The organism is Lysinibacillus irui (genome assembly GCF_028877475.1).
Taxonomy (GTDB): Bacteria; Bacillota; Bacilli; order Bacillales_A; family Planococcaceae; genus Lysinibacillus; species Lysinibacillus irui.
In genome coordinates, this window is sequence record NZ_CP113527.1 from 2077333 (window position 1) to 2308018 (window position 230686).

A 230686-nucleotide genomic window follows, 5' to 3' on the forward strand; every position below is an offset into this window, starting at 1 on the left:
GCAAGACAATGTGCTGACATGTATCACAGGTGAATTTGATGCACCGATTGGGGATTTTGCTATTGGAGATTTCCTACAAGGTGTAGTGACACCACGTGTTCAATGGCTGAACGATAACAAAAGCTTCTACTTCCAAGTAACAGATCATGGCAATGCGGCGATTTATTTCGGTAATATAGAGGGCGAAATCTACCCAGCTATTCACGATGATCAATATGTCTATGGTTTCTCACTTGATGCTCAACAGGATAAAGCAGTTGTTGCTATTAGCACAACAACAAATCCTGGCGATTTATTTTACATCAACTTGCAAACAGGTGACAGAGAACAGCTAACATCCATCAATGAAGAATTTTTAAAGACGAGAACCTTATCGGTACCAGAAGCCATTGAATTCGAAGGAGCAGAGGGCTGGAAGGTTAACGGCTGGATTATGAAGCCAGTTGGCTATGAAGCTGGGAATAAATATCCTCTCGTTCTTGAAATTCATGGTGGGCCACATGCCATGTATGCCAACACCTATTTTAATGAGTTCCAAATCTTAGCTGCTCAAGGCTTTGCTGTGCTTTATACGAACCCACGTGGTAGTCATGGCTATGGTCAAACATTTGTCGATGCAGTACGAGGTGATTATGGTGGTAATGATTATCAGGATCTGATGGCTGCCGTAGACTACACGTTGGAGCACTATGATTTTATTGACCAAGACCGTCTTGGTGTAACAGGGGGAAGCTATGGAGGCTTTATGACCAACTGGATTGTTGGCCATACGAACCGCTTTAAAGCAGCCGTGACACAGCGTTCCATTTCGAACTGGATTAGCTTCTATGGTGTTAGTGATATTGGCTATTACTTTACAGACTGGCAAATTCAAGCGGGCTTTGACGATATAGAGAAGCTATGGCATCATTCTCCACTGAAATATGTAGATAATGTGGAGACACCTTTATTGATTTTACATGGTGAAAAAGATTATCGCTGTCCGATTGAGCAGGCAGAGCAATTATTTATTGCCTTAAAGCATCGTAAAAAAGAAACAAAATTCGTGCGTTTCCCTGAGGCTAATCATGAGCTATCTCGAAGCGGAAAACCAACGTTACGAATTAATCGACTCGAATATATTCGCGATTGGTTTGTGAAGTATTTATAAGGTTTTATTCGCGGCTTAAGAACTTTCTTAGGCCACTTTTTTACATAAAAAAAGAATCACAGCAAAGTGTGATTCCCTCCTAGTTAGTCGATCTTTTGAATGAATACGACCTTCAAGTAATTAAATTCAGGGTATTCCCGAGGCACACGGAAATCCTTCGGTAAACCGTATTCCTCGACAATTTTATAGCGTGTACGAGTCTCTTTAAAGGCTTGGTCAATAAAGCTTTTAAACTTTTTCATACCAAAGCTTGCATTATTGGTAGAAGCAACAATGATACCGTTTTTGGCCGTAATCGCAATCGTGTCCTTCAGTAATTTAGGGTAGTCCTTCGCCGTTGAAAACGTCATTTGCTTCGTACGTGCAAAGCTAGGTGGGTCTAATACGACAAGGTCGAACTGTAATGCATGACGCTGCGCATATTTAAAATAATGAAAGACATCCATCACTTTTATATCCTGTGCTTCATAATCAATGTCATTGACACTAAATTGCTCAATCGTTTTGGCTAGACTGCGTTTAGCTACGTCCACACTCGTTGTTTTATTAGCGCCTCCGAGGGCAGCTGCCACAGAAAATGCCCCTGTATAGGAGAACGTATTGAGCATGTTGGTGCTGTTTGCATAACGCTCACGTATAGCCAATCGTACCTCACGTTGATCAAGGAAAATGCCCGTCATCGCACCATCATTTAAATGAACCGCATAGGTCATGCCATTTTCCTTCACCATAAGGGGAAATTCGCCAGGCGTGCCCATGACAAAATCATCCTGTTCCATGTACTGCCCTTTACTATCAAAGCGTTTTTTCTCATAAATGGCTTGGTAGTTGACTGTTTCAGCAAGCGCCTCATAAACCACTTCTTTAAATGAATAAATACCCTCACTATACCAACTCACCATATAGTACCCATTAAAAAAGTCAATTGTTAAACCACCAATGCCATCTCCTTCACCATTAAAAACTCGGAAGGCAGTCGTGTTGTCATTGTTAAAAAATGCTGCACGATTGTCGATCGCTTTTTTGAATTTTTTTATGAAAAAAGCTTTATCAATCGTTTCGTTGGCATCTGTTGTCAGCACCCATCCAATCCCTTTATTTTGGATACCGTAGTATCCTGTGCCAATAAATCGATTATGGTGATCCATCAGCTTCAGGAGCGTTCCTTGCTCGGTAGGCAGCTGTTTTGCATTCACTGCATCCTTTGAAATAAGCGGGTAGCCTTTTCTTAATTGATCGGAAAATGGCTGTTGTATTTGTAGAGCAATTGTTTGTGTCATCGTGTCATCCTTTAAAAAACGTTTTGCTCTATTATCGCACTGTTTGAGTGGGATAGCCAAACTTATTTTAGGAATTGGGCGATTTTTTCCACCGTTTCAATCGTTGCATCTTCAAAATAATTCATTTTACTAAAATAGCTATGAATTAAACCTGGCATTGTGACATGCTCTACGGCAACACCAGCGTCCATTAGTTTTTGTGCATAGCTTTGGCCTTCATCAAAGAGCACATCTGCCTCGGCCGCAATAATCATTGTCTTGGGCATACTACGAACATCCTCTAGCTGGAGCGGAGATACAAATGGGTTTGTAAAATTGGATTCATCTGTATAATGCTGTGAGAACCACTTCATGCCTTGGATATCTAAGCCAAAATTTTCACCATATAAGTGATAAGAATCCGTAGTAAAATTCACATTTGTCACGGGATAAATAAGTACTTGGGCTTGTAATGTTGGGCCTCTCATTGTAGAAGCTAAGTAAGCAACAACTGTCGCTAAATTACCGCCAGCACTATCCCCAGCAACAGTCAATTGACTAACATCTCCACCAAACGATTCCATATGGTCATGCACCCATAGTAAGCTATCATAGGCATCATGCAATGGAATTGGGAAGGCGAACTCAGGTGCTAAACGATAATCAACGGAAACGACAATAGCCTGTGCCCGATCTGCTAATAGCTGACAGCCTGCATCAGCCGAATCTAAATTGCCGTAAACCCAACCACCGCCGTGGTAATAAACAATTACAGGTAATGGTTGATCGTGGAAAGGAGTATAAATTCGAAGCGTAATTTTCGCTCCATCTCGTACAGATATTTCTTGATCCTTAATCGACGCAAGCTGTGGTTTCTTTGGTGATTGCCACTGTGTCACCGTACGCGCTGCTCTTGCTTCTTGTGGCGTTACTTTGTAATAAGGCGTACCATGATGCTGATCTTCAATATAATGAACAGCTTCTTTTCGCAATGTAGTCATCTTTATCATTCCTTTATTGTGACGTTTGTTAATTCTATTATAAACTATTCGTATAATTTTACTAGGATTTAGGTGTAGAAAAAGAAAATTCTTTTAGAAATAAGGTGAAACAAGCGAAATGTGTTTATAATAAAAGAGATGAACGTATTTGGAGGGACAGTATGATTTCTTTAATTGTGGCACATGATGACAACCACGTCATCGGGTATAACAACGGCATGCCTTGGCATTTGCCAGGAGATTTGCAGTATTTTAAACAGAAAACAATGGGCAAGCCGATGATAATGGGACGAAAAACATTCGAATCCATTGGTCGACCGCTTCCTGGACGTCGCAATATTGTTATTACGCGTGATAAAAACTATCATGCCGATGGTATTGAAGTCGTGACAAGCTTGGAGGAAGCATTAGCACTAGCTGGAGATGTACCTGAGATTATGATAATTGGTGGCGAACAAATTTTTCGTTTAGTCATGGAGAAGGCTGATCGTTTATACATTACAAAAATCAATCATTCCTTCCAGGGAGATACCTATTTCCCAAGCTATGAGCAGGATTTTGTTCAAGTATCTTCAGAAGAGCCAGAAACAGCACCAGAAGGCTATATATTCCAATATCAAATTTTTGAACGTAAATAAATGAAAAAGCAATCGCTCATTGTGATCGGAGCGATTGCTTTTATTATAGATAAAAATATACACACGCATACATAGAGGCACAACCAGCTAATACAAAGAGATGCCAAATGGCGTGGTTGTAAGGCAGTGAGCGCCATGCATAAAAGATAGCACCAATTGTATAAAAAAGCCCACCTGCTAGCAATAAGGCAAAACCATAAAATCCTAAGAAAAGATAAACAGGCTTAATGGCGAAAATAATTAACCAACCCATACCGATATAAAAAATCAGTGAAAGAACTTCAAAGCGATTAATAAAGAAACATTTAAAAAGTACACCTAGCACAGCCAGTGTCCAAATAATGCATAGTAAAGTCAAACCTAAAGTGCCACCAACGGCAATTAATAAAAACGGCGTATAAGTGCCAGCAATTAAAATATAAATGGACGAGTGGTCTAAAATAGCGAAAAAGTGTTTATATTTTTCTGGCATACTGTGTAGCAATGTAGACATTAAAAACAGGATGATAACAGACGCACCAAAAATACTAAAAGTGGTAATATGTAGGGCATTTCCTGTTTGAATGGCTGCTAACAGTAAGACAACTAGTGCCGGAATACTGGCAATGAAACCAATACCGTGTGTAATGGCATTCCACAGCTCTTCCTTCCACGATTTATAGTCAAATGAATCGATCATTTGAAACACTCCTTTCGTTTATATGTTTACTATACCCCAATAATTTATACATGAACATTTACATTTGTCATATATTTCATCTCTAAAATGTCATAAGGCTGTCATATTCTCTGAGGGGCATTGATAGACAAGAGGTAGGCGAAAACGCTATAGTATCCAAGGTAGCGTTTACATGCTAGAGAAGACAAGGTTTTGCCTAATGACAAATGTCATGTTTACATAATGATTCATTAGTCTATATAATAAATTTTAATGAAGTAAAAGGATGTGTCAAAGTGGGACGAATTCATATAGTAACGGACTCAACTTGTGATTTAACGAAAGAAGAAGTAGCACAACATGGTATACATATCGTGCCTTTAACGATTCAAATTGATGGTGCAACCTATACAGATGGTGTGGATTTAGAACCGCAGCCATTTTTAGGCTTAATGAAAAATGCGAAAAATTTACCAAAAAGCTCTCAGCCAGCTCCAGGAAAATTTAAAGAATTGTATGATGAGCTTGGTAAAGATGGAGATCAAATTATCTCTATCCATATGACAGGTGGCATGAGTGGAACGGTTGAATCAGCGCGACAAGCCGCACAAATGACAGATGCGGATGTAACGGTAATTGACTCGCGTTTTATTGCCATTGGTCTTGCCATTCAGCTTCGAGAGGCGATTAAAATGCGAGATGCAGGTGCTACAGTAGCGGACATAGTGGCTCGCCTTGAAAAAGTACGCGAAAACACACATTTGTATGTTATTGTAGATACACTTGAAAACCTCATTAAAGGAGGTCGAATCGGTAAAGGAACGGGCTTTATCGGTTCACTCTTAAATATCAAAGTCATTGCCAACCTAGAAGGCGGCGTTTACAATCCGGTTTCCAAGGTACGTAGCCATAAGCAGGTAGTCAATTTCTTATTTAAACAATTCCAAGCAGACACTGCCGGAAAAACAGTCAAGGCAGTTGGTATCTCTCATGCAGATGGCCTAGTCACAATGGGGAATCCATTAAAAGAATTAATCGAAGGCACAGGCTTTACCGATGTAGAAATTGCCTTCACATCCCCAATCATCTCGACACACACGGGTCCAGGCGCCATCGGCTTTATTTATTTTGCAGAATAATAGCAAGGAGCCACTACATAAGTAATTGTAGTGGCTTTTTTCATGCTTTGCTTATTTTGCCATGATCATTTTAGTGGTAAGGAAGAGCGGTTTCGAAGCGATAATGATCACTTTAGTTTGAAAGAAGAGCGGTTTTGATACTAAGATGATCACCTTAGTGGTAAGGAAGAGCGGTTTCGAAGCGATAATGATCACTTTAGTTTGAAAGAAGAGCGGTTTTGATACTAAGATGATCACCTTAGTGGTAAGGAAGAGCGGTTTCGAAGTCATGATGATCACTTTAGTGTCAAAGAAGAGCGGATTCGAAGCAAAGATATCACTTTAATGTCAAGAAAGATCGGTTTCAAAGTCATGATGATCACTTTAGTGGTAAGAGAGATCGGTTTCGAAGCAAAGCTGATCACTTTAGTGTCAAGAAAGATCGGTTTCAAAGTCATGATGATCACTTTAGTGTCAAGAAAGATCGGTTTCAAAGTCATGATGATCACTTTAGTGGTAAGAGAGATCGGTTTCGAAGCAAAGCTGATCACTTTAGTGTCAAGAAAGAACAGTTTCGAAGCGATGTTGATTACATCCTTAGTGAAGAAATTTGGCAAGAACACAAAATTATGGAGAACTGAGGGTAAGTCACTTTTCATTGCGGTATGAACTATTCTATAATAGAAGTAATAGAAAGGGATGGAAGGTGGTCAAATGGACATTTGGCGATTTATGTTGTCATGTTTGACCGTCTTAGTACTAAGTGGTTGTGCAATATCAATCGATGAACCGAATCCGCAAGCAGAGCCAGACGGTGAGCAAGCAGGAACGGAGCAAGATATGACGCAGGATGAGCAACAAACAGAAGATGAGGAAAAAGCCTCTAAGAATATGTTGACGCAAATTTTTGAACATTTTTTTGAGCCATCAGCAGAGGATTTATCGCAAATTGATGAAGAAAACGCAAAGCAACTACATTACTTGGCACTGGGAGATTCGTTAACAGATGGTGTCGGTGATGAGTATAGTCAAGACGGTTATGTTGGAAGATTAGCAGATTCATTGCTGGCGTGGCCCTCGATTTCGGACGTAGATGTCGATAATCGTGGAAAACGTGGTAGGCGCAGTGATCAACTTCTAAAATTAGTGAAAAAAGGGCATTATGATGAAGAGTTGCAACAAGCGCAGCTCATTTCATTAACAATGGGCGGCAATGATGTCATGAAAGTTGTCAAGCAGGATTTGTTTAATTTGAAGCGTGACGCATTCGACAAGGAATTGAAGGCCTATAAGGAGCGCTACAGCAAAATCGTAGCAGGCATTCGCGCAAAAAATCCAACAGTGCCTATTCTACTCATTGGCTTCTATAATCCATTTTCGATTGTGACCAATGAGGCGAATGAATTTGATACAATTATTACAGAATGGAATAATGTAATTGAAGAAGTAGCGAGTGAAGATTCAAATGCTTGCTACGTTTCAGTAGAAGATTTATTCGATTCAAATGAAGAGCTCGTCTATCATACAGATTTTTTCCACCCGAATGCAAAGGGATATGAAAAAATGACCGAGCGAATACTAGCAGCAATGGAGCAGTGTGGCATGGAAAAGAAGATTAACAAGGCAATAGGCTTCGAGGAGTGACAAAATGAATAAATGGAAAGTCGCATTTTTCGCCTTAGCGGGCACAGTGCTTTTTGCAATCCTCCTCGTCGTTTTTTTAGCAACTAGACCAGTGGATGACGTCAATGTTGCGAAGAGTTCTGCAGGTGAAAGTGAAAGCAAAGGGAATGTACTCGTTGTGCAAACCACAACAAAGGAATTAGAATCGATATCAAAAAAATATTTAAAGGATGCAGCGAAGGGCTCTCCTTTACCGCTTGATTTTACAATCGGTGATGATATTCAATTAAGAAGCACATTAACCGTGTTTTATACGGAAATCCCGATTTCGATGAATTTTGATCCGATTGTGGATGAAAAGGGTAATATTATTTTAAAACAAACGGGCATGAATGTTGGACTATTGAATATTCCACCGGAGACGACAATGAAAATTATGCGTGATTCGGTGGAATTTCCCTCATGGATTACAGTGAATCCGAATAAAGCAGAAATCTATATTGATTTATCGCGTATTAACATCGCTTCAGGATCACGTGTTCGTGCCAAAGAGTTAGACTTACCAAAGGATAAAATATTATTAGAAATTATTGTTCCTGGTGAATAAGGAGTGAGATGAATGGCAAAGCAATATGCAACATTTGCGGGAGGCTGTTTTTGGTGTATGGTCAAGCCCTTTGACGAAACACCTGGTATTGACTCGGTGATTTCTGGCTATACGGGTGGACATGTTGTCAACCCCACATACGAACAAGTATGCTCAGAAACGACAGGACATGTAGAGGCTGTTCAAATCGTATTTGATGATGAATTATATAGCTACGAGCAATTACTTGCAATTTATTGGACATTGATCGATCCAACAGATGCAGGGGGTCAGTTTTATGACCGTGGAGAATCTTACACAACGGCCATTTTTTATCATAACGAAGAACAACGTGAATTAGCCGAACGTTCGAAGGCAGATTTAGAAGCATCTAAGAAGTTCGATAAGCCGATTATGGTCAAAATCTTACCAGCTAGCACGTTTTATCCAGCTGAAGATTATCATCAACAGTATTATAAGAAAAATCCAATGCACTATGAGCGCTATTCGATTGGCTCAGGTCGTCGAGCGTTCCAGGAGCATCACTGGGGGAATAAACATGAATAAAGAACAACGTTTAAAAGAACTAACAGATATGCAATATTATGTCACGCAGGAAAATGGCACAGAGCCACCATTCCGCAATGAATATGACGAGCATTTTGAGGAAGGCATCTATGTAGATATTGTTTCTGGAAAACCATTATTCAGCTCGTTGGACAAATACAACTCTGGCTGTGGTTGGCCAGCATTTACAAAACCGATTGAAAAAGAACAAGTCACAGAGCACTTCGATACATCTCACGGCATGCGTCGTGTAGAGGTTCGCAGTAAAGAAGCAGACTCTCATCTCGGACATGTCTTCCCAGATGGTCCAAGTGAATTAGGAGGCCTGCGCTACTGCATTAATTCAGCAGCCCTACGATTTGTCCCAAAAGAGGACCTAGAAAACGAAGGCTACGGCGAATATCTTTCATTATTTAAATAACGACACCTAGCAGGAGCAATCTTGCTAGGTTTTTTTGTTGATCATCGGGTTGGATATCCGGAGCGAAAGCTGCTATTGGAAGTGGAGGATAGCAATGTCAAAATTGAAGGAAAGCCGTACAAAGCGAGGAGTTTAAAACTCTTGTTGATGGATAAAATCAAGAAAGTGGTGGATAGAACGCGCAAAGTGAAGGATAGCGCATAAAGCGGTGGATAGAACGCGCAAAGTGAAGGAGTGCCGCATAAAGCGGAGGATAAAATCCTCTAATCGAAGGATAAAGCTAGGAAAGTAGTGGATAGAAAGCCCAAAGTGAAGGATAGCAGCATAAAGCGGAGGATAGAATCCTCTAATCGAAGGATAAAATCAAGAAAGTGGTGGATAGAACGCCCAAAGTGAAGGATAGCCGCATAAAGCGGAGGATAGAATCCTCTAATCGAAGGATAAAACCAAGAAAGTGGTGGATAGAACGCCAAAAGTGAAGGATAGCAGCATAAAGCGGAGGATAGAAACCTCTAATCGAAGGATAAAGCCAAGAAAGTAGTGGATAGAACGCCCAAAGTGAAGGATAGCCGCATAAAGCGATGGATAGAACCCTCTTATCGAAGGATAAAGCCAGGAAAGTAGTGGATAGAACGCGTAAAGTGAAGGATAGCCGCATAAAGCGGAGGATAGAATCCTCTAATCGAAGGATAAAACTAAGAAAGTAGTGGATAGAACGCCCAAAGTGAAGGATAGCCGTATAAAGCGGAGGATAGAATCCTCTAATCGAAGGATAAAACCAAGAAAGTAGTGGATAGAACGCGCAAAGTGAAGGATAGCCGCATAAAGCGGAGGATAGAACCCTCTAATTGAAGGATAAAGCCAGGAAAGTAGTGGATAGAACGCGTAAAATGAAGGATAGCCGCATAAAGCGGAGGATAGAATCCTCTAATCGAAGGATAAAGCCAGGAAAGTAGTGGATAGAACGCCCAAAGTGAAGGATAGCCGCATAAAGCGGAGGATAGAATCCTCTAATCGAAGGATAAAGCCAGGAAAGTAGTGGATAGAACGCCCAAAGTGAAGGATAGCCGCATAAAAAGGTGGATAGAATCCTCTAATCGAAGGATAAAACCAAGAAAGTAGTGGATAGAACGCGCAAAGTGAAGGATAGCCGCATAAAGCGGAGGATAGAATCCTCTAATCGAAGGATAAAACCAAGAAAATGGTGGATAGAACGCCCAAAGTGAAGGATAGCAGCATAAAGCGGAGGATAGAATCCTCTAATCGAAGGATAAAACCAGGAAAATAGTGGATAGAAAGCACAAAGTGAAGAATAGCCACACAAAGCAATCAGCGAGTACTACTAGAAAACTCAAAAATAAGAGGGAATCCCAAAACGAAAGGATTCCCTGGAAAGCTAAAGTATATTTAAACTTTAAACTCACTCACTAAATTTCGGAGGTTGTCTGCTTGTTGGGCCAGTTCAGTGGCTGCTGCGTTGATTTCCTGCATGGATGCAGAGCCTTGTGTTGCTGCTGCAGCAGATGTTACGGTGTTGGCTGCGGATTGTTCTGCATAGGCATTGACGTGAACAAAGTCATTTGCCACGGCATTGCTAAAGTCTAGTGTCGTCGCAATTTTATCTACCATGGCTGCGATAATGGATGTTGTTTCTTCTGTATGCATTAAAATATTGGCTAATGATTGGTTCGTTTCATTGGTTACTTCCACGCCTCGGATGACAGTAGTGACGCCTTCATGATTTTGGGCGATGATTGACGTGACTTCATTTTGAATAGAAGTGACAATGGCAGTTACTTCTTTCGCTGCACTTTGTGATTGTTCAGCTAATTTGCGAACCTCATCAGCCACCACTGCGAAGCCTCGACCATGCTCGCCAGCTCGTGCTGCTTCTATGGCCGCATTTAAAGCGAGAAGATTGGTTTGCTCGGAAATGGCCGTGATGGTCCCAATGATGGAAGTAATGTCGGCAGATTTACGACCTAATGCCTCCACAGTTGATGTTGTGGAAGCCATTGTTTCTTCAATGGACTGCATAACGAGCGAGGATTGTTCCACTGAACGGCTCCCTTCATCGGCTGCTTGCTGCATGGCAACAGAGGCGCGATGGACGGCACTAGCTTGTTCTGTAAGCTGATGCATAGAATGCTCCAGATCACTCATTTTTTGCTGGGCACTATGCATACTGGAAATGGTATTATCACTATCACTCGCAATATCAGCTGTTGCATCCGCAATATCCTGAATCGTACGGGCATTTTCATCTGCTAGCGACATTAGCTCCTGGCTACTACTTGATACATGATCAGCTAATTCACTCACACGACGTATTAAATTGGAAATCGATTCGATTAATGTGTTCGTCGAAGCGGCAATAATCGAGAATTCATCATGATTACGAACTTTTACACGTCTCGTCAAATCGCCTCCTGCTTGTGCTATATCAAGGATAGAATCGTTAATTGCCTGGGTATTGCGTTTTAAAGATTTAAAGAGCATGAAGCCAAAAATGATAATAGCTAAAAAGCCTATGATAGATACGATAAAGAATGTAGTAATCGAAATATTGACCTGTTGATTAAGCTTGTCCAATTTGGTTTTATTGGCATCATCCATGACCACATTAATGGATTCAATATTATTATCAATATGTGTTTTCATCGTTTCCCCAGCAGCACCCATCATCAGCTTACGAGCCTGCTCAAGACCTAGCTCGTCGCGCATCGTCATCACTTTTTCTGAGTAATCAAGATAATTTTTATAATATTGTTCGATGGCCTGCATATGACCAAGCTCTAATTGCCGATCTTTAAATTGTTCTTTTAATGCAGCTAGCTTTTTATTAATGGTATCAATTTTTAAATGATAAGAAGTAGAATAAATGCCATTACCTGTAATTAAATAGGATTGTTCTAAATTTGTCAGTCTAGCAATTTCATAGGCAAGTTGATTAACGGTTAGTTGTTCCTGGACATTTTTCTTAGTGAAATCCTCCATTTGCTGCTGCAAATTCTGTATATTGACATACGACAATATACCCATAACACCGTTAATCACAATAAGTAGTGCAAACATAATAAGCACTTTGCCCCGAATTAAATGATAAAAACGTTGTCGTTTCTCTTTAATAGGAGGGAGATCGTTCCCAAGTGTCTCTTGTGTTGAAGCTTTCTTTCTTTTAAAGAGAGACGGGCGTTTTTTCACTGTATTTCGCGCTTTTTTAGTCTTTTTCATCGCCATCACCTTCCTATTTTTTTCAATAGTCGATTTCAATTTTATCTTATTTTACTAGATATTTCTATTGTTATTTCTAAAAATTAAAATTTTTCAGATAAAAAGAGACTATGACAAAAGTCAGGATAGTCCAAGAATATAGTGCTAAAATGCTGGATAGGTAAAATATCTTAGTAGTAGAAGTTATGACGAATCCTTATTTTTTTGATACACTAGCAAAAGCTAATGTATAAAAGGGGAAATGTTTGATGAAAAAAAGTTTCTATTTGTATGTCCTCACATATCGTGGTGGTGATTGGACTGACCCTAAAGTACGCTTTGCAGAGGAAATGTTCCATGAGCATAATTTTCCAAAACAAAGCACAGACTTTCATGAGCTGTCCGACTATATTGAGTCCTATGCTACGGAAAACTTAACAATTGAAACATTTGATACTTTATGGGCACTCTATGAAGAGCATGCCTAATTGTATGAATACTATAAATAATTTTTTAGTTGCTAGACGTCTAGCATTGCGTAAATGACAGAAACACAGTATTATTTATAGTGATAACTGACAGAAAAGAGGGATTGCAGTATGAGTGTTCATATTAATGCAAAAAAAGGTGAAATTGCTGACACAATTTTACTTCCAGGAGATCCATTACGTGCAAAATACATCGCGGAAACATTTTTAGAAGATGTAACTTGCTACAATGAAGTACGAAATATGTTTGGTTATACAGGTACGTATAAAGGTAAACGTATTTCTGTACAAGGGACAGGTATGGGTGTGCCATCTATTTCCATCTATGTAACAGAATTAATGCAAGAATATGATGTTCAAAAATTAATCCGTGTAGGTACTTGTGGTGCAATTCAAAAAGATGTAAAAGTACGTGACGTTATTTTAGCGCAAGCAGCAACATCGGATACACGTATGAACCAAATCATTTGGGGCGGCGCTATTGATTTCGCACCAATCGCAGACTTTGATTTATTATTAAAAGCATACAATGCAGGAAAAGATGCTGGTCTTAACTTACAAGTAGGGAATATCTTCACAGCTGATATGTTCTACTCAGATGAGCACCAAAATGAAAAATTAGCACAATACGGTGTACTTGCTGTAGAAATGGAATCAGCAGCTCTTTACACATTAGCTGCAAAATTCGGCCGTAAAGCACTTTCTGTACTAACAGTAAGTGACCACATTTTAACTGGCGAAGTAACAACAGCAGAAGAACGTCAAACAACATTCAATGACATGATTGTTGTAGCGTTAGACGCAGCAATTCAAGACTAATCTAATAATTCATCAAAGCAACCGACCAACAGCCGACCATTTTTATGGAAAGGCTAGGTCGGTTGCTTTTTTTCTGGAGAAATTAAAAGGACTTTTCATAATTCCAAGAGAATAGGTAATTATAAAAATCGTTAGGGGTGTATACAAGTGGCATACCAAATTCTTTCTAGAACGTTTCAAGTAGTTGGGTTAACTGGGAAAGGAGCATTTGAAAATTTTGATAAGGAAGTTCCTGCTCTTGCAAAACAATTATTAAATCGATCTCAAGAAATAAAAAATCATACAGGAATTGAAATGGCTTTGTTTGAGCCTAAAAGAGATAAGAACCATCGCGTAGGGGAGTATTATGTAGGATTAATGGTGGATCAGGCATCTAGTGATGTGCCCCAAGGGATGGCGTTTATGGAAACAACTCATCAATATGTTACAACAAGAGGGAAAGTATCGAAAATCGGTACGCTCCATTTAGATTTATTACAGTGGGCTAATGAAAAAAATTATACAAGAAATCTAGATTCATATATTGTGGAGACGTATCACCCAATGGAGGATGGGGAAGAGGAGGTGCAAATTTATTTACCGATTCATCAAAGAAGAAGCGTGTTTTGTCAAACACGCAAGATTATAGATTTTTTTTGAATATTCCTATTAGAAGTGTAACCAGTCCGCTTAAAAATAGTATGGGAAACAAAATTATCAGTAGTCCTACTGCCGCAAACCCATCTCCTTCCGATATTCCATAGGGTATAGCAATAAGCCATGACAGTAAAGGAGCTATGACAATCATAATTGTTATTCCCCAAATGATACATTTCGTTTTTTTAGATTTACCAAGCCCAATCATAAATACAATAGACATTACCAACAATAAAGTCACAATAACCATTCCAATTGCCAACTTAAACCCTCCTATTCTTTAAAAATAAAAGATAGTCGTGTTTTCAGTGTAACATATTCCCATGTAAACATAACGATGTAAAAAGGGACAATGGTTATTGTGGTATTATTTTCTATTGTTGTTTATAATCCTCAACAACAACCAACAAACAAATTTTAACTAAAAAGTGGTCTGAATCAGTATCTAAATAGTTGAGAAAAAGACTACTCCATAAGGGTAGTCTTCATCTAATTAATCAGAAAGTAATGCGACAACCTTATTTATATCATTCCACTCATAAACTAATTCTTCTAAAACTTTCCCACCAATAGTAACCTGCAGGGATGTATTGAGCGTTGCACCAAAATGTTCGTAGAAATATTTAGTATTATTTTCAGCGAGTACTTCTACAAATATAGTTTGATCATTTTTCAGACGGAAATAGACGAATAAATCTTTCAATAATTGCTTTCCAATTCCTTTTCCTTGGTACTCTTCTAATAGATAGAGCGTTTCTACATAATTTGAATTTGGAAGGGGATTGGTGTCTCTTTTACTCGCAGATGCAAAGCCAATGATGTCACCCAAGTCATTTTCTGCGACAACTATATACTTATTACTATCTGCAAGCTGTTGTGCCCATAATTCTGTTCTTTGTTCATAGGATAAATTATTTAAATAGTCATCTGGCACGATATGTTTATAGGTAGTCCGCCAACTATCCACATGGACTTTCCCAATGCCCGTTGCATCCTTCAAGGTAGCCTTTCGAATGATCATTTTATCACCCCATAGTAAATCTTATTAAACCAGATTATAACATAGTATACAGTTTATTTACTTAATAGGGTAAAATATGAAAAATGACTACGATTGTTGAGATTGATGTAGGATGATACTGGAGGAGGGTTCTAAATGCAATTAGGCAGTGCAAACTATCAACTAACAGATAGCTATTTTTTTATTATCGATCCATTGACAGTCATACTTTTAGGATTCCTTTTATTCTTTACTATGGTCGTTGGTTTTGTTTTATGGAAGAAAAGAAAAAAGCCCCGTTTGAACGATAGGTCTCACAAAGGGCTTATGTAGATAAGAGCTTATTGGATTCTTTTTTTATCCATAAAATGAATAATGGCCAGTTGCATGAGTTGGAAAAGTATAACAAACAGGAATACTACGGCTAAAATACCGAATGACAGCATTTTGATTTCAGGCGTTTGAACGGCTCCTGCTCCATCGACTTTCCTCACGCCAATAAAAACTGCGCCAGCAGCAAAAATAATGAGCCAAACGATATTTAGTAACCACCATATTTTCATCTTCAATTGAATCAGCTTCTTTCGCTAGAATTTACATTAATTACAATTATATCATATAAAATGGAATTTTAATTAGTTTAGAATAACTTTTTGGGAAGGTGACAAGATGAAAAAGTTGGGTATACTGGTTGCGCTACTTTCAGTTGGTGCAATCATTATCTTTAGTAATAAGATCTATTATCCGTCACTGCCCATAGACTCTATTACACAGAAGGAAGCTATTCGAAAAATAAATACGTCATCGAATGATTTAGTAGAACTTTCTAAAGATCATAATGCTACTTGGTACATCACAGCGATTTCCACTATGGGCATACAAAAGGTTGATGCGGATATTCAACAACTGATGGAGAATGAGGGTTGGGTATTTCTTGAGAAGGAAGGGAGCGGGTTATTTTTCGAAAAAAATGAAGAACGGACGATTATCACGACAGAAATGTGGACGAAGCAATATGTGCTTATTCAAGTTCCTGCACGAATAAAACAATAGCGTATGAGGTGTCAAGAAAATGGCATAATTCCTTTTCAACAGGACAACATATACTAAAAAAGATAGAGGAGCGTTTAAATGAACAGGCGTATGCTTATAGGACTACTGCTATCTGTTGGATGTCTGTATATTGCCACAACGGACTACGTTTATGCCAATGAAAGTGATTCTCCACAACCTCTTGAAGAGTTTCTTCCTACAATCGGCTATAAAACGGTAGAGGCTGCTTTAAAAGAGTTCGAACAGTATAATAAAACAGAGCTGAAGCTACCTTTAAAGGTTCCACCAATTAGTTTTACACACCGCTTTGGACGATTTAATCAAATGAATGGCCATACTAATCTGGAAATAGTAATGATGAATGATCAATTGCCACAAAATCATTTTAAAATTGATATTCGACCTGTTCAGGATAAAATGCCTTTTGAAAAGTATGTGACCGATGTCTTTCTTTTAAAGAATGGTAGGGAGGCAGCCTATATTGAAAATCCGCGAATTGGTTTTCATTTGTTGGTGTTTGAAAGAGATCATTGGCAGTATGTCTTCAGTATTGACAGTGATGTCGCAGATCAGGTATCAGTAGATGTGCTTCTTGATCTAGCTAATTCAATTAATGATCCAAAAAGTAATTAGTACGCAAGATCACTTTGCAGAAGTGGTCTTAATTTTTTTGCTTTCCTGTATCTCCTCCCGTAACCGTTTTATTTCTTCAGTTTGCGCCAAAATATTTTTATTAACTTGTCTAATGGAATCATAGATCGCAATAATTCCAGCAATGATAAGAATGACAAATAATAAACCCATGATGACACTCCTTTCTTTTTTACATTTTATTGTATCATATAGAGGATTTTCCAAATATATGAAGAATTATAAGGTCGGAGGTGTTTTTTATGCAGAGATATTTATATCATATGGTTCCGCGAGAAATGGTCGGTCAAGAGCTGATGCCATTACATCAGCTTAGGGAAATATCCCCGCATTTATATGAGCGATACACAAAAAAGTATTCTGATCATCCCGAGCGAATGAAACTGTTAACGAGGAAAATCCCTCACTTAAACTGCTTGTGGAACGATGTTGTACATTTCTTACCAATCCACCCTTTTCACATCTATAGCTTGTTAACTAAGCTAGAAATTGACATCAAAGAAAACTTAACGTTTTATCGAATTCCAATACAAAAACTAGCGCCTAATCAAAATGTCATATACCTATATTCAAAAGACAACTATCAAGGGCCAGCGGGAGAAATAGCGGCAGAGGATATAAAAATATTGATGATGGATGAATATAAAGAGCTGACACAACTGCCAACTGCAACCATTGACTATTTTATAACGGAGAAAGAAAAAGGCAAGAACTTTGGGCTGTTTGCATATATTCCACATATTTTAAGCTTAGGCAAAGTGCGAGTGGATGATGTGGAAATCATAACATGGAATCAGATGATAAACTAGGAGAGTCGTATAGGCTTTTATGTCTTGTTAAATACTTTTTGAAGCAAATACACAATCAGTCGGATAATAAGTACGTAAATAAATGCCTCAATTAAGCTTGTTACTAGTACCAGTACATATCGACCGAAATCCTCTAATTCATTAAATGAAAAATTTTGTATATGCCAATCAAAAAATAATGCTTTGTAACTTGTCAGTAAAAAGGTTGGTATTAAAAGTAACCAGTAAAATAGCGGTAGCTTAAATTGATATCCTTTTACGAGCATACTATTTCCTCCTAAATTTTCCTTTAACATCTATAGTATAGGTCAAGTATTTGACAATCACAAGAAAGGAGAAATTCTATGAAAGTTATTCAATCAAAGACCATTCAACCAGAAGTAAAAACATTATTATTCTATGCCACAAAAAAAGTGGATAGCGAATATCGTCTTTATATCGAATGTCCCGAAAGAATGCTATATGGCTATTTCATTGAAGAAAATATTGTTGGATGTATAGGAATAGCAAAAATAGACCAAAAACAATGTGAACTGAAACCATATTGCCGTATCCCCAGCTTATCGTGACAAAGGAATTGGCCGTGAAATGGTCCAGTATATTAGAGATCGCTATTCATTTTCTTCAATTTGTGCTGAAACAGATCAAGATGCTGTGAATTTTTATAAAAATATAGGCTTTCAAATTACCAGCTTAGGAGAAAAATATCCAGGTGTCGAACGTTTTACCTGTCTAATGAATTGTTGTGAATAGCTCACATGTGAAAATTGCCCACTTGTTTACTTTGTACAACCACTTGTTTGTTTATGTAAAGAAGTCATTCATTTCAATGATACGCTAGGAATGAAAGGAGCTACAAATATGAAAAAGAACATGTGGATGATCAGCATTCTGGCATTTTTTATAGCGGGCTATTCAATCATTCAATATTTTCTATTCGATGCACAACAAGCAGGCTTTGTTCAATTAAAGCGTATGTTCAATGCTTCTCTGAATTCAATGTGGTATATCATGCTATATATACATATTCTTTTTAGTGTATTCGCCTTAGTAATCGGCCCATTTACACTATCTTCAAAGATAAGAGAGAAAAATGTGCAGCGTCATAGAAGATGGGGGACGATTTATATCGTCAGTATTTTATTTGGTGGGGTTGCTGGCCTTTATCTAGCCTATTACGCCACAGGGGGATGGTTAGCGCGGCTAGGCTTTGCTACATTATCAATATCTTGGTTAATCACGGTATGTCTTGCACTGACAAAAATTAAACAAAGAAACATTCAGGAACATCAAAAATGGATGCTAAGAAATTATGCCTTAACTTTTGCAGCGGTGACATTACGAATATGGCTCCCTTTATTCACGGTAGTATTTGGCTTTGATCATTTTGAAACTAGCTATGCTATCATTGCCTGGCTATGTTGGGTGCCTAATTTAGTCGTAATGGAATGGTTCATCCAGCGGAATAGAAAGTGTAAAGCTTTACACAACGTATATTAATAAAGAAATACATGTAATTTATTATGTTGATCAATTGTAGCTAATAGGACATCCTTTAAATCAACTTGATAAGTTGACGTTAATTGATCTGTTAACCAATCTTCTGTAATTGTTGTTTGATCTAATTCATGGTAATCAATCTTTCCTTCTTTAATAAGGATTTTTGGTAGAAAAAAGGGTTCAGGTTGTAATTTCAAATCAGCTCGCGTGGGTGCTTGATATTGTGTGTTTAAAAAGCAAGAAATCGATCCATCTGGTTCCCATAATGCCAGCGCTACATTTTGAATCTCTTCGATTTTTTCCTTTCTTAATTCAGATAAAAGAAAATCAACAGAAATCCTAGCCTTCCGTAAGTTGTTATTAATAATTTCTCCATTTTTAATTAGTGCAATGGGAGGAGAGTCAATAAAATGTCGAAACGATATCCATTTTAGGCTCAAATAAACACCTATGAGGTATAAAAAAACTAAAACTGCCATGGTGATCATGGAACCCTTCATTCCTAATCTTTCATCAGATAAGGGATGGGCAATAATATTCCCAAGCGTAATGGCCATAGCAAAGTCCAAAAATCTTAGCTGGGAAATAGAACGCTGCCCCATAACTTTTGTAGCAAAGAGTAAAAAGAAAAAGGCGACAATGGCACGAAGTATCCATTGAATGGCAGTAAGTGATTCTTGACTATGTAGGAAATCCACGATGACACATCCTCTTTTTTCTTATTGTTCCCTTACCTTACATGATTATGCGAATCTGCATGATAAATTAAGCTGTAGGAAACTAAATAAACTTGTGAAAATGCAAGTAAATGGCTATTGTTTTTATAGGAGTTGCTTTTTGAAATTTAAGGAATAAGGAGGAAATTTATGCAGACAAAATTACAAAACATCGTTATGGAAATTCACCAGAAGAATGAATTCTCGGGTACGGTACTAGTGGAAAATCAAGAGAAGGTTGCTTTCCTCAATCAAAGTTTTGGCTATGCTAATCGCTCAGAACAAATCAAAAATCACGCAAACACTCGTTTTGGGATTGCCTCTGGTTGTAAAATTTTTACGGCAATCGCTATTTGTCAGCTTATTGAAAAAGGAATGCTTTCTTTTGACACGAGATTAAGTGAATGTCTACATCATGATGTTAAAAATTTTGATGCAAAAGTTACCATTCATCATCTACTAACCCATACTTCGGGGATACCGGATTATTTTGATGAGGAAGAAATGGAGGATTTTGAAGCATTATGGGTTGAAAATCCAATGTATCAACTTCGAGAATTGAGTGATTTCCTACCTTTATTTCAGAATAAGCCTATGAAAAATGAAGTAGGTGAAAGATTTCATTACAACAATGCTGGATATATTTTATTAGGATTAATTGTTGAGCGTAGATCAGGAATGGTTTTCTCTGATTACATTCAACAAAATATATTTAATCAATTAAATATGACGGAATCTGGCTATTTCTCATTAGATTCTCTTCCAGCTAATACGGCATTAGGATACTTAGACAATCCAGACGGTTCGTGGAAAACAAATATTTACTCATTACCGGTAAAGGGAGGTTCTGATGGGGGAGCATTTGTAACAGCAACAGACATGGCGACATTTTGGCATGCGCTCATGAACTTTGAACTTTTAAGTGAAGATTTAACAAAGCTTTTACTTTCGCCTCATATTGAAATTAATGAAAGCGATTGTTATGGGTATGGTGTATGGATTAAGCGTAATAGTGAACGTGCTATTATAAAATATCATGTTATGGGGTACGATCCGGGAGTTTGCTTTCACTCAGCATTTTATCCAGACAGCTCAATCAAGGTAGTTATTTGCTCAAATCAATCAAATGGAGCTTTTGACATCATGAAAGGAATAGAAGCGGAATTGTTTGCGAGCAAAATCTTGTAAAGGAAAGAGAGCTTGTGAGTACACAATGTTATACACAAGCTCTTCCTTAATTTCTCCTTATCGTCACAATGGAACAAATCCATGAGTTTGCCAATAGCTTGCATGCAGAAGTTATGAATTTGGAAGACGCCTAGTTAGAGGATAGTCATTCAGTCTCGGTTTCTATCACAATACTATGGGAAATATTGAGTCGATCACTGACCCAATTCTTAAATATAAAATCAATTTGTTTTTCATTTCAATGTCCGATAATTGTTCATCAATCCCTAATTGCTCAAACGTAAAAGTTTCTTGTATTGGATTGTTATATTTCGTATCAACTGCAAAAGTAATTGTTTTATACATGACAGTTACCTCCGATTTTAAAAGTGATTACTGCCTAGGAATAATAGTGAATTTCCTACAAAAAAGGCATATTTTATACTAAAAATATTCGTATTTAGTATATGGTTATGTGGGAAAAGGTGCAAGTTTAGAACTAGATCCTGTCTGCATGCACATATAAACTCACACACAAAAAGGACAGGGTCGCATGGCCTTGTCCTTTATTCTTGTATAGTCTCACTAAATGTTTTTCGACCCGGATTGATTTTTGCTACTTCCACATTAATTTTACTAATAGAATGCTCATCTAATGGAATTTTCCCATCCTTCTCAAGCCTTTTCCATGTCTTTACATTGTCTCGATACAGAAACTCAGACAAACGAAAGATATCAACATCCAATGTTAAGCCCTCATGAAAAGTTTGTAGGATTTCTTTTTTGATCTCTGTCGAAATTTGATGTTTCAGTTCTTGTTCGGATATTTTTCCTCTAAATCCATTGATTGTTGCATTGATTTTTAGTTCAACCTCAAATGTCACAATCTCTTTTTTGACAAGTGGTTTCACATCGATATGAATCTTTTCTATACTAGCTGTTAATGCTTCGTCACTATTTGCGTTTATTTGAACAGTGATTTCACCTCTTTTTGTTCTATTATGCATCCATTGATTGCCTCTTGCCGCATTGTCCTGCAAAAAGCCTTTAAAGCCGTCTTTCGAGAGAATTCCTACCCCTGAAAAATAAGTTTCCTCTAACTGTTCTTCAGCTGTTTGCCAATCTTCTTTAATGGACACATAGGGGATGGTTACTTCATGACTTGGTTCATTTAACCCGATGATAATATCTCTTAAATCTTTCGGCTCAATAAAGGTTTCCTGTTCAGTTGGATTGATGGGGTTACTTAATTTAGATGAGGATAGCGAATTTCTTAGGATGGGTGTGACAAGCAGCACTTCATTAACAGGATTTTTTGTACAGTACACCCAAATTTGGTATCTTGTATCCCGAAAACGGATAAATGTATCAATAACAGGAATAATATGTTCATTTTCCATAACCCGCTCTGAAAAAACTAAATAGCGCATATGACCCCAAAAAACCTCCTGATCCAACGAACGATACAATTTATAAATAGCTTCTTCTATTGTTTTTCCTGTGGCACGCCCCACTTCAGCAGGCGCTACATCTGTACTGGTTTGAATAGATTTTGCAACGTCAGCAAAATTAATGATTTGTAAATACACTACGTACTCATTATCTTCAAAATCTACGCCTACTGCATTGATATAGTACATTCTTTGTGGTTCGGTCATATCCAAGCACCCAGCGAGTAAGGTCGTCAATCCAATAATCGTTAACAATTTGATATATATTTTCATCGTTTCTCCACTCGAATAGCTTTGACATTGTATTTTATATTGATATTGTTAGCTTAGACAAAAGACGGCTTTTTTATAGTATTGTGTTTGTAGAAGATGGCAAAAAAATGAAGGGGGTCACTGGATAACTTTTTCTTCAAAATTCATTTAGGTATGTTTGGTACAGGGGGAGATGTATTGAAGGCTACAAAACTAGTTTTACTCGCTGTTCAGTTAATAGTATTGGTACTATTCATGGGCATTCATTTAATGACGGCAACACCAGGCAGTTCCTCTGGCAATGGGAATCCTGCCTTGCTGCTCCTTATGATCGTCGTTCCATTATTTATCATTATGGTTTTGTTATGGCAAAGGATTTTTCGCTATTATAAGCTAACAAAACAGGTGGTTATCATTGGGCTCCTTTTCACATCTCTTCATATTATTGCTGGCATTATGTATCAAAGAATGGAGCTTGCTAATTATCGAGGGGTAATAGAGAAGGCGTTGATAAAGCAATACGGGTATGCAGATCAACAATATTTATTGGATATCACGTCGGGGCTAACGATTCATGTTAACAATCAATATTTTAATCTTAACACCTTCTTCATGCTAGTCAGTTTTTCTGTTTTTATCGCCTTATTGTGGTTAGTAGTACTAGAAGAAAAAAACTAGAAAAATTTTTTTAGTTTTTTGTAACCTTTTGAAACATCAAGCGACTACTCTATTAGTAGAATACAAAAAACTAAAGCAATATAGTAACATTCACTTTTCACAAAATGACCAGGGCTCAATTGTTGAGTACCTGGTCATTTTGTTGGTTTAAAAAGATGTTATTCGCTTAGCATAGCTTTTAATGTTCGTTTTTGCCAGCCTAACTTGAAGTACGCATATTGCATGATGAAATGTACGCAGAAGGTAATTGGATAGGCTAACCAAACACCATTTAATGCCAGTGACGTATGGTGGGATAGTAGGAATGCTAAAGGCACTTGAACTACCCAAATCGTAATAACTAAAAAGATAGTTGGCCATAACACCACACCAGTAGCACGCATCGTAGCAGAAACAGTTTGTGTATGTCCGAAAATTAAGTAGCTCCAAAAGGCGATATATAAATAATCCTTGGCGATGAGCACCGTATCATGTGAATCAATAAAGAAAGCCAAAATCGGCTCTGCAAAGAGATACATCAAAATAATGATGGCGCCACCTAGAAGATAATTAATACGCACACCCATTTGACGAATTTTTTTGATCATTTCGGTAGAATTCGCACCTAATGCCTGTGCCACGAAGACAGAAGTAGCAATGGCAATACTCATTGCAGGTACTTGTGCATAGCTAGCTACCTGATTGACCACGCCATAAGCGGCAGTGGCATCAGAACCATAGACGTTGACAAACCCAATAACAGCAATTTCCGCAACAGAGATGGCAACCATACTAATGCTTGATGGAATCGCGAGCTTTAATAGGGAAGCTAAAATATCTTTCTTTAATTTAAAATGCTGTAAGATCGATTTGTCTAAACGCAGTAAATGCTTTGTCTTATGCAAATAAGCCAGTAACAAGATCATCGTTACAAGGTTGGATAACACAGAAGCATAGGCAGCGCCATTTAAGCCGAATGCTGGCAAGCCAAACCATCCGAAAAGTAGCGGTGGAAGGAAGGCGATATTTAACACGACACTGATGACTAAAAATAAAAATGGTGTTTTCGAATCACCGACGCCACGCATAAAGGTTGTATACACCATATACCAAAACATAATTGGTAAGGTGAAGAATAAAATTTGTGCATAGCTTATACTCATGTCTAAAATATTAGCTGGTGTTTGCATAAAGCGTAATATCCATTCAATAAAGAAGCCACCAAAGATTGCCACGACAATGGATAAAATGGTTGTAAAGGCTAAGGTTACCCCAACGACTTCCTTCATTTTCTCATGTTGGCCAGCGCCAAATGTTTGCCCAACTAAAATTGAGCTACCTGACCCAATACCTATCGCAAAAGCCATTAAAAAGAAGAAGAATGGGAAAAATGCAGAAATGGCAGCGAGCGCATCGACTCCTAAATTGCGACCAACTAAAAACATGGCAAAAACTTGACCAACCGACTGTAGCACATTCGCTAACATAACGGGAATTAAAAAATTAAAAAAAGCTTTTCTCAGTTTTGTATCTTCCTGTAACATTTGTTCATTCATTTTAAAGTTCCTCTTGAGTTTTAATAACCCATTTCTTTTAAGATTCGAGATAGTGTGCGAAGGCGCTCACCAATCAGCTCACCATCATTATTTAATGCCTGTTGAAAAAGCTGTATATCCTCTTTAATTTGTTCATTTTCTGTACAAACCTCTACAGTCATAGCGTCTCCTTGTAAGCCTACACGATTAATAATAGGGTTTTCCTCATCATATAGATGCTCGTGACGATACGCCTCCTTAAAATAAAGTTGTGTTTCACATACTAAAATAGCCAGGTCAAGAACACGATGCAATGGAAGCTCCTCTGATTGACGCGACCATTTGCCACCTGTATGTCGCCAAACCTTCGCAGAAATATCAACCTTTCCTCGATCATTCCATTGCGCCAAGCCAAGAGAAAGCCCTTGAGCATCTGTTTGATAAGCTGTACGCCCGTCAATATTAGCGTAGTTTTCAGCAACGATAACAGGTTTATGTTTTAAATGTGTTGGGATTTTCATTTTCCGTACTCCTCGTCATGCAGTTTTAGTAATTTAGTAAATTACTGCTTTAGTAAATTTAGCATCCAATGAAATAGAAGTCAAATCAAAAAAATGTAACGTTTTCTTCAATTGTCAGTCTAATAAGTAAAATGATGGAAAGGGGGATATGCATGAAGCCTTATCTACGTATGGTTTCCTTCTGCTTATTAATAATGATAATAATACCTGCCAACGCTGTTGCAACAAGCTGGGTTTATCCCTTTGTTGTTTGGGATGGTTATATGTATGAAGTGACCGATGAAAAAGTAACAACGATTGAAAATAAAATTGGAGCGGTCACGAAGTATTCAGATATGAAGGAATATGGAGGGAATTTTTCAAATGCTTATCCAAAAGGAACAAAATATTTTTCTATAAAGGGGATAGATACGGAGATTGCCATTGCGGTACAGGTTGACAAAGGGACCTACCTGAAAGCCATTAGAGACGGAGAGTATACGTATCATCAATTCAACATTGCCCACAATTTATTTAAAGCTTTAGTAGTAATCGGCCTTTTTCTTATTCTTTTCCTATTGTTCAATGCTTTGCGTAAGAGGTAAGGAGTCTAGTTATACCTCCCGATCTGCTGTATTTGTATTTTTCAATTAGTGTTTGAACGGGCTACCTTAAAACGGTACAACGTCTAACAGGAAAATGGTAAACAGGATGATTAACATTTTTTAAAATTCTTTCGAGAAACCTGTAACCTTTGCAAAGCTGGTACGACTAATGTAATAGTAGAATACAAAAAACTAAAGCAACCTAGTAAGTTTCACTTTTCACAAAAAGACCAGGACTCTAAATATTTGAACTGCACCCCGTCAAGTAGACAGTGGAAATAATAAAAAATGTATTAAGCGGCTTGAGTCCTGAATTCTAACGGACTCAAGCCGTTTAATCGTTTCTGATAACGATAGTAATTATAAAAATGAATATACTCATCAATCGCTAGTTTTAACTCTTCATATGAATCGTACTTATGTAAATAATACTTCTCACACTTCAATGTGCCCCAAAATGATTCAATTGGTCCGTTATCAATACATCGACCAACACGGGACATACTCTGTGTCATATTGGCTGTATCCACAATTCGCTTAAATTCCTTCGATGTATATTGAAAACCTCGATCACTATGTATTAATGGCTGTTCGCCTGATTGTAATGATTGAATAGCTGATTTGATTGTTTTGAAAACAAGGGAATTATTATTCGAATGACCTAACACATAACTCACAATTGAACCATCATATAAATCGATAATTGCACTTAAATAAGCTTTTTTCCCGTTTCCATACTTAAACTCTGTGACATCTGTACACCATTTTTCATTGGGCTTTTTCGATGTAAATGCTCTATTTAATACGTTCTCCGCCACATGATGTGCTGGGGATTTACGATAAGGCTTGCGCTTTCTACGAATAACAGACTTCAATCCACTAATCTGCATTAAACGATAAATACGCTTTTCGTTAACCATCGTTTGATTATTTTCTTTTCGCTGACGATTGATTGTCAACGTTGTACGACGATAGCCGTAAATACCATCTACTTGTTGGTAAAGGAGATGAATGTCCTTTAAAATGGCTTCATTTTCAACTTCTCTGTTAGAAGGCTTGCGACTTAACCACTTATAGTAAGCTGCACGCGAAACATCAGCTATTTCACATAGTAAAAGAATCGAAAGTTCTTCCTCTCGATGTAAATCTTGAATCGCTAAATAGCGTTGCTGTAGACGTATTTGGCTTAACGATGCCTCCTTTCGATTTCCTCTAACTTTTTTAAAAATAAATTTTCTGCACGTAAACGTTCATTTTCACGTTCAATACGTTGAATCTCTAATTTCAATTTCTCCTCAACGGTTAATTCGACTTCATCTTTTGTGCGACCACGACGATCACGTAATCCCTCTTCACCATTCGTTTCAAATTTCTTCGTCCATTGATATACCTGTTGATACGAAACACCATAGGTATGCGCTGCCAACTGATAATTTTTCTGGTGCTTCAAACAGTACTCGACAATCTCAATACGTTCTTCAAAAGTTGTCTTTCTTCCTTCGGTCATAGCTTGACTCATTCCTTTACCTGAATCTTTTATTTCACTATGACTAGTATACTTTTTTACCCAGCTTTTTAAAACGGAGGTACTGCTAATCTCGTATTTCGCCAACACCTCCATCTGTGAATAATTTCGTTGAATGTAGTCCTCCACAGCCGCTAATTTTAACTCTTTTGAATAGAACTTACATGAAGTAGCTTCTTGTAATCCTTCACGTCCACCTGCCTCAAATTTCATTTTCCATCTATGAAAAGTTTGATGATCTATTGAAAACCTTTCACACAATTCATTGATAGAATAGTGACCTTCTTCGAACAATTGAAGGATATATAGTTTCAACTCGAGTGAATGTTTGCTTCGCCCCATAAAAAATACTCCCCTTAGATAAACAGATTTTATTTTTTCATCTGTCTACCTAATAGGGAGCATATCATATTTGAAGAGCTCCTGGTCTTTTTGTGTTCTGGAATCAAATGGGAAGTGATGTTAAAATAAGATCAATACTTTCGAATTTTCTTGAAATGATATCAAGTCACCTATAAATGAAAAAATAACGTCCCCCATTATTTTTTCAAATAGGCATATAAAGGAGTTAGCCAATGCAAAACGGTCCAATTTAAACATCCCCATAAAAAGCTAAAATTTTTTTATGGGGGATAAAAAGTGAATAAAAAAAACCGTTCTTTTTCAATTTTACTGACAGGTCAATCTCTTGCGGATATAGGAGATATCCTCTATATCGTAAGTGTTATTAGTATCATTTATCGTCTAACCAATTCCGCTATTTCAACGGCATTGGTGCCATTTATTATTACTTCCAGTATGTTGATTTCAAGCCTACTGACACCAATCTTTACTACGAAGTGTCCTTTGAATCGTTTGCTAACTATTTCTCAAGGCTGTAAAACAGCTGTCCTCGTTGGTCTTGCATCCTATGTAGAATGGGTAGGTGCTAAGCCAATCGTTGTCTATATTTATGTCATGATTGCGATAATTGCCTTACTGGATGGGTGTGCCAATCCCATTCGTCAATCCTTGTTACCTCATTATGTGGAGGAAAAGGATTTGTTGCGAGCAAATAGTATAGCTGAATCGGTTATTCAATCCATTCAAGTGGGTTCTTGGTTCGTTGGAAGTTCCTTGCTTATTCTTTTTACTCCATCTCAACTTTTATGGGTTGTTGTCTTTCTTTTTTTCTTGGCAACAGTTCTTTTAAATCTTTTACCAGATGTCCCTTGGAAACAAAGTCAGCAGACAAAAAAGCGGCAATTACTAGTCGAAGGCTGGCAAACCATTCTGCAAAGCCCTGTGCTAAAAATAGCGGCACGTATGGATTTACTAGAATCTATTGCAGGTGCAGCGTGGGTCGCAGCTATTTTGCTTGTCTTTGTTGAGGAGGCTTTGCAGGTTTCCTCTCAATGGTGGGGTTATCTCAATGGCATTTTTTTCATTGGAATGATTATAGGGAGTATGATATGTCTAAAATGGACTTCAGTTGTCGATCGTAAAAAAGCAGTGTTCATTTGTGGAGGTGCTTTGTTATCAGCTATTTTCACATTGTTCTTTGCCTTTAGTCCGACAGCACTTTTGGCGTTACTTTGCTCGTTTATGATTGGCATTTGTGGACAATTAAAAAACATCCCACAACAGACCATCGTTCAAATAAGTGTCACCAAGGAAAAATTACCAACCGTTTATACCTCTTTAAATGTCATTGTTACTGGGGTATTTGGCATTTCTTCTTTCATTTTGGGCATCTTATCGGAATGGTATGGAGTAAGAATGGTTTTTGTCGTGTCTTCCATGATGCTATTTGTCGTTAGCCTCATAGCTTATAAAAATAAAAAGTTTTTCACGTAAATTAGTGGCCCCTCCTTTCACGGTTGGGGCTATTTTTATAATTTTTATTATGGTTATGAATCACTAGAGGATAGTACGAAATAAATTAATTATGAGACAGCTTTAACACAATTGGACCAATCATCGAAAATGGGGAAAATTTTAATTTTTGGGTATTGTGGTGTGGCCCATGCCAACAGGAGAGTACCTAATTTAGAGGTATTCTGTCAACGCAATTAATGCCACAGCCTATGATAGTCTTGAAAAGGCCGTAGTATGCGATTTTTATAGACAAAGAGGGGATACTACAAAAAAGCTTGTAGTGATGAATTATCCAAGTACTTTTATTTTTGATGAAGAAGGAAAACTACAATTCAGCAAGAAGGTGAAATCATTCAACAGAAACGAATACAATTAGAGGATGGCATTTAAATATCGAAAAAAGACCGATAGAAATGACAATAAATTCAGAAAAAACGAAACTTCCCCCATATATACGACGTAGATGTAGTAATTAACGGGGAAGGGAGCCATTAGAATGCGTAGGAAACACGTCATTATTATGGTCATTGCATGGATTGTGGAAATAGTGTTGACGTATTGGATTGCCACTATGTTCTCGGTACGATTTATTGAAGTGATGTTTTTCACTGGTGTTGCCTTTACTCTAGGGACATTCTACTTTTCTAGCAGTGGTGGAGCTATGTCTAGACTTTTTGCATCCCAAGTGAGTGCACAAACAGGTATCATTCATGAGCGAGAACGGTTCCAGGTTCAACTTGGTCCGACCTTTTATGCGTCTCTGCTATTTTTCCTTATTGGATTGGTTTTCTTTATCTTACTTGTAACGGGTATCATTCCACCACAAAATATGTAAAAACTACATAGGTTACTGTGGAGTGCTTGTTAAAGTCATTCAACCATAAAGAATCAGCTATTCTCAAGAAGGAATAGCTGATTTTTTATGTTAAAATGACTAATTTTTAATTGATAGAAGCCTACCTTTATTCAGGAGGAACATTTTGGTGGACGTAGTAGATTTCTATCTCTTTCAAGAGATTGACACGGAAGAATTTGTTAGAATCGCAAAGTATTATTTTAACCTAGAAGATGCGACTGAATTTGAAAGTTAGTTGAATAAGAGTTCTTTATGTTATACCGGAGAAGCCTGTGGTATTTTTGTTTTAAAATGAGTGAATAAATAGCAGCCGATAATAACGATCAGTCCTCCAGCCCCTTGCAACCAAGACAGCTTTTCTCCGATAAACAAAAAGGCAAGCAGGGCCGTGAAAATAGGATTAAAGTTTAAAAAAATACCAGAGGCTGTTGCCCCTAAATTCTGTACCCCAATATTCCAAAATACCATACACAAAACAGTAGAGATAATGCCTGTATAGAGGAGTGAAAGAATGAAAGCCGAATCCATATTAGAAATGGTAAAATCCATCCTTGTAAACGGTACAAGCATGAGCACACCGAATATACCTGCGTATAATGTCGCCATTAACGGAGAAGTAGTTTTCATAGCCCATTTACTACAAACCGAATAAAGTCCCCATACACAGACAGCTGCAACCATCCATAAGTCCCCAGTATTCAATTGGAAATCCAGTAATAGCTGCCATTCTCCTTTCGAAAGAACAAGAACCACACCGAATAAAGAGATTGTCATTGCCACAAGCTGCATGCTATTTATTTTTTCTTTTAGCAAAACAAACGAAAAGAGGGCAATTGAGATTGTATTCATCGTTGAAATTAGACCTGCATTAGTGGATGTTGTCCGTTCTAAAGCTAAAAATTGAAAAATATTAAATAAGGCCACACCTGTTATGCCCATTAAGAATAAGGGCACAAGAGCTTGTTTTGCAGGCACTAATTTCTTTTCTTTCCACCAGACGAATGGTACAAGGACGACGACTGCTATTAACCATCTTGCTGTGGTTAATGTCATAGGAGAAGCGTGTGCGACAAGCGTTTTAGCCACGACAAAATTTCCTCCCCAAAGTAGACTCGTGATGAGCATTAAGCCCATATAAAACTTAATCAAGGCATGTAACACTCCTTTCAAATAATATGTATACTAAGAATCATAGCATTATCGGATGTTTAGCTGTATAATATTTTGTTGAATTGAGTAAATTCAAAATAATTAAAAGTTATTGAAGTTTTTACAAAAAAATCTTCTGTAATTAAGCGTTATATGTCAGTTGTAAGAAATTATCGAAAGGGGGAAAATTGTGGAGGAGATTAAAAATAAGGCGTTAGATAGCGTGGACCTTCAATTATTAGATATTTTGCAGAGAGAGGTTCAACTCAGTAATGCAGAATTGGCTAGACGAGTCAATCTATCCCCGCCAGCAACACATACGAGGGTCAAACGTTTAGAAAATGAAGGATATATCGATCAGCAAGTCGCGATTTTAAATCAGGAGAAATTAGGTTTTGATTTACTGTGCTATGTTTTTATGAGTACAAATATTCATCAAGCAAAGGAACTAGAGGAATTGGAGAACAGCTTGAAAACAATGACCGAAATATTAGAATGTCATTGTTTAACAGGTGCCTATGATTATCTGTTGAAGGTTGTTATACGAGATCGCAAGGAATTGGATTTATTTATTCGAAAATTAAATAAGCTCGGGATTTCTAGAATTCAAACGAACTTATCCTTACGTGAAATTAAATTTTCTACAATATTACCAATATAAAAAAACAGCAAGTTTGAGCAGCGAACGCTCACTTGCTGTTTTTTAGTTATCATGATGGCCTTTATTCACTTCATCTATATAACGGTATAAGGTAGATTTACTTATGCCTGTTTCGTTTTTAATGTCCATAAGTGAATAATTTTTACTTTGATACATCGCAAATGCTTTTCGTAAATTATCATCTGATTTTTTAGGTCGTCCAATCGTTTTTCCCGCTTTTTTAGCTTCAACCAGACCAAATGTTGTGGCATGGCTCTTCAGCTGAGTTTGTAGATTAGTAAAGAGGGTAACGGACTCTAATAAATCTAGCTGGAGCAATGATGTATTGGAAATCTGCTCCTCTAGGAACGTAATCCTGACACGGTCTTTTGCAAGGACGTGAAGGACATCTAATAATTGATGAAAGGAGTCTGCTAGCACCACTAGATTTTCAACAACAATTTCATCGCCTGGTTGGATTGTCATTAATAGATCCTCTAGGACATGCCTTTTTTTCGAAAAGGGATGTGCTTCTACAAATAATTGATCTACTTGTCTATCTACTAGCTGTTGTTCTCCTGATTCATCACCAATTATTGGCCGCTTATAGCCGTAAATCATCATTAATCCTCCCAAAATCATTCCTTTTTGGGAATGAGTATGTTATGCTACTTCTTGTTCGTCCCAAATAGGTATCTTTTGGTACGATTTATTCTACTATAACTAAGGGAGTTTATTTATGCAAACGTTAAAAGAACAATGGTTTGGCAATGTCCGTGCTGATCTATTATCAGGTATAGTTGTTGCCCTTGCACTTATTCCCGAAGCCATCGCATTTTCTATTATTGCAGGCGTTGACCCGATGGTAGGTTTGTATGCTTCATTTTGTATCGCGACCATCATCGCCTTTGTAGGGGGAAGACCGGCCATGATTTCCGCTGCTACAGGTGCGATGGCATTGGTGATGACGAGCCTTGTAAAAGATCATGGTCTTCAATATTTATTAGCAGCAACGATTTTAACAGGTATTTTCCAATTGTTATTTGGGGTACTAGGTATTGCTAAGCTAATGCGTTTTATACCTAATGCCGTTATGATTGGCTTTGTCAATGCGCTGGCTATCTTAATTTTTATGGCACAAGTCCCTCACTTTTTAAAAGAAGGGCTTTGGACATATGTATTTATTGGCATAACATTGTTGATCGTGTATATTGTACCTAGATTTTTCAAAGCAATCCCAGCACCATTAATTGCTATCGTTGTCTTAACAATTGTGGCCTTCTCAACAGGTGTGGAATTAAAAACGATTGGAGACTTAGGTTCCATTGAGCGTGCATTACCGTCATTCTTCATTCCAAACGTGCCATTTACAATGGAAACGCTAATAATTATTTTGCCTTATTCATTAGCTCTCTCTATCGTTGGATTACTAGAATCCCTGTTAACCTCGCAAATTGTCGATGATATGACAAGTACGAAAAGTGATAAAAACCGAGAAGCACGTGGGCAAGGTATTGCCAATATTGTCAATGGCTTTTTTGGTGGCATGGCCGGCTGTGCGATGATCGGTCAATCAGTCATTAATGTTAAATCTGGAGGGCGAGGACGTCTATCAACACTAGTGGCAGGGGTCTTTTTAATGTTCCTCATCATTGTCCTTGGCGATTTAGTGGTAGATATTCCAATGCCGGTTTTGGTTGGTATCATGATTATGGTAAGTATTGGTACATTTGACTGGGATTCATTCCGTTATATTGTGACAGCTCCTCGGGCAGATGCATTTGTCATGATTGCTACTGTGCTCATTGTTGTATATACCGATAACTTAGCTATTGGTGTTGTCATCGGTGTTATTTTAAGCGCCCTCTTCTTTGTATCGAAGGTATCGAAGGTTTCCATCCAGCAAGCAGGTACGACCTTTATCATCGAAGGGCCCTTATTTTTTGCCTCAACGAAAAGCTTTATGCAGGCATTTGAACATATTAAAGCTTCCAGTATTACTATTGATTTATCAAGTAGTCATCTATGGGATGAATCGGCCGTTGGAGCACTCATGAAAGTCAAAGCCCGTCTAGAAGCACAACAAATTGATGTAAACCTAGTAGGCTTAAATCCTGCAAGCCAAGCGTTATATTATCAATTAAATGGCATCACAACCAACCATTAGGAGGTAAGCGTGTATCAGCGTATTTTATTAACAGTAGATGGCTCTGATAATGCGTTTCGAGCAGCACAGGAAGCTATAAAATTAGCCAAGCTGTCCGAAACCTCCACAATCGATATTGTGTATGTGGTGAATGTAGATAAAATAAAGAATGAACTGCTAATCGCTGGCACTATCGACAACGTGGAGCTAGCCCGTCAGCGCAAAATCGCCCCAGTTGAACAGGCATTACAAGAAGCAAACATTTCTTATCAAACAACATTTTTAAAAGGAGACTCTGGTCCCGAAATTGTACGCTATGCCAATGAACAACAAGTAGATCTTGTGGTCATCGGTAGCAGAGGATTAAATAGCTTACAGGAAATGGTCCTTGGCAGTGTTAGCCATAAAGTCATGAAACGTGTACAATGTCCAGCCTTAATCGTAAAATAAAACCAGCTGTCCCAACACCTTGTCAGAAACGACAACACGGTTGGGACAGCTTTTTTATGCAAGGTTTTTTTGAACTGCTCAACAAAACGTCGGACCCTTTTCCGCGATGAGGAGGAAGAGTCCAGGAAAAGTGATGGATCTCCTTTAAGTGATGAGATAAGTGTTCAAAAAAGTGAAGGATCCGCTCCAAACAATAAGGGAAGCGCTCAAAAAAGAGAGGAACCCGCTCCAAGTGATGAGAAAAGCGCTCGATAATGTAAGGACCCCGCTCCAAACGATGAGAAAAGCGCTCAAAAAAGTAAGGAACCCGCTCCAAATGATGAGAAAATCGCTCAAAAAAGTAAGGGACCCGCTCCAAATGATGGGAGAAGCGCTCGATAAAGTAAGGAACCCGCTCCAAACGATGAGAAAAGCGCTCGATAAAGTAAGGAACCGCTCCAAACGATGAGAGAAGCGCTCGATAAAGTAAGGGACCCGCTCCAAATGATGAGAAAAGCGCTCAAAAAAGAGAAGCTCCCGTTTCAAGCGGTGCGAGAATTAGCGGCTATTTATAATAATGTTTGAAAAAATCAACTCGTTAGTTAGTCTTGAGGTGATTATTTTTTTGGATATTTATGTTAAAATTAATTTTAAGTAAATCATCGAATTCCCCTTTATGCTATGTTGATATGTATCATCGACAAGCGGTGTTTCCTTATTGAGCTAGCTGCGTATTTTGGTAGAAAAGAGTGATGTGGAATGACTAAAGATAAAAAACAATCTAAGAAAAGAGGTAGTAAAGTCATATACGGTACGACGCCTGAAGAACGATTTAAAGAAGTACACGGAATGACAATAGAGGAATGGCAAGCAAAAGAAGTAGAAATGTTTAAAGCTAAAACAGGTATGAGTTCCGACGAATGGTATAGACAACAGGTTAATTCTTCAACACCAATTGATTATTTAATAAAAAGTAATGGCGGTGTTTCTCAGGATGATATCGAACTGGTGCGAGATTTACAAGAGTTGGGATTAAACGATAGCGTTATAAATGTATTGTTAGATTATGTAAAAATTGTTAATAGAATTGGTTTTATTCACCCGTTAGTAAGAGAAATGGGGGAATGTTGGCTCAAAAAAAATATCGTAACTATGGAAAGTGCAATAGCTTTTGTCAGAGAAGAGTGGGATAAATAAGGTTCGCGGACCCTTATTAAACTAATGGTGCAAAATTGTCCACCTATAGTTTTTATAATAAAAATATAAGGAGAGCTAAATGGATTATTTCTTCATAATTCTAATGGGTTTTTTTATCGTTATTGCAAATATTATTGGGTTTATCTCATACAGAAAAAAGAAGAATCTCTATTTTTCTGCTTTTACAATACTACTACTAGCAATCTTTTTTGGTACGCTCGGTGGAACATTAGCAATAATAATTATTCGAGATCCTTTCGCGCTGTTTTATGGCATGCAACTTGGGTATTATTTAATGATAAATAGTGCTATCGTTTTTATTATTGCCATTTTAGCAACTGTTGTAAAAAAATATAACAGCAAAAACATTTGATTCGCTACTTTACTTTAAAAAGAGTTTTGCGAAATGATATGTTAATGAAAAAAGAGGGATGACCATATTCATTTTATTTGGATTATTCATTTCATTTATTACGATTATTTTATTTCTGATGTTATGTGCGAACATAATGATTTCTACCATTACAAAGAAAGCTTTTCCTAAAAAAATGCTCATTGCAACATTGTTAGGCATTGTTCTGACATCTTCAATCTTTGTATATAAAATGTACTTTTTTTCATTCAGTAATATTGATAGAGAATTTATTCAAAAAGGACCTGGACCTGTAACATCCCCTACAGAAAAGTATGATGCTAATGCTTATTACGAACCATATGGTGGAGCTGCAGGTGGTGTAAATGTATGGGTTGAAATTACAAATAATATGGAGAAAAGTAAGGTCAAAACAGTTTATTATAGTGATGCTAAGAGTAATTTTGCGATGGAATGGCTGGATGAGGATACGCTGTACATAGTAAATGATGACCCCAGCTATCCAAATTCAAATAGAAGCATCCAATTAATAATTGATAAAGAGATTTATCATGAAAATGGATTGGCTTGTAAAAGTTTGTTAATGAAAGATGAATATGAAACTTGCTATCAAAACTTCAGGAAAGACCCTTGATTCTCAGTGTTGTAGGGTGGTTTTGCATTACCTATACTTAAATCAAAAAATAATTCAATTTTGAACTTTTTTCAAAGTGGAGTTTTTGTGTTTGCTATAAATTATTTTTTAATATTAGGTATTCATTTAAAGAGATGAGAACGTATGGCAATGTGTGAAAACAGCTCAATAAGTATAGTACCCGCTCCAAACGAGGAGTTAAGCGCTCAAAAAAGAGAAGCCTCCGCTCCAAACGATGATAGAAGCGCTCGAAAAAGAGAAGAACCCGCTCCAAACAATGCGAGAAGCGCTCAAAAAAGTAAGGAACCCGCTCCAAATGATGGGAAAAGCGCTCAATAAAGTAAGGAACCCGCTCCAAACGATGATAGAAGCGCTCGAAAAAGAGAAGAACCCGCTCTTAAATGAGAAGCCCCCGCTCATAAAAGAGTTATCCCCCCTCAAACCAATAAGGCAATCGCTCAAAAAAACTAAAACCCGCTCCAAAATGTAAGAAGCAATCCCCACAAAAACAAATCGTTCCATCCTATCCTATACATGCAACTGATTAGTTGCTTCTAATTGACCTGCAACCAAATAGTTGCTTATAATCGATGTATGAATTGGGATAAAGACACTATTTTTAAAGCACTTGGGGATTCGACACGGAGACTTATATTAGACGAACTAGCCGAACGTGACGAGATGACGTTGTATGAATTGACGGTTCGCCTTCTCATGAAGTATGAACTTTCTATTTCGAGACAGGGGATTGCCAAACATCTTTCAGTGTTAGAAAATGCAGGACTCGTCACATCACAACGTAAGGGAAAATATCGAGTGATGATCTTCAATAAAGAACCACTTCAAGATTTGCTGAAAGGATGGGTAGAGTAAAGTAAGAGACGGCACTGGCACTACACCACAAAGACAAGGAGGAAAATATATTGAATATCATAGTAAACAGTATATTTGTACAAGATCAGGCGAAGGCACTGGCATTTTATACGGAGAAGCTAGGGTTTGTAAAAAAGGAGGATGTTCCTGTAGGTAAATATAGATGGTTAACGCTTGTTGCGCCTAATGATCAAGAGGGTCCGGAGCTTTTGCTCGAACCAGATGAGCACCCTGCAGCAAAAGATTATCAAAAGAGGATTTTCGCAGAAGGGATTCCCGCAACGATGTTTGGTGTTGCAGATATAGAAAAAGAGTACGCGAGTTTGCTGGAGAAGGATGTAAAGTTTACTATTGCACCGACCAAAACAGGGGATGTCACAATAGCAGTTTTCGACGACACTTGTGGGAATCTTATACAGATTATACAAAGATAGTCCAAAATAGAAGCGTGTTTTGATTGTATTTCATCAAAACACGCTTTTCCTGTTAGTCATCAAGTACCAAAACATTTTGATGTTCTTTTGGCTCTGCATTGACGGTCTGTTCTTTGGCTTCGGCTTCCTCACTAGGCGGAGCTTGTTCCGCGGAGCAGGCAGCCAGGAAAAGTAGCACAATACTTAGTAACAGTAATTTCTGCATGTGACAAACCTCCATCGAGCAAACGTTGATAGGAATAGTTTGCGCAAATTCATACAGAATATGTTAAGCATAAAAAATTTAAGCTACTGTATTACTAATAACGGTACTAAAGCCATTTTCTGATGCATTGTTGATAAGCTGTTGGATCGAATTCACGGCTTGCTCTGAGAAGATATACCAGCTATTTTCGGAAACATCATGTAGAAGTACCTTAGGATAGCCTTCTAGTAGTTCTTCTGGGAAAGGACCGTTTAATGAATAAATATCAAATTGCTTGATACTCTTATTGTCATGAGTCATAAAATCATACTGGCCAAGCTTGTAGTAAGACCCAGGTTCATCTAAATTAATGTGCCAATAATATTCCTTTGGAGCTTCTACTTTGTCGCCTTTCTTTTCTTGGAAAATTTTATAAATAGCGTTGTGATAGGCATTGCCCTTTATCTCTTGAATGATACCACCCATTGTCATATGGTATTCATATTGTAGGGCCTTTATTTTTTCATTTTCAATCAGCAATGGTTTAGTGGCAATAGACACTGTTCCTTGCTTGTAATCGACTTGGCTGCCAAATGTTTCGGCAATAAAGCGGAGCGGTACATAGGTACGGTTATTTTTAATGTAAGGTTTTACATCTAATTGCTCCTTTTTGCCATTTTTAATTACTGTTTGATTGTTGACATTTAAAGAAACCGTTGTTTGATTCATCGATAGGGTAATTTTCGAATCTTTCCAATCAACTTGGGCACCAAGGTTTTCGCTGATTACACGTAATGGTACCATTGTTCGATTGTTTTTTTGCTCGGGTGCTGTATCCGTTTTTACTACAACATCGTCAATTTTAATTTGAGTCGTGGCAGCATCAGCCGGTGAAGCCATCCATAACATTGATGTTATACAAAGACCTGTGAAAATTTTCTTCATGGTAATAAACCTCCTAATATATAAAAAATTGCCACATATACAATTTTACCATAATATTCTTCTGTTTTTAATTAAATTTTTGTATAAATACCGTAGCGTATAATCCGATTATGTTATCTAATACTAAAACTGAAAGGAGGTTATTCTGTGAAATTTTTAACTTGGGGCATTGTAGGTGTGGCGCTTTTTGCAGCCATGAAAGGCTATGGGAAATCAAACCAAGGACAGAAGGAAAGCTTTCAGCAAACGACAACACCTGTTCAATTAGTTGCAAATGCTAATCCACTGACAGCCAATACGCCGAAACAATAACATGAAATATAGGCTTATAGATTGATTTTAATCTATAAGCTTACTGAATTTTACATAAATATCCTATCATTGGTATAATAGATTGCGAGAAAATGGGTGTAGATGCTTCATTTTAAAAATTATCATGATGACGATTTAGAAGTAATTCTGCAATTATTTTACGAATTTGTACATAATGTCAACGCTCAAGATTATTCAGAGGCACAATTGGGGGCTTGAGCACCTTCAGAAATGCAGCAACAAAGTTTATTGGTCAGAAGTTGAAGACGTTCGGACAAGAATATATCGAGCCTTAGAAATAAATAAAGGTGGAAATTGTCTACCGCAACAAAATGGTTAAATCTTATTTTGATTTGCATCTGATAAAGGTAACTTAAAAATTAGCAATGAATAAGGAAGCAAAAGACCCGAATTAGTTCAGGAATCGATGAATGGTTAAAATCGCTTGGAAATGCAACCCTTCATGAAAGATAGTGCGTAGCAGTACTTGTTCAATGGTTTGCATGCCCATGTCAATAGGGGGAAATTCTTCAGCCAATCGATCACCATATCGTTCCTTGACTTGGTCAGGCTGCCGAGCCAAGTACTTTTTAATTCCTCAAGGGTTGGCGTTTCTTTGTCAAAATGATTCGGCGATGTGCCAAAACCAAACCATTTCATGAAAACGTTTAGCTCCGTGTCCTTTTCTTTTGTTAATGCTTCTATCCATAAATATTGATCGAGATAGAGATGGCCCAAATTCCAGCGAATATTATTATGAAAACCAGTTGGAATGATATTTGCCTCTTCTTCAGACACATGCTCTAGGAAGTGGAGCAACTCGCTACGGTAATGAGCTAATTGCTCAAATAAATTTTCTTGACGTTGATTTAAGTTAAACCCTCCTTTTTAGTATGTATTGGCTAACATTCTTCATTTTCCTGCAAAAAAAGAAGAACACATATCGTGTTCTTCTTCAAATTATCTACTTTGTGTCTGTAACGCTAAACGGACACCGAGACCGATATAAACGAAGCCAACTGTCTTTTCAAGCCAACGTGAGCTACCACTCGTTTTCGTAAAGATTTTCTCACCGATGAAGCTTGTAATAATTGCTAGTAGGATAGTATACAAGGCACTCATTACGACAAATGTAATCCCCAGCGTTAGCAATTGGCTTGTGACAGATTGTTCATTGTGCTGAATAAATTGTGGTAGGAAGGCAAGGAAAAATAATGCCGTCTTCGGGTTTAAAATTTCTGCCAAAAACCCTTGGCGGAATGACGTACTAGCAGGGCTTTGTTCCACAGTTGGTTGTTCGATTTTCTTTGGTTTTGTGAGGAGCATTTGAATACCTAAATACACAAGGTAGGCTACCCCTATATATTTCACCACTTCAAAGGCAGTGGCTGATTTCATTAAAATAGCAGAAAGACCTAAAACAGCCGCTAATGTATGCACTAAATCTCCAAGACCAATGCCTAAAGCTGTATAGATCCCATTCTTTTTACCACTTTTTAATGTTTGTGTAATCGTGATAATGACAGCAGGACCTGGAATTAAAAATAATAAAAGAACTATTGCAATAAAAGATAACATGCTAAACCATCCTATTCTAATAAACTAATCATTCTAGGGTGAATGCATGGAATATTATATTCTAGCTACAGTGCGGCTGTCGATAAAGAAATATTGAAAAAGTAATGAAAAAATATTCAGAAAAATAATTTAACGGGGGAGTGATTGCAATGAGCAGATCTTTAGGCTTACAACTACTATTTGCTGTGGTCATTATTATGATTAGCGTTTATGGTCTCGTAACAAAGGATTTTACGTTTTTACCTGTTACCTTCACCTTATTAGGCTTAACATTTGTACTTATCGGGGTGAGAGAGTGGCGAAAGGAGAATAAATCGGCAATGAGCATCGTATCATTTGGCACAGCTTGTTTTCTATTTTTGGTTGTAGCACTGTCTTTTTTTCCTTAAACTCTATTTTTAGTATCAACTACTAATAATTAGTGTTAGAATAAGGCTATAAAAAGCTGTGGAGGGATTACGTATGTTAACTGGTCAACAAATTCAAGAAATTTTACCACACCGTTATCCATTTCTTTTAGTAGATCGTGTGTTGGAATTAGAGGAAGGAAAGCGAGCAGTTGGGCTAAAAAATGTGACCATCAATGAGGAGTTCTTTAACGGCCATTTTTCACATTACCCTGTAATGCCTGGTGTGCTAATTGTAGAAGCACTTGCACAAGTCAGTGCAGTCATTATGCTAACAAAGGAGGGGAATGAGGGACGCTTAGGTTTATTGGCAGGTATTGATCATTGTCGCTTTAAAAAACAAGTAAAACCTGGTGATCAACTACGCCTTGAGGTGAACATTACACGAGTTAAGGGAGCAATAGGAAAAGGGACAGGAATAGCGACTGTAGATGGAGAAATCGTATGTGAAACGGATCTTGTTTTTGCGTTTGGTAATTAAAAAAATTTCGCAAATGGAGGTGCTAGTATGAAGTATACCATCATGCTGTATATTGCAATTTGTATGATGCAAATTATCATTTTAGCGAACATTACTATTGCTAAAGGTGCTTATAATGGACTGGCAATGTGGCTCTGTACGACGGTTTTTGTCTTTGCTTCTACCATGTTTGGGCTAAGCTGGCAACGGAAAAGCACTAAAAAATAGTAACTTTACTTTCTGACGTACTACTTCTCCATCTTTCTATCATATAGTATAAGGTCTAATTGTTTTTATCATGAGCGGATGAGGAGGTTTAAGGGTCGCCTTCATTGACATTAAAGATGAGCTATTAAAGCCTGAGAAAGCGCTGGCGAATGATTTTGGGGATCAATTTGTGCTTAAGTTTCATAAAAATATACTTCATAAAAAGCTAAACGATGAGGTATATAGGTCTTATTTTGTTATTTTTCAACAGCAATATACAATTCAAGAGGTTCAATATATCATCCGAATTTTAAAATTACAGGCGGATGAAATTATGCGTTATAAGCCTATTTTTATCACGTTAAGTGGGGTTATTCTGTCCGTATTGATGTTCATTGCTGCGACGATGAATAACATGTTCTTAGTGGGGATGTCGCTTGTCCAGCTTGTGTCAATAACGGTATTAAGCTTTACGATCACTGTTTTAATGATTTCCATTAAAATTGAAAAAGAGTATAAACGAGTGCAAGATGTCATTGCGTTGTTAGATTATTATGTTCAGATTAATCAGGTAGGGAGTGACCATTATGCAAAAGACGATTGATCAATTACAATATTGGATTATAAAAGTGCCCGAATTATTTCATGTGATGACAGCAGAAGAAATAGCGCATCGACCTGCGGCGAAAAAGTGGTCTAAAAAAGAAATAGTTGGTCATTTATGTGATTCGGCTATAGTTAATCTTGAAAGACTAATAAACATCCAGTATAAGGCTTCACCATACGTAGTGACTACATACGACCAAGTGCGATGGGTCGAGTTACAGGGTTATCAAGAAATGCCAATAGAAGCTATTTTACAGCTATGGACGAGCTTAAACAAAAAAATCATCTATGTGCTGGAAAACATACCTGAAAAATCGTTAGAACTACCGATTGTTATGAATCAGCAACATTTGACACTAGCATCGCTTATTCAAGATTATGTGCAACATTTGGAACATCATATACAACATCAAATTTGCGAAACGTAAGCATTTTTTTATGAAATCCTCAAATAATAAAGTACGAAAAAATTATTTGGGGACGTGAAAATGTGAAAAAGCTTTTACTGTTTTTACTACCACTTTGTCTAATTACCGTGTCATTTTTTTATATGAAAGTGAGTTCTTCTGAGAATAAAGGAAGAAAGTATTATGAAGAAGCGGGACAAATTCTTTGGGAAATCCAAACAGATGAAAAAATCATTGCCTTAACTTTTGATGATGGCCCGCATCGTAAATATACAGCAGAAATTCTCGATGTCTTGGAGCAATATAATGCGAAAGCTACCTTTTTTATTGTCGGTCAAAATGCAGAAAAAAATCCAGAACTCCTTTCAAGAATGTATGAAGAGGGGCATGAATTAGCCAATCACACATTTACGCACCCTTTAAAAACAAATGTGCCGAACTTAATGAAAGAAATTCAACAAACCGATGAAGTAATTGTTGGTATTACGGGCTATCAGCCAACATTATTCCGGCCGGTCGAGGGACAATATACCGATGCAATGATTGAAGCAATTGCCAAGGAAGGCTATAAAGTCGTGATGTGGTCCTGGCATTTGGATACGCTAGATTGGAAAAGCCCTGGAGTCCATCGTATCGTTAACACGGTACTGAAAGGTGTGGAGGCTGGTAATATTGTTCTCTTTCATGATGGTGGTGGAAACCGAGCCCAAACAGTCAAAGCACTGGAGCAGATTCTACCTGAGCTGGAAAAACAGGGTTATCAATTTGTAACAGTTTCTGAATTGATGGAAATACAGGGGACGCCGAAAAAAATGGAAAAAAAACAGTAGTGTTGAAGCAAAACGTCTTCAACACTTTTTCTTTATGTAAAGGGTTATTTTAACATTTTTTTAATTTGTTTAAGCTCAGTAATTAAATAATCAATTTGTTTCTGCATATTATCTATTTTCACTGTTTGATTGCCATTCCCGTTGCCATTATTATTTTGAGAAGAATCATTGTTCGCGTTTTGGAGCGCTTCTAGTACAAGACCAGCTGCAATGGTCTGTAAGCCATCCCCTAGTGTTGAAATGGCTGTACCAATATAAGATAGCTTAGCCGCGTAAATTTCTATGGATTCATTGCCTTGGTTTTGTTTATTATTTCTCCCCATTGTTTTTCCTCCTTACATGTGTCATTACTAGCATCATATGCGTAAGCTTAAGAAAAGGCGATTCACGTTCACGATAACGCTATTTGAATCATTCACCAATAATGGTAAAATTAGCAGAAATCATTATTGGAGGAAATGCCATGTCACAGGTAGAAATGCTTGAAATGAACGGAGAATGGTTAGAGGGAATGGGCAGTTTCTGTTTACGGAGCAAAAAGAATTCGCCAGGCTATCTAAACAAAAACAAATGGCTCAATCAACAATTTGAAAAAGGTTTACACTACATACAGCTACTTGAAAATGGTAAACAAGTAGGTTTTATTGAGTATGCAGATGCGGAGTACTCGTCGAGGGTCGTTTATGCTGATGGCTTTGTAGTTATTCATTGTCTCTGGGTGAGTGCAGTAGGCAAGGGTTACGGAACACAATTACTGAAAAAATGTTTAGAGGATGCCAAAAAGAGAGGGAAAAAAGAAGTAGTCGTCCTATCGAATGATCAAACATCCTGGACACCGAGCAAGGATTTATTTTTACAGCACCAATTTCAATGTATTGCAACAGCACCTTATGATTTCGAATTATTAATGTTTGCATTACAAGAAAATATTGATTTGCCCTACTTTCCTAATAACTGGAAGGAACGATTGGCGAAATTTCAAAACCTAACTATTTTGCGTTCGTTTCAATGCCCCTATGTTGAAGTAGCTACAGAAAACATTCAAGTAGCGGCGAATAAATTAGGATTGATACCAGATCTGATTGACCTTCAAAATAGAGAGGATCTGATGGAAAAATCGCCTACTCCATATGGCATTTTTTCTGTCGTTTATAAAGGGCAACTTATTACCTTTCATCGATTAACCGTCCATTCGGTCTATAAAAAACTGCAAAAATTAATGAATAGTTAATGAGGTGCAACTTTTTTGCTCTCTTGCACGTTATATTCTTATAGCATTTCTATGTTTCTTTTAGTTTTTTGTTGACTGCTACTAGGAAATGAGTAAAATTAAAAGGCAGTACCATTATATGTCTAAACTTAGGTGAATAGGTGCTAGAATACTAGATAGGATGAAGCATGATTGGACATGGTCTGTCATGAAATTTTGACAGTCTTTTTCTTTTCGTCTTCTGTATAACCTGTTAAGATGGTAGTAGTGTGACAACAAGTTAGTGTAAATGAGAGTGGTGACAATCAAGATGGATGAACAGAAAAAGGAAAGTACAGAACAGCAGCAGGAATCGACACCAGCTGAAATAAAGCCGGCAGGACAATTTATTCAACTGAAACCGTTTAAATTTATCATGCTCATGTTCTTTACTATTCTTATCACGGCAGGTTTAACGATTTTTGCGTTAACATTTGGTGATAAGAAAGTAGTGGAAGTGAAAGTTCCGGTTGAACGTGCGGAATTTACAAAATTATATGAAGCATTTGATTTACTGAAAAATAACTATTACCAAGATATTGATGATGAAAAAGTAGTCGACGGTGCGATCAATGGTATGTTTGATGCATTAGGAGATCCATATTCTGACTTTATGGTGAAGGAAGAGGCCGACCAATTTAATTCTGGCTTATCTTCTAGCTTCCAAGGAATTGGTGCTGAAATTCAAGAACGTAATGGTTATATTACAGTTGTGTCACCTATCAAAAATTCTCCTGCTGAAAAGGCAGGCTTATTACCAAAAGATATCATCTTAACGGTTGATGGGAAAAGCATTCAAGGCTTCAGTGCAACGGAAGCAGTGGCACTCATTCGCGGGGAAAAAGGAACACCTGTGAAATTAACAGTGAAACGCGGAGAAAATACGGAGCCTATTCACATGACAATTGTTCGTGATGATATACCAGTGGAAACAGTGTATGGCGAAATGCTTGATGGCAATATTGCCCATATTCAAATTACATCATTTAGTGAACAAACTGCCCAAGAGCTTGACAAAATCCTTGCTGAATACGAAGGTAAAGGCATGAAGGGCATTGTCTTAGATTTACGTCAAAATCCTGGTGGCTACTTAAAAGCTGCAGTAGATATTTCTAACTTCTTTGTACCAGAGGGCAAGGCGATTGTTCAGGTTCAAGAAAAAAATGCAGAGCCACAAATCACAAACGCTATTGCAGGGAAGAAATATAATCTACCAATCACAGTGCTTGTCGATAATGGTAGTGCTTCTGCTTCAGAGATTTTAGCAGGTGCTTTAAAAGAATCTGTTGGTGCCAAAGTTGTAGGTGAAACATCCTTCGGTAAAGGTACTGTTCAAAATGTGACACCATTAAAAGATGGTTCTAATCTGAAATTTACAACAGGTAAATGGTTAACGCCTAAAGGTAACTGGATTAATGAAAAAGGGATTGAGCCTGATGTCAAAGTGGCTTACCCATCTTATGCCTCTTTACCATACTTGAATGCCTCTATTGAAATGAAGGCAGGTTTACAATCTGACTCTGTGAAAGCAGCAGAGGAGATGCTTCAAGTATTAGGGTATGAGCCTGGTGAGGTCGATGGCATTTTTGATGACAATACAGAGCGTGCTGTAGAAGAACTACAAGCAGCGAATAATCTTGAACAAACAGGTATTTTAACTGGTAATACAACGTACGCATTAATGGATGCTTTACGTGCGAAAATGAAAGCGGATGATCCACAGTTGTTAAAAGCCAAAGAGCTTCTTTTAGGAACAGCTGAAAAAACTGAGGAATCAACAAACTAACAGTGTAGCTGTCGCAGCAGTCGTCTTTCACGGCATCTGCGACAGCTTTTTTTATAGGAGGATGAATAAGATGAAAGATGTATACCTTTTTAGTGGCTTTTTAGGGAGTGGCAAAACGTCAATGCTTACAGATGTCATTCGCCAACTAAAAGAAAAAAACTTAAAGCCAGCAGTCATTATGAATGAGCTTGGGAAGTTACCATTTGACTCACAGGCAGTAGAAAAAGATATTCCTCTTAAAGAGATGCTAGAAGGCTGTATTTGCTGTTCAGGTGCTGAAAAAACGGAGGCGCAAATTCAATCTCTTCTATTAGATAGTGATTTTGATGTGTTAATTATTGAAACAACAGGTGCAGCACATCCCGTGGAAGCATTAGATGCTGTGTATTCACCCCTTTTTGCTGATAAGCTTAATGTCAAAGGCATTGTCACAGTAGCTGATTCTAAGCTTTGGCTCCATCGTGAAACGCTAACACCGCAAGTACGTTCTTTATTTATGGAACAAATTCGCCATGCACATCTCTTATTGGCAAATAAAACAGATTTATTAACAGAGGTGGAGCAAGGTCAGGTCGTCTACGAGCTCCAGGGCTTAAACCCACATGCCTTTATTTTGCAAACAACAAATGGGCGTGTACCACTACATTTATTAGAGGGATTAAAGGCAACGACACAGGCTGATAAAGCGGACATTGTCAAAGCACCTATTGCCTCCTTGCAGCTTGGCTCACGCTTAGTAGAATTCACGGATGTGGAATTTTCTCAGGAGCAGTTTGAAGATTGGGTTCGAACATTACCTGAAACGATTTACCGTATGAAAGGCTATGTACCAATTGAGGGCATCAAAAATCCGATGCTGTTCCAATACGCTTATGGGATGGTACAATGGCTGCCCGAGTATATTAAAATGCCAGCAAAACTTGTCATCATTGGAGAGAATGTTGGTTCACTACCTGTTATTGGGATGAATTAAATAAAATGTTAACCTGCGCATTTTTACACATATAGGTCATGTGTAGTTTTACGCAGGTTCTTTTATTTTTATGTAAATGAAATGTAACGCCTTTGTAACATAACTGTAATATTAGAATGGCTATCAGCTATCAATGCTAGCCATCTCAAGCTCTATTCAACAATTGAAATGAAAAAATGAGGAATAGGATCGGTTGCATAAAACATACATTTTTTATTCATTTTAAATGCTGTTTTTCGAAAATATTTACTAGTTTAAGAGGAGTGTCAACCCTCTTTCGAACGTAAGTATTTCATAGATTGGAGAAACCTACTAAAAAGTAGGGTAAAAAAAACCCGATTTTTCGCGCATTTCTTTCCTTGTTGGCGTAGTTAGCAAATGATGGTAGGAATTTAAAGAAAATCATCCCTTACGATTAATGGCAGAGAAGGAGGAATTGCAAACATGAAAAAAACACTCACTGCAATTTGTGCAACATTTCTATTAGCAGCTCCAATTCAAATAGCTTCTGCTGCTACTAATACAACAGAAGGGAATTCCGTAAAGCAGTCAACGAACTGTAATGTTTATTATTATAAATGGTCAAACAATCATAAGTGGAACATTCAATTACCACAGGCATCTACACCATCTAAAGAGACGCCAACTACAAATGATAATACACAACCGACACCAAATAATAATCAACCATCACAAAATGAAAAACCAGCAACAACACCATCTACAACAACACCATCTACAACAACTTCAGATGTAAACGCGTTTGAACAAGAAGTAGTTAAATTAACAAATGCAGAACGTACAAAAGCAGGTTTATCACCACTTCAAACTGATGCAAAATTAATGGCTGCAGCTCGTGAAAAATCACAAGATATGCAAAGTAAAAACTATTTCTCACATACAAGTCCAACATTCGGTTCACCATTTGATCGCATGAAAGCTTTAGGTATCACTTACAAAGCTGCTGGTGAGAACATTGCCCAAGGTCAACGTTCACCACAAGAGGTGGTACAAGCATGGATGGACTCACCAGGTCACCGTGCGAATATCTTAAACGGTAACTTTACACATATCGGGGTAGGTTACGTGAAATCAGGTAACTACTGGACACAACAATTTATCCAAAAATAATCAACCGTTTAAAGAAAGATGCTCTATAAGTCTGCCGAGGCTTATAGAGCATTTTTTTTGTTGATTTAATGGGGAGCTACCTTCTAGAAAAGTAGCATATGGCAAAGTAATTAGAACGGATTTCTTCAAATAGGAGCGGGTATCAAGGAAAAAAGAGCGGTATTCCTGCAAAAAGGAGCGGGTAGCAATGTAAAAGGAGCACCTTTCATCAAAATAGGAGCGGGTAGCAAAGTAAAAGGAGCGCCTATCCTCTAAATAGGAGCGGGTATTAGGTTAATAAGAGCACTTTTCGACAAAAAAGGAGCGGGTAGCAATGTAAAAGGAGCGCCTATCCTCTAAATAGGAGCGGGTATTAGGTTAATAAGAGCGCTTTTCGACCAAATAGGAGCGGGTAGCAAAATAAAAGGAGCGCCTATCCTCTAAATAGGAGCGGGAACCAAGGTAATCGAGCACCTTTCAACTAAATAGGAGCTTATACTAACGTATTAAGAGCGCTTTTCGTCCAAATAGGAGCGTATATCAAGGAAATATGCGCGCTTCTCTTGACACAAGAGGGTGAGAAGGAATTAGCCTTGCATAACCAACATGAAAAAATGGAAGGTAAGCCTTTTCTGTATGAGGATCTCGAGACTTATTTTAAAAAATAAAACACCATCAAGATGCTCCTTTTTCCTTAAGGGCATCTTTTTTTATGTCTCTGTTCCCTTATAAGAGTGGCGTTTGAAAACTGCTAAAAATGCTTATACTCTCCAATAGAGGAGGCGTTTTATGGATAAAGTGGAATATATGATGAAAAGCCTGCAAAAAGTATTCTACCATTCATCTGATTTGACAGTCAGACAGGTAGATTGGCATGAAGGAAACCCTGCTATTTTATGCTTTTACGCTTCTCTTGTTGATGCGAAGGAAGTACAAAAAGTATTAGATACGATTTATGCACGATTAGATACAGAAAAGCCTTTTTGGAGTGAAACCTTAATTACGACATTAGAAGATTTTGACCTCCCTCTAGCGATTGAGCGGGTATGCCAGGGCGAAACAATTGTTATATTGCCTGAAATAGGGAAAATGCTGACACTTTCTATTATCAACGATGTCCACCGAAATCTTGAAGAACCTATTAATGAACATATTCTACGTGGCTCCCATGAAGGTTTTATTGAAAGAATCGATACGAATTTAGCCTTGTTACGCAAACGGGTGAATAATCCAGCGCTTGTCGTTAAATCTTTTCTGGTTGGCAAAGAAACCAAAACAAAAGCGTATTATCTCTACATGGATGGGGTGATCCAACCGGAGACACTGCGTGAGATAGAGAAGCGTATTAGGTCTCTCGATATCGACTATTTTTATAGTATAGGTCAATTAAGTGATGCATTGGAGGATTCTGTGTTGTCTCCATTTCCTCAATTGCTAAATACAGAACATCCTGATCGGGTTGTTGCCAATTTAGTGGAGGGTAAGGTTGTCGTGATGACGAATATTTCACCAACCGCTTTTATTGCACCCGTCACGTTTTTCTCTTTCTATCAAACACCAGACGACTACAATGGTCGAGTAATCGTTGGATCCTTTTATAAAATTGTCCGATTGCTGTCGTTTATAACTGCTGTTTTTTTACCAGCTTTTTATATTGCCGTGATTAGCTTTCACTTTGAGGTATTGCCTTTGGAATTAAGTAATCAAGTGAAAAATGATGTAAAGGATATCCCTTATCGTCCATTAATCGAAGCCCTTATTCTTGAAATTATTATGGAATTAATTCGAGAATCGAGCATTCGTTTACCACAATCCGTAGGGCAAACCATCGGGATTGTTGGAGGCTTAGTTATAGGGGATGCAATTGTAAGTGCGGGCCTAGTATCCAATTTAATGGTCATCGTTGTCGCTCTAACGGCTATTTCCAGCTATGTGGTGCCATCCGTTGAATTGAATAGTACAATTCGTATGCTACGATTTCCGTTTATGGTACTAGCCTCTATGTTTGGTTTTTTAGGGATTGTTGTGGGGATTGTTATTTTACTCATTCATCTCCTCAATTTAACGTCCTTAAAACAGCCGTATTTTTCACCGATCATTCCATTTCAGCCAAAAGCGGTCTTTAAAATCTTTTTACGCTGGCCGTTTATTAAGCCATCCGTTCAAGTTACTAGCTTTCAGCCGCCAAAGGATGCACAGGCAAAAAATGAGGATACACCATGAATGTTTCTCTTTCAAAAGCTCAATTTTTTCTTTTATTATTTATCATACAGACAGGTGTTGTTTATATTGCCTTCCAAACACCATTAATCATTGGCAGTCAGACGAATGCTTGGTGGATCTTTATGGTAGGTAGTGTCATACATTATGGTCTACTCCTATTTTTCGAACGTAATTATCAATATTTCTATTTAAATGCATTCTTTCGATGGATCTATCAAATTTATTGGCTGCTGCTAACAGCTATTTTAATTGCCTATATGGGCTATGTATTAGCCTCATGGGTACTCCCGCAGACACCTGAATGGATTGTTGTAGTCATTATTGCTGCACTATCTCTTTATGCTAATGTGAGTAGACCTGAAACAGTCATTAATATGAGTGTCATGCTACTGCCGATTATTTTGCTATTTGTGATTTTTTTAATGCTAGCGCTACCTGACTTAACGTGGAGTAACCTTTTCCCAGTTGAGTGGAATAATAAACAAATCATAGCGGGGATCATTCATAGCACTTACGCTTATTTTGGAATTGAAATGTACCTCATCTATCGACCGTATGTACAGAAGGAATTACAGGTCAAAGGGAAACCATTGTTCATCTATCAACTGGTCATTTTTATTTTTTTCTTTATGTCGATTGTTTTTACGCAAATGTTTTTTGGTTTGGAGGAGATCAAGCTTATTCCAGAGCCAATTATGTATATTTTGAAATCACAGGAAGTCACATTCGTGAAGCGGCTTGATATTTTTTTCGTTTATATATGGCTTTCTTGGTCGATTGTTACGGTCATGATTTTCGGACTGTCTTTTCGTTTGCTGTATTTGAAGAAAAATAGGAAGAAACCGATTGGAAGTATAGTTGTCTATCACATATTGCTAGCTGTTCTTCCGCTTTTTGTTATTAAATTCCGAAGCATAGAAATAATCAAAAACTCTTTACATTATCTATTTTTAGTCTTTACGTTTTTGTTACCCATTGTCATTATCTATTGGAATAAATGGAGGGGAAAAGGTGTATCGTAAGGGGATTCTACTGATGTTGTCCGTCTTGCTGCTTGTCGCTTGTTGGGATGAACGCCTCTATAAAAATGCTTCCGTTGTGACGCTTGTTGGTGTGGAAGGGCGTGTGGGGGAATATAAAGGTTATTATGCCTATCCCAACAATACTGCTCAGCAAACAGAGATTATTATGGCTGAGGGAATTTCACCAAGGGATGTTCGTAGTAAAGCCAATTTGAATGTCGAGCAGACACTTGATTTATCAGAACTATCAACTATTCTTGTTTCGGATCAAACGGTAAAAGAGCCCCTTTATGATATTTTAGATATTTATTTTCGTGATCCCCATAACCCCATTTCCATTAAAATTGCAATAACAGATGGGGATGTTCAACCGTTTATTGACTTAACAAAAGATTTATCGGGTAGTGCAGGAGGCTATTATCAACGGTTTATTGAAAGTTCAGAAGAAAATACCTATTTTCCGAAGCTGGATTTACAGACCGTTGGCTCGATGTTATTTGAACAGACAATCGATATTGCTCTTCCATATATCAAGCTAAGTGAGGATAGAAAGCATGCGGTTGCAGCTGGTTTAGCCTTGTTTTCAGGTCAAACCTTTACGGGTACAGTCTTAACACCAGATCAATCATTAATGATGCTGCTTTTAATGAATCAATCTAGTAAACAAGCACGAATGAGCTATATGTGGAAGCATGATGGAAAAGAAATGCCGATTACAGCAAATGTTATTCATGTGAAAAGGAAATGGACAGTGAATGAGGAATTACGAAGAATCACGATGGACTATCAAATAGACATGGAAATTGAGGAATTTGCCCAAAATCATTTATATAAAGATTCCATTTTCAAAGATGTTCAACAATTGTTTCAAGATCGTGTGCAGGCTGAATTTGAGGAGGTTTTACGCATTCTTCAAAATCAAAAGTCAGATACATTAGGGATAGGTCGTCATATTCGGGCTTACCACCCAAACATGTTTCAAGAAAACTGGCGTGATGAATTTGCATCATTACAGCTTGTGCCGACAGTTCAAGTAAAAATCATTCGTACAGGAGTTATACGATAAAAATCGCCTTTCTCAACAGGAAAAGGCGATTTTTAATCGTTAGACGGTCACTCTTTTTTGTACGATAAGTAAGCGAATGAGAAGGGTAATAGCACCCATTGTAAGGCCTGCAACAAGTCCAATCCAATAGCCGAATGGGCCAAAATCAGTATGCGTAGCAAGGACATAGCCTACAGGCAAGCCGATTACCCAGTAAGAGATAATGGCCATTATAAATGTTATCATCACATCTTTATATCCTCTTAAAGCTCCCTGTACAGGTGCTTGGATCGCATCAGATAGCTGGAAAATCGCCGCATAGACTAAAAACTGTACGGCATATTCGAGCACCATGCTGTCTGCTGTATACATATGAGCTACTGGTTCACGTAAAATGAATAGGATACAAGCAGAAATAAAGCTAAACAAAATGGCTGTTCCTACACATAGATAACTATAAATGCGGGCATCACGCATGCGTCCAGCGCCAATTTCAAAGCCTACTAATATCGTAACGCCCATGGAAATACTAAGCGGTACCATATATAAAAGGGAAGTGAAATTTAAGGCAATCTGGTGGGCTGCAATTATTTCAGTGCTAAAGTTACTCATCATCATCGTCACGGCAGAGAAAATACTTGTTTCTGCAAATAAGGAAATGCCAATCGGTACACCAATGAGTAATATTTCCTTCCAGCGCAGCCATTCTAGTTTAGGCCATTGGTGAAACAGACGGAAACGTTCGAACGGTACTCGTTTCGCGATAATCCATACCGTAATCATGAAAATGAGCCAATATGTAATGGCTGTTGCGACACCAGCACCAATCCCACCAAGCTCAGGTGCGCCGAATTTACCGAAAATAAACATATAGTTAAGGGCAATATTAATCGGCGTTGTCATTAAAGTAATAATCATCGTGACACGTGTCTGTCCGAGTGCGTCAATAAAGCAACGCATAACAAAGAATAAGAATAGTGGTAATAGACCAGCACACATTGCATAAATGTAGCCCTTGGCAATATTATGTACAGCAGATTCTAAGCTCATCTTGCTAAGTATCCAGTCAATGCCAAAAAAGAGTCCTGAGAAAATAATAATAGCTAGCATGATGGCTACATAAATGCCTTGCTGGACAGCCTTTTTAGCATCCATCTCTTTTTTTGCACCGACAAGCTGTGAGACAATCGGTGTAATGGCAAGAAGAATCCCTGACAGGCCAGTATAAATGGGCATCCAGATAGAGGAGCCAATCGATACACCTGCTAAATCTGCCGTCCCATAGCGACTGGACATTAAAATATCAAAAAATGAAATGAGATAAATAGCTACTTGTGTCACTAGTATAGGGACAATCATTTTTAAGAGTAATGCGTATTTTTCCTTGATTGTAGATGTTTGGTACATGTTTTATACTTCCTTCATGAACATAATGAACAAGTATAGCATATGTAAAGAGAGAAAAGCTGAATTTTTCATGCTTCATCTATATCTTTTCGTCAGCATATAGTAAAATAGAACACTGTAAACAAAAAGTAGTGCTGACTACAATGGTTTTTAAGGAATAGGAGAATTCATGTGAAACAACAAACAATCATTTTAACCGGTGGTGGGACAGCTGGCCATGTATCGTTAAACCAAGCGATACTCCCGTCTTTACTCGAACTTGGTTATGATGTCCACTATATTGGCTCAGAACAGGGTATTGAAAAAGAATTAATAGGCGAGGCATTTCCCAATGTTCCGTTTTATGGCATTGCGAGTGGTAAATTGCGTCGTTATTTTTCAATGAAAAATTTTACAGATCCATTTAAAGTGCTTGCTGGAATGATGCAGGCTTTTCGTATTATGAAAAAAGTGAAGCCTCAAGTTGTCTTTTCCAAAGGAGGTTTCGTTTCTGTCCCTGTTGTCATGGCAGCGAAACTCGCGGGTGTTCCTGTCGTTATTCATGAATCCGATGTGACGCCAGGTCTTGCTAATAAAATTGCGTTGCCTTTTGCGTCACATGTGTTTACGATTTTTGAAGAAACGCTGAAGCATTTACCACAAGAAAAGGCAACTTGCACGGGCTCTATTATCCGTCCAGAGCTGTTTCAAGGGGATAGAGCAAAAGGTTTATCTTTCTGTGGCTTTTCTACTTTAAAGCCGGTGTTACTTGTCATGGGAGGAAGTTTGGGCTCAGTGGTCCTCAATGAGGCCTTGCGTAAAAACTTGCCAGAGCTTTTAAAGCAATTTCATATTATCCATTTATGTGGTAAAGGGAATTACGATGAAGCGTTAGCAGAGATGCCAGGCTACAAGCAATTTGAATATGTGACTACTGAATTACCTGATTTATTGCATGCAGCTGATTTTATTGTGTCGCGAGCAGGCTCTAACTCCATCTTTGAATTTTTGGCGCTTCATAAGCCAATGCTTTTAGTGCCGCTTTCTGCACAAAAAAGCCGCGGAGATCAAATATTAAATGCCAATTTATTTAAAAAACAAGGCTATGCAGAAGTGTTACAGGAAGAAGAGCTAACAAAGGAATCATTTATGAAATCTGTTCATACTCTAACAGAGCGTAAGGCAGAAATGGTGGAGACGATGGCGAAAACGCAAAAGCCAAAAACACCAGATGAAATGGCGTCATTAATTTTACAATATAAAAAATAAAGGCTATAAAAAGAAGCTATAGGGCATGTCATGTGACAAAACCTATAGCTTCTTCTTATATAAGAGCGTTACATTGCTTGCTCTTCGCCTTCTTGTATTTGATGTGCTGTTGTTAGATAGAATAAATCTTTTGGAATTTTAAATAAATTAAATTGTGCCTCGCCGCTATTGACCTGTGCTAGTAGAGTAGGATGGCTTTCGTTTGCACTCATCACATAAGGGAGTTTTAACGCAGCACGCTGTGATTTTATATTTTCAACTCGTATACGGAGAAAGACCGTATGGAAATTGTATTCAAAAAATAACTCGTTTAAAAATAACATTTTCGCTTTTTGATTATAACCTTTACCTTGGTAAGGGAGTCCAATCCACGTTCCTAAAAAGCCTGCACCGTCCTCAACATCGTGTATACTAATGGTGCCGATTGGTTGACCCCAGTCATCAGTAATGGTCCTCGAGATAGCGAGTCCTCTCGCCTCCTCCTCAATCAGTTGTTTTGTCATAAACCAATATTCATCAGCTGATGTGGCTTTCTGACGGACAAAAGGGAATACAGAAGGGTGTGATAATAGCTCATAAAGCTCTGTACATTCATGCAGGTCTCGATGTTTAAGCATACGAAACGCCTCCTTTACTAGGGTAGTTAAAACAATTCCGTTGAAGCATAAAGAAGAAAACTAAAATTCGTACTGGAATTAAAACCCAAAGAACTAGACGTTATAACTATGATATTCCATAATCTCCCGCTGTCTTACTGATTTCGACCATACCGAAAAAAGGCTAGTTTTTTAAATATAATATAACACAGAAACTGTTTGATGCAATCATTTTGCTCGTAAAAAACAAAATTCAAGTTTAATAGTCAGTAAATTCTGATAAAGGAGATGGTAATATCAATTTTATTGTTGTTTTTTAACATTAAGTCTATCCTATCACTTTTAACTAAAATTAATCATTTATCCATTTCTTTAGTAGGATTTAAGTTTTGCTAGAATAGGTAATATATCAAATATTACCCTAAAAAGGATATATTATTTCTGATTCTAGAAAGGTAATTATTTATTTTTATGTTATAATAGTAGTATTATTTTAATTCTACATACGGATACATACTAACATTTTTATCATGATTGCAAGGGTTTTCTGGAGGTGACAGCATGGAGTATCTTTTAAGCGAAGATTTTTTTAATCAATTGTTTATTGGCAAGGATTTTGTTTTTCTCATGAAAAAAATAGGAGACGATTATCAATATATTCGCTTAAACCAAGCAGCTCGAGATCTGTTATCCAATGAGGCGATTGGAAAAATGCTTTCGACTGTTACCTCAAAACGAAATTTCTCGATCATTCAGAAAAAGTATCATCAGGCAATTAGCGAGCATAATCTGGTTGACTATGTAGATTATGCATATGTTCAGTCGGAGGTGCGTAAATACGAAACGTCCGTCAGACCATTGACATATAATAATGAAGACTATATTTTGGCCATCACGAAGGAAATTCTTTATGACCGCAGTATTGAAGATAAATTTTTATTTATGCGGTCCATGTTTGATCATGCCTTTTTCTCTACTGTTATTTTATCTGCTGAAGGCATGATTTACGAAGTGAATGCAAGCTTTATGGAAGGTTTCCAACTAGATAATGACAGCGTCAAGCAAAAAAGGTTTGTTGATCTACCAATCGTTCCAAAAGAAGAAGTGGAAGAAATAAATTTATGCTTACAAATGGCGGCAAGAGGGGAAAACGTTGCAGAAAAGATCATTAGATTGTACACGCTGGACCAACAGGAACGAATGTATTTAGTATCATTATCACCTGTGATGCAGGATGATAATTCTTTTGCTATATTTCTTATCATGCAAGACTTTACCCAATTCACGGTTCAAAAAGCAGAACTACGTTCGAAATCTCACGGGCTTGATGTATTTAAATCTGCATTAAACTCTGCCACGGCCATTGCCGTATTAGATCATGAAGGCAATATTTCTGAAGTAAGTGAAATGTTTTTACAGGCTTGTGGCTATAGCGCAGAGGAGCTAATTGGCCAGCCGTATGCATTAATCGAACCACGGATCCATGGGCAGGATTTTTTGCAGAGCATAAATGACAAGCTTAATGCAGGGGAGATTTGGCAGGGGGAGCTATGCTATCGGACGAAATATCATGCCGATTATTGGGTTGAAGCCACTATTGTTCCATTAAAAAACGAGTTTGGTGACATCGAACAAATTTTAACCATTAACTATGATATTACGGACAAGAAAAGAATGTTCACGGAATTAAAAAATATCGAACGAACTTTCCGCCTCATTACGGAAAATACGAACGATTTAATTGTCATCACGAATGAGGATGGCATCATTATTTATACATCCCCATCCTATAATATGTATTTAGGCTATGACAATGTAGAGCTGCAAGGACAGTTTTACAGTGACATTATTGATGGAGAAAGTAAGAGTGAGTGGCAATCATTCATTAATAATTATTCTGGTCAGACTGATACACAGTTTGAGCTACTACTGAGGGCGAAAGATGGTACGCCGATTTGGACGGAGGGCAATGTCACAGTTGTCCATGACCCTGAACGGGAGAAGGTGTCACAAATCATGATGGTGTCTCGTGAAATTACCCATCGTAAAGAACGGGAAAATGATTTGCTGTATCTAGCTTATCATGATGCTTTAACTCAGCTACCTAATCGACGTTATTTACAAAAGGAGTTTCCGAATTTACTGGTGGAAGCAAACGACAATCAGACATGTGTAGCTATGCTTTATCTAGATGGTGACGATTTTAAAGAGGTAAATGATCGCTTTGGCCATGACACAGGTGATGCATTTATTCAACGATTTGGCGATGCCTTAAACAAGACGATTCGTAGTCATGATATGGTTATTCGTCTAGGTGGCGATGAATTTATTGTCATCTTAACGGGGTTAACGAGAGATATAGAAAAAAGACATAGCCAAATGATGCATATTATTCGTCGGATTCGAGATGAATTAGCATTAGGCTGGATCATTGAAGATCATCATTTTTCACCAACAGCCTCCATAGGAATTGCTTATTATCCCGATCATGGCCAAACACTAGATGAGTTATTGGATTTAGCTGACCAAGCTTTATATAAATCAAAAGAATTGGGGAAAAATAAGCTCTCTATTTCTGGCAGCCATTAAAAAAGTCTGTCCACAAGGTAAACTTGTGAGACAGACTTTTTAATTGGTGTTATGCTAGTACCGTAAATGGATTAAAATCCTTCATACGCTATTTTGGAATAGAAGGTGATACGATGCCTAAAAAGATATTATTAGTAGAAGATGAAAAGCATATTGCTCGTTTTGTCGAACTAGAATTACAGCATGAAGGCTACGAGGTGAAAGCTGCTTTCGATGGTCGAGAAGGACTTGCAATGGCAACAGCTGAAAATTTTGATGTCCTGTTACTGGATGTAATGCTACCTGGCATTAATGGAATAGAGATTTGTCGGCGTATACGTTCACAGTCACAGGTTCCTATTATTTTATTAACGGCTAGAGATGCTGTCATGGATCGTGTAGCGGGCTTAGATGCAGGTGCGGATGACTATATCGTCAAACCGTTTGCGATTGAAGAGCTACTTGCGAGAATACGGACGATTTTACGTCGTGTCACGCCAGCGGCAGCAAACAGTGAATCCCTCTGTTTTCGCGATATCGAAATAGATGTAGCAGCCTATGAAGTTTTTGTGCAAGGGAATAAACTTGACTTAACAAAGACAGAATACGATTTACTGAAACTATTAATCGAGCACAAAAATAGAGTATGTACACGGGAACATATTTTAACGTCAGTTTGGGGATATGATACAGATATTGAGACCAATGTAGTAGATGTTTATATAAGACATTTACGCACAAAACTACCTGGTGATATGAATGCTTATATTGAAACCGTTCGAGGTGTTGGATACGTGATGCGTGAATGAACAAATTAAAAGGATATCTACGCCACCAATCTTTGCAAACAAAATGGATGTTAACGTCGAGTATCGTCATCTTTATTAGTTATACCATTATATGTGTTGTTGTTTATTTATTTCTTCATACATGGTTATTAAATGATGAAGAGAGTAAAGTAGTCCGAACTAGTAAGGATATCATCTCCTTTTTAGAATCTCAGGGTCCCAATATTACGATTCAGCAAATCCAACAAAATACAGGTTTACTGAAATCAATTGCCGATCGTGATGAAACGGTCAGATTGTTTAATGTAGATGGCATAGAAATCCTACGTATTAATCATACGTCAGAAGCCGTACCTCTTACTGCAATGCAAGAGGTTATCGAGACGACAATCGACAAGCAGGATGTATTAGTAATCAACGAGCCATTGCAACTAGGCTTTTTTCAGGGATATATTCAAGTCATACATCCGTTAACAAGCTTTCAATCACTGATGCATTATCTACTGACAGCGATGCTTATAGCAGGGATAGGCGCATTAGTGTTATCGGGTTCTATCGGCTATTATCTTGCCAATTATTTAATGAAGCCATTACGTGAATTGCGTGCATCGATGAAAAAGGTGATGGATCAGGGGTTTAATGAGCCTATCCAATTGACTTATACATCACATGATGAGATTGGCGATTTATTGAAAATGTACAATGCTATGATGAATGAGCTGCAAATTTCTTTTACTAAGCAGCAACAATTTGTGGCAGACGCTTCCCATGAGCTGCGAACACCCATACAAGCAATTGAAGGACATCTTTCACTTTTAAAAAGATGGGGCAAAAACGATCCTGCCATTTTAGAAGAATCGATAGATACCTCTTTATCGGAAATCGCACGTATGCGCAAAATGATAGAGGAATTATTAGAGCTTGCACGGCGTGAAGAAAAAGATCATGCGAGTGAGGCAAATGCACTGGTGGTACTCCAAGTGGTGATAGATGAACTGAAGCTCGTGCATCCACAAGCGCGAATTTTGCTGTCGAAGCATGGTGAAATAGGTCCGTTATTTATTACCGAAAATGCACTAAGTCAAATCGTTCGTAATATAATAGAGAATGCTATTCGTTATTGTGAAAAAATTCCTGAGATACAAATTTCTATTTCTGTTGCTGGAAATTATGCATGTTTAGAAATTGCTGATAATGGTATAGGAATAGCACAAGACAATATTCCGTTTATTTTTGATCGTTTTTATCGCGTGGATGAGGCAAGAAATCGTCAAATTGGTGGAACTGGCTTAGGGCTAAGTATTTCGAAGATGTTACTTGAAAAATACAATGCAACAGTAGAAGTCAAGAGTGAGGTTAATATTGGAACCGTTTTCTTCTTGAAAATCCCGCTAAAATATTAAGAAAAATGCACGCTTTATTTCATTATTCCATCCTTTGCGAAAAAAATTGCTTAATTTGCTAAAAAGAGTTGTATTTTTTGTGAAGAGTAGTAAGATTGAGATGGAAAAAACGTTCTTTAAAATATGGAAAAGTAGTGTGAAACATTCTTTTAAAGAACGGCTAAATATTATATAATTAATTGCAATTTAATTAATGGAACTGCCGAAAGGCAAAATTTGGAGGTCATTTTTCATGTCGAACAACGTTACAACTGTAAGTTCTCCATGGTCAGCTTTCTCTGGTCCTAACTTAGGATATGTGATGGAGCAATACGACTTATTCTTACAGTCTCCTGAAGAAGTAGAACCGGAGTTAGTATCTTTATTCCAACAATTTGGTGCACCAGTAGTAGTAGAAGGTGAAGTAGCTGTAGCTAGTCATACAGCAGCGGCTCCTGCTGGCGATTACAAAAAAGTGTTAGCCGCTGTAAAATTAGCAGACACAATCCGTACACGCGGTCATTTAGCGGCAGATATTTATCCACTGAAAAACCGTGAACTACAAACAGCTCAAATTGAAGAAAGCGCGTTCAACTTAAGCGCTGCAGATTTAGCTGAAATTCCTGCAGCAATCTTCTTCAAAGATGTGCCAGCAAACGTGAAAAATGGTAAGGATGCAATTGACTATTTAAAAGCTATTTATACAGATAAAGTAGCATTTGAATATGGTCACGTAGTAGCTACAGAAGAACGTGATTGGATTCAAGCGCAAATCGAATCAGGCTTATTTAAACAAGCATTATCTCCTGATGAGAAAAAAGCCTTATTAGATCGTTTAACTCGCGTTGAAAATTTCGAGAAATTTATTCATAAAACTTTTGTAGGACAAAAGCGTTTCTCTGGTGAGGGCTTAGATACGCAAATCGTTCTTTTTGATGAAATCATTAAAACAGCAGAAGCGAAAAACGTGGAAAACGTACGTATTGGTATGGCACACCGTGGTCGCTTAAATGTTTTAACTCACATTTTAAATAAACCGTATGACATGATGTTCTCTGACTTTGCACATGTTTCTAATGATTTATTTATGCCAGAACATGGTCGCCTTGAAATCACAAAAGGTTGGACAGGTGATGTTAAATACCACATGGGTGCTTCTTACAACCGTGAATCAGGTATGAATGTGAAATTGGCTTACAACCCTTCTCACTTAGAAGTTGGAAATCCAGTGGTACTTGGTGCGACTCGTGCAACACAAGATGATACGTCTAAACCAGGTCAACCTGTTTTCGATCGTACAAAAGGCTTAGGCATTCTTGTACATGGTGACGCTGCATTCCCAGGTCAAGGGATTGTAACGGAAGTGTTAAACTTCGCTAAAACAGAAGGCTTTACAACAGGTGGTACAATCCACATTATCGCAAACAATATGATCGGGTTCACAACTGAACATTATGATTCTCGTTCTTCTGTGTACTCTTCTGACCCTGCTAAAGGCTATGAAGTACCAGTAATCCATGTGAACGCGGACAGCCCAGAGGCAGTGGCACAAGTGGGTCGCTTTGCAGCTAACTACCGTCAAACATTTGGCAAAGATATTATCGTAGACCTAGTAGGTTACCGTCGTCATGGTCATAATGAAACAGATGACCCAACTGTAACAAACCCAGAAACATATAAATTAGTTTCAAAACATGAAACAGTACGTGCATTATATGGTGCACAATTAGTGGCAGAAGGTCTTGTATCTACTGATGATGTAGCAGCTTTAGATACAGCTATCTATGCAGAAATGCAAGCAGCCTATGACCATGTAAAAGAAATGGCAGATAAAGATGATCATCATCAATTAGAAATGCCAGAAGAATTAAAAGTAGATTTCCCACAAATTGATACAGCGGTTGGTGCGGAACGTTTAGAAAAAATCAATGAAGAGCTACTAGTGTTTGAAGAAAACTTTGAGCCTCAGAAAAAGCTTGGTAAAATTTTAGAAAAACGTCGTGATGCTTATGCGTCAGCAAAAATCGACTGGGGTCATGCGGAAACTTTAGCATATGCAACAATTATCCAAGATGGCACACCAGTACGTTTTACAGGTCAAGATGCACAGCGTGGTACATTCTCTCAACGTCACTTAGTACTACATGATAAAAACAATGGCAATGTATTCACACCACTTCACCATATTTCTGGTGCGAACGCATCCTTTACAGTACACAACTCACCACTGACAGAAGCAGGGGTAGTAGGCTTTGAGTATGGTTACAACCTAGAAAACAGCCATGTATTAACTGTCTGGGAAGCACAATTCGGTGACTTTGCGAATATGGCGCAAGTGATGTTTGATAACTTTATTTCAGGGGCACGCTCTAAATGGGGTCAAAAATCTGGCTTAGTGATCCTTTTACCACATGGTTATGAAGGTCAAGGTCCAGAGCACTCTTCAAGCCGTATGGAACGTTATTTACAAATGTCAGCTGAAAATAACTGGTTTGTAGCAAACTGTTCAAACGCAGGCAACTACTACCACTTATTACGCCGTCAAGCAGCGTTATTAGGTACTGAAGGGGTACGTCCACTTGTAGTCGTATCACCAAAATCATTATTACGTCATCCATTAGCAGCCGCTAATGCTGAGCAATTAGCAAATGGTTCATTCCAAGAAGTGATTGAACAACCAGGTTTAGGTGCTAAACCAGAAGCTGTAGAACGCATCGTTTTAGGTACAGGTAAAGTGATGATCGATTTAGCCGATCGCGTGAAAGACGGAGAAGGCTTCGATCACTTACACATTATTCGTGTAGAACAACTTTACCCATTCCCAAAAGAGCAAGTTGCTGGTATTATTGCTAAGTATCCTAATGTGAAAGAAATTGTTTGGGTACAAGAAGAACCTAAAAACCAAGGCTCATGGAATTATGCATTAGAAACATTATATGAACTTTCAGAAGGTAAAAAGCTTCGCTATGTAGGTCGTCCTGCAATGAGCTCAACTTCTGAAGGGGACGCAGATTCTCATAAAGCTGCACAATCGGCATTAATTGAAGAAGCAGTTGCTGAGCCAGTAAAGGTTAAATAATCACATATAAATATTGAAACCGGGCTACTTGCCCTTAAGCGGTAGCCCTTCTATGTGCGTAAGCACGTTAATCAAAGGAGGAAATGAAAGTGGCTGAAATTAAAGTCCCTGAATTAGCAGAATCGATTACAGAAGGTAGTATCGCACAGTGGGTTAAAAAAGTGGGCGATCGCGTTGAAAAAGGTGAATTCATCGTTGAACTTGAAACAGATAAAGTAAACGCTGAAATCATTTCTGAAGAAGCAGGTGTATTAACACAAATTTTAGCTGAAGAAGGCGATACTGTACTAGTTGGTCAAGTTATCGCAGTAGTAGAAGCAGGCGAAGGCGCAGCACCTGCACCAGCAGCGGCTCCAGCTGAAGCAGCTCCAGCTCCAGCAGCACCACAAGCAGCTCCTGCACCAGCGGCAGCAGCTCCAGTAGTAGAAGAAACTTCTGGTGAGCGTGTTATCGCATCTCCAGCAGCACGTCGTCTTGCACGTGAAAAAGGTATTGACCTTGCAGCAGTATCTCCAGTAGATCCACAAGGTCGCGTACGTGTACAAGATGTAGCAGCACACGGAACTGCACCAGCGGCAGCAGTAGCACCTACACCAGTAGTAACTACAGGTGGCCCAGTTGTATTCACACCAGCAGCTAATTCTGATCGTGTAACAATTGAAAAAATGAGCCGTCGTCGTCAAACAATTGCAAAACGTTTATTAGAAGTTAAACAATCAACAGCTATGTTAACAACATTCAACGAAATTGACATGACAAACATCATGGCACTTCGTAAACGTAAACAAGAAGAGTTTGTGAAAGCAAACGACATCAAACTTGGTTTCATGTCATTCTTCACAAAAGCTGTTGTTGCAGCACTGAAAAAATACCCATACGTAAACGCTCAAATCGTTGGCGATGAAATTCATTTAAATAACTTCTTCGATATCGGTATCGCTGTATCAACTGAAGAAGGTTTAGTAGTACCAGTTGTACGTGATGCAAACAGCAAAAACTTCGCTGAAATCGAAAAAGATATTGCTAACTTAGCGACAAAAGCTCGTGATAAAAAATTAGGCTTAAATGATATGGCTGGTGGATCATTCACAATCACAAACGGTGGTGTATTCGGTTCATTAATGTCAACACCAATTATGAACGGTACTCAAGCTGGTATTTTAGGTATGCATTCTATTGTTAACCGTCCAGTTGCTGTAAATGGGGAAGTTCAAATCCGTCCAATGATGTATGTAGCACTTTCTTACGATCACCGTATCATCGATGGAAAAGATTCAGTAGGATTCTTAAAAACAGTTAAAGAATTAATTGAAAACCCAGAAGATTTATTATTAAATTCATAATACCATTAAACCCTGCGAACAATGTTCAGCAGGGTTTTTTTGTATCTTTTGAAAACCCCTTGCTATGCGAGGGGTTCCAAAGGGCTTCTAGCTATGGACAAGAAAAAAACCCCAGCCGTACAATGAAATCAGGTCTGGTCAACCGACTTCGTACGAAAGGGGCTCCAAATGGATAATAAAAGTTTAGCACACACGACATGGAATTGTAAGTATCACATCGTCTTTGCGCCAAAATATAGAAGGCAGATTATTTATGGAAAAATCAAAGCAGATATAGGTAGAATTCTTCGCCAGTTATGTGAAAGAAAAGGAGTAGAAATCATTGAAGCTACAGCTTGTCCTGATCATATTCATATGTTGGTGAGTATTCCACCAAAAATAAGTGTTTCATCGTTTGTAGGTTATTTGAAAGGGAAGATTAGTTTAATGATATTCGATCGGCATGCGAACCTGAAATACAAATATGGAAATAGGAAGTTTTGGTGTCGCGGATATTATGTAGATACAGTAGGTCGAAACAGAAAAATCATACAGGAATATATAAAAAATCAATTGCAAGAGGATATTCTTGAGGATCAAATGACTATGAAAGAATTCATTGATCCATTTACAGGAGAAGAAATACAAGCAAAAAAGCGAAAATAATAAAACCACTTTAGTGGTAGCGTGAAAACGGAGTGCGGTTGGCGGACCTTTCAGTGTGTCTTTAGACATGGGCCAGTACCCCAGCGTTTCACGCGTAGAGCAAACCACCAGTTAGACTGGTGGTTCTGATTGTGCATAATGAAATCTTTCGACCGATTCTATTTTTGAAAGAGTACTAATGTTATATCGTATAGAGGAGCAAAAAAGAAATAAACACAACTTTTCTCACATAGAAAACATACTCTATAATAAAAATATGTTGTAATTTTCAGAAATATTGACGAAAGCTCAATGATTTAAAATGGATAGAGAACGCATAATAACCTAATATTGTCATTAGTCAGAAAAATGTTAAAATCGTCTTGACGAACATATTAGTTTTATAGTAGTATCTAAATATCAATTAAATAAACAAACCTCACGAATGTTACCAGTGAGGTAGAGGCGCGGTATTTATTAGTTCATTGTTGAGTACAAGCAAGCGAAGACGCAATGAAGAAGGAAATATCGCCGAAGTATAAAAGGAGCTCGTACTTTTATGCTGGGTCTGCAGTGAATAAGTGCAGGACTGTCCTAGTAAATTGATTTCCAGGTTTACTAGGTTGTGCTATCTCGGAAATATGGAAATAATAGTGAGGATTTGGGCAACTGTCATAAAAGGTAAGACCTAAGTTCAATAAACTTAGGTCTTTTTTAGTACAGTTGTCTTATTTTTTTACAGAAAAGGGGAGTTTTTCATGAAAAGAAAATGGTTGTTAGTAATGATCTCTATCATGACAGCAATTGTGCTAGCTGCATGTGGCACTAGCGACAAAAAAGACGGCGGTTCAGGTGATGCTGGCGCGGACAAGGAAGAAGGCGGCGGTGAATTCCGCATTGGAATGGAGGCTGGCTACCCACCATTCAACTGGACACAGCAGGACGATGCTAATGGCGCGGTAAAAATTGCTGATAATGCAGAGTATGCAGGCGGCTATGATGTACAAATGGCGAAAAAAATCGCTGAAGGCTTAGGCAAAGAGCTAGTTATCGTAAAAATGGAATGGGACGGCTTAGTACCAGCGCTACAATCAAACAAAATTGATGCAATCATTGCGGGTATGTCACCAACAGAAGAACGTAAGAAAACAATCGACTTTACTGAAAACTACTACACGTCGGATTTCGTAATGGTGATTAAAAAGGGTAGCAAATATGAAGGGGCAAAATCAATTCAAGATTTCTCTGGTGCAAAAATTACATCCCAATTAAATACATCGAACTACACAGTTATTGATCAAATTAAAGGTGTAGACAAACAAACTGCTATGGAAAGCTTCCCGGCAATGCGTGTCGCTTTAGAGGCTGGCAAAATTGATGGTTATGTAGCAGAACGTCCAGAAGGAATTTCCGCTGCAGCAGCGAACGATAAGTTCACATATGTTGCATTTGAAGAAGGCTTTGATACAGATCTTTCTAACACTTCAATTGCTGTAGGTTTACGCAAAGAAGATGCAAATCGTGAAAAAATTAACGAAATATTAAAAGGTATTACAGAGGACGATCGTCAAGCCATTATGGAAGAAGCGATTAAGAATCAACCAGCAGCACAATAATGACAAGGCACGGACTAGTTGCTGGTCCGTGCATGATCATTTCATCATTATCAAAATGAGAACCTCTCTACATAATGATAATGTCCTAGCGTGACAAATCATAGAATGGTAGAAAGAGCTAGGACACGAAAAAGATAAGCAAGCAACATGACATTGTAAGGAGGAACATCATGAGTCTTGAATGGATAATTTCAATTATTGAAAACAACTGGCAAATGTTTTTACGAGGTGCGTATTATACGTTACTGATTTCGATTATTAGTACAATTATTGGTGCATTCATCGGATTTTTCATCGGAATTATGCATACGATTCCAGTTCGTAAAAAAGGAATAAAATTTTATAGCCTGAAGCTTATTAATTTTATCCTAACATGCTATGTTGAATTTTTCCGTGGTACACCAATGATTGTACAGGCTATGGTTGTCTACTACGGATTAGATATCGCGTTTGGAATTGACATGCATTTTATCACAGCAGGTATTTTAGTCGTTTCTCTTAATACAGGGGCATACATGGCAGAGATTGTGCGTGGTGGGATTGTATCGATTGATAATGGTCAATACGAGGCAGCATCAGCGATTGGGATGAATCACTTCCAAATCATGCTTCACGTAGTCCTGCCGCAAGTAGCACGTAACGTTTTACCAGCAACAGGTAACCAACTAATTATGAATATTAAAGATACAGCCGTATTAAATGTCATCGGCGTAACAGAGTTATTCTTCCAAACAAAATCAATTTCAGGTAACAACTTCCGTTATTTTGAATCGTTCTTTGTCGCATGTGTTCTTTATTTCATTATGACATTTACCGCATCTCGCATCCTTCTATATGTTGAAAAACGTTTGGATGGACCGGATGCCTATCAAAAAGAACAAAAAGAAGCAGTATAGGGGGACGCACAAATGGCAGTCATTAAAATCGAACATTTAAGTAAATCATTTGGACGTAACCAAGTGTTAAAAGATGTGAATTTCCAAGTGGAAAAAGGCGAGGTTGTTTGTTTAATTGGTTCCTCTGGTTCTGGTAAGTCTACACTACTTCGTTGCATAAATTTATTAGAAACACCAAGTGGCGGGCAAATAATTTATCAGGGAGAAGACATCCTAGATGAAAAGCACAATATCCAAGAATATCGTACCCATCTAGGAATGGTATTCCAGCAGTTCAATTTATTTAATAATCATAATGTGTTAAGTAATTGCACAGTCGGCCAAATCAAAGTACTTAAGCGCTCGAAGAAAGAAGCGGAAGAAACAGCGCTGAAATATTTGAAGATCGTAGGTATGGATCAATATGTAAACGCTAAGCCACGTCAGCTTTCAGGCGGACAAAAGCAACGTGTAGCAATTGCTCGAGCACTGTCTATGAATCCCGAAGTAATGCTATTTGATGAACCGACATCAGCACTGGACCCAGAAATGGTAGGAGAGGTGCTGAAGGTTATGCGACAATTAGCAGACGCAGGGAATACAATGTTAATTGTGACACATGAAATGGAGTTTGCAAAAGAAGTGGCAGATCGTGTCGTCTTTATGGATAAAGGTGTGATTGTGGAAGAAGGCCCACCATCACAAGTATTAGTCAATCCACAACATGAACGTACGAAAGAGTTTTTAAAACGTACTTTAAAATAAGCACAAAAAAGTGAGTCCATTATTTTGGACTCACTTATTTTCTAGAATTCCATTCTGCATAGAGCACAAAGCAGATTGCGAATGCTACAGCAATGATAAAAAACCATTGCGGTACACCACCAAAACTCATGAGAACACCCCGAATTTCATTTTTTTTTGGATAGAATAGGTATAGTATTTCTTTTTTCTCCACAAAAGACCCAAAATATTATAAAATAAGCAATAGACATTAGCTTTTGCTAGTAAAGAGAGGTAGAGAGAATATGTTACATTTAAAATGGAAAGATGCGCCAACATTACGAACGGTTACCTGCAAACATACAAATGCATCGAAATACTTAGTGTCCAACGTCTTAACAGTAGGTAAAGAATATGAAGTAAAAAACGAAACAGAAGAATTCATTTTTATTATCGACAACACAGGTAATGTCGGCGGCTATTATAAGGATTATTTCGAATAAATAAAAACAGGGTGGTTCAGAGCATTTGCTGAGCCACCCATTTTTTAATCTCGCTGATAGCCTTGAGCACCCGCTACATCTTGCAGCTGTTGTTTCTCTTGTTCGGTTGCCGTATGCAAAGCAAAGACATCCTTAATTGCTGTTTGTAATTCATGCTGTGTTTCTTTAAATTTTGAAACTTGCTGTTCAAAAGATGGACTTGTAAAACGATCATGTGTCTTTGATAACCGTTCCTCTAGTCGGGCATAGTGCTGATCCATATGCATCGATAGCATCATTGCCAGTTGGTTTTTCCATAGCGGAATTAGCGTAACAATTGAGAACTCAATTTTTTCGGCTAACGTTTGATTAGCTTGTTGAATCATCCGTATCTGAGGAGCCGTTTGCAGGGCTACTTGCTGAGATACTTGTAAATCATAAATACGTTGGTCCAATCGTTCAATTTGCGCAGCAAAATCATTGAGCTGCTGAATAGCGAGCGGCTGTTTGCTTGCTTGGATACTCATTATTTGTGCTGGTAGCTCTACTTCAATAGCTTGTTGTTTTTTCATTTGACCTGCTGCAATGGCAGTAGCCAGTTCCTCAAAAAATCCTCGATTATGGTTATAAAGTGCTTCTAAGTTTTCCACATCTTTAATCAGCTGGAGCTGTGCACGTTCTAGTTGAACACCAATACGTTCTACCTGAATACTAATACGCTCAAATTCTGTTAACGTTTGCTTGACCGAGGGCTCTGTTTTACCAAACATTTTTTTGAAGAACGTTTGCTTCTTTGGCTCTAAAGCTGTTGGGTCTACTCGATCTAGTGTCTGCATTAAGGAATCAAGCATTTGCCCAATTTTAGTAACGTCCTTTTGCTTCACCTGTGCAAGCATTCGATCCGCAAATTGAGATAAGGCTCGCTGCGAATCTTGCCCAAGAGATAGCAATGATTCAAAATCAGTTAAATCGATTTGACTGGCATATAGTAATGCACGACTTTGTGCAAGAGGCGATAGCGTTTCATATGTCGCCATCGCCTCATTTTGTGGAGTTGTTTCTAAGTAGGATTGGACTAGTGGAGAAAGTCCAGGTATGGTATTAAGTTGAAATGCGTGTTCATTAGCCGTCATTTATCATCGCCTCGCCAGTCCAATTGTTCTCTACGTCTTAAATTGGAGCGATTTGCGAACTCGATCTCCATTTGCAGATGATCGATATCATTAGCAAGCGCATCCTTTAAATCAATTTGTATTGTATCATTTAAATCGGTAAGAGTTTCACGTGTTTTGGATAACGTCAATTGAATTTCCTTATCCTTCACAGGCTGCCTTGAAAGCATTGTATATTTATCCGTTAATTCCACCGCAGAAGGTAAATGCGCATAGAAAAATGGTTCCACATTATAAAACTTTCGCGGGTCTGTCTTCACAATTTTAACAATATTTTTTGAGATACGTGTCATCTCAAGAAGTTGTTTAAAAGCAGATACAGAACGGACACGTAAATAGTTTTGACTTAATGTTTGAATATGCTTATTGGCTGTAGATAATTGTGTTTCAATATGCTTGAACTCTTCTTTTGTGATACCTGCTATTTGCATGACCTTCTTTTTTTGTCTATGTTTCAGCAACGTTGTACTCGTCGCATATGAACCCGCAAACAGTAAACCACCAAGGAAGAATCCAGGATTTGCCGCAATTGCTGCGATAGAAACAGTTGTAAGCGAAATAAGAAAGCTGGCACTATGTCTAGAGAAAAACTGTCCGACACTAAGCATTGTTTCATCCTCCTTGCTTTTCAATATGTCTATCTTCTTATACGAAATAATCGACATAAAGTTTCATTGAAAAATAAACCCTTACATAAATTTTACTGCTAATTGTTAACTTTCTCAATGATAATACATAGAATAAGTGAGATGTTTCGATGGAAAAATAGCGGGAGACCGCTTTTCGATAAAATGTGTGTGAGTCGATTTTCATCAAAGAGACCGATGAGCCGTTGGTTACTATGTTTTTTACTTGAATGAGTGGTTCTATACGGTATATGATCGGTTTTGGTAGTAGTGAGAGCGGTTCTATACGAAATATGATCGGTTTCGGCAGTAATGAGAGCGGTTCTATACGATATATGACCGGTTTTGCCATTAGTGTGAGCATTTTTAATCAACCCAAGAATACATCTAACAAGGTGTGGCTTTTTCTTTTGTCATTCTAAATTGATTATAGAATGTACACCGAATTATCGTCTTTTCCCTTAGCATTTGGGCAAATTGCCTAGATGTTTTTTAAAATAAAAATTTAAAAATTCTAAAAAATTAAAGGGATTTATAAAATAATGCAGAATATAACAATTGTAAACCAAATTATGAAATATATGGAGGATGGAAATGATGAAAAAGAAAAAATCGATGTTGTCTATTTTAGGTGTTCTATTTTTAAGCTTAGGATTAGCTGGTGGTGCAAGCGCGAGTGCTAGCAAACCACATTATGAAAATGACGGCGGTGGAGGTTCATCAAAGCCACCAAGTTGTGTCAAAGCACCTTGCCCAATGCAATAATTAATGAAGATAGAGCATCCATTTAATCGTGGATGCTCATTTTTTATGACAAAATTTTATGAAATACAATGATTTCCACTCATATCATGATTCATGTAAAGTAAGCTATAAAATAATGAAGCGATTTTCTGTTATATATGGTGAGGGGAAATACAAAGTGCCATATAATGGAAGAATTCTTTCCGACAGACTTCATCAAAAATAAGAAGATGTATAATGAAACATCTCCCCAAATTTGAGGACTTCACCAGCCTCATGCGTAATTCTCGCTGCAGAGGTAATTGGTAGCTGAATTTTGACCGCAAGATACAATGTAGCAGATATACAAAATAAAAAGACTGGGGACTTTACCCCAATCTTAAGAAACTTGCCCCCGGAAACGTATTCAAGATAACATATTCAAACTATCAGTAAAGGTGCCATAAACCTTGATAAAATGTTAAAAGGCAAGAGCCAGACTAAACAATGTCTGACTCCATTCGTATATAGCCTTTTAAATCATCGTACATTTCTAATGAAAAGGAATTGGAATCAGCTTGTGGACTGACGCCTTTTTGGACAAAAAGGAGGAATTCATTGAGTGCTTTTTCAGAGCCTTCCACTTCGACCTCAATTTGCTCAGCATTATTTAGTCGACAGTATCCTTTTAATCCTAATTCAATAGCCTTTTGTTTGATAAAGAAACGATAACCTGTGCCGTATACATCACCAAAAAATTTGATACTTGCTCGTTTGTTCACGGGAATACCTCCTACTAGTGAAGAGGGGAATACCTCTTCTTTTTAATGCATAACACGTTCTTTTTCTAAATAGGCAATCAAGTTATTAATATAATAGAGAACATGCTTAGATGCTTCATCCACTTCTTTGAGGTGGACATCTGCTTTTTCGATATTACCTGCTTTATGAGCTTCTGCGGCAAGCTTTGCTGATTCATGGACACGTAAATGGTAGCCATCTAAATCATGATAGTCCTGAAGATGGCCGAAACGTTCTACTGTACGAGGTGCTGTATACCATTTGCCAAGTCGACAGTCTCTATGAGAAGAAACATCATTTGGTTCAACACTTTCAAGACCTAAAAACATGTTATAAATACGCCACTTCCATAAAATGTGATCTGCTTTCGATAATTGAAGAAGGGCAATAGAGGAAAGCTGTACATTATTGTTGGCAATAATATCATTACGGAAACGATTAATTTCTTTCCCTAATAGATGAATATCACTAGATGTATTGTGACTATAATCACGAATATCTTCCTGCAAGCTTGAAATTTCAATCATTCGTGCGGAGACTTCATCAATCGCTGCCGCTTGTTGCTGAGAAATGGCTGCTGTATTTGTTACATCTACATTAATACCCTCAATTGCATGCACTATAGCATTTAAGAGTGGTAACGAATCTTTTGCCTCAACGGTTGCTTCTTTAATAATCGCTGTCGTTTCGGTAATTGAGTTGGACACATCATTAGAGTAACTCTTTAAATGATGTACGTTTGTCGATACTTCACTAAGTGCAGAGACTGTATTTTCCGCAAGCTTTCGTACTTCTTGTGCAACGACCGCAAAGCCTTTGCCATGTTCACCTGCTCGCGCGGCTTCTATGGAGGCATTGAGTGCCAGTAGGTTTGTTTGATCGGCGATTTGATTAATTAATGTTACAACCTGTTCAATATCATTTACCCGTTTTTGCAATTCTGAAAATGATTCGACAATGGACGTAAAGGTTTCTTCCGTTTTAAATATTTCCGCTAAGGCATGCTCAATGGCATTTTTTCCTTTCGTTGCATGATCAACCGATTCAGTCGTTTTCTCAGATATATGGGAAGACATACGTGCTACCTCATTAATAGAAGCGGCAATCTGTTCTGTTGCGGCAGTGGAAGATTGAATTTCTTCATTTTGCTTATCTAAGCTAAACACTAAATCTTTCATGTACATAATTTTTGCATTGACATCCATTAACGAGGATACTTCGCCTACTACGTTTTCAACGATGCGTTCTGTTAATACTTCCACTAGCAATTCTTGATCGACATTGACAGCGGCTTGGAAAGATTTCATGTATTGAAAAGCTTTATTCGGCTTAATTCCGAAATTATGTAAAATATAGGTAGTGATATAGAAGGCAAATTGATTGAATACAACAATTAATTTACCAGGCTCGTATTGATGTTGACGAAATAGATTGAAAAATTTTACCGTTTCATCGACGTAATCATCGTCACGCGTTGCTAAGAAAAACTGTGTTAAGTATTTATTGATATTTTCTTCACTAATGGTTAATTGAGAGGTAGGGGAAATCTCGCTTAAATAATGATGAAAAATGGCATTCATAGAAGGGGTAATATCTTTTAGCTTTTGGTAGAGTGTTTTTAAATGCTCCTCGTCCTGTGAATTGAAGTGATTAAATGCCAATGTTTGATGAAATCGGCCTGTTGCATGTAAATCTGTACCACGTTGAAGTAGCTGTTCTAGCTCTGCTTTCGGTCGAATACTTGAAAACATAAAAATACCTCCCAAAAAGTATGTATAATAAGGTAATAATAGCATAATTCAGGTGGTTTTAATAGACATTTCAGATGTGTTTGATAAAATGAAAATATCTAATGACAGCAAGGAATGGGCAAATATGTATACAATTATTTACATGAAAGCGGACTATGAGCCTTGGTGGAAATTTGAAGGTTGGGAAGCTTTTATTCAAACAGAAGATACATTTGAAACAAAGGAGCTCTTTGAACGAGCTTTACAGCAAAAATTAGCACAATTTCGTTCCTCATATGACAATGAAGTGGCGAAGGAAGGGCAGTACTGGGCGTTTTGGTCTGAGGATGAAAGCTTTTATTGTGAGGCTTGTGATGATGATGCACAAGTATATCATGGGATAATTGCGTGTAAAATAGAAGAGAAGTAAAATAATTTTGAAATAAAATAAAAAAAGATTTTTTCTTTATTTGACAAAATTATGAATGGCGTTTATACTTAAGTTAACAATTTAATTGCTTCACCGGAAACATGAATTCACATATTACAAAAAGTGATCGCGTTAGTTCGGTACTCTTTGTAATATGTGAATTTTTTCAATCGCTGAAGAAATTACATATTGTTCACTTTTATTTTTTGGAGGTTTTCTTAAATGAAACAAGGTACAGTAAAATGGTTTAACTCAGAAAAAGGTTTTGGATTCATCGAAGTTGAAGGTGAAAACGACGTATTCGTACACTTCTCAGCTATCCAAGGCGAAGGTTTCAAAACTCTTGACGAAGGTCAAAAAGTGGAATTCGAAGTTGTAGATGGCAACCGCGGACCACAAGCTGCTAACGTAACTAAACTTTAATTCTCCATAATTAAAATTACTTTCGTTAAACCCAAGACATCCTATGCAAATAGGATGTCTTTTTTGTATCATTTGAAAGTTTATGGATTACAAATCTAAATTTAGGTTAAATATAAAGTAGGGGTAGATAGCTTCGGCAAAGTAGAGGATAGCATTGTAAAAGTGAAGGATAGCAGGGTCAAAGTAGCGGATAGCTCAGCCAAAGTGGAGGATAGCTCCCCGAAAGTAGCGGATAGCCTCTCCAAAGTAGCGGATAGCACCTCAAAAGTAGCGGATAGCCTTGCCAAAGTGAAGGATAGCTTCCCAAAAGTGGCGGATAGCACAGCCGAAGTAGAGGATAGCTCCCCCGAAAGTAGCGGATAACTCAGCCGAAATGAAGGATAAAGCTACCAAACTGAAGGGTAATGTCCCAAAAACAGAGGGATAACCCCTCAAAATGAAAGAAAAACCCCACAAGTATTCAAGATAGCTTGTAAGATAGGAGGCAGATCAATATGGATAACTTAGAGAAACTACCGGATGAGCAGGAGCAGCAAGATTTTTATCAGAAGCTACGTAAGAAATTAGTAGCTTTTCTTGGATCGAAAAAGGGAAAAAGTAATAAGTTTACGCCGTATTTAATGTTTGTGCCTGATTTATTTCATTTATTAGTGAAGACATTAACGGATGCAGGGGTTGATAAAAAAAGCCGTACATTGATAGGGGCGTCCATTGCGTATTTTATATTGCCACTGGATTTGATGCCAGAAGGGTTGCTGGGCTTTGGTGGTTATTTAGATGATATTGTCTTAGCGACATTTGTGGTGAATACGATCATTAATAAATTGGGGCCAGATGTGGTGGAAAAGCATTGGACGGGTGATGACAAGCTGTTACATGTGCTGCAAAAAGTGGCGGAAGTCAGTGATGAGGTAGTGAGTAAAATTCCTGTTAAATCGCCCATTGCTCAGATTGTTAAGCAAGAGAGTAAAGATAAATAATATTATTATGTAAACTAAATTCCGGAATGAACCTGTGTAAGCAGGTTCATTTTTTATGTTGTTCCAGTACATGATGGAGCTGTTGAACTGGTACAAATAGGCCGACACGTCCAATAGGTTCATATTTCATCGTTGCAAAGATAATGCCAATGACCTCGCCATATTGATCAATTACTGGGCTACCACTATTTCCACGATAAACAGGTGCTTGTAACATCACCACTGGTTCTTGCCAATCCTCTAATTGGATTGGTTCGAGTAATGTCCCTTCATTGGCTATACCCGTGAAGGCAAGAGGGTTACCAATAAAATAGACATGTTCATCAGGTGAAAACGGTGGATCTTCAGCAAGAGGAAGATAGGGGAGTTGCTCAGCTTGCACTTGTATTAAAGCTAAGTCGATAGCTGGATAGCTCTCAATTAATGTAGCTTCCATCAGTCCCTCATCTGGAAATACAACAGATAATGTCGTTGCATGTTCTACTACGTGAGCATTGGTGACAATTAGACCATCAGAAGAGACGGCAAAACCTGTCCCTTTACTCGAGCCTGTCGAAATTTCAACGATAGCCTTTTTATACGTTTGGATATCTTCTTGTGCTGAGAGTCGTGTCGACACCTTCATAAATTCAATGGCAGGGATGGAGTAAATTTGAAAAATTAGCGCAAAAGTATTGAAAAACAGCATCAAAGCGATCCCCCATACGATCCAGCGTACGAAAGGTTTTTGTTTCTTGGGTTTCCTACCATGGAAGCGTTCTTCTCGTTCTTGTGCTAATGCTTTTTGCTGCTCCTCAAGTACGAGTTCAATAAATTCTTCTTCCGTCAATTCTTCTTCTTTCGTTGTTGCATTATGTATATCACTCATATAAGGCCCCCTTAGCTAAAAAACAGACGCCCAAGCAGGACGCCTGTTAACAGCAAATTACTCTATTTTTTGCAAGGTAGATGTCACAACAAACGGTTCTTCTTGATCGGTCTCCATCGTATCTTCTGAACGAATTAAGCCTATGCCATGCGCAAAATATTTGGTCGTCGTGACTTTATCATCGGTGCGTAATAGCTGGATGGCATTTTGATAGACTGTAGTGCCTGTATGAACTGTGGCAGTCGTTGATTGGATGGTCCAGCCTTGAAAGCTTGTCCCCACTTTTAGGGGCTTTTGCAGAATTGTTTCTAGTACTGGGTAAGATGCAGCCTCTGTCGCACTTGGTAGGCTTGGCTCACTGTCAACAGGTTCACGATAGACTAGGTCAATACTTGAATCGGAAATGCGATAGATTTTTAAAAGAGTTACTCCACCATTATCCTCAATTTGTACAATGTGTTGTGAATCGAGATAGGAAGTTTGCAGGGTATAGCTGGCAAATTCATTGCCTTCCCCTTGAAAATAGGCGGTTGAGCCATCAGGTGGAAAATAGGATAGAAGTGATGTTTGATCTTGTTCTACAGGTTGCTTGTCCTCCACAGGCAATGGTGATTGTTCTGATTCTTTGTTGACTTCTTCACTACAACCGAAGAATAAAAATGCAAGAGAAAGTACTAGGACATGATGTCTCATAGGCAAACTCCTTTGCTATTTTCTTTCATTATACGTGAATGGGGACGGTTATACGAATGAAAAGAGATAACAACTTATAATATTATTATGTAAACAAAACAAGAAACTTGTAACAAGGGAGAAAATTAACTATGATAGAAATGAAGTTAAAAAATGGGGGGCACACATATGTATAGACATGTAGATGATTTTTTACAGGAATGGTCGAATGCATCTAATGGAACATTAAATGTGTTACAAGCTTTAACAGATGACAAATTAGATCAAAGTATTGTGGAGGGTCACAGTACACTTGGCTGGTTGGGCTGGCATTTAGTCGGTTCAGCAGGTTATTTTAGTTATCTAGCTGGCTTAAACGTGCCATCGATTCGTCAAGAAGATCCAGTACCAACAACAGCTGCTGAAATCGTAGCTGCTTATGAAAAGGTTGCAAACGGTGTAAGTGAGGCAGTCGCAAAGCTTTCAAATGAGGACTTACTAGAAGTTGTCACTGGTTTTAAAGCTCCAATGCCAAAAGGCGCTCTATTACGAGTATTAATCGATCATCAAACACATCATCGTGGACAAATGACAGTCTTATTGCGTCAAGCAGGTTTACCAGTTCCAGGTGTTATGGGACCAACAAAAGAAATGCAATAAGCAATGATGCAGCAGATAAGTAAATAATCTGCTGCATTTTTTTATTTGACACTTACCTACTAGTAAGTTAGTATAAAGCCATGACAAATAGAAAATCACAAATAATTGAATTAACATTAAAGAATATTCAAGAAAAAGGTTTCACATCATTTAGTTATGATCATTTAGCAAAAGAGCTAGGCGTTACAAAGGCAAGTATTCACTATCATTTTGAAAAGAAAGGGGATTTAGGTGTTGCTGTTTGCGAAAGAATTCAGCATGGTTTAGAGGGGGCATATACATTCATTAAAGAATCTTCTATGCCAGCTGTGGAAAAGCCTTTCGCTTTTATTTTGCGACGTGTACAATTTCTTGAGCAAGATGGAGTTTGCCCGATTTCTGCTCTACAGGCAGACTATCAAGAATTATCACCATCTATGCAAGAAAAGATTCAAGAGCTTAGTCAAATGGAAATCGATGTCTTTGTAGTGTTATTGAAAGAGGCAAAACAACATGGTGCACTGAAATCGACAAATGAGGAGGATTTAGCGTCATTGGCTATGCTACTCATTTCCAGTACAAAAGGTGCTTTACAATATAAACGTGTTTTAGGTGAAGATTTCTTTCAGAAAACGCTGGAGCAATTAAAGGAACTATTAAAGTAAATGAAAAGGAGCGATGTCCATGGTACGTAGAGTCGTAGTCACAGGATATGGGGTGGTCTCCCCTTTAGGTAACACAGTATCAGCCTTATGGGAAAACATTAAAGAAGGAAAGTCAGGAATTGATAAAATTCATGCAGAGGAATTTAGCGGGATTAACACCCAAATTGCAGGTACCATCACGGATTTTGATGCAGCGCAATATATGGATAAAAAAGAACTGAGTAAGTATGATCGATTTGTTCAATATGCTATTGCCGCTTCACAGCAGGCTTTAGAGCAAGCAAATCTAAACATGGAACAGGTCGATAAGGAGCGACTAGGTGTATATATTGGCTCGGGTATTGGGGGCATAGATACCATTCTAGCGAATCATCAAGCGTTCATCGAAAACGGCCCAAGGAAGGTGTCACCATTTATGGTGCCGATGATGATTAGTAATATGGCTGCAGGGATACTAGCGATTAAAACAGGCTTTAAAGGGCCGAGCTTTTCACCTGTTTCAGCTTGTGCAACTGGAAACCAAGCCATTGGTGAAGCTTTTTTAGCTATTCGACATGGCTATGCTGATGGTATTTTGGCAGGTGGAGCAGAGGCACCCATTAATCCACTAAGCTTTGCAGGATTCTCACGTATGAAAGCTATGTCTACAAGAAATGAGGAGCCAACAAAAGCGAGTCGTCCATTTGATAGCGCACGAGATGGCTTTGTCATGTCAGAGGGGGCTGGAATCGTGTTCCTAGAGGAATATGAACATGCCAAACAAAGAGGTGCAACCATTCTTGGAGAGATAGTAGGCTATGGAGTTACGACAGATGCTTATCATATTACATCACCGGATTATACGGGAGCTGCCAATGCCATGAATTTAGCTTTAAAAATGGGCGAAATTGATGTATCAGCTGTCGATTATATCAATGCACATGGTACTGGTACGCCAGAGGGTGATAAATCCGAAACAAAGGCGATTAAAAGTGTCTTTGGCAACGATGCCTATCAATTAAAAGTAAGCTCCACAAAATCGATGACTGGACATCTTTTTGGAGCAGCCGGCGGTATCGAGGCGATCATTACCTTAAAAAGTATCATGGAGAATATCATTCCACCTACAATCAATTATGACACGCCAGATCCCGAGTGTGATTTAAATTATGTGCCAAACGAGGCGCTTCATCAAACGGTCAACATTGCTTTAACCAATGGCTTTGGCTTTGGTGGTCATAATGCAGTACTAGCCTTTAAAAAGTTTGAGGAATAAAATAATAGAAAGAGGATGACAAGGATGGTATGGAATTGGATGTTCATACCATCCTTTCTATTTTAATGTATAATTATGGATGAACGGTTTCAGAGAAAGGGGTTTTATATGAAGTACGAACTATATGGAGACCAACAAAGTAATATTACTATTCTTGCCATACCAGCATTAGGGGAACGAACAGAATTTTATCGTCCATTGGCCAAGCAAATGTTCAAATCGTTCGTAATGGTCATCACTATTTACCTTTAACCCATACGGAGGAAGTAACAAGTTTTCTACAAATTAATTTAGTAAGAAGTTTGTAATTATATAAGTTTTTCTTATGATGTATTAGCAGAAAAACAATATTCTTCTTATGACTGTTATGTGTTAAATTGAGGGAAAGGGGGTTGAAAGATGAAAATTTTTGATGCACATTTTCATATTATCGATTTAAACTTTCCGATTAATGAAAATCAAGGATACACACCACCGAGCTACATAGTAAATGATTATCTAAAGGCAACTAGTCATTTACATATAGGGGGAGGAGCCATTGTTTCAGGATCTTTCCAAGGTTTTGACCAAGCCTATCTAGTTAAAGCATTGACACAGCTAGGTCCCTCATTCTGTGGTGTGACGCAATTACCGTATACTGTGACGGATGAAGAAATAGTAGATTTACATAACAATGGGGTAAGAGCATTACGCTTTAATATTAAACGAGGTGGCTCAGAGGATGTATCTAAGCTAGATCGCTTTGCTAGAAGAGTGTATGATTTGGTAGGCTGGCATAGTGAATTGTATATCGATGCTAAATCGTTACCGGATATTGCTTCAACCATTGAAGCATTACCCGCTATATCTATCGACCATTTAGGGCTATCGGAGGAAGGGCTTCCTCATTTAGTCAAGCTAGTGGATAAGGGCGTACGGGTGAAAGCGACTGGTTTTGGACGTGTGGAACTCGATGTCAAAAAAGCTTTACAAACTATTTATAACGTCAATCCAGATGCGCTTATGTTTGGGACAGATCTGCCATCCACAAGAGCAAAACGTCCTTTTAATAATGCAGACATAGAATTGATTCAACAGCTTTTTGATGAACAGGCTGTTGCTAAAATTCTCTATCAGAATGCGATGCAATGGTATTTCAAATAAATAATAAAATCCTCTACCTAATGATCGGTAGAGGATTTTTTATAGAAATTAGCTTAAGCCTTGACTATCTTTCCATTCTAAAAATTCATCATATGTTAATTGCTTATCTAAAATAGAGCCGTCTTCACGGATTTCGATGACACGGTTCGCAATTGTTTGGATGAACTGATGGTCATGAGATGTGAAAATCATAGCGCCTTTGAAACGAATTAAGCCTTCATTTAAAGCTTGAATTGATTCAAGGTCAAGGTGGTTCGTTGGTTCATCTAGTAAAATAACGTTTGCTGTCGCAAGCATCATTTTTGATAGCATACAACGTACTTTTTCTCCCCCTGATAAAACAGAAGGGGATTTTTTTACTTCCTCGCCTGAGAATAGCATGCGTCCTAAGAAACCACGTAGGAAGCTTTCTGTTTCATCATCAGGTGAGTATTGACGTAGCCATTCAACTAATGATTTCTCAGAACCCTCGAAGTACTTATCATGATCGTTTTCGAAGTAGCTTTGAGATGTTGTGACACCCCATTTAAATGTACCAGCATCCGCTTCTCTTTCTTCCATTAAAATATCAAGAAGGGCTGTTTTTGCCATAGGGCTACCAAGTAAAACGATTTTATCTTCTTTGTTCATAGAAAAACGAATATCTTTAAATAACGTTTCGCCATCTTGAGTAGCTGTAAGGCCATCGACTGTTAAAACATCATTACCGATTTCACGGCCAATTTGGAAGTTGATGAATGGATATTTACGGCTTGATGGCTTAATATCATCTAGCTCGATTTTATCCAGCATTTTTTTACGAGATGTCGCTTGCTTCGATTTAGAAGCATTCGCAGAGAATCGTGCGATAAACGCCTGTAATTCTTTAATTTTTTCTTCTTTTTTAGCATTTTGGTCTTGTGCCATTTTTTGTGCTAATTGAGAAGATTCATACCAGAAATCATAGTTACCCACATATAATTGGATTTTAGAGAAGTCCAAGTCCGCAATATGTGTACATACTTTGTTTAAGAAGTGACGGTCATGGGATACAACAATAACTGTGTTCTCAAAGTTAATTAGGAATTCTTCTAACCATTGAATAGCCTTTAAGTCAAGGTGGTTGGTAGGCTCATCGAGTAAAAGAACATCAGGCTGACCGAATAATGCCTGTGCAAGTAATACTTTGACTTTGTCAGAGCCTTCAAGGTCACCCATCAGCATGTAGTGAAGGTCATCTGAAATACCTAAACCGTTTAATAATGTAGCTGCTTCTGAGTCAGCTTCCCAACCGTTTAGCTCTGCAAATTCACCTTCTAGCTCTGCTGCACGCATGCCATCTTCATCTGAGAAGTCTTCCTTAGCATAGATCGCGTCTTTTTCTGTTTTTACATCATAAAGGCGCTTATTCCCCATAATAACAGTATCAAGTACTGTATGCTCATCGTATTCAAAGTGGTTTTGCTTTAGGACGGATAAACGTTCGTCCTTGCCCATTGATACGTGACCTTCCTGTGCTTCAATTTCACCAGAAAGAATTTTTAAGAATGTTGATTTACCAGCACCGTTTGCTCCAATTAAACCGTAGCAATTTCCTGGTGTGAATTTTATATTTACGTCTTCAAATAGTTTACGATCGCCATAGCGAAGACCTACATTACTAACTTGAATCATGCAAGTTCCTCCTTTTTTCACAATGGCTCTAGTATATCATGAAATATGTTCCATAGTCTATAAACATTATTAAATCAAGGTTTTGCGTTCTTTCAACCTATTTTGTTAAACATAAATTGAATAAAGATACAATTAAAAAGTTTTTCTTGATGTAACTTTCTGCAAAGTTGAGACGTCTATATTGTTGTACGATTAACTATTCTTGAAAAAGAATAGAGAAATGACATCATTTACCATGGGGATTTTGGTTGCTTCTTCACAAAGATATCGACTAAAATAATGCTGACTGTTATCAGGTGAACTTAGGTTTCTAATCACCACATGTGTATGTACATAACCCCGTTTGGAATGCCAGCTGATCGTTCCCTTCGATCATTCATACTATTTTTATGCGATTACTACAATTGTCCAATTGGTTGACAAAAAGCATCCAATCCTCATTAATCATTGTATTCATTGATATTAGTAAATCAATTCACATAGAAAAGTTCCGTAGATTAGGTGTGTTTTAATGTACGGTTAAGAGGCTTACATTTGTAGGCAAATGTAGAAATTAGGACATTCAGCTCTTTCAAGAGGTGGAAATGATGATAAAATAAACATGTTTATGGAAAAATTAACTATTGGAGGTACTTTATGGGTAAGGGCTTATTATGGACAGCCACTTGTGTAATAGTAGTTTTACTAGGGTTTGGAAGCTACTATTTTATTAAAGAAATAACAAACTCTATGGCATACAATAAATTAGTGGATGAGTATAAAAAGCCAGAACCAATAAACAATATAGAGGCAGACTATGATGTGATCGTTATTGGTGGAGAACCTGAGGGGGTAGCAGCTGCAGTAGCTGCGGCTCGCAATGGTGCGAAAACATTATTGGTAGAAAAACGACAAGAGCTTGGTGGTTTATTTACATACGGAATGCTGAATTTCCTCGATATCCCTCGTGATGGCCACAATAACTCGATCAGTAAAGGTATTTTCAAAGAGTGGCATGAGCTTGTCAAAGGGAATGACGCTTTTGGCATTGTCGGTGCGAAGGCAGCCTTTAAAAAACTAATTGATGAAGAGCCAAATTTAACCTTATCAGTGCAAACCGAGGTATTGAAAGCGAATGTGAATCAACAGCAAGTAACCTCAGTCGAATTAAAAAATGCGTACGGTACATATGTTGTGACGGGGAAATCTTTTATAGATGCCACACAGGATGCTGATTTTGCTGCAATGTCGAATGTTCCTTTCTTTGTAGGTGGAGAGGATATTGGCATAAAGGATAAACGCATGGCTGTGACTTTAATGCTGCATTTAAAAAATGTAGATTGGGATGAAGTGAAAAAAGCAGCGAAGTCTGACGTATTTGGCGGAGCCAACTTAAATCATACGGTTATGTGGGGCTTCACAAAGCTACATGATGAATACAAGCCTATACAAGAGGGCACGAGATTAAGAGGGTTAAATTTAGCGCGCGTCGATGATGAATATTTTATTAATGCCTTACAAATCTTTGGCATTGATGGCTTGAATGACAACTCCAAACAAGCGGCCATTGCGGCAGGTAAGAAAGAAACGTTACACATTCTCAAATATTTACAGGAAAATTTCCCTGGATTTGAAAAAGCGGAAATTGTCAGCTATCCAGAAGAGCTGTATGTGAGAGAAACAAGACATATTTGGGCCGAATATCAATTACCAATGGCAGATCTTTGGAAAAATAGTGATCAGTGGGATAGTATTGGAATTGCTTCATACCCAGTGGATGTGCAAGCACAGACACCTCATGACTATGGCTACGTCATTGCTGCACCAAAGCAGTATGCCATTCCTTTCCGTTCATTAGTACCGAAGGATATTGATGGCTTGCTAGTGGTTGGACGCTCAGCCGGTTATTCGTCACTGGCAGCTGGTAGTGCGCGTATTGTGCCTACCGGAATGGTAACAGGTGAAGCGGCTGGTACTGCGGCTGCACTAGCTTTGAAAGAGAATATCAGCTTTAGAGACATGAGCAAGGATAAAAAGCTTATTGCCTCTTTAAGAAAGCAGCTCGAAAAACAGGGAGCTTATGTTGATTCATTTTCTGTTGAGTATCCGTATCAAGGAAAATGGTATGATGAAGCCATTCAAACACTCATTAATTACGGTCTTGTAGTAGGTGGCTACGAAAATGATTTAAAAGTCGATAGTAAGGCAACAAAAATTAAGTTTGCTAAAATGCTAAAAGAGAGTATGCTCCGTGCTGGTGGAGAGAGTGCCACAGCTAAGAAGGATCAGCTCGAAATTGTCATTAATAAAGTTTATAATAATGGTGATGAAGCCATTATGAGAGATGAAATGGCACAATATTTGGCTGACGTTCTTTTAGGCAAATCCGATGCTACTAGCTGGGATACGTTGATTGAAAAAGGAATCGTCACGGAAAAAGTGGCGAAGAAAGTCAAAGAGAATAAGAATTTAAAATTAAAAGAGATGTACGCCATCATGGCCGATGTCATTCACTATGTAGAAAAAGAACGTTCCTCCTGATGAGGAGCGTTTTTTCAAAAGGAAAATGAAAATCATATTGACGCCAACTAGAAAGTCCTGTAATATATGTCAAAATCATAAAAAAATTCGATGAAAAAGAGAGTAGTTGATGGGACAGCTGGCAAGCGAGTTAGGGATGGTGTGAGCCTAATACAGAAACCATGAATGAAGCGCACTTTGGAGAAGATTCTCGAACTAGTAGTAGAGAATAGCGGGGCGTCACCTCGTTAACAACGGAAAGTGGTCATAACAATGGCAACTAGAGTGGTACCACGGGATTACTATGCTCTCGTCTCTAATTTATAGAGACGGGGGCTTTTTTATTTGAACAGGAGGATGGGAAAATGAATAAACAAATTGCTAATAGTATTGCAGAAGTTTTTAATCAACAGTTATCGGTGGATGAGATTGAACATTTATTAGAAAAACCAAGAACTTTAGAGCTTGGGGATGTGGCATTTCCGTGCTTTACGTTAGCTAAAACATGGAAGAGATCACCGCAAAGTATTGCCGCGGATATAGCGAATCAGTTAAAAAGTGATGACATCCAGCGTGTGGAGGCTGTGGGTGGCTATGTCAATATTTTTTTGAATCAACAGCAAGTGACGCAGCATGTGTTAAGCAATATCCTGCACGAGAAACACTTATATGGCACCAATCAAACTGCCATGGGACGCGTCGTGTTAGATTTTTCATCGCCCAATATTGCGAAGCCTTTCTCCATGGGACATTTACGTTCAACGGTCATCGGCAATGCATTAGCTAATATTGCTACGAAAAATGGCTATCAAGCGATTCGTATCAATCATCTAGGTGACTGGGGCACCCAATTTGGTAAACTCATCGTGGCGTATCATTATTGGGGTGACAAACAGGCCATTACAGCATCACCGATTGAGGAGTTATTAAAGATTTATGTGAAGTTTCATGAAAAAGCAGAGCAAGATCCAACACTAAACGAACAGGCACGTGCAGCCTTTAAAGCGTTAGAAGACGGCGATGAAGAGGCACTCGCATTATGGCAGTGGTTCAGAGATGTCTCCTTAGTAGAGTTTCAGACAATCTATCAGCTACTCGGCATTGATTTTGATGCCTTTACGGGAGAGGCCTTTTACAATGATAAAATGACAGCCGTTGTGACAGAGCTAAAAGATAAAGAACTCTTAGTAGAATCAGACGGGGCATATGTAGTTGAGTTAGACAATATGCCACCGTGCTTAATTACAAAAACGGATGGAGCTACGCTTTATGCAACGCGTGACTTAGCTGCAGCCTTCTATCGTCAACAGCACTACCAGCCAGAAAAGATTTTCTACGTGGTCGGTAATGAGCAATCACTACACTTTAAGCAACTATTTCGAGTCATCGACAAAATGGGCTATGCTTGGGCAAACCGTCTACACCACGTACCATTTGGGATGATGCTTAAGGATGGTAAAAAAATGTCTACACGTAAAGGCAAAGTGGTGTTGCTTGCTGATGTGCTCAAAGAGGCTATTGCAACGGCCAAGCACAATATTGAAGAAAAGAACCCTCATTTACCAAATAAAGAACAAGTAGCACAGCAAGTAGGGGTAGGTGCGGTCATTTTCAATGATTTAAAATATCATCGCCAAAATGATATTGAATTCTCAATCGAACAAATGATGAATTTTGAAGGAGAAACAGGGCCATATGTGCAATACACCTACGCACGTCTGTGTTCCATTTTAGAAAAAGTCGAGGTACCATCACATGACGTGACTCTCGAAGCATTAGGTGAGCAGGCTTGGCCGATTATTTTATTATTAGAACAATTTCCTAACGTGGTGGTCACAGCTTTTGAACAGGCAGATCCGTCGCTAATAGCAAAGTTCGCGTTACAGCTTGCACGTTTATTGAATAAATATTATGCACAACATAAAATATTAGCCGATGATGCACAACAAACATCACGTATAGCACTATGTTATTGTGTCGCAATCATCTTAAAAGAATCACTCACTTTATTGGGCATCGAGTCACCTGCAAATATGTGAGGTAGCACGATCATAGATTGTCTTGTCAAAGTCGCAGTAGAGAGGATATTGAACAAATGGTGAAAAAACAATGGACCGTTTCGCTCATACTGGTGGTAGTAAGTATATTTTTAATTGCGCTCAATATGAGACCAGCAGTAACAGCAATCGGACCACTATTTAACGTATTAGCATCAGCCTTGCATGTCTCCAATACGAGCATCAGTTTACTAACTTCAATTCCCGTTTTTTGTATGGGATTATTTGCTCCACTTGCTGTACCTCTTCAACGAAAGCTTGGGACGAAATCGTCTATCACACTGTTAGGCGTTATCCTTGTTGTAGCGAATGGATTGCGTTTTTTTAAAGAAAGCTATCAATTACTAGTGATCACCAGTTTTATGGCAGGTTTGGCTATCGCTATAATTGGTCCGATATTAAATGCGTATATTAAGAAAAAATTTCCGCAGCGTTTTACGGCAGTGATTGGTATCTATTCATTTGGCATTGGGGTAGGGGCTACCTTAAGTGCAGCGTTAACTGTTGCTTTTTATCATGCTTTTGCTAATAGTTGGACCATTGCACTTGGGCTATGGGTCCTACTAGCTATTGTCGCAGTTGTCTTTTGGTTATTGGCCATTCCAACAGAGCAGCCAGAGTTTGGGCAAAACTTGGAAACGTCTGAACAGAGTCGGAATCCGTGGACATCTAGACGTGCCTGGGTGATTTTACTGTACTTTGGTTTACAAACGTCGCTGTTTTTCTCCATCATGTCTTGGCTCACACCTCTTCTGCAGGATAAAGGCTCGACACTAGAGGCAGCTAGTACCATGCTCACATGTATGTCAATTGTGCAAATGATTGGAAATATGGCTGTGCCAGTATTCATGGAAAAATGGCCAAATCGAATGGCTTGGATTCGAGCATTAGGCTTAGTAGGCGTCATTGGATTTACACTATTGTGGCTCACATCAGGGACCCTTTTATGGTTAGCTGTTTTATTGATTGGCATAGTCTTAAGTGGTCTATTTCCGATTGGCTTGTTGTTACCACTTGATGAGGCTCAAAACGATCAAGAGGCCAATAGCTGGTCCTCGATGGTGCTATCAGGTGGCTTTATGCTGAGTGCCATAATCCCAATCATGATTGGGGTTGGCTATGACATAACAGGCAACCATATGTGGACATATGTCATCTTTCTTGTGTTGATGGTAGGCATTATAGCAACGACAGAACTGTTAAAAAAATAAGAGGATATGCGTTAACGGTAAACCGTTCAGTTCAGTGGTAAAAAAGTTCAAAATAACATTGGATATTGCGACATATTTTACAATGAAATTATCACTACAATTAACATAGTAATTAGCATTGATTTTGACATAAAAAAGGACTTAGTTCACTTAATGAACTAAGTCCTTTTAAATTACATCGGCTATTTATAATGGAAAATAAGCCTCTGTTTGTTGAACAAGACGTTTTGTTTACCCTTCAACGATTGCAAGATACTTTTTGATTTCTCCCTCAGATTCAATAATTAAAATATCTTCTCTTTCTTTTGTAGAAAAAATCTTTGCACCAACAGGAAGTTTATTTGACATTTCATCTTTAAAATTCGTACCAGTATCATTTTTTGTTTTAATTTCACTGACTTGAACATCTTTTGTTAAAGATAATTTTTCTACCCAATCAATATTAGCCTTATAAATTACGCCCTTATATTGAAAGATATCAGCATTAGAATCCAAAGTTAATACTTCTTCGGCGTCGATACTATCATTCGTCACTGTTGTAGTTCCCCCTTGAATATTACAGCCTGTAATCATAAATAATGCTAATACAATTAAACCGTAGAAATATTTTTTTGATTTCATTTTAATCACCTCTATTACATAGACTTGAATTATCTGGAAAAGTTACAAATATTCCATAACACCAGTGAAATACAGGTGTCATTTGAAATTAAATAGTAACTGGACATTCATTCATCATTTATAGATAATATACTCCCAAGAATACACCTTAGAAGCCAAACAAAGTCGTTGTACAGGTGTTTCATCTTTTCCATTCGTTTTAAAATGCAGACAGAAGTTATAAAAATAGCCTGCTAATTACAATGAAATTAGCAGGCTATTTCTTTTTTTTTTGAAAATTATTTTCCGATTCAGTTATCCTCCAATTCTCACAACAAATGTTATGTTTCATAAAAAATAATAGGTAGAATGAAATAAATAGAGACAAGTTGCTGCATTTTTCTAATATTGATTTTTAAATAATAATATTATGTAAACTTGAAACATCACCATTCCTTGATTATGATAGACAATAGAGAATGATGAAAAGAAAGTTTTGGTGAAAGTATGTATAAAAAAGTGCTCGTGTTAGGAGCGACAGCTTTACTCATCACAGGCTGTGATAGTCAAATAGGAGCAGGCTGGTTTCAAAGTAAAAAGGCAGAAGTCCACAAAGAGAGATCGATTGTCGAGCAAGAAGAAAGAATTATTCCAGAAGTAAAAGTTATCGGAGAGCATGGTGTTGGGGCAGGCATTATAATTAAACAACAGGATGATCATCTGTTCATTTTAACGAGTGGAGCACTTGTCGCATCCAAACCAACGGCTCTTATCCAGTTCGGTCAAAATAAGTTAGTGGCAGCAGATGTTCATTTCATGTCAACAGCACATAATATGGCCCTTTTACAAGTTTCGTATCAAGCAAATGTCCAAGTGCCCAAAATCTATGAAGGGGAACTTAATCAGCTAGCAGTTTATGTCAATGGCATGCCCTATACCATTCAGAAATACCAAGATAAAGTAGCGGCTTATTATATTCAAGCAGAAGAAGCCCTACCTTTAGGAAGCCCTGTTATGGAGGCAAACAACGGGGCTATTGTTGGACTTTATTTTAATCGTCAGCAACAAGGTGAGTCCCAACCATACATACTGCCAATAAAGGAAGTCCAGTCCTTTGTGGAGGAGTGGATTGAAGATGGCATGACACCTAGTGTTCGTTTATCCCAATCTAAAAACCTATATCCTTATATTGAACAGGGTGATAAGGAAGCAGTACAGCAAGCTATCGACCAATATGGCGAAAATATCTTTGCCTATAATACGGATGAAATTAAGCTATTTTTAGATACGTTCCATAAGTATTTAAAGGGGGCAGTGGCCATTCAGGATGCAAGTGTCATGGAACCAATCGTTGGATCAGAAGATTTACAGGAAACCCTTACAAGTATGGTTGCCTATTATGCCTCCAAACAGGCGAAGATCCATTTCTCTGATACGAGCATACAGGATATTCAAGTGGAAGAATCCCATCTCCTTGTGAGAGCCAAAACGGAATATATACTAACGAATGCTGCTGGGCAGGAAGCGCTTGCCCACTCCATCATGCTGTATGAATTAGAAAAAAATGACCAGGGCGAGTACAAGCTACTTCGTCTAACAACCGAGGAGTGAATTGTACATGGAGCAAGCAAGACAAATGCTACAGCATCATTTTGGCTATGACGCCTTTCGTCAAGGACAAGCCCAAATTATTGAACAAACATTACAAGGGCAATCAAGCCTATGCGTAATGCCAACAGGTGGAGGGAAGTCCATTTGCTATCAAATTCCTGCCTTAATGCTAGAGGGCTTAACCATTGTTATTTCGCCGCTTATTTCCTTGATGCAAGATCAGGTCGAGGCGTTACGTGCGGCGAACATTCCTGCTGCTTATATTAATAGTACATTGACAGCACAGGAAGTAGATGAAACGATGCAACTAGCTAGTGCTGGGTATTTAAAACTTCTATATATTGCACCGGAGCGACTAGAAAGTACTACGTTTCTTCAAGCCCTGTCTTCATTAACTGTACCCCTAATCGCTGTAGATGAGGCTCATTGTATTTCCCAATGGGGTCATGATTTTCGACCAAGCTATCGATCTATTCAAAAGCTCTTTACTTTGTGGCCGCAAAAACCAACTGTTTTAGCGTTGACTGCCACGGCAACGCCAGCAGTCTGTGAGGATATTCGTCAATTATTATCGATTGACGAGCAGGCAACGGTTATCACAGGCTTTGCTCGTGATAATTTGGCTCTCACGGTGTTAATTGGAGAAAATAAGGAACGTTATATTAAAAATTACTTAATGAAAAATAAACAGGAAGTAGGTATTATTTACGCTGCTACTCGAAAAGCAGTAGATGCGATTTATGATATGTTAAGTCGCTCCGGGGAAGCAGTTGCCAAATATCATGCGGGCTTATCAGAGGATTTGCGAATGGCAGAGCAGGAGCGATTTTTAAAGGATGAGGCACGTATTATGGTAGCCACCAATGCTTTTGGCATGGGGATTGATAAAAGTAATGTGCGCTTTGTCTTGCATTATCAAATGCCTCGCAATATGGAGAGCTATTATCAAGAAGCGGGTCGAGCTGGGCGAGATGGTCTACCAAGTGCCTGTCTCTTACTTTACGCCTCTGGCGACGTCCAAACACAGCGTTTTTTAATTGAACAAACACAGGATGAAGCACGTATCACTCAGGAGTTAGCAAAGCTCCAAACAATGGTCGACTATTGCCATACAGAGGGTTGTTTACAAAATGCCATTTTATCGTATTTTGGTGAGGAACAGGAAGAGCCTTGTGGACGCTGCAGTAATTGTAATGATGGACGCGCTGTGACAGATGTGACCGAGGATGCGCAGAAGGTGCTCGCTTGTGTCGTGCGTATGGGACAAAAATTCGGTAAGACGATGGTTGCCCAAGTGTTAATTGGCTCTAAAAATCAAAAAATCGCTGAATTTGGTTTTGCTCGATTATCGACCTACGGCATTTTAAAAGGACAGTATTCCTCTAAGGATGTCTCCAACTTTATTGAGTTTTTAATTGCAGAAGGTTTATTGGCCGTGAAGCATGGGACATTCCCAACCATTTATGTATCAGCAGAGGGCAAGGAAGTACTACTTGGCAATCGTCAGGTTATGCGTAAGGAAGCTGTCACAGTGAAGAAGCTTGTGGACAATGATCCATTATTTGAACATTTACGGGTGTTACGAAAAGAGATTGCGGATGAAGAAAAGGTACCACCATTTGTTGTATTCTCCGATAAAACATTGCGTGATCTATGTGATAAAAGACCAGCTGTACTGGAGGATTTACGACAGGTAAGCGGTATTGGTGAGGTGAAATTTGACAAATACGGTAAGCGCTTTTTTGAGGCTCTGCAATCGTTTGTAGAAGCCTCATCATAAGAATTTACAGCTGTTTTCGTACAAAAGGTGTCTCCAACATGTGAGACACCTTTTATTATTGCTTATTTTTCCCAATGTTTTGTAATGAATTCATCTCGGCCAGAAATGGCACGATCTTGCTGATAGTGTTCTGCCTCTTTTTTATAATAGTCTTGGTGATAATCTTCTGCTGGATAGAAGCGTTCAGCATCGAGAATTTTGGTTACAATAGGTTTATCAAAGCGCCCACTGTTGGCAAGCTTTTCTTTGGAAGCCAAAGCGAATTGCTTTTGCTCATCTGTATAGGTAAAGATGGCTGTTGTATAGGATTCTCCACGATCATGGAACTGGCCAAAAGCATCTGTTGGGTCAATTTGCATCCAATAAATCTCAAGAAGCTGTTCATAACTAAAAATAGTAGGATCGAATTCAATTTCGACTACTTCCAAATGACCTGAAGTCCCTTTCTTGACATCTTCATAGGTTGGATTTTCTAAATGGCCGCCCATGTAGCCAGAAGTGACTTTATGTATACCGTCCCACTCGACGAATGGCTTCACCATGCACCAAAAACATCCGCCAGCAAATGTAGCTTTTTCTATCATATTGCATCATCCTTTCTTTTGTGAAATTATTATAGCATTGTTTTGCTCCAAACTGGGTAAATGGGTGTAAAATAACGAGTAGATAGAAAAACATGGAATCGATACTGTCAAAATGAAACTTTCTAGCTAATCAATCGTTACATTAACTATATCAAAATAGAGGAGTTAGTTGTTATGGAAGAGCAAGATTATACGAGACGCTCACAACGTCCGAAAAAACGGAGACTACGTAAAGGGAGAGCTTTTTTTACATTAATACTACTCTGTATCATTGTCATCGCAGGTTACTCTATTATGCAATATCGTAGTGGGCTTGAACTGGCTAATGATACGAATGTAGCGCAGGAAGACTTTTCTGGTGATACGATCAAAGGGGATATCGAGAACTACTTGATTTTAGGTGTCGATACACGAGGTGAGGAAAAATCACGTACAGATACGATGATGGTATTATCGTGGAATAAAGCAAATAATGATTTAAAACTCGTATCCTTTATGCGGGATATTTATGCTGATATCCCAGGCTATCAATCCTACAAGTTGAATACAGCTTACTATTTAGATGGCGTCCAACTATTGAAGGATACATTGACGAATATGTTTGGCTTGCCGATTCATCATTATGCATTAATTGATTTTAAGAACTTTGAATCATTAGTTGATATTTTGGCGCCGAATGGTGTGGAAATGGAAGTAGAAAAGGATATGTCTGAGAATATTGGGGTAGAGTTAAAGCAAGGTGTCCATCGCCTAAATGGACAAGAGCTACTAGGCTATGCTCGTTTCCGCCATGATGCTGAAGGTGACTTCGGTCGTGTCGCACGTCAGCAAAAAGTCATTGAAGCTTTAAAAAATGAGCTATTAACACCTAAAAATGTTTTACATTTACCAAAATTTGTAGGAGCAGCTCAAGGGTATGTGACAACAGACTATTCATCAGCTGAGGAAATGCAACAAGTGCTTAAATTGCTATCTAAGGGCAAAGTAAACATTGAAAAAGCTACGATTCCTATTGAAGGAAGCTATCAATTCCAAAACTTTAGCCATGCGGGTGATTCTATTGTCATCGATGTAGAGCAAAATAAAGCCTTTTTAAGTGAATTTCTTGGCATTTCACTGGAGTGATATTTCGCAAAAACCAACATTATCCTGTAATATAAAGGTAGAGATTTGGATTGGGGTGGATATATGGAAAAAGACAGACCAAAAGAGCGTTCAAACCTGCTAGCAACCAAGTTTATACGTTTTTTAGGTGGTAGAAACCTATTATTTACACTAGTTATTTTATTATTAGTTGCATGTGTTATTTTTATGTTTAATCAAGTTTCCTTTATCTTTACCCCGCTACAAGTATTATTTGAAGTAGTGATTTTACCAGGGGTACTAGCCGTCATTGGCTACTATTTATTGCGGCCATTACTGGCGTTACTCGTTAGATGGCGCATCCCAAGAATTTGGGGTATTTTACTACTCTATATAGCGGTAATTGGTGTGATAACACTTCTTGTTGTGTTGGTTTATCCGTTTTTACGCGATCAATTTACCAATTTAGCACAGGAATTCCCTGAATACTTCATGACATTCACACAAAATATTGTTGGATTCCTAAATAATTCTCGTTTTAATGAGTATTTAGCGACACTTAATTTTGATTACAATGAAGTGGTGAAAAATTTCACAACCGATATGGTGAAAACGGTGAGGGAAACAGCTGCCAATGTAGCGCAAGGTGTTGCTACTGGTATTACGGGCTTCCTATCAACATTAACAGGCATTGTCCTATCCCTTGTGACAGTACCGTTTATTTTATTTTACCTACTTAAAGAGGGCGAAAAATTACCGAAATTTATGCTGAAAGTGTGCCCACCACGTATGCGTAAAGAAGTCACTGAAATTTTCCATGACATGGATAAGCAAATTAGTTCTTACATACAAGGACAAATTTTAGTATCCATGTGTATCGGGGCCATGGTAACGATTGGCTTTTTAATTATTGGAATGAAGTATGCGTTATTACTCGGCTTCCTAGCCATGATTACTAGTGTAGTGCCTTATTTAGGTCCTGTCATTGCCATCACGCCAGCCGTTATTATCGCGCTTGTTACTTCGCCATTTATGCTAGTTAAGCTAGCAATTGTTTGGACAATCGTTCAGTTAATCGAGGGGAAATTCATTTCGCCACAAATTATGGGGAAATCATTAAGTATCCACCCGATTACAATTATCTTTGTATTATTAACAGCAGGCTCGTTATTTGGTGTTCCTGGTGTCATTTTAGGGATTCCCGGCTATGCGATCTTTAAAGTGTTAGTCACACATCTATTTAAGCTCTTTAAACAACGCTATAACCGTTACGAAGATGATGTCCATCAAAAATATGATATCTAATCAGCACACAGCTATTGCCATATGGCAGTAGCTGTTTTTTGATGAAAGGGATATTGATATGCTATCCTTTTATTAGATTCACCAAAGGATGGGGGAAAAGGAATGACATACATACCGATCAATTTCAAAGAAAAATTGGCTAAATTTCAGGAGCATTGGTCTCCAAAAGTTATTGCGGAAATGAATGATTATCAATTTAAACTAGCGAAAGTACAAGGGGATTTTGTTTGGCATAAGCATGAGGATACGGATGAGGTATTTATCGTCATTGAAGGGAGTTTAATAATCGAGTTTCGAGATGGTCATGTGCAGTTAAATGAAGGTGAAATGTTTGTGGTCCCACGTAATGTTGAACATAAACCGTATGCAGCTTCCGAATGCAAAATTTTGCTTGTAGAACCGATTGGCGTAGTAAATACTGGCGAGGAACAATCGGCGCTAACCGCTGAAAATGACGTGTGGATTTAATAACCTTGATTTTCATGATAAAACCCTTCCAACATGATGTTAGAAGGGTCTTTTATTTTCACTATATCTAGCTTTTTGCCAGTAATTTTACTTGTGCTAAGCGATCTACAGCTTCTTGAAGAAGTTCCTTAGGCTGTACTAAAGCTAAACGTAAATAGCCTTGTCCAGCAGTACCAAACACGGTCCCTGGAACAGTCACAACGCCAACTTGTTCAATTAATTGGAAGGCTAGCTCCGTACAGTCGATATCGTACGGATATTTCGCCCATACAAACATCCCACCATCTGAAGGTGCCGCATCCCAACCTAATGCTTGTAAGCCATTCATTAATGTCTTATGGCGTTCAGAGAAAGTGGCACGTAAGCTTTCCGTGATTTCCTCTGCGTTGTCCAGCGCTACAACGGCTGCATCTTGAATCGGCTCAAAAATACCAAAATCTAAATTGGATTTTAATTGTTTGATAATGGCGATCATTTCTGCATTTCCAGCGATGTAAGCAATACGTGTCCCTGCAAGGCTAAAGCTCTTCGATAATGAATTAATTTCCATGCCGACTTCTTTTGCACCTGGTGTAGCAAGGAAGCTAGTAGGACCATCACCTGTAAAATAAAACTCTGAATACGCCGCATCATGTAGAACGATAATATTATACTTTTTAGCAAAGGCAACCACTTTTTCAAAATACGCTAAAGAGGGCATTGCGGGTACAGGATTTCCTGGTAAGTTTAAAATCAATAGCTTGGCCTTCTGAGCAATGTCTTCAGGTACAGCGTCTAAGTCAGGTAGATAATTGTTATCAGCTGTTTGAGGCATATAATAAGGTGTTGCGCCCGCTAAGTGAATCCCTGCGTCATAGGCAACATAGGCAGGGTTAGTAGATAAAACGATGTCACCTGGATCACAAAAGGCAACTGGTAAATGAACTAAGCCTTCTTGAGAGCCAATTGTTTGAATGATTTCTGTAGCTGGATCTAAGTCAACGTTGCTACGACGTTTATAGTAGCGACTTACTGCTTCATAAAAACGTTGTGTACCTGTCAGTGTATAACCGTAAGACTCTGCTAAACCTGCTCGATAAGAAAGGTGCTCACGTATTTTATCATGTGGGGGAAGATCAGGACTCCCTAAGCTTAAATCAATTAACGTCATGCCCTTTGCTTGTTGTTCTCTAGCAAAATTTTTCAAATCTCCGAAAATTGCTGGTGTAAATAATGACATTTTTTTAGATGGTACGATTTTCAAAACTAGTACACTCCTTATTGTTGTATAAAGTGAAACGTCAATCGTAGGAGATGTCTTATCTCCCAATCGATTGGTTATGTTCACGAATCGGGCTTTTACAGGCCGTTGATCTTACTATGACCTGTTTATGCGAGATAACAGAATAGTAGTACACATTTTATCATACTAAAGCACATAAAGGGACAGATATTCTGAAAAAAGAAAATATTTATATAATGAAGAAGATGTGTGCATAGACTAGCGAAAATAGATTGTCTGTTGTTGGAATAAGCTACTATAAATTCCTTCATGGAGGGAAATGTATTATACTGAGTATAAAGTTTTTCAGGTAGGGGGAGTCTGATGAGAACCGAGCAAGAGATGTTTGACTTACTATTGATGACGGCACAATACGACGAAAGAATTCGAGCTGTCTATTTAAATGGCTCAAGAGCAAACCCACATGTTGCAAAAGATATGTTTCAAGATTTTGATATGGTCTATGTTGTCACGGAGACGGCCTCCTTTTTAGAGGATGACAAGTGGATTCATCTATTTGGCGACTTACTGATGGTGCAGGAGCCTGATCTACTGGATAAAGGACTTGGTTTCGACAAAGACTTTGCTTATAGCTATACATATTTAATGCTATTTACAGATGGCAATCGAATAGACCTTCGCTTATTATCAACTCAAGCAATGCTAGATGAGTATGGAAAGGATAAGCTAACAGTTCCTTTACTAGATAAGGATCAGCTTTTGCCACCTATCTCTCCAACCTCTGATTGTGATTATCATATTAGTCCACCTACTAAGGGGCAGTTTGACAGCTGTACGAATGATTTTTGGTGGTGCTTACAAAATGTTGCGAAGGGGATATGGCGGGACGAGCTGCCCTATGCTAAGCAAATGTTTGAGGACACAACGAGGCACGCTCTTCATCAAATGCTCAATTGGTGGATTGGTCAGCAGCACCATTTTGAATTATCTACAGGTAAGATGGGGAAGTATTTGAAAAATTATTTGCCAGAAAATTATTGGGCATTGTATAAAAAAACCTATGCAGATGCCGATTATGATCATATGTGGAATGCCATTTTTGCTACATGCACACTGTTTCGAAGCATCGCAAAAGACGTTGCGCATCACTTTCATTTCTCATACCCTCATAAAGATGATGCGAATATGACGGTCTATTTAAAGCATGTACAAATGCTACCACGGGATGCGAAAAGCATTTTGTAGAGTGGAGGGAGTTAGCAGTGAAGGTATATTCACTAAGCGGACCAAGCGGCACTGGCAAAAGTACTAGTGCACTTGCCTTTGCCCATAAATTAGGTGTAGAGGCCATCATTGATGATGGATTACTTATTATTAATGGTGTAAAAGTCGCTGGCGTTTCAGCGAAATTTGAAAAAAATACGATTACCGCTGTTCGGCGTGCTATTTTTACCGAGCAAGAACATCGAGAGGCAGTTAAAAAAGCGTTAGCTAGCTATAAGGTGGAGGCTATTTTGCTGATTGGGACCTCTACTAAAATGACGAAGAGCATTGCGAAGCAGCTGGAGCTTGGACCTATTGAGCACTATTATCAGGTGGAAGATGTTCGTTCCTTGAAGGAAATTCAAAAAGCTCGTTTTATCCGACAAACACAAGGTAAGCATGTTATGCCCATTCCATACCGACAAGTGGAGCAAAATTTCTTTAAACGGTTAGTGCAAAAGGGGATGGAAATTTTTTCATCAAAACGTGAAAAAATCGGGGAAACGACCATTGTGCGACCTGATTTTCAGCGAGAGTATATCGAGATTAGCAAGCATGTCTATGTTGATTTACTGACTTATTGCTGTAATCAACAAGCCATTGTCCAAAAGGTAGAGCACGCTCAATTTGTGCTAGGTGATCAGGCTGAAGCGATCCTCACTATTCAGGTGAAGCTGCCGATCGATTACCCATTAGCAGCGCATGTATTGGAACTTCAACGAGCGGTGCAGGAGTCGTTTTATCTGCATTTTGGCTATGAATTAGATGCGATCCATGTTCAGGTCAAAGTGGCTTTACAAAAGAAAAAATCATAAAAAACAGGTACTCCCCATCGCACCAGGGCGAAAAGAGTACCTGTTTTTTATTTCGGCTGTCGAGTGAAGTGCGGCTGGCGTTTTTCAACAAAGGCACGGCAACCCTCTGCAAAATCGCTGCCCACAAATGGTGTAGAGCCCTGCCATAATGTTGGCACACTATCAAGACATTCTTGCACGGATTGTTTAACAGCTAATAAGGATTCCGGCGACATCCCTGCAACGAGCTTGCCCATACGGATCATATATTTATTTAAGTCTTTTTCAGCTACCAAATAGTTGAGCATTCCTAGCTTGAAGGCTTCTTCGGCTTTAAACATTCGACCGGTAAAGACCAAATCCTTTGTTGTGGCAGGACCTACTAGCTGTACTAAACGCTGCGCAAATTTATTATTTAAAGTAATGCCTAATTTTCCGACAGGGATACCAAGTTTCGCTTTGTCGGAGCCAATACGGATATCACAGGCTAAGGCTAATTCTAAGCCAGCGCCCATCGCAGGCCCATTAATGACGCCAATCGTAGGAATGGGTAAGCGCTCAATGGTGGAAATGGTTTTTTCCATATGTACAAACGCTTCTTCGGCTTTGTCGAGGGAGATGGCATTAAATTCTTTAATATCAGAGCCTGCGGTAAAGTTTTGGCCAGAGCCTCGTAAAATAAGGACTTTATTTTTAGGATTGTCTAATACTTGTAGAGCTATTTTCGCTAATTGATCCCACATGTTTGCGGTTAACGCATTTTTGGCTTGTGGTCGGTGAATCGTAATAATGGCTAGACCAGCTGTTTCTTGATAAATAATTTTTGCATCTTCTGCTTCCAATCGAGTCGTCTTTACTTGCATAGTAGAAAGCCCCCTACATGTTAGTTTCTGTCTTTATTATATAACACAATGAAAAATAATCACGGAATTATACGAATTTTCATATAAGGTTGCGTTGTTACACGAAAATAGAAGGAAAAGATAGCATTTGTAATAGAACAGGGGGAAGAAATTTACTATTGTAAGAAAGTAAAAGATGTGAGAAACTAAATGTAAGAACATATGTTTCTTGTTTATGTAAGGAGCACTTGCTGCAAGAAGCGGGTGTGTGTAATGATAATACAGATTATCCGACACTAAATTAATTGTATTTAATTATGAACTGACGCACCCAAAATATAGTAAAATATAAACATACTACGCACAGTAAACAAGGAGGGGCCATATGGTGACACTCAAGGAAGCATGGGATAGTTACTTTTTACTGCTGCAATCACTAAAAAAAAGTGCTGCAACAAAAAAGCAGTACAACATGGATGGACAGCAATTTTTAACGTTTGCCCATGAACAGAAATACTTGTATGTGGATCATCAATTAAAGAATTTACTTAAGCTTTATAGTGACTATCTAAAGGAAACCTACAGCAATATCAATACATTTAATCATAAAATAGCGACTTTACGAGGCTTTGTTGACTTTATTTTTCTACGTGAATGGGTAAAGCCTTTTGATTATCAAGTTATATTACAGCCCAAAAAAAGACAAAAAGAGGCATTACAAGTACTGACAAATAAACAGATCATGCTCATTGCCAATGTTTGGCCAACTTATTTTCAATATGCCAAAACAGAGGAGCATGCCTGGCTGGCGAGACGTAATGGTGCCATTGTTCAAATGTTGATGGAAACAGGTTGTAAGCCAGCAGAGCTTGTGCGCATGAAATGGTCGCACATCATCGAAGAACATGCGACTATTTTTATTGCCAATCGGAATGGGCGTCGAGAAATAAAATGCTCAGCCGTACTTATGGACATGCTAGCACAATATAAAAAAGAGACAGCACACCTACATGGACAAGAGGTTGGGGAATGGATTTGGGTAAGTGAGGCGAGTGTGGCAAAGCCAATTTCAACGAAGACAGTGGAGCGTATTTTCCAAACGATGTCTCAAGATATAGGTAAAAATGTAAGAGCAACAGATTTGCGTTATACCGTTATGCAACGGTCATTTCAACAAGATAAAACACTGGAACATATTCAACAAGAAATGGGCTATGTACGGAAATGGGTGCTGACAGAAAGACAGCAGCGCTTCGAATAAAATCGGTGAGACCGCATTATATGACTTAAACGCAAAATCAGTGGAGCTTTTTTATGCCCCACTGACTCTTTCTTGTTCTTTATAAATGATTTAATGCTTTCACACTGACTTTTACCGTTAAATCATGCTTTCCTCCAGTATAAACTCCTTCTACAGGGCTTATATCACTATAGTCGCGACCAATACATAAAATAATATGGTTTTCTAAAACTTCCACATTATTTGTTGGATCAAGGCCAATCCAGCCTATACCTGGTATCATGACCTCTACCCATGCATGTGTCGCAATATCGCCAATAAGGGCCGAATTTTCATCTACATATAAGTAGCCACTGACATAACGAGCAGGGATTCCTTTTGCACGCAAAACAGCAAGCATTACATGGGTGAAATCCTGACAAACACCTCGTTTTAATGCAAAAGCCTCACTTGCTGTTGTTGTTACATCTGTTGCTGTTGGGTCATATTCAAAGCTTGCATATAAATATTGCATTAAATTAAGTGAAAAGAGCACAGGATTTTCAGCATGACCGATTGCATGATAGACTTCCTCTAATTGCTGATCCGTCATAAATGTAAAATGAGTTCCTTTTAAATACGGTAAATAATGCTCGTAAAATAGCTGTGAATGAAAGATTGTCTGCATTTCAGGCGAATACTGAATACGATGAATAAAGGGTGCACGCTGAATACTGACAATCGAGGATGTATGAATTTCTAATGTTTGATGCTGCTCTGGTATATAAAAAGACCCAACTGTATTACCCCATATATCTGTATGCTCACGGGTAAGAGAGGATGGCGTTATGGCAATTCGATAGGATAATAATCGCTGACGCTCATCACTACGTGGCTTTAAACGGATCGTATTTAAACTTTGGTCGACTTCAGATTCATATTGAAAAACGTTTGTATGCTGAATTTCAAATTTCATCGTGTCCGCTTCCTTCTGCTTACTGACTTGCCTGTTGAAAGGGAGCTGTGGTGGATTCCTTTCAAGGTTGTACGCTGGGTTCATATAAATGATAAATTGTCGAAAAAGTATCACTAAAAGCAATACATTGAGACAATCTTTCCTCCATTATAGTAATGGTTTCTTCAATAGTCATTTGCCAAAAATCAATGTGATCGATAGCTAAGATAAGGCTTCTAATATTCCATTGAAGTGTTAAAAATCTTGAGGATAGTGCATCATGTTCAATAGCCATTATCGCATCTTCTATTTTCTTTAAACAGTACATGACAGAACTTGGGCAATGCTCATCTTGTACTAAATAGCGAATGACCGTCTGTAAATTTGTTTGGCGATGCTTGCGCATAAAAGACTCCCTTGCTGCCGCAAGCTCTAATAAAAATGCACCATCACGTTCTTCTAACGATAATCCCGCTTGCTTTTGCTGTTCTACAATAATGACTGTCATGCGAATTGTTTTTTCTGCGCGCTCAAGCCATTTCCCGACCTGCATGAAATAATAGGGGAGCGCACGATCCATTGTACTCTCTATCAATCCCGTTTCCATCCATAACGTTTTCCGCACTTCCTGTAAAAATGCCTGAAGCTCAATGAGTGGGATTGGCCGTTCTCTTGTCAGTATGGCCTGTCGCTTTGTTAAATAAAAGTCATTTTGAATTTCCCATAGTTCAGTTGGTAGACTATCACGCGTTACCCGTGCATTTTCTCGAATCGCACGTAATGTGGCGTGGAGGGCATTACTATTTTTTTCAGAAAATAGAAGATAGTCAATCAATGGGTTAACTCGTACTGTATTGTAATTGTCTAAATATTCCTCCTTGGAGGCGCAAATATTTAACACTGCCTCCCAATGATCAATATAGTCATGTTCTTGCCCAGATTGCTCCAACATATTCAACAGCTGTATCTGTAATATATGTGCATTTGTTTGTGAGCGTTCACTATACCGAGCCATCCAGTACAACGCGTCGGCTACTCGACTTAGCATGCTGCAACTCCTCCTTTAAAATCCACGTATCCTTCGCACCACCACCCTGTGATGAATTCACAACGAGTGAGCCTTCTTCAAGTGCCACTCGTGATAAACCACCAGGTAAAACATAACAATCCTCGCCCTTCATGACATACACACGCAAATCGACATGGCAAGGGTAGAATCGTCCATTTTGAAAGGCAGGTGCTCTGGATAGTTTAATCGTTGGTTGGGCAATGTATTGCAGTGGGTTCTTGCAGATTTTTTGCTTAAACAAAGCGATTTCTTCCTCACTTGCATGGGGACCAATTAGCATATCATAGCCCCCAGAGGCACTGACATTCTTAATGACTAGCTCCTGCATATGCTTAAGCACCCATTCACGCTGCTTGTCATCCCCTAGGTGATAGGTTTTCACATTCGGTAAAATCGGTTCTTCCTGTAAATAATAACGAATCATATCAGGTACATAGGCATACATCGCTTTATCATCGGCCACACCGTTTCCAACAGCATTTAGAATAGCAACATGACCAGCTTGATAGGCCGCCATTAAATGAGGAACACCTAGTAAAGAATCCTCACGAAAGACAGCAGGATCTAAAAAGTCATCATCGATACGACGATAAATGATATCTACTTGCTGTAGACCATAGATAGTTTTCATATAAACTTTCAAATCCTGTACAACTAAATCGCGGCCCTCGACTAGCTTGATATTTAAATGCTGGGCTAGAAAAACATGATCGTAGTAGGCTGAATTATAAATGCCAGCAGTAAGGAGCACGGCTTTAGGCTCACGATCCGCTTGCATGGAGGGAGGTCGATGTGCCAGAAGGGCCATTTTCATATAACACATCTGTTTATCCAATGGTAGAATAGTATGTTTTGAGAAAAACTCTGGATATACTTCCTTCATGACATCTCGATTTTCGAACACATAGGAAATGCCAGACGGATTGCGTAAATTATCCTCTAACACATGATAAAGACCTTTTTCATCTCGAATTAAATCGATACCTGCTAAAAATATATGATTCTTGATTGGCACTTGAAGTCCTGTCATCATTTGCTTGAAATAGGGATTATTTTCTACAAGCTGTCGAGGAATGAGCCCATCTCGTAGTATGTTTTGCTGACCATAGACATCTTGTAAAAATAAATTTAAAGCTTCTACACGCTGTTTGACACCTGCCTCAATATGAGTCCATTGTCTTTGAGGAATAATAATCGGGACACAATCAAAAGGCATCGTGCGCTCAGTTCCATCCTGTGTTCCATATACCGTAAAGGTAATCCCTTGTCTGAGAAAGCTTGCCTGTGCTTGTCGGTATTTTTCTTCCAGTTGCTCCAGTGAAAAAAGGGATAGCTTATGATGAAAAGAACGGTAATGAGGCTTTGGCTTATTGCCGTCAAACATTTCATCGAAAAACAGACTAGAATCATATAATTTCTTCATCATATGGATCGCCTCCGAATTTAAGTAGTAGTGAAAACATGTTACACTGTGAATAAATACATAAAAAGGAGCTAACAATCATGACCATCATTAATTTAATGCAAGCTTATGAATTAGATAAACTTTCCAAATTAGATTTAACAGACGAGGAGATTTTACGTGCCTTACGAGCGGGGGATGTATCAGCTTGGCAAGAACAAGTACCAAACTATGAATTTAGTGAGACAATGGCTCTTTATAAAGAAGGGGAACAACAATTCTTAGATGCACTACATGGCCATTATCGAATTAAGTATGTAACATTGCCAGGCATCCAACGTTTATTGCATCTACGCTTTCAATTAGAAGAAGGGAAGGATTACCAATTATTAGAAACGGGTATCCAGCACTTAACGTGTGATGAGGAAACAGTCACAAAAATTCAACAAATGTTATCGACAAACTGGTCACTAACAAAACAATCAGATGGAGCATACTCAGTATTTGTAAAATAACCGATTTATCCAAAAAATACCATACACATTGTGAGACGAATCGACATGGGTGGTTACCCATCTACTGTTTTTTCAAATCGTCTCACAGCGCAAACCATTTTTGTGAAAAATCCTGATTTTTTGCGTACGCTCGAAAAAAACTCCTCTCAAAATTCAAAATCCTCCCATAGTCTTTTTTCTTTAACGCAATCCAGATAAAGTCTACTAGATTTTAATATTCATATCCCGTGAACTTTATGCCTAAAATGTAGCAACTGTCACAAATCATTTATAACGAAATCCTCTTTTGAATTGAAAGGGGATTTTTTATTGCACAAAAAAGAACATTTGTTCTATATACGCATAAAGAGCATTTTTTATGTAATAAAGTTCCCAAATTTATATTTGGGAACGTTTTTTATGGTAAAATAGAGCAAATAGAGGTGATTTTTGATGCAAAAAACGAAGCAACCAAAATTTATGAAGGATTTCCTTGTCTATTCAACAACCATCAAAGGAAAGTCACAGCGTACAAGAAAAGAATATGAATATGATTTGACTTTATTTTTCCGTTTTCATAAAGCAGTTCAAGAGGATTTGGGGATAGAGAATTTAGATGCTATAGATATTGCTACAATGACAATAGAAGAAATTCGTGCTATTACGTTAGAGGATCTTTATTACTTTATGGAGTACTGTGAAGTTCAACGAGGTAATTCTGCTGCGGCGAGAGCTCGAAAAGTCGCGACTTTAAAAACTTTTTTCAAATACTTAAAAGGAAAACGTCGACTCATTGAGGAAAATCCTGCAGATGAATTAGAAACACCGAAGATCGGCAGAAAAAGACCTATCTATATGAACCTTCAAGAAGCTACACAATTTATAGAAGGTATTCAGATCAATCAGGCATCACCGCGAAATTACTGTATGATGATGTTTTTCTTAAATTTAGGAATTCGTGTAACAGAGCTTTGCCAGCTTAATACAACCTCGATTCAAGGACGGTATTTAACGGTTATAGGGAAAGGCAATAAGGAACGAACGGTCTATTTAAATGATAGCTGCATGCAGGCACTTGCAGACTATGAAAATAGTGGCAAGACCCCTTATAAGGGAGACGGTGAGGAACCACTTTTCGTATCACAAAAAGGCACGCGCTTTACACGTCAAACGGTTGCTAAAATTGTCAAACGCATTAATCAGCAATCAGGACTGCAAAAGGAACGACTAACACCGCATAAACTACGCCATACTTCTGCAACGATGATGTATAAAGCTGGAGCAGATATACGTAGCCTCCAGCATATTTTAGGGCATTCAAGTGTTGCAACAACGCAAATCTACACGCATATAGAAGATGAGCAGCTGCAGCATGTACTAGAAAACAATCCATTTAATATGGTACGGGAAAGATGATTTTCTACCATCAGTAGCGAATATATAAGAGAATACGAAATGAAATGGGGTGTTTATGATATCAATTGTAAAAGATCATCTTGATGAAACGCGAACGGCACTGCTTCAGACGATTCACACTTTAGATGATACGCTCTTTAATGTTAAACCGGATGCACAGAGCTGGAGTGTAGCACAAATTTGTCATCATCTTGTTTTAGTGGAGGAAGCAACGAAAAAAGCCATAGCATGGGGAGTAAAAGCACAAGAGCAAACATCGCCCGCACGAAAAGATGTACTGCTTATTTTGGATAGGTCAAGGAAATTTCAAGCACCAACTATCGTTGAACCTACGGAACAGCCTTTTACGATGGAAGCCATGTTGGATTTACTAGCGACAACAAGGAAGAATTTCCTAGCCTTTTTACAAACAATCGAAGAACCCGAACGATTAGCAAAGCATGCGGTGAAGCATCCTGCATTAGGAGAATTGCCACTGGATCAGTGGATTGAAATGGTCTATTTGCACGAACAGCGTCATATCGAGCAAATACAAGAAACAGTAAGAGCAATATGAAATGATTAAAGGAATTGGGGCACTCAACGTAGAGCTCGAATTCCTTTTCTTGTAATGAAATTTTTCTGTTATAAACTCTTGACGTGCTACATAATCTGTTATATATTAAATAAAAATAAAAACAACTGTTATAAAACAGTTTGAATTCAAGGAGGAATTTTAGATGTCAAAGTATCGTGATGGCTATGATTTTTATTGTGAAATGTGTGAACGTTATGGGTTAGAACCAATTTCTTTCCGCTATTATGTCTTGCAATTATCCCAGCAACAACTTTCTGCCTATAATATGCAGGCAAAACAATTAGGAATTTAAAAGGACGTGGTTATGACGGAAGCCGACGTGAATATTTTATGAAAAGCCCAGCCATACTAAACAAAATGGACTGGGCTTTCGTCATTCACAAGAAATTTCAGATCATTCATTGACAAGTTAATAACACTGTTATATATTTTTAATAAAATAATATTTCTGTTATATAACAAAATATTAGTTATGAATAAATCAAGTATAGTCGCAAGAGTGAAAGGAAGTTAGAAGGATGACAGATTATCGAGAAGGGTATGAGTTTTATCGACAAGTATGTGAGGAGCATGGCTTAGAACCGATAAATTTTCACTATTATATGTTGAATTTATCCCAAGAGCAGTTAGATGCATACAATCAACATGCGAAAACTTCAGGAGGATCAATTGAATATGAGATCTCTTAGCGTGTAAAATACCTTACTGCCTACGGAGGACGGTAAGGTATTTTTGCATATTTACATAGTTATGTGCATTTTAAAGATAAATAGCCTAAAGTTAGTGCTTTTAATAGTACTAAAGTATTTAAAAACGCCATGATTAGACGATTTTCGGGAAAAATTAATCACTAATTTTTGTCTATTCTATTAAAAACTATCAAATGGAGCTTTGATTGTTTTTGATATTTGGGTTGAATTAACTGCTTTTCTAGGACTATAATATAATTACATAAATAAGGGCGATATACCACAACTTTATACCTCGCTGTAAGATAAAGCAAAAGTACCAAACCCTTCATATTTTAATGAATGGAGAATGAGAATGATGAATATCACGCCTAGTAGTATTAATCAAATGAACTACAGTCTAAAAGAATTACAAGATATCTTTTCTGCTATGAATAGTTCTATCATTGTAGCAATAACAGATCGCACCGGAAAAATCACTTTTGTGAACGATCATTTTTGCAAAATTTCGAAGTACACGCGTGAAGAATTATTAGGTCAAGATCACCGTTTACTAAATTCAGGTTTTCATCCAAAGTCTTTCTTTAGAGAGATGTGGAAAACAATTGGTAAAGGTGATATGTGGAATGGCGAGGTGTGCAATCGTGCGAAAGACGGCAGTTTATATTGGGTGAAGACAACCATTTTCCCATTCCTAGATGAAAGGGGAAAGCCTTATCAATATATCGCCATTCGAGTCGACATTACAGCACAAAAGGACATCAAAAAAATTACTCACATTGCCTATCACGATGAATTAACAGGGCTGCCAAATCGTCGTAAATTAGAACAGCGTTTAGAAAATGAATTTCATCAATCTCGACGTACAGGAGAAAAATTTGCGTTATTTTTCATTGATGTAAATCGCTTTAAACACATTAATGACGGGCTTGGGCATATTATCGGTGATATGTTTTTAGTGGAAATGTCCAATCGATTACGAAATATTGATTTTACCTCTAATTCTTTCTATCGCCATAATAGCGATGAATTTGTCATGATTTTAAATGATGTGAGTCGTATTGAAGAAATGGCCAAGGAAATTATTAACGTTTTCCATGAGAGCTTCATCGTAGATACCTATGAATTTTATGCAAGTATTAGTATCGGCATTAGTATCTTCCCAGATCACGCAAACTCCGTAGAAGAATTATTGAAAAATGCTGATATTGCTATGTATGCAGCAAAATCGACGCGAGGTAACCAATATCGCTTGTATCGTGAGAATATGGATGAAGCCAATGATAAATGGCTTTTATTAGAAACAAAATTACACCAAGCACTAAAACAGGATCGCTTAGAATTGCACTATCAGCCTAAAATTGATTTGAAAACAGATACGGTCATTGGTATGGAGGCATTGCTGCGCTGGTATGATCCTGAATTAGGACATATTCCACCAGATCGCTTTATTCCGTTTGCTGAAGATTGTGGACTCATAAATGATATTGGTGTTTGGGTATTACGTAAGGCCTCCGCCCAAGCTTGTTTGTGGAATGAAACACATGATTTATCGTTACGCGTAGCTGTGAATATTTCTCCAATTCATATTAGTACAGATGGCTTTGTGGAAATGGTGCGGGAGGTTATTGCAGAAACTGGCATTGACCCTCATTTATTAGAAATTGAAATTACTGAAATGAGTATGCTCGATTATACGGAAGACTTAATTGATACTATTAAACAATTGCGAGCACTCGGCATTACCATATCACTAGATGATTTCGGTACAGGCTATTCATCGTTAAATTACCTAAAAAAATTCCCTGTAGATGTACTTAAAATTGATCGTGCTTTTGTGCGGGATATCGTGCCCGAAAAATCAGGAATCGCTATGATTTCGGCCATGATTTCTTTAGCCCACGCCTTAAATCTGCAAGTAGTTGCTGAAGGCGTTGAGGAGGAAGCTGAATTAAACGTTCTTCGCGAGCATGGCTGCGAATATGTTCAAGGCTATTATTTCAGTAAGCCTTTATCTGTTGGGGATTTTACGAATTTAATCGTTAACACCGTCACAAAATAAAATCAGTTATGAATTGCTATTCTTGAATGATTTTGCTAAAGTGGGATAAAGTAACTGTTAATAACCATACAATTTGATGATGTGGCCAAGTAAGTACGAATTGTGAGACAGAAAATATAGCAACTGCTGAGAGCTATATCACCGCTTCTGTACTGAACACCTACCACGGAGATGTTATGCAAACATAACCGAGTCGTTTTCGTTACCAAACGTGAGAGGGTTTTAAGTGAAAACTTAAAGCTAAACCAAGGTGGTACCACGTCTATCCAGCACAAAGACGTCCTTATTTTAAGGACAGCTTTGTGCTTTTTTATTTCAAAAATATATGGAGGAATGCACATGTCAAAACAACAAGAAGATTTTTCAAAGTGGTATATTGAAACCATTCAAAAGGCGGATTTAATGGATTATACACCTGTTCGTGGATGTATTGCCTTTAAACCAGATGGCTACGAAATTTGGGAACATATTCAGGAGGAGATGGATCGTCGCTTTAAAGAGACAGGGCATCGTAATGCCTATTTCCCAATGCTTATTCCTGAATCCTTCTTCCAAAAGGAAAAGGATCATATCGAAGGATTTTCACCTGAGCTTCCATGGGTAACAGAGGCAGCAGGAGAACAATTAGAGGAACGCTTAGCGCTTCGACCAACCTCTGAAACAATGATTGGACACCTGTACTCCAATTGGATCAAAAGCTACCGGGACTTACCAGTGCTTATCAATCAATGGGCAAATGTTTTCCGCTGGGAAAAGAAAACACTTCCTTTTATTCGCACATCCGAATTCCTATGGCAAGAAGGACATACAGCTCACGTCGATGAAGAGGATGCTCGAAAAGAAACGATGCAAATGCTCGACATTTATAAAGAAGTAGTGGAACAAGTGCTAGCAATTCCTGTCTACGATGGTCAAAAAACGCCTTCAGAACGTTTTGCAGGTGCTGTCGATACGTATTCCATTGAAGCCATGATGAAAAATGGGAAGGCTGTGCAAGCAGGAACATCGCATTATCTCGGGACAAAGTTTGCTGAAGCCTTTAACATCAAGTATTTGAATAAAGCGAATCAGCATGAATATGTTCATACGACATCTTGGGGTACGTCTACACGGTTAATTGGTTCCGTTATTATGGTCCATGGCGATGAGCAGGGTCTGATTTTACCTCCTCGTATTGCGCCAACACAGGTAGTATTAATTCCAGTTGGACCATGGAAGAAGAACCCTCAAATTATGGAACATTTAGACGAAATCTTTGCTTCCTTAAAAGCGAAAGGAATTCGAGTTCGTCTGGATGATTCAGACCAGTCACCAGGCTTTAAGTTTAATGAATGGGAGCTAAAAGGGGTGCCAGTTCGCGTTGAATTAGGACCACGTGACCTGGAGAACAACCAAGCACTAATGAAAGCGCGTGATGAAGAAGACAAACGAACAATCGATTTACCTACAATTGTCACAGCTATTGAAGAGGAGCTAACAACGATGCAAACGCGTTTACTGGAAAAAGCCCGTCAATTCCGTGAAGCAAATGCACACACAACAATTGATACACTTCCACAACTTCAGCAGCATATCGAAACAGCGAAAGAAAACAGCTCAATTCCAGGCTGGGTACTTGCTGGATGGTGTGGCGAGGATGCATGTGAGGAAAAAGTGAAGGAAGAAACAAAATACACATCCCGCAACATCCCATTCAATCCACCAACAACAAAAACAACATGTATTGGCTGTGGAAACAAAGCAAAGCATACAGTTTGGTTTGCGCAAGCGTATTAATATCGTTTGAACACCCTCCTATTTTGTAGGAGGGTGTTGTTGTTAAGTGGAAATTCTACTCGAGCAGCTAAGTTTTCATCAAGATTATGTTAAAATAAAGGACGTTATGACTTGAATTTCCTAAAGAAATGAGGACATGCATGGCGAATGTACAAGCATTATTCAATAACTATCTTAATATCAAATTCAATCGAGGATTACCAGCTGTTCCAATGGAGGACTTTGAGTATGCAGTATTAGAAGATCAAAGTGCGGAGCTCTTTTTTAGTGCTCATGAGCATGAAACATTTTTGGCGTGGGCAGAGGAGCTTCAACCTCCAGATCCACAGTACGGTGATCCACCAAATGGGAAACCTATACTTTCATCGTATTTCCATCAGCTCGATGTTTTCGATGAGCAAGTATTTTACTATGTACACTATACCATTAATTCAACTACAAGGATTATTCCTCGTCATCCATATAATACAATGAATGACCGGATGAAAAATTATTGTTTCTTCCAACTAGCTCAACTATCGTATATGACAATGTTAAACGAAGAGCAAAAGCAACAATTAAAAGATTTCTTGTTCTTTTTCTTTTTGTATGCTCATCCAGTGAACGAGGAGACGCTTTACGCCTTTTCATTCCAAGACCAATCGATAGTACATGCAAAAACGAATATTCGTCTGGAGCAATATCTTTCTTTTTACCATGATTATTTTTTTGAGCACGCCCACAACTATCAGGATTCATTAGTGTTAGCGCCTGAGGAAATAAACGCTTGTAAGCATCTTACGTTAGAGCTCTTAAAAACATTAGAGGGGAAATCGCATAAGCTTGCGATGCCTCAAGAAGAAGGGCTTGAGGAAATCATCCGGTTAATTAATGATGTGGACCACTTTTTACATATGTATAAGGAAAATAAATTAGCATTCTTTCAATTGCTAAACAACATGCTGTTAGAGGAGCTGTCCAATCCTTACCGAGAGCATTGTATGAGTATGTTATTACAAAATTACGCCATTTATATTTTGAATTTTCATTTTGATGAACTCCAAGCGTTAGTTGAGTATTTTCAAGACAACCCATTATTATGTAAATTTATACTCAATAAAATGTTTGCTGATACTATTTTTTTGCAGAAAATCATGAGGCAATCCAATATCGACATCAACAACTATCCGAAAATTACGCAGTTTTTCGACGAGGAAGCTAAAAGAATATATCTTGATTGATAGTAAAGGGAGAAAAGTAATATGACAGAAACAACAGGCTGGAAAAATAATGCGCAAGATCATCGATTTATTGCTTCATTTAGTGGTGGAAAGGATAGTGTCTTAGCTTTATATAAAGCATCGCAGGTAGGTCAAGCAATAGGTCTTATCGTGATGCTTGAGGAAGAAGGGCAACGCTCAAGGTCCCATGGGATGCCACCAGAGCTTATCCAGGCACAAGCAGACTCGATCGGATTACCTGTCTATACGGCTGCAGCAAGTTGGGCAGAATATGAGCATGTGTTCATTGGTCTTTTAGAAAATGCAAAAAATCAAGGGGCAGAGGTATTAGTGACAGGAGATTTAGACATGCCTGAACATGGCTGCTGGCATGATCAGGTGACAAAAAAGGCAGGATTAAAGCTGGGTATGCCTTTGTGGGAGATGAACCATCGTCAAGCTGTCGATGAATTTATTAACTTAGGATTTATCACGATGATTGTCACGGTCAACTTATCCTTAGGTATGACCGAAGAAGATTTAGGAAGAACACTTACCTACGAATATGTACAGGAGCTTGAAGCCCGCGGCATTGACCCTTGTGGGGAGGGTGGAGAATTCCATACAACTGTCATCGATGGACCACTTTTTAAGCAGCCTATTCATGTTCGGAAATGCTCAATTGTACGAGACGGAGACTATGCATTTCTACCTTTAGAACTTGCGTAAAATCACTCAAGAAAACCTTTAATGTGATGACCAATTCATTACATTAAAGGTTTTTTTACCTCAACTTGTCATTTTGTTTCATGTGTAATAAAATTATTACATATGAAAGATATACTAAAAGGTGATGAACTGTTAACAGTATTGGGTGCTCTGTCAAATCCTTATCGTTTAAAAATTATTGCTATTCTCCATCAAGAAAAGCGATATGTTAGTCAACTTGCAAGAGAGTTAGCAATCAGTAGACCATTACTATACTTACATTTACAAAAATTAGAAGAAGCTAACTTAATTAATGGCTATCACGAAGTTTCTGAAAGTGGCAAAACGATGAAGTATTACACGCTAAACCCTTTTAGCATTACATTAAATGCCGATTTCATTGCCCAAGTTGCTAGCGGCATAACGGATAAAAAAAGAAAGGAATAACATTGTTTTAGATGGTTTACTAATTATGAAGGGAGTTGATGAAATGTCGTCCATGTCCATTTCAATCTTTTCGGCATTCTTTGCTTTGCTGCCACTGATTGTTCTTGTTATTATTTTTGTCTTTGTAATAAGCGTTATCCGTCGTATGGAACGTCGTGCAGAGGAACGTTTAACATTAGATAAAGAAACAGCCCATTTGCAACAACTGCAAATTCAGGAAATTAATAACCGTTTAACAAATATTGAAAATATCCTAAAACAAATTGATTAAAGTACAAAGGTTCTTACCTCTGTACTTTTTTAATTCAATTTTTCTTTTAAGAGGGTATAAAAACAATTCGATATTGTCTAAAATAACATTTGACTGGACACTAATTGGTGTCATATAATTAAGACACCAATCAGTGTCCTATTAGAAAGGGTGGTGGTTTTGAGTAACAATCATCAAGAGCGTGACGTCTATGTAGCCATTGCTGATCCGACAAGACGAAAATTAATTGGTTTGTTGGCGGAGGTAGATGAGTTACCACTTCACGAATTAACCGCTCAATTTGACATGGGGCGTACTGCCGTATCGAAACATTTGGCCATCCTCAAAGATGCAGGTCTTGTTATGGCTCGCAAGGAAGGTAGAGAGACCAGGTATCGGCTGAATGCAGCACCATTGAAAGAAATACAAGATTGGGTCTCGTTTTATGAAGGATTTTGGAAAGAAAGAATATCAAAACTACATCTTTTATTGGAGGAAAACAAATGAAACCAGATGTATCATTAGATTTTAAATTTACAAGTTCCATCGAAAAAGTGTGGCATGCGTTAACAGATCCAGAGACGCTTGCAAAATGGATTTGGAGCAATGATTTTCAGCCAATCGTCGGCCATCAATTTCAATTCCGTGCTGAGCCAAATGAATGGTGGGATGGTATTGTAAATTGTGAAGTACTTGCAGTTGAAGAGCCTCATAAATTATCATACACGTGGTCTAGTGCTGGCGAAACAACAACAGTAACTTGGACACTTACAGAACAATCTGATGGAACTACACAGCTTCACCTCGACCAAAGTGGATTTAGTGAAGAAACAAAAGCTCGTCAAGGAGCTATTGAAGGGGCTAAATATGCTTGGACAAATATGGGTTCACAGCTTGAAAAAGTATTAGCCTAATCATCGTCATTCAAATAACCTTACAATGAAGAACGCAATTCCTTAGCAAGAATTGTGTTCTTTCATTTTCTAACAAGCCTAATACACATGAAAGGATCACGACATGAAGATCAATCAACTCATTGCCAATAATATCAACCGTTTAGATGTAGTTTTACCAGAAGATCAATCACTAGGAATTGCAGGGTTGTCTGGCTCAGGGAAAACGACATTTTGTCAAACGATTGGGGAGGAATCCAAAAAACGTCTCGTTTCTTTATTACCTAAGTCTGAATATCAATATTTGTTTCCAAACATTATGGAAACGAACTTCAGTGCGATTCAAATGGAGGACATGCCATTAGTTCTTTTCCTAGGGAAATCATCTATCTCTACAAATCCTCGTTCAACAATTGGTACACATACAGGTGTTTTTAAAGAAATACGTGATCGTTTGGCAGAAGAATTTCAGCTGTCTCCAGAGGTTTTTTCCTTTAATAACGCTTTAGGCTGGTGTCCTGCATGTAAAGGACGAGGCACGACGAAAAATGTAGAGTGTAAAAAATGTCAGGGTAAACGCTATAGTCCAGAAGTGGAGCAACATCGACTAACTTTATGGAATGAACCCTATAGCATTTCTGATATTCATAATTTAAGCATCGAGGCTATCTATTCTTTATCAAATGAATTAACAATTAGCGAAGAAAAACAGCATATACTTCAAAATATCATTCATATGAACATTGGCTACTTAACATTGAATCGTATTATGGGGACGTTATCAGGTGGGGAATTAACTCGACTTTACTTAGCAGAATTCATGGCAACGAGCGAAAATACAGTCATCATTGTCGATGAAATATCGGTTGGTTTGGACCATGATACGTTATTAAAAATATTGGAGCAAATTCAACAACTGGGCCATAAAAATCAAATTTGGCTTATCGATCATTCAGATACGGTGCTCGACACTGCAGACAAGCCTTTATTCTTCGGACCAGGTAGTGGGAAATACGGTGGGAAAATTGTAGACGAGTCCCCTCGACCACAGCCAATTTATTGGGAACGAAATCAGGTAATGCCCACTACCTACTACCAATTCCAAGACCTCCATTGTCGGAATATCCAAATGGACAGAATAGAAATTCCTAAAAATCGACTTGTTACTTTTACAGGGGAATCTGGTTGTGGAAAATCAACACTTGTCAATGAATGTATATCGAAAGATTTTGTTAAACGCTATCCAAAGGATAAACTTGTGATGGTTGGACAAGATCGTAATCAATCCATTACAAGTAGATCTACTGTCGCAACATTCCTCGATATTAAAAGGAAATTAACAAAATATAGTGAGGAGATTGAAGATATTTTTCAACGTTCGATTGAGGATATCATTGATGAACTCCCTAATGAAGACATCGCCCATAAGCGGTTAAGCTTGCTGATAAAATTAGGACTTGGCTATTTAACATTGGAAAGAAAGACACAATCCCTTTCTACTGGTGAATTCCAATGTGTACATCTTGTCTCAGAGTTATTTGCGAATTCTCGAAACCCACATACACTATTTATTTTTGACGAGCCGTCTAAAGGGTTATCTCAAAATATTTTAAATCAGTTCATTGATAGTGTAAGGGACATCCTTGAAGATGAATCCATTTCCATCATCATGATTGAGCACAATGCCTATATGCTCGAAAGCTCAGATTTTATCATTGATTTTGGGAAAAGACAGCAGGAGCCTGTGACACATCTTGAGGTGGTCAGTCAAGAAGACTATTTTAATCAAGTGAAGCATTCACAAAACATAGCTCCTTTACACATTGCGTCAACACTTGATTCTAGAAATGGCATTCAATACTTAGAAGACCATCAGATTAGCTATTTTAAAATGGCGGAAAATATTTATAAAGGGGGAATCTTAAAAAGCCTATCCTCTATGGCTCGACTTATATACAGTGATTACGAATCGAACAGGATTGCCCCAGTCATTGCTATTGATCTAGAGCGACATTTATATAGCCAATATAGTTTTCTCTATGAAATTGGGGGGCTTATTAACCATATTGTCGCTTCACATCCAACGAATAAGGATACAAGAAGCTTTGATTTCTTTAGCCAAGAAAATCACTGTCCAAGCTGTTCGGGGCGATTAGAAATAGAAAAATTCGATTTTGATATCGTAGTACAAAATAAAAATGTGCCATTTTGGGACGGTTTATTACATCCAGATGTGATGGATGTCTTAAAATACTACCAACATTCAAAATTAGAATTCCTCTTTGAAGAGATTAAAAATGAACTTGGCCAGGATATAAGTAAAAGCTACAATGAAATGACAGAAGAAGAAAAACATACATTTTTATATGGCTATTGGGATCAATCTTTTTATGATAAGACAACGAAATCCTCGAAAAAATGGGAGGGCTTTAATTTAATCATTGGCCGCTATATTGTCATTTCGAAATCTAAGATAAAAGAGCAAATGAAAGAAACAAGAAAAATGGTGCCTTGCCCAATCTGTCATGGCACAGTGCTTAATCATCAGAAGAAATTACGATTTGGGGACACCGATATCCGAGACTTAATCCATCAGTCACTGGATGAAGTCATTAAAATTGTAGGGAGCTTACCACAATTAGAAAAAATGAAAGCAATCGTTGGTGGAGATATGTCGTTACTCCAAGATGTCTCCTTGTTGCCAAGAGAAACGCAAGTAGCGTTGAAAATGCTGGAATTGGAGCTTGCAAGCTTTGTAGGGTATGAAATCGTTCTGCAAAACGCTTTACCATTCTGGGAAAAAATCGAAAGCAATTTAGACGTTATTAGCCGAAAAAATCAAGTAACAATCTGTGATTTTGCTAATATTTACGAGACGAGAGAAGCAATGATCGACCAGTATTTTACGAATGGCAAATACAAAAAACTTACCTATGTATATGAGGCGTTTGGCTACAAAAAAATCGTCACTCAAATCAACAAAGTTAAAGCAAATCATACTTGCCCATTCTGTAAAGGGAAAAAGGTTCTTTCAGAGGATGGTCTACATGATGGCGTCTACAAATTAACCGTCCCTTGTGTTAGCTGTGGTGCAAGTGGTATTAATGAAGAGGGGCGTCAGCAAATCGTCGATGGTATTGCTGTACAAACTTGGCTAACAGGAAAGGTAAGGGATGTGGTAAAAGAAGGCTCTCATCTTGAGGCTGTTGCTCATATTCCAATTTTCAATCGCATTCGTGAGTTAAATAAACAAGAAATGATGGCGGTCTATCAATACTTACAACATAATAACTAAGCTCAACTTGTTAGAAAACCCATTTGCGCACAGCAAGTGGGTTTACTTCATTTGATTAATCACACTAATTTTTCCAAAAAAGTTAACATTCAGTGTCGTCTTTGCCATTTTAATCGTACTATAAAGGTAGCTGGATTGGCAGTAAAAGGGAGGTTATTCTTTGGTCAAAAAAGTACTGTTATTTGGAGATATTGGCATTGATGATACGGTTGCCTTAATTTATGCAAGGCTAAATAAAGAAATAGAAATTGTGGGCTTAGTTGCAGACTACGGAAATGTCTCGCGAGAAGATGCGGTGTCCAATATTTATTATGTGATGAAATTATTCGATTTCCCACAGGGTATTCCCGTTATTTTGGGAGCAGAGGTTCCTTTAACGGGGGAACAACCCACTTACTACCCAGAGATTCACGGACAACGAGGGCTGGGACCTATTGTACCAAATGACGATCACGAATTAAAAATTGAAAACTTTTTTGAAATTGTCAATATAATTGAAAGGTATAAGGATGAGGAGCTTATTATTGTCAATATTGGTCGGTTAACCTCACTAGCTACAATGTTTATCCTTTACAATGACCTAATGAAAAATATCAAGGAATACTATATTATGGGTGGTGCGTTTTGGGTTCCTGGAAATGTCACTACAGTGGCAGAAGCGAATTTTCATGGTGATCCGTTTGCTGTGAAAATTGTGCTAACCTACGCAACGAATGTAACAATCATTCCATTGAATGCCACACAAAAGGCAATTGTTACACCAGGGATGGTGGACTATATTGATTCATTTGGGCAAACAAAAATCCTTAAACCATTAATGGACTACTATACTCGTTTTTATCAAGAACGGGACCCTTCTTTATTAGGAAGCCCCGTCCATGATGCATTAACGTTGATGGCAACAATTTATCCTGACATGTTTATCTATGAGTCCTATCCGGTCATCATTGTGGATAAACTTGAAGGTCCGGCAAGAGGGCAAAGTATTGCCGAAACACGGCCATATGAAAATGGTAACAATGGAGCAAAAAGACATCGTATTGCCTTTGATATTCATTATGACAAGTTCTTTCATAACTTTTTGTCTATCATGACAGGTCAATTAGTTTGAGCCTATTCAAAAACCCCATCTCGTAGGATCACAAATTTAACATTGACATTCACTTTCATATCTTTATACATTTTATGCCATTTTTCTTTTGTCAGCTTAGAATGTCTCACAGAACTTCTATATTTCTCGGCAAAGCCAAAAATATCCGATTCGACTTCCTGACTATGCGCGATTACTCTTTCAATTTCCTTTGTTAGTTTCTTCTCGATTGCATCCTGTAGTATTTTTACATTCTTCGCGTCGCCTAAATTCATATCAGGATATACCTCTAAAACTCTTGACCGAATGTCGATGTTAAGATCAAACTCTGGTGTATCGGCATTCACTAATTTTATCTTTCTATTTGAATGGATGGCATCAAAGGCCACAGTTATTTTTTCTGCAGGTTTTTGAAGAACTTTAGATGGAATATCCTCTTTGTCTAAGATCGTTTCAAACAATCCAACTTTAAAGGTGTCTCGGACAATTTTAACGTAAAAGCTATCGTTTGCTGGAAGGGAACCCACCATTTTGCTCCCTTTAAAAAGAGCTACGCCACTTAATTCAACAAGCTCGCCATTTCTTTTAATAATTGGCATCGCTAAATCTTTCCCAAATGAATAGTAATCATGTGCGATTTGATGGAGTGTAGCCGAAATCATATATTCCTGTCTTACATTTTGTTCGATTAAACGAAATATATGTTGGCCAATATCCTCGATATCTTTGTATTCGTAGCTCAATAATGAGGATGTTTTACCCTCTACCACAGCCATATAGACACTATTACTAACACTAGCGTTTTCTAGGTTTGTATCTATATAATAGTGCAAACTTTCTTTTGCTAAATCGTCACCAAACAAGACAACCCTCATTTGACCGACCATGATTTTTTTTGAAAGCCTGCGATTCGCCTCCATACGATTTCCTTTACTTGTTTCATTTTCGGTTGTTAAAACTTCTACATTACTTTGAAATTCTGGATTTACTTCACGTATAACGGCTGTCGTCGCAATTTTTTCTTCAGTTCCTTTATCATAACCAATCAATGTAGTTAATCCTATTTTATCTAAAATATTTGTCTGCACACATCCATATAAAAAAATAAATGATATAAAAACAATAAAACAGCATTTAAGTTTGTTCATCTTTTTTCACCTTCTTTGATGTGAAGTTCTTTTTCAGCACGGCAAGCATCCATAGCAAAATAGGGTAAACAAAGATTACGTAAAATGCCACATGCCCAAAAATCGTATTAATCGTATTAATCTGAGTACGTGTTTGTATGATTAATGTACCGATAAACACAAAGAAAGAGAGTAACCAAACAAACTTTGTCCCGCTTATATTGACTAAACGAATAGCCCCTCGGTAAGCAGCCCATAAATAAAGACACATATTCGGCAAAATGATTAACATCCAATAACAAACGGCGATAAATTCAAAGCGCTCTATAAAAGGAAAGCTAATAAAACTAAATAATGTTAATGTGGCCCATATCGTTTTTAATAATTTACCTTCACTATAATAGGTAATTGACACCAGCATAACGGATAAATAGATAAAGGTTGTAAACAGCAAACCTAAATGAACATGTTTTTGAACATTTTTCTTTTCTTTTACAAAGGGATAAATAACGTTTAAGACCTCAAAGCCAATAATAGTGAAAGTCATTGAAAAGGTACCTTTTAAAATCGAACGAAAGTCATTTTCCAGAACCGGTAATAAACTTTCTGCTACTGAATACTTCAAAGGAAAAGCCAACATAGGAAAAATCCATAAGGAAAGTATAATACTAAAAAAGGCCAGACCTACAATTACGCGTAGCCCTCCAGTAAATGCATAAATAACGACAATGAGTAAAGTTGCTGACAGAAACCATGTCCCTATTCCAGGAAACAACCACACTTGGATTACTTCAATATAATTTCGTAAAACGGAAAAGAATGCTACCGAGCAATATAATACATACATGGCATTGAATAAATTGCCTATCCATTTGCCAAAGATATCTTGTTGAATGCCATATAAATCATTGGAGCCATAAATCTCTAATGTTTTAATCATAAAAAATGCGACGATATGAGAGGCAATCCCTGCTAGTAAAACTGAAATCCATGCGTCTTGTCTTGCATCTTGATAGACAATTCGTTGAAATCCCTGTATACCAACCCCAACTTGTGCGCCATGTATGACAAAAAACAGTAAATAAGCGCTAATCATATCTTTAGGGCTAAGTTGTATAGGTTTTGTCATTTTACTTCACCTTCATTTCAACTTTTTTCCGGTTTTACAGGTTGAGGCTCAAATTTATTTTCATCTTTTGGTCTAGTTAAAGCAGGTCTTTTCGCTGTTAAAGGTACAGGCATTCTGATGATGCTATCTCGAATTTCTTTCATTCTAGGTGGATAGAATGGAGACATATACGGAGCACCCAAACTTGTCTGGCGTTTAAGATGAATAAGAATAAAACAGAAAGCCAACATGATACCATAAAATCCCCAGAATCCTGCTAGTATAATAATTGGAAAGCGAATAAGACGAATAACGTTCCCCATCATATAACTAGGTGACGTGAAAGAAGCCAGAGCACTTAAAGCAATAATGATCAGTAATATATTACTTGTAATACCAGCTTGTACCGCTGCAGTACCAATTACAATACCGCCTACGATACCAATTGTTTGGCCGATTTTCGTGGGCAATCTTGCTCCCGCTTCTCTCAGCAACTCAATAATAAATTCCAGCAGCAATGCCTCAAATATCGGTGGAAAAGGTACTAACGCCCTTGATTCACTTAAAGGTACTAAAAAGGCTTGTGGTATGACTTCATAATGAAAGGTTACAGCTGCTACATAAAATGGTGTTAAATAGACGGATATAAAGAAGGCAGCTAAACGTAATAATCTTAGAAAAGTGGCAATTTGCCATCTTAAGTTTTGATCTTCCTGACTTTGGAAAAACTCTGTAAACGCTTGTGGGCAAACAATAGCCATGGAGCTGCCATCTACAAGAACACCCACTTTGCCATCCAAAAGAGCATCGCATAATCTATCTGGCCTTTCAGTCATAAGCATTTGTGGGAAGACTGATAACGAATTATCATCAATCATTTCTGCCAAAACTGCGCTATCTAATAACTGATCAATATCAAGGTCTGATATTCGTTGACGCAATGTATTAACCATTTGATCGGAGGCAATACCACTCATATATAAAATGGAAACTGATGTATTCGTCCGCCTGCCAATTTTGAGCTTTTCATTACAAAGCTCAGGACTCACTATGTAGCGACGAATTAACGAAATATTTGTAGCTAGGCTTTCATTAAATCCAACCTGTGTGCCAATTACCTGAGATTCATTTTCAGGCGCTGATAATGCTCTAGATTCCCTTGTAGCAATATCAACCAATAGAACGTTAGAGTAGCCATCGACATGAATCAAAACAGATCCATTGACCATGGATTTTACAGTTTCCCTAAGTAAACTGGTTTCATTCACTTCAGGAACAGAAAGAGAAATCTCAATATCCTCCGGTTTTTCATATGGATGATTCTGTAAAATTGCTATAATATCATTATTTAACGTTTGGTTATCGACTAAATTTTCAATATAAATAAGGGTAAGATTTGGTGGAATAGATTTTATAATTAAATCAGCTGGATTATTAGTAGCAGTTTTAATCGATTGAATAAAATGATCTGTCGCTTGAGCAACCCTTACTAGGTTTTCTTTAGGCGCCTCTTTTGTTGGTGGTGGTTGTTTTTTATTGAAAGGTAGTTTAAATTTCATTTTAAATAAAAGGCTCCCTTCATGGTTAACTTCGTTTATAGAATAGGCTTTAAAAGGGGATTCTATACTTTTTTCTGCAAGTTTGCAGTGGACAGCATTTAACAAAAAGTGGTAGTATTATAGGTATCTTAAAACAGAACGGAGTTTAGACCATTATGCTAAAACTGATTATCGCAAATTAAATTCCATGGAATTTAATAGTGGGGCATTTCTATAATTTTTAGGAAATTATAGGGTTTATATGGTATTGCCCTTTTGCGATAACGAAGAGAAGCATGATCATGTCTAATCCACAGTAAAACTGTTAGCTAATTTTGGTAGCTAGCTTTATTTTCTGTGTAACCAAGGACTTTATGAGTGTGTGCTCATAAGGTCTTTTTCTGTTTTTAGGAGGTGATGATTCCCAACAAAAAGGACGTAGTGAAATAAAAGGAGGGAATTGAAGTGGAAAAATATGAACTAGTATTTGATTATCGTCATGATGAAAAATTAAAGGCAAGTTTTAATGATTTAGCAATCAAGACATTTGGTTTAGATTTTCGAGACTGGTACAACAAAGGATATTGGAATGACCAGTATATTCCGTACTCATTTGTTATGGAAGGTAGAGTCATTGCCAATGCCTCGATTAGTACAATGTCGTTAGTAATCAATGGTGAGCGACTAAACGGCATTCAAATCGGTACAGTCATGACCGACGAAAACTATCGTAATCAGGGTTTATCTAAGCAGTTGATGCAGGAGATTCTCAATAAATACGAAGATATCTGTGATGTCATGTATCTTTTTGCCAATAACACTGTATTGGATTTTTATCCAAAGTTCGGCTTTACACGGATTCATGAAAGTGAATTTAGCTTAGATCTCACAAAAAAAACTATTCAACCGAACAATGCTACCTTACAGCGACTAACAATTGAACAGGATCTTGTCATTCTAGAAAACTATGCGAAAAATCGTCAAGTCAATTCTAGTATTATTGATGTCGAACAGAACGAAACCCTATTAATGTTTTATTTCACCATCGTATTTCATGATGCCATTTACTATCTAGAAGACTTAGAAACAATTGTGTTAATGGAAGAAGACGGTGGCGTTATAAATATTTACGATATCATCTCCATACGGCCATTCGATGCGGAGACTGTGTTAGCAAGCGTTGTTAAAGACACTACAAAAAAAGTAGTATTCTATTTCACCCCTGACTTCACCCTCGAGGGCATGACAGCAACCATCATACCAAATGATGACGATGCCCTATTTGTCCTCTCGAAAAAACCACTACTAGAAGGAAATTTTATGTTCCCTCTAACATCGCATAGTTAAGTGAGGGAGGGGGTAATCGCTACTGAAGGGGATTTTGATCACTTCAGTAGCGAGATGAGCGCTTTTGTAACAAATTGGAGCGCTTCGAGCGTGGATATGAGCACTTTGTGATGAAATTGGATCACTTCGAGCAGAGTTTCGATCGCTTTTGTATCAAATTGGAGCGCTTCGAGCATCGATATGAGCGCTTTGATATGAAAAAGGAGCGCTTCGGGCATAGATATGAACGCTTTGGCATGAAAAAGGAGCACTTCGGGCATAGATACGAGCGCTTTGGCATGAAAAAGGAGCGCTTCAGGCAGCGATATGAGCGCTTTGTGATGAAATTGGATCACTTCAAGCAGCGATACGATCACTTTGCAATAAAAATGATCACTTCAAGCGTAGTTTCGAGCGCTTTGTGATGAAATTGGATCACTTCAAGCAGAGTTTCGATCGCTTTGACATGAAAAAGGAGCGCTTCAGGCATAGATACGAGCGCTTTGGCATAAAAAAGGATCACTTCTAACAAGAATCCAAGCTCCTCATTACTATAAAAAAGAGGGAGTCACAAACTTGACTCCCTCTTTATCTATTAGGAAAGGACCTGAATAGTTGATTCTTTTTTAGTTGTCACTTTTAATGTTAGCAACATCAGAACTACCAAAGTAAATAATAATGCTATGAGGGCAACGTCAAAGGTGTTTGTTATATCTTTAATGACCCCCACGAGCATTGGAATAATCCCACTTATAATATAGCCTCCGAATTGAATCATGGCTGTCCAATCGCTTGCTTCCTTTGGTGTAGATGTTGCATCTAAAGGGAGAATCATGGCTAATGGGAATAAGCCCCCAGCACCAATCCCAGCTAATGCGGCACAGAAAACAGGTGAGATTCCGCCAATGATTAACATGAAAATGCCGGTAAAAGAACTCAATGCACAAAGCAGCATCCACGGTTTTCTCTTGGTACTATTATTAATAATGATTGGAATAATAAAGCTACAAATCATTTGCATAACGGAAAAAACCGTGACGGTTGTTGCCGCGTAGGCATCACTATAACCAACGTCCTGTACTTTCGGAGCGAGCCATGTTGCCAGGGAATAATAAACACCGGATTGCAAACCAAACATGATCATAAGGAGCCATACATATCGGTTTCCCCATGGTAATCGACTTTTTTGACTTCCAGATTCGTTTTTAGTTGGCTGTGATTGTTTTGATTTTTTAATAATGGGAATCCAAACTAGGACACCCGCAAGCGCAAACACAGACCATATCGCTAAAGCTGCGTTCCAGGATTGATGAAAAGCGTGCATGACAGGCACGACTAAACCAGCGCTGAGTGACGCCCCGATCCCCATTCCCGCAGAATAAACCCCAATCATAGAGGATGAAGATCTAGGGAAATGCTTTTTAATGTAACCAGAAATTAATGGCCCTGTTATGGCAATGCCTATACCACTTAGAATAGCAGTTACTAGTAAAAGCACAGGCGATGATGCGATTAGTCGCAATGCTGTTGACACACCAATTAATAAAACTGAAAAAGCAATTGTCAGCTCGATGCCCCAGCGTTCACTTAACTTCCCGGCTAATGGTGCAAAAATGCCCATACAAAAAACGGGTAGGGCAGTTAATAAACTGACGACAGCACTAGACATGTGCAAGTCCATCTGAATATTTTTTAGCACAGGTGAGATAGAAGTGATGGAAGCTCTTAGATTCATCGATAGAATGAATAAAGAAAAAACGCTCCAAATCATATATAGATTTTTTGATTTTACTATCATAGAAGTACATCTCCTTGTATAATTAAAAATGCTTATTTGATATACTATAGTTAACTTTTCATCAACTAAAGTAAACTATAATTTATCGACTTGTATACTATAATATACTAATTATACAAAGTCAATGGGGAGGGTGCATCTTGATGAGTGAGGAAAATATTGACTTATCTGGTCAAGTTGGGGTTAATTTAAGGGAAATACGTAAAAATAAAAGAATGAGCCTTGAGGAGTTAGCAGCTATAAGTAATGTCAGTAAATTGACGTTAGGTAAAATCGAAAGAGGGGAAACCAATCCCACTGTCAATATTCTATGGAAAATATGTAGAGGGCTTAATATTCCACTTGTTTCGTTGTTAGCTTTTGAAGAAAATATCGAGGTTCATCGTTTTGGATCAGACTATCAATTTGCAGGGCATAATAACGATTGGTTTGTTGAACCACTTTTTAAAACTCATGGAACAGAATGGTATAGAGGCTGCCTTGAACCAAATAGCGAGTACAGTGAGTGCCACTTAGCTGGTTCTGAAGAAATTGTGCTCGTGTTAAATGGACAGTTGGAGCTGAAGGTAGGAGAGAAAAGCCATCAGTTAAATCAATGGGATGTCATCAAATTTAAAGGTGAAGAGCTTCACACATACATCAACCGCTCTAATGAAAAAGTCCATTTAATGCTGTCTTTAACGTATACAACTCCGTAGTTAGGCAAGTAAAAAATCGTCCTTACTTAACAAGTAATGGACGATTTTTATAATTCCTTGATTTTCATTCATATAGAAAAAAGTCGATTTCCTCAAGCTTAGGAATCGACTTTTTTGTACAAAAAAATATGTAAAACACATTGAAATATGGTAAGTAGTATGGTAAATTTATATGGATAGACATTGTATAATTATTATACACCGCATTATCCCTATTCTAATTATACAATATACTCTATTCTTTCGTCAACACTTTTATTATTAATTTTTTGAGGGGTGGTTGCGATGAAAACAGCAGGAGCAAACGAGCAGATTGGAGGAAAAACCACACAGTAGATCTACAAGGCAATTTGAATGTGTAAATGAACTTAGAGGCGATGAAAGGCTTCATAAAGATGTGAATGAAATTTTAAAAGAGAAAGTAGGACTGATACTTACATGTCGGAGAAAAACATTTCTATTCAGACGAAAACGCCATACGGCATGATTGCCATTTTATTTATTGGGGCCTTTGTTGCTATTTTGAATGAAACACTACTAAATATTGCTCTTCCTGCTATTATGGAAGAATTCAAAGTCAATGCGACGGCAGTACAATGGCTTTCAACAGGATATATGTTGATAAACGGTATTTTAATCCCAGCGAGTGCCTTCTTTATTCAACGCTTTACGGATAAAAAATTATTTATGACAGCGATGGCCTTGTTTACGTTAGGTACATTTTTAGCTAGTATTGCCCCTGCATTTGGTGTGTTATTAGCGGCACGAATGATTCAAGCTGCAGGCTCAGCGATTATGATGCCATTATTAATGAATGTGATGCTAACTGCATTTCCAGTGGAAAAACGTGGGGCCGCAATGGGGATGTTTGGTCTCGTAATGATTACTGCTCCAGCGATTGGACCTACTCTTTCTGGCTGGATCATTGAACATTATAGCTGGAGAATGTTATTTGATATTGTGCTACCAATTGCTATTTTAACCTTAATTTTTGCAGCCTTTAAGTTAAAGGATGTTACACCACAACGTGCGATTAAGCTTGATATTATTTCACTTATTTTATCAAGTATAGGATTTGGTGGCTTGCTATATGGCTTTAGTTCCGCTGGGGAAAAAGGATGGGATCATGTCCTTGTATATGGCACGATTATAATTGGAACGCTTGCTTTAATTACCTTCACCCTTCGTCAGCTACGAATGGATGAGCCAATGCTTGAGTTTCGTATTTTCAAATATCCAATGTTCGCTTTATCGTCAGCCATTTCCATCGTTATTTCAGTGGCCATGTTTTCAGCTATGATTTTGATGCCAATTTACATCCAAACGATTCGTGGTATTTCACCAATGGATTCTGGTCTACTTATGCTACCTGGTGCGATTGTGATGGGGATTATGTCACCAATTACTGGGAAACTCTTTGATAAATACGGTGCTAGAAGCTTGGCTGTCTTTGGCTTAATTATTACCATTGTGACAACGTATTACTTCAGCAAAATTAGCATGGATACGGCTTATTCAACACTAGTAATACTCTATACTTTACGTATGTTTGGCATGTCCATGGTTATGATGCCAGTTATGACAAATGGATTAAATCAGTTACCAGCCTATAATAATCCACACGGAACAGCGATGAACAATACATTACAGCAAGTTTCAGGTGCGATTGGTTCTGCCGTATTGATTACCATAATGAACAATAAAACAACAGCTAAGGCAGAGGAGCTAGCTGCGAGCGCAATGAACAATATGAGTGCCAATGCCGCTCAAGCAACAACACAGTCTGCTAGCGAATTAAAACAACAAATCTTAAATGAAGCCATGCTCCATGGTATTAATTTTACGTTCTTCCTATCAACATTGATTGCGACCATCGCACTCATTCTTGCTTTCTTTATTAAGCGAGTTAAACCAAGTCATGAAACTCATACTGGTGGGGAAGTTGATGAAAAACAGTTAGCGGAGTAAATAGAAAACGGGTATTGCTTGAATAAAGCAATGCCCGTTTTTCTTATTGAACAATTCAATCATTCTATTAGCAATGAAATATTTAATTAATGTCTTTGAAACTGCTAAAACAAAGTTAGATGTTGTGAGCGTAGTTTTATCAACTGTTGGCTTTGGGATCATCAATATGAATGTCACGCTGATGATGTATGCTGATATAATTTTATTACCTATCTATCTACAAAACGGTAGGGGATTTTAAAGTCAGTACAAGGCAAGCTGGCTTTTTTAATAGAGGAGAGTATGTAAATCAGAACCACCAGTCTAACTGGTGGTTTGCTCTACGCGTGAAACGCTGGGGTACTGGCCCATGTCTAAAGACACACTGAAAGGTCCGCCAACCGCACTCCGTTTTCACGCTACCACTAAAGTGGTTTTATTATTTTCGCTTTTTTGCTTGTATTTCTTCTCCTGTAAATGGATCAATGAATTCTTTCATAGTCATTTGATCCTCAAGAATATCCTCTTGCAATTGATTTTTTATATATTCCTGTATGATTTTTCTGTTTCGACCTACTGTATCTACATAATATCCGCGACACCAAAACTTCCTATTTCCATATTTGTATTTCAGGTTCGCATGCCGATCGAATATCATTAAACTACTCTTCCCTTTCAAATAACCTACAAACGATGAAACACTTATTTTTGGTGGAATACTCACCAACATATGAATATGATCAGGACAGGCTGTAGCTTCAATGATTTCTACTCCTTTTCTTTCACATAACTGGCGAAGAATTCTACCTATATCTGCTTTGATTTTTCCATAAATAATCTGCCTTCTATATTTTGGCGCAAAGACGATGTGATACTTACAATTCCATGTCGTGTGTGCTAAACTTTTATTATCCATTTGGAGCCCCTTTCGTACGAAGTCGGTTGACCAGACCTGATTTCATTGTACGGCTGGGGTTTTTTTCTTGTCCATAGCTAGAAGCCCTTTGGAACCCCTCGCATAGCAAGGGGTTTTCAAAAGATACAAAAAAAGCGTCTCATCTTAAGATGAAACGCCATTTTTTGAGGTTATTGAGTTAATCGTTGGATGAAGGCATCTAATTGTGCCAATGTGACATTGTCGTTTACGCCAAATGTTCCGTCCCCTTTACCAACCGTAATTTTATTGGAGGCGAGAATGGCTACATATGTGTTAGCCCAGTGAGCGTTAGGAACATCCGCAAATTGTTCTGCAGTTCCTTGTTGTTTTAAATTAAAGGCTTCCACTAAAACTTTCGATAATTGACCACGAGTCATAGGTGACCCAGGATTGAATTTCCCATTTTCATCACCTGTGAAAACGCCGATTTTTTTCAGCGCTTCTGCAGCACCTGCATATTTGGACGATGGTTTGATATCTGGGAAACTTGTATTAGTGTTACTAGTATTTAACTGTAATTTATTCGCTAGTCGAAGAGCAACTTCACCGCGCGATGCATAAATGCTAAAGTCGATTTCTGCTTCTTTTACTTCACCAAAATCATTGTCAGTAAAGGTTGCCACGCGTTTTGCTCCTACATAACGAGATCCCCAGTAATAAGGGTCGTTAATTTTATCGATTTTAACGCCAGAGCTTGTCGTTGCCGAAATAAAGCTGTTGTCACCTATGTATATACCAACATGGGAAATTCCGCTTCCCGATGTATTAAAAAATACGAGATCACCAGTCTTTAAATTGTCTTTAGAGATTGCAGTACCCTGCTGATATTGAGCTTTTGATGTACGTTCAAGTGAAATGCCTAGCTTAGAAAAAACAATTTGTGTATAAGCTGAACAATCCACACCTGTTTGTATATTTGTTCCTCCATACTGATAAGGAACACCTAAATATGCTTTTGCTGTATTCGTTATATCTGCTATTGTCGCCGCTTTTGCATCATGAATACCTACACCTGTAAAGAACATAAACGATGCAAAAATCGGTAGTAACCATTTTTTCTTCAATTAAACCTTACCCCTTTCAAAAAGCTTTCGCCTTTGAATAATGTAAGGATAGCATGAATGAGACAAGAATTATTTTTCAATAATATTACCGATTACCCCTAAACACCAAAATTGAAACCTTATTTTTAACTCTGTAAAACTTCTGCAATAAACATGGGCAATTTTACTAAAAATATTTGAAAAGTTTGGCTATATAGGGTTATTAGTGTTAATTTACATATAATAGCCTAAGCAAAAAATCTCTGGTCGCAAATTCACCAGAAAGTAAATGCAATATGTAAGTTGAATGAGACAAAGAAAAAAATACAGGAGGGAATACCATGTTTTTAGAATCTGATAGTGTCACACTTAGAAAAACGAATAGGCAAGATGTAGATTTTGTTTGTAGCCTAGAAGCAATGGAGGAAAATGCGAAATTTATCATTCCATGGTCAAAGGAAAAGCATGAAAAAGCATTGGCAAATACAGATGTTCTACATTTAATTGTGGAAGATCGAAAAAGAAGTCAACCTGTAGGCTATCTTATTATTGCTGGATTAGAAAATCCCGATTTAAGCATTGAGCTTGTAAGAATTACGATCAACGAAAAAGGAAAAGGGTATGGTAAGGAATCCTTTAACCTTATTAAAGATTGGGTATTTACGAAATTTCAAGCTCATCGTCTATGGCTAGATGTGAAAGTAAATAATGTGCGAGCTTTTAAGCTTTACCAAAAACAGGGCTTTGTAGTAGAGGGAACATTAAGAGATTGTCTCAAAACAGAACATGGCTTTGAATCTTTACATATTATGTCTATTTTAAAAAATGAATATGAAGAATTAACAAAGGAGGGAACATGTTGCAGCACATCTTTAATGAGTTGATAAAACAGGACATAAAGCCGTTCTTAGCCACATTCGGCTTCAACAAGAAAGGTCTGAATTTCTATAAGAAAACGGACAACCTCATCTACCTAATCAATTTCCAAAAATCTGCTGGGAATACAGCTAATCAGGTTCTATTTTATGTGAATTGCGGGATTTACGCAGCTGAGTTGGCACAAATTCAATCGAAAGAAATTCTGACATCACCGAAAGAAGTAGAATGTCACTTCAGGGCAAGGATGAGAGAAATAGCTGACACTGCTCCAGATCGATTTTCTATCACAGCTACTACTAATATAGATAACGTAAGAAAAATGCTACTTCCTTGTTTAGAAGATGTCCTTCATTTCTTTGAAACGATGACCAGTGCCAGATCCATTGTTGATTATTATACGTCAGGCCCATTTTTACATTTAGGTGAAGAGAGCTTTCATTTGCTATTACAGGCCAATGATGTAACTGCAGCGAAACATTACTTTAATGCATTACGTAAAAAGCATGGAGCTGAACAGAGGTGGTCCATTTTCGAACAACAATACCATGCTATATTCAATCAATATGGAGTGAAACTTGAAATAATTTAAGATAAAACCAGCACTCATCTCAATTGAGTAGCTGGTTTTTGTTATTGTCTAACGATTAAGCTCTTCCTTTTGGCTTATGTTCATTTTGTTATCTAATATTCTCCCGATTATCGGCATAAAGAAATGCAGGATAAAGCCTCCTAAACAAACTGTTAATAACGTACCGACTCCAATTGGCCCTTTAAAAATCATGGCAAGTACTAAAAATAAGACATAAATAATTGTTCTTGAGAAAAATATCGATTTTTTCGTCATTTCTTTTATTAATATAGTTAGTCGATCTACAGGAATAGGTGCAAAATTTGTATGTAAATAGGTTGCGGTTCCTAACCCAGTCACTATCAATCCTATGCCAAAACAAATGGCTTGGCTATACCAAAAGTCTGGTGTTACGAAATCGCGTAATAGAAATAACCACATATCTATCCCTATACCAGTAATAAATGCTGTAATCAAGCCTACTAATTCGGGCTTTTGTTTGGCTATTAGGGCATTACTACCGATTAATAGGATGGCCAGAATGATTTCCCAGCTACCTACTGTCAAGCCCACATTTCTAGACAAGCCTACTAAAAGAGCATCAAAAGGAGAGGTGCCGAGATTGGATTGTATAGTGAAAGAAATACCAAGCGTTAAAATTAAAAGGCCTACTACATAAAAAGCATATCTCAAATTGCAGCCCCCTTTCCATTATTTTTGTTGCAAATACAACAAAATTGCGTTACATTGACTATATACTCTTTTTATTGCATTTGCAATATAAAATCTAGAAAGAGCTTAGTAGGAGGGCAAGAAATGACAATTAAAATAAAAAAGTGTAACCGTGAAGATTTAAAAAAGCTACAAGAAGTTAGTATTGAAACATTCCATGATACATTTAAAGAGCAAAATTCACCTGAAAATATGAAAGCATATCTTGAAAAAGCCTTTAATGAAAAACAGCTGGCACAAGAATTAGAAAATGCTGCTTCACAATTCTATTTTATTTTGGACAATGAAGAAATTGCTGGCTATTTAAAGGTAAATGTTGATGAAGCCCAATCTGAAGAAATGGGGGATGAGTCACTTGAAATTGAAAGAATCTACATTCGCGACAAATTTCAAGGAAAAGGGTTTGGCAAACATTTGTTCAACAAAGCATTGGAAGTAGCTATGGCGCAAGACAAAAAAAGTATTTGGCTAGGTGTTTGGGAGAAGAATGATCATGCCATCGGTTTTTATCAAAAAATAGGCTTTGTCCAAACTGGAGCCCATTCATTCTATATGGGTGATGAAGAACAAATTGATCTTATCATGACCAAAACACTTGCCTAAATGTTTAATGGCAGAAACGTTGATATCACAACATTTCTGCCATCTATTTTATTCAGTTCTATTTTTCTTCATAGCCTCTGCCACAGCAGCCGCATGTGGATCTTCTTCTTTATAGAGCTCGCTAATAATATTAACATAGTCAGAAGCATTACGATTTTGACTTAATTTATAGGCAGCTTGCACCTCTTCTACCTTGATTTTAAATCCTTTAATTCCTTTGATTTCTTGCTGTAAAAGCTCTGGAGATAGTTTATCCCATAATACAGGATTTTCACGGAAACTTTCATATTTTTCAAGTAGACTCGTTAAGTCTTGTTCTAACTCCTTGCCATCTATTAGACTGGCTTTCCCGTAAATATGGACAGCTTGATAATTCCATGTTGGTACGTTTTCTTTCTCATACCAAGAGGATGATATGTAAGCATGAGGTCCATTAAATATGACAAGAATATCATTTACTTCCTCAAAGGTCTTCCATATAGGATTTCCATAGGCTAAGTGACCTGTTAGATAATAATCGTCCTCGATTTTATTCAGTAGTATCGGGATATGAACTGCTATTGGCTTACCTTTTATGGTTGAAACAAGTGTTGCAAAGGAATTCTCTCGAATAAATTCTGTGATTTCTTCTAAATCAGTTATTTTGTAATACTTAGGAATATACATGTCAATCTCTCCTTAGTTCTTCAAATTCATTGCGAGTATTTCGAATAAACAAACTATTACAGGTAGGCGTCTTTACATTTTCTCCTCAACAATGTAGATTTTATTATAAACAATCACTGGTACCCCTTAAAAGTGCCAACAATGCTATTTCGAAAGGAGCCAAGGAACGATGCTCGAAATAACGCCAAACTTGAATAATCAGGAACCACTTTATCTTCAATTGTACAATTATTTAAAAGCTGAAATTCAACATGGAAACATTGTGGCAAATACAAAATTGCCATCACAGCGCAGTTTAGCTAAGCATTTACATATTAGTCGAAATACAGTGGACGCAGCTTACCAACAGCTCCTTGCAGAGGGTTATGTTTGGAGTAAAGAACGGGAGGGGCTATATGTTGCTGCACTTGAAAAGGGCTATTTTCAAATGGGCCCTAGTCTTTTTGAATCACCTCCATTAGTGTCTCAGCCAGAACAAGAACTAATGACCATAAAGTATGATTTTAATTATGGGGATATCAATTTAAAAGACTTTCCCTATAAAATTTGGCGAAAGTTGACTATGCAAAGTCTTAATGAAGATAATGCCCATCTTTTTTTATATGGAGATCCACAAGGAGAGCTCGAATTAAGGAAACATATAGCAAGCTATCTTTACGAAGCTAGAGGAGTTCAATGCTCAGCAGACCAAATTGTTATTGGTGCAGGACTACAACATCTTATGGGAATCGTATGTAACTTAATTGGACGGAACGAGCTTTTTGCCATGGAGGATCCAGGTTATTACCGGGTGCGTTATCTTTTGAAGGATCATGGTATAAAGATGAAGCCCATACCTCTTGATGATCAAGGGATTCAGATTGACCATTTAAGAAACAGTAATATTAAAGCTGTTTATGTCACGCCATCTCATCAATTCCCAATTGGTACGGTTATGCCAATCACAAGAAGACTAGAGTTATTAGAATGGGCTAAGTCAGAAGATGCGTATATCATCGAGGATGATTATGATGGGGAGTTTCGATATTCGGGTAAACCAATACCAGCTCTACAAGGTTTAGATTCAAATGAACAGGTTATTTATATGGGCACCTTCTCAAAGTCATTAATTCCGTCCATTAAGCTAAGCTACATGGTTCTACCGAGAAAATTAATCGATCTTTTTAAACGGAACAGCTATTATGTTCAAACTGTATCAAGACACCATCAGCATACTTTACAATTATTTATAGAAAGTGGCCATTGGGAAAGGCACCTCAACAAATCAAGGAATGGCTATAAGCGAAGATATGAGGTATTAATAAAGGCCATTCATCAAATATTTGGAGACAAAGTAAAATTGTATGGGGCTAGCAGTGGCTTACATATTCTACTTGAACCAAATAATAAGATGTCGGAAGAGGAACTGATTGAAACTGCGAGGTTAAAAGAAGTAAAGGTTTATCCTACCTCTATTTTTTATGCGAGCCCTTCTGAGATAAAGTCTGCAAAGGTGCTGCTTGGATTTGCCAATCTAGAGGAAGCAGCAATTGAACGGGGGATTGAGCTGTTAAAAGCTGCTTGGTTTGGGAAATGAAGATTCATATTCGAACCTTCTAACGTTCTATTTTTACAGCTCTTGTATATACATATAAGAGATGAGTGAAATGGGGGAGAAGCATGCAGTTTTATTATGGCAATCAAATGCCGTTACGTGTTCTTGATGAAGCTGAATTTTGGAAACATCAAGAAGAGGAACATACGGTAGTGATAAGGGAGCTTGTCAAAGATTTAGAGCAGCAATACGTCGAGAGATTGAAAGAATGGGAAATAGCCTTTGCTCAGACACATCAGCAAGTAGTTAGATATATAGAAACTGTCAATCGCTCACAAGGACAAGTTTCCCAAGCATTTTTTCAAGATATTTTGCAGCTTACTTCTTTTTGTCTCCAACAGAGTGAACAATTTATTCAATTTTGTCGTATGCTTATTCAAGACAGTAAACCGATCAGCACCAATCCAACAGCCAAAGTTGTATTAAATCATATTATTGTAGAATCAGAATATTTTATCGGCATCGCACAAACCATTTTATATCAACAATCACTTTAAACATCCATTTCCTTCGATCAAGGTCTTTATCAGATCTTGATCTTTTGTTATGATCATACTAATTTTTAAAAAAGTGTTAGGATTCCAAAGTAATAGAAAATGGGGGAGAAAAAATGGAGCTAAAAAATATAAAAGATACAAAACAACTTAATGAAGAACTAGACGGGCTATCCGAGCTTTTGAAAACGGTCGTTGACGAAGGTGCATCACTAGGATTTTTACCTCCTCTAGCGCAAGAACAAGCACTAACATATTGGCAAACAGTCATAGCACCAGACGTCATTTTGTTTATTGCCAAAATCAATCAAACAGTGGCAGGCAGTATTCAATTGCATTTAATGACAAAGCCGAATGGACGTCATCGAGCTGAAATTTGCAAATTAATGACGCATCCAGACTTTAGACGTCACGGCATTGGGCGCGCTCTGATGCAAATAGCGGAAGAAAGAGCAAAGCAAGAAAACAGGTCTTTAATAGTATTAGATACAAGGGAAGGCGATCCTTCTAATCAATTGTACAAATCCTTAGACTATCAAGAAGTTGGTAAAATACCCGCCTATACTATTTCTTCAAAGGGTGAATTAGAGACAACAGTTATTTATTATAAATTGATTTAGCAATACAAAAAAATCCCAGTATTAAACTGGGAAATTAATGATTCATATCCTTCAGACCAGGGCTGTGTTCATTTGGCATCTCTGGCATGAGTGGTACAGGGAACCCTTCAGGCGGGGGAGTTACATTAAGTTCTCCGCCATTTCTACTTGGCGTTTGTCCTTGGAAGATTTCACCGATACGTGTTGGATCTAATCTGAAGTTAAATTGGGCATTATGATAGCCCATTTCGACGAATTTCCTACATTCGGGATATTTGTTGATATCATAATTCGGCACTGGGAACAGTTTTCCCCAATCAACTCCTAACGTTTCTAATGCTTTGGCAAATGCGTTTTGATGGGCATTATCTCGAACGATTAGAAATGCAAGGGTTTCCCTAAATGTTTGATTTGAACTCATCTCATAAATACGTGTTTTTTGGAGTACACCTGTAGACTCAAGCACTAAATTATCTAATAAATCCGCAATCAAATTTCCATGCGCATACACCCAAGAACCATTCCAAGGATTACCTGCAGCATCTACAGGTAAAGAGGATTGCGCCCCCACAATATAATGATGAGGATTAGCATGTCTAACAGCTTCATCCAAAGGGGCTTGGTCGGCTCCGTTACTACCAGGAGCAGAAGATTCACCTGAATCGTTTAGCAATTGGTTTATTGTATTTTGTACGAGCTCGACGTGGGCAATTTCTTCTAGGAAAACGCCACGAAGTAAATCACGATATTGTGTTTCTTTCCCTCTAAAATTAGAGCTTTGGAAAAAATATTGCATCATGGTTCTCATTTCACCATAATGACCACCTAGTATTTCTTGCATAACACGTGCTGCTTGTGGATCCGGTTTGTCAGGCTTAATAATGTTAATTAATTCTTCTTTATAGTAATACATTTGCATTCCTCGATTCGGGGAAATTCACTTTACTTTTCAGGATAATTGACATGTAATGGCGGTGGTACAAGCCATCCTTTATTTTTGTTTAAACGTAAAAGCTTAGCACCAAGTTGAGCTTTAGCCATGTGGAATTGTCCATACATTAATGCGACATCCTCACGAGTAGACGTACCCATTGCTTGACTACATGCCACTAATCCAGCAGCAACATCAGCAGTAAGAGCTGCACTAATTTCAGGATCGTTAAACTTTGCACCTGGAGGAATATCTTCCAATCTTGCGACAGGTCTTTCAGGTGAAGCTGGTGGTAGAGCTATTCCATTCGTTTTTAGAATTTTTTCTAATTGTTTTACTTCTTCTCTACACGTTTCGATCAAATCTTCAATTATTTTTTTAAGATCTTCATCACCAGCATGATTATAGAACGTTTGATAGCCAGAAATCATACCATAATCTGCAATTAAACTTGACCAAACACTAAATACTTCACCATAATGCAATGGTTCATCTTTTGGATTTCCACCAAGAATACCCATATTCTACACTTCCTTTTCTGGTTTTCACCTTTTTTTCAAACAAAGATAGTATGGATGAATAAAGAATAAACATTCCTTTTAATCAAAAGAATTTAAAGACCTAGCATGATTTTTTGCACTTACGTATAAAAGAAGCCACAGAGAATAAATCTCTGCAGCTCTTTAAGTAGTGAGACACTACGCACTTTTATTGTGGTTGTATATTGTGGTTTTATACATGTGTATCATAATTTAAGCATGATAGTATAAATCACCGCAATAAGGACAATTTATACCTTATTGGAGGTGAGAGTTATGGCGAAAGAAAAGAAAAAGAATGAATTAGAGCAAGAAGAAGTAGCAATGGAATTTAATATTGAAGAACTAGAAGTGAAAGAACAAAAAGAACAAAAGAAAGAACAACAACAATTTAATAAAGAAAAAAAGTAAAACATTAAAAAATATCACAATCAATCAGTTGTGGTATTTTTTTCATTATAAGAAGGTGTATCCTAGTTATTTTAGCGATACATCTTTTTTTGTTTATTTAAGCCGATGAAAATAATTGGAATATTGTGTTAATATATACTTGAATAGCGTGTAGAAGGGGAGGAAGTAGATGAGTGAAAAGCAATTATTTGAACAAATGAAAATGTGGCGTAATTGGACTGTTGAATTTCTACGTACAATTCCCGAGGATATTGTGGACCAAATACCCGATGGCCATACGAACAATATCCGTTGGAACGCAGGTCATTTATTAGTGGGTTGGGATCATAGTATGTTTCCAGCTGTTCATCAAGAAAGACAATTACCTTTATCCTATCATTTAATGTTTCCGAGTGGGAGCAAGCCCGATAATTGGACTGAACAGCCTCCAACGATGGAACAAATAATTACGCTTCTAGAGGAACAACCGCTACTTATTGAACAAGCGTGTAGAGGCCATCTAAATGAACCTCTGAAAGAGCCTTTTTTAGGCATGAAAACCATAGGGGATATGGTCATTTTCCATATGAACCATGAAAGCCACCACATGGGCATCATCAAAAGCATGAAGCAAACGCTCTTGAAGGAAGTATCTTTATAAATAGAAAGGAATCCATTTTGATGTTTCAAAATGGATTCCTGTTTAACTACATCGATATCGTTTTAGTTGCCACAGCTTCTTGAAATGCCTCGTCATGCTCAACAAAAACCATTGTGGGATTAAAACTTTGAATGAGCTCTTCAATTTGCATGCGTGAATAAATATCTATAAAGTTTAAAGGTTCATCCCAAATATAGATATGTGCTTTTTCACACAAACTTTTAGCAATCAAGAGCTTTTTCTTTTGACCACCGGAATAATGAGAAATATCTTTTTCAAATTGAATTCGATCAAAATCCATCTTTCTTAGGATGGATTTAAATAGCGTCTCATCAATATTATGCTCTTCGATGAAGTCCGACAGCATGCCCTTTAAATGCGAAGTATCTTGTTGAACATAGGAAATGATAAGGCCCGATGCTAAATGTATGGAGCCTGTATACTGAATAGGGTCTCCTAGAATTAGTTTAAGGATGCTACTTTTTCCGCTGCCATTCTTTCCATCCAACACAATACGGTCGCCTTGCTCCACCTTGAAGCTAATTGGCTTATTGACAATGTGATCATCATAGTGAATAGATACATCAGCTAAAGTTATTAATTCCTTTGATTGAATGGCCAATGGTTCTAATTTTAGTGCCTCTGTTTTTTCTACATTTTTAAGTAGTTTTGACTTTTCCTCAATGGCTTTTTGTTGTCTAGATTCAATGTTCTTTGCCCGCTTCATCATCTTGGCGGCTTTATGTCCAACAAATCCTTTATCTAGCTTAGACCCGGAATTTGTTGTCCCATTTTTGGAAGCTTCCACTTGATTTGACCAGCCTGAAGTACGCTTCGAAGACTGTTTTAATCGATCTATATCTTTTTGTAGACGTTGATTAGTTGCTTCTTCGTGTTCCTGCTGTCTATCAAAATTCAGCTTCCATGAAGAATAGTTGCCACTTTGAACATCAATATTGGCTCTATTGATGGATAAGATATGGTCTACACAGCCATCTAAAAAGGCTCTATCATGAGAAATTAAAATGAATCCTTTTTTCTTCCGTAAATATTCTGAGACAATCTTTCGTGCATCTGTGTCAAGATGGTTGGTTGGCTCATCAATTAAAAGAAATTGGCCCTCAGTTAAAAATAATGCAGCAAGCAACACCTTCGTCTGCTCTCCGTTTGATAATGTTTTGAACGGTCGGTACATAACCTCAGCATCAACATCCAAATAGGATATTTCACGAAGGCATTCCCAATCTTCAGCCTGTGGGCAAATTTCCTCAAAAATTTCGTGAGTAAATTTGTTCTGATCCGAAACAGGATAGGGGAAGTAAGTAAATTCTACTGATGAAATGATTTTCCCACTATATTCATAATTCCCTAACAAAAGATTAAAGAATGTTGTTTTACCTCGGCCATTTCTACCGATAAACCCAAGTTTCCAATCCGTATCGATTTGGAAATTTACCTCTTCGAAAATATTGTCAAAGCTACTTGGATAAGAAAATGTTAAGTTTTGTACTTGTATCATGGACATGCTAGTTCCTCCTTTGTATAGCAACAGTTTTACTTTTCATACAAAGTCGGTATATCCATCTATTTTAATATTCCTCCGTATAGGCAGATGGATATTAACGACTTATACGGAGTGTTACATGCGTAATAATAGTGTCTGAATCAATCATTTTTTCCCTCTCCTTTTTAGTAGATGAAAGTTACAGAAAAAATTCTAACTATGAGAGCATAAAAAAACCTCCCAATATCAATTGGAAGGATTAGTCTTTTGCTTTAAAAAATTCGTCATCTTACTTGCCATGAACAGATTATGACAAATAAATGGAAACTGATTATTAAAAATGGACAGACTAACCCTATATTTTGTAGTTTGAAGTATTTCATTTCAAATAAAAATATAGATTAGTTCATCATTGTTCATTCATCAGTCCTCTCATAATTGTATTTCCATAGTAACAAATTTTTTCAACGAATACAATCCTGCTTCAACATCCCACAAACTTTTCCCTTCTATCATAATAGGAACAATTAAGTGACTATATCACTTTAAAGTGCGTACTTACCTCCATCGAATACACTTCTTATAATACATTTATGGATCAGTAATACGTCCATAAGCATTAAAAATAACCGCATTTGATCAGAACTACATTTACGATTAACTGAAGGATAGCTGGAGGTAGTGATATGAGTACTTTAAGTATAGATGAAATTTTAAAAGAAGAGGAAACACTTCAATTTTCCACTTTTACAAATGACGATGCCCTGCGTTTAGGCTTATTAATTATAGAAAAAGCGAAGCAAGAAGGGAAATCCATTGCTGTTGATATAACAAAGAATGGTGTTCAATTGTTTCATTATAAAATGACAGGAATGACTGAGGAAAATAGTCAGTGGATTGAGCGAAAAAAGCGGGTTGTTTCGCTGCACAACCACAGCTCGTATTATTTACAGATGCAAAGTGAGTTAAGTGGAATTCCATATCATGAGAAATATTGCTTAGATGCCTCAAAATACGCTGCGTTTGGTGGAGCATATCCTATTCAAATAAAAAACGTTGGGGTTATCGGTATAATAACAGTTTCAGGATTAACCCCTGAGGAAGATCATGACTTAGTCATTAGAGGAATTAAAAATTTGTTAAATGATGAAGTTTAAAGGAGAATCATTATGCCATTAATTGAGGTAAATACATGGCCATCCATGTCAACGGAAGAAAAAAAGGAATTCATTTTTACACTTACTGAACTAACAACAAATTTACTAAAAATTGTTCCAGACAAAATCCAAATATTAATAAAAGAACTTGAAAAAGAAAACTGGGGAAAAGCTGGGGCAGTTGCATCTGATCTTAGCTTTGCCGATAAGAGTAGAGTCATGAATTGGAATACACAAGAGTCTTATCATACACAGGCAAATACAGTAGATGGAATGGCCATCATTACGATTGATATCTGGAATACATTTGATCAAGAAACAAAGGATATATGGGTAAAGCAGCTAACACAAACTACATCTAAATTTACGCACGCACCTTTGGATAAAATACTTATTGTCATCAGAGAAATGATTCCAGGGAATTGGGGGCAAAGTGGAGTAACAGGGGCAGATCCAGATTTTCTTTCCAAAAGTCGAACATATTAAAATTCGTAGAAACAAGTTTCAGAAGGATTTAAAAAGGGGAAAGGAGCAAGAAGTGCTTTATGAGTCAATTTTCCAATTATCATAGTTATAATCGAATGTATAAAGAAGGGGAGTTAACACTAGGTCTCCATATTCCATTAGAAAATTATCGTTTTGGTACGCCTACCATGGAAAAACAGGTGGAGTTATCACAATTAGCCGAGAATTATGGTTTTACTAGCCTATGGTTTCGAGATGTATTATTAGAAGATCCTTCTTTTGGTGATCCAGCAGTAGGTCAAATTTATGATATGTTGATTTATTTAACCTATTTAGCAAGCCAAACAAAGGAAATTGCTTTAGGAACATCAGCTATCGTACTTTCTTTACGTCATCCCTTACGAGTCGCTAAAGAAATAGCAACGATTAATCAGTTATTTCCCGAGCGCCTAATTTTGGGTGTTTCATCTGGAGATCGTAAAGCCGATTTTCATGGTTTAAATGTGAACCATGATGATCGAGGAGAACGTTTTATTGAAGCCTTTCAATATTTAAATCAAGTATTATATGAAAATTTTCCTTCTATTCGTTCTACTTTAGGTGCTATTCAAGGAAGTAATTTAGTTCCAAAACCAACGAAGCGCATTCCAACGATCATAACAGGTTTTGCGCAGCAATCAATGGAATGGTTTGCGAAGAACGGCGATGGTTGGATGTATTATCCACGAAGTCCACACCTTCAAGCAGAGGCTATTCGACAATGGAGAGAGCTTGTGGAACAGTACTGTCCGGGAGTTTTCAAACCATTCACACAGCCCATGCACTTAGATTTAACAGAAGATCCAAATGAAATGCCTACGCCGATTCGTTTAGGATTCCGAGTAGGGCGAAACCGGTTAATCGAACTACTAAATATTTATAAAGAAATTGGTGTCAACCATCTCTTCTTTGCATTATTTGACAGTAAAAGACCTGCAGAAGAAGTGATTCATGAGCTTGGACAAGAGGTATTACCTCATTTTCCGGCAATAAATAGCAACATCTAGAAATACAGAGGAGTGAAAGTGCTGAATTTTGCCTTGTCACTCCTTCTTTACATATTTACTGTTTAAAAGAAGTGGAGAATTCCATACTACTACTTATTCAAATAAAAACGTGCTTAGGAGTGATTACGATGTTTTTAAATTTGAAGGGGAAAACCGCGCTCGTTACAGGTTCTACAGCAGGGATTGGTAAGGCCATTGCAAAATCATTAGTATTAGAAGGCGTTACGGTCATTATTAACGGACGTCATGAAGATAAGGTTCTTCAAACAATAAAAGAACTACAGGAACAGTACCCAGAAGCTAGTCTTCAGCCTTTGATATCTGATTTAGGAACAGCAGAAGGATGCCAAAAGGCAACAGAAGAATACCCAAAAGTAGATATTTTGATCAACAACCTAGGGATTTTTGAGCCAAAAGAATACTTTAACATCTCGGATGAAGAATGGTTGAAGATGTTTGAAGTCAACATTATGAGTGGTGTTCGCCTTACACGATGGTACCTCAATCAAATGATTCAAAAGAGGGAAGGAAGGGTTATTTTTATTGCAAGTGAAGCAGCCATTATGCCATCGCAAGAAATGGCTCATTATAGCGCCACGAAGACGATGCAACTTTCCCTGTCGCGTAGTTTAGCTGAGCTGACGAAAGGAACAAATGTGACGGTCAACACCATAATGCCTGGTTCTACATTTACAGAAGGCGTCGAAACGATGTTGAATACCTTGTATCCTAATGAGCATTTGACGATGGAAGAAGCTGAAATGCGATTTATGAAAGAAAATCGTCCAACCTCTATTATACAGCGACTGATTCGTCCAGAGGAAATTGCTCATTTTGTTACGTTTTTAAGTAGCCCACTGTCTTCTGCTATTAATGGGTCTGCATTGAGAATTGATGGGGGATTAGTACGTAGCGTCTTTTAATAAAAGTATAATAAATAAGGCATTAGGACTTGATTTCCTATGCCTTTATTTATGTATCCCCTAATTAATCTGCAGGTCTTGGCCCTCTATTGTCCTGAGAACTTTCCGAGATCAAAATTGGACGAACTGTAATGTCTCCAATAACACGTATTTGACAAGAAAGCCGCAAGCAATCATCATATAAGTTTTCATCTATATTTTTAATAGCAAAAGCGTTTTTCTCTATTTTCGAAGTATCTTTATACTCTCCAGCTAATACCTCTACTCGACAGGTAGTACATTTTGCTTTTCCTCCACATTGATGCAGAATATTGATACCATTATCTTCAAGAGCTAGAACTAATTTTTTTCCTTCCTCAACCTCAAAGGTTTTCCCTCCAAATACGGTGACAAATGGCATAAATTTTACTCCCTTTCTAATGTAAATCTTAATATAAGTTTGTATGTTATAGGCGAATCTCATACAAAAAATCGTCCATTTGCTAAATATAAACAAATTGGCTTCTTTTAATATTTCGGGAGCTGAATAATCAATAATATTAAAGTTAAAATTAATATTATTGATTATTTTAATTAAAAAATTAAATTTCATTGTTTATTTATTCAATTATTTATTATATAATCAATTTAACTTAAAGGAAGGAGTACACTATGGCTTATCAAGTAATCACAAATTGTCCTGTCTGTAGTAAAACATTGAAAATTACAAAGTTACAGTGTTCTCATTGTCACACAACGATTGAAAATGAGTTTGAATTGTCTAAGCTAGCATCCTTATCTAAGGATCAACTTCATTTTGTGGAAGTATTTTTAACATGTCGAGGGAATATTAAAGAAGTTGAAAAGGAACTAGGGATTTCATATCCAACGGTTCGCGGTAAGTTAACAGAAATTATTTCATCACTTGGCTATAGACAAAAGAAGAAAAATGAAGTAGATGAGAAAAAAATTGTGGCCATGTTGGAAAATGGTGAAATCACAACGGAAGAGGCCATCAAGCTCTTAAAAGAAGAATAAGGAGGAATTGACCATGAAAGAAGAAATTACAAAAGTGTTAACGATGATCCAAGAAGGAAAGATTGATGCAGATAAGGGTTCAGAGCTCATTCAAGTATTACAAGAGAAAGAAGAATCCGGGAATGAATTCGCTGAAAAGCCAACTAAATATTTAGATAAGACTTTAAAAGTACGTGTTGTCTCAACGGAAAATGATAACGTCACGGTCAATTTACCAATCAAACTTGTTAAAGCAGTTTTAATGGCTGGACATAGTATCGCAGCGAGTATTCCACAATCGGAAAAATACGTGAAGGATATCGACATAAACCTTCTCCTTGAAGCAATCGAAAATGAATTAGATGGGCAAATTGTTGATATTAAATCCGCCAACGGGGATTCCGTTTCGGTCTTCATTGAATAGTGGTTAGCTTATGATGCATGTAAAAGTGAAAGCAAAAGACGTTCGGCTTACTGTCCCCATTCCATATGCTTTGATAAACATCGCTCTTGCCATTTTGTCTTCTAAATTGATTCAGCAAAATGTAAACAAATGGACAAAAGAGTACTTCGAAAGGAAAAAAGTTGATTTTGTCTTTCCAATAATCGACAAAGAATCCTTAAAACCTATCGTCAACGAGATGAAAAATTATAAAGGACTTGTACTTGTAGATGTCAAAGCTAAAGATGGCACAGAGGTAAAGGTTAGACTATAATAATTAAACCACTTACTAGTCAAATAGTAGGTGGTTTTTTGTACAAAAGTTTCAAATCAATTATGAAGAAGGAGCTTATTAGCTTTCTATTGAATTAAGTACTATAGAAAATATTGTTTTCTAAAGGAGCTAATGAAGATGAAAAAGGGGTTTGCAGGGATATTCATTGCTTGGATTCTCATAATGGCAACGTCAACTACTAATGCCGCAACAAAAATTCAGCTAAAAGTGGATGATGTTGTAATTGTAACTGATGTAAACCCTGAAATGAAAAATAATCGTATGATGGTACCTTTACGTGTCATTAGTGAAAATTTGGGGGCCAAGGTAGACTGGACCAAATCGCAAGTGACGCTTACAAAAAGCACTATGAAGGTAATCTTAAAACAGAACAGTCGTACAGCTGTGGTAAACGGACAAACGATATTACTTGATACACAGCCTTATGTAAAGAATGGGCGTATCTTTGTTCCATTGCGCTTTCTAGCAGAAACCTTTGGCAGTAAGGTCCATTATAATAATTTAACTGTCAAAGTTGAAACGAAGCCGTTAATTATCGATGGGGTAGAAGTAAAGTCGATACTGCATGAATACCACATGACAATGGGCGGAATTGAGGAGCAATTAAAAGGCAATGCCTATATCGAAGAAATGTACCATCTTTTTGTAAAAAATAAAGGAAGTAAGGTCGAACCACCAGCAGATTTCACGTGGTCTTTTCACAGTGCTATACCTGGGAGCTATTATAAAATAGGACAATATGATTTTTTAAACGAAGAAGGCAACAATATCAAGCGTTTTGATCTCTATTCATTAATTCAAATTTCAGAACAACCATTTCTAGAGAAGCCAGATAGTTTGATTTACAATGCAGCTGAAGATCAATGGTTTTTGTATAATAAAGCAGCCAGTCAATCTATTTACACGTTAATAGACACGGCTAAGAGAAACGGATTTGTGACTATTATTAGTAATACAGTTCCATGAGGCTATTTATTTGACCCTCGATTTGATTAAACAAATGAAGCGTACCTGCTATTTGTAGCCACTCAAAGAGAGTGGTTTTTTTGCATCTCAAAAAGCTAATATCTCATTATGACAATCTTAGAGTACTTAAAATGAAATTCTATTTTATTGTGGGAATAAAGTATATAACTACTTTGTCTGCGTCTTTACTAATAGGCACTTTTTGGTGCTCATATTACTTTAAAGTGCGTACTTTTTTATTTTCTTTAGGTGCCTCATAATCAATATTGCAGATGAAGAAATGACTTTTGATAAGTAATCAGTCATTGATCATACTGGCAATCAACAAAAGAACTAATCTTAGGAGGATTTAATAATATGAGAAATCTATTACAAGGAAAATTAGGTTTTGGTACAGCTCCATTAGGTAATATGTACCGTAATATCCCGGAAGAAGAGGCAATTGCAACTGTAGATGCTGCTTGGGAGAGTGGCATTCGTTACTTTGATACAGCTCCACTTTATGGCTCTGGTTTAGCTGAGATTCGTCTTGGTGAAGCCTTATCAAAAAGAAATCGTGACGAGTACGTTTTAAGCACAAAGGTAGGTAGAATTATTTCGGATGAGTTGGAAGATCCATCTGCACGAGATTTAGGAGAAAAAGGTGGGCTTTTCGAATTCGGACGTAAAAACAAAATTATTAATGATTACAGCGCGGACGCAACCCTTCGCTCAATTGAGGACAGCTTGAAACGTTTACAAACAGACCGTATAGATTTTGTTTATATTCATGATGTAGCGCAAGATTTTTATGGCGATGAGTGGATTTCACAATTTGAAACAGCTCGTACAGGAGCCTTCCGTGTGCTCACGCAATTACGTGAAGAAGGCGTTATTAAAGGGTGGGGACTTGGAGTAAACCGAGTAGAACCAATTGAATTACTACTGGATTTGGAGGAAGTAAAACCAGATGTATCCTTACTAGCTGGTCGTTATACATTATTAGACCACGAACGTGCGCTACAACGAGTAATGCCAACAGCTAAAAAAAATAATATGGACATCGTCGTTGGTGGCCCATATAGTTCAGGTGTTCTTGCAGGAGGCACTCACTTCGAATACCAAAAAGCGTCACCAGAAATTATGGCGAAAGTAGAAAAAATCAAAAGTATTGCAGATCGTCATCAAATCAGCATTAAGTCAGCTGCTTTACAATTTTCATTGGCGAACCCAGCAGTTGCTGCTGTCATTCCTGGCGCAAGTAAACCAGAGCGAATTGCAGAAGATCAAGCTGCATTGAAAACAATTATCCCAGCAGCATTCTGGGAAGAAATGCGCGAACAAAAATTGATCGCACCACATGCACCACTACCAATCGATTTTATATAAAAAGGAGAGTAAAGAAAATGGCAAATACTATTACATCTATTAGAATTTCAGCTTCACCTGAGGAAGTATGGCAATTAATTGGTGGCTTTGACTCGCTTCCAGACTGGTTACCCTATATTCCAAGCAGTAAAGTAACGGAAGGTGGACGTGTACGTCACCTAGCTAACCCTGATGGAGATGCTATTGTAGAGCGTTTAGAAAATTTCAATGACAAGGAACGTTACTACACGTATTCAATTATGAAGGCACCGTTTCCGGTTACTGATTATTTATCTACAATCCAAGTCAAAGAAGATACTGACGGCCAATCATCGTTGGTCGAGTGGTCTGGCAGTTTCACACCTGTGGATGTAAGTGACCAAGAAGCTATTGAGCTATTCCATGGTATCTATCAAGATGGATTAGAAGCATTACAAAAAGCATTCTAAATTGAAGTTTTATAATGAATAAAGAGTGTCTTTAAGTTCAAATTTGACTTTAAGACACTCTTTTTTATTCTAAATCATAATGAATTTTTAAATCGCTAGATTCTAATCGTTTAGCATAAATTGTCGTAACGTGTGTGATGATAATAAATAGTAATGGAAATGTTTTTATAAAAGTTGTTGACATGGAGTTAACTCCAAGAACTACACTTCTTGTGAAAGGAGCATTCATAGCTTTGGTGCGAGAACAACAGCAAAAGAAGCTATGGGAGGCAAGAATTTATCTGGTAAGGTAGCAATCGTAACAGGTGGATATTCAGGTTTAGGGCTCGAAATCACCCGAGTATTTGCAGAAGCTGGGGCAACTGTAATAGTACCCGCAAGAAGAATCGAAAAAGCCAAGGATAATCAATCAGAAAATATACTATTATTGTAATAGCATGTATTTTACTGTAACTAGTAAAAGCATGCTATTTTTGTAGTAAAAAATAAGGAAGTTTCTAACCCAAAGCTTGCTGATGATACACTCGAATTTATGGATGTATTCATAGTTGGGAGTATCCCATTTCTTATCACACTTTATTTTTTACATAAAAAGAATCCAGCCCATCATCATTTCAAGGTAATAGAAAAAGAAACGAATGAGATATAAAAATCAATTAGAGAAAAAGACTTCAATTTAAGTAAACTAACCGAAATTTATCTGACGGCTTTTTACAGATAAACATAATTATTTTACCGTCTATATTAGCGATGTCGGTAGTTAATCCAATCTTAATAGAAGAATAATAAAAGCTAACATGTAAGTGTAGAACAGTGGCAATAGCCGTTGTAGAATGAATTTGTCAATTTAGGGTTAAACAATGTGTTTAATTATGTTGGCTTTGAATTTTTACTTTAGCTATTAAAGTTGAAGAACATCTATACTGTGTTACAAATTTCCTATAAGGAAAGAACATATTTGATGATGCTCACATGTTCTTTCCTTTAAATTACTTAGAGTAATATTAGTCCTCTAATCATTTTACCAGTTGTTCACCAAAACAATTTTCCCAACTGCTTGTCCTGACTCCATGTATTCATGGGCTTTTGAAACTTCATCAAATGTAAAAATACGTGGATCTAGTAGAGGTCGTAGCTTGTCTTCCTCCACCACACTTGCAACCTTCTTTAATATTTCTCCATAATGTTTATGCATGTCTTTATTCACTATTTTTAGTAGCATGAAGGTAACATGTAGAGAAAGGCCCTTCGAATGTACTGGTGTTAGGTCATGAGTTGAACGAGTCGCAATGGCTGTTACAGTTCCATGTACCGCTGCCGCTTCAAAAGAACGGTCAAGATTTTCACCCCCAACTGTGTCAAAGACTAGGTCAAATCCTTTTCCGTCAGTATATTTTTCAACGTATTCCTGAACGGTTTCTTCTGTATAATTAATCGTGATATCTGCACCGAGGCGCTTAGCCATCTCTAACTTTTCTTGTGAAGAGGCAGTTGTATAGACGGTTGCTCCTCCCCACTTGGCGAGTTGAATGGCGATGTGTCCTACACCTCCAGTTGCTCCATGAATTAATACTTCTTGCCCTGGTGTAAGTCTAGCTCGGTTAAATAATGCCTCCCAGGCTGTTATAGAAACAAGTGGCAAAGCCGCAGCTTCTTCCATTGTTAAATTTTTTGGCTTATGAGCGAGTAAGTCAGCATCTGCTAGCATATATTCAACAAGTGCACCGCCACTAGTCCCTTTAAAACCACCCGCACATCCAAACACCTCATCGCCAATGACAAACTTAGTGACTCCCTCGCCTACTGCACATACCAAACCAGCTACATCTCCATGTAATACTGCTGGGAACTCTGGAGCAACTGCTGGAACTGAACCGGCCCGAACCTTTGTATCAATAGGGTTAACACTAGTTGCTTTCACATGGATAAGTACATGTCCCGGCTCTATTTCAGGCTGCTGAATCTCCTTATGTTGAAAGACGGATGGTTTACCAAAAGATTGAATAATTTGTGATTTCACTTTTGTCACTCCTTTAAATAAAGAAAACTAAATACGGTAGAGCTTATTGCATTTATAAGTCTATAAAAATAAGAAAAGAAGGAATATTCTGTTTTTTCCTTGTAATATCTATGATACTTTATATAAAATAAATTTAAAAGCATGTGCACTTTTGTTAATCGCAATAGTGTAGATAAATTAAAAATAATTGCGAAAGGCAAGAAGCAAATTTAGTAGTCTATTTATATGGCTCACTAAAGTACAGATTCGAGTTATCAGACAGAAAGGATTGAAGCAATTTGGAATTACGGCATTTAGAATATTTTTTAATGCTTAGTAAAGAGCTCCATTTTACCAAAGCTGCTGAAAAACTAGGAATTTCTCAACCTACTTTAAGCCATCAAATTAAAATGCTGGAAAAGGAAATTGGGTATTCTTTATTTAACCGCGTTGGGAAGAAGGTTGAACTAACGAAGGTTGGAGAAATCGTCCAACAAGAAGCCCTGAATATTCAAGGCTCTATCTTAAGTATCTCTTCACAAATTACGGCATTATCAAATGTGGAGATTGGTGAATTGAAAATTGCTGTGTTGCCAGGGGAAATAACGGACTTGGTCTCAACTTTATGTATTCAATTTAATCAGCTGTACCCAAATATAAAAGTCATTATTGAAACGACAGATCAAGTAGAAAAAGCCGTTTTACAAAATCAGGCTGACTTTGGTATTGATTTTCATCTAACTCCCAATGACTTGTTACAAGTGACGAAACTATACGATGAAGATTTTTACCTCATTAGTAATCAAAGAAATAAAGAGCAAAACGTATCATTTTCTTCAGTTTTAGATTATCCTCTCATCTTATTTCCAAGTATGCATCAATGTAGAAAATTACTTAATAAGGCCAGCAATGAGGTTGGCAAACCATTAGAGCCAATCGTTGAAACATCAAGTATTCGATCGATCTTAAATTTAGTTCGTCATGGTGTTGGTCGCAGTATAGTCTCTCGAACTTTATACGATTTTTATGAAACGGAGGATTTATTTTTCCAACATATCGAAAAACCATCTTTATCTAGAGCCGTTTACCTCATCATGAAAAAGGACTGTTTTATTAATTATGCAGCACGTGAATATATTAAGCTACTTGTACGTGAAATCGAAAAGCTCCATTTTCACACAGAGAAAGATGCGATAAATTCTTTGAACAGCTATGTATTATAGTTTTTTTCTATCATTATCATAGAAATCATGAGATAGACTAAAGGCTGAGTTCTTTTTACAATATAGACAAGAAGCTCATATATTTGAATATATTGTAAGGTGAGTTTTGATTGGCAATAATGTTATGCATTTTTTATCCCAAATTTACAAAGGAAAAAAGTACTACAAATCTATCATGAGGTGATTGTTAATGCGAAAAGATTTAAGCCAATTTATTAGAAGTACAGCATTTTTGGACAAGGTTGTTTCAGCTGAAGAGGCTGCTTCATGGATTGAAGATGGAATGAACCTTGGAATGAGTGGATTTACTCTATTCGGTGAGCCAAAGGAATTTCCACTTGCACTTTCTAAGCGAGGAAAAAATGAAAACTTTAAAGTTAACTTATATACAGGTGCTTCACTAGGGCCAACTGCAGACCAATCAATGGCCGAGGCAGGTATCATTAACCTGCGTGTTCCTTACCAAGGAAACTCTGTAATGCGTGGTAAAGTTAATAAAGGTGAATTATATTACATTGACCAGCATTTATCACATACTGCGGAAGAAGTTAGAAAAGGAACATTAGGCAAAATTGATTATGCCATTATTGAAGCTGCTGGCATCACTGAAGATGGTTATATCATTCCAACTGGCTCAGTAGGAAATTCACCGATTTTTGTAGAAAAAGCTGAAAACGTTATCATTGAAATTAATACTACTGCGCCTCGAGCATACGAAGGTCTTCATGATATTTTTGTTCAAAAAGAGCAAGGTGAACGTAGAGAAATTCCTATTTATACAGTATCAGATCGGATTGGAGAAATTGGCATCAAGGTCGATCCAGATAAAGTAAAAGGCATTGTTTTATCAGAACAGCCTGATATTCCATCACCTTTATTTGAACCAAATGAAGAAACACAGCAAATTGCCAATCATCTACTAGACTTCTTAGCTAATGAAGTAGCTGAAGGAAAATTGCCAGAATCGTTAGCTCCGTTACAATCTGGCGTAGGTTCAGTTGCGAATGCCGTTTTAAATGGCATGAAAAATTCTCAATTTAAAGATATTGAAGTGTTCTCTGAAGTACTGCAAGATGGTGTCTTTGATTTAATTGATGCTGGTATTGTTAAATTTGCAGCTGGTACAGCCTTCTCCCTTTCGAAGAAGCGTGTTGATTCATTAGCAGAGGATTTAGAAAAATATAAAGATAAAATTATGTTTAGGCCACAAGAAATTTCCAACAATCCAGAAGTTATTCGACGTTTAGGCGTGATTTCTTTTAACACTGCCATTGAAGTAGATATTTACGGTAACGTCAATTCAACACACATTAACGGCACTAAAATTATGAATGGTATTGGTGGGTCAGGGGACTTTGCTCGAAACGCTAGAATTACCATCTTTGTAACGTCTTCACTAGCCAAAGACGGGGCGATTTCGACGATTGTACCTTTCGTATCGCATATTGACCATACAGAGCATGATGTAGATGTTATTGTGACAGAGCAAGGCTATGCTGATCTGCGTGGGCTTCCGCCAGTGAAGAGGGCAGAAAAATTAATCGAAATTGCCCATCCGAAATATCGACCACAATTACGTGCTTACTTTGAAGAAGCAAAAGAGAAAGTGGGGGGACAAACACCACACATTCTTGAAAAAGCTTTCTCATTCCATAAACATTTAAAAGAAAATGGCACAATGCTATTTGAAGAGAATAAAGTAACGAATTAATGTGCGGACAAACACCTTAATGTGGTGAAATATATTTTCAAAGTTACTGTTATTATCAGAAGAAGATTTAATCAAGATAATAATAGGGAAAAGGGGGATGAAAAATGGATGTAAGATACCCAATTGGCAAACTACAGGTTCCTGAAAAAGTAACATTAGAAAATATAGAAGAATGGCTAAAGGATATCGCAACTTACACGACTCGTTTAAGAGAAACTGTAGGCTCTTTAAATGAAGAGGAGTTAAGCAAAACTTATCGTGATGGTAGCTGGACAGTTCGTCAACTTGTTCATCACATTGCAGATTCTCAATTGAATATGTATCAACGTTTGAAGCTAGCTTTAACGGATGAGAATCCAACAGTTCCAGCTTTTGATGAAGAAAAGTGGGCTATTCTACCAGATACCAAGCTTCCTGTAGAAACTTCTATTAAGATGTTAGAAGGAATAAATGAGCGAATCCTATTTCTAGGAAGTACTTTATCTGAGGATCAATTAGATCGAAGCTTTATACACCAAAAAAACGGTAAAATAACAGTTGCCACTAAAGTGGCAAAATTAGCTTGGCATGAAGAGCATCACCTTGCCCATATACAAATCGCATTAGAAAAATAATAGAAGTGGCTTATCGAGTTTCGGTAAGCCACTTATTTAATGAGAACCGGAACAACACGAATATAAATGATTTCTCCTATTATTTCTACCATAGTTTGCGTGACAATGATCGCTGCTACAAGAGTATTTATATTTTCTGGTAAAGCTAGTGCCAGTGGGAGGACAACCAGTGAATTACGAGTTGAACCACTAAAAACTAATGCTCTACCTGATTTACTATCAAGTTTAAACGTTTTTCCAATGAATTTTGAAAGAATCGGCATAATCACCATAAATAGGATATATATTGGGATGACCTTTATGATCCACTCCAAGGAAGCCGATAATTTTCCAATTTGTGATGCGACAACAACAAAAAGAGTTAACGCCATAAAAGGGACGGGCAGCCAGGCGGATAGATGAATTAATTGATCCCCAACTTGCGATTTTTTAGCAAAAAGTTGGAGCGATATCGCAATGACTAAAGGTAGTACAATTAGCACTAAAAATGCCTCTAGGAAAGGTGACGCTTCAACAATTCTGGATGCTTCCTTTCCAAGAAATAACCACAAATATAAAGGTAATAAAAGCATTTGAGTGAAGAAGAGAATAGGTGTTGAGATCAGCATAGCTTTTTCATTCCCACGTCCAAGAGCTGTAAAGACAATCACATAATCAATACAAGGTGTAAGCAACACTAAATAAACCCCAAGCAATAAAGGTGGATGTTCGGGTAATAGCATTGTTAGTAGCCAAACAACGATAGGGACAGCAACATAATTGACCGTTAGAAGTGCCCCAACAAAACGACGATTAGCAAATGATTCCTTCAACGCTGTAAATGGGATTTGAGAAAACATACTAAACATTAAAATAGCAATAACAAATGAAATGGTAACGTCAAGTTGTTCACCCACAAAAGGTGCTAATAATCCTACGCCAGCTGCGATTAACAACACAATTACATACAGGAAAACTTGATTGTTTTCTAATTTTTCTCTTGAAATCATGATAACTCCTATTTCAATCCCTACTTTTAACAAAGTAGAAAGAGCATTCTTTAGATTCAATTCTAATGTACCATATCATGTTTGTTCTAACTAGCTGAAAAAGGGTCGTTAACATCGGAATGGCTCCTAAAGGATACTCAATTTGAGTGTATGTGATAACGTATGGGGGATTATTCATATATTTATGGCGACTATGTCGTTCCAGCATCGGATTAAATTGAAACAATACAATACTTCCAGCTTTTCTCGAATAATGACCTATCATTAAAAATTAATTAAGAGCATCTAAAACAGCTAGAGAAGGTTTTATGAAGGGGGATTAGAATATATGAATGTTATGGAAAAAGAGGATTTAAAAATTTCTATTATCATACCTGCCCATAATGAAGAAAAGTATATTGGAAAATGTTTAGAATCTGTTTCAAGAGCCTCTAAATTATGTAAAAATCAAGTTGAAATCATTGTTGTGTTAAATCGATGTACAGACCGAACGGAAGAAATTGCAAAATCGTATGATTGTATCATTGTAAAGAATAATGATAAAAACCTTTCGAAAATTAGAAACGCAGGTGTTGAAATAGCTAGCGGTGAAATAATCGTAACAATTGATGCAGATACCCAGATGAATGAACATGTGTTGTCTAAGGCACAGGAGAACTTAATTTCAGGGAAATACATTGGCGGCGGGGTTACAGGGAAATTTGAAAGAATGTCTTTAGGAATTTTTGTTTCCACTTTGTTATTAATTGGACCACTATTGTTTAAATATGGAGCCATTTCTGTGGGAATCTTTTGGTGCTATAAAAAGGATTTTCAATCAATCAACGGATTTAATGAAAATATGCTAATGGCAGAAGATGCAGATTTCGCTAAACGATTAAAAGTGTGGGGAAAAAAGAACGGGAAGAAATATGGGACAATTCAAAACGGGATGCTCACTTCTACAAGAAAGTTTGATAAACATGGAGACTGGGTTTTACTGAAACGGCCGAAAATGATCCTAGCCTATCTTAAAGGAACAGACCAGAAATATGCGGATGAAGCCTATTATGAAAATCAAGATAGATAAAAATAAAAGCGGTAATGACTTCATTAAGAAAAGAATTCATTTTGTCTTTCCAAAATTAAATCGAATAAAGAAAAGCATTGAAAAACATTTTATAGTAAATTATTCTAATTACATCAATATTGATCAATCATTTTGAAAGGAATGAATTGATATCTTTGACGTCAATGTATCAATACCAAAAGATAAAAATGAATAATAATCCTATTTCTAACTTTGAGGCTACCATAAAAAAGGAATATGCCAATATAGCAGGTATTGCGATTAGAAAAGATGGTCATTTGATTTATGAGACATATTTTGATGGATACACTAAAGATGATGTATTGCATATAGCCTCTGTAACAAAAAGTATTATATCTATTCTTATTGGTATGGCAATAGACAAAGGATATATTAACAATGTAGAGCAAAAGGTTTTAGAATTTTTTCCAGATTATACAGTGAAGCGTGGCGAAAAAACAATTCAAAAAGTCACGATAAAAGACTTGCTGACTATGACTGCACCGTATAAATACAAGTCAGAGCCCTATACAAAAGTTTACTCAAGTGATGACTGGGTAAAAGCTACATTAGATTTACTTGGAGGCAGAGGACATATTGGGGAGTTTAAATACTCAACCGTTGGCGCACATATTTTATCGGGTGTTCTTACAAATGCTACTGGTCAATCTGTCAAGGACTTCGCTATAGAGAGCTTATTTAAACCTCTCGACATTACAGCTCCTCAACATACGTTTTTACGAAATAAAGAAGAACATTTCGCTTTTCTTAAAGATCAATATGTAACAGGTTGGGTAGTGGATCCTTCAGGTGTAAACACTGCTGGTTGGGGGCTTACTTTAACGCCACGCGATATGGCGAAAATAGGTCAGTTGTATTTAAATAGTGGTGTATGGGGCAACTCGCAAATCCTTTCTTCCAAATGGATAGAGGACAGCACAAAGGAAAAAAGTCGATTCGGAGAGTTGTCATATGGATACATGTGGTGGATAGTTGATGATGATTGCTATGCAGCACTGGGTGACGGAGGAAATGTCATTTTCAACAACCCCAATAAAAAAATGGTCGTTACGATTGCGTCTCGCTTTATACCACGTGCCAAAGATCGAATTGAATTGATTAGAAAGCATATTTTGCCATTGTTTAGTTAGAGCAAGGGATGGCGAAGGTTATAAGAAAAATAAGATATAGAGATCCATTTTTTATTAGCCATCTGAATTTGATCAGATGGCTTTATTTATTTCCCTATTGGTCGCAATAATTCTTAAAACTTGAATCATTGAAGAGACTCAAGTTGATCATTGACTAAGCTTAACTTCCGGTAATTATTGAAAAGACAGATAAATAATAAATTATATTTTGGTTAGTTTAAGATTAGATCAATTAATCAACAAGGAGGGTTTTCGATTGGCTTCTAACAAAAATGATAATAGCCCAAAATTACAAAGAAAATCGAAACCAAAGTTGAAAAAAGAAGAAATTACCGTTGTTGACTCAAAATCTGCACGTAAAGCTGTTGTCGCGACGGCTGTTGGTAATGGAATGGAATGGTTTGATTTTGGGATATACTCTTATCTTGCAGCTACAATTGGACAAGTATTTTTCCCTGAAGTAAGTGGCCCTATGCAATTAGTTTATTCTTTTGCGACATTTGCTGTTGCCTTTATTGCTCGACCTATTGGTGGCATTTTCTTTGGTATGCTTGGGGACCGCCTAGGCCGTAAAAAAGTTTTAGCTATAACCTTAATCATGATGGCTCTAGCCACATTAAGTATTGGCTTGATCCCTAGCTATGCGTCTATTGGCTCTACTGCCACAATTATTTTACTCATTGCTCGCTTAATTCAAGGATTTTCGTCTGGTGGAGAATATTCAGGTGCTATGACGTTTATTGCTGAGTCTACTCCAGATAAGAAAAGAGGATTTATGTCAAGTGGTCTTGAGGTCGGCACCTTAGTTGGCTATATCGCAGGCGCAAGTCTTGTTACGTTACTTACGTTTATGTTAGGGGAGGAAACGATGCTAGCATGGGGTTGGCGAATTCCGTTTCTTTTATCTGCCCCTATTGGTTTAATCGGCTTTTATTTACGGAATAATTTAGAAGAAACGCCTGTTTTTGAAGCGATGCAGGAAAAAAAATCTGACGATGAAGATCATATATCCGTTAAGCACATTTTACAGTTCCACTGGAGAGCAATCCTTATAGGTATGTTTGTTGTATTCTTTTATATCGTTGTAAACTATACCATTTTATCTTATATGCCTTCACACTTAACCGTTGTACTTGGTTATGGAGAAGCAGAAGGACTATTATTAATTGTTATTGCCATGATTATTATGATTCCGATTGTTTTGTTAATGGGGTATTTTAGTGACCGGATTGGAGCAAAAAAGATCATTCAAGGCGGTTTAATTGGTTTGATTATTTTAAGTATCCCTTCGTTTAACTTAATTGGTAGTAATAACTCATTACTTGTCTTTCTAGGATTAATGATTCTTGCGGTATTTTCCTCCTCTTTCCAAGGAACCATGCCTGCATTATTGCCCTCACTATTTTTTACCAAAGTTCGGAATGGGGCATTAGCCATTACATTTAATATTTCTGCCTCCTTATTTGGAGGTACGACACCTTTACTTGTATCATGGTTAATTAGTAAAACACAGAATGAAATGGTACCAGCCTACTATCTAATATTTGCATCTGTTATCGGTATTATTGTTGTAACCATCTTCGTAAAAGAAACTTCAGGAAAAGCTCTTCGAGGTTCACCGCCAGCAGTTGCAGAGAAAGCTGAAATCAAAGAGATTTTAGAAGAACCTGAGGAAGCATTATGGTGGCATGACGAGAGGAAAGAGATTGAAGAACGTATTGAAGATCGTTTGGACATAAAAATAAATGAAGAAGAAAAAAATAATTGACTTTAAAGATAAAAAACCATCATAACCAACATTCTAAAAGATTCCGTGTAGTGTTAAAGCATGGAATCTTTTTATTTTATATATCCTCCAACTAAAATGCGCAATTGCCTCTTGGATGGAATTTATAGTATGCTTAACCAAAAAGGAGGAGATACTAATGGTTAGACAATTGATCATTGGTGACGCTATGTATGAACTAGCTACAACGCGTCGAATTTTAGACTGTTTGCCCGATGAGCATATGGCATGGAGGCCTCATGATAAATCGATGACGCTCGGCGGACTGGCCACCCACTTAATCAACCTGCTGAACTGGCAAGTGGCAATTTTTCAGCACACCGAGTTTGATCTCTCAACGGTGCCGCTTCGTCGAGAGGCATTAGAAAGTCGCTCTGACATTCTAGTTGAGTTTGATGCAAACGTCGGCAAAATAGACAAGCTACTAGCCGATTGTGACGAGAAAACGCTCGGTGAAGAATGGACTCTACGCCATGGCGAGCAAATCATCCGCCGTGAACCACGAGCGCTTGCCTTCCGTACCTTCGGCTTAAGCCATATGATCCATCACCGTGCGCAGCTGGGGGTATACTTACGACTTCTCAACATTCCAGTGCCAGGTATGTACGGCCCTTCTGCAGATGAGGAAGCTCAATAATCTAACAACCTAAAGTGTGAGGACGTATATAAGGTAACTTGGACAAGTATCACGAGTAAACAAAAAATGTTCTAAAAATAAAGCTGTTTTAACTATCTTATTTTCTAGATCAGGTGCTCATTATAAGTGAGCATCTGTTTTTATACTGAATTGCTTACATGTTAGTTATTTTATTAAATCCGTTACAATCTGAACAATTAGCAAAAAAAAGATAATTGGTAATATAAGTTGAACCCACTTTATTTTAATATAAGGAATAATCTTTAAACCTAAGAAAGAGCCAACAATTGAGCCCATTGAAACAGGAATCGCTATGCCCCAATTAACAATGCCAGTAAAGTAATAAAAGAGAAAGGCACCTGTACAGCTTGAAAACGAGATAATTCTTGTTAATTCAACTGCTTTTACATAGTTATATTGTTTTTTCAAGAAATAGGTTATATTCATAAGAGCTGAGCCTGGTCCAAAACCACCGTCATAGATTGAAATCGCAAACGGAATGAGTTTATTAGTCACTTGTTCCTGTGTTTCTTTTATTTCTTTAACAATGAATGTACTACTGCGAATAACAATAATAAATCCCAAAATTAAGCTTATACAAGCTATCACATTCATAATTTGCTCCGATAATAGAAGGGCTAAAAACGCACCAAACACTCCTCCTAAACTCGAAAAAAATAATAAAGACCTGTATTGTTTTAAAGATACCTGTCCTTTTATGACAAACGTAACGACATTGGATAGAGCTGAAATTCCTGTCGCAAATTTATTAACAGCAATCGTGGTATGAATTGGAATGCCAATAAGTAACATCGAAGGCATTAAAATAAAGCCAGCAGCACCAAAAAGAACGCCAATTATTGCCGCAAGTAACCCAATTGTAAATAAAATAAAACCCTTTGCTGATACCCATTCTTGTAATAAAATTTCCACTTAAATCACCTCTATCCTTAAATTACTGTTAAACTATATATAAAACAAATATATAATAATTGTTTATTCATAAATTTTATTTATGAATAAGGAGGGGTGATTAAAATGAATTTGCATGCATTAAGAATATTTACGAATGTGGCAAAGCTTGGTGGAATTACTGCAGCAGCGAATAGTATGCTACTTAGTCAACCTGCTGTTACGATTCAAATTCGGAAATTAGAGAATGAAATTGGAACAAAATTAATTGAAGGCAAAGGACGGGGGATTCAGTTAACTCCAGAGGGGAGGTTTTTATACGAGCAGGGAATGCGTTTATTTTATTTAGAAGGACAAATCGATGAAAAACTCGCTAAATTTTTAGCAAAGGAAGACAAAATACATATAGCTTCTTCTTACATTCCAACTAATTATATACTGCCGCCTTTTATAGCACAGTATAAGCTTGCGAATCCTCACATTGAATGTATTGTATCGTTAGGTAATGTAAAATCTGTTGAGGAACAGGTTCTGAATTATGAGGTAGATATTGGTTTTGTCGTTCAAAGCAATATTGGTCATAATGATCTTCAATTTGAAAAGATTTTAGATATCCCGTTCTGGTTTATTGTCCACCCATCACATTCTTTAGCAAATCAAACCGTTGCCATTTCCGAACTATCGAACGAAGACTTTATTTATCGGGAGCGTGGTAGCTCGACATTAGATTTACTGGAGTCAGTATTTTACACGTTTAATGCCCCATTACCTAAGTTTGGACTTCAAATGCAGGGCTTGCATGAATCGATTAAAGTTGTGGAAGCAGGATACGGTATGACTTTAGCACCCTCCTATAGTGTGATAGACAATATAACAAATGGAAAACTGGCTCGAGTATTTGTTGAGCAGGTAAATATCCAACAAAGTTTATTTATCTGTACACGCAAATCAGAAATAGCAGAGCATCCATTTATTCAATATTTAAAAACTCATTTAGACAGGTTAAAGTAATCAACAATATAGAACTAGCATTTAGGGCATGCTAACTTCTCGATTATTGATTACTTCAGTTTAACAGTTCATAGGTGAGAGGAACTAGCTATTATTAATGGTTTAGAGCCATGCTACACATTACATGTAGCATGGCTCTTTATAAGTCATTTTTATTGTGAAGAAACAAGTAGGAACTTGACAGGTTTCTCTTGATAGTTGTACCAGTAATGCGTTTTTCTAGCATCAAACATTTTAGACTCGTTTTCTTGCAAAACAAATTTTTTCTCCTCAATAATAATGGTCAGTTCTCCTTCTACAACATAGATAAATTCATAACCGTCATGGGAAAGAGCGTTTCCTTCATTTTCTCCAGCCTTTAATGTCACAAGCATGGGGAGATAGGAAGCATCTATATTCCCATCTGATAAGTCTAAATAATGGAATTGGGAACGTATTTCATGTAATTCTTCATTGTTAGTAGGGAAAAAAATACTTGGATTTACACCTAAAGCATCTGCAATTTTCTTCAAAGAGTCTAATGTTACATTAGATTTTCCTCTTTCCACCTGTGATAAGAAGCTAATAGAAACTCCTGTTTGAGTGGCAAGCATTTTTAATGTATATTGTCTTTCTTTGCGTATTCTTTTCAATGTCTCTCCTAGAAAATCTGATGTCATCATATCAAACCCCTTTATTGATTATACTATTTTATTCTATACACGTTTTAATAGAAAGCATAATAAAAAAGTAATTTCTATTATTGACAGAGAATTCGGGTAATTGTAAAGTAATAACAAGAATAAATTGAAGTACCACTTCAATTTCAAACAAAGGGGGAAAATAGATGGATGGAAAACAAATGAGAAAGATTTGGATTGCTAGTTTGGTAGGGAGTTCCATTGAATGGTTCGATTATTTTTTGTATGGCACAGTTGCGGCACTCGTTTTTAATCAAGTTTTTTTTGTTAATGATGATCCTACAGTTGGTTTGTTACTTGCTTACGCATCCTTTGCTTTATCGTTCTTTATTAGACCGTTTGGTGGAGTTATTTTCAGTCATATTGGAGATAAGATTGGCCGTAAAAAAACACTCGTATTAACGCTGAGTTTGATGGGGATTGCTACCTTTGGGATGGGATTACTTCCTACATATCAAGCTATTGGCATTTGGGCTCCCATATTATTGATTACTTTACGATTAGTACAAGGATTAGGTATTGGTGGAGAATGGGGAGGAGCTCTTTTACTTGCTGTCGAATATGCTCCAAAGGAAAAGAGAGGATTATATGGAGCTATACCACAAATGGGTGTAACGATTGGTATGGTGTTAGGAACTGTTGCATTGTCTATAATGACTTTACTTCCTGAAGGATCCTTTATGTCATGGGGATGGCGTATACCATTTTTAATAAGTGCATTTTTAGTTTTATTTGGTTTATGGATTCGTAAAGGAATTGATGAGACACCATCATTTAAAAAGGTGCAAGAATCAGGTGACATTCCTAAACTACCTATTATAGAAACATTGAAAAACTATTGGCGTGAAGTCTTAATTGCAATTGGAGCGAAGGTTGTTGAAACAGCACCTTTCTATATTTTTGGAACATTTGTTGTATCCTATGCAACATCAAATTTAGGTTTCTCAAGAACTGTCACTCTAAATGCCGTCATGATTGCCACAATCATTACGACCATTTTAATTCCTATAATGGGAAGCTTGTCTGATAAATATGGACGCAAAAAGTTATACATTATTGGAACGGTTGGCATGATACTCTTTGCATTCCCTTATTTTTGGATGTTACAGCAACAATCCGCGATATTACTTGTAGTAGCCACAATCATCGGTCTAGGCATTATTTGGTCGCCAATTACGGCCGTGCTAGGGACAATGTTTTCAGAAATTTTCGACGCAAAAATTCGTTACACAGGGATTACACTTGGTTACCAAATTGGTGCAGCTGTAGCAGGTGGAACGGCTCCTTTAGTAGCAACAGCTCTATTAGTTCAATTTGATAATTCCTATATACCAATTGCTTTATATATTATTTTTACAGCAATCGTATCACTAATTGCCATTTGGGCTGTTAAAGATCGTAGTCAAGAGAATTTAGACAACGACATTCAAAAAGAATCGAAATTAAGTGATACGAAAAAAATCCCAGTTGGGACTATGAAGTCGTGATGACAGACGATTTAATGGAGGATATGGATGATGTTGATATTAAACGAAGAACAGATTATGAAGAGCTACAATATGAAAAATGCGATAGAGGATGTTAGGAAAGTATTAAAAGCAAAAGAAGAAAATAAAATTGCCGACGTGCATCGAACTGTCATAGATTTTCCAGATCATGATGCATCGGCACTCTATATGCCAAGTGCAGACTTAGTGAGTGAAGTTGCCGCTGTAAAAGTAGTGACCATTTTTCCTAAAAATTCTCCAAAGGGGATGCCCACAACGCAAGGAGTTTTATTACTTACAGATGCAGAGAATGGTTCCCATGTGGCTATGATGAATGCCTCTTATCTAACTCGACTAAGAACTGGAGCTTTAAGTGGGATTGCTACAGATTATTTATCAAAAAAGGATGCGACAATTCTAACAGTAATTGGAACAGGTGGGATGGCTTTTGAGCAAGTACTAGGCGTACTAGCTGTAAGATCTATCACTAAAATTCTACTTGTTAATAAAACAACCTCTAAAGCACATCGTTTTGGTGAGAAATTAAAAGAATATGGAGTGAAAATCCCTTTTGAGGTCATAGATGAAGTATCAGTGGCAGTCAAGCAAGCAGATATTATTTGCTGTGCTACAAGATCAACAAGTGCCGTTTTAGATGGAGAATATTTAAAGCCAGGAACTCATATTAATGGTATAGGATCCTATTTACCAACTATGCGTGAAATAGATGAGACCACTATTTTGAAAGCTAATAAAATTGTAGTAGATGATCATAATGGCGTAAAAAATGAAGCTGGTGAATTTATTCATGCAGCAGAAAAAGGTATTTGGTCTTTCGACAAGATATATTGTGACCTTGGTAAACTTGTCACAGAGACTAAGAATGGTAGAGAGGACGAAGAGGAGATTACCATTTTTAAATCGGTAGGTGCAGCTTACTATGATTTAGCAGTCGCGAAAGGCGTATATCAAAAAGCAAAGGAACTAGGAATTGGCATAGAAATTGATATGTAATACTAATGACAATATGAACATTAGCAGAAGAAATAAAAGGGCTGTATTTACAAAGGAGACAGGATCAAATAGGAGGAATTGAAAATGGTTGCCAAAACATTGCTGTTACGACAATGGACAAGCTGTTTAGATGAAGAAGACTGGTTTCCATCACTTGAAAAAGTGCTAGAGGATATTACTTTAGAACAGGCCATTTGGAAGCCTGCTGAAGGGGCAACGAATTCCATTTGGGAAATAGTTTGTCATCTACTTTTCTATAAAAAGAGATTTCTCACGAGGATTCTTGGTGATAAAGAAAATGAACCACAGGCAGAAAATAATGACGCTACCTTTCAATTACCAACTGTGACGTGGCAAAATTGGGAGGAAACCAAACAGGAATATTTGTATGTCCATCGGGAACTAGAAAAAATACTGGCAAAACCAGAATATGAAGCATTGTACAAAGAAATCCCTGAAGATCGATCATTAGTAATTGAACTGAAGAGTTTAGTAATGCACGACGCCTATCATATTGGGCAAATTGTATTTTTAAGTAAAATGCAAGGAGTTTGGCCAGAGAAGCGTAGCTTTTAAAAAATCTTATATAAAAAATGGGAACATCCAAATCGGTTGTTCCCATTTTTTATAGTTGAAACAGCAATAATATGAGACCAATGAGTTAGTAAAAAAAGGGATTTACAGACCTTTACTTGAATATATCTATAGAAAGACGATAGATGGAGGGCTATTTATGGCATTCGTTGCGATTTATACTATTGGAAGGCTAAATCATCCCTATGACCACCCTAGCTCTCGAGAATTTTTTCAAGTAGGCAATGAAGTATACCGACAGGCAACAAAATCAGGCCTGATAGAGTCATTTTCACCTGAAGGAGTCGCTTTGCCTGAAGAAACCGTGAAGGGAAAAGGTTCTCCCATACTTACGCTAACCGTATGGAGAAATCCTCAATCCTTATATCACTTCACCTATTCAGGACAGCATAAACAAGCGTTACAAGACAAAAGTAAATGGATCGAGCCTTATCCAGAAAAACACCTTTCCTATGTAGTTTGGTGGACAGAAAAGGTGGATGATGTCTCTTGGATTGAGGCATTTAAGAGATACAACTATTATATCCAGCATGGTTCTACTGCGTTTGCCTTTGATTTTAAGCAACCCTTTGATGAAAAGGGAGATAGGTTCTCTTTAATGGAGGAATTTTAGGCTGGGTAAACATTTTAAAAACCTGTTTTTAAACATTCTTTGGCTAAGCGTGATTTCGGATGTATTAATTTTCTAAATACGTTCATAATGGAAGGACGATATTTAGTGAAAAGAGGACAGATATTGAAAAAAATAATACTTTTTACCTTACTGTCACTTCCATTCGTTAACTTTTGTTTGATATCTGTGTACGCGAATGAAAACGAGAACAATGACCTAATTAAAATTGTTCAGGCATTTAAGCCTTTAAACTCTGTACTAATAAGTCCCGAAAAACCTTTCTCTACTTACCCAATCCAACTTTATGATTTTAATAAAGATGGGCAAAAAGAGATCATTTTTACTTTTGAAATAAAAGCAATTGAACAACCTTCCCCTTCACAGTACGGAACAATGGTCTTAAAAAAGGACAACGGAATTTGGAGAAAAGTATGGGAAACCAAAGTTAAGGGAGTGGCTTTAAATTTTTCGGGATTGGTAGATATTACTGGTGATGGAACAAAAGAATATTTATTTGGTGTTACAAATGGTGCGGCCATAGGAAGTGAACTCGGAATTTTCAAATGGGCTGGAGAATCATTTGAGAAGATTACTAATATTCCTTATCATAAAATGGACATCATACATGTAGATCAAAAGGTTGGTATAGCAATTTGGCAAATGTATATAGGAGATAGTTATTTAGTGAATGTCCTAAATTGGAATGGTGAAAAGCTAGTTAATGATGAAGCTTTATTCAACCATTATTACCCGAAAATTGAAACGTTTTATCAAAATAAAATCACAAAAATGGACGCCTGGTTTTACTGGTATTGTCTTGCAGATGCCCAAATTAAAGCAAATAAATTAGAAGATGCCTCTACATCTATTCAAAAGGGGATATCACTTGCTAAAAAACTATCCATGTCAGAAGCAGTTCAAGATTTTATTAATTTAACTGAATGCTTAAAAGCAAAAGAAAATAAACAATAGCAACTTCTCAATCAAATCCTTGCTACATGCAAGAAGTGTAGGAGTGGAGGCTTTATTATCAATAAGTGGTATTTGGAATTAACTATTTTTCTCCTATTCCAAAATATCGACAGGAAGAAGGTAGTACGATGAAAACAACAGAAAATTTTACAGATAAGGCTGATATATATGCGAAATATCGCCCTAGTTACCCAAAAGAATATATAGATTATTTGATTGCAGTAAATGAACTAAATGAGGATCGAATTGTTGCCGATATTGGCTCAGGTACAGGTATATTTAGCAGTCTACTACTTGAAAGAGGTCTACATGTTATTGGAGTTGAGCCGAATGATGATATGAGAATGAAGGCAGAGCAATCATTAAAAAAATATCCTCGTTTCGAATCCATAAAAGCAACTGCTGAACATACTACTTTAACAGGAAATAGTGTGGATTTAGTAACTGTTGCGCAGGCTTTTCATTGGTTTGATAAAAAAGCATTTAAAATAGAATGTCAACGAATAGGAAAACAAAAGTCAAAAGTTGCTCTTGTGTGGAATAGCAGGGATTTAACTAATCCAATTATTAAAGAGAATGCCGCAATTTGCCAAAAGACTTGTTCAAATTTCAACGGATTTAGTGGTGGAATGGAAGAAACACTAGAGGTATTTACTAGCTTTTTTAAGGATGGACAATATGAGTTTAAAAAATATGAAAATGAATTGCTTTTTGATTATGAAGGTTTCTTAGGAAGGAATTTATCAGCGTCCTATGCTCCGAAAAAAAACGACGGGGAATATCAAACTTTTGTTTTTCTTCTAACAGAGTTATTTGAAAAATACAGTAAGAATGGTAAAATTGTTCTCCCAAACATTACACGAAGCTATCTAGGCAATGTCTAGACATCAAAAGAGTTGATTCAAAAGGAAACCCCCAATACTCATTTTAAGTGAATATTGGGGGGAAGTATCACTAACGTTTATTTTCATTTTGAATGCGGCTAAAGTCTACTTCCTCAGCGAACTCTTCTCTGTTCGCACGCTCTCTGTTAGCATTTTGATTTTGATTCTGCTGTTTTTTGTTATCTTGAGTCTTATTATTTTTATGTTTGTTATTACCCATTATCATCTCACCTCCACTATTAGTGTGAGTGGAAGATGATTTTTTATCCGCAAAACTTACAGTATTATTCATAGGATTTATTTTTTAAATATCAAAAGGAAAACCATTTTTCACATTTACGATGATAGAGGATGTGGTTTACTCGCTACCTCGCCTGAATCAATACGAGACATTTATTTTACATACAATGATTGGATATTGGGTTACGACAAAGACAAAATAGATCAAGTGTTTAAATAAATGGTTATTGAACTATTCGGCACAACCACATTAATTGTATAGAAAGTAACACTTTGGAGAGTCTTTCCAATATGGAAGGCTCTCATTAAAATATTTGTTGCAAATCAAAACATAAAATCATAATATAAGAATATAGTTATATAATGATGAAGTCACCTTTCCTTATAAGGTGATTTTATTTAAACGAATATATAAGCAAATTGTTATATAAGGAGTGAAGATCCATGGAAAACACACAAATTGAAAAACAATTAAAAGCAGCAGCTGATTTGAATCGCATTAAATTACTTGCATGCATGAAAAATGGGGAGGTATGTGTATGCGATTTTGTAGATGTTCTAGGTATATCACAACCAGCAGTTAGTCAACATCTACGAAAATTAAAGGAGGCAGGCATTATTACGGAGCGAAAAGTAGGGACTTGGAAACATTACCGTTTAGTAGAGGATCAAACGCCACTGATGAAAGGTATTTTAGAACAAATTCAACCTTTAAACGGATGCAACTGTGGCACAGATTGTTGCCATGTGGGGGGAACTGATCATGAGTAATGAATCGTTAACCAAACAGCTTTCTTTTCTAGATCGTTTTCTAACCCTTTGGATATTTATTGCGATGGGAGTAGGTGTCGTATTAAGTATCACGATACCCGATGTCGGAGAAGCATTAGATTCCATGTCGATTGGCACAACGTCCATCCCCATTGCTATAGGGTTAATTGTCATGATGTACCCGCCTTTAGCAAAAGTAAAGTATGAGGAAATGTGGCGCGTATTTAAGGATTGGAAAGTGCTTTTGCTATCTCTTTTTCAAAACTGGTTACTCGGACCGTTCTTAATGTTCTTTTTAGCTATCATCTTCCTACACGATTATCCTGAATATATGGCTGGACTTATCATGATTGGTTTAGCTCGCTGTATTGCCATGGTCATTGTGTGGAATGATTTAGCACGTGGAGACCGGGAATATGTAGCTGGATTAGTTGCCTTTAACTCTATCTTTCAAATCGTGACGTATTCGATCTTTGCTTACTTTTTCTTAAATGTATTACCTGGTTGGTTTGGTTTAGAGAACTTCAATGTAACAATATCCATGTGGGAAATTACAAAGAGCGTACTTATTTACTTAGGTATCCCATTCGCTGCAGGATTCCTCACACGTTGGATAGGGATTAAAGTAAAAGGAAAACAGTGGTATGAGGAAAAGTTTCTACCGAAGATTTCACCGCTTACTTTAATCGCACTTTTATTCACGATTGTCATGATGTTTGCCTTAAAAGGTGAGCAATTAGTAGAACTGCCACTAGATGTAGTACGAATTGCTATTCCATTATTTATTTACTTTATCATCATGTTTGTTGTTTCATTCTTCTCTTCACGTAAAGCTGGCGCATCTTATCCTGTCACAGCAGCCCTATCTTTTACCGCTGCAAGTAACAACTTTGAGTTAGCGATTGCTGTAGCTGTCGGCGTATTTGGCTTGCATAGTGGAGTGGCATTCGCCGCAGTTATCGGTCCACTTGTAGAAGTACCTGTTCTCATCGGACTTGTATGGGTTGCCTTACGTTGGCAGAAAAAATACTTTAACACTATTAAATAGGGAGCAATATTATGACAAATACACTTTATTTTTTGTGTACAGGGAACTCATGCCGTAGTCAAATGGCAGAAGGGTGGGCAAAAAAATTACTACCATCTAATTGGACAGTAAAAAGTGCTGGTATTGAAGTACATGGCATAAATCCAAATGCCATTAAAGCGATGGCAGAGATAGGAGTTGATATTTCGGATCACACATCCGATTTAATTGATTTTGAGACATTGAACAATGCAACACTAGTTGTCACATTATGCGGGGATGCCGCTGAAAAATGCCCAATGACTCCACCACACGTTCGTCGTGAGCATTGGGGCTTTGAAGATCCAGCAAAAGCAGTAGGTACAGACGAAGAAAAATGGACTGTATTCCAAAATGTACGTGATGTGATTGGCAAACGCATTGAGCATTTTATAGCTGAGGAGTGTTTGGATACTCCCCACTGATTTCTTAAGCATCTGTTGAATGGAGGTTGCAAAAATGACAGTAAATCATGCTAGTGTATTAACTCAAGATTATTTTATCGCTTATTTAAAGTTAATTATGAATAGTAGAGAATTCACATTGAAACAGGCTAAAGAATTTGCTTTTGATTTCTTCTTTAAAGGAGATATGAATCGTTACGGCAATTCTACATGGTTGCAATTTGAAAAAGCAATAAAAGAAATTGGTGAAGCAATGTGTTAATTTTACAAGCAGAGTTTAAACGTCTAGCTAATTGCTAGACGTAAAAAATATATTATATATAAGGGAATGCTTATATAAAGAAAGTAGAGGAGTAATTATGATGAAAACACTTGAAATAATCAACCAAAATGAATCTTGTTGTAGTACTACGAAGGATATTGAAGTACAGGAGAGTGTTAATAACTCTAAAAAGAATTTACCGATTGTCATAATCGGGGCAGGTCCTATTGGATTAGCTGCAGCGGCTCATTTAGTGGAACAAAAGCAAGCCTTTCTTTTACTAGAGGCTGGGCGTGAAATAGCATACAATATTCGTACTTGGGGGCATGTTACATTATTTTCACCATGGCGATATAACATCAATAAAGCTGGTAGAGCTTTATTAAATGCCTCCGGTTGGATAGAACCTCATTTGGATACGTTACCGACAGGACATGAATTAATTGATCTTTATTTAAAGCCTTTGTCTGAGCACGAACAAATTAATCCTAACATTCAATTGAACGCAAAAGTAGTCGGGATTTCAAGACAATTGAATGACAAGATGAAGACAAAAAATCGAGTAGAGCAATCCTTTATTATTTATATTGAACAAGAGAATGACATCCGTATGATTGAGGCGAGAGCAGTTATTGATGCGACGGGTACATGGGGGAATCCAAACCCAGCAAATTCTACAGGTGTATGGCTTCAAAGTGAAAAAGCATTAGCAGATCACATTGAGTATGGTATCCCAGACATACATACAAATACGAAGCGATATGCCAATAAGAAGATTGCCGTTATTGGCGGTGGCCATTCGGCTATCAATACCTTATTAGCACTTGCGGAATTACAGGCAGAGAATCCTTCAACAAAGTTAGTGTGGATTATGCGTAAACACTCTGCAGAAGAGGTCTATGGTGGCGAGGAAAAAGATGCATTGGCTGCACGTGGCGCACTCGGTATTCGCATTCATGAATTAGTAGACACAGGGAAAGTTGAGGTAATAACACCTTTCTATATTTCACAGGTAAAGAAAGATGAGAACATCCATATTGTCGGTACAATAAATGGTGAACAGAAAATATTGACAGGATTTGAAGAGCTTATTGTCAATGCCGGAAATAGACCAGACCTTTCAATGAACAGCGAATTACGGCTTTCCATTGATTCAGCAACAGAAAGTGTGCATGCATTAGCACCACTAATCGATCCTAATGTTCATAGTTGTGGCACAGTAAGAGCACATGGAGAAGAAATTCTACGTCAACCAGAAAAGGACTTCTATATAGTCGGAGCTAAAAGTTATGGACGCGCACCAACCTTTTTAATGGCAACTGGCTATGAACAAGTTCGGTCCATAACAGCTTATTTATCAGGTAATTATGATGCTTCGAAACGTGTTGAATTGGAGTTACCTGAAACAGGGGTATGTGGTATTAATCTTGCTAAACAATCGAATTCATGTTGTTAAACATTTGGCTGTTAGCGAAAGCTAGCAGTCCTTTAAAATAATAAGGGGGAAATAGGATGGATACACTAGTTATTCGTAAAATGGAAAAGAATGATTTAATTGAGGTATTAAAGATTTATAAAGAAGGAATCGAAACAGGGATGGCCACCTTTGAAACCAATGTGCCAAGTGAACAGGTATGGGATGAAAGACATCATGAAACATTGCGCTTTGTAGCAGAGGAATACAATAGAGTTGTTGGTTGGATTGGCATTTCCCCCGTCTCTACACGCGTGGTTTATTCCGGAGTGGGAGAAGTCAGTGTTTACATATCAAATGACAGTAAAGGCAAAGGTATTGCTTCAAAGCTATTTAAAAGACTAATTGAAGAGAGTGAAAAGGAAGGGATTTGGACACTCCAATCATCAATCTTTGTCATTAATACAGCAAGCATTCATCTACATCAAAAGATGGGCTTTAGAGTTGTTGGAACGAGAGAAAAAATTGCTCAGTTAAATGGAGAATGGCATGATACCGTTATTATGGAAAAAAGATGTAAGGAGATAATTTAATGTGAGGGGAAATCCCAAGCATGAATAAAATAACATGCTTCCTTTACTCGAAGTTATCCCTTCATTAACAAATTTTGTAGAATAGTTGAAGAAGGATGATGCTATAATTAAAGTTAAAAATTACGTTATGAGGTGAAAAATGGACTCTTTCGAATTAAACAAATCCAAATACATTGTCGCTAATATCAAAGACATTTTATATCATAAGCTTAATTTTGTTAAACCGTTATCTCACGATGAGATCAAACAATTAAACCTCGTTAATCCACCTGTATATGATAGTGAGAAATATTTCTTAAAGGAACAATGGTTATATCGTATGGATATTGGAGAATGGGAAGATGTGGAGATTATTATTCAAGGGAGCAATGAAAACCCTGATAGGGCTTTAATCGAACTAGCAGAAAAGATTTTCGAGGAACTCCATCTACATATAAGCCGTTCATTAAACTATCTACAGAAATTTTTTCCTACTCAAGAAATGAAGCATTACTATCTATCCACAATAAGTTTTGGAAAGATGGTGAATGTTGACGATTATCTATTTACAGGGTTTAGTTTAGCTTTTATTTATGATGGTCCTTTTGAGTTTCAGTATAAAGTGAAATGTAAAGAGGATGGATGGCCTATTGGTTTTGAAGGTGGGCCACTCTAATCATCAAAAACCATTTAACTTATTATTTTAATGATTTATAAGTTGTATTAAAAAGAGAAGTTATACTTAAAGAAAAGAGTTGCCTAGGCAGCTCTTTTTAATCTTTTATTAGGTATGTATGTTATTTACTTTAATGTCCTTTGATAGTCTCATATATACCAAAATTAGTAGCATTATGTTTCAAACTATTTTCTCTATTATTATTAGGACAACTATTATCGATACTTAGAAAACCCTTCACTGATTGGCCGAACATATCCATGAAAGACAGGATTATTAGAAATAAGTTCATTCCTGGGTCAATTCCGAACCAAGTAATCTGTGAAAATATCAGTTGCCACACAATGAAGTTCTCTAAAATAAATTCAAAATTTTTGAACGAATTGAAGAATTGCTCAGTCTAATGAAGGAAGGAGGCGAGAAGGATGAAATTTGAAATAGAACAACGTGCTATACAAGGTGATCATGAAGCGATACTTACGCTTATTGAAATGGATGAAGATATTTTATATCGCATGGCCATTACATATATGAAAAATGAGCAAGATGCTTTAGATGTGATGCAGGAGCTTGTATATAAGGCACTGAAAAAAATGCATACCGTTAAGCAGCACGAATATGCCAGAACATGGCTTGTTCGAGTCTTAATTAATTGTTGTAAAGACCATTTACGAAAACGCCAACCCACTGTTCCTATTGAGGAATACCATCTTTCTGAATGGGTCATCTATTCAGATATGGAGAGATTATTAGAACATCTATCTTTGTCGGAGCAGCAACTCGTCTATATGAAATATTTCCAGCAACTAAAAAATAAAGAAATTGCGGAGCTAAATCAAATACCTGAGGGTACTGTAAAGTCGAAGCTTCATCACATTTTAAAAAAGCTTAGACACTTTGCTAGAGAAAAGGAGGACTGGCTGTGAGTAAACCATTAATTGACGTTCCTAAGGAGAAGCTTCAACAAGTTCGAATAGACATGTTTCGTAAAGTTCAACGAGAAAAAAGAATAAAGAATCGCATTGTTTCGGTTACATTTATCTCCATGCTTTGCCTAAGCCTTATCTTTTCAATTCGCATTTCTCCAACGATTGCCAGCCAAGTTGCAAAAATACCTGGCTTTCAGGCTGTTGTTTCAGCAATTGCAATAGATAAAGGAATAAGAGATATAGTGGATCATGAATATTTTGAAGAAATCAATGTGACGCAATCTAGAAAAGGTCTCTCACTTACATTACAGGGCGTGATTGCCGATAATTCGGGATTAGTTCTCTTCTATGACGCTGAAGCCTCATTTGATATGTCAAATTTAAACTTAGAGAAAGTTCAATTGTTCCATGGGGGCGAGGAGATTGAATGCGGCTGTACGTTTATTAGAAATGCAAGCAACCAAACATATATTTCGTCATCAGTGGAATATAATTTTTTAGAGCCTATTGCCTATACTTCAAAGGATTTTAAAGCAGTGTTTTACTTTAGTGATGAAGAGAAGGGAAACATTAAAATTACTTTACCATTTTCGCTGAAAAACGAGGTCGCAGAGGAGAAAATTTTTACTGCGAATCGTACGATAGATGTCAATGGACAGAAATTTACGATTACACAAATTCGCCGTTCTCCTTTAAAAGTGGCACTCGATATTGAGCTTGCCAAAGATAATACAATGCAAATATTAGCGCTGGATGATGTTGCCGTCATGACAGAAAGCGGTGAGCGCAGAGATAGTATTATAAATGGCATTTCAAAAGGCGGAAATATTCGCGATGGCAAATTTACGCTCTATTTGCAAAGTAACTATTTCGATGATCCTGCATCACTGAAGGTTATGATTGGAGCGGTTCATGCAGTGCCAAAGGGTGAGGATTTTGTTGAAGTTGATTTTAGCACAAAAGAAATACTCACAAAGCCTACGTATTTTAATGAAGACCTTTCCGCAGCGCAGCAAAGTGTATCAGTTAAGATTAATAAGGATAATAAAGGCAAATTTTTAATGTTCTCTGATGCCATAAAAGAAGATGGTACGCCGTTAGAAATTAAAGGTGTGACAATTTCAAGAGACGAACAGTACGTAATGGAGACGACCCAATTTGAAGACTATACTGGGAAGGCAAAAATATATTTAAACTATTACACCAATCCTATCGGGAACAATATTGAAGTAAACATTCCATTACAATAAAGTGCGGCTATTTAATAAGAAGAACATTTTAAACTTATGTCTTACTATAATCAGAGAAGTTTTTTCTGACCAATTACTCTCAATTATAATAATTTGTCTAAAGGTTCTTGTCCAAAAATAAAGACAAGAATCCTTTAGACATTTTTTATTTCTTCTATTGTTTTGTTTATAGAATAATCAATAGCTAAACTCAAAATCTGCAAAAATAAAGGGAAATTTTGAGAGGAAATGAAAATTTTTTCGTTATAGTAGTAGGGAGGTGATACAAATGGAGATGGATGAAGTCATTACACGAGTTAAAAATGGTGAAAGTCATCATTTTGCACATATTGTAAAACATTATGAGCAGAAAATTTTTACTACAGTCATCAGAATAGTAAAAAATCGTGCTGCAGCTGAAGATATCGTTCAAGATATTTTTATAAAAGTTTTTTATAGCCTACATAAATATAAAAAAATAGGCTCCTTTAATGCCTCGCTATACCGAATTGTAGTCAATAATTGTTTCGATTATTTACGGATTCAAAAGATACAAACGATGCAAATCGACAGTAATGTAATGGATAATCGTTATCCGGAAAAAGTATTGTTGCTACACGAAAGAAATGAGCAGTTAGAAAAGCTTTTACAACAATTGGATGAAACAGAGTACATGGTATTGTTACTGAAATATGTAAATGAGCTAAGCTATGATGAAATAAGTGAAGTGCTTCAGATTTCTTTAAATGATGTTCGTAACAAGCTACACAGAAGTAAGAGAAAACTTAGGTCCATCACAATGACAAAAGGAGGTTATTTTTATGAAATGTGAACCAATTTTGTTAGAAGATTATGTAGAAGGTTTTTTAGATGAGGATGAACAAAAGAAAATAGAAGATTATTTACAATTCTGTAAAAATTGTCAATGTGAATATGAGCAACTATTAAATGAGCAAAACATCTTATTTGCACAGCTTAATATACCTAAAATAACAAGTAGCAAAGAGGATGCTATTATGCACCATATTTACACTGATACAAAGCGGAAAAAATCCTGGTATACTTTAAAAATTTCTGTAATCAGTGTTGCCGTTATTATACTTAGTTTTACGTTTTATTATTGGCACCGTCCACCGATTGAAGTCACACAACAAGTGGATGAGCCAACACAATTAGTAGAAACGAGTAGTAGTGAGCAAGAAGAACATTTAGATAGTAAGCAAGTCTTAAATTACAATGAGCCATTCCTAGATGTTTCTATTGATAAAGTTGTCGAGAATGGGGAAAACATCGATATTCATTATCGAGTTAAATTTAAAGAACAGTATCAGAGAGATCAAGATAATGTATATAAGCAACTTTTAAATAAATATCAAGATATAGAAGTGGCCAACTCACATAAAGTGGATGAAGCACAAGACGACTTTTTCGGAAGTGTAAAATCAAATGTTCGATTTTCCATACGAGATAAAGAAGGGCAATTAATTATCACTACTAAACGAATAGATGGAGAACAACCAATGATTTCAAACTTTTCAGCTAGTGGTGGCGGCACAGCTATATTGGGTGAAATGATTTATACGACATCTGTCCCGAAGTATACTAACCCTGCTACGTTTGAAGTACTTCAAATGGAAGCATTTGTGTTCGATTTATTTGAGACAGAAGTAGATACTGCACATATACAGCCATTTCAATTTAATAATGCTACTTACACCATTGATTCATTAGAAATCAAACAACGTACACTTTATATAGCGATCTCTACAGAGGGAGAGCCTGAGATGCTGGCATCTGATTGGCATCTGGCGATTGATAATCGTTTAATTGGTTATAATTCTGCCTCTTCAGATTACATTAACAATCGTACGGTTTATAAATTACAGTTTGAGAATTTCGAACAAATCCCAGCTAATTTAAAGCTAGTGCCATCAACTGTAATAATCAAAAAACAAATTGATCCAATCGTATTTGATTTACACTAAAAAAGCCCACATAAATACAAGTTAACCTTCCATAGGTTAACTTGTTTAGCTAATCATAATCACAACTGTTAATCATTCTTTTTTTGAAATGTACTAGGCATGACGACAAGAACTACTGTACCTCGAGCACAGAGCGTATCTTCAGCGTACACTTCTGTTTCAACCTTCCATCGTTTCGGATGAATTTCTTCAACAGTACCAATTGCTTTTAATGGGACGTGTTGCGGAGTCGGTTTTAGGAAATCTACATTCAGGTTAGCCGTTACAAATCTTGGTGGCTCTGCTCCATCACCAATTTCATGTCCATTTTTACGATGCAACGCAAGCGCAGCAGACCCTGATCCATGGCAATCAATTAAAGATGCAAGTAAACCACCATATAAAAAACCAGGAATACCCATGTATTTTGATTCAGGTGTAAAGATGGTAACTGTCTTATCTCCTTGCCAACCAGTTCGAAGGTGATGACCATCCTTATTCAGGCGACCACACCCATAACACCAAGCGAAATCGTCTGGATAAATATCTTGTATTGCTTTTTCTACTATGAATTCTTCCATTCTACTTCCTCCTCAATACTAGTAGTCTTCAACATAAGTTTTCTAAGGAGCGTTATTATAAAAGTAGTTTAAGTATAACGATAATATTTCAACTATTCAATTAATAAAAAGAAAGGATTTCAATTATTGGCACATCACGTTTTAAGAAAATTAAATATATCTGTCTTTGAAATAAATGCAATCACCAGCCATTTTATATTGTGTCATTTCGCTATTTTTGAAATAATTGTTATTACTTAGGGGAAAGGGAGGTAGATAACTTGAGTTATCAAATTATAACATTACCAGCCTATCGGGCAGTAGGATTAAAATGGGAGGGAACGTTCTCTGAAATTGTACCTCATTTAAAAAATATCATTCAACAAGTTCAAGACCGTGCCGATGAGCTAGAGAATAGGGTGAATCCTACTATTCAATTAGGTTTGTCTTATCATGTAATTGACAATGGATTCACACATTACGCGGTGTATGAAGTGAGTGAGGAGCAGGAAATTCCTGAGGGAATGATTGAAATATCGGTTCCTGAATGGACGTATGTGAAGACAACACATAACAAAGGAGAAGATATTCAAAAAACCTATACGGACTTACATCAATGGTTAGTTGATAGCGACTATACCGCATATAGAGAAGCTGGTGTAGATTACTCTGATCCTTACATGCCGATTAAGCATGAACATTATCCAGTTGATCAAGATCCGAACGATCCACATTTTGATATTTATATACCGATTGTAAAAAAATAGTGTTTTCTTAAATACAATCAGGCTCATAAAAAAGAATCCGTTTTGATTAATTTTCTATCAGAACGGATTCCTTTTATTATTTAATAAAGAACACGCCATAAATAAAAGGTAGCGTATGATTCCCAGTTTTTCCATGGACACGATAATTCTACTATTTCATCTTTCGTAGGTTTACGGTCCATATTCCGTATTAGTTTTATCGAATTAATAAGACCCACATCATCGATTGGAAAAGCTGTCTGGAACCTAAGGCAGCGCATTAGAACATAATTGGCTGTCCAAGGACCGATGCCTCGTATTTTAAGTAAGCTTTTTTCAGCATCCTTAAAGCTCATGTTCATTAGTTGTTCCCTCGATAATGCTCCATCTGCCATTAATTTAGCAATACCAATGATATATTCACTTTTTTTTACAGTCATTTTAATATCCGCTAAGTCGGTAGGTGTTAATTGTGCAATTTGTTCGTACGAAGGGAAAACCCAATACTTTTTACCATTCCATTCGACTGAATCCCCATATTTTTCTACGAATTGCCTCTTTAAGGAGTACGCAAAGGATAAATTAATTTGTTGCCCTAAAACTCCCCAGCATAAAGCTTCAAATAAATCAGGAATACCGATCACTCGCAATCCATAAAATTTTTGAGCAGGCATTTTAAGTAATGGGTCTGTTTTTGCCATTTCAAAAAATGAGGTTAAATCGTTATTTAGATCAAACCACTCATAAATATAGTTCACAACCTCTTCTCTTTTCCACTTTTCAATAGGTCTAGAATCATTTAATAAATGAACATTCATTTGTTTATTATTCATTACATTTATCTGAACTAAGGACCGAATTTCCCCGATAGCTATAACTTTTGTTATGACATCGTTCTCTATAGCATACATGCATTCATTTTTTTCCCTTGTTAGATAGCCTAGGTTTGCATCCTTATCAAAATCATCGGGTAATGTAATAACTATCACACCATTGACTTCATCCCATGTCACATTTCATTCTCCTCATCTTATTAAGAGTAATTTTACTTTACCACATCATAATCTTTCTTTATTTTGTTATCTTGCTCTTACATTCTAAACACCTTATTTTTTTAGAATGATGGGGTTATAGTGTTATTTATCAAGAATGCTAACTAGGAGTGGATAAAGGTGGTCCAAGATATTAGAACACGCGTTGCAAACTTAAATTGGAAATTAATTCAAATTGAATTAGATGAGCAAGGATTTGCAAAGCTTCCAGTGATTTTAACAAAAGAGGAATGTGAGCACTTCATAGAATTGTATTGTCAGGAAGATCCATTCCGAACAACCATCAATATGAAGAGATACCGCTTCGGGAGTGGAGAGTACAAATATTTTTCCTATCCATTACCTGAAATCATCCAAAGTTTAAGAGAGTCTTTTTATTTTGAATTGGCCAAAACAGCCAATCGATGGTTAGGTTATTTCAAGAAATCAAAACAGTTTCCAGATCATCTTCAAGATTTTTTAAACATCTGTGAAAAATATGACCAAACTAGACCGACACCTTTACTATTAAAGTATGAAACAGGTGGGTTTAATTGTTTGCATCAAGATTTATATGGTGACGTATTTTTCCCGTTTCAAGTCGTATTTGTGTTAAATCAACGCGATCATGACTTCTGCGGTGGAGAATCTCTATTAGTGGAACAAATTCCTCGTGCTCAGAGCAGGGGACATGTCATTACACTAGAACAAGGGAGTGCGCTAATTTTCCCTACTAACCATAGACCCGTTCTAGGTAAAAAAGGATATTACAAAAATACAGTTCGGCACGGAGTAAGCACAGTTACTTCTGGAGAACGATACGGTCTTGGAATCATTTTTCATGATTCTAAATAAAAAACTTCAATATCTTGCTATTTAATCCTCGGAATTATACATTCTTGATGGATAGAGAGTAAAATTGGAAGGAGAGGTGAGATTAATGACGGATCGTATAAATAACGGACATAAACAGATTTTAATAGATGGAGAAATGATGACGGATGAGAAGTGGCAAGCCATTATTAATAATGATACAGCATACAATAATCAATTTTTTTATGCAGTAAAATCGACAGGTATATTTTGCAAACCATCCTGTAAATCCCGTGTTCCGAAAAAAGAAAATGTATATATTTTTCAAAACGCAGAACAAGCTCTCCGTGCAAATTTTCGCCCTTGTAAACGCTGCAAGCCCACTAATGAAAATCTGCCTGATAGCGAGTGGGTTGATTTAATTACTGAATACATTGATCAACATTTCACAGAAAAATTAACCCTCGATTCGTTAGCAAGTATTTGTCATGGAAGTCCTTATCATATGCATCGGACATTTAAGAAGATTAAAGGCATTACGCCTGTTGAATATATACAACTAGTTAGAGTGCACACGGCTAAAAAGTATTTAATTCAGACAAATAAAGCAATTGGAGATATCGCCATAAGTGTGGGCATGACTAATACGCCTTATTTTATTACTTTATTTAAAAAGAAAACTGGACTGACTCCCGCACAATTTCGTCAAATGAGTAAAACGGAGGAAAAGTACTATGAAAACAAAGATTAAACCAACCCTATATTGGTCTTTACTACAGTTTCGGAATTGGAAGTTTTATATTGCTGCAACTTCAAAGGGTCTAGTCTTTGTCGGTTCACAGAACAAGCCAATTGAGGAATTGTTCGAATGGGCTAAGAAACGCTTACCAGGAAGTCCTCTTGTCAAAGATGATGAAAAGCTTGAACCCTATGCGGTTGAAATCATTCAGTATTTAGAAGGAAAGCGGAAAACCTTTTCTGTTCCATCTGACTACATCGGTACGCCATTCCAGCTAGCAGTCTGGCAGGCACTTTGCGACATTCCTTATGGACAGACGAAATCCTATTCCGACATTGCCAATACTATAAATAAGCCTGCTGCTGTTCGTGCTGTAGGAGCGGCAATTGGGGCTAATCCTGTATTAATTACTGTACCGTGCCATCGCGTAATTGGGAAGAATGGCACGTTAACTGGCTATCGTGGTGGATTAGAAATGAAGACACAGCTCCTGGATTTGGAAAAGCGAGCTTCTTCTAGTAAGGTGTAACGCTATGAATGGAGGTACTCACATGAAACATGAATTATTTTATAAAAATCCGAAAACCATTCTGAATAAAGGGACTGGCTTTCTTTCTGGATATACACATTCACTAAATCCTTATACAGGCTGTTCTTTTGGATGCTCCTATTGTTATGTACGCGAAATGCCTGTCTCTCTTTTTCGAGAAGGAGAATGGGGGAATTGGGTCGATGTGAAAAACGGAGCAGCGAATGTATTGAAAAAAGAGCTCCATCGCGCCAAAACGAAAGGGAAAGTCACCATTTTTATGTCATCCAGTACAGACCCATACCAACCAATAGAGCATAAGGAAAAAGTGACGCGCTCTTTACTAGAAGTGATGCTAGAAGATTCCCCTGATTTTCTATTAGTACAGACGAGAAGCCCCCTTGTCAGTCGAGACATCGATTTGCTGCAACAATTTAAAGATAAAGTTCGAGTAAGTATGACGATTGAGACCGATTCAGAAACGATACGTAAACATTTTACACCATATGCGCCCCCAATCCAGGCACGCTTTAAGACATTGGAAAAATTAGCGGCTTCGGGCATACCAACCCAAGTGGCTATCGCTCCCATCTTACCAAGTGGAGACTATTTCCCTGTGAAATTAAAGCCATTTGTCGATCGTATCTGTATCGATGACTACTTCATGGGCGACGGCAGTGGAGGAAAACGTACAAAGAGACTTGGTATAGAGAACAAATATACCCAACTTGGACTAGAAGAATGGTATGGACCACATGTAATAAAAAAAGTATACAACCGCTTTATTGAAGTCTTTCCAGAAAATCAAGTTTACGTGAGCCAGGCTGGGTTTGAGCCATAAAAAATACGAAATTCTTTCGGGCAGCCTTCATAACCATTCTTGTGATGATGATTGAAAATTTATTCTTAGAGTATGTTATGTCACACTTCCTTTTTACGAAAATTTTTATTTATTGATACAAAAATATTCGTATTTAATCCACTAAAATGCGATTTGTCCATCGTCTGGATACACCTCAAATTGAGTTAAACACGAACATTGAAATTGAAAGCAATGAAAAGCAATGATTCATTTGGAAATATTCGGAACTATTTGTCTAGCAAAACGTCTAAATGCTAAATAAGCAGGGCTTTCGAATAATACCTTAGTAACCTCGAATTGGCATCCTCACCATATGAAAAGAATGTTGAAAAGAGATGTTCCATAGCAACATAACGGGTGAATTATATAAGTTGAGATGCTTATTAGAACGAAGGAAGGGAAATGATGAAGATGAAAAGGGGTAATTTAAAGTGGATAACTTTTATTGGCCTAGGTGTGGCACTTCTAGCGATTGTAGGATTTAGTATATGGGACTCGGCAGAAAAGTCCAAGGAAGTTCAACAAATCGAGTTAGAATTAGGTTTTAAAGTTCAAGTAATGGATAGACAATCACACGGTCCATTGCGTGCGGCAACAAGAACATACCTAGTGAAACAAGTAGATGATAAGAAAAGCGATATAGAATACTTATTATATTTGAATGAAGAAGATAAGATCGAACATTGGGCTATGGTTAAAAACGGAAAGACCATCAAACCCTCTAACTGAAGAAGTTAGATCATTTTTAAATGGACATAAAAAACGCGAATCTAATGCATTACGGTTTTTACTTAGGAAAACGAGTTCTATTGATAAATAAGCTTCAGAGGATGCTAGAAGCGGAATTAAGTGCTGGTGAAGAGACATATAAATAAGGAGTTTTTGTGTTTGGTAGATATATTACTTTTCAGTACAGGAATAATACATTATACTCATTCGCTTCAAAAAAATAATAATATACAAAAGAATGGGGTAAAATCTTTGATGTACGTTATCTTAAATGACAACTAAAACAGGAGTGTTTGAAATGGCATATTTATTACAAGTTGATTTTCCGTTTGAAGGACCTTTTGGTGAAGAAATGGCCAAAGGGTTTTGGGATGTAGCAAAAAGTATTAACGAAGAAGAGGGGTTCCATTGGAAAATATGGACAGAAAGTCAAGATACAAAAGAAGCTGGAGGTATCTATGTATTTGAGGAAAAACAAGATGCCGAAAAATATGCTGACATGCATAAAGCAAGACTTCAATCGTTTGGTATTAAAGATATTCGAGTAAGAATTTTTGACATAAATGAAAAGCTAACAACAATGAATCACGGTTATGTTAAGTAATGATGGAAAGGGTAAAGCATACTACTTTACCTGTGTAAACAACCGTCCGAGCTAAAAGGAAACTAGAAAAGATTAAACAGGGTTGAATAGTTAGGGAAGTAGGACTATCTTTTTTGATGGTCTTTTTAAATGAATTAAAGAAACTAATTGATCAGATCCATTAGAGTTATATAGAAATTCAGCTCCAATATCTTAAAAATGACAAAGGACGTTTTGAACAATTCCTGTTCCAATTGCTAGGAAGAAGTAAGGAGACGTATCCAATAATTCCTCCACGCCAAGTGATTTAGTTTACATAATATTTCTGACGAAAATCTAACTTAAGCAAAGCTTATGTAGCAAGAAGTGACGCGCTTGAAGGGTTATGTATAATGAAATTTAAGGGGATTTAGGAACTGGAGGGTTACTGAGTTACGATGACCCTAAATGAGGGAGGATGATGACGATCAACCAACAGCACAACCGAATAAGTGGGATCAGTATATGTGCACGGAGAGATTACTTATAAAAAAAAGCAGCGTCGTTATACGCTACAGTAAACTAGAACATTATTAGGATAATAATCCAAAGAGTTTTGTTTGTAATAAAGAGTTAAATAAGGAAATTAGAATAGAATGTCCATCTTACTTAATATGTGAGCTAACAATAATAAGTGTTATTCCCGTAAATAAGCAAATGATTCTCGCCACAGGAATTTTATCAGCTAGTCCAAATAATGCAATTGCCGTTGTTACGATTAAAACTGTAGGGCCAACCAAAGCAAGCATTGTATTAATATAGAGTGCTTTTTCTAAATTATTCAACTTTAGCATTAACAATCCAGCACTTACTTCAATACTTCCAGACAATACACGTAAAATAACCATAGCCAAAACCGATTTATCAATAATTGTCATCATCCTATCTTTATAGATAATTTTTGAATATATATTATAAATCCATCTTAGGATAATTATAAACTTCTGTTTGAATGAAATACTAAAATCAATATATGTACGATTCGTATCGAATATTCTTGTTAGAATGTAAACGAAATAACCTTAAAGAGCCTTGCTACTTATAATTTGTAGTAAGGCTCTTACTTTTTTAATCGTGGTTTTAGGGAAAGTGGTCTTAGTTTTCTTAAAACCAAACAAGGTGTCATTTTTAGTCTATTTCCCACTATATTTCTTTAAGAAGTCGAGCGTTTTCGCTAGTGTTTGTTCAGCGTGTTTAGTAGTAAAATCAAATTGATATTCATGACCTAGCTCAGTATTTATGCCGTCAAATAAAACACTTTCTACTTCTACACCATTTTTTTAAGAACATCCATAAGCTCTGTAGTTTGTGGAGCTAGTGGATCAGCATCTCCAACTGTCAAAAATGTTGGAGGGTAATTAGGTGTTATATGGTTAACTGTAGACATCTCATTTAATCTAGAGAAGGACTTCAAATCTTTTTTTCCTGTATATGCCCAAAATACTGCTTGTATACCTTTTTTTATTATTGGAGATGACTGAGCACCTATTTTATCCATGTTATAAACACCACAGAATAATAGAGCACCTTTTAACTGTTTTTTATCAACAGAAGGTTGAATATCCATTGATTTTGCTAGAGCTCCATTAGTTATTATTGCAATGGTTTGACTGGCAATTTGAGCCCCTGCTGAATCGCCACCAATAAATAATTGATTCATATCGCCGCCATATTTCGAGATATTGTCCTGTAAATATTTAAGAGCCCAGTTAGTCTGTATAATTGGACCCGGATATTTTTGTCCTGGTGCAATAGCATAGTTTATATTTGCTACAACATATCCTTCATTCGCCAATGCCATTCCATATTCTTGGGTTTGTTCTTTACTGCCCGATACAAATGCACCACCATGTATCCATATGATAACAGGGAGTTCTTGTTTAATATTTTTAGGATAATAAATATCTAAAAGACTATTCTCAATTCCATGTTTATCATAAGTAATATCTTTTTCAATATGTACTTGCCTTTTTATTGTTTCAATATCCTTAGGAAAGGCAAAAGAACCAGCTTCAAAAAGTTGCTTGATGATAAAGGTATAAAGTACAGGTGTGAACTGTCCAATTACAAATATAAGCAGTATAGGAATGACAATAATATTAATAGGAATCATCCATCTTTTTTTCTTATAAAACTTTTTTTGTTTTCAATTTGATACTACCTTACCTCATTACTTATTTTTATGATATTCAATTAGCAAAAAAATAGGAGGATATGTCGTACATTATGTGTAACAGGAAAGAGTTGCTTTCTAAATATCCCGATTTACTTACTTCTTTTTTGTTCTTACTACCAGATTTATCTAATCAAATGAATGATGAATATAGTTACTATAGTTTAGTCATTATTGAACCTCATATAGCTGCATTATATCAGATTTAAGACCTCAACAAATAGAGAGATTATAGATGCGGTCTAGCAATGTGTAAAAACAAAGGACGGAGTAGGGAGGAATTCTAGTGATATTGAGGCTTCATATGCTTTTCTATTTATCAAGTTAAATGAATTATCCATACTCTTAATCTTCACTTGTTCAATATTTCATCAACAAATCTGACTACAATTATTTTGATGATAAGCTATTTTCTTTAGTAAAAAAGGATTTTCAATCTCAAATATGTTCATACACTCCACACATCGCGAGGCAGTAGCGTGGTTGGAATTAGTATAAAGCAAAAGAACGAATTTCTGATTGTGGAATTCGTTCTTTTTTTAGTAATAAAGGTGTTATTTGGCAAGGTTAGCAAAAAAATATAGTATCAACTATTAGTACCAGATGATAGAATTAATTGTTAGGTATTGTTATGAGGCCATTAACAGGCACTCAACAAATTATATCGGAACAGGCTGTTGCGCTAATATTAACTGTAATTGTATTTAAATTGGAGAGAATAGGAATGTCAGAAGAATTGTATCAAACTCGTAAGGAACGAAAAAAAGCGAAAAAAACAAACAAAAATAAACATAGAGGTATTGGTAAACTGAAAAAGGGATCATTGTTTAAAAAAATGGTCATTGTCTGCTTGACAGTCGGACTTGTTTCAACTGGAGTAGGAGCCATTACGATTGCTTCAATTATGAAGGGTACACCTACCTTAGATTCTGCTAAGCTAATGGATCCGCTTTCTACTAAATTTTATGATAAAGATGGAAACTTCCTTTATGAATACGGGAAGGAAAAACGGACAAAAATTACATACGACCAAGTGCCGAAAGTGTTGGAAAATGCCTTTATTGCCACCGAGGATTCCCATTTTTACGAACATTTTGGGATCGACCTCAAACGGACAGCCAAGGCTATTTTTGTAAACGTAACAGGAGATTTCGGATCTCAGGGAGGTAGTACGATTACACAGCAAGTCATTAAAAATTCTTTCTTGTCTCCAGAGAAAACACTGAAACGCAAAGTGCAAGAATGGGACTTAGCATATCAGTTGGAAAAAAAATATTCTAAGCAAGACATTTTAATGATGTATTTAAATAAAATCTACCTTGGAAACCGTTCTTACGGAGTGGCTACCGCAGCAAAGAATTATTACGGAATTGAGTCCGATGATTTGAAAGAAATGACGCTTGCGCAGGCGGCGATGATAGCCGGACTGACACAAAGTCCGAACAATTATGATCCAACCATACTGGAAAATAAAGAAGCAGCCACGAAACGCCGTCACATAGTATTAAGCTCGATGCTTCGAGATGGCTATATTACGGAAAAACAAATGAAGGAAGCAGAAAAAGTTCCTGTAACAGAGGGACTTGTGGCAAAAAATGCCCAGCAAAGTATGCCTTATGAAGCATTTTTGGATGCAGCTGTGAAAGAGGTAAAGGGCAAACTGAAAGATGTAGACATCAGCGAGGACGGATTGTCAATTTATACAACCCTGGATCCAAAAGCACAGGATTTCGCGGAAAAAATGATGAATACAAGTGAAATCATTGCCTATCCGGATGAGAATTTTCAGGGAGCCTTTGTTTTATTAGATACCATGACCGGTGAAGTCAGGGCAATCGGAAGTGGTCGCAATGACTATCAAGCCCAATTTTTAGGTCACAACTTTGCTGTAGATATCAGACGTCAACCAGGATCAATCTTTAAGCCTATTTTTGATTATGGACCAGCGATAGAAAACTTAAAATGGTCCACTGCTCATTTGATTAACGACCATCAGACTACTTATTCAACAGGGGAGCCCATCTCCAACTGGGATCATCAATATCATGGAATGCTAACTATGCGGACAGCACTGCAATATTCATACAATATCCCGGCACTGCTCACATTGAGAGAGGTTGGAATGGATAAGGCTAAGAGTTTTGCAGAACAACTTGGCATTACATTTAAAAGTAATGAAGTATATGAATCATACTCAATCGGCAGCAATACCGTTAGTCCTTTAGACATTGCAGGTAGCTACAGTGCTTTTGGAAACAATGGATTATACAATAAACCGCATTTCGTAAAAAAGGCTGTTTTCGCGGATGGCGCAGTCGTTAATTTTGGTGAGAAAACAAAACGTGTTATGCAGGATTACACTGCCTATATGGTAACTGATATGTTACGCACAGTCGTAAATGATGGGACAGGAATAACTGCAAATGTTCCCAGACTGAATGTTGCTGGGAAAACAGGTACAACCAATTTTGATGAAAAAACTCGGGCTAAATATGGATATCCAAACACTGCTACAAATGATAGCTGGTTTGCAGGGTACACACCTCAATACACCATGGCTGTATGGACGGGTTACGCTCAAAACGGGCAAGGTAACTATATGACTGGAAATACGACGAAAATCTCACAGTTAATGTTTAAAGCAATGATGGAAGCAATCGGAACGGATACAGCAAATTTTCAGCAACCGGAAAGTGTCTACAGAGTAAAAAATGAACTTTATATAAAAGGAATTGATTCTGCAGAAGAGCCACCTAAAAACAACAATGTAATCATTCATCCTAATAATGGAAGAGATATAGAGAAGCTCAAAAAAGAGGAAAAGAAACTAAAAAAAGAAGAAGAGAAACATAGAAAAAAGGAAGAGAAGCGTCGGAAAAAGGAAGAAGAAAAGGAACAAAAGCATGGTTAGATAGTTATTTTCTTCTTAGGGCCTTTAAAGATGATTCAACTGTTCCTCCATTTAGTTTTTCAAATAATTGTCAAAAAATCAGAATTTGATTTCTTCTGGAAGTTTCGCGATGTTTTACAAATGAATAGTAATTACCGAAAGGAATATGATAATTTAAAAAGGAAATACGATTGGAAGATTACAGAGAAGCCAAGAATAAGTTCTTGGAAAAAGTTATCGCTTTCTAGAATATAAAAGTATTTAAATTGGGTGCTTTGTTACTTGCTTCAATTAACAGGGGCTTTCTTGAATATGGCTAGATAAAAATGATATTCAACAATCGGACCTACTCTTAAAAATGAAGAGAATGTACAAAATCAGGAAAAGCTATTGTTGAGGGCATTAATACCTAAGTTAATAGTTTACCACTTATGTAATAACATCTTAAAGACACCGTCTAAGCACAGCAGGCGGTGTCTTTTTTAATTAAACATCACCAATATATATATATTGGAAATTTCCTTTTTGATCGTATACAAAACTTATAAAAAGCCTTTCTTCTTTTTCCAAGTCTTCTAAATAATAACCAATTTCTGTACTGTCGGATTGAACATTTAAATAAGCTATGAACATAGGGAGTTTTGCTTTCTCGATTGGGAATGCCGCGCTATTGGTATTGTCTGGGGTCTTGAAGTTTATTTCCTCATGTAACACATTAAAATCAGTGTTATAATCGGTTTTTATTTGTTCATATTGTTCTTCGTTGATCAATCTCATAATCGTTCTGGATGTACTATCAAATTGTTGGAGATCTACACTATATTCACTTTTCAAATTTTGCAATTCACCTTTTAATTGCTGATTTTCTTCTTTAAGTTCGTTAATTTGAGTAGTGTTATCTTGAGTAATAGAGGCTATTTCTTCTTTATCAGAACAACCAATTAAAAATACAACGATACAAAAAAATATACCTAACTTAATTTTTTTCATGCTATTCCCCCTTAATATAACTATACACTGCAGCTGAACAAATTTTAATGTAAAAATTCGAAAGCATTAGAGAATTTGTTTGTTAAGAAATGTTCTCAAAGTGGTTTATAATCTTCAACAATCGGGCTCTTTCCTTGAATAAGGAGGTACTTTTTTAAAGGTCCAGATTGTGACATTTCATTAATAGATATTTGGATATTTTTATGTTAAAAAGGTTATTTGTTAATGGAGATGCATTCATTGAATAAGGATAAGTTAAACTCCCAGATGCAAGAAGAGAAAGATGCATTAGTAGCACGTGGCGCACTCGGTGTTCTCATTTACGAATTAGTGGATACAGAACAGCTTTTTGATCGATTTTTTATTAAACTAACAAAAATAATTGACAACGCCTATTATAGTACTGTACAGTACTAATCATGACAAGGATAAAATTAATGAATCAAAAACGTGTGATTGAAGTAGCTGCAACATTATTTTTAGAAAAAGGGTTTGCTTATACAAGCATGGATGAATTAGTTCGTGTAAGCAAAGTTTCAAAGTCTAATGTGTATTATCACTTCTCTAATAAGGAAGAATTGTTGGAAGGGGTCGTTGATTATTGGATTGAAATGTATCAATCTGCAATAGATGACTTACTATCTCAAAACCAATTATTAGTTGAAGATCGTATCAAATTGTTTTTAAAGCAAATATCACAAGGAGTTCAGACGAGAGAATATAAGGGGAGCTGTCCATTTATTACCCTTTATATTCAAAGTCCTACAAATGCCACACAAGTAAAAGAAAAAATAGGTCTTTTTTTTAAAGACTTACAAACGAAAGTTTCTCTATTCCTTAAACAAGGGGTAGAGAATGGTGAATTTAGAAAGACAATAAATATTGACGAGGTTGCATCTCTTTTTATTACAAATCTTGAAGGAGCGCTATTTATTTCAGAAACACTGGAGGATGCAACTGTAATCATGAAAACAGCAGATCATTTGTTTAACTTGCTTCGGTAAAAGAAGCATTTTTTTTACACCAAATTAGTACTACGCAGTACTACTAGGAGGATTTTTATGAGAACAGTATTTTTAACGGGTGGAACAGGATTTATTGGAAAGCAATTAGTGAATGAATTAGTCAAAGAGGATGTGAACATTCTTCTTTTAGTGAGGTCGAAAAGTAAAGCAACACGCATTTTTCAAGAAAGAGGCATCTTAAAAGAGGCAGTTATGCACTTTATTGAAGGTGATTTGACGAAAATAGACTTAGGTCTAAGTGCTGAAGATAAGGAGAGGGTATTGAAAACGGATGTGATTATTCACGCAGGAGGCTCCATGGATATTCAAGCGACAACCAAAGAGGCAACTTCTGTATTTTTGAATGGCGCCAAACACATTAGTGAATTCGCTAAAAGTATTCATCAATTGAAGGGCTTGCAGCAATTTATTCATGTTGTAGGCTATATGAGTCCCTTTGATGATAAAAATAGCAAGATTGCGATAGATGTACTCAAAGAAGGAAACAAATTTTTAAAAATAAAAAATCCATATGAGAAAACAAAATTTTTAGCAGATCTTTATATCCGTCAACAGGCATCAGCAGTAGGTTATCCGCTGTCTGTCATTAATCCGCCAACTGTGGTTGGAAGTAGTAAAACAGGGAGTACAGAGCAGATAGCAGGATTAGGTTTGCTTGTGACAAGTATGCGAAGAGGGCTCATGCCAGTGATTCCTGGAGGTAAGGGATATAGGTTGCCACTGATTTCAAACGATGAGTTTGCGAAGTTTATTGTGCAGGTTTTCAAATTGGAGCAGCCGGCTATTCAAACATATACACTTGTTGATGACAAAGAGAACGATCCGAACATTGCTGAATTATTAAGTGTTATGTCGGAAAGTATGAATATGAGGGCACCAAAAATCTCTGTTCCAATGCCACTTATGAAAACAATAATGAAAAGTGGAGTAAGTAAAATAACAAACATTCCTTCTGATGGACTGAATTTTATCACAAAACGAACATTTTCAAATGGTTCGATGAAAACCATGAGGGGGGAAGATTGGTTTAAGAAGATGAGTGTCATGAACTTTTTCCCTGCCGTAGTAGCTGATCTGGATTATCGATTGATGTATCAAAATGGTGAGCATCATCATTTATTTGAGCGAACATTATGCGATAACAATACCCTTTACCAATTACACGGAGAGGGTAAACCGTTTATTTTATTACATGGTTTATTAAGTGATGGAGAGGATTTATTTCCTTTAGGGAAAGAGCTTCATGAAGAAACGGGTCGACCTGTATGGATCATGGACCTTCCAGGTTTGGGACGTTCTCCTTTTAAACGAGAAAAAAATCTTTTAAATATCTATTTGAATGTATTAAAAAAGTTATTGGAGAAAGCTACTAATGGTGCACATCTAATTGGCCATTCATTTGGTGCATATATTCTTTTGGAAGCAATAGTACAAAAGTACATAGATAAGAAGTATACAATAACTTTACTTCAGCCACCTGTTGCTAAAAAAAATGCTAAATCGATAAATCTACCTCAATTTATAAACAAATGGACATTGAAGTTAGCAACTACTAATTTGATAGAGCGTTATTTATTAAGTAATGGATTATTTGAAAGTACGGAGAGTATCCCTGAACATTATATTGAAAAAATAAGTAAAAGTTTTACTTCTCCTAGAATTTTAAATACAACGGTTCAGCTTAACAGTTTACTATCGAAAACCATTCAAGGTGATTTCAATGAAGTAACAAAGTATAATCTTCACATTATTTGGGGGGATTTTGACAGAGGCTATTCTGCTCCTTCGCATCTTGGTAAGGTTGATTTTGTTCCATATGGTCATCATTTTCCTCTTAACCATCCGAGTGAAACGGCTAATTTGGTAATACAAAATAGTAGTAATAGCACAGAGAGTATGGGTTAAATACAAAGCGTGTAATATCTTACAGTCGAAAATGTATACACTTAACCAGTTGTCGAAATATATTTGACGACTGGTTATTTAGTATCGTTCTTCAGGATAAATTATAATGAACTTCCATGTTTTTTATTATAAGTAGTTAATCATACATATGCCTGGTATAAGAATTAATTAAATTGAATCTGAAAGTTATAGGTAAACTCAAATGTAATCAAAATTATCCTTTTAATTAAATTTGATATTTAAATCAAGTAAGTTGAAAGAGTTGGTGTTACTGCGTTGGAAATTATATCACTAAGTATTGGCAAAGATATGCTTAAAATCACAAAGAAGAAAGTAGCTTTGATATAAAGTTTCAATTTATATTATACTTCGGGTATTTCCATCATGTATTTTAAAAAATGAGCTGTCTGTAGATTCTTGTCCATATACAAAAAGGGAATTATCGTTCACATGACTTATCCGAACCCTCCTTCACGCCAAATAATTTTAGTTTACATAATATAAATTATAGGAAGTTATGTTTCATTGAAAAGTATACTGATAATAGTGAGACAGAATCTAAAAAAATCATCACTTATTTAATAATACCCCAAAATAATTTAAGTAACCGTTTATTAAATTTAATCACTAATAAACCATCGATATTTCAATTTACTGAGTCAAATCCAGAATTTAATTGCTTTTACTTGTTCTGCTTTTCTCCTTATTTAATATTCGCTAACCTTATCAAAATTACCTGTCGTATGTCTATCATAAAACCACCAAACTAAACACAGTTAATAATAAAAAGCCTGCAGTTATTCTTTCTGATTTTGGATAAATCTTATATTTATTTATCCATTATTAAGCACTCCTTCAAATATTTTTGATACTACCATATTTTTTATTCAGATAAATATTTCATTTTAAAACCATAATATAGCTCGTTCAACCGATAGTAATTTTATTCCAACCCAATAGAAAATCGTCTTCGATTGTCATATAATTATATAATTAGTTTATATTGGTTCTATTCATTTTAAAAATTAGGAGGCAATAGCATTCGAGAACAAAGAATAATTTGGGTTTCGTTAATAATCCTAGTTGTAATTTTGCTAATAATGTTGTTTACCGTAGACAGCCATTTTTTTAATGACGCTATATTTGAATTAAATCCTAGTGACATTATTGTTGTAATTACAGATACAAGAGAGCAATCGTATTATCTTGAACCAGAGGAAACAGAACGACTTAGCTCAATATTAGGTAGTCTCGAGATGAAAAAGAAGATAATTCCTAATAGACCTGCTTTTAACGAGGATGCTGTTATTATAGTCAGTTCAACTAATCCGGAAGAATCGTTTACAATCATGTTTGATTATGAAAGAAATATCATTGGAATTAACCAGTATCATAAGAATTTGAAACAATATATTTTAGAACATGATTCTGATTTATTTCTATTTGTACAGAGTTATTTAAAGGAATAATAAAGGCATAGTTCCCTACCCTTTTTATGCCTTCCGAAAATGATTTTAGAACCCAATCACTGTTGAAAGATGGGATAGCATATTGAATAATACATGGAATAAGATTATTTACAAAATTGGCTCTACCTTCTACGATCAATTTTTTAATGCAGGTATGTTTTTAAAGACAAGAAAAAGGATTTTTCAAGAAGTACCTTTTCAAAGCAAACAAAAAATCTTGTATGTAGGTATTGGTACTGGTGCTGATCTAGAGTTAATCAATTATGAAAAATATGATATTACAGCAATTGATTATTCTCCTGACATGCTAGCTAAAGCAAAACGTAAATTCGAGCACTCTTCAATTAAGTTGTTAGAAATGGATGCTCAAAAAATGACTTTTGAAGATGAATCATTTGACTATATCGTAGCGAGTTTGATTCTTTCTGTCGTTCCAGATGATAATAAATGCATGCAAGAGATGATTCGAGTCTTGAAACAAGACGGGAGAATTTTAATTTTTGATAAGTTCGCACCTAAAAATCAAAAAATCTCATTTATAAAAAAACTAATTAGACCATTTATAAGCATCCTAGGAACCGATATTGGGCGTAGTTTTGAGGAATTGTTTAAGCAAAATGAACAAAGGCTCAAAATGATAAAGGATGACCCTGTTATGTTACGTGGCATGTACAGATATATTGAAGTAATTAAATGCAAATAACTACTTAAAGATACAAAAAACGTATTGAGTTATTTAACTCGATACGTTTTTATGAATGAATAAAAAAAGAGAAAAATCCCTGCTTAAATTCTTCCTGTTTTCAGTGCTCTAGCCCAATCTAAACGACCATTTTTCTGGCTTGCGCTAATGGCTTCATTAGCATTATATGGAATATGTAATTGCTCTATTAGCCAATCGTCATTTTGTTTTGTCACTATTGCATAATTAGCAAATGGTGAGCCTGATTCCATTTTGTGATAGATCGGTAATTCATCCTCGTAAGCTGGTAATCCAACACTTCCAGGATTAATAATGATTTTATTATTTGGAAGATAAACAACCCTTGGTATATGTGTGTGTGCACAAAAAATAAGCTTTTGTGGAATATCACTTACTAGATCCATAATCTTCTCCGGTTTTTTAAGGACTGATCCATTAGAGCTTATTTCCTCTAATAAATATATTTCATCATTTGTCGGTGTACCATGACAGAAATAGAAATTATCTGTTTGTAAATAAGTAGGTAAATTTGTGATCCACGTTCTAAGCTCCTCCGTTAATAAATTCTGTACATATTGCACTGTCGAATTAGACGTGTCCTGTTCTAATAAAATTCGATCACAATTCCCTTTAATACTCTGAATATTTGGTTTCCTTAAAAGATTATACGTTTCCAATGGGAATAACGGGCCATACAAGCTATCTCCTAAATTATAGATAGTTGTAATTCCTCGGTTCTGAATATCTGTTAGTACAGCTTGTAAAGCATCTTTATTTCCATGGACATCAGCTATTATAGCAATTTTCATTCCGAATACCTCTTTAGAATTGATAGTTTCATCTATTCTACCATAAAGAATAAAACCATCGTTTAAAGAAATATCCTCCAAACGATGGTTTCTAATATTATAAGCTTATTGGCTGACTAACTTTGCTATATTTGCCTTCAAAGAACGCAAGAGGTGCCCCATCGTTCATCACAATATCCGTTACTTCCCCAATAAAGAGTGTATGATCTCCAGCTATTTGTTTGCTATGGACATTACATACGATGCTAGCTAATGCATTTTTAATAATAGGTAGTTCATTTACCCAATCAAAATCAATCGCACGCTCTTCTTTTATTTGTCCTGCAAAATGCATCGATAGATCTTTTTGTTCCTCTGATAAAATGTTAACTGTAAATTTTCCTGTAGTATTAATTTTATCTAGCATTTTTGCTTTTTCACCAATGGATATTAAGACCAGTTTAGGGTCAAGCGAAACGGACATAAATGCATTAGCCGTCATACCGTGTGCTTCCCCATCCATAACTGTTGTAATAACTGTCACCCCAGTAGCAAATTTCCCCATTGCATTTCTAAATGTTCTATCGTCCATCATATGATTTCCTCCTCAAAATTTTTCGTATTTTAACCTTCTTAAATAATTAAATATTCAGACTATTGATCGTGGATTCTGTTATTTAACAACTAGTTCTTTCTGTGGTAGTGATTGATCTACTAGGCTCTCCTCCATCACTGGCGTTTTGCGTAAAAATGTTACAGAGATAAAAGAAGCAACAGAAAGGATCGCAATAAATAGAGCGAGTGGCATCCAAGAGTTATGATAAGTACTTAGCAAAACTGTAGCAATCATAGGTGCAGTTCCACCAAACAATGCGGACCCTGCTTGATAACCAAGTGTAATGCCTGTATACCCAACATTTGTAGTGAACATCTCTGTAAACATGGTGCCAATGATACTGGCAATAGAAGACCAGAGAATTCCTAAACCTATAATGGCAGCGGCATAAGCCCAAAATGTTGATTGTGTTGATAATAAATAATAGTAAGGGAAAGAAAAGACTGCAATTCCAGCTGCTCCCATCATGAAAAGGCGCTTACGCCCCAATACATCTGATATTTTCCCCATGATTGGAATACAAAGTGTCGTCACAATGGTTGCAGCAGTTATAATGTTTAATGCGGTAGTCCTCGAAAAGCCTATGTGCTCTGTCGCATAGGAGATAAAAAAGGTTGTGAAAAGATAGAATGGACCTACTTCCACACATTTTGCCCCCAATGAAATGAAGACGGCTTTCCAATGGTAACGTATTGTTTCAAAAAGCGGAACCTTTACCACATTACCTTTTTGCTTTTCTTCACTGAATGCTGATGTTTCTTCTATGCCACGGCGTATCCAAAAACCAGTAATTACTAGAACTGCGCTTAGTAGAAAAGGCAGTCTCCAGCCCCACGAAAGGAATTGTGCCTCTGGTAGTAAACTGACGATTGAAATAGCAGTTGTGCCAAGTAACATACCAAGAGGAATTCCCATCGCAGGAAAACTTCCATAGAAACCTCTCTTTTGTTTTGGTGCATTTTCAACCGCTAAGAGCACAGCTCCTCCCCATTCTCCACCAACTGCAATACCTTGAAGAAGTCTTAAAAATACAAGCAGAATAGGTGCAAAAATTCCGATTGTACTATAGGTTGGGAGCAAGCCTATACATACCGTGGATATGCCCATTAATAGTAAAGAAACGACAAGGGTATTTTTCCTTCCGAACTTATCACCCATATGACTAAAAATCAGGCCGCCAAGAGGTCGAATAAAAAATGTGACACCAAAGGATGCATAAGCGAGTAACAAACTTACATACGGATCATGGCTTGGGAAAAACAATTTATTGAAAACAAGTGCTGCCACAGTACCATAAAGAAAGAAATCGTAAAATTCAATGGTACTGCCTACTAAACTAGCAAATAATATTTTTCGGGAACTTGCAGTTGATTTTTCATTTCCCATTCATCACATTCCTCCAACTATTTGATTTTTTAATACCATTTTGTAGTTAAACTTTAATTCCAAATAGGGATACTATCCATATAAGCGACCTTGTTAAAAAATTTTACAGTCATTTCTTGATGATTTCCCTCTTTTAGCCTATCTAGTTTATTACTATTCAGTTCTACCCTGGAATCATTGGAGCCACTATGTTTTAAAAAGCCTTGAATGGTTCTATCTCCATAAGCTATTTCAACTTTATACAAGCCTGGTTTTGGCATCACATATTTCTCTTGAATATGAAACTCCATACTATTCAACTGCTGATAGATAAACAGATCTTTTGGGTAATGGGAGCTTCCCTTTATTTCATAATGCTTTCCTAAGTAATAGGGAACTAAGTGAACATCACCTTCACTTATTAATTCTCTAATCAACGTTGAGCTTATCTTGTTATCATTCGTAATTCTTTTGGGGATGACCGTTACATCAAAGGGATTGGATAAACTAGCCTTTCGTAAATAATCTACATTTCCTTGCGCTTTATAACCAAAGGTAAAGTCAAAACCCGCGACAACATGTGTAGCATGGAGATTGATTATATATTGATTAATAAATTCACTTGCAGGAAGTGAAGCGAAAAGCAATGTGAATTCCATTACCAAAACTCTATCAACACCGAATTGAGACATTTCTTCAAGTTTAGAAGATAACGGGGTAATATATTTTCTATCTGTTTCACATTTAATAATTTCACTAGGATGAGGATGAAAAGTCATTACTGACAATTTTAACTTTTTTTTATTAGCTACTTTCTTTGCTTGCTGTAATAAATATTGGTGACCTAAATGAACGCCATCGAAAAAACCTAAAGCCATCACATGTGGTTCTTGAATGGCAACATGCCCGTTCAATGGGTGTGTTAAATACAAAACTTCCACTTTGCTTCACCTTCCTTACAAGTTATATAAATGTATACTGTACTGTGTATACATTAAAGGACAATAAAAAGTGTAGGTGTTGACCAGAGGCATTTTAGATGAGATTCTTCACCCCATCTAATTAGCTTCTCTTCTATGCTTACTCTTTATTTGAGTAGTAGCGAACTTCAAAAATTTTGCAGCCATTTGGTGATTTCCAAGGTCCATGCTCCATGCCAGGAGGTCGACATGCTACCATACCAGCTGAAAATTCCTCATTCAGGCGTAAGTCGATTAAGGATCCTTCGATAATGTATAATTCTTCCCAGAAATCATGAACTTGTACACCATCTGGGGAAGTGTCTGCCCCTGCACCTAGTTCAAGAATACGTGTTGCTACTTCAGTACCTGGAATTTGTGCGATAATTCGTTGTGCGGAGCCTTCTACCGTTTTTGAAGGAATAGCCTCAAACGTTTTATAGTCAACAAATTCATGCTCTTCTTTCTCCTGATTCGCATAATAACGAACCTCGAAAATTTTACAGCCGTTTGGTGATTTCCACGGACCATGCTCCATTCCAGGTGGACGACATGCTACCATACCAGCTGAAAATTCCTTATTCAGGCGTAAATCAATTAACGACCCTTCCATAATATATAACTCTTCCCAGAAATCATGAACTTGTACGCCATCTGGGGACGTATCTACCCCTGCGCCTAATTCCAGAATACGTGTTGCCACTTCAGTACCCGGAATCTTTGCGATAATTCGTTGTGAGGAGCCTTCTACCGTTTTTGAAGCAACTGTCTCAAACGTTTTATAATTAACAAATTCATGCTCTGGTTTAATAAGCACATCAATATCTGGTTTTCCCATGTCAAACGACCTCCGCATCTGCTAAAATATGAACCTTGTAATCTAATTCGATTTTTCGGTCAGTTAAACGATCATATAATTCTGCTGAAAAACCGTCACCGTATATAAATTCTCCAGTAACAATTGGTAAGGTGCCACAAAATATCATCATATCCTCACAATAATATCCACGGTCTTCAATAATAGTTAGTAAATCTTTTGGATGTAGGAACTCACCAAGTGTTCCCGTTTGATATTCCTGTTTCACGCCATTCACCAGCATCCAACTTCTCATTTCAATGTCATCCCAGCGACTTGCAATGTCATCCAGTAACCAAAATTGTGATGAAATAGGCTTGCTGCAAACCTGTTTGGATTTTTGGATGGAGACTTTTTCAAGCTCACGATCCGTGTGATCACTGCCTAGTCCTACATACCATTGTCCTTTCACATTCATAATAACGACTTCAGCCTCACCACTACTCGTTTCTTTGACTACTGAAATAGCTGAGCTTGTCGTAATAAGATCTGTTGAAACATCGTAAATCATCGGCACTTGAGGTGGTGCTGGAACGCCAATCGCTTTTAATTCATCAATATGTTTTTTTACAGATGCCTGATCTTTTCCTGTATAGCCAGCAATAAGCAGGCGTTTAGGTGTAACCTCCATGCTCTTTCCTGAAACGATAATATTCATCAAATGTACTCCTCCTGTCTGTCTAAAACTCGATGCTTTAAATTAGGGAAAACATCACGAATGTGCGCAATTTGAGAAGGATCAATTTCTGTTTTTACAATCGTTTCTTCATCTCCTCCACTTGCCATTACAATTCCCCAAGGATCGACCACTTGACTGTGTCCGCCTAAATGAACGCCATGCGTATTGCCTACACAATTACTCGAAATTAAGAAACATTGATTTTCTAATGCTCGAGCTGTATTAAATATTTTCCAATGCTCTAATCTAGCATGTGGCCAAGCGGATGTAACAAGAAGTAGCTCTGCTCCTAAATCTACCTGTGCACGATATAATTCAGGGAATCGTAAATCATAGCAAGTTGATAATCCAACCTTCCCAAAATCTGTATCAACTACAGTGATTTCATTACCTCTAGTAAGGATTTTCCCTTCATGGGAACCGTAGCGGAATAGGTGAATTTTTCTATACGTGCCTATTAGGTCCCCATCAGGAGAAAATAGAACACTTGTGTTATAAAATTTTCCATTATTTCTTTCTATGAAACTGCCTGCAAAAAGATAGGATTGAACTTCTTTTGCCTTTGAAGAGAATCGTTGGACAAAATCTCCATTTATTTCCTCTGATTCATCAACATATCGATCAAATGCAAAGTATCCCGTAGCCCATGTTTCAGGTAGCACAATTAAATCTTGACCTTTTAACTTATCAATCATGGATTCCACACGATCTATACGGGCGATTTTAGATTCATTCTCTTTAATCTCCATTTGGATGGAAGCAATCTTCATATTTTCAACCTCCTTTTCTCAATATTTCCTAAACTAGTTCCTCGACTTGAGTAGGAAGAGAATAACTTTCTAAAAATGTTTCCACCATTTTTACTGGCTCTTCATAGCCGTAATTTCTAAATGCGTAGCCTTTCGTTACAAATGGTGCTCCATTATAGAACAATTCGTATTGTTGATGTCTACCACCAAATTCTGAACCAATAATGTCCCATACTAACTTAAATAATTTGATTCTCTCTTCCGCACCAACCCCTGTTGAACGGATATATTGGTATATATCATCTTTCGTATCAGGATTGATCATTTCTTTATATGAGGAAGGCAATTGTAAAACACCTCCACCACAAAGCTCTCTTAAAATTCGAATAGTAGATGCATAAATAATATCCTGCTGACCAACTACACCATAAAGGAAACGTGGATCTGGTCGAGCTACCCCATTTTTATCAATCGTACAATTATATTCTGAAGCTAATAAATTACCTTCTACAGATGCTGCAATAGATGCTAATTCACCTAGCTTTTCTTGAACAGAAGGGATTTTATCAATACCATTCATTGCTGTCACTTTACGTGCTGCACCAATTAAAAACTTTAATTTGTTACTAAATCTAATTTGTGCTTGATTATTGCCTAAAACGTGAGCTGGTGTTTCATGGAACTGGGCCCTTACAATATCAATATTTTTGTAGACAAAAATATGTGACCATGGAATAAATACATCATCAAAAACAACTAACGAATCGCTTTCATCAAAGCGAGAAGACAAAGGATAATCAAATGTGCTTGGTGATTTTTCAGCGTAACTAGGTCTCGCATAAAATTTCAACCCTTTTGCATTAATCGGTAAGACAAAGGATAAAGCATAGTCTTCATCACCAGGACGTAGTGGCGTAAGACAGCTTACAAATAAGTAATCTGATACGGCTGAAGCTGTACCAAGCATTTGAGAGCCTCTTACTACAATTCCATCCTCTTTTTCTTCATAAACGCCTACAGGGAGGTATTTATCTTCTAGCTCATGAGCTGCTTTACTTCGGTCAATTTGTGGTGGAATGATAACATAGGTTACATATAAATCATGATCTCGAACATGTTTATAGAAATTTAACACATTTTCTCCAAAACCTTTTCCCCCACGTTCAAATACTTCTGGTGAACTGGCAAATGAAGCTAAAAAACTAGCGACATGGTCTGGACTTCTGCCAACAAATCCACAAGTTGCTTCAGACCATTTAGAAATGGCCAATCTACGTTCCTTTAATTCCTCACGACTTTTGGGGATCATATAGATTTTATTTGCTAGCGTTCCATCCTCAGTTTTATAAAGCATATTTTGTGATTCATCTAATGCTAAATCGTATAAACCAGCAATTGTATTTGTAATTCCTTTAAAAGCAGGATGAGTCGCTACATCTCTCACTCTTTCTCCATTTATGTAGATCGCTCTATCATCTTTCAATGCTTGTAAATACTCTTGACTTGTTCTAACCATCTTTCATTCCTCCCAATGTGTTAACTATATAGATGTTAAAGAGACAATCTTTCAGACAATCAATACCCCCATCAAGTATTTTGTATACTGTATTGTGTATACATTGATTCCTGAAATAATTCAAAAAATTACAATAATTTAATATAGACTTCACCGCAAGCGCTTTCAATAAAATAAAAAATAAGATTAGATATTCCCTAATTGAACAATTTGAAGTGACTCTAGTCAGTAGTAACTTCCTTTAACACCTCCCTTCAAAGCATTAATGGCTATTAGGAATTATCCATAACCATTAACGTTTCTTTCGTCTTTTCTAAATGATGTAAAATCATTTCAGAAGCTGCGTCAGGATTTTTTTCCTCTATAGCTTGAATAATTTGTTGGTGTTCCTCTAGCACACTTTTCATTCGTCCTGGCTGCCTAACAGCTCTTAAACCCATAAGCTGTGTTAGATTATGAAGATTCGTCAGCATTTGTTCCATAATAGTAAATTTAGCTAACTTTGTAAGTGATAGATGGAATTCATGGTCGAGTCCAATAAAACGAATCGCATCATCATTTTGCAGCGCCTCTTCCTGTTGCTCCACAATGAGCTTTAGTGATTTTAATTGATCAGGAGATGTAATGATCTGTATGAGTTTTTTTACTGCCTCTACTTCAATTGCACTTCTTAATAAAAAGACTTCCTTTTGTTCATCCTCGGTAAGTTTTTTCACAGTCATTCCTTTTCTTGGAACAGAAACAAGTAAGCCTTCCTTTATCAAGTCTTGAAGAGCAGCTCTTACCGGCGTTCTTGACGTATTTAATTTTTCGGCTAATTGAACTTCTGTAAAAATTTCATCACTAGTTATACCACCGTATAAAATAGCTTTTTTAATTTCTTTATACACTTTGTCCTGTGTTGTTTTTTCTTTTTCAATCGGCTTTAATTGTGCCCCTTCCATAATAATCCATCCTTTTTATTAAGTCTTTACCATACGAAATTAAAAAATTGAATTTATATGAATGGTTTAAACTCTTTATGTTTTATGTATACATAATACAAAATACGATTATCATAAGTCAACATCATTTTTTGTTTTTTCAGAAATTTCTGGGCAAGTGAAGCAATATCATAAAGAAAGCCCTTCTCCAGCCTACATATGTTCTAATAAACAATTAACAACGTAAACCGTGAAGGGCATGTTTGTACAAACGAAACATTTGCTAGAACATGATATTATTTAATTTTTACTATGATCTTCCCTTTAGCTCTACCAGATTCCGCATATTTCATAGCCTTTTCTGCTTCTTCAAATGAAAAAGTTCTATCAATAACTGGTTTGATGCTACCAGACTCAATCAAATCAGCAATAATACGCAATTGATCGCCACTTGGCTTCATAAATAAAAATGAGTATTGAGCATGATGTTTCTTTTCCAGTGCAGTCAACTTACGACTTGCTGCTGAAAATAACAAGGTTTTCCACCATCCTGAACCATATTCCTTGGCGAAGCGGGCATTTGGCCTGCCTGATACGGTTACAATATTTCCACCATTCTTAATAATTTTGAAAGACTTTTCTAGTGTCTTTCCTCCAAGCGTATCAAAGACAGCATCGTAATTTTTTAAAATAGCTTCAAAGTTTTCTTTCTTATAATTTATCACTTTATCTGCACCTAACGAGGTCACTAAATTGGCACCAGCTTCACTTGCCGTTGTAGCAACTGTGGCACCCATTGCTTTTGCCAGTTGAATTGCAAATGTTCCAACACCACCAGAGCCAGCATGAATTAATATCTTTTGACCTTTTTGTAATTGCATGATGTCATGTAAGGCTTGGTATGAGGTTAATCCTACTAGTGGAATCGAAGCAGCTTCTTCAAAGCTCAAATTTTTAGGCTTTAGGGCGATATCATCTTCATGAATGGAGATATATTCCGCAAAGGTACCAATTTTACTTTTCCTTGGGCGCGCATATATTTCATCCCCAACTTTAAAACGAGTTACTTTTTTGCCTACTTTTACAATAACACCGGAAAAATCATTGCCAAGGATAAGAGGCATTTTATATTGTATTAACAGCCTCACCTTTCCATCACGTATTTTGAAATCAATTGGATTAATACTAGCTGCATGAATTTCAGCGAGTACCTCAAATTCATTAATTTCAGGTGTAGGCATTTCTGCCAACCTCATTGGGGCTTTACCATATCGATCAATCACCATTGCTTTCATTGTTTATTCCTCCAAATCATCTATCGTCAATAATATTCCGTTAACAATGTCTCGATATCTAAGACAAGATTTTTTAATAACCCTAATTTTGTACGTATATCTATATAATAAAAATTTTTTGTACCTTCTTTTCGCATTAAAATAACACCAGCATCTCGTAAAATCTTTAAATGATGTGACACAGCCGGTCGAGAAAGATGTGTTTGTTCCGTGATTTCTCCTACACGCAATCCAGTTTGACAATTTGTTCCCATTAAAACCAATAAAATTGATTGTCGGGTTTCATCACCAATCGCCAATAGAACCTTTTGACAATTCATAAAGTCGTCCTTAATCATGGAAAGCTGGTCCTGTTTATTCATGTATTTCGAAGCCTCCTTTATTTCATTAGTTCAATAGTTTAAGTTAATGAACGATAACTGAAAACAACAATATCGTAATGGTGTACTCTTTGCAATATTGAGAAAGAAAATCGAGACGAATCAAAGTGAGAAGGTCAATAACTTATACTCTTCCCTTATGACAATAAAAAAACACAGAAGTCACATGGACCTCTGCATTATTTGCTTTCTTTTATAAGAGCTTTCATATCTCCAACAATAGTTTCTACTGGTACGTTTGTCGCGCCATCATAGTCTTTGACAACTGTGCCGTCTGCGTTTACTAAATAATAGTTTGACATATGTATGACTTGGTCTGAGTTAGGATCATTTTTAACTAATGAATTGAATGATTTACGTGCGAATTGTTCAATGAATTTTTGTTGATAGCCTGTTAACAACTGCCATTTGCTGTCATCCACAACATTATACGTATTTAAGTAATTCGTTAATACTTCTGGCTTATCCACTTCTGGATCTACACTAAAGGCGACAATTTGATAATCCTCTAAACCCTCATCCTGAAGTGCCTGTTGGACCTCTGTCATATTAAATGTCATTGGCGGACAAATGGTCGTACAGTTTGTAAAAATAAACATGGCTAACCACGGTTTTCCCTTCAGATCATCGAGGCGTACTTGTTCATTTTTTTGATTGGTTACTGTAAAATCTTGAACCTCAAGATTTAATGTTGGCTCAAACTTGTAACCTCCGCAAGCAGCTAAAATACTACTTAAGGCTAAAACTAAAACTAGCAGTATACTTTTCTTTTTCATTTGAGTTGCCCCACTTCCCTTCATTTCATCACCTTATTTTATTCATAATACAAGCTAAATACAAGATAATGAACTTACTTACAGATCGCTTTTTGTGTAACCTGTGAACATTAACTTTTTTTGGTATATTATCATGTGAAATCTTTAAAACAAAACTTATTTTTAAAAAAATTTTTTAGAAGTTTTTTTATTATTTTTTGTTATTTCCCAAGGCATCAGATAATTGTTATATAACACAATTATCCACCTTTAGATCCTATGCAAAATTTAATCTTAAAATAATATAAAACACAATATTCTCTTTTAGGTTATTATTTTCTTCTACATTCACCTTTATTAACAACAAACTATTTTAATAATATTATTTCAATAAAAATTCATTCTCTCTTTTATACATTTATTTTCTAACAATTCCTTATTATTTCTACATTATTTCCTATGATTCAAAGTGACTAAAAATTATAAAAACTCAAAATTTAGTATTGCATTATAAGATTCTCCCTCATAAAATAAGTGAATATAACGACGAACGAAAAAGAAATATGTCGTTTGAAACAGAAATATATAACTTTAGGGGGAATAATAATGGTGAACGTTTCAACAAAAAAACAGGCTCAGTCTATTGATTATCATGCAATAGAGGCAATGGAATCGTTTAATAGCTTTGTGAAAAAGAAAAATACGTTTCTTTTCTCGATTACAGCAGTGTTTCTTATCCTTTATATCTTGCTACCGATCCTTGCCTTCCAGCCTGTACTACAACAAAAATTCTTCGGAAATATTACGGGTGTATGGGTATATTCCGCAGGCTTATTTATCATGACCATTGTGCTTTGTACAGTATATGTAAAAAAAGCGGCTTCATTCGATAAAGCTGCAGCTGCTGTGCTCGAAGAATATCATGCGAAGGGAGAAAATAAATGAACATTGTATCTATCGGCTTCTTTCTAGCTATTGTCGGCTTAACACTTGTGGTTACTTATATTGCAGCAAAGCGTACGTCCTCTGCAGCTGATTTCTATACAGCTGGTGGTGGTTTAAAGGGGTGGCAAAATGGCTTTGCGATTGCTGGTGACTATTTATCTGCCGCAGCTTTCCTTGGGGTGTCTGGTGCGATTGCCTTAACAGGTTTTGATGGTTTCTTCTTCTCTGTAGGCTATGTAGTGGCAAATTTAGTGCTACTTTATGTCATTGCTGAGCCTATGCGTAATTTAGGACGCTATACATTAGCAGATATGTTAACGGCTCGTTTTAATGAAAAACGTATCCGTGGTGTAGCTGCGTCAGGCACTATTATTATTGTCATTCTTTATATGATTGCACAGCTAGTAGGTGCCGGTGCATTAATTAAGCTATTGTTTGGAATTGAGTACTGGATTGCTGTGTTAATTGTCGGCGTTATGATGACAACTTATGTTTTGTTTGGTGGAATGACTGCGACTTCTTGGGTACAAATCATTAAAGCAAGCTTATTATTATTTGGGACAGGTCTTTTAGCCGTATTAGTATTAGTGAAATTTGACTTCTCTCTTATGAAAATGTTTGACACAATTGCCGTAGATCATGGTGAGGAATTCCTTGTACCCGGAATAAAATACACAAGTACTATTGATTCTGTTTCTATGATGATGGCTTTAGTTTTAGGAACGTCTGGCTTACCTCATATTTTAATGCGTTTCTTTACAGTCAAGGATGCCAAGACAGCACGTGCATCAATTTCTTGGACAACTTGGATTACAGCTATTTTCTTCTCATTAACGATTTTCCTAGGGTTTGGTGCATTAAACTTTGTTGGGCTTGATCAAATTCTTGCTGAAAGTAAGGCTGGTAACACGGCTGCCCCACTACTTGCCCATTATTTAGGTGGCGATGTATTGATGGCATTTATCGGTGCCGTAGCGTTTGCGACTATTTTAGCCGTTGTTTCAGGTTTAGTGTTAACTGGGGCGTCTGCGATATCTCATGATATTTATGGAGAAATCATGAAAGGAGGTAAATTAACAGAAAAGCAACAAGTGGTAGCTGCCCGTACTGGCTCCATTTCGATTGCCATTGTATCTATAATTCTTGCATTATTCGCTCAAAGCTTAAATGTTTCATTCTTAGTGTCCTTTGCCTTTTGTATCGGTGCTTCAGCCAATCTACCTGTTATCCTTTATACAATCTATTGGAAGAAATTTAATTCTACAGGTGCTGTAACGGCAATGGTAACAGGATTAGTATCTTGTTTAATTTTAGGAGCGATGGGACCAAATGTGTGGAGCCCAGTTGAAGGTGCTGCAATCTTTGTAGGACAACCACTTGTCCCACTTGCGGTTCCAGCTATCATTACCATTCCTCTAGGCTTTGTTGCTGGATATCTAGGTACAGTTCTTTCTTCAAGTAAAGTACCACAGGAAGAGGCAGAACGTATTTATAAAGAAATTCGCGTGAAAGCGAATACGGGTGTGTCAGTATCGGACATTTCTCATTAATATTTATACACCTCTCTTATAATGAATCTCAATTCAAAAAGTGCAAAAAAATAGGCAAAAAATTCGATTTTTGGTCGAGTTTTTCGCCTTTTTTGTTATTCGATATCTACCAATTTATTTATCGAACAATACTATTCCTCTTCCAAAAAACAGAAAAAATCCAATTTCCACTAGGTGAATAGTGTTTATTTTTAGTTAAAAAAACGAGATTTTTTTGTAAATTTACCCTCCTTTTTTTATCAAGAATCTAGATTTCTCTTTACTTCATTTATTTATCTGAATTTTCTAAAACCCTTTATACCCTTGACTTTGTGCCATTTTTTCTCTCCTAGGACTATTTTCAGAAAAATTTTTTTTACATAATTTTTCTGAAATGTATTGCAATTTTGTGAACTGTTTCATAAAATGAAAATGTGAATTCACTAAACTAGCAAATTTTAGTCTTGAGGCAGAAAAAATATACACAAAATGGGGAATGTTAATGGCGAACAATCAAGCGAAAAAAGGTGTCGTGATTGACTATGATGCAATTGCTAACCAAGAATCATTTAAGGCTCTTGTACGAAGAAAGAACTCTTTTCTTTGGTCTATAACTGCCATATTTTTATTGGCCTACATGATGTTACCAATTCTGACATCATACACGGAAATTCTACACCAAAAGGCATTTGGGGAAATTACTTGGGTGTGGATCTATTCTGCAGGGCTATTCATCATGACATGGGGGTTATGTCATTTATATGTAGCGAAAGCAAACAGTTTTGATAAAGAAGCAAAAGCGATCATCGCTGAATATGAAAACGGAGGTGGCCGCCTATGAGTAATGGAATGAGCTTTACAGCCATATTCTTCTTCGTAGCCATTGTTGGTTTAACTTTAGTTATTACATGGTGGGCTTCTAAACGTACATCTTCAGCAAGTGATTTCTACACTGCTGGTGGTGGCTTAACAGGCTGGCAAAATGGACTAGCTATCGCTGGTGACTATCTATCAGCAGCCTCTTTCCTAGGTATCGCTGGTGCAGTAGCATTATTTGGATTTGACGGATTCTTCTTCTCTATTGGTTATTTAGTAGCTTACTTAGTGGTGTTATACATCGTAGCTGAGCCATTACGTAACTTAGGGAAATTTACATTAGCTGACATGATTACAGCGCGGTTCAATAACGCAAAAGTACGTGGAACAGCTGCTTTAAGCACTATTACAATTGTTTTATTCTACATGATTGCACAACTAGTTGGTGCAGGAGCACTTATTCAATTACTTTTAGGAATCGACTATTGGATCGCCGTATTAATCGTTGGTTTCATGATGACAACTTACGTACTATTCGGTGGTATGACTGCAACATCTTGGGTACAAATCATTAAAGCTTGTCTTTTAATGTTAGGTACAGTAATTATCTCGTTCTTAGTATTAAAAGAGTTCGGCTTCAGTATATCTACAATGTTCAAAGAAATGACAACAGCTACTGATAGTGGTGCTGCTTATTTAAACCCAGGTCTAAAATATACGGATGGACTTGATACTATCTCAATGCTTATTGCGTTAGTATTAGGGACTGCGGGGCTACCACATATCTTAATGCGTTTCTTCACAGTAAAAGACGCACAAACAGCTCGTTCTTCGGTTATTTGGGCAACTTGGATTGTAGGTATCTTCTATGTTCTAACTATTTTCTTAGGTTTCGGTGCAGCAGCATTCGTTGGGAAAGAAGACATTATCGCGGCAAACGCAGCTGGTAACATGGCTGCCCCACTTCTTGCAGAAGCACTTGGTGGCGACATTCTATTCTCATTTGTTTGTGCGGTAGCATTCGCAACAATTCTTGCAGTAGTAGCAGGTCTTGTACTGTCAGGTGCATCTGCCCTATCACATGATATTTATGGACAAATTATTAAAAAGGGTAAAATTACAGAAAAAGAGCAAGTTCTTGCAGCTCGTATTGGTTCGATTACAATTGCTGTTATTTCTATCCTATTAGCGCTTGGTGCACAAACATTAAACGTTGCATTCTTAGTATCTCTAGCATTCTGTATTGCAGGATCTGCTAACCTTCCAGTTATCATTTACACAATTTATTGGAAACGCTTTAATACAGCTGGTGCTGTAACAGCGATGTTAACAGGTTTAATTTCAGCATTAGTATTAGTAGCTATTTCACCAAACGTGTGGAATCCAGTTGAAGGTAAGGCCATTTTCGTTGGTGAACCATTAATCATGTTAACGAATCCTGCTTTAATTTCTGTACCACTTGGTTTCCTTGGTGGCTTTATTGGCACATTACTATCTAAAGAAAGTGATGAGTCGAAATATCGTGAAGTAGACGTGAAAGCTAACACAGGTATTTCTGTACAGGACGTATCTCACTAATACCATGAGAACCTCGTAAGTATCTTGCTTACGAGGTTTTACTTTTTCTCCCCTATTCGCTACTATAATGTTAGAAAGGATTGGAGGGTAAATGTATGTCACAATCTAAAGCTAAAAAGCAACGAATGCATGTTAAACGGACAGTAGGCAAGGATGTTGAAAAAAATCGACAATCGATCTCCTTTAGTACACATGAACGTGTAACAAAAACAAAGAATGAAAAATTAGAGCATGATTACTCAAAACATAAAAAGCAGTATAAGGACGACTAATTCGTACCCTATACTGCTTTTTTCTTAACTTTAATGCAGAAGAACTATTAAAGCTGATAGAAGTTCTTAGTATTTTCACTAATGATTTTAGCCGCTTCCTGTGTTGACAGCCCCTTAATATGCGCGATCACCTCAATCGTCGAATGCATCATCCACGGAGATGTTCGCTTATTCGTAAATGGACCTTCAAACGGCCAAGGACCGTCTGTTTCGACCATCATAAGTTCAATAGGGTACGTTTCAATCAACTGTTGAATTTCTTTTTCATACAAACAATCAGGGGTGATGGAAATAAAATAACCATGCTGAATCATGCGTTTCACTACAGTTTCATCCCCTTTAAACCAATGAAAATGAGCTTGATGAAACTGATGCTTTTCAAGCAAATCACATACGATGGCAGCGTCCTCATAGACAGCATGTAAGATAATCGGCTTGTTAAGTTCCTTTGCCAAAACAATAAAACGCTCTAATAGCACCACGTAAGGACGGTCATCAATAGCATGTTCTTGCCTTAAATAATAAGGAAGGCCAACCTCTCCAACAGCGACCATTTCATCTGCATGACAACGAATCCAATCAAATAGTGCATCCTCTTCACATTGACTTGGTAAAGACTGTTCAGGATGAAAGCCAAAAGCTACCTTAACTTGAGGATAGCTGTTTGATAAATGCAATGTCCTTTGGCATGATGTCAAATGCATGCTAACCGCAATGACAAAATCGGCATCTTCTAGCAAAGTTGGAATCTCCTCATCTTTATACTGATCTAAATGAATATGAGCATCAATCAGCATGCATATCACCCTTTTCTTCTTGTAAATACATAAATAATTGTTGCTTTAAGGCTGTAAATGCAGCAGAATGACGAATTTCCTCTCGGCGAGGTCTAGCAAACGGTACGATCATTTCCTTTTTAACCGTTGCAGGCCTTTTCGTTAAGACTAATATTCGATCTGCCAAAAAGAGAGCCTCTTCTATACTATGCGTAACAAATAGAATAGATTTCCGGTACTCTTCCCAGATAGATAAAAGCCATGCCTGCATTTCCAATCTCGTAAATTCGTCTAGCGCCGAAAAGGGTTCATCTAAGCATAAAATGGGCTTATCACTAACTAAGGCACGTATGAAGGAGACTCGCTGTTGCATGCCGCCTGACAGTTCATTTGGATAGGCATCGATAAAGGACCCAAGACCAACCTTTTCTAGCCATTCCTTGGCACGTTCGACGTTTGGTTTACGCTGTAATTCCTCCACGATGGTAACGTTCTCTAAGATGGTACGCCAAGGCAATAGACAAGGCTGCTGGGGCATATAGCCAATCGTCCCTCTCTTTTGCTGTAAATCCTCTCCATTTAATAAAATGGCCCCATGATCGATTGAAGAGACACCACCTATTAATTGAAACAACGTACTTTTACCACTTCCTGAAGGACCCACAATAGCTACAAACTCGCCATCCTTAACCTCAAAGGACAGATCTTCAAGGACTTGCAGGGCATCAAAGGATTTACTGATGTTTTGAATGCTGAGCATGGTTGCCTCTCCCCTTCACCATGATTTTTTCTATAAATCGTATACTGCTAAACAACAGTAAGCTTAACAAAACAATGGCAAAAATCGCGACAAATACACGATCCGTGCGAAAGGAGGATTGAGCTAAGGTCATATATACGCCAATACCCTTTTTCGCACCAAGCCACTCTGCAATGACAGCACCCATGACACTGTATGTAGCAGCGATTTTAACGCCTGAAAATATAGCAGGATATGCATGCGGCCATTCCAATTTCCAAAAAGTTTGCGAAGTTGTCGCACCAATCATCGCAAAATAGTGCTTTAATTCAGGTGAAGTTTGACGAAATCCGTCCATGGCCGCAATGACTATCGGGAAAAAGCACACAAGGCAAATAATAATGAGCTTTGGTAATAAGCCAAAGCCAAACCATATTATGAGCAGCGGTGCTAAGACAAGTATTGGGATATTTTGCGACATGATCAAAATCGGATAAAACAACTCCCGAATAAACAAAAATCGATGCAACACAATAGCTACCGTTAATCCACAACCAATACCAATAGCAAGACCTAATATGGCCAATTGCACCGTAGCCAAAGCATGTGGTAAAAAGGTTGGATACGATTGAAAGCCTTCCATCAGAATACGACTTGGTGCAGGTAGAAGCCAATGGGGAACTTCAGCCACATGCACGACTAGTTCCCAGATGAATAAGAGGAAGGCGATAAAGATGATCGTCCTTCCCTTTTGAAACGCTTGTTTCATTACTGATATTTCTCCGTTAATGTATCCATGGTAATACCAGTTGGCTGATAGAGTATTTTCACTTGTGTAATCACATTAATAGCACCAAGCTCTATCATCTTGTCATTCATTTTCTCAATAAGTTGAAGCAATGTTGACAGCTCACCTTCCATCGTCGTTTCTAGCGGATGTACTTCATATTTCACACCAGATGCATCAATCACAGCAATGGCTGCATCCACATAAGGAATGACATCCTCATATTTCTCTGTTTTCGGGATAATTTGGACACTGATTAATGAATTTGCCATTTATTTGGCCTCCTTTTTAGGTAAGAAATCATTCGTAAAGGCTTGCTTTGCATCAAACTCGCCCTCTAATACCTTGTTGCTAGACATCCAATTAGCATAGTTTTCCCATACAGAAAGCTTTTGCTCTCCCCATTGCTTCGCATCGTCCTGATATTTATCAGCTAACCATTCTTGACTTTTATGCACTAATTCTTTATCTAAGTCAGGTGCCGCTTCTAGTAAAATATCTGCAGCCTCACTCGGATGCTCGATTGCGTATTCATAACCTTTAGAAGCAGCTGCAACAAAGGCTTTTACAACATCAGGATTGTCCTTTATCATTTTTTCATTAGTAGCCAAAACAGGCGTATAATAATCCAACTGATCACTATAATCCGTTAAATACAACATATTAATCTTTTCCCCACGAAGCTCTGCCTCAATACCTGTCCATGCATAATAAATCCACGCAAAATCAATATCTTTTTCCATCATCGTGAAGAAATCTAAATCACCTGCATTGACAATATCTAATTGATTAATATCGGCATTTTCTGTTTGCATTAACGATTGGAGTACCGCTTGCTCTAGTGGGGCTCCCCAACCGCCATAAGTTTTACCTTCGAAATCCTTTGGTGAGGTAATCCCTTTAGAAGCAATCGAAGCAAAGCCCGATGTATTATGCTGAATGATGGCGGCAATCGAAACAAGTGGTACATCCTGGACACGTGCCTGTGTGATGCCTTCCTGATAGCTTACCCCAAATTCTGCCTTACCAGAAGCTACAAGCTGATCTGCTCCCGCTTCCCCTGGCATCATAATATCAACATCTAAGCCTTGTTCCTCAAAATAACCAAGCTTTTTCGCGACATACAGCCCTGTATGATTTGTATTCGGAGTCCAATCCAGTACTACTGACACCTTTTTTAGCTTATCAGTTGCCTGCTTGTCCTCCTTGTCACTACAGCCCACTAATGTTACAAGTGCAGCCAATAGAATAAATAACCATTTTTTCATGCTAGGTCCTCCCAGTTTGTAATATGAAAGTGTTCATAAAGGAATGCGTGTCACCAGAAAGAAAGCGTAAATACGATGGGCAAGAGGTGTTTGAAAATATAAAAAAACGCCTAGGATTCCTCCCAGACGTAAATTGCAATCAATCTTCAAAACTTTGCTTTTTTGAATAGATGTTCCCTACGCTGGTACGAGCCAAATCAGGTTCAAAGGGTCAGCGTCTATCGGACACAATCTCAGCTAGCAACTACTAGCCCCCCTACATTCTTTCGCTATGAACTTTTCGTTGATTATTATACCCATAGTTACTCTTAAAAGACAAGGTACTAATTTGGTTTAACCGTTTTACACCAAAAAAAGCCCAGCTCACAAAAGAGACTGGGCGTTAAAAAAGCTTGGTTATTGTTCCTTTTGGGTCGTTAGAACATGGGAAATAGCCCCATCTGTTGCGATATCCACTTTAAACGATCCATTGGAATGGCGATCAGCACGAGTCAATGCTTGGACATCTAACACCTCTTGCACACCTTTTTCTGTTTCAATAACAATTTGCTCCTCATCTGTTGCTTGAATAACGGCCACAATGCGGTGCGGATTTGCTTTTAATTCTGTTAATACTTTTAGACCACGTTTTGCACGACTGGCTACTTCAACCTCTGCGACATTCATTTTCTTAACAGCCCCACGCTGTGTCACAATGACAACATATTGCGTTTGATCAGGTTGTAGCACATTCACACCGACTAAGGCTTCCCCATCTTTTAGCGTAATGCCCTTTACTCCGCCTGTTTTTACACCTGTTACTGGTAATTCCTCCATTGGGAAACGAATTGAATAAGCCGTATCTGTTGTTAACATCAATTCCACGTCATCCGTCACAAACGCTGCATAGATCATGGCATCGCCAGCCTTCACATTCATCGTTTTAATTGGTTTTGAATAACGTGTCACCGCGTAATCGGCAAGTGGAGAGCGTTTAATTTGACCATCCTTTGTCGCAGTGAAGATGTACGTATTTGGTTGATCAAATGTTTCAAAGCCATATACAGCGATAATTGACTCATCTTCACCCGTTGGCACGATACTTGAAATATGCTGACCAAGATCCTTCCAGCGAATATCTGGCAGCTCATGAACAGGCTGATAAATATAATTGCCTCGATTTGTAAATAGGAGTAAATGGTGCTGTGTATTTAAGGTTGCTTCATACAATAAGTAATCCGAATCCTTCATCGCAAAATCCTGACCATTTGAGGCGGCATGTGAACGTGTCGAAGTACGTTTAATATAGCCATCCTTCGTTACGGTTACGACAACCTCTTCACTTGGTACAAGAACATCTAAGGTAATTTTAATCTCTTCAATTTCTTGCTCAATTCTTGAGCGACGAGGCTCTGTAAAGCGTTTCTTAATATCAAGCAATTCTTGTTTAATGACACGTACAAGCTTTGCCTCACTTTGTAAAATCCCCTCTAGCTTAGCAATCAACCTATTTAGCTCGTCCTGTTCTTGTCGAAGCTCTGTAATGTCTGTATTGGTTAAACGGTATAATTGCAAGCTGACAATCGCCTCTGCCTGTACCTCTGTAAAATCAAACTTCGCCTGTAAATTAAGCTTGGCATCCTTTTTATCATTAGAAGAACGGATTGTTGCAATCACTTCATCTAAAATGGAAAGGGCTTTAATTAACCCATCCACGATATGGGAACGATCCTTCGCCTTTTGTAAATCGTAAATGGAACGGTTCGTGACTACTTCTTTTTGATGGGCAATATAGGCATCCAATAATAATGGTAAGGTCATCATTGTTGGACGACGATTATGAATGGCAATCATATTAAAATTATATGCTACCTGTAAATCCGTTGTTTTAAATAGGTATTGAAGAATTCCTTGTCCTGGTACATCCTTTTTCAGTTCAATGACAACACGTAAGCCAGTTCTATCAGATTCATCACGAATTTCCGCAATCCCCTCAAGACGTTTATCTACGCGTTGCTCATCAATTTTTTTCACAAGATTCGCCTTATTGACATCGTATGGTAATTCTGTGATAACAATTTGCTCTTTACCACCCTTAATAGGCTCCACAACCGCTTGTGCACGGACAATAATTTTACCGCGACCCGTTTCATATGCTTTTTTAATGCCGTCAACGCCTTGGATAATACCACCTGTCGGGAAATCTGGCCCTTTAATGACCGTCATTAATTCATCCACTGTCGCAGTAGGCTTATCTAAGCGCATTAATACGGCATCTAACACTTCATCTAAAGCATGTGGCGGAATATCTGTCGCATACCCCGCCGAAATCCCTGTAGATCCATTCACTAGTAAGTTAGGGAAACGTGCTGGTAAAACAGTTGGCTCCATATCCTGGTCATCAAAGTTCGGTACAAACTCAACCGTTTTCTTGCCGATATCTCGTAGCATTTCACCAGCAATCGCAGATAATCGTGCCTCCGTATAACGCATGGCAGCTGGTGGATCTCCATCGACCGAACCATTGTTCCCATGCATCTCAATAAGCATATGACGTGCTTTCCAGTCCTGACTCATACGCACCATCGCTTCATAGACAGAGCTATCTCCGTGTGGATGGTAATTACCGATTACATTACCGACTGTTTTCGCAGATTTTCGGAACGGCTTATCATGGGTATTTCCTTCTGTAAACATCGCATATAAAATACGGCGCTGTACTGGTTTAAGACCGTCACGTGCATCAGGCAACGCGCGGTCTTGAATAATATATTTACTATAGCGACCAAAGCGGTCACCCATTACTTCTTCTAAAGGTAAATCTTGAAACTTTTCCGTACTACTCATGCTTGGTCCTCCTCTTGTTGGATGAATTCATTCTCTAAAATATTGGCATCATCCTCCATACCGAAGTCTACATTGGCTTCGATCCATTTACGACGGGGTTCTACCTTATCACCCATTAACGTCGTGACACGTCTCTCTGCACGTGCACCATCCTCGATTGTGACACGAATTAATGTCCGTGTCTCAGGGTTCATCGTTGTATCCCAAAGCTGGTCTGCATTCATCTCTCCAAGACCTTTATAACGCTGTAATATGTAACCCTTTCCAACTTTTTTGATGGCCTTTTGTAGATCGCTTTCTGTCCAAGCATATTCAATGACTTCTTTTTTTCCAGTACCCTTAGAAACTTTATAAAGTGGTGGTAGCGCGATATATACTTTTCCTGCTTCAATAAGTGGGCGCATATATCGATAGAAGAACGTTAATAGCAATACTTGAATATGAGCTCCGTCCGTATCAGCATCGGTCATGATTACTACTTTATTATAAGCGGAATCTTCTACAGCAAAGTCTGTACCAACACCTGCGCCAATCGCATGGATAATCGTTGAGATTTCTTCATTTTTCATAATATCCTGTAGCTTGGCTTTTTCCGTGTTAATGACTTTCCCGCGCAGTGGCAGAATCGCTTGGAATGTACGGTCGCGCCCTTGTTTCGCAGAGCCCCCAGCAGAATCACCTTCGACTAAGTATAATTCATTTTTTGCGGCATTCCGAGACTGTGCAGGCGTTAGTTTACCAGACAGAATGGTACTACCTTTTTTGTTTTTCTTGCCGTTTCGTGCATCTTCACGCGCTTTACGAGCAGCTTCACGTACTTGCTGCGCACGAATGGCTTTACGCACAAGAGAAGCTGATAACTCCGCATTTTCCTCTAGTACATACAAAATTTGCTCAGACACTACACTATCTACTGCAGAACGAGCCTCACTTGTCCCAAGCTTGCCCTTTGTTTGTCCTTCAAATTGCAATAAATGCTCTGGAATACGAACAGAGACGATGGCCGCTAAGCCTTCACGAATATCAGTCCCCTCAAGGTTTTTATCCTTATCCTTTAACAAGCCAATTTTTCGTGCATATTCATTAAATACACGCGTTAATGCTGCTTTCGCACCTGTTTCATGTGTTCCACCGTCACGTGTACGAACATTATTAACAAAGGATAAAATCGTTTCCGAATAACCATCATTATATTGGAAGGCGAACTCTACCTCGATTTCATCCTGGATACCTTCTACATACTTCACCGGATGAAGGACGTCTTTTTCCTCATTCAAATACGCAACGAAAGCTTCAATGCCATTCTCATAAAAGAACACATCACTTTTGCCTTCCTCGCGCTCATCAATTAATTCAATTTTTAACCCTTTTAGTAAAAAGGCTGACTCACGTAAACGCTCTGCTAACGTATCATAATTGAATTTTGTGACAGAGAAAATACTGTCATCCGGTAGGAAATGAACAAGAGTACCTGTTTGCTTTGTTTGTCCTATTTCTTCTAGCGTTGTAACAGGATGTCCACCGTTCTCAAAACGCTGACGATATTTTTTACCGTCACGATGAATGGTAACCTCTAAAAACGTTGAGAGTGCATTGACTACAGAAGAACCTACACCATGTAAGCCACCACTTGTTTTATAGCCCCCTTGTCCAAATTTACCGCCTGCATGCAGCACAGTAAAAATAATTTCAGGGGTTGGTTTGCCCATTTTATGCATACCTGTTGGCATACCACGGCCAAAGTCTCGCACGCTGATACTCTGATCCTGATGAATCTTGACAATAATATGAGATCCAAAGCCAGCCAGTGCTTCATCTACCGCATTATCTACGATTTCATACACAAGGTGATGAAGTCCACGGCCATCCGTCGAACCGATATACATGCCGGGTCGTTTGCGTACCGCTTCTAATCCTTCTAATACTTGTATAGCGTCATCATTATAGACGCTAGGTGACTGTTTATTCGTCAAAAAAATTCCCCTCCAAAAAACAAACACATGTTCTATTTATGTTCTCATCCTAATAATAATAGCATTTCCTGTCAATAGCTAGCGACAGGTCCAATAAAATTTTAAAAATTGCTCACAGTTTTGATTCTTTTTATAGTAAACATCTTCAACAGTTGCTTAAATTTGGAATTTAAGCAAGACAGACTGCTACTACTATCCATTATCGTTTGACGCATAGTAGCCTATTTAGTTTCACTTCCATTTGTTTGGCTTCCCATCTCGAGCGATGAAAGTGCTACGATGTATCTCGCGATTAACTGGATAAAGTTAGACTTCTATTCTACCAAAGGAATGAACGATTGACAAAATTGCCTTTATGCCTATATTTTTAAAAAGGCTTTTTTCCACAACTGATCCTCTCATGTCTAAAAGACTACCCTATGGTAATTGAATTCAAGACCCATAATGAAATCTCCTTCATAACATTGTAGATTAGCAAGAAAAAGTGTAAAATACTTGTTACAAACTATTAGTACCAAGTATTGACTATGAATGAAAGGAGTCCAGCTATGATCAATGGACTTATTATTTTATGTGCTTATCTAATTGGCTCTATACCTTCTGGATTATGGATAGGCAAAATTTTTTATAACACAGATATTCGTGAACACGGGAGCGGTAATCTAGGTGCAACCAATACCTTCCGCACGTTAGGAAAAAAAGCGGGTATCGTGGTGACCGTGATGGATGTTTTAAAAGGAACTGCCGCAGTGTTACTCGTGACACTTCCTATTTTCTCTGACAGTATGCTCCATCCTTTACTACTCGGCCTAGTTGCCGTAATCGGCCATATGTTTCCGATCTTCGCCAACTTCCGTGGTGGGAAGGCAGTGGCAACCTCTGCGGGTGTTTTATTAGGCTATTCATGGCCACTGTTTGTCCTATTATTTATTGCCTTTATTGTGACATTAAAAATTACTAAAATCGTTAGTTTAACATCTATGATAGCCGCTTTAGTAGCACTTATTTATGCAATCGTTTATTATTTTGTTACAGGTGACTTTGCATTAGGCATTTTGGTAGCCTTTTTATTCACTTTTATTATTTATCGTCACCGTGCCAATATTTCACGGATTAAAAACGGCACCGAGCCAAAGGTAAAATGGCTGTAGGAAGAGAGGAGCATTCGAAATGAACATTGCATTAACAGATGAAGCCCTACAATGGTTCAAGCAGGAAATGGAAGTAGAATCAGGTGATACCATTCGCTTTTATGCACGCTATGGTGGTTCTAGTCCTTTTCACGAAGGCTTTTCACTTGGCATGACTCGTGAAGAACCGATCGCTATAGGTGTTCAAACAGAAATTGATGGTGTAACCTATTACATTGAAGAGAAAGACCTCTGGTTCTTTAACGATCACAATCTACATGTTGACGTTGATGCAAGTAAAGATGAATTACAATATGATTATCGTACATAAAGCAGTGTTTCCTTTCAGCATATGAAAGGAAACATTGTTTTTTATTTCGCTTCATGGTCCAAGGTTGTTACGTTGAAGTAATCTTTAGCGGTACCCGAAGCTGAGAAGACATCCAGTAGAAATCCATGGCAGATTTTCATGCCTTCTTCGTTTATCTGGTAAAAAATTTGTCCACTCTAATGGTAATGAACGTCCATTTGAGGAGGAAAACACATGTCCACGTCTAACAATATTGATACCTCCCCATCCCATACTATGAACGATTTGTTATACACGTCCCTTGCTAAAAATTTAAAAATCATTCAGAACTCACTCGGTCATAGCAATGACATCATTATACGAAAAATTACTATTGGTGAAACTGAACCTCATCACCTAGCCATTATATCGATTGATGGTTTATCAGATAAAACAACCATTTCCGATTCTGTTATTGATAAACTGATGGCTAACATTGAGGAAGAACAAGATATTGAAATTACAACCATTAATGAATATGTCCGAAATTCCTATTTAACAGTTGGTGATGTAAAAAATATTGAGCACTTTAAAACGCTCTACCAAGCTATTCTCAATGGTGAAACGGTTATATTATTAGATGGCTTTGCTGAAGGGATAGTGACCAGCACAAGAAGTGCGAAAGATCGAGCAGTAACAGAACCATCGACGGAATCGGTTATACGAGGACCTAGGGAATCCTTTACGGAAACACTTCGTACCAATACAGCCCTAATCCGTCGTAAAATAAAAAGTCCAAACCTCTGGATTAAATCACGTATTATCGGTGATGTCACACAAACAGATGTAGCAGTCATGTATATTAATGGCATCGCGAACGACAAAATTGTCGCAGAGGTATTAGCTCGTTTAGACCGCATCAATATTGATGGCATATTGGAAAGTGGTTATATTGAGGATTTCATTCAGGATTCTAAAAATACCATGTTTCCAACTATCTACAACTCCGAACGTCCCGATGTCATTGCTGGTGAATTATTAGATGGGAAAGTAGCGATTTTAGTAGATGGAACACCCTTTGTCTTAGTGGTGCCAGCGTTATTTACATCTTTTTTACAGTCAGCAGAAGATTATTATCAGCATTGGATGATAAGCTCCCTGATCCGCATATTGCGCTTTTTTGGTATTAGTCTAGCATTAGTAGCACCATCACTGTATGTAGCCATTACAACCTTTCACCAAGAAATGCTGCCAACACCAATGTTAATCAGTATTGCATCGCAAAGGGAGGGCGTCCCCTTCCCAGCTGTAGTAGAGGCACTCATAATGGAGATTGCCTTTGAGGTTTTGAGGGAAGCTGGACTTCGTATGCCAAGAACAATCGGTCCTGCTGTGTCGATTGTAGGTACCTTAGTTATTGGTCAAGCAGCGGTTGAAGCAGGCATTGTTTCTGCTGTAATGGTCATCATTGTCGCCTTAACAGCCATTTGTAGTTTCCTCTTCCCTGCTTATGGCCTATCGAATACTATTCGTGTGCTACGGTTTCCATTAATGATTTGTGCTGCGATGTTTGGTTTATTTGGTGTAATGTTTGGCATTATGTTGATTATTCTACATTTATGTAGTATTCGATCATTTGGTGTACCTTATTTAAGCCCTTTTGCACCGTTAGTCCTGAAGGATCAAAAAGATGCCTTTCTATTATTCCCACGTAGAAAGTTACTAACACGACCTCGTTTAGTTAACCAGAAAAACATTGTCAGAGGCCATCAATATAAAGATGTAAAAAAGAGGTAATCACTACTGAATAAATGAGGAAATTAAATATGGCGAAAATAAAAGTGATCGGCTTACTTTGCATCCTCACTTTATTATTAAGTGGTTGCTGGAGTAAGCGTGAATTAAATGAATTAGCCATTGTCGTTGCACTTGGAATAGATAAAATAGACGATGCATATGAGGTCACTGTGCAGATTGTCGATCCTAGTGAAGTGTCGATGAAACAAGCCTCCACACAACGCTCCCCTGTTATTAGCTATCATGCGAGGGGTGAGACTATCTTTGAGGCTATTCGCAAAATGACAACACTTGCAGCACGGAAACCCTATTTTGCTCATCTGCAAGTAGTCGTCTTAGGAGAAGAGCTCGCAAAAGAAGGAATCAGTGAATCACTTGATTTAATTTCGAGGGATCATGAATTTCGAAAAGATTTCGATGTCATTATGTCTTATGAGGCTGCAGCAAAGGATGTGTTAAATGTACTAACACCCATCGAAAAGGTGCCTGCTAATAAAATGTTAAATTCACTTGAGGTTTCTGAAAAGGCTTGGGGCTCCACAATCGCTATTAATATAGATGAATTAGTTAACACATTAAGTAGTAAGGATAAAGGAGCATTAATTTCTGCGATTGAAATTCACGGCGATAAAAAATTAGGCGTCGATCAAGCCAATGTTCAGCGCGTCAAAACACCCGTTTTATTACAATACGCAGGTCTAGCTGTCTTTAAAAAGGATAAATTCATCGGATTACTGACAGAGGAAGAAAGTAAAAGTGTTAGTTTTCTCAGTGACAAAATTAAAAGTACCATTGAAATCATCGCTTGTCCGAAGAAAGGTACTTTATCTACAGAAATCACACATTCCAAAACAAAAGTAAAAGGCTCCTTTCAACATGGAGAGCCAGCAATCGATGTTCAAATTGAAGTGGAGCAGAACGTGGGAGAAGTAGAATGTGATATCGACCTTTCAAAACCTAAATCTATTGATTATGTGAATCAAAAAACAGCTCAAGGTATCAAAGGGCGAATCGAAGAAGCATTAGAGAAAATACAACAACAATATGAAGTTGATGTTCTAGGATTTGGTGATACACTCCATCGGGCAGATGCAAAACAGTGGAAACAAATCAAAAATGATTGGCCAACTATCTTTCCAGAATTGCCGATTCATGTTCATGTGAAGGTGAAAACGCAAGGCTTAGGTACAATGCAAAACTCATTACTAAACAAACCAAAGGAGGAGTAACGAAGTGGTTCTAGCCGTTGCGATCTTGATCATCTCGGTCATCGTAGGCATTATTTTTATTCCAAAACTAAAAAAACAACAGGATACAAAGGGCATTGTTGTGTTCTCCATTTTGTTACTTATTGGTACGGCTTTAAATATGGCAATTGCCCTTAAAATCCATATTCCGAGCCCATTAGATTTAATAACATTTATATTTACACCGATTAGAGATTATATTTTGTCATTAAGCAAATAGAGAGAATGACTAAAAAAGGAAGGGATTCGATGGAAAAGGAAATCATTAGCTCAAGACAGTTTACAATTATTACCCTCCTTTATTCAATCGGTACAGCTATTTTAATTATTCCCGCTAGCATCACAAGTGCCGCTAAGCAAGATTCGTGGATTGCTGCCAGCATTGGGGTCATCCTCAGTTTACTGGTTATTAAATTATTTATGACGCTAGCCAACCAAACACCTTCTCTTAATTTTATTGAGGCAAACGAAAAAATACTCGGACCCTTTTTGGGGAAATTCACAGCCATTTGTTTCCTGATTCTAACCTTTCTTTCCGCTGGAGAATTACTCTATTTTATCGGGATATTCATGAAAACAGAAGTGATGCCGGAAACACCGACCATGGCGATTGCCTTGCTGTTTATTATTATCATTATGTATGCTGCCTATTTAGGCATTGAAACTTTTGCGCGGTCTGCAGAAATCCTCTTTCCGTTATTTGTCTTTATTTTTATTTTTTTTGTTGTCTGTATTACCCCTCAGATTACGTTTGAAAATATTCAACCTGTACTCGAGGCAACAAAATCATCAATGTTTTATAGTATTATTCGTTTTATGAGTATTTTTTCCTTTCCATTAATTGTGTTATTAATGCTTTACCCTGCTGCGGTTAATGTACAGCAATCCGCGCAGAAAGGGTTTTATATTGGGACCATCTTAGGTGGATTTGTTTTAGTGACATTGATTGTGCTATCAATTCTTGTACTAGGTCCTGAAAATACGGCTTCTAGAACCTTTCCAAGCTATGCCTTAGCACAAAGAATATCGATAGGGAATTTTTTGCAGCGGATTGAGATTATAATGGCCTTTATGTGGATCTCATCCATTTATATTCGAACTTTTATGTATTTCTATACGACCGTTGTCGGCCTTGCCCAGATTTTAAAAATCAAGGATCATCGGCCTCTCATTATACCGATGGGGCTAATTGTTATTGGGCTTTCTCAAATAGTTCACCCAAACATTGTCCATTCGAACAAATATAATAATGAAATTTGGCCAATCTTTTCTTTTTTCATCACCATTCTATTACCGATCCTTTTACTAATTGTGGCGATTATTCGCAATCGCAAAGCGAAAGCTGAAACGAGCGAAATGCCCAAAGCAGAAACAAGCAATGACAATCAAAAAGTCTAATTTCTTTTAAATTAGCAAGAAATTAGACTTTTTATTTGAATCAAATATGATACTCAATTTCGTCAACAAAATCCCATTCATATGGTGTTTCTTGGTATACATAATAGTTCAACCAGTTCGAGAATAATAAATGGGTGTGGGCACGCCATGTATTAATAGGCTCTTTAGTTGGATCATCGTTTGGAAAGTAGTTTACGGGAACGGCGATATCAAGGCCCTTAGCCACATCACGACTGTATTCATCGGCTAGTGTTGTGGCATCATATTCCAGGTGACCTGTAATCATAATGTTTTTATTATCTTTTGATTGTACGATAAATACCCCTGCATCCTCCGAATAAGATAATAAGCGTAAATCTGGATGATTGCGTACATCGTCAATTGACACAGACGTATGGCGAGAATGAGGAGCGGTAAATAAATCACTAAAGCCCCGCACTAAATCTACCGTTAAATCGGTAATGACATGGGAATAGACACCAGAACATTTAGCTGAAAGCTCTACCTTTCCAATTCCATAGTGGTGATACAAAGCAGCCTGTGCTCCCCAACAAATATGTAATACGGATGTCACATTCTCTTTGGACCAATCCATAATTTCTGAAATTTCTTGCCAATAGTTGACCTCTTCAAAAGCCAATTTTTCTACTGGCGCCCCTGTAATAATCATGCCATCATAGCGTCGATGACGAATTTGGTTGAATGTCGTATAAAATAGCTGTAAATGAGATTTACTAACATTTTTTGATTCATGTGTGGCAGTGTTTAAAAACGTAATATTGACCTGTAACGGTGTATTCCCTAATAACCGTAATAATTGGAGTTCTGTTTTTTCTTTTTCCGGCATTAAATTTAAAATTAATATATTTAACGGACGAATTTGCTGTGTTTTCGCACGATCCTCTTCCATCACGAAGATTTTTTCCTCACGTAAATGTTCTCCAGCTGGTAAATTTTTCGGAATATTAATTGGCATCTTGCGTTCCCCTCTCTGTTTTCGCTCTCTTTTTCTAAAAATTAAAAAATCCCCCTCATTCCATACGAGATAGAATGAGAAGGATTTTTTTCACGTCCACTCTTATCTCTCAAAGGAATATCCTTTGTTGGAATTAGCACCTTTCTAACACATGTTAGAGGTTGCTGAAGCGTCATAGGGCCATATCCCTCAGCTTCTCTTGATAAGATTATTTAATTACCTTGAATTGTAACATGAACTAGTTAGAATATCAATAATTCATAGAATATTTTGTGATTCGCTATGCATGTTCTTTGTCCATTTGAAGTACACTAAGCTTGCTGTTAGTGGCTTTTCGATATTTAAAATTTATGGTAAACATGCCGTATTTATGTTACCATATAGCTTTAGTAAGAGAGAGGAACGTGAATAGTTTGATTAAAATTGAATTTCCAAAACCAGATGTAGTTATCCGTCAACGTGAACAAGAAGTAAAACCAGGTGATGTGCCAATCACACCTTATTTTGGCTTTATTGATTTCCATAAAATCACACGTGATAAAGGCGGCATTTTCTTATTCTATAATGACAAGAATGAGCTATTATTCGTTGGGAAAGCTCGTAAAATCCGTCAACGTATTAAAAAGCACTTTGAGGATAATGTATCACCGATGAAAAACCACCGTGATGAAGTGTTCAAAATTGAAGTCTATGAAGTAGAAGATCCAATGGAACGTGAAATTTACGAAACATATGCCATTAATACGTTCCGCTCCAAATACAATGTTGATAAAGTCTTTTATTAAGACAAATTACAAAAAGCCGAAATCTCATCAAAGTGAGATTTCGGTTTCTTTTTTCACAGGATGGTCATACGATCGATGGGTGTGTTTTGCTTGTTGATGAAGACCTCAATAAGGTTCTGTTCAGGGCTTTTCGATATTTTAAAAACATATGGTTGGGCCTCTTTTCGTTGCTCGCTGCCTTCATTAAGATGAATGATAAGTCTATTTTCCTCTACTTCCATACTTGCTAGTACATTCCCCTTTGAATAATAGACGAGATAATACGTCGCGTCATTTCATACAATAATTGAATATTGTCCTGAGAAACGATGTTTTTCTGAATATGTTCTGGTACGATAGGTAGTTCACGAATGCTGAGTGTAGTGGTAGGTGGCGTAGCATTACACGCTGCTAACATTAGTAGACACCCTAAACCTAGCAACACTAATTTATTCAGAATGCTCCCCTTTTCTCATCTTTATTCTAAGAAAAAACCTTTTCGCTCTTTCGCAATCCAATCCTCAAGCTCCTGATCATCGCGTTTTACTAGTCTATTGATAAGGACATCATGCCAAATATAATCCTCTAACAAATAGATATGGACAGGGTCATTAGTGATGAAGGCCGTTTCTTGCGCGGAAGGCGAGTGACCATAAATCATTTCCTGACCATCTACCGATAAAATAAACCAATGTGGAGTAGACGTTTTTTTCGTATAGTGTGTGGCCCTATGGCGGTCAATAGTCGCTAAATGTTCCTCTACATACAGTGTAATGCCATGCACAGGAATACGCTGTGACACTTCTTGAAGGTCTTGTCGTAGCGCATCGTACATATCTTCCCACATCGACAGAATCACTTTTTTCTTTGCTTTTCTTAAAAGTGACTGACAGTAATTGAGGATGGACTCCTTGCCCTTTAGCATCACGACTTTATGCTCCACTTCCTGAACATTTTCCTCTAGCTTTTCTAATTTCATACTTATCGACGAAAAATTTGATTGCCAGCGCTGCTCCATTTGCTGTAAAAATACGGACACGGGCATGGCTGAATAGGTCGTTTGTTCTGCGGTCTCTTCTTTCAACACGATCCCTTTTTCTACAAGGATATTTAAAATATCATACACTCTTGCACGCGGTATGCCAGAATTTTTGCTGACCTGATAGGCACTAACATGACTTTGTTGAACGAGTGCCGTATAGGCTTTTGCTTCATATTCTGTAAAACCCATATCTTTCAACTGGGTGATTAATTCCTCCATGTAATCCCTCCATTATCTTTATTATAGGCTACTGTTGTGAAGATTTGCCAATAAAAAAGTTAGGGTTTACAGCAGTAAATAAATTAGTTACTATTTCAGTAGTAAC

Annotated in this window: 247 protein-coding genes, 3 pseudogenes, 3 riboswitches and 1 other annotated feature (1 of these 254 cut by a window edge); of the genes and pseudogenes, 168 read left to right on the forward strand and 82 right to left on the reverse strand. The window is 37.2% G+C overall.

The genetic code is table 11. The features are described 5' to 3' along the window. Nucleotides 1-1150 carry the 3' portion of a S9 family peptidase gene (locus OU989_RS10370; RefSeq protein WP_274797070.1) on the forward strand. Its footprint begins 839 nt before the window's first position, so the window shows 1150 of its 1989 coding nt (coding positions 840-1989); its start codon lies off the left edge, out of view; its stop codon occupies nt 1148-1150. An 83-nt stretch (nt 1151-1233) separates the two neighbouring features. On the opposite strand, the gene OU989_RS10375 is transcribed toward OU989_RS10370, so the two are convergent. Next, nucleotides 1234-2430 carry a class I SAM-dependent rRNA methyltransferase gene (locus OU989_RS10375; protein WP_274797071.1) on the reverse strand — a complete coding sequence of 399 codons (1197 nt, stop codon included), beginning with the start codon at nt 2428-2430 and terminating at the stop codon, nt 1234-1236. Between the two features lie 62 nt (nt 2431-2492). Further along, nucleotides 2493-3410 (reverse strand): alpha/beta hydrolase, encoded by a 918-nt coding sequence (locus tag OU989_RS10380; RefSeq protein ID WP_274797073.1) that lies wholly within the window; start codon nt 3408-3410, stop codon nt 2493-2495. Nucleotides 3411-3571: 161 nt separating this feature from the next. Here OU989_RS10380 and folA point away from each other — a divergent pair, with 161 nt between their 5' ends. Beyond that, nucleotides 3572-4048, forward strand: coding sequence for a type 3 dihydrofolate reductase (folA, locus tag OU989_RS10385; protein ID WP_274797074.1), 477 nt, complete (start codon nt 3572-3574; stop codon nt 4046-4048). A 43-nt stretch (nt 4049-4091) separates the two neighbouring features. Here the strand turns inward: folA and trhA are convergent, their stop codons facing one another. Next, entirely contained in the window at nt 4092-4727 is a 636-nt protein-coding gene (gene trhA, locus OU989_RS10390) for a PAQR family membrane homeostasis protein TrhA (protein ID WP_274797077.1), read from the reverse strand. Between the two features lie 275 nt (nt 4728-5002). On the opposite strand from trhA, the gene OU989_RS10395 reads away from it, so the two are divergent. From OU989_RS10395 to msrB, 5 genes are all read left to right on the forward strand, one after another. After that, nucleotides 5003-5845: a DegV family protein gene (locus tag OU989_RS10395; RefSeq protein ID WP_274797078.1), complete on the forward strand. Its 843-nt coding sequence runs from the start codon at nt 5003-5005 to the stop codon at nt 5843-5845. Between the two features lie 693 nt (nt 5846-6538). Then, the gene (locus OU989_RS10400; RefSeq protein WP_274797079.1) at nt 6539-7468 is read left to right on the forward strand and encodes a GDSL-type esterase/lipase family protein; all 930 of its coding nucleotides are present in this window, start codon (nt 6539-6541) and stop codon (nt 7466-7468) included. A gap of 4 nt (nt 7469-7472) precedes the next feature. Continuing rightward, nucleotides 7473-8054, forward strand: a complete 582-nt coding sequence (locus tag OU989_RS10405) for a YpmS family protein (RefSeq protein ID WP_274797080.1) — start codon at nt 7473-7475, stop codon at nt 8052-8054. Between the two features lie 12 nt (nt 8055-8066). Continuing rightward, entirely contained in the window at nt 8067-8600 is a 534-nt protein-coding gene (gene msrA / locus OU989_RS10410; RefSeq protein WP_274797081.1) for a peptide-methionine (S)-S-oxide reductase MsrA, read from the forward strand. After that, complete coding sequence (msrB, locus tag OU989_RS10415; RefSeq protein ID WP_274797082.1) at nt 8593-9021, forward strand: peptide-methionine (R)-S-oxide reductase MsrB; 429 nt, start codon at nt 8593-8595, stop codon at nt 9019-9021. The genes msrA (OU989_RS10410) and msrB overlap by 8 nt, the downstream gene beginning before the upstream one ends. Nucleotides 9022-10428: 1407 nt before the next feature. On the opposite strand, the gene OU989_RS10420 is transcribed toward msrB, so the two are convergent. After that, the gene (locus OU989_RS10420) at nt 10429-12255 is read right to left on the reverse strand and encodes a methyl-accepting chemotaxis protein (RefSeq protein ID WP_274797083.1); all 1827 of its coding nucleotides are present in this window, start codon (nt 12253-12255) and stop codon (nt 10429-10431) included. A gap of 248 nt (nt 12256-12503) precedes the next feature. Between OU989_RS10420 and OU989_RS10425 the strand changes: the two genes are divergently transcribed. From OU989_RS10425 to OU989_RS10435, 3 genes are all read left to right on the forward strand, one after another. Further along, entirely contained in the window at nt 12504-12722 is a 219-nt protein-coding gene (locus OU989_RS10425; protein ID WP_274797084.1) for a YozE family protein, read from the forward strand. A 111-nt stretch (nt 12723-12833) separates the two neighbouring features. Continuing rightward, on the forward strand, nt 12834-13541 hold the full coding sequence (gene deoD, locus OU989_RS10430) for a purine-nucleoside phosphorylase (protein WP_274797086.1): 708 nt from the start codon (nt 12834-12836) through the stop codon (nt 13539-13541). 147 nt (nt 13542-13688) lie between these two features. Next, a complete protein-coding gene (locus tag OU989_RS10435) occupies nt 13689-14180 on the forward strand; it encodes a GyrI-like domain-containing protein (RefSeq protein WP_274797087.1) in 492 nt (163 codons plus the stop codon). On the opposite strand, the gene OU989_RS10440 is transcribed toward OU989_RS10435, so the two are convergent. Both OU989_RS10440 and OU989_RS10445 read right to left on the reverse strand, forming a co-directional pair. Continuing rightward, the gene (locus OU989_RS10440; RefSeq protein WP_274797088.1) at nt 14164-14439 is read right to left on the reverse strand and encodes a hypothetical protein; all 276 of its coding nucleotides are present in this window, start codon (nt 14437-14439) and stop codon (nt 14164-14166) included. The two genes, OU989_RS10435 and OU989_RS10440, sit on opposite strands and share 17 nt — an antisense overlap. Before the next feature lie 231 nt (nt 14440-14670). Then, the gene (locus OU989_RS10445) at nt 14671-15198 is read right to left on the reverse strand and encodes a GNAT family N-acetyltransferase (RefSeq protein ID WP_274797089.1); all 528 of its coding nucleotides are present in this window, start codon (nt 15196-15198) and stop codon (nt 14671-14673) included. A gap of 135 nt (nt 15199-15333) precedes the next feature. Here OU989_RS10445 and OU989_RS10450 point away from each other — a divergent pair, with 135 nt between their 5' ends. After that, nucleotides 15334-15510: a hypothetical protein gene (locus OU989_RS10450; protein ID WP_274797091.1), complete on the forward strand. Its 177-nt coding sequence runs from the start codon at nt 15334-15336 to the stop codon at nt 15508-15510. Between the two features lie 8 nt (nt 15511-15518). Here the strand turns inward: OU989_RS10450 and OU989_RS10455 are convergent, their stop codons facing one another. Further along, nucleotides 15519-15740, reverse strand: coding sequence for a DUF3923 family protein (locus tag OU989_RS10455; RefSeq protein ID WP_274797318.1), 222 nt, complete (start codon nt 15738-15740; stop codon nt 15519-15521). A 106-nt stretch (nt 15741-15846) separates the two neighbouring features. Here OU989_RS10455 and OU989_RS10460 point away from each other — a divergent pair, with 106 nt between their 5' ends. Together OU989_RS10460 and OU989_RS10465 are read left to right on the forward strand one after the other, a co-directional pair. Further along, on the forward strand, nt 15847-16230 hold the full coding sequence (locus tag OU989_RS10460; RefSeq protein WP_274797093.1) for a hypothetical protein: 384 nt from the start codon (nt 15847-15849) through the stop codon (nt 16228-16230). Between the two features lie 78 nt (nt 16231-16308). Then, nucleotides 16309-16863 (forward strand): hypothetical protein, encoded by a 555-nt coding sequence (locus OU989_RS10465; RefSeq protein ID WP_274797094.1) that lies wholly within the window; start codon nt 16309-16311, stop codon nt 16861-16863. Between the two features lie 9 nt (nt 16864-16872). Here the strand turns inward: OU989_RS10465 and OU989_RS10470 are convergent, their stop codons facing one another. Further along, nucleotides 16873-17034 (reverse strand): hypothetical protein, encoded by a 162-nt coding sequence (locus OU989_RS10470; protein WP_274797095.1) that lies wholly within the window; start codon nt 17032-17034, stop codon nt 16873-16875. A gap of 89 nt (nt 17035-17123) precedes the next feature. Between OU989_RS10470 and OU989_RS10475 the strand changes: the two genes are divergently transcribed. Continuing rightward, nucleotides 17124-17690 (forward strand): group-specific protein, encoded by a 567-nt coding sequence (locus OU989_RS10475; protein ID WP_274797096.1) that lies wholly within the window; start codon nt 17124-17126, stop codon nt 17688-17690. A gap of 17 nt (nt 17691-17707) precedes the next feature. On the opposite strand, the gene OU989_RS10480 is transcribed toward OU989_RS10475, so the two are convergent. Further along, nucleotides 17708-17956, reverse strand: coding sequence for a hypothetical protein (locus OU989_RS10480; protein ID WP_274797097.1), 249 nt, complete (start codon nt 17954-17956; stop codon nt 17708-17710). Between the two features lie 78 nt (nt 17957-18034). Here OU989_RS10480 and OU989_RS10485 point away from each other — a divergent pair, with 78 nt between their 5' ends. The 3 genes from OU989_RS10485 (at nt 18035) to OU989_RS10495 (ending at nt 19190) form a co-directional block, all read left to right on the forward strand. After that, entirely contained in the window at nt 18035-18259 is a 225-nt protein-coding gene (locus OU989_RS10485) for a hypothetical protein (protein WP_274797098.1), read from the forward strand. 19 nt (nt 18260-18278) lie between these two features. Next, entirely contained in the window at nt 18279-18443 is a 165-nt protein-coding gene (locus OU989_RS10490; protein ID WP_274797099.1) for a hypothetical protein, read from the forward strand. A 108-nt stretch (nt 18444-18551) separates the two neighbouring features. After that, nucleotides 18552-19190 carry a DUF2306 domain-containing protein gene (locus tag OU989_RS10495; RefSeq protein WP_274797100.1) on the forward strand — a complete coding sequence of 213 codons (639 nt, stop codon included), beginning with the start codon at nt 18552-18554 and terminating at the stop codon, nt 19188-19190. Here OU989_RS10495 and OU989_RS10500 read toward each other — a convergent pair. Beyond that, nucleotides 19187-19888: a DUF421 domain-containing protein gene (locus OU989_RS10500; RefSeq protein WP_274797101.1), complete on the reverse strand. Its 702-nt coding sequence runs from the start codon at nt 19886-19888 to the stop codon at nt 19187-19189. The two genes, OU989_RS10495 and OU989_RS10500, sit on opposite strands and share 4 nt — an antisense overlap. A 168-nt stretch (nt 19889-20056) precedes the next feature. On the opposite strand from OU989_RS10500, the gene OU989_RS10505 reads away from it, so the two are divergent. Further along, nucleotides 20057-21094 (forward strand): serine hydrolase domain-containing protein, encoded by a 1038-nt coding sequence (locus tag OU989_RS10505; protein WP_274797102.1) that lies wholly within the window; start codon nt 20057-20059, stop codon nt 21092-21094. Nucleotides 21095-21259: 165 nt separating this feature from the next. Here OU989_RS10505 and OU989_RS10510 read toward each other — a convergent pair whose 3' ends face one another. After that, complete coding sequence (locus OU989_RS10510) at nt 21260-21439, reverse strand: hypothetical protein (protein ID WP_274797103.1); 180 nt, start codon at nt 21437-21439, stop codon at nt 21260-21262. A gap of 200 nt (nt 21440-21639) precedes the next feature. Next, nucleotides 21640-22797, reverse strand: coding sequence for a Ger(x)C family spore germination protein (locus OU989_RS10515; protein ID WP_274797104.1), 1158 nt, complete (start codon nt 22795-22797; stop codon nt 21640-21642). 177 nt (nt 22798-22974) lie between these two features. Between OU989_RS10515 and OU989_RS10520 the strand changes: the two genes are divergently transcribed. Further along, entirely contained in the window at nt 22975-23454 is a 480-nt protein-coding gene (locus tag OU989_RS10520) for a hypothetical protein (protein ID WP_274797105.1), read from the forward strand. A gap of 158 nt (nt 23455-23612) precedes the next feature. On the opposite strand, the gene OU989_RS10525 is transcribed toward OU989_RS10520, so the two are convergent. Both OU989_RS10525 and OU989_RS10530 read right to left on the reverse strand, forming a co-directional pair. Further along, nucleotides 23613-24989, reverse strand: a complete 1377-nt coding sequence (locus OU989_RS10525) for an MATE family efflux transporter (protein WP_274797106.1) — start codon at nt 24987-24989, stop codon at nt 23613-23615. A gap of 20 nt (nt 24990-25009) precedes the next feature. Beyond that, nucleotides 25010-25489 (reverse strand): DUF6530 family protein, encoded by a 480-nt coding sequence (locus OU989_RS10530; RefSeq protein WP_274797107.1) that lies wholly within the window; start codon nt 25487-25489, stop codon nt 25010-25012. A 152-nt stretch (nt 25490-25641) separates the two neighbouring features. On the opposite strand from OU989_RS10530, the gene OU989_RS10535 reads away from it, so the two are divergent. Beyond that, on the forward strand, nt 25642-26073 hold the full coding sequence (locus tag OU989_RS10535) for a hypothetical protein (protein ID WP_274797108.1): 432 nt from the start codon (nt 25642-25644) through the stop codon (nt 26071-26073). A 293-nt stretch (nt 26074-26366) separates the two neighbouring features. Here the strand turns inward: OU989_RS10535 and OU989_RS10540 are convergent. Beyond that, nucleotides 26367-27940, reverse strand: a protein-coding gene (locus OU989_RS10540; protein ID WP_274793282.1) for an IS3 family transposase whose coding sequence is annotated in 2 segments (ribosomal slippage) — nt 26367-27298 and nt 27298-27940 — 1575 coding nt in all. Because the reading frame shifts where the segments join, the coding sequence is not laid out codon by codon here. Nucleotides 27941-28237: 297 nt separating this feature from the next. Between OU989_RS10540 and OU989_RS10545 the strand changes: the two genes are divergently transcribed. Further along, nucleotides 28238-29434, forward strand: a complete 1197-nt coding sequence (locus OU989_RS10545) for an MFS transporter (RefSeq protein ID WP_274797109.1) — start codon at nt 28238-28240, stop codon at nt 29432-29434. Nucleotides 29435-29951: 517 nt separating this feature from the next. After that, a complete protein-coding gene (locus OU989_RS10550; RefSeq protein WP_274797110.1) occupies nt 29952-30290 on the forward strand; it encodes a hypothetical protein in 339 nt (112 codons plus the stop codon). A gap of 276 nt (nt 30291-30566) precedes the next feature. On the opposite strand, the gene OU989_RS10555 is transcribed toward OU989_RS10550, so the two are convergent. After that, a complete protein-coding gene (locus tag OU989_RS10555) occupies nt 30567-31445 on the reverse strand; it encodes a DMT family transporter (RefSeq protein ID WP_274797319.1) in 879 nt (292 codons plus the stop codon). Nucleotides 31446-31650: 205 nt separating this feature from the next. Here OU989_RS10555 and OU989_RS10560 point away from each other — a divergent pair, with 205 nt between their 5' ends. Then, nucleotides 31651-32121 (forward strand): Lrp/AsnC family transcriptional regulator, encoded by a 471-nt coding sequence (locus OU989_RS10560; RefSeq protein WP_274797112.1) that lies wholly within the window; start codon nt 31651-31653, stop codon nt 32119-32121. Between the two features lie 42 nt (nt 32122-32163). On the opposite strand, the gene OU989_RS10565 is transcribed toward OU989_RS10560, so the two are convergent. After that, nucleotides 32164-32724 carry a recombinase family protein gene (locus OU989_RS10565; RefSeq protein ID WP_274797114.1) on the reverse strand — a complete coding sequence of 187 codons (561 nt, stop codon included), beginning with the start codon at nt 32722-32724 and terminating at the stop codon, nt 32164-32166. 115 nt (nt 32725-32839) lie between these two features. On the opposite strand from OU989_RS10565, the gene OU989_RS10570 reads away from it, so the two are divergent. The 9 genes from OU989_RS10570 (at nt 32840) to OU989_RS10610 (ending at nt 38186) form a co-directional block, all read left to right on the forward strand. Then, nucleotides 32840-34267, forward strand: a complete 1428-nt coding sequence (locus OU989_RS10570; RefSeq protein WP_274797115.1) for a SulP family inorganic anion transporter — start codon at nt 32840-32842, stop codon at nt 34265-34267. A 9-nt stretch (nt 34268-34276) separates the two neighbouring features. Continuing rightward, nucleotides 34277-34696, forward strand: coding sequence for a universal stress protein (locus OU989_RS10575; RefSeq protein WP_274797116.1), 420 nt, complete (start codon nt 34277-34279; stop codon nt 34694-34696). A gap of 160 nt (nt 34697-34856) precedes the next feature. Beyond that, nucleotides 34857-35144 (forward strand): hypothetical protein, encoded by a 288-nt coding sequence (locus OU989_RS10580; protein ID WP_274797117.1) that lies wholly within the window; start codon nt 34857-34859, stop codon nt 35142-35144. Nucleotides 35145-35434: 290 nt separating this feature from the next. Then, on the forward strand, nt 35435-35872 hold the full coding sequence (locus OU989_RS10585; protein WP_274797118.1) for a hypothetical protein: 438 nt from the start codon (nt 35435-35437) through the stop codon (nt 35870-35872). 79 nt (nt 35873-35951) lie between these two features. Then, complete coding sequence (locus tag OU989_RS10590) at nt 35952-36245, forward strand: 3-isopropylmalate dehydrogenase (protein WP_274797119.1); 294 nt, start codon at nt 35952-35954, stop codon at nt 36243-36245. A gap of 136 nt (nt 36246-36381) precedes the next feature. Next, nucleotides 36382-36879 carry a DUF5412 family protein gene (locus OU989_RS10595; RefSeq protein WP_274797120.1) on the forward strand — a complete coding sequence of 166 codons (498 nt, stop codon included), beginning with the start codon at nt 36382-36384 and terminating at the stop codon, nt 36877-36879. A 235-nt stretch (nt 36880-37114) separates the two neighbouring features. Further along, nucleotides 37115-37369 carry a hypothetical protein gene (locus OU989_RS10600; RefSeq protein WP_274797121.1) on the forward strand — a complete coding sequence of 85 codons (255 nt, stop codon included), beginning with the start codon at nt 37115-37117 and terminating at the stop codon, nt 37367-37369. Nucleotides 37370-37473: 104 nt separating this feature from the next. Further along, nucleotides 37474-37752, forward strand: a complete 279-nt coding sequence (locus OU989_RS10605; protein ID WP_274797320.1) for an ArsR/SmtB family transcription factor — start codon at nt 37474-37476, stop codon at nt 37750-37752. A 50-nt stretch (nt 37753-37802) separates the two neighbouring features. Continuing rightward, nucleotides 37803-38186, forward strand: a complete 384-nt coding sequence (locus tag OU989_RS10610) for a VOC family protein (RefSeq protein WP_274797122.1) — start codon at nt 37803-37805, stop codon at nt 38184-38186. A 52-nt stretch (nt 38187-38238) separates the two neighbouring features. Here the strand turns inward: OU989_RS10610 and OU989_RS10615 are convergent, their stop codons facing one another. Both OU989_RS10615 and OU989_RS10620 read right to left on the reverse strand, forming a co-directional pair. Further along, nucleotides 38239-38391: a hypothetical protein gene (locus tag OU989_RS10615; RefSeq protein WP_274797123.1), complete on the reverse strand. Its 153-nt coding sequence runs from the start codon at nt 38389-38391 to the stop codon at nt 38239-38241. A 78-nt stretch (nt 38392-38469) separates the two neighbouring features. After that, nucleotides 38470-39315: a copper amine oxidase N-terminal domain-containing protein gene (locus OU989_RS10620; protein ID WP_274797124.1), complete on the reverse strand. Its 846-nt coding sequence runs from the start codon at nt 39313-39315 to the stop codon at nt 38470-38472. Between the two features lie 147 nt (nt 39316-39462). Between OU989_RS10620 and OU989_RS10625 the strand changes: the two genes are divergently transcribed. Next, complete coding sequence (locus tag OU989_RS10625; protein ID WP_274797126.1) at nt 39463-39627, forward strand: hypothetical protein; 165 nt, start codon at nt 39463-39465, stop codon at nt 39625-39627. A gap of 412 nt (nt 39628-40039) precedes the next feature. Here the strand turns inward: OU989_RS10625 and OU989_RS10630 are convergent. Both OU989_RS10630 and OU989_RS10635 read right to left on the reverse strand, forming a co-directional pair. Then, nucleotides 40040-40446: pseudogene (locus OU989_RS10630) on the reverse strand (DinB family protein). A 141-nt stretch (nt 40447-40587) separates the two neighbouring features. Next, nucleotides 40588-41205, reverse strand: a complete 618-nt coding sequence (locus OU989_RS10635; RefSeq protein ID WP_274797127.1) for a LysE family translocator — start codon at nt 41203-41205, stop codon at nt 40588-40590. Between the two features lie 149 nt (nt 41206-41354). Between OU989_RS10635 and OU989_RS10640 the strand changes: the two genes are divergently transcribed. From OU989_RS10640 to OU989_RS10665, 6 genes are all read left to right on the forward strand, one after another. Continuing rightward, entirely contained in the window at nt 41355-41594 is a 240-nt protein-coding gene (locus OU989_RS10640; protein ID WP_274797128.1) for a DUF3953 domain-containing protein, read from the forward strand. 73 nt (nt 41595-41667) lie between these two features. Then, nucleotides 41668-42093 (forward strand): 3-hydroxyacyl-ACP dehydratase FabZ, encoded by a 426-nt coding sequence (gene fabZ / locus OU989_RS10645; RefSeq protein ID WP_274797129.1) that lies wholly within the window; start codon nt 41668-41670, stop codon nt 42091-42093. A 27-nt stretch (nt 42094-42120) separates the two neighbouring features. Beyond that, on the forward strand, nt 42121-42300 hold the full coding sequence (locus OU989_RS10650; RefSeq protein WP_274797130.1) for a hypothetical protein: 180 nt from the start codon (nt 42121-42123) through the stop codon (nt 42298-42300). Between the two features lie 169 nt (nt 42301-42469). Beyond that, the gene (locus tag OU989_RS10655; RefSeq protein WP_274797131.1) at nt 42470-42883 is read left to right on the forward strand and encodes a hydroxymyristoyl-ACP dehydratase; all 414 of its coding nucleotides are present in this window, start codon (nt 42470-42472) and stop codon (nt 42881-42883) included. Next, the gene (locus tag OU989_RS10660; RefSeq protein ID WP_274797132.1) at nt 42867-43313 is read left to right on the forward strand and encodes a DinB family protein; all 447 of its coding nucleotides are present in this window, start codon (nt 42867-42869) and stop codon (nt 43311-43313) included. The genes OU989_RS10655 and OU989_RS10660 overlap by 17 nt, the downstream gene beginning before the upstream one ends. 62 nt (nt 43314-43375) lie before the next feature. After that, nucleotides 43376-44122, forward strand: a complete 747-nt coding sequence (locus OU989_RS10665) for a polysaccharide deacetylase family protein (RefSeq protein ID WP_274797134.1) — start codon at nt 43376-43378, stop codon at nt 44120-44122. A 44-nt stretch (nt 44123-44166) separates the two neighbouring features. Here the strand turns inward: OU989_RS10665 and OU989_RS10670 are convergent, their stop codons facing one another. Then, a complete protein-coding gene (locus OU989_RS10670; protein ID WP_274797135.1) occupies nt 44167-44445 on the reverse strand; it encodes a translation initiation factor 2 in 279 nt (92 codons plus the stop codon). 140 nt (nt 44446-44585) lie between these two features. Here OU989_RS10670 and OU989_RS10675 point away from each other — a divergent pair, with 140 nt between their 5' ends. From OU989_RS10675 to OU989_RS10705, 7 genes are all read left to right on the forward strand, one after another. Next, on the forward strand, nt 44586-45353 hold the full coding sequence (locus OU989_RS10675) for a GNAT family N-acetyltransferase (RefSeq protein WP_274797136.1): 768 nt from the start codon (nt 44586-44588) through the stop codon (nt 45351-45353). A gap of 289 nt (nt 45354-45642) precedes the next feature. Beyond that, nucleotides 45643-47157 (forward strand): lmo1851 family serine protease, encoded by a 1515-nt coding sequence (locus OU989_RS10680; RefSeq protein ID WP_274797137.1) that lies wholly within the window; start codon nt 45643-45645, stop codon nt 47155-47157. Nucleotides 47158-47227: 70 nt separating this feature from the next. After that, the gene (locus OU989_RS10685; RefSeq protein WP_274797138.1) at nt 47228-48130 is read left to right on the forward strand and encodes a CobW family GTP-binding protein; all 903 of its coding nucleotides are present in this window, start codon (nt 47228-47230) and stop codon (nt 48128-48130) included. A gap of 444 nt (nt 48131-48574) precedes the next feature. Continuing rightward, nucleotides 48575-49261, forward strand: coding sequence for a CAP domain-containing protein (locus OU989_RS10690; protein ID WP_274797140.1), 687 nt, complete (start codon nt 48575-48577; stop codon nt 49259-49261). 768 nt (nt 49262-50029) lie between these two features. Next, the gene (locus OU989_RS10695; protein ID WP_274797141.1) at nt 50030-51463 is read left to right on the forward strand and encodes a spore germination protein; all 1434 of its coding nucleotides are present in this window, start codon (nt 50030-50032) and stop codon (nt 51461-51463) included. Next, entirely contained in the window at nt 51460-52485 is a 1026-nt protein-coding gene (locus OU989_RS10700; protein ID WP_274797142.1) for a GerAB/ArcD/ProY family transporter, read from the forward strand. The genes OU989_RS10695 and OU989_RS10700 overlap by 4 nt, the downstream gene beginning before the upstream one ends. Continuing rightward, complete coding sequence (locus OU989_RS10705) at nt 52475-53551, forward strand: Ger(x)C family spore germination protein (RefSeq protein WP_274797143.1); 1077 nt, start codon at nt 52475-52477, stop codon at nt 53549-53551. Before OU989_RS10700 ends, OU989_RS10705 begins: the two co-directional genes overlap by 11 nt. Before the next feature lie 39 nt (nt 53552-53590). Here the strand turns inward: OU989_RS10705 and OU989_RS10710 are convergent, their stop codons facing one another. After that, nucleotides 53591-54937: an MATE family efflux transporter gene (locus tag OU989_RS10710; protein ID WP_274797144.1), complete on the reverse strand. Its 1347-nt coding sequence runs from the start codon at nt 54935-54937 to the stop codon at nt 53591-53593. A gap of 171 nt (nt 54938-55108) precedes the next feature. Between OU989_RS10710 and OU989_RS10715 the strand changes: the two genes are divergently transcribed. Further along, nucleotides 55109-56185, forward strand: coding sequence for an undecaprenyldiphospho-muramoylpentapeptide beta-N-acetylglucosaminyltransferase (locus OU989_RS10715; RefSeq protein ID WP_274797145.1), 1077 nt, complete (start codon nt 55109-55111; stop codon nt 56183-56185). A gap of 68 nt (nt 56186-56253) precedes the next feature. Here OU989_RS10715 and OU989_RS10720 read toward each other — a convergent pair whose 3' ends face one another. Then, on the reverse strand, nt 56254-56802 hold the full coding sequence (locus OU989_RS10720; RefSeq protein WP_274797147.1) for a GNAT family N-acetyltransferase: 549 nt from the start codon (nt 56800-56802) through the stop codon (nt 56254-56256). Nucleotides 56803-57342: 540 nt separating this feature from the next. Here OU989_RS10720 and OU989_RS10725 point away from each other — a divergent pair. The 10 genes from OU989_RS10725 to OU989_RS10770 all read left to right on the forward strand — a co-directional run bounded on the left by OU989_RS10725 (nt 57343) and on the right by OU989_RS10770 (nt 70282). Next, nucleotides 57343-59370, forward strand: coding sequence for a diguanylate cyclase domain-containing protein (locus tag OU989_RS10725; protein ID WP_274797149.1), 2028 nt, complete (start codon nt 57343-57345; stop codon nt 59368-59370). A gap of 113 nt (nt 59371-59483) precedes the next feature. Beyond that, the gene (locus tag OU989_RS10730; protein WP_274797150.1) at nt 59484-60158 is read left to right on the forward strand and encodes a response regulator transcription factor; all 675 of its coding nucleotides are present in this window, start codon (nt 59484-59486) and stop codon (nt 60156-60158) included. After that, the gene (locus tag OU989_RS10735) at nt 60155-61540 is read left to right on the forward strand and encodes a sensor histidine kinase (RefSeq protein ID WP_274797151.1); all 1386 of its coding nucleotides are present in this window, start codon (nt 60155-60157) and stop codon (nt 61538-61540) included. The genes OU989_RS10730 and OU989_RS10735 overlap by 4 nt, the downstream gene beginning before the upstream one ends. A 232-nt stretch (nt 61541-61772) precedes the next feature. Then, nucleotides 61773-64598: a 2-oxoglutarate dehydrogenase E1 component gene (locus OU989_RS10740; protein WP_274797152.1), complete on the forward strand. Its 2826-nt coding sequence runs from the start codon at nt 61773-61775 to the stop codon at nt 64596-64598. A gap of 89 nt (nt 64599-64687) precedes the next feature. Then, nucleotides 64688-65941: a 2-oxoglutarate dehydrogenase complex dihydrolipoyllysine-residue succinyltransferase gene (gene odhB / locus OU989_RS10745; protein WP_274797153.1), complete on the forward strand. Its 1254-nt coding sequence runs from the start codon at nt 64688-64690 to the stop codon at nt 65939-65941. Between the two features lie 168 nt (nt 65942-66109). Further along, on the forward strand, nt 66110-66586 hold the full coding sequence (tnpA, locus tag OU989_RS10750; RefSeq protein ID WP_274793659.1) for an IS200/IS605 family transposase: 477 nt from the start codon (nt 66110-66112) through the stop codon (nt 66584-66586). A gap of 431 nt (nt 66587-67017) precedes the next feature. Further along, nucleotides 67018-67204, forward strand: a riboswitch (Lysine riboswitch). 119 nt (nt 67205-67323) lie between these two features. Next, nucleotides 67324-68181 carry a transporter substrate-binding domain-containing protein gene (locus OU989_RS10755; protein WP_274797155.1) on the forward strand — a complete coding sequence of 286 codons (858 nt, stop codon included), beginning with the start codon at nt 67324-67326 and terminating at the stop codon, nt 68179-68181. A 170-nt stretch (nt 68182-68351) separates the two neighbouring features. Continuing rightward, on the forward strand, nt 68352-69077 hold the full coding sequence (locus OU989_RS10760) for an amino acid ABC transporter permease (RefSeq protein ID WP_274797156.1): 726 nt from the start codon (nt 68352-68354) through the stop codon (nt 69075-69077). 12 nt (nt 69078-69089) lie between these two features. Next, entirely contained in the window at nt 69090-69821 is a 732-nt protein-coding gene (locus OU989_RS10765) for an amino acid ABC transporter ATP-binding protein (RefSeq protein WP_274797158.1), read from the forward strand. Nucleotides 69822-70084: 263 nt separating this feature from the next. Beyond that, on the forward strand, nt 70085-70282 hold the full coding sequence (locus tag OU989_RS10770) for a DUF6501 family protein (RefSeq protein WP_016994029.1): 198 nt from the start codon (nt 70085-70087) through the stop codon (nt 70280-70282). Nucleotides 70283-70326: 44 nt separating this feature from the next. Here OU989_RS10770 and OU989_RS10775 read toward each other — a convergent pair whose 3' ends face one another. Beyond that, on the reverse strand, nt 70327-71394 hold the full coding sequence (locus OU989_RS10775; RefSeq protein ID WP_274797159.1) for a toxic anion resistance protein: 1068 nt from the start codon (nt 71392-71394) through the stop codon (nt 70327-70329). Continuing rightward, nucleotides 71391-72041, reverse strand: coding sequence for a 5-bromo-4-chloroindolyl phosphate hydrolysis family protein (locus OU989_RS10780; RefSeq protein WP_274797160.1), 651 nt, complete (start codon nt 72039-72041; stop codon nt 71391-71393). Before OU989_RS10780 ends, OU989_RS10775 begins: the two co-directional genes overlap by 4 nt. Before the next feature lie 612 nt (nt 72042-72653). On the opposite strand from OU989_RS10780, the gene OU989_RS10785 reads away from it, so the two are divergent. Beyond that, nucleotides 72654-72824: a hypothetical protein gene (locus tag OU989_RS10785; RefSeq protein WP_274797162.1), complete on the forward strand. Its 171-nt coding sequence runs from the start codon at nt 72654-72656 to the stop codon at nt 72822-72824. A 458-nt stretch (nt 72825-73282) separates the two neighbouring features. Here OU989_RS10785 and OU989_RS10790 read toward each other — a convergent pair whose 3' ends face one another. Both OU989_RS10790 and OU989_RS10795 read right to left on the reverse strand, forming a co-directional pair. Next, nucleotides 73283-73564 carry an acylphosphatase gene (locus OU989_RS10790; RefSeq protein WP_274797163.1) on the reverse strand — a complete coding sequence of 94 codons (282 nt, stop codon included), beginning with the start codon at nt 73562-73564 and terminating at the stop codon, nt 73283-73285. 42 nt (nt 73565-73606) lie between these two features. Then, nucleotides 73607-75334 carry a methyl-accepting chemotaxis protein gene (locus OU989_RS10795; protein ID WP_274797164.1) on the reverse strand — a complete coding sequence of 576 codons (1728 nt, stop codon included), beginning with the start codon at nt 75332-75334 and terminating at the stop codon, nt 73607-73609. Nucleotides 75335-75422: 88 nt separating this feature from the next. Between OU989_RS10795 and OU989_RS10800 the strand changes: the two genes are divergently transcribed. The 4 genes from OU989_RS10800 to OU989_RS10815 all read left to right on the forward strand — a co-directional run bounded on the left by OU989_RS10800 (nt 75423) and on the right by OU989_RS10815 (nt 77146). Next, nucleotides 75423-75743, forward strand: coding sequence for a DUF1033 family protein (locus tag OU989_RS10800; protein ID WP_274797165.1), 321 nt, complete (start codon nt 75423-75425; stop codon nt 75741-75743). A gap of 222 nt (nt 75744-75965) precedes the next feature. Beyond that, nucleotides 75966-76166 carry a cold-shock protein gene (locus tag OU989_RS10805; protein ID WP_004230088.1) on the forward strand — a complete coding sequence of 67 codons (201 nt, stop codon included), beginning with the start codon at nt 75966-75968 and terminating at the stop codon, nt 76164-76166. A 162-nt stretch (nt 76167-76328) separates the two neighbouring features. Continuing rightward, entirely contained in the window at nt 76329-76529 is a 201-nt protein-coding gene (locus OU989_RS10810) for a hypothetical protein (RefSeq protein ID WP_274797166.1), read from the forward strand. A gap of 131 nt (nt 76530-76660) precedes the next feature. Beyond that, complete coding sequence (locus tag OU989_RS10815; RefSeq protein ID WP_274797167.1) at nt 76661-77146, forward strand: YkvA family protein; 486 nt, start codon at nt 76661-76663, stop codon at nt 77144-77146. A gap of 46 nt (nt 77147-77192) precedes the next feature. On the opposite strand, the gene OU989_RS10820 is transcribed toward OU989_RS10815, so the two are convergent. Both OU989_RS10820 and OU989_RS10825 read right to left on the reverse strand, forming a co-directional pair. After that, nucleotides 77193-78014: a S1C family serine protease gene (locus OU989_RS10820; RefSeq protein ID WP_274797168.1), complete on the reverse strand. Its 822-nt coding sequence runs from the start codon at nt 78012-78014 to the stop codon at nt 77193-77195. A 57-nt stretch (nt 78015-78071) separates the two neighbouring features. Continuing rightward, nucleotides 78072-78707: a hypothetical protein gene (locus tag OU989_RS10825; protein ID WP_274797169.1), complete on the reverse strand. Its 636-nt coding sequence runs from the start codon at nt 78705-78707 to the stop codon at nt 78072-78074. A gap of 168 nt (nt 78708-78875) precedes the next feature. Here OU989_RS10825 and OU989_RS10830 point away from each other — a divergent pair, with 168 nt between their 5' ends. The 5 genes from OU989_RS10830 to OU989_RS10850 all read left to right on the forward strand — a co-directional run bounded on the left by OU989_RS10830 (nt 78876) and on the right by OU989_RS10850 (nt 82388). Continuing rightward, on the forward strand, nt 78876-79346 hold the full coding sequence (locus OU989_RS10830; RefSeq protein WP_274797170.1) for a DinB family protein: 471 nt from the start codon (nt 78876-78878) through the stop codon (nt 79344-79346). Nucleotides 79347-79426: 80 nt separating this feature from the next. Further along, nucleotides 79427-79990, forward strand: a complete 564-nt coding sequence (locus OU989_RS10835; RefSeq protein WP_274797171.1) for a TetR/AcrR family transcriptional regulator — start codon at nt 79427-79429, stop codon at nt 79988-79990. A gap of 19 nt (nt 79991-80009) precedes the next feature. After that, nucleotides 80010-81245: a beta-ketoacyl-ACP synthase II gene (gene fabF, locus OU989_RS10840; protein WP_274797172.1), complete on the forward strand. Its 1236-nt coding sequence runs from the start codon at nt 80010-80012 to the stop codon at nt 81243-81245. A 108-nt stretch (nt 81246-81353) separates the two neighbouring features. After that, nucleotides 81354-81497: a hypothetical protein gene (locus OU989_RS10845; protein WP_274797173.1), complete on the forward strand. Its 144-nt coding sequence runs from the start codon at nt 81354-81356 to the stop codon at nt 81495-81497. A 147-nt stretch (nt 81498-81644) separates the two neighbouring features. Further along, a complete protein-coding gene (locus OU989_RS10850; protein WP_274797174.1) occupies nt 81645-82388 on the forward strand; it encodes an amidohydrolase family protein in 744 nt (247 codons plus the stop codon). A 48-nt stretch (nt 82389-82436) separates the two neighbouring features. Here OU989_RS10850 and OU989_RS10855 read toward each other — a convergent pair whose 3' ends face one another. Continuing rightward, nucleotides 82437-84041, reverse strand: a complete 1605-nt coding sequence (locus tag OU989_RS10855; protein WP_274797175.1) for an ABC-F family ATP-binding cassette domain-containing protein — start codon at nt 84039-84041, stop codon at nt 82437-82439. Nucleotides 84042-84677: 636 nt separating this feature from the next. On the opposite strand from OU989_RS10855, the gene OU989_RS10860 reads away from it, so the two are divergent. The 3 genes from OU989_RS10860 (at nt 84678) to OU989_RS10870 (ending at nt 89808) form a co-directional block, all read left to right on the forward strand. Next, on the forward strand, nt 84678-86561 hold the full coding sequence (locus OU989_RS10860) for an FAD-dependent oxidoreductase (RefSeq protein WP_274797176.1): 1884 nt from the start codon (nt 84678-84680) through the stop codon (nt 86559-86561). 81 nt (nt 86562-86642) lie between these two features. Then, nucleotides 86643-86861: a binding site (T-box leader), on the forward strand. Between the two features lie 44 nt (nt 86862-86905). Beyond that, nucleotides 86906-88579 (forward strand): arginine--tRNA ligase, encoded by a 1674-nt coding sequence (gene argS / locus OU989_RS10865; protein ID WP_274797177.1) that lies wholly within the window; start codon nt 86906-86908, stop codon nt 88577-88579. 56 nt (nt 88580-88635) lie between these two features. Beyond that, nucleotides 88636-89808, forward strand: coding sequence for an MFS transporter (locus tag OU989_RS10870; protein ID WP_274797178.1), 1173 nt, complete (start codon nt 88636-88638; stop codon nt 89806-89808). A gap of 231 nt (nt 89809-90039) precedes the next feature. On the opposite strand, the gene OU989_RS10875 is transcribed toward OU989_RS10870, so the two are convergent. Further along, nucleotides 90040-90429 (reverse strand): hypothetical protein, encoded by a 390-nt coding sequence (locus OU989_RS10875; protein WP_274797179.1) that lies wholly within the window; start codon nt 90427-90429, stop codon nt 90040-90042. 486 nt (nt 90430-90915) lie between these two features. Between OU989_RS10875 and OU989_RS10880 the strand changes: the two genes are divergently transcribed. Both OU989_RS10880 and recQ read left to right on the forward strand, forming a co-directional pair. Beyond that, entirely contained in the window at nt 90916-92019 is a 1104-nt protein-coding gene (locus tag OU989_RS10880) for a TcaA NTF2-like domain-containing protein (protein ID WP_274797180.1), read from the forward strand. A gap of 7 nt (nt 92020-92026) precedes the next feature. Next, the gene (gene recQ / locus OU989_RS10885) at nt 92027-93799 is read left to right on the forward strand and encodes a DNA helicase RecQ (RefSeq protein ID WP_274797181.1); all 1773 of its coding nucleotides are present in this window, start codon (nt 92027-92029) and stop codon (nt 93797-93799) included. 62 nt (nt 93800-93861) lie between these two features. On the opposite strand, the gene msrA (OU989_RS10890) is transcribed toward recQ, so the two are convergent. Beyond that, entirely contained in the window at nt 93862-94383 is a 522-nt protein-coding gene (msrA, locus tag OU989_RS10890; RefSeq protein ID WP_274797182.1) for a peptide-methionine (S)-S-oxide reductase MsrA, read from the reverse strand. A gap of 174 nt (nt 94384-94557) precedes the next feature. Between msrA (OU989_RS10890) and OU989_RS10895 the strand changes: the two genes are divergently transcribed. The 3 genes from OU989_RS10895 (at nt 94558) to OU989_RS10905 (ending at nt 97239) form a co-directional block, all read left to right on the forward strand. Next, a complete protein-coding gene (locus OU989_RS10895; RefSeq protein WP_274797184.1) occupies nt 94558-95508 on the forward strand; it encodes an LCP family protein in 951 nt (316 codons plus the stop codon). A gap of 63 nt (nt 95509-95571) precedes the next feature. Next, on the forward strand, nt 95572-96771 hold the full coding sequence (locus OU989_RS10900; protein WP_274797186.1) for an AI-2E family transporter: 1200 nt from the start codon (nt 95572-95574) through the stop codon (nt 96769-96771). Nucleotides 96772-96873: 102 nt separating this feature from the next. Further along, nucleotides 96874-97239, forward strand: a complete 366-nt coding sequence (locus tag OU989_RS10905; protein ID WP_274797187.1) for a cupin domain-containing protein — start codon at nt 96874-96876, stop codon at nt 97237-97239. 67 nt (nt 97240-97306) lie between these two features. On the opposite strand, the gene OU989_RS10910 is transcribed toward OU989_RS10905, so the two are convergent. Further along, nucleotides 97307-98482, reverse strand: a complete 1176-nt coding sequence (locus OU989_RS10910; RefSeq protein ID WP_274797189.1) for an aminotransferase class I/II-fold pyridoxal phosphate-dependent enzyme — start codon at nt 98480-98482, stop codon at nt 97307-97309. A 342-nt stretch (nt 98483-98824) separates the two neighbouring features. Here OU989_RS10910 and OU989_RS10915 point away from each other — a divergent pair, with 342 nt between their 5' ends. Both OU989_RS10915 and OU989_RS10920 read left to right on the forward strand, forming a co-directional pair. After that, the gene (locus tag OU989_RS10915) at nt 98825-99706 is read left to right on the forward strand and encodes an aminoglycoside 6-adenylyltransferase (protein WP_274797190.1); all 882 of its coding nucleotides are present in this window, start codon (nt 98825-98827) and stop codon (nt 99704-99706) included. A gap of 17 nt (nt 99707-99723) precedes the next feature. After that, complete coding sequence (locus tag OU989_RS10920) at nt 99724-100539, forward strand: ATP-binding protein (RefSeq protein ID WP_274797192.1); 816 nt, start codon at nt 99724-99726, stop codon at nt 100537-100539. A gap of 47 nt (nt 100540-100586) precedes the next feature. Here OU989_RS10920 and OU989_RS10925 read toward each other — a convergent pair whose 3' ends face one another. Next, complete coding sequence (locus OU989_RS10925; RefSeq protein WP_274797193.1) at nt 100587-101381, reverse strand: enoyl-CoA hydratase/isomerase family protein; 795 nt, start codon at nt 101379-101381, stop codon at nt 100587-100589. 364 nt (nt 101382-101745) lie between these two features. Between OU989_RS10925 and OU989_RS10930 the strand changes: the two genes are divergently transcribed. Further along, nucleotides 101746-102621 (forward strand): tyrosine-type recombinase/integrase, encoded by an 876-nt coding sequence (locus OU989_RS10930; RefSeq protein ID WP_274797194.1) that lies wholly within the window; start codon nt 101746-101748, stop codon nt 102619-102621. Nucleotides 102622-102700: 79 nt separating this feature from the next. On the opposite strand, the gene OU989_RS10935 is transcribed toward OU989_RS10930, so the two are convergent. From OU989_RS10935 to OU989_RS10945, 3 genes are all read right to left on the reverse strand, one after another. After that, nucleotides 102701-103555 (reverse strand): transglutaminase family protein, encoded by an 855-nt coding sequence (locus OU989_RS10935; protein ID WP_274797196.1) that lies wholly within the window; start codon nt 103553-103555, stop codon nt 102701-102703. Nucleotides 103556-103616: 61 nt separating this feature from the next. Next, nucleotides 103617-104582, reverse strand: a complete 966-nt coding sequence (locus tag OU989_RS10940) for an alpha-E domain-containing protein (protein ID WP_274797197.1) — start codon at nt 104580-104582, stop codon at nt 103617-103619. Continuing rightward, nucleotides 104536-106026: a circularly permuted type 2 ATP-grasp protein gene (locus OU989_RS10945; RefSeq protein ID WP_274797321.1), complete on the reverse strand. Its 1491-nt coding sequence runs from the start codon at nt 106024-106026 to the stop codon at nt 104536-104538. The genes OU989_RS10940 and OU989_RS10945 overlap by 47 nt, the downstream gene beginning before the upstream one ends. An 80-nt stretch (nt 106027-106106) precedes the next feature. Between OU989_RS10945 and OU989_RS10950 the strand changes: the two genes are divergently transcribed. From OU989_RS10950 to OU989_RS11020, 15 genes are all read left to right on the forward strand, one after another. Further along, entirely contained in the window at nt 106107-106520 is a 414-nt protein-coding gene (locus tag OU989_RS10950; RefSeq protein ID WP_274797198.1) for a hypothetical protein, read from the forward strand. Between the two features lie 432 nt (nt 106521-106952). Continuing rightward, nucleotides 106953-107915, forward strand: coding sequence for a tyrosine recombinase XerC (locus OU989_RS10955; RefSeq protein ID WP_274797199.1), 963 nt, complete (start codon nt 106953-106955; stop codon nt 107913-107915). Between the two features lie 55 nt (nt 107916-107970). Continuing rightward, nucleotides 107971-108471: a DinB family protein gene (locus OU989_RS10960; RefSeq protein ID WP_274797200.1), complete on the forward strand. Its 501-nt coding sequence runs from the start codon at nt 107971-107973 to the stop codon at nt 108469-108471. Nucleotides 108472-108634: 163 nt separating this feature from the next. Next, a complete protein-coding gene (locus OU989_RS10965) occupies nt 108635-108784 on the forward strand; it encodes a transcriptional regulator (RefSeq protein ID WP_274797201.1) in 150 nt (49 codons plus the stop codon). Nucleotides 108785-109010: 226 nt separating this feature from the next. Next, entirely contained in the window at nt 109011-109181 is a 171-nt protein-coding gene (locus OU989_RS10970; protein ID WP_274797202.1) for a transcriptional regulator, read from the forward strand. Nucleotides 109182-109536: 355 nt separating this feature from the next. Continuing rightward, complete coding sequence (locus OU989_RS10975) at nt 109537-111243, forward strand: putative bifunctional diguanylate cyclase/phosphodiesterase (RefSeq protein ID WP_274797204.1); 1707 nt, start codon at nt 109537-109539, stop codon at nt 111241-111243. Nucleotides 111244-111582: 339 nt separating this feature from the next. After that, nucleotides 111583-113019: a proline--tRNA ligase gene (proS, locus tag OU989_RS10980; protein ID WP_274797206.1), complete on the forward strand. Its 1437-nt coding sequence runs from the start codon at nt 111583-111585 to the stop codon at nt 113017-113019. 140 nt (nt 113020-113159) lie between these two features. Continuing rightward, a complete protein-coding gene (locus OU989_RS10985; protein ID WP_274797207.1) occupies nt 113160-114239 on the forward strand; it encodes a hypothetical protein in 1080 nt (359 codons plus the stop codon). A gap of 21 nt (nt 114240-114260) precedes the next feature. Further along, nucleotides 114261-114947, forward strand: coding sequence for a Dph6-related ATP pyrophosphatase (locus OU989_RS10990; protein ID WP_274797208.1), 687 nt, complete (start codon nt 114261-114263; stop codon nt 114945-114947). Nucleotides 114948-115049: 102 nt separating this feature from the next. Further along, complete coding sequence (locus OU989_RS10995) at nt 115050-115373, forward strand: ArsR/SmtB family transcription factor (RefSeq protein WP_274797209.1); 324 nt, start codon at nt 115050-115052, stop codon at nt 115371-115373. Nucleotides 115374-115398: 25 nt separating this feature from the next. After that, nucleotides 115399-115644: a hypothetical protein gene (locus OU989_RS11000; protein ID WP_274797210.1), complete on the forward strand. Its 246-nt coding sequence runs from the start codon at nt 115399-115401 to the stop codon at nt 115642-115644. A 159-nt stretch (nt 115645-115803) separates the two neighbouring features. Continuing rightward, the gene (locus OU989_RS11005; RefSeq protein WP_274797212.1) at nt 115804-116130 is read left to right on the forward strand and encodes an ArsR/SmtB family transcription factor; all 327 of its coding nucleotides are present in this window, start codon (nt 115804-115806) and stop codon (nt 116128-116130) included. Further along, a complete protein-coding gene (locus OU989_RS11010; RefSeq protein WP_274797213.1) occupies nt 116127-116537 on the forward strand; it encodes an SRPBCC family protein in 411 nt (136 codons plus the stop codon). The genes OU989_RS11005 and OU989_RS11010 overlap by 4 nt, the downstream gene beginning before the upstream one ends. Before the next feature lie 103 nt (nt 116538-116640). Next, on the forward strand, nt 116641-119811 hold the full coding sequence (locus OU989_RS11015) for an ATP-binding cassette domain-containing protein (RefSeq protein WP_274797214.1): 3171 nt from the start codon (nt 116641-116643) through the stop codon (nt 119809-119811). A gap of 160 nt (nt 119812-119971) precedes the next feature. Further along, nucleotides 119972-120922 carry a nucleoside hydrolase gene (locus tag OU989_RS11020; protein ID WP_274797215.1) on the forward strand — a complete coding sequence of 317 codons (951 nt, stop codon included), beginning with the start codon at nt 119972-119974 and terminating at the stop codon, nt 120920-120922. Between the two features lie 2 nt (nt 120923-120924). Here the strand turns inward: OU989_RS11020 and OU989_RS11025 are convergent, their stop codons facing one another. The 3 genes from OU989_RS11025 to OU989_RS11035 are packed head-to-tail and all read right to left on the reverse strand — an operon-like array spanning nt 120925 to nt 124695. Beyond that, nucleotides 120925-122049: a Ger(x)C family spore germination protein gene (locus OU989_RS11025; RefSeq protein ID WP_274797216.1), complete on the reverse strand. Its 1125-nt coding sequence runs from the start codon at nt 122047-122049 to the stop codon at nt 120925-120927. Further along, nucleotides 122036-123157: a GerAB/ArcD/ProY family transporter gene (locus OU989_RS11030; RefSeq protein WP_274797217.1), complete on the reverse strand. Its 1122-nt coding sequence runs from the start codon at nt 123155-123157 to the stop codon at nt 122036-122038. The genes OU989_RS11025 and OU989_RS11030 overlap by 14 nt, the downstream gene beginning before the upstream one ends. A 17-nt stretch (nt 123158-123174) precedes the next feature. Next, a complete protein-coding gene (locus OU989_RS11035) occupies nt 123175-124695 on the reverse strand; it encodes a spore germination protein (protein ID WP_274797218.1) in 1521 nt (506 codons plus the stop codon). Nucleotides 124696-125139: 444 nt separating this feature from the next. On the opposite strand from OU989_RS11035, the gene OU989_RS11040 reads away from it, so the two are divergent. Both OU989_RS11040 and OU989_RS11045 read left to right on the forward strand, forming a co-directional pair. Beyond that, complete coding sequence (locus OU989_RS11040) at nt 125140-126021, forward strand: GNAT family N-acetyltransferase (protein WP_274797219.1); 882 nt, start codon at nt 125140-125142, stop codon at nt 126019-126021. Between the two features lie 110 nt (nt 126022-126131). Continuing rightward, a complete protein-coding gene (locus OU989_RS11045; protein ID WP_274797220.1) occupies nt 126132-126425 on the forward strand; it encodes a hypothetical protein in 294 nt (97 codons plus the stop codon). Between the two features lie 170 nt (nt 126426-126595). Here the strand turns inward: OU989_RS11045 and OU989_RS11050 are convergent, their stop codons facing one another. Continuing rightward, complete coding sequence (locus OU989_RS11050) at nt 126596-127798, reverse strand: MFS transporter (RefSeq protein WP_274797222.1); 1203 nt, start codon at nt 127796-127798, stop codon at nt 126596-126598. A 143-nt stretch (nt 127799-127941) separates the two neighbouring features. Between OU989_RS11050 and OU989_RS11055 the strand changes: the two genes are divergently transcribed. The 3 genes and pseudogenes from OU989_RS11055 to OU989_RS11065 all read left to right on the forward strand — a co-directional run. Next, nucleotides 127942-128496, forward strand: coding sequence for a helix-turn-helix domain-containing protein (locus OU989_RS11055; protein ID WP_274797322.1), 555 nt, complete (start codon nt 127942-127944; stop codon nt 128494-128496). 438 nt (nt 128497-128934) lie between these two features. Next, entirely contained in the window at nt 128935-130464 is a 1530-nt protein-coding gene (locus OU989_RS11060) for a DHA2 family efflux MFS transporter permease subunit (RefSeq protein ID WP_274797224.1), read from the forward strand. A gap of 34 nt (nt 130465-130498) precedes the next feature. Beyond that, nucleotides 130499-130702 (forward strand): annotated as a pseudogene (locus tag OU989_RS11065) (hypothetical protein); the annotation flags it as partial. A 180-nt stretch (nt 130703-130882) separates the two neighbouring features. Here the strand turns inward: OU989_RS11065 and tnpA (OU989_RS11070) are convergent. Both tnpA (OU989_RS11070) and OU989_RS11075 read right to left on the reverse strand, forming a co-directional pair. Continuing rightward, nucleotides 130883-131359, reverse strand: a complete 477-nt coding sequence (gene tnpA / locus OU989_RS11070) for an IS200/IS605 family transposase (RefSeq protein ID WP_274797225.1) — start codon at nt 131357-131359, stop codon at nt 130883-130885. Nucleotides 131360-131529: 170 nt separating this feature from the next. Then, nucleotides 131530-132444, reverse strand: coding sequence for a C40 family peptidase (locus tag OU989_RS11075; RefSeq protein ID WP_274797226.1), 915 nt, complete (start codon nt 132442-132444; stop codon nt 131530-131532). A 320-nt stretch (nt 132445-132764) separates the two neighbouring features. On the opposite strand from OU989_RS11075, the gene OU989_RS11080 reads away from it, so the two are divergent. Together OU989_RS11080 and OU989_RS11085 are read left to right on the forward strand one after the other, a co-directional pair. Next, the gene (locus tag OU989_RS11080) at nt 132765-133307 is read left to right on the forward strand and encodes a GNAT family N-acetyltransferase (protein ID WP_274797227.1); all 543 of its coding nucleotides are present in this window, start codon (nt 132765-132767) and stop codon (nt 133305-133307) included. Then, the gene (locus OU989_RS11085) at nt 133280-133891 is read left to right on the forward strand and encodes a DUF4304 domain-containing protein (protein WP_274797228.1); all 612 of its coding nucleotides are present in this window, start codon (nt 133280-133282) and stop codon (nt 133889-133891) included. Before OU989_RS11080 ends, OU989_RS11085 begins: the two co-directional genes overlap by 28 nt. A gap of 48 nt (nt 133892-133939) precedes the next feature. Here the strand turns inward: OU989_RS11085 and OU989_RS11090 are convergent, their stop codons facing one another. Next, nucleotides 133940-134563: a YczE/YyaS/YitT family protein gene (locus tag OU989_RS11090; protein WP_274797229.1), complete on the reverse strand. Its 624-nt coding sequence runs from the start codon at nt 134561-134563 to the stop codon at nt 133940-133942. A gap of 123 nt (nt 134564-134686) precedes the next feature. Here OU989_RS11090 and OU989_RS11095 point away from each other — a divergent pair, with 123 nt between their 5' ends. After that, on the forward strand, nt 134687-135205 hold the full coding sequence (locus OU989_RS11095) for a spermidine/spermine N(1)-acetyltransferase (RefSeq protein WP_274797230.1): 519 nt from the start codon (nt 134687-134689) through the stop codon (nt 135203-135205). A gap of 48 nt (nt 135206-135253) precedes the next feature. Here the strand turns inward: OU989_RS11095 and OU989_RS11100 are convergent, their stop codons facing one another. Continuing rightward, nucleotides 135254-135871 (reverse strand): FMN-binding negative transcriptional regulator, encoded by a 618-nt coding sequence (locus tag OU989_RS11100; RefSeq protein WP_274797232.1) that lies wholly within the window; start codon nt 135869-135871, stop codon nt 135254-135256. Between the two features lie 169 nt (nt 135872-136040). Here OU989_RS11100 and pdxR point away from each other — a divergent pair, with 169 nt between their 5' ends. The 3 genes from pdxR to OU989_RS11115 all read left to right on the forward strand — a co-directional run bounded on the left by pdxR (nt 136041) and on the right by OU989_RS11115 (nt 138579). Next, the gene (gene pdxR / locus OU989_RS11105; RefSeq protein WP_274797233.1) at nt 136041-137447 is read left to right on the forward strand and encodes a MocR-like pyridoxine biosynthesis transcription factor PdxR; all 1407 of its coding nucleotides are present in this window, start codon (nt 136041-136043) and stop codon (nt 137445-137447) included. Between the two features lie 83 nt (nt 137448-137530). Then, nucleotides 137531-137962: a DUF2935 domain-containing protein gene (locus OU989_RS11110; RefSeq protein WP_274797234.1), complete on the forward strand. Its 432-nt coding sequence runs from the start codon at nt 137531-137533 to the stop codon at nt 137960-137962. A 113-nt stretch (nt 137963-138075) separates the two neighbouring features. After that, on the forward strand, nt 138076-138579 hold the full coding sequence (locus OU989_RS11115) for a GNAT family N-acetyltransferase (protein WP_274797236.1): 504 nt from the start codon (nt 138076-138078) through the stop codon (nt 138577-138579). A 34-nt stretch (nt 138580-138613) separates the two neighbouring features. On the opposite strand, the gene OU989_RS11120 is transcribed toward OU989_RS11115, so the two are convergent. Further along, nucleotides 138614-139471, reverse strand: coding sequence for a manganese catalase family protein (locus OU989_RS11120; protein WP_274797237.1), 858 nt, complete (start codon nt 139469-139471; stop codon nt 138614-138616). A gap of 29 nt (nt 139472-139500) precedes the next feature. Next, the gene (locus OU989_RS11125) at nt 139501-140010 is read right to left on the reverse strand and encodes a DUF3231 family protein (RefSeq protein ID WP_274797238.1); all 510 of its coding nucleotides are present in this window, start codon (nt 140008-140010) and stop codon (nt 139501-139503) included. A gap of 294 nt (nt 140011-140304) precedes the next feature. Here OU989_RS11125 and OU989_RS11130 point away from each other — a divergent pair, with 294 nt between their 5' ends. Continuing rightward, the gene (locus tag OU989_RS11130) at nt 140305-140439 is read left to right on the forward strand and encodes a hypothetical protein (RefSeq protein ID WP_274797240.1); all 135 of its coding nucleotides are present in this window, start codon (nt 140305-140307) and stop codon (nt 140437-140439) included. Between the two features lie 169 nt (nt 140440-140608). Further along, on the forward strand, nt 140609-141079 hold the full coding sequence (locus OU989_RS11135; protein ID WP_274797241.1) for a DinB family protein: 471 nt from the start codon (nt 140609-140611) through the stop codon (nt 141077-141079). A gap of 46 nt (nt 141080-141125) precedes the next feature. Here OU989_RS11135 and OU989_RS11140 read toward each other — a convergent pair whose 3' ends face one another. After that, entirely contained in the window at nt 141126-142604 is a 1479-nt protein-coding gene (locus OU989_RS11140) for an Lsa family ABC-F type ribosomal protection protein (protein ID WP_274797243.1), read from the reverse strand. A 665-nt stretch (nt 142605-143269) separates the two neighbouring features. Between OU989_RS11140 and OU989_RS11145 the strand changes: the two genes are divergently transcribed. The 4 genes from OU989_RS11145 to OU989_RS11160 all read left to right on the forward strand — a co-directional run bounded on the left by OU989_RS11145 (nt 143270) and on the right by OU989_RS11160 (nt 146174). Continuing rightward, a complete protein-coding gene (locus OU989_RS11145) occupies nt 143270-143740 on the forward strand; it encodes a heme-degrading domain-containing protein (protein WP_274797244.1) in 471 nt (156 codons plus the stop codon). A gap of 12 nt (nt 143741-143752) precedes the next feature. After that, the gene (locus tag OU989_RS11150; protein WP_274797245.1) at nt 143753-144226 is read left to right on the forward strand and encodes a tautomerase family protein; all 474 of its coding nucleotides are present in this window, start codon (nt 143753-143755) and stop codon (nt 144224-144226) included. Nucleotides 144227-144285: 59 nt separating this feature from the next. Continuing rightward, complete coding sequence (locus tag OU989_RS11155; RefSeq protein WP_274797246.1) at nt 144286-145251, forward strand: LLM class oxidoreductase; 966 nt, start codon at nt 144286-144288, stop codon at nt 145249-145251. Nucleotides 145252-145379: 128 nt separating this feature from the next. Then, nucleotides 145380-146174, forward strand: a complete 795-nt coding sequence (locus OU989_RS11160) for an SDR family NAD(P)-dependent oxidoreductase (protein WP_274797247.1) — start codon at nt 145380-145382, stop codon at nt 146172-146174. A gap of 64 nt (nt 146175-146238) precedes the next feature. Here the strand turns inward: OU989_RS11160 and OU989_RS11165 are convergent, their stop codons facing one another. Continuing rightward, entirely contained in the window at nt 146239-146574 is a 336-nt protein-coding gene (locus OU989_RS11165) for a 2Fe-2S iron-sulfur cluster-binding protein (protein WP_274797323.1), read from the reverse strand. Nucleotides 146575-146825: 251 nt separating this feature from the next. On the opposite strand from OU989_RS11165, the gene OU989_RS11170 reads away from it, so the two are divergent. The 7 genes from OU989_RS11170 (at nt 146826) to OU989_RS11200 (ending at nt 151102) form a co-directional block, all read left to right on the forward strand. After that, the gene (locus OU989_RS11170) at nt 146826-147191 is read left to right on the forward strand and encodes a DUF2089 domain-containing protein (protein ID WP_274793125.1); all 366 of its coding nucleotides are present in this window, start codon (nt 146826-146828) and stop codon (nt 147189-147191) included. A 13-nt stretch (nt 147192-147204) separates the two neighbouring features. Next, entirely contained in the window at nt 147205-147594 is a 390-nt protein-coding gene (locus tag OU989_RS11175) for an SHOCT-like domain-containing protein (protein WP_274793126.1), read from the forward strand. Between the two features lie 10 nt (nt 147595-147604). Beyond that, a complete protein-coding gene (locus OU989_RS11180; protein WP_274793127.1) occupies nt 147605-147886 on the forward strand; it encodes a hypothetical protein in 282 nt (93 codons plus the stop codon). Between the two features lie 138 nt (nt 147887-148024). Further along, entirely contained in the window at nt 148025-148873 is an 849-nt protein-coding gene (locus tag OU989_RS11185) for a copper amine oxidase N-terminal domain-containing protein (protein WP_274793128.1), read from the forward strand. Nucleotides 148874-149230: 357 nt separating this feature from the next. Then, nucleotides 149231-150241 (forward strand): aldo/keto reductase, encoded by a 1011-nt coding sequence (locus tag OU989_RS11190; protein ID WP_274793129.1) that lies wholly within the window; start codon nt 149231-149233, stop codon nt 150239-150241. A 17-nt stretch (nt 150242-150258) separates the two neighbouring features. Then, nucleotides 150259-150669, forward strand: a complete 411-nt coding sequence (locus tag OU989_RS11195) for an SRPBCC family protein (protein ID WP_274793130.1) — start codon at nt 150259-150261, stop codon at nt 150667-150669. A gap of 262 nt (nt 150670-150931) precedes the next feature. Next, nucleotides 150932-151102 (forward strand): SDR family NAD(P)-dependent oxidoreductase, encoded by a 171-nt coding sequence (locus OU989_RS11200; protein WP_313470415.1) that lies wholly within the window; start codon nt 150932-150934, stop codon nt 151100-151102. A gap of 588 nt (nt 151103-151690) precedes the next feature. Here the strand turns inward: OU989_RS11200 and OU989_RS11205 are convergent. Beyond that, nucleotides 151691-152689: a zinc-dependent alcohol dehydrogenase family protein gene (locus tag OU989_RS11205; protein ID WP_274793131.1), complete on the reverse strand. Its 999-nt coding sequence runs from the start codon at nt 152687-152689 to the stop codon at nt 151691-151693. A gap of 278 nt (nt 152690-152967) precedes the next feature. Between OU989_RS11205 and OU989_RS11210 the strand changes: the two genes are divergently transcribed. The 3 genes from OU989_RS11210 to OU989_RS11220 all read left to right on the forward strand — a co-directional run bounded on the left by OU989_RS11210 (nt 152968) and on the right by OU989_RS11220 (nt 156216). Further along, nucleotides 152968-153891 (forward strand): LysR family transcriptional regulator, encoded by a 924-nt coding sequence (locus tag OU989_RS11210; RefSeq protein WP_274793132.1) that lies wholly within the window; start codon nt 152968-152970, stop codon nt 153889-153891. Nucleotides 153892-154081: 190 nt separating this feature from the next. After that, nucleotides 154082-155602: a succinyl-CoA:acetate CoA-transferase ScpC gene (locus OU989_RS11215; protein ID WP_274793133.1), complete on the forward strand. Its 1521-nt coding sequence runs from the start codon at nt 154082-154084 to the stop codon at nt 155600-155602. Between the two features lie 104 nt (nt 155603-155706). Further along, nucleotides 155707-156216 (forward strand): YfiT family bacillithiol transferase, encoded by a 510-nt coding sequence (locus tag OU989_RS11220; RefSeq protein WP_274793134.1) that lies wholly within the window; start codon nt 155707-155709, stop codon nt 156214-156216. Between the two features lie 32 nt (nt 156217-156248). Here the strand turns inward: OU989_RS11220 and OU989_RS11225 are convergent, their stop codons facing one another. Continuing rightward, a complete protein-coding gene (locus OU989_RS11225) occupies nt 156249-157205 on the reverse strand; it encodes an arsenic resistance protein (protein WP_274793135.1) in 957 nt (318 codons plus the stop codon). Nucleotides 157206-157533: 328 nt separating this feature from the next. Between OU989_RS11225 and OU989_RS11230 the strand changes: the two genes are divergently transcribed. The 4 genes from OU989_RS11230 (at nt 157534) to OU989_RS11245 (ending at nt 161848) form a co-directional block, all read left to right on the forward strand. Further along, nucleotides 157534-158274 (forward strand): glycosyltransferase, encoded by a 741-nt coding sequence (locus OU989_RS11230; protein WP_274793136.1) that lies wholly within the window; start codon nt 157534-157536, stop codon nt 158272-158274. A 188-nt stretch (nt 158275-158462) separates the two neighbouring features. Continuing rightward, nucleotides 158463-159425: a serine hydrolase domain-containing protein gene (locus OU989_RS11235; RefSeq protein WP_404809739.1), complete on the forward strand. Its 963-nt coding sequence runs from the start codon at nt 158463-158465 to the stop codon at nt 159423-159425. 256 nt (nt 159426-159681) lie between these two features. After that, nucleotides 159682-161193 carry an MFS transporter gene (locus OU989_RS11240; protein ID WP_274793137.1) on the forward strand — a complete coding sequence of 504 codons (1512 nt, stop codon included), beginning with the start codon at nt 159682-159684 and terminating at the stop codon, nt 161191-161193. A 157-nt stretch (nt 161194-161350) separates the two neighbouring features. Then, nucleotides 161351-161848: a DinB family protein gene (locus OU989_RS11245; protein WP_274793138.1), complete on the forward strand. Its 498-nt coding sequence runs from the start codon at nt 161351-161353 to the stop codon at nt 161846-161848. A 165-nt stretch (nt 161849-162013) separates the two neighbouring features. On the opposite strand, the gene OU989_RS11250 is transcribed toward OU989_RS11245, so the two are convergent. Beyond that, nucleotides 162014-162781 (reverse strand): sulfite exporter TauE/SafE family protein, encoded by a 768-nt coding sequence (locus OU989_RS11250; RefSeq protein ID WP_274793139.1) that lies wholly within the window; start codon nt 162779-162781, stop codon nt 162014-162016. Nucleotides 162782-162886: 105 nt separating this feature from the next. Between OU989_RS11250 and OU989_RS11255 the strand changes: the two genes are divergently transcribed. Continuing rightward, entirely contained in the window at nt 162887-163771 is an 885-nt protein-coding gene (locus tag OU989_RS11255) for a LysR family transcriptional regulator (protein ID WP_274793140.1), read from the forward strand. Nucleotides 163772-163923: 152 nt separating this feature from the next. Here OU989_RS11255 and OU989_RS11260 read toward each other — a convergent pair whose 3' ends face one another. Continuing rightward, entirely contained in the window at nt 163924-164433 is a 510-nt protein-coding gene (locus OU989_RS11260) for a helix-turn-helix domain-containing protein (protein WP_319023455.1), read from the reverse strand. 164 nt (nt 164434-164597) lie between these two features. On the opposite strand from OU989_RS11260, the gene OU989_RS11265 reads away from it, so the two are divergent. From OU989_RS11265 to OU989_RS11290, 6 genes are all read left to right on the forward strand, one after another. Beyond that, on the forward strand, nt 164598-165938 hold the full coding sequence (locus tag OU989_RS11265; protein ID WP_274793141.1) for an MFS transporter: 1341 nt from the start codon (nt 164598-164600) through the stop codon (nt 165936-165938). Nucleotides 165939-165968: 30 nt separating this feature from the next. Continuing rightward, nucleotides 165969-166952, forward strand: a complete 984-nt coding sequence (locus OU989_RS11270; RefSeq protein WP_274797326.1) for an ornithine cyclodeaminase family protein — start codon at nt 165969-165971, stop codon at nt 166950-166952. 84 nt (nt 166953-167036) lie between these two features. After that, nucleotides 167037-167528, forward strand: a complete 492-nt coding sequence (locus OU989_RS11275) for a DinB family protein (RefSeq protein ID WP_274793142.1) — start codon at nt 167037-167039, stop codon at nt 167526-167528. 157 nt (nt 167529-167685) lie between these two features. Beyond that, nucleotides 167686-168159: a DUF3291 domain-containing protein gene (locus tag OU989_RS11280; protein WP_274793143.1), complete on the forward strand. Its 474-nt coding sequence runs from the start codon at nt 167686-167688 to the stop codon at nt 168157-168159. 123 nt (nt 168160-168282) lie between these two features. Further along, entirely contained in the window at nt 168283-169131 is an 849-nt protein-coding gene (locus OU989_RS11285) for a hypothetical protein (RefSeq protein ID WP_274793144.1), read from the forward strand. A gap of 128 nt (nt 169132-169259) precedes the next feature. Then, nucleotides 169260-170015 (forward strand): class I SAM-dependent methyltransferase, encoded by a 756-nt coding sequence (locus OU989_RS11290; RefSeq protein WP_274793145.1) that lies wholly within the window; start codon nt 169260-169262, stop codon nt 170013-170015. Nucleotides 170016-170085: 70 nt separating this feature from the next. On the opposite strand, the gene OU989_RS11295 is transcribed toward OU989_RS11290, so the two are convergent. Continuing rightward, nucleotides 170086-170235, reverse strand: coding sequence for a hypothetical protein (locus OU989_RS11295; RefSeq protein WP_197278953.1), 150 nt, complete (start codon nt 170233-170235; stop codon nt 170086-170088). A gap of 60 nt (nt 170236-170295) precedes the next feature. On the opposite strand from OU989_RS11295, the pseudogene OU989_RS11300 reads away from it, so the two are divergent. From OU989_RS11300 to OU989_RS11355, 12 genes and pseudogenes are all read left to right on the forward strand, one after another. Beyond that, nucleotides 170296-170475 (forward strand): annotated as a pseudogene (locus tag OU989_RS11300) (DUF3885 domain-containing protein); the annotation flags it as partial. A 224-nt stretch (nt 170476-170699) separates the two neighbouring features. After that, a complete protein-coding gene (locus OU989_RS11305; protein ID WP_274793146.1) occupies nt 170700-171026 on the forward strand; it encodes an ArsR/SmtB family transcription factor in 327 nt (108 codons plus the stop codon). Beyond that, nucleotides 171019-172074, forward strand: coding sequence for an ACR3 family arsenite efflux transporter (gene arsB, locus OU989_RS11310; RefSeq protein ID WP_274793147.1), 1056 nt, complete (start codon nt 171019-171021; stop codon nt 172072-172074). Before OU989_RS11305 ends, arsB begins: the two co-directional genes overlap by 8 nt. An 11-nt stretch (nt 172075-172085) precedes the next feature. Continuing rightward, nucleotides 172086-172517, forward strand: coding sequence for an arsenate reductase (thioredoxin) (gene arsC / locus OU989_RS11315; RefSeq protein ID WP_274793148.1), 432 nt, complete (start codon nt 172086-172088; stop codon nt 172515-172517). Nucleotides 172518-172551: 34 nt separating this feature from the next. Beyond that, nucleotides 172552-172758 carry a hypothetical protein gene (locus OU989_RS11320; RefSeq protein ID WP_274793149.1) on the forward strand — a complete coding sequence of 69 codons (207 nt, stop codon included), beginning with the start codon at nt 172552-172554 and terminating at the stop codon, nt 172756-172758. 100 nt (nt 172759-172858) lie between these two features. Continuing rightward, complete coding sequence (locus OU989_RS11325; RefSeq protein ID WP_274797327.1) at nt 172859-174214, forward strand: NAD(P)-binding domain-containing protein; 1356 nt, start codon at nt 172859-172861, stop codon at nt 174212-174214. 56 nt (nt 174215-174270) lie between these two features. Beyond that, nucleotides 174271-174765, forward strand: a complete 495-nt coding sequence (locus OU989_RS11330) for a GNAT family N-acetyltransferase (protein WP_274793150.1) — start codon at nt 174271-174273, stop codon at nt 174763-174765. A gap of 139 nt (nt 174766-174904) precedes the next feature. Beyond that, entirely contained in the window at nt 174905-175420 is a 516-nt protein-coding gene (locus OU989_RS11335) for a hypothetical protein (RefSeq protein WP_274793151.1), read from the forward strand. 425 nt (nt 175421-175845) lie between these two features. Then, nucleotides 175846-176346, forward strand: a complete 501-nt coding sequence (locus OU989_RS11340) for a sigma-70 family RNA polymerase sigma factor (RefSeq protein ID WP_274793152.1) — start codon at nt 175846-175848, stop codon at nt 176344-176346. Beyond that, entirely contained in the window at nt 176343-177599 is a 1257-nt protein-coding gene (locus tag OU989_RS11345; protein WP_274793153.1) for a DUF4179 domain-containing protein, read from the forward strand. The genes OU989_RS11340 and OU989_RS11345 overlap by 4 nt, the downstream gene beginning before the upstream one ends. A gap of 268 nt (nt 177600-177867) precedes the next feature. Next, on the forward strand, nt 177868-178410 hold the full coding sequence (locus tag OU989_RS11350) for an RNA polymerase sigma factor (RefSeq protein WP_274793154.1): 543 nt from the start codon (nt 177868-177870) through the stop codon (nt 178408-178410). Continuing rightward, entirely contained in the window at nt 178400-179563 is a 1164-nt protein-coding gene (locus OU989_RS11355) for an anti-sigma factor family protein (RefSeq protein ID WP_274793155.1), read from the forward strand. The genes OU989_RS11350 and OU989_RS11355 overlap by 11 nt, the downstream gene beginning before the upstream one ends. A 68-nt stretch (nt 179564-179631) precedes the next feature. Here OU989_RS11355 and OU989_RS11360 read toward each other — a convergent pair whose 3' ends face one another. After that, nucleotides 179632-180123 (reverse strand): PaaI family thioesterase, encoded by a 492-nt coding sequence (locus tag OU989_RS11360; protein ID WP_274793156.1) that lies wholly within the window; start codon nt 180121-180123, stop codon nt 179632-179634. A 260-nt stretch (nt 180124-180383) separates the two neighbouring features. Between OU989_RS11360 and OU989_RS11365 the strand changes: the two genes are divergently transcribed. Continuing rightward, a complete protein-coding gene (locus tag OU989_RS11365) occupies nt 180384-180869 on the forward strand; it encodes a GyrI-like domain-containing protein (RefSeq protein ID WP_274793157.1) in 486 nt (161 codons plus the stop codon). An 80-nt stretch (nt 180870-180949) separates the two neighbouring features. Here OU989_RS11365 and OU989_RS11370 read toward each other — a convergent pair whose 3' ends face one another. After that, nucleotides 180950-181861, reverse strand: a complete 912-nt coding sequence (locus tag OU989_RS11370) for a DNA-3-methyladenine glycosylase family protein (protein ID WP_274793158.1) — start codon at nt 181859-181861, stop codon at nt 180950-180952. Between the two features lie 159 nt (nt 181862-182020). Between OU989_RS11370 and OU989_RS11375 the strand changes: the two genes are divergently transcribed. The 6 genes from OU989_RS11375 (at nt 182021) to OU989_RS11400 (ending at nt 186155) form a co-directional block, all read left to right on the forward strand. Continuing rightward, the gene (locus OU989_RS11375; RefSeq protein WP_274793159.1) at nt 182021-182734 is read left to right on the forward strand and encodes a 2OG-Fe(II) oxygenase; all 714 of its coding nucleotides are present in this window, start codon (nt 182021-182023) and stop codon (nt 182732-182734) included. A gap of 85 nt (nt 182735-182819) precedes the next feature. Beyond that, entirely contained in the window at nt 182820-183443 is a 624-nt protein-coding gene (locus OU989_RS11380; protein WP_274793160.1) for a bifunctional transcriptional activator/DNA repair enzyme AdaA, read from the forward strand. Then, on the forward strand, nt 183427-183960 hold the full coding sequence (gene adaB / locus OU989_RS11385; RefSeq protein ID WP_274793161.1) for a methylated-DNA--[protein]-cysteine S-methyltransferase: 534 nt from the start codon (nt 183427-183429) through the stop codon (nt 183958-183960). The genes OU989_RS11380 and adaB overlap by 17 nt, the downstream gene beginning before the upstream one ends. Nucleotides 183961-183982: 22 nt before the next feature. Next, nucleotides 183983-184801 (forward strand): SPL family radical SAM protein, encoded by an 819-nt coding sequence (locus OU989_RS11390; RefSeq protein ID WP_274793162.1) that lies wholly within the window; start codon nt 183983-183985, stop codon nt 184799-184801. A 423-nt stretch (nt 184802-185224) separates the two neighbouring features. After that, nucleotides 185225-185551 carry a hypothetical protein gene (locus OU989_RS11395; RefSeq protein ID WP_274793163.1) on the forward strand — a complete coding sequence of 109 codons (327 nt, stop codon included), beginning with the start codon at nt 185225-185227 and terminating at the stop codon, nt 185549-185551. A 298-nt stretch (nt 185552-185849) separates the two neighbouring features. Next, on the forward strand, nt 185850-186155 hold the full coding sequence (locus OU989_RS11400) for a monooxygenase (protein WP_274793164.1): 306 nt from the start codon (nt 185850-185852) through the stop codon (nt 186153-186155). 623 nt (nt 186156-186778) lie between these two features. Here the strand turns inward: OU989_RS11400 and OU989_RS11405 are convergent. Further along, entirely contained in the window at nt 186779-187054 is a 276-nt protein-coding gene (locus tag OU989_RS11405) for a YqhV family protein (protein WP_274793165.1), read from the reverse strand. Nucleotides 187055-187440: 386 nt separating this feature from the next. Further along, entirely contained in the window at nt 187441-188286 is an 846-nt protein-coding gene (locus OU989_RS11410; protein ID WP_274793166.1) for an alpha/beta hydrolase, read from the reverse strand. Nucleotides 188287-188387: 101 nt separating this feature from the next. On the opposite strand from OU989_RS11410, the gene OU989_RS11415 reads away from it, so the two are divergent. Both OU989_RS11415 and OU989_RS11420 read left to right on the forward strand, forming a co-directional pair. Further along, nucleotides 188388-188555, forward strand: coding sequence for a hypothetical protein (locus OU989_RS11415; protein WP_274793167.1), 168 nt, complete (start codon nt 188388-188390; stop codon nt 188553-188555). A 515-nt stretch (nt 188556-189070) separates the two neighbouring features. Next, nucleotides 189071-191257: a transglycosylase domain-containing protein gene (locus OU989_RS11420; protein ID WP_274793168.1), complete on the forward strand. Its 2187-nt coding sequence runs from the start codon at nt 189071-189073 to the stop codon at nt 191255-191257. A 465-nt stretch (nt 191258-191722) separates the two neighbouring features. On the opposite strand, the gene OU989_RS11425 is transcribed toward OU989_RS11420, so the two are convergent. Further along, nucleotides 191723-192226, reverse strand: a complete 504-nt coding sequence (locus OU989_RS11425; RefSeq protein ID WP_274793169.1) for a hypothetical protein — start codon at nt 192224-192226, stop codon at nt 191723-191725. A gap of 240 nt (nt 192227-192466) precedes the next feature. Here OU989_RS11425 and OU989_RS11430 point away from each other — a divergent pair, with 240 nt between their 5' ends. The 4 genes from OU989_RS11430 (at nt 192467) to OU989_RS11445 (ending at nt 197328) form a co-directional block, all read left to right on the forward strand. Next, on the forward strand, nt 192467-192643 hold the full coding sequence (locus OU989_RS11430) for a hypothetical protein (RefSeq protein ID WP_274793170.1): 177 nt from the start codon (nt 192467-192469) through the stop codon (nt 192641-192643). 20 nt (nt 192644-192663) lie between these two features. Continuing rightward, on the forward strand, nt 192664-193230 hold the full coding sequence (locus tag OU989_RS11435) for a TetR/AcrR family transcriptional regulator (RefSeq protein WP_274793171.1): 567 nt from the start codon (nt 192664-192666) through the stop codon (nt 193228-193230). 57 nt (nt 193231-193287) lie between these two features. Beyond that, nucleotides 193288-195156, forward strand: coding sequence for an alpha/beta fold hydrolase (locus OU989_RS11440; RefSeq protein WP_274793172.1), 1869 nt, complete (start codon nt 193288-193290; stop codon nt 195154-195156). Between the two features lie 1551 nt (nt 195157-196707). Next, nucleotides 196708-197328 carry a class I SAM-dependent methyltransferase gene (locus OU989_RS11445; protein WP_274793173.1) on the forward strand — a complete coding sequence of 207 codons (621 nt, stop codon included), beginning with the start codon at nt 196708-196710 and terminating at the stop codon, nt 197326-197328. A gap of 83 nt (nt 197329-197411) precedes the next feature. Here OU989_RS11445 and OU989_RS11450 read toward each other — a convergent pair whose 3' ends face one another. The 12 genes from OU989_RS11450 to OU989_RS11505 all read right to left on the reverse strand — a co-directional run bounded on the left by OU989_RS11450 (nt 197412) and on the right by OU989_RS11505 (nt 208230). Further along, nucleotides 197412-198137, reverse strand: a complete 726-nt coding sequence (locus OU989_RS11450) for a metallophosphoesterase family protein (RefSeq protein ID WP_274793174.1) — start codon at nt 198135-198137, stop codon at nt 197412-197414. Between the two features lie 97 nt (nt 198138-198234). Then, a complete protein-coding gene (locus OU989_RS11455) occupies nt 198235-198708 on the reverse strand; it encodes a flavin reductase family protein (protein WP_274797328.1) in 474 nt (157 codons plus the stop codon). A gap of 81 nt (nt 198709-198789) precedes the next feature. After that, nucleotides 198790-200118, reverse strand: coding sequence for an MFS transporter (locus tag OU989_RS11460; RefSeq protein ID WP_274793175.1), 1329 nt, complete (start codon nt 200116-200118; stop codon nt 198790-198792). A gap of 53 nt (nt 200119-200171) precedes the next feature. Next, nucleotides 200172-201038, reverse strand: a complete 867-nt coding sequence (locus tag OU989_RS11465) for an FAD synthetase family protein (RefSeq protein ID WP_274793176.1) — start codon at nt 201036-201038, stop codon at nt 200172-200174. A 139-nt stretch (nt 201039-201177) separates the two neighbouring features. Further along, a complete protein-coding gene (locus OU989_RS11470; RefSeq protein WP_274793177.1) occupies nt 201178-201894 on the reverse strand; it encodes a cupin domain-containing protein in 717 nt (238 codons plus the stop codon). 1 nt (nt 201895) lies between these two features. Then, the gene (locus OU989_RS11475) at nt 201896-202570 is read right to left on the reverse strand and encodes a DUF2848 family protein (protein WP_274797329.1); all 675 of its coding nucleotides are present in this window, start codon (nt 202568-202570) and stop codon (nt 201896-201898) included. Beyond that, a complete protein-coding gene (locus tag OU989_RS11480) occupies nt 202570-203361 on the reverse strand; it encodes a carbon-nitrogen family hydrolase (protein WP_274793178.1) in 792 nt (263 codons plus the stop codon). Before OU989_RS11480 ends, OU989_RS11475 begins: the two co-directional genes overlap by 1 nt. Before the next feature lie 28 nt (nt 203362-203389). Then, nucleotides 203390-204856, reverse strand: coding sequence for a 4-hydroxyphenylacetate 3-hydroxylase family protein (locus OU989_RS11485; protein ID WP_274793179.1), 1467 nt, complete (start codon nt 204854-204856; stop codon nt 203390-203392). A gap of 272 nt (nt 204857-205128) precedes the next feature. Next, a complete protein-coding gene (locus tag OU989_RS11490; RefSeq protein ID WP_274793180.1) occupies nt 205129-205800 on the reverse strand; it encodes a GntR family transcriptional regulator in 672 nt (223 codons plus the stop codon). 275 nt (nt 205801-206075) lie between these two features. Beyond that, a complete protein-coding gene (locus OU989_RS11495) occupies nt 206076-207074 on the reverse strand; it encodes an NADP-dependent oxidoreductase (protein WP_274793181.1) in 999 nt (332 codons plus the stop codon). A 26-nt stretch (nt 207075-207100) separates the two neighbouring features. Further along, a complete protein-coding gene (locus OU989_RS11500; protein ID WP_274793182.1) occupies nt 207101-207436 on the reverse strand; it encodes an ArsR/SmtB family transcription factor in 336 nt (111 codons plus the stop codon). 197 nt (nt 207437-207633) lie between these two features. Further along, nucleotides 207634-208230, reverse strand: coding sequence for an SCO family protein (locus OU989_RS11505; RefSeq protein ID WP_274793183.1), 597 nt, complete (start codon nt 208228-208230; stop codon nt 207634-207636). A 585-nt stretch (nt 208231-208815) separates the two neighbouring features. On the opposite strand from OU989_RS11505, the gene OU989_RS11510 reads away from it, so the two are divergent. The 5 genes from OU989_RS11510 (at nt 208816) to OU989_RS11530 (ending at nt 213349) form a co-directional block, all read left to right on the forward strand. Continuing rightward, the gene (locus OU989_RS11510) at nt 208816-209154 is read left to right on the forward strand and encodes a DUF485 domain-containing protein (protein WP_274793184.1); all 339 of its coding nucleotides are present in this window, start codon (nt 208816-208818) and stop codon (nt 209152-209154) included. Then, nucleotides 209151-210704, forward strand: coding sequence for a solute symporter family protein (locus OU989_RS11515; RefSeq protein WP_274793185.1), 1554 nt, complete (start codon nt 209151-209153; stop codon nt 210702-210704). The genes OU989_RS11510 and OU989_RS11515 overlap by 4 nt, the downstream gene beginning before the upstream one ends. 481 nt (nt 210705-211185) lie before the next feature. Beyond that, a complete protein-coding gene (locus OU989_RS11520; protein WP_274793186.1) occupies nt 211186-211524 on the forward strand; it encodes a DUF485 domain-containing protein in 339 nt (112 codons plus the stop codon). 8 nt (nt 211525-211532) lie between these two features. Then, nucleotides 211533-213077, forward strand: a complete 1545-nt coding sequence (locus tag OU989_RS11525; protein WP_274797330.1) for a solute symporter family protein — start codon at nt 211533-211535, stop codon at nt 213075-213077. Between the two features lie 95 nt (nt 213078-213172). After that, entirely contained in the window at nt 213173-213349 is a 177-nt protein-coding gene (locus tag OU989_RS11530; RefSeq protein WP_274793187.1) for a hypothetical protein, read from the forward strand. 47 nt (nt 213350-213396) lie between these two features. Here OU989_RS11530 and OU989_RS11535 read toward each other — a convergent pair whose 3' ends face one another. The 7 genes from OU989_RS11535 to parE form a co-directional block, all read right to left on the reverse strand. Beyond that, nucleotides 213397-214146: a TatD family hydrolase gene (locus OU989_RS11535; RefSeq protein ID WP_274793188.1), complete on the reverse strand. Its 750-nt coding sequence runs from the start codon at nt 214144-214146 to the stop codon at nt 213397-213399. After that, the gene (locus OU989_RS11540) at nt 214136-214885 is read right to left on the reverse strand and encodes an ABC transporter ATP-binding protein (RefSeq protein ID WP_274793189.1); all 750 of its coding nucleotides are present in this window, start codon (nt 214883-214885) and stop codon (nt 214136-214138) included. Before OU989_RS11540 ends, OU989_RS11535 begins: the two co-directional genes overlap by 11 nt. After that, nucleotides 214860-215633 (reverse strand): ABC transporter permease, encoded by a 774-nt coding sequence (locus OU989_RS11545; protein WP_274793190.1) that lies wholly within the window; start codon nt 215631-215633, stop codon nt 214860-214862. Before OU989_RS11545 ends, OU989_RS11540 begins: the two co-directional genes overlap by 26 nt. Then, nucleotides 215633-215923, reverse strand: a complete 291-nt coding sequence (locus OU989_RS11550) for a thiamine-binding protein (RefSeq protein WP_274793191.1) — start codon at nt 215921-215923, stop codon at nt 215633-215635. The genes OU989_RS11545 and OU989_RS11550 overlap by 1 nt, the downstream gene beginning before the upstream one ends. Then, on the reverse strand, nt 215924-216919 hold the full coding sequence (locus tag OU989_RS11555; protein WP_274793192.1) for an ABC transporter substrate-binding protein: 996 nt from the start codon (nt 216917-216919) through the stop codon (nt 215924-215926). 157 nt (nt 216920-217076) lie between these two features. After that, nucleotides 217077-217187, reverse strand: a riboswitch (TPP riboswitch). Nucleotides 217188-217315: 128 nt separating this feature from the next. Continuing rightward, nucleotides 217316-219745 (reverse strand): DNA topoisomerase IV subunit A, encoded by a 2430-nt coding sequence (parC, locus tag OU989_RS11560; protein ID WP_274793193.1) that lies wholly within the window; start codon nt 219743-219745, stop codon nt 217316-217318. After that, nucleotides 219742-221718 carry a DNA topoisomerase IV subunit B gene (gene parE / locus OU989_RS11565; protein WP_274793194.1) on the reverse strand — a complete coding sequence of 659 codons (1977 nt, stop codon included), beginning with the start codon at nt 221716-221718 and terminating at the stop codon, nt 219742-219744. The genes parC and parE overlap by 4 nt, the downstream gene beginning before the upstream one ends. 548 nt (nt 221719-222266) lie before the next feature. On the opposite strand from parE, the gene plsY reads away from it, so the two are divergent. The 6 genes from plsY to OU989_RS11595 all read left to right on the forward strand — a co-directional run bounded on the left by plsY (nt 222267) and on the right by OU989_RS11595 (nt 227579). Beyond that, on the forward strand, nt 222267-222869 hold the full coding sequence (gene plsY / locus OU989_RS11570) for a glycerol-3-phosphate 1-O-acyltransferase PlsY (protein ID WP_274793195.1): 603 nt from the start codon (nt 222267-222269) through the stop codon (nt 222867-222869). A gap of 19 nt (nt 222870-222888) precedes the next feature. After that, entirely contained in the window at nt 222889-223179 is a 291-nt protein-coding gene (locus tag OU989_RS11575) for a HesB/YadR/YfhF family protein (RefSeq protein WP_274793196.1), read from the forward strand. A gap of 213 nt (nt 223180-223392) precedes the next feature. Next, nucleotides 223393-224934 carry a spore germination protein gene (locus OU989_RS11580; RefSeq protein WP_274793197.1) on the forward strand — a complete coding sequence of 514 codons (1542 nt, stop codon included), beginning with the start codon at nt 223393-223395 and terminating at the stop codon, nt 224932-224934. A gap of 29 nt (nt 224935-224963) precedes the next feature. Then, nucleotides 224964-226163 (forward strand): Ger(x)C family spore germination protein, encoded by a 1200-nt coding sequence (locus OU989_RS11585; protein WP_274793198.1) that lies wholly within the window; start codon nt 224964-224966, stop codon nt 226161-226163. A 4-nt stretch (nt 226164-226167) separates the two neighbouring features. Beyond that, a complete protein-coding gene (locus tag OU989_RS11590; protein ID WP_274793199.1) occupies nt 226168-226401 on the forward strand; it encodes a hypothetical protein in 234 nt (77 codons plus the stop codon). A 29-nt stretch (nt 226402-226430) separates the two neighbouring features. Further along, entirely contained in the window at nt 226431-227579 is a 1149-nt protein-coding gene (locus tag OU989_RS11595; RefSeq protein WP_274793200.1) for a GerAB/ArcD/ProY family transporter, read from the forward strand. A gap of 40 nt (nt 227580-227619) precedes the next feature. Here OU989_RS11595 and metA read toward each other — a convergent pair whose 3' ends face one another. Then, nucleotides 227620-228555 carry a homoserine O-acetyltransferase MetA gene (metA, locus tag OU989_RS11600; protein ID WP_274793201.1) on the reverse strand — a complete coding sequence of 312 codons (936 nt, stop codon included), beginning with the start codon at nt 228553-228555 and terminating at the stop codon, nt 227620-227622. 99 nt (nt 228556-228654) lie between these two features. Beyond that, nucleotides 228655-228764: riboswitch (SAM riboswitch) on the reverse strand. Nucleotides 228765-228968: 204 nt separating this feature from the next. Between metA and OU989_RS11605 the strand changes: the two genes are divergently transcribed. Next, nucleotides 228969-229340, forward strand: coding sequence for a nucleotide excision repair endonuclease (locus OU989_RS11605; RefSeq protein ID WP_274797331.1), 372 nt, complete (start codon nt 228969-228971; stop codon nt 229338-229340). Between the two features lie 226 nt (nt 229341-229566). On the opposite strand, the gene OU989_RS11610 is transcribed toward OU989_RS11605, so the two are convergent. Then, the gene (locus OU989_RS11610) at nt 229567-229737 is read right to left on the reverse strand and encodes a hypothetical protein (RefSeq protein WP_274793202.1); all 171 of its coding nucleotides are present in this window, start codon (nt 229735-229737) and stop codon (nt 229567-229569) included. A 60-nt stretch (nt 229738-229797) separates the two neighbouring features. Then, nucleotides 229798-230580 carry a TrmB family transcriptional regulator gene (locus tag OU989_RS11615; protein ID WP_274793203.1) on the reverse strand — a complete coding sequence of 261 codons (783 nt, stop codon included), beginning with the start codon at nt 230578-230580 and terminating at the stop codon, nt 229798-229800. Between the last annotated feature and the right edge of the window lie 106 nt (nt 230581-230686).

Bases quoted from the DNA above. Each gene is read 5' to 3' on its own strand.
- OU989_RS10855 (WP_274797175.1), bottom strand. From the start codon at position 84,041: ATGATTCAAGTTAGTAATGTAGGTCTTCGCTATGGCGATCGTAAACTA.
- OU989_RS11050 (WP_274797222.1), bottom strand. From the start codon at position 127,798: ATGATAGTAAAATCAAAAAATCTATATATGATTTGGAGCGTTTTTTCT.
- OU989_RS10945 (WP_274797321.1), bottom strand. From the start codon at position 106,026: ATGAAGAAATTATATGATTCTAGTCTGTTTTTCGATGAAATGTTTGAC.
- msrB (WP_274797082.1), top strand. From the start codon at position 8,593: ATGAATAAAGAACAACGTTTAAAAGAACTAACAGATATGCAATATTAT.
- OU989_RS10475 (WP_274797096.1), top strand. From the start codon at position 17,124: ATGCAGAGATATTTATATCATATGGTTCCGCGAGAAATGGTCGGTCAA.
- OU989_RS11455 (WP_274797328.1), bottom strand. From the start codon at position 198,708: ATGGACGATAGAACATTTAGAAATGCAATGGGGAAATTTGCTACTGGG.
- OU989_RS11450 (WP_274793174.1), bottom strand. From the start codon at position 198,137: ATGAAAATTGCTATAATAGCTGATGTCCATGGAAATAAAGATGCTTTA.
- OU989_RS10900 (WP_274797186.1), top strand. From the start codon at position 95,572: ATGGAAAAAGACAGACCAAAAGAGCGTTCAAACCTGCTAGCAACCAAG.
- OU989_RS10595 (WP_274797120.1), top strand. From the start codon at position 36,382: ATGATTTCTACCATTACAAAGAAAGCTTTTCCTAAAAAAATGCTCATT.
- OU989_RS11160 (WP_274797247.1), top strand. From the start codon at position 145,380: ATGTTTTTAAATTTGAAGGGGAAAACCGCGCTCGTTACAGGTTCTACA.
- OU989_RS11055 (WP_274797322.1), top strand. From the start codon at position 127,942: ATGAGTGAGGAAAATATTGACTTATCTGGTCAAGTTGGGGTTAATTTA.
- OU989_RS10450 (WP_274797091.1), top strand. From the start codon at position 15,334: ATGCAATTAGGCAGTGCAAACTATCAACTAACAGATAGCTATTTTTTT.
- OU989_RS11230 (WP_274793136.1), top strand. From the start codon at position 157,534: ATGAATGTTATGGAAAAAGAGGATTTAAAAATTTCTATTATCATACCT.
- OU989_RS10875 (WP_274797179.1), bottom strand. From the start codon at position 90,429: ATGAAATCAAAAAAATATTTCTACGGTTTAATTGTATTAGCATTATTT.
- arsB (WP_274793147.1), top strand. From the start codon at position 171,019: ATGAGTAATGAATCGTTAACCAAACAGCTTTCTTTTCTAGATCGTTTT.
- OU989_RS10650 (WP_274797130.1), top strand. From the start codon at position 42,121: ATGAAGTATACCATCATGCTGTATATTGCAATTTGTATGATGCAAATT.
- OU989_RS10660 (WP_274797132.1), top strand. From the start codon at position 42,867: ATGCAAAAGACGATTGATCAATTACAATATTGGATTATAAAAGTGCCC.
- OU989_RS11410 (WP_274793166.1), bottom strand. From the start codon at position 188,286: ATGATTCCTATTAATATTATTGTCATTCCTATACTGCTTATATTTGTA.
- OU989_RS11500 (WP_274793182.1), bottom strand. From the start codon at position 207,436: ATGAATAAACAGGACCAGCTTTCCATGATTAAGGACGACTTTATGAAT.
- OU989_RS10985 (WP_274797207.1), top strand. From the start codon at position 113,160: ATGGCGAATGTACAAGCATTATTCAATAACTATCTTAATATCAAATTC.
- OU989_RS11555 (WP_274793192.1), bottom strand. From the start codon at position 216,919: ATGAAAAAATGGTTATTTATTCTATTGGCTGCACTTGTAACATTAGTG.
- OU989_RS11355 (WP_274793155.1), top strand. From the start codon at position 178,400: ATGAAATGTGAACCAATTTTGTTAGAAGATTATGTAGAAGGTTTTTTA.
- OU989_RS10530 (WP_274797107.1), bottom strand. From the start codon at position 25,489: ATGAAAATCCCAACACATTTAAAACATAAACCTGTTATCGTTGCTGAA.
- parC (WP_274793193.1), bottom strand. From the start codon at position 219,745: ATGAGTAGTACGGAAAAGTTTCAAGATTTACCTTTAGAAGAAGTAATG.
- OU989_RS10565 (WP_274797114.1), bottom strand. From the start codon at position 32,724: ATGATGATTTACGGCTATAAGCGGCCAATAATTGGTGATGAATCAGGA.
- OU989_RS11130 (WP_274797240.1), top strand. From the start codon at position 140,305: ATGGCGAAAGAAAAGAAAAAGAATGAATTAGAGCAAGAAGAAGTAGCA.
- OU989_RS10605 (WP_274797320.1), top strand. From the start codon at position 37,474: ATGAATTGGGATAAAGACACTATTTTTAAAGCACTTGGGGATTCGACA.
- OU989_RS10930 (WP_274797194.1), top strand. From the start codon at position 101,746: ATGGTGACACTCAAGGAAGCATGGGATAGTTACTTTTTACTGCTGCAA.
- OU989_RS11610 (WP_274793202.1), bottom strand. From the start codon at position 229,737: ATGTTAGCAGCGTGTAATGCTACGCCACCTACCACTACACTCAGCATT.
- OU989_RS11140 (WP_274797243.1), bottom strand. From the start codon at position 142,604: ATGTCCATGATACAAGTACAAAACTTAACATTTTCTTATCCAAGTAGC.
- OU989_RS11495 (WP_274793181.1), bottom strand. From the start codon at position 207,074: ATGAAAGCAATGGTGATTGATCGATATGGTAAAGCCCCAATGAGGTTG.
- OU989_RS10940 (WP_274797197.1), bottom strand. From the start codon at position 104,582: ATGCTAAGTCGAGTAGCCGACGCGTTGTACTGGATGGCTCGGTATAGT.
- arsC (WP_274793148.1), top strand. From the start codon at position 172,086: ATGACAAATACACTTTATTTTTTGTGTACAGGGAACTCATGCCGTAGT.
- OU989_RS10420 (WP_274797083.1), bottom strand. From the start codon at position 12,255: ATGAAAAAGACTAAAAAAGCGCGAAATACAGTGAAAAAACGCCCGTCT.
- metA (WP_274793201.1), bottom strand. From the start codon at position 228,555: ATGCCAATTAATATTCCGAAAAATTTACCAGCTGGAGAACATTTACGT.
- OU989_RS11535 (WP_274793188.1), bottom strand. From the start codon at position 214,146: ATGCTGATTGATGCTCATATTCATTTAGATCAGTATAAAGATGAGGAG.
- OU989_RS11520 (WP_274793186.1), top strand. From the start codon at position 211,186: ATGGCGAACAATCAAGCGAAAAAAGGTGTCGTGATTGACTATGATGCA.
- OU989_RS10515 (WP_274797104.1), bottom strand. From the start codon at position 22,797: ATGAAAATATATATCAAATTGTTAACGATTATTGGATTGACGACCTTA.
- OU989_RS10970 (WP_274797202.1), top strand. From the start codon at position 109,011: ATGACAGATTATCGAGAAGGGTATGAGTTTTATCGACAAGTATGTGAG.
- OU989_RS11215 (WP_274793133.1), top strand. From the start codon at position 154,082: ATGCGAAAAGATTTAAGCCAATTTATTAGAAGTACAGCATTTTTGGAC.
- OU989_RS11485 (WP_274793179.1), bottom strand. From the start codon at position 204,856: ATGGTTAGAACAAGTCAAGAGTATTTACAAGCATTGAAAGATGATAGA.
- fabF (WP_274797172.1), top strand. From the start codon at position 80,010: ATGGTACGTAGAGTCGTAGTCACAGGATATGGGGTGGTCTCCCCTTTA.
- OU989_RS11340 (WP_274793152.1), top strand. From the start codon at position 175,846: ATGAAATTTGAAATAGAACAACGTGCTATACAAGGTGATCATGAAGCG.
- OU989_RS11335 (WP_274793151.1), top strand. From the start codon at position 174,905: ATGGACTCTTTCGAATTAAACAAATCCAAATACATTGTCGCTAATATC.
- OU989_RS11015 (WP_274797214.1), top strand. From the start codon at position 116,641: ATGAAGATCAATCAACTCATTGCCAATAATATCAACCGTTTAGATGTA.
- OU989_RS11480 (WP_274793178.1), bottom strand. From the start codon at position 203,361: ATGAAGATTGCTTCCATCCAAATGGAGATTAAAGAGAATGAATCTAAA.
- OU989_RS11225 (WP_274793135.1), bottom strand. From the start codon at position 157,205: ATGATTTCAAGAGAAAAATTAGAAAACAATCAAGTTTTCCTGTATGTA.
- OU989_RS10455 (WP_274797318.1), bottom strand. From the start codon at position 15,740: ATGAAAATATGGTGGTTACTAAATATCGTTTGGCTCATTATTTTTGCT.
- OU989_RS11170 (WP_274793125.1), top strand. From the start codon at position 146,826: ATGGCTTATCAAGTAATCACAAATTGTCCTGTCTGTAGTAAAACATTG.
- OU989_RS11550 (WP_274793191.1), bottom strand. From the start codon at position 215,923: ATGGCAAATTCATTAATCAGTGTCCAAATTATCCCGAAAACAGAGAAA.
- OU989_RS10825 (WP_274797169.1), bottom strand. From the start codon at position 78,707: ATGAGACATCATGTCCTAGTACTTTCTCTTGCATTTTTATTCTTCGGT.
- OU989_RS10950 (WP_274797198.1), top strand. From the start codon at position 106,107: ATGACCATCATTAATTTAATGCAAGCTTATGAATTAGATAAACTTTCC.
- OU989_RS10760 (WP_274797156.1), top strand. From the start codon at position 68,352: ATGAGTCTTGAATGGATAATTTCAATTATTGAAAACAACTGGCAAATG.
- OU989_RS11390 (WP_274793162.1), top strand. From the start codon at position 183,983: ATGAAACATGAATTATTTTATAAAAATCCGAAAACCATTCTGAATAAA.
- OU989_RS10510 (WP_274797103.1), bottom strand. From the start codon at position 21,439: ATGTATAAAACAATTACTTTTGCAGTTGATACGAAATATAACAATCCA.
- fabZ (WP_274797129.1), top strand. From the start codon at position 41,668: ATGTTAACTGGTCAACAAATTCAAGAAATTTTACCACACCGTTATCCA.
- OU989_RS11255 (WP_274793140.1), top strand. From the start codon at position 162,887: ATGAATTTGCATGCATTAAGAATATTTACGAATGTGGCAAAGCTTGGT.
- OU989_RS11580 (WP_274793197.1), top strand. From the start codon at position 223,393: ATGTCCACGTCTAACAATATTGATACCTCCCCATCCCATACTATGAAC.
- tnpA (WP_274797225.1), bottom strand. From the start codon at position 131,359: ATGGATAATAAAAGTTTAGCACACACGACATGGAATTGTAAGTATCAC.
- OU989_RS10425 (WP_274797084.1), top strand. From the start codon at position 12,504: ATGAAAAAAAGTTTCTATTTGTATGTCCTCACATATCGTGGTGGTGAT.
- OU989_RS11350 (WP_274793154.1), top strand. From the start codon at position 177,868: ATGGAGATGGATGAAGTCATTACACGAGTTAAAAATGGTGAAAGTCAT.
- OU989_RS11165 (WP_274797323.1), bottom strand. From the start codon at position 146,574: ATGCCATTTGTCACCGTATTTGGAGGGAAAACCTTTGAGGTTGAGGAA.
- OU989_RS10535 (WP_274797108.1), top strand. From the start codon at position 25,642: ATGAAGCCTTATCTACGTATGGTTTCCTTCTGCTTATTAATAATGATA.
- OU989_RS11195 (WP_274793130.1), top strand. From the start codon at position 150,259: ATGGCAAATACTATTACATCTATTAGAATTTCAGCTTCACCTGAGGAA.
- OU989_RS11265 (WP_274793141.1), top strand. From the start codon at position 164,598: ATGGATGGAAAACAAATGAGAAAGATTTGGATTGCTAGTTTGGTAGGG.
- OU989_RS11510 (WP_274793184.1), top strand. From the start codon at position 208,816: ATGGTGAACGTTTCAACAAAAAAACAGGCTCAGTCTATTGATTATCAT.
- OU989_RS10815 (WP_274797167.1), top strand. From the start codon at position 76,661: ATGGATAACTTAGAGAAACTACCGGATGAGCAGGAGCAGCAAGATTTT.
- OU989_RS11185 (WP_274793128.1), top strand. From the start codon at position 148,025: ATGAAAAAGGGGTTTGCAGGGATATTCATTGCTTGGATTCTCATAATG.
- OU989_RS11175 (WP_274793126.1), top strand. From the start codon at position 147,205: ATGAAAGAAGAAATTACAAAAGTGTTAACGATGATCCAAGAAGGAAAG.
- pdxR (WP_274797233.1), top strand. From the start codon at position 136,041: ATGCTCGAAATAACGCCAAACTTGAATAATCAGGAACCACTTTATCTT.
- OU989_RS10765 (WP_274797158.1), top strand. From the start codon at position 69,090: ATGGCAGTCATTAAAATCGAACATTTAAGTAAATCATTTGGACGTAAC.
- OU989_RS10695 (WP_274797141.1), top strand. From the start codon at position 50,030: ATGGATAAAGTGGAATATATGATGAAAAGCCTGCAAAAAGTATTCTAC.
- OU989_RS10380 (WP_274797073.1), bottom strand. From the start codon at position 3,410: ATGACTACATTGCGAAAAGAAGCTGTTCATTATATTGAAGATCAGCAT.
- argS (WP_274797177.1), top strand. From the start codon at position 86,906: ATGAATAAACAAATTGCTAATAGTATTGCAGAAGTTTTTAATCAACAG.
- OU989_RS10795 (WP_274797164.1), bottom strand. From the start codon at position 75,334: ATGTTTTCAAGTATTCGACCGAAAGCAGAGCTAGAACAGCTACTTCAA.
- OU989_RS11545 (WP_274793190.1), bottom strand. From the start codon at position 215,633: ATGAAACAAGCGTTTCAAAAGGGAAGGACGATCATCTTTATCGCCTTC.
- OU989_RS11435 (WP_274793171.1), top strand. From the start codon at position 192,664: ATGAATCAAAAACGTGTGATTGAAGTAGCTGCAACATTATTTTTAGAA.
- OU989_RS11575 (WP_274793196.1), top strand. From the start codon at position 222,889: ATGAACATTGCATTAACAGATGAAGCCCTACAATGGTTCAAGCAGGAA.
- OU989_RS11400 (WP_274793164.1), top strand. From the start codon at position 185,850: ATGGCATATTTATTACAAGTTGATTTTCCGTTTGAAGGACCTTTTGGT.
- OU989_RS11425 (WP_274793169.1), bottom strand. From the start codon at position 192,226: ATGAAAAAAATTAAGTTAGGTATATTTTTTTGTATCGTTGTATTTTTA.
- msrA (WP_274797081.1), top strand. From the start codon at position 8,067: ATGGCAAAGCAATATGCAACATTTGCGGGAGGCTGTTTTTGGTGTATG.
- OU989_RS11460 (WP_274793175.1), bottom strand. From the start codon at position 200,118: ATGGGAAATGAAAAATCAACTGCAAGTTCCCGAAAAATATTATTTGCT.
- OU989_RS10730 (WP_274797150.1), top strand. From the start codon at position 59,484: ATGCCTAAAAAGATATTATTAGTAGAAGATGAAAAGCATATTGCTCGT.
- OU989_RS11290 (WP_274793145.1), top strand. From the start codon at position 169,260: ATGAAAACAACAGAAAATTTTACAGATAAGGCTGATATATATGCGAAA.
- OU989_RS10905 (WP_274797187.1), top strand. From the start codon at position 96,874: ATGACATACATACCGATCAATTTCAAAGAAAAATTGGCTAAATTTCAG.
- adaB (WP_274793161.1), top strand. From the start codon at position 183,427: ATGAAAACAAAGATTAAACCAACCCTATATTGGTCTTTACTACAGTTT.
- OU989_RS10860 (WP_274797176.1), top strand. From the start codon at position 84,678: ATGGGTAAGGGCTTATTATGGACAGCCACTTGTGTAATAGTAGTTTTA.
- OU989_RS10685 (WP_274797138.1), top strand. From the start codon at position 47,228: ATGAAAGATGTATACCTTTTTAGTGGCTTTTTAGGGAGTGGCAAAACG.
- OU989_RS10585 (WP_274797118.1), top strand. From the start codon at position 35,435: ATGACTAAAGATAAAAAACAATCTAAGAAAAGAGGTAGTAAAGTCATA.
- OU989_RS11155 (WP_274797246.1), top strand. From the start codon at position 144,286: ATGAGTCAATTTTCCAATTATCATAGTTATAATCGAATGTATAAAGAA.
- OU989_RS11115 (WP_274797236.1), top strand. From the start codon at position 138,076: ATGGAGCTAAAAAATATAAAAGATACAAAACAACTTAATGAAGAACTA.
- OU989_RS10835 (WP_274797171.1), top strand. From the start codon at position 79,427: ATGACAAATAGAAAATCACAAATAATTGAATTAACATTAAAGAATATT.
- OU989_RS10680 (WP_274797137.1), top strand. From the start codon at position 45,643: ATGGATGAACAGAAAAAGGAAAGTACAGAACAGCAGCAGGAATCGACA.
- OU989_RS10845 (WP_274797173.1), top strand. From the start codon at position 81,354: ATGAAGTACGAACTATATGGAGACCAACAAAGTAATATTACTATTCTT.
- OU989_RS10550 (WP_274797110.1), top strand. From the start codon at position 29,952: ATGCGTAGGAAACACGTCATTATTATGGTCATTGCATGGATTGTGGAA.
- OU989_RS11145 (WP_274797244.1), top strand. From the start codon at position 143,270: ATGAGTACTTTAAGTATAGATGAAATTTTAAAAGAAGAGGAAACACTT.
- OU989_RS10570 (WP_274797115.1), top strand. From the start codon at position 32,840: ATGCAAACGTTAAAAGAACAATGGTTTGGCAATGTCCGTGCTGATCTA.
- OU989_RS10990 (WP_274797208.1), top strand. From the start codon at position 114,261: ATGACAGAAACAACAGGCTGGAAAAATAATGCGCAAGATCATCGATTT.
- OU989_RS11320 (WP_274793149.1), top strand. From the start codon at position 172,552: ATGACAGTAAATCATGCTAGTGTATTAACTCAAGATTATTTTATCGCT.
- OU989_RS10965 (WP_274797201.1), top strand. From the start codon at position 108,635: ATGTCAAAGTATCGTGATGGCTATGATTTTTATTGTGAAATGTGTGAA.
- OU989_RS10740 (WP_274797152.1), top strand. From the start codon at position 61,773: ATGTCGAACAACGTTACAACTGTAAGTTCTCCATGGTCAGCTTTCTCT.
- OU989_RS10670 (WP_274797135.1), bottom strand. From the start codon at position 44,445: ATGGGGAGAAATAATAAACAAAACCAAGGCAATGAATCCATAGAAATT.
- OU989_RS11360 (WP_274793156.1), bottom strand. From the start codon at position 180,123: ATGGAAGAATTCATAGTAGAAAAAGCAATACAAGATATTTATCCAGAC.
- OU989_RS11135 (WP_274797241.1), top strand. From the start codon at position 140,609: ATGAGTGAAAAGCAATTATTTGAACAAATGAAAATGTGGCGTAATTGG.
- OU989_RS10635 (WP_274797127.1), bottom strand. From the start codon at position 41,205: ATGTTATCTTTTATTGCAATAGTTCTTTTATTATTTTTAATTCCAGGT.
- OU989_RS10675 (WP_274797136.1), top strand. From the start codon at position 44,586: ATGTCACAGGTAGAAATGCTTGAAATGAACGGAGAATGGTTAGAGGGA.
- OU989_RS10640 (WP_274797128.1), top strand. From the start codon at position 41,355: ATGAGCAGATCTTTAGGCTTACAACTACTATTTGCTGTGGTCATTATT.
- OU989_RS10995 (WP_274797209.1), top strand. From the start codon at position 115,050: ATGAAAGATATACTAAAAGGTGATGAACTGTTAACAGTATTGGGTGCT.
- OU989_RS11035 (WP_274797218.1), bottom strand. From the start codon at position 124,695: ATGAAATTTAAACTACCTTTCAATAAAAAACAACCACCACCAACAAAA.
- OU989_RS10960 (WP_274797200.1), top strand. From the start codon at position 107,971: ATGATATCAATTGTAAAAGATCATCTTGATGAAACGCGAACGGCACTG.
- proS (WP_274797206.1), top strand. From the start codon at position 111,583: ATGTCAAAACAACAAGAAGATTTTTCAAAGTGGTATATTGAAACCATT.
- OU989_RS10820 (WP_274797168.1), bottom strand. From the start codon at position 78,014: ATGAGTGATATACATAATGCAACAACGAAAGAAGAAGAATTGACGGAA.
- OU989_RS10600 (WP_274797121.1), top strand. From the start codon at position 37,115: ATGATAGAAGCGCTCGAAAAAGAGAAGAACCCGCTCCAAACAATGCGA.
- OU989_RS11275 (WP_274793142.1), top strand. From the start codon at position 167,037: ATGGTTGCCAAAACATTGCTGTTACGACAATGGACAAGCTGTTTAGAT.
- OU989_RS11515 (WP_274793185.1), top strand. From the start codon at position 209,151: ATGAACATTGTATCTATCGGCTTCTTTCTAGCTATTGTCGGCTTAACA.
- OU989_RS11490 (WP_274793180.1), bottom strand. From the start codon at position 205,800: ATGGAAGGGGCACAATTAAAGCCGATTGAAAAAGAAAAAACAACACAG.
- OU989_RS10735 (WP_274797151.1), top strand. From the start codon at position 60,155: ATGAACAAATTAAAAGGATATCTACGCCACCAATCTTTGCAAACAAAA.
- OU989_RS10495 (WP_274797100.1), top strand. From the start codon at position 18,552: ATGAAAAAGAACATGTGGATGATCAGCATTCTGGCATTTTTTATAGCG.
- OU989_RS10975 (WP_274797204.1), top strand. From the start codon at position 109,537: ATGATGAATATCACGCCTAGTAGTATTAATCAAATGAACTACAGTCTA.
- OU989_RS11080 (WP_274797227.1), top strand. From the start codon at position 132,765: ATGTTTTTAGAATCTGATAGTGTCACACTTAGAAAAACGAATAGGCAA.
- OU989_RS11095 (WP_274797230.1), top strand. From the start codon at position 134,687: ATGACAATTAAAATAAAAAAGTGTAACCGTGAAGATTTAAAAAAGCTA.
- OU989_RS10955 (WP_274797199.1), top strand. From the start codon at position 106,953: ATGCAAAAAACGAAGCAACCAAAATTTATGAAGGATTTCCTTGTCTAT.
- OU989_RS11295 (WP_197278953.1), bottom strand. From the start codon at position 170,235: ATGGGTAATAACAAACATAAAAATAATAAGACTCAAGATAACAAAAAA.
- OU989_RS11615 (WP_274793203.1), bottom strand. From the start codon at position 230,580: ATGGAGGAATTAATCACCCAGTTGAAAGATATGGGTTTTACAGAATAT.
- OU989_RS11595 (WP_274793200.1), top strand. From the start codon at position 226,431: ATGGAAAAGGAAATCATTAGCTCAAGACAGTTTACAATTATTACCCTC.
- OU989_RS11010 (WP_274797213.1), top strand. From the start codon at position 116,127: ATGAAACCAGATGTATCATTAGATTTTAAATTTACAAGTTCCATCGAA.
- OU989_RS11125 (WP_274797238.1), bottom strand. From the start codon at position 140,010: ATGGGTATTCTTGGTGGAAATCCAAAAGATGAACCATTGCATTATGGT.
- OU989_RS11470 (WP_274793177.1), bottom strand. From the start codon at position 201,894: ATGGGAAAACCAGATATTGATGTGCTTATTAAACCAGAGCATGAATTT.
- OU989_RS11405 (WP_274793165.1), bottom strand. From the start codon at position 187,054: ATGATGACAATTATTGATAAATCGGTTTTGGCTATGGTTATTTTACGT.
- OU989_RS10895 (WP_274797184.1), top strand. From the start codon at position 94,558: ATGGAAGAGCAAGATTATACGAGACGCTCACAACGTCCGAAAAAACGG.
- OU989_RS10375 (WP_274797071.1), bottom strand. From the start codon at position 2,430: ATGACACAAACAATTGCTCTACAAATACAACAGCCATTTTCCGATCAA.
- OU989_RS10710 (WP_274797144.1), bottom strand. From the start codon at position 54,937: ATGTACCAAACATCTACAATCAAGGAAAAATACGCATTACTCTTAAAA.
- OU989_RS10775 (WP_274797159.1), bottom strand. From the start codon at position 71,394: ATGACGGCTAATGAACACGCATTTCAACTTAATACCATACCTGGACTT.
- OU989_RS11220 (WP_274793134.1), top strand. From the start codon at position 155,707: ATGGATGTAAGATACCCAATTGGCAAACTACAGGTTCCTGAAAAAGTA.
- OU989_RS10870 (WP_274797178.1), top strand. From the start codon at position 88,636: ATGGTGAAAAAACAATGGACCGTTTCGCTCATACTGGTGGTAGTAAGT.
- OU989_RS11000 (WP_274797210.1), top strand. From the start codon at position 115,399: ATGAAGGGAGTTGATGAAATGTCGTCCATGTCCATTTCAATCTTTTCG.
- OU989_RS10725 (WP_274797149.1), top strand. From the start codon at position 57,343: ATGGAGTATCTTTTAAGCGAAGATTTTTTTAATCAATTGTTTATTGGC.
- OU989_RS10780 (WP_274797160.1), bottom strand. From the start codon at position 72,041: ATGCTTAGTGTCGGACAGTTTTTCTCTAGACATAGTGCCAGCTTTCTT.
- OU989_RS10615 (WP_274797123.1), bottom strand. From the start codon at position 38,391: ATGCAGAAATTACTGTTACTAAGTATTGTGCTACTTTTCCTGGCTGCC.
- OU989_RS10925 (WP_274797193.1), bottom strand. From the start codon at position 101,381: ATGCAAGTAAAGACGACTCGATTGGAAGCAGAAGATGCAAAAATTATT.
- OU989_RS11280 (WP_274793143.1), top strand. From the start codon at position 167,686: ATGGCATTCGTTGCGATTTATACTATTGGAAGGCTAAATCATCCCTAT.
- OU989_RS11325 (WP_274797327.1), top strand. From the start codon at position 172,859: ATGAAAACACTTGAAATAATCAACCAAAATGAATCTTGTTGTAGTACT.
- OU989_RS11330 (WP_274793150.1), top strand. From the start codon at position 174,271: ATGGATACACTAGTTATTCGTAAAATGGAAAAGAATGATTTAATTGAG.
- trhA (WP_274797077.1), bottom strand. From the start codon at position 4,727: ATGATCGATTCATTTGACTATAAATCGTGGAAGGAAGAGCTGTGGAAT.
- OU989_RS10400 (WP_274797079.1), top strand. From the start codon at position 6,539: ATGGACATTTGGCGATTTATGTTGTCATGTTTGACCGTCTTAGTACTA.
- OU989_RS11305 (WP_274793146.1), top strand. From the start codon at position 170,700: ATGGAAAACACACAAATTGAAAAACAATTAAAAGCAGCAGCTGATTTG.
- OU989_RS10445 (WP_274797089.1), bottom strand. From the start codon at position 15,198: ATGATCATTCGAAAGGCTACCTTGAAGGATGCAACGGGCATTGGGAAA.
- OU989_RS11415 (WP_274793167.1), top strand. From the start codon at position 188,388: ATGTCGTACATTATGTGTAACAGGAAAGAGTTGCTTTCTAAATATCCC.
- plsY (WP_274793195.1), top strand. From the start codon at position 222,267: ATGATCAATGGACTTATTATTTTATGTGCTTATCTAATTGGCTCTATA.
- OU989_RS11100 (WP_274797232.1), bottom strand. From the start codon at position 135,871: ATGTATATTCCTAAGTATTACAAAATAACTGATTTAGAAGAAATCACA.
- OU989_RS11235 (WP_404809739.1), top strand. From the start codon at position 158,463: ATGAATAATAATCCTATTTCTAACTTTGAGGCTACCATAAAAAAGGAA.
- OU989_RS11085 (WP_274797228.1), top strand. From the start codon at position 133,280: ATGTTGCAGCACATCTTTAATGAGTTGATAAAACAGGACATAAAGCCG.
- OU989_RS10485 (WP_274797098.1), top strand. From the start codon at position 18,035: ATGAAAGTTATTCAATCAAAGACCATTCAACCAGAAGTAAAAACATTA.
- OU989_RS10465 (WP_274797094.1), top strand. From the start codon at position 16,309: ATGAACAGGCGTATGCTTATAGGACTACTGCTATCTGTTGGATGTCTG.
- tnpA (WP_274793659.1), top strand. From the start codon at position 66,110: ATGGATAATAAAAGTTTAGCACACACGACATGGAATTGTAAGTATCAC.
- OU989_RS10525 (WP_274797106.1), bottom strand. From the start codon at position 24,989: ATGAATGAACAAATGTTACAGGAAGATACAAAACTGAGAAAAGCTTTT.
- OU989_RS11525 (WP_274797330.1), top strand. From the start codon at position 211,533: ATGAGCTTTACAGCCATATTCTTCTTCGTAGCCATTGTTGGTTTAACT.
- OU989_RS10805 (WP_004230088.1), top strand. From the start codon at position 75,966: ATGAAACAAGGTACAGTAAAATGGTTTAACTCAGAAAAAGGTTTTGGA.
- OU989_RS10935 (WP_274797196.1), bottom strand. From the start codon at position 103,555: ATGAAATTTGAAATTCAGCATACAAACGTTTTTCAATATGAATCTGAA.
- OU989_RS10490 (WP_274797099.1), top strand. From the start codon at position 18,279: ATGGTCCAGTATATTAGAGATCGCTATTCATTTTCTTCAATTTGTGCT.
- OU989_RS10690 (WP_274797140.1), top strand. From the start codon at position 48,575: ATGAAAAAAACACTCACTGCAATTTGTGCAACATTTCTATTAGCAGCT.
- OU989_RS10460 (WP_274797093.1), top strand. From the start codon at position 15,847: ATGAAAAAGTTGGGTATACTGGTTGCGCTACTTTCAGTTGGTGCAATC.
- OU989_RS11200 (WP_313470415.1), top strand. From the start codon at position 150,932: ATGGGAGGCAAGAATTTATCTGGTAAGGTAGCAATCGTAACAGGTGGA.
- OU989_RS10555 (WP_274797319.1), bottom strand. From the start codon at position 31,445: ATGGGCTTAATGCTCATCACGAGTCTACTTTGGGGAGGAAATTTTGTC.
- OU989_RS11060 (WP_274797224.1), top strand. From the start codon at position 128,935: ATGTCGGAGAAAAACATTTCTATTCAGACGAAAACGCCATACGGCATG.
- OU989_RS11475 (WP_274797329.1), bottom strand. From the start codon at position 202,570: ATGAATATTATCGTTTCAGGAAAGAGCATGGAGGTTACACCTAAACGC.
- OU989_RS11150 (WP_274797245.1), top strand. From the start codon at position 143,753: ATGCCATTAATTGAGGTAAATACATGGCCATCCATGTCAACGGAAGAA.
- OU989_RS11045 (WP_274797220.1), top strand. From the start codon at position 126,132: ATGAAATTGGATCACTTCGAGCAGAGTTTCGATCGCTTTTGTATCAAA.
- OU989_RS10850 (WP_274797174.1), top strand. From the start codon at position 81,645: ATGAAAATTTTTGATGCACATTTTCATATTATCGATTTAAACTTTCCG.
- OU989_RS10880 (WP_274797180.1), top strand. From the start codon at position 90,916: ATGTATAAAAAAGTGCTCGTGTTAGGAGCGACAGCTTTACTCATCACA.
- OU989_RS11440 (WP_274793172.1), top strand. From the start codon at position 193,288: ATGAGAACAGTATTTTTAACGGGTGGAACAGGATTTATTGGAAAGCAA.
- OU989_RS11540 (WP_274793189.1), bottom strand. From the start codon at position 214,885: ATGCTCAGCATTCAAAACATCAGTAAATCCTTTGATGCCCTGCAAGTC.
- OU989_RS11245 (WP_274793138.1), top strand. From the start codon at position 161,351: ATGGTTAGACAATTGATCATTGGTGACGCTATGTATGAACTAGCTACA.
- OU989_RS11025 (WP_274797216.1), bottom strand. From the start codon at position 122,049: ATGAACAAACTTAAATGCTGTTTTATTGTTTTTATATCATTTATTTTT.
- msrA (WP_274797182.1), bottom strand. From the start codon at position 94,383: ATGATAGAAAAAGCTACATTTGCTGGCGGATGTTTTTGGTGCATGGTG.
- OU989_RS11180 (WP_274793127.1), top strand. From the start codon at position 147,605: ATGATGCATGTAAAAGTGAAAGCAAAAGACGTTCGGCTTACTGTCCCC.
- OU989_RS11270 (WP_274797326.1), top strand. From the start codon at position 165,969: ATGTTGATATTAAACGAAGAACAGATTATGAAGAGCTACAATATGAAA.
- OU989_RS10800 (WP_274797165.1), top strand. From the start codon at position 75,423: ATGAAAATATCTAATGACAGCAAGGAATGGGCAAATATGTATACAATT.
- OU989_RS10480 (WP_274797097.1), bottom strand. From the start codon at position 17,956: ATGCTCGTAAAAGGATATCAATTTAAGCTACCGCTATTTTACTGGTTA.
- OU989_RS11585 (WP_274793198.1), top strand. From the start codon at position 224,964: ATGGCGAAAATAAAAGTGATCGGCTTACTTTGCATCCTCACTTTATTA.
- OU989_RS10770 (WP_016994029.1), top strand. From the start codon at position 70,085: ATGTTACATTTAAAATGGAAAGATGCGCCAACATTACGAACGGTTACC.
- OU989_RS11110 (WP_274797234.1), top strand. From the start codon at position 137,531: ATGCAGTTTTATTATGGCAATCAAATGCCGTTACGTGTTCTTGATGAA.
- OU989_RS11030 (WP_274797217.1), bottom strand. From the start codon at position 123,157: ATGACAAAACCTATACAACTTAGCCCTAAAGATATGATTAGCGCTTAT.
- folA (WP_274797074.1), top strand. From the start codon at position 3,572: ATGATTTCTTTAATTGTGGCACATGATGACAACCACGTCATCGGGTAT.
- OU989_RS11190 (WP_274793129.1), top strand. From the start codon at position 149,231: ATGAGAAATCTATTACAAGGAAAATTAGGTTTTGGTACAGCTCCATTA.
- OU989_RS10590 (WP_274797119.1), top strand. From the start codon at position 35,952: ATGGATTATTTCTTCATAATTCTAATGGGTTTTTTTATCGTTATTGCA.
- OU989_RS10720 (WP_274797147.1), bottom strand. From the start codon at position 56,802: ATGCTTAAACATCGAGACCTGCATGAATGTACAGAGCTTTATGAGCTA.
- recQ (WP_274797181.1), top strand. From the start codon at position 92,027: ATGGAGCAAGCAAGACAAATGCTACAGCATCATTTTGGCTATGACGCC.
- OU989_RS10505 (WP_274797102.1), top strand. From the start codon at position 20,057: ATGCAGACAAAATTACAAAACATCGTTATGGAAATTCACCAGAAGAAT.
- OU989_RS11120 (WP_274797237.1), bottom strand. From the start codon at position 139,471: ATGTATTACTATAAAGAAGAATTAATTAACATTATTAAGCCTGACAAA.
- OU989_RS10830 (WP_274797170.1), top strand. From the start codon at position 78,876: ATGTATAGACATGTAGATGATTTTTTACAGGAATGGTCGAATGCATCT.
- OU989_RS10700 (WP_274797142.1), top strand. From the start codon at position 51,460: ATGAATGTTTCTCTTTCAAAAGCTCAATTTTTTCTTTTATTATTTATC.
- OU989_RS11420 (WP_274793168.1), top strand. From the start codon at position 189,071: ATGTCAGAAGAATTGTATCAAACTCGTAAGGAACGAAAAAAAGCGAAA.
- OU989_RS10755 (WP_274797155.1), top strand. From the start codon at position 67,324: ATGAAAAGAAAATGGTTGTTAGTAATGATCTCTATCATGACAGCAATT.
- OU989_RS10915 (WP_274797190.1), top strand. From the start codon at position 98,825: ATGAGAACCGAGCAAGAGATGTTTGACTTACTATTGATGACGGCACAA.
- OU989_RS11260 (WP_319023455.1), bottom strand. From the start codon at position 164,433: ATGATGACATCAGATTTTCTAGGAGAGACATTGAAAAGAATACGCAAA.
- OU989_RS11380 (WP_274793160.1), top strand. From the start codon at position 182,820: ATGACGGATCGTATAAATAACGGACATAAACAGATTTTAATAGATGGA.
- OU989_RS11530 (WP_274793187.1), top strand. From the start codon at position 213,173: ATGTCACAATCTAAAGCTAAAAAGCAACGAATGCATGTTAAACGGACA.
- OU989_RS10620 (WP_274797124.1), bottom strand. From the start codon at position 39,315: ATGAAGAAAATTTTCACAGGTCTTTGTATAACATCAATGTTATGGATG.
- OU989_RS10470 (WP_274797095.1), bottom strand. From the start codon at position 17,034: ATGGGTTTATTATTTGTCATTCTTATCATTGCTGGAATTATTGCGATC.
- OU989_RS10785 (WP_274797162.1), top strand. From the start codon at position 72,654: ATGATGAAAAAGAAAAAATCGATGTTGTCTATTTTAGGTGTTCTATTT.
- OU989_RS11505 (WP_274793183.1), bottom strand. From the start codon at position 208,230: ATGAAAAAGAAAAGTATACTGCTAGTTTTAGTTTTAGCCTTAAGTAGT.
- OU989_RS10405 (WP_274797080.1), top strand. From the start codon at position 7,473: ATGAATAAATGGAAAGTCGCATTTTTCGCCTTAGCGGGCACAGTGCTT.
- deoD (WP_274797086.1), top strand. From the start codon at position 12,834: ATGAGTGTTCATATTAATGCAAAAAAAGGTGAAATTGCTGACACAATT.
- OU989_RS11395 (WP_274793163.1), top strand. From the start codon at position 185,225: ATGATGAAGATGAAAAGGGGTAATTTAAAGTGGATAACTTTTATTGGC.